Here is a 230686-nt window from a genome sequence, read left to right as displayed (position 1 = left end):
TATTGGCTCTAATATCTTTAATACCTTAGGCGTCGTTGGTCTGGCCGCCCTCATCGCCCCTATCACTGCCAATCCGATTATCTTGTCGCGTGATATTTTAGCGATGGGCTTGATCACTCTATTACTCGTCGTACTGTGCGTCTTTGCCTTTATGAGCAAGCGTCCATTTGGTCGTATATCTGGCGCGACCTTAGTCATGTTTTTCGTCGGCTATACTTTATGGCTGATGCAGACAGCCAACTTGTAACGCTTAACGTGTGTTGACAGACTATGGCGATGATAGTGCGGTTTATTTTCCTTGCTTACGGTTTCTAATGACCCGCCATAAACTTTCATTCTCGGTTTTTGGCATTTTTAAGGTAATGGTATTCGATAGCATATCTTGTACCGCGAGTCCGCGACGATTGAACAGGCAAAAGGCATAATTAAAGACGAAGCCCAATAAAGCACTGGTTAATAAAATAGCGCGAGTGCCACCGATGACACTACCAATAATGCCAAATATAAGCGGCATAAGACTAGCCGCTAAAATACGCTTAAAAGACTGACCCCACGTTAGCAAATGACCGCCATTGTTGACCGTCTTTAGGCGCCACGTTTGCATCCCTAGTGTTTGACCACTACGACGCCAAAACAGACCATAGAAGCCCACTAACGTCAGTATAAAAGACGGCGTCATAATAAAGTTTTGATACCATGTCGGCAGTGATTTGGCCTCTTGTGATTGCGTGCCGGTGTCCATAGTCAATAATGTGCCAATCACCGTCAGTATGGTGCCTACCAAAAATAACAACGCTAGAACCAACATACCGTCATAAAGAATAGCCGCCATACGCGTACCAGGTTTGGCAATCGTCGGTTCTTCGGCTTCAGAGATATGAGGCTTTGGGGTTTTTGGTGATAATTTGGCTTTAGTAGCCGCTTTTGACGACGATTTAGACATGATACAAGCCCATAACAAGCGAAAAATAGAGCGCTCATTGTACCGTAATTCAAGCGCCTATCGTACATTATGATGCGAGAAGACGTCAGATGCAAAAGACTGTCTATTCAAATGTAGAAGGAAGATGGCAAGTAAGACAGTCGTTTTATAAATAGAAGACTTATAGAAGCTATAGAGATAAAAACTATAGAGATAAAAGCTACATACATAAAAAAATCGCCAAATTGTCATAAGACAGGCGATTGATTTAGATTTTCTGTTAGCTTACTTATTACATGAAAAAATAAACTAGTATGCAAATGGTGCGCTTGGAGAGATTCGAACTCCCGACCCCTTAGTTCGTAGCCAAGTGCTCTATCCAACTGAGCTACAAGCGCGTACTTTGCACATCATCTACTGCATTGTTAACAACAATTACAGCAAATTAGGTTGGTTATTATATAGATAATATCGCTTGTGTCAATATCTTTATTAGTTAAATTCAAATTATTTTTGAACCAAATACTAAAAAAACAATCAACGCCAATCTCTGCGTTATTACTCTACTAACAACTGAATAAATGGCGGTGAAGGAGGGATTCGAACCCTCGATACGCTTACACGTATGGTTCCTTAGCAGGGAACTGGTTTCAGCCACTCACCCACTTCACCTAACGATTTAAGACACTTATCAAAGTATTTTTGAAAAAACACTTCTTTAAACACAGTATCGATGCTAACAATACGTCTTATGTCGTGGGCGAGTATTATAGCAAAGCCAAAACGAATTGCAAGCACTGTCTACAGTTTTAATCACGCTTTTGCCATAATTATGAATTTTAGAGCTATTAAACAGGTTTTCTACGCTTTTCTAGGCGGCCAGCCTTACTATTCGTAAAAAAACGGTGTATCTAATAAATAGTTTTAACAGACATAGCATAGCGCGACATCTGAAGCTGCTATGGCTTTTTTGGTGGTGGATGGCTATAGTATTTGTTATTCATCTTAGCAATAAAAGGAAGGGTTATGCGACCAGTGGTATTGTGTTTTTCAGGATTAGATCCCTCCGGCGGTGCTGGACTACAAGCAGATATCGAAGCCATTGGTCAAGCAGGCGCTCATGCGGCGATTGCTTGCACGGCGGTCACCATCCAAAACTCGCAGCAGGTCTTCGGCTTTGAGGCTTGTAGCGCTGAACTAGTCAGAAATCAAGCGATGGCAGTACTCGAAGACTTGCCAGTAAAGGTTATCAAATCGGGCATGCTCGGCACTACTGATAATATAAAAATGATGACTAGATTATTCACTAATAAAGTTATTAAAAAAAACACCCCTTTTGTACTTGATCCAGTATTGGTTGCTAATAGTGGCGGTAGTTTGGGCGATGAGGCAACTTTAGTAGCAGCTTTCAAACAGCTACTGCCCTATGCCACTTTAATTACGCCTAATACTCATGAGTTACGCGCTCTGAGCGGTGAGCAAGACTTGCATATTGGGGCGCAAAAACTATGCGCACAAGGGTCTCATGCGATATTGGTCAAAACCTCACACGACTTTAATAGCGGTGATATCGAGCAGTATCTGTATATAGAAGGTGAGATGGTGCATCAAAGCACCTTACCGCGCTTAGAAGGCGAATTCCATGGCTCTGGCTGCTCGCTGGCTAGCTTTATCGCTGGACGTCTAGCAATAGGCGACGCGCTCATTGATGCCGTCAAGGCAGCCGATAACTGGATTACTCAAACCTTGCGCGCCGCCGATGCACCGCACCCTGAGAATGCAGAAGCCCAACTGATACCCAACCGTTTTATAGACTTTCAGAATAATCTATAAACGATAAATAAAAAAAGACGCTCTGTATTAATAGAGCGTCTTTTTTTGACTCTGTTCTTACTTTTCTGTCTTTACTTTATTAGCCCAACATTGGCATAAAGCTCGATGCCAAACCACCGATAAATATCTCAAGCAAATAAAAGGCAAAAAATGCAACCATCGGTGATAAATCAATCATGCCTAAGTTTGGCGTGATGCGGCGAAAAGGTGCTAAAATCGGCTCAGCCAAATTAATGATGATACCAATAATAGGATGCTCAGATTTAGTAAACACGACAATCCAGCTCACAATAATAGAACCGATCACTAAATAGCGACACATGCGTAAAAAGTCTAATACCAAACTGATCGTACCTGTAAAAAATAGCGGCACAGGCGCGATGCCTTTGTGGGTCAACGCGGCTTTTCCAGAGATATCAATCAGACGAATCAAAAACATCAACACAATCGCGGCAATACTGATGCGACCGTGCGCAACAGTAGGAAAAATACGCCCAAACACATCGACGATATGAGTCGCCTTGTAAGCCGGAGCAATCATCGGATTGCTGGCATCCATCCCTGCAAACTGCAGCATAAAACGGATAAACACCAACATCATAGCGAAAGTGGTGACCAAATCAAAAATTTGAAATAACAGGTTGTTCATGAAGTGCTACTCAATGGGCTTGTACGCTAATAACAATAAAAGTAATAAAAGACGAATAATCGAGACCAGTATTAACCATTTATGATGACAGCCACTCACAAAGTGGCTGGTTGTATCTGCTGGCTATTGGTATTACTTCATCTCTTCGCTAAGCGCTTGACTACGATCATAACAGGCTTGCATGGCTTCGCCGATTTGACGACCAATCTCATTGGCTTGCATCGACTCAATAGCGGCTTGAGTAGTACCGTTCGGTGAAGTAACTTTGCGGCGTAACTCGGCAGGTACATCATCGCTATCCATTGCCATTTTTGCTGCGCCCAACATGGTTTGCATGGCCAATGCTGAGGCTTGCTCTTTATCCAACCCTAAGGCGACTGCACCATCGATCATCGACTCTATGAAGTAAAACACATACGCCGGAGCTGAGCCTGAAACTGCCGTTACCGCGTGCATATGCTCTTCGTCATCAACCCACATGACCAGACCAGAGGCTTCCATTACTGCAGTGGCTAATTGCTTTTGTTCAGTAGAGATATCATCCGTACCATAAAGGCCCGTCGCCCCCATCTGAATCATGGCAGGTGTATTTGGCATTGCGCGCACGATATTGCGATAGCCGCCTAGCATGCCAGACAAAATATCCGTCGACAAGCCAGCTGCCACCGAAATCACTAGCTGCTTGTCCAATACATCTGCAAAAGCGCTGACGACTGGTTTCATCACTTGCGGTTTTACTGCCAGTACGACAATATCAGCATCGGTAATAGCGGCGGTTGGATTAGCGGTTGGATCTACAGTGTTTAATCCCTTAGCGGCTAGTTGCTCGCGCGCGTCGCCGCTAGGATCAGCCACGGTAATCAGACTGGGCTTGATGCCGCAGCTTACAAGACCGCTAATCAAGGCCTGCGCCATATTTCCGCCACCGACAAAACTGATTTTCTTATTATCTAATACTGACATGTGTGTCTCCTACTCAAAAATTTCAAAGGCAATCAAAGTAACATAATGGTATTTAAAATGACACTCAGTTTACCATACTGCTACTACGACCGTTTGATAAATTCCCGAGCTCATTATTAGCCTAAAATCCTATTCAACTACTAAATTATCACAGACTCTTTCATAGCTTAGTTAGTAAATTGAGAAATGTCATTTTCAAACTATTTTTAAGTTTTTTGGAGTAAACGATGTATTTTGTGCGTAGAGGCAATCTAGACGACTTTACAGATATTGCTAACATGCACTTTGAGAGTTGGGGTGCCGCCTACTTAGGTTTGCTACCAGAGTCTTATATTAGCAACAAAAACAACCTATTCGAAAAAACAGAAATGTGGCAAGCGTTAATCGTTCATCACGATGTCGTTGTGTGGGTAGCACATGATACTAACCATAAAAGCTTAGGATTTATTGGATATTTTAATAAAAATAATAGCTATGAAATTACGACTTTGTATGTTTTACCAGAATATCAGAGGCTAGGTATAGGAACTGAGTTAATGAAGACGTCGTTGCAAGACATCTTAGAGTCTAATATCAATACCCACTTTTATTTATGGGTACTAGAATCTAATACAGCAGCTATCGATTTTTATAAAAAATTCGGTTTTGTCTATACTGGAGATAATAGTGAAGAATGCTACGAAGGTACTAAAATCACAGATATCAAAATGGTAAGAAAAAAATAATCTAACTTCTTAACTCAGAATGAGTAAAATTTATCACAAAAAATTATTTACACTTAGAACACTTCCGATAGCACTGTCTAAAATACTACTATCATTTCTAATGGCTGTTGATGACTTATCAGTCCCTAACACCCAACTTTCAAACGGTGATACTAGCAATAATGGCAATTCTTCATCATAAGTGCACACTGCACTAATAACCATTAAACTCTCACGCATCCATGAAGGGATACCCAAGGTTTGATACAGCTTTTTACCGGATTGCGGACGCGACGCCAATGCCGTTTGCACACGCTGCTTGCGATCTAATGCTCTTATATTAAATACTGGCTTCACTACTGTCTGTAACGCATGCTCACCTTTTGTATTGTCTAATAACTGTGCCAATACCTGAGGTAATATCTGCAACTGCCATGTAAAATCAGCACTCGTTCGTAAACAAATCGATACCAAATTATCATCAAATACGCCAGTGCTAATATTGCTAGATAAATTGGCTGGCGCTAACGGTTGAGTTTGTTCATCAAGCGGCATATTCAGCCATGTCAGCCACTCATTGCTCAGCCGATAAAGCTGCTGGCGGTAGCGCCGAATGCTATAAGACTGCTGGCGACCTTGCCAAAAAAGAATGGTTTGGTGATCGTTATCATTGCGCTCAGCTAGGTTTAGTACCTCATCAACTAACTGCTTAGCCGGCGGTAATGGCTCATCTTGAGCTAGCCAACAGTGCAGTAATTGGCGTTGGCGATAAAGCGGTAGTTTCTGTAGCTCGTCAATATTTAATACATATTGTGCAGGTGGCAGTTGTAACGAGGTAATAGCCGTTTGCTGCATGTCTTGTTCTGCTTGAGCGCTGACCGTCGCTTGCGCGTCACTTAGTAGCTGCGCACTACGAGCAATGTTATCAATGACGTTGGGGTTATATTTTGCTAATACTGGCATAACGTCTTGACGTAATCCGCTACGTACATTGTCGCCAGCGTCATTGGTCGGGTCGTCGATATAGGGCAATTTCAGACGCTGAGCATAGGCACTAATACTGGTACGCTGGACGGTCAGCCAAGGTCGCCACAATATATTTCGCCGCCTACCTTGCGTCTGTAGATGCCATGGCTGCATACCCGACAAGCCATTCACCCCAGCGCCTTGAATCAACCGCATCAGTACCGTTTCTGCTTGGTCATCGGCATGATGCGCTAAGAGCAACACATCGTCTTGATTGAGTTGCGCTCGCATAACGTCATAGCGCGCTTGCCTAGCGGCTTGCTCATCATGACCGTCTACTTGCGCTGATAAAATCCGACAAGGTATCTCTTGAGCCTCCGCCCATTTCGCCACATGCTTCGCCCAGATGCCACTGTCCACTTGTAGACCATGATTAACATGCAGTAATTGCGGCAAAAATGGCAATTTACCGTGTCGATAGAGCTGCACACATAACGCCGCAAGTGCCAAGGAATCGCGACCACCACTACAAGCCAGCCAAAGTCGGCGACCGTGTAGCCGTTCGCTATATTCAGCCAAACTGGTTAATAACGCCTCAGCCAAATAAGTATCAATTGGCTGCTCAGCTATTGGCTCAATAGTATATTGGAGGATTGCGCTGCTGGTCATAATTCATCTTATTTATTGAGTTACTATAGTCAAGATATCCTAAAAACGCGACGGTATTGCTGATATCAATTTTTGTAGCCTCTGTCTGCGCAGGCACGGCAAGCAAGAAAAATTAATATCAGCAGTGCATCATGGTTCGATATTACTTTTCACTGACTATATATACATTATTAATGCAGAAGTTTGTTGGCACAAAAAAACGCGCCATAAAATGACACGTTTTTATTTTAGCATTTTTTGTTTTAACATTAAGGATAACTATCTAATACCAAACCCAAAATATATAGTATAATCCACTTATGACTATACCAATCCATAACCTAGAAGAGCATGACTTTGGCAAACACTCAAAGACCGAGAGTAACCCCAGAGCCCGCCTACGCCTGCTTATCTTATACCAATATAGTATAGGCAAAGCCACTAACGATATTGCCAAAGATCTTTGTATTCACCCTCAAACTGCCAGGCGTACCTTGAAACGATATCATGAACGAGGACTTGAGAGTCTCTATGATCGTCATCGCAAAGGTCGGCATAGTAAACTGGTAGAAGCAGACACAGACGCTTTTAAAGCCATGATAGTCTCTGAACAAGACAAGCGAGCTGGCGGTCGTTTGACCGGTAAAGATATTCAGCAATTGGCTAAAGAACACTACAACGCCCACTATACCGTCAATGGTATCTACGAGCTGCTTAAACGTATTGATATGAGTTGGATAAGTGCTCGTAGTCAGCATCCAAAAGCCGACATACAAGCTCAAGACGCTTTTAAAAAAACTTTATAGCACAGGTTGAGGCGTCCCTACCTACTGAGGTAAGCCTAGATCACGTAGATATATGGTTCCAAGATGAAACTCGAATAGGACAACAGGGGTCATTGACTAGAGTTTGGCATTACCGCGGTGAGCGTCCTCGACTGATCAAGCAGCAGCAGTTTAATTCCGCTTATCTGTTTGGTGCCTTTTGTCCAGCGACAGCAGAGGCGGTAGGTTTAGTATTGCCTTCAGTCAATAAACATACAATGTTATTGCATATGCTTGAGATTAGTAAAGCCGTACCAAAAGGACGCCATGCGGTCGTAGTGATGGACGGTGCATTGTGGCATCAACCAAGCTTGAATCAGGGTAATGTCACTATGCTTAAATTACCGCCTTATTCACCTGAGCTTAATCCCTCTGAGAGAGTATGGCAGTACCTTAAGCAAAATGAGCTATCTAATCGTTGTTATGAAAGTTATGAGGCTATTGTCGAAGCCGCTTGCTTGGCTTGGAATAATCTGCTTAAACAGCCACAGAGGATTCAGTCTTTAACTACTCGTACTTGGGCGCAACTTTAATGATTGGGATTGGTATAATATCAAAAGCTGAGCGTTAAATACTGAATAGGTGCTCAATAATAAATTGACCTTACTCTAAACAAGCCCAATCTAAAAAAGCACAATGCCAACCTATTAAGCAGGCAACATTACTTCTGAGTTAAAGGTTTTTAGCTTCTCATAACGCAGCTCGCAACGCTCCTGCGCATCCAAATCCTTGATCTCATCTAACTGCTCAGCAATGAGTGCTTTCAAAGCCGTCATGACTGGTTGTGGCTGAATATGAGCGCCCTCGCCTTCATCAATCACTGCATCAATTAAGCCCATTTGATAGAGATTAATGGCATTTAATTTTAAGGCTTCACTGGCATCTTGCGCTTTTTCGGCTGTTTTCCACAGGATAGAGGCACAGCCTTCCGGAGAAATAACTGAGTAAATGCTATTCTGTAGCATATTGACCTTATCCCCAACGCCAATCGCTAACGCGCCACCTGAGCCACCTTCACCGATAATGGTCACGATAATCGGCACTTTTAGGCTAGAAAAAACCGCAATACTCTCAGCAATGGCTTGCGCCTGCCCGCGCTCTTCGGCACCAATACCCGGATAGGCGCCTTGGGTATCAACAAAGGTCATCACCGGAATATTAAAACGTTCCGCCATCTTTACCAAGCGAATGACTTTGCGATAGCCTTCAGGATTGGCCATACCAAAGTTATGGGCGATACGCTCGCGCGTGCTGCGACCTCGATGCTGACCGATAACCATCACTGGCATACCGTCAAAGCGCGCAAGGCCACCCAGAATCGCTTTGTCATCGGCAAACGCACGATCGCCATGCAATTCATCAAATTCGGTAAACAGCTGATTAACATAGTCCATAAATAATGGACGCTTGGCGTGCCGTGCAAGCTGCACACTATCCCAGACAGTGCTCATAGACCTTTCCCTTTAATAATTATATTTAACAATAGCATCGTTATCGGTTTATAGATAATAAAAGTACAGTTGTAAACTCAATAGAAGCTATAGTAGCACATCTTAAATGCCATGACATTACTGACAAAGCCGCTTTTGTTACGTTAATCTGTAGCTTACTCATCACAATAGTAACGACTCAATGCTAGCGCTCAGCACTTATGCCTCGACCACGCTTAGTGTCACGCCCCACTTGGCAAACTGCTCGACCTCATTATGTAAATCTGATAATAAGAACGCATAATGCTCATTGTTATCCGTCACTGTGATTTGCCAACATTTGGTATCAACGACTTGAAGCTGCAACGTTGGTAGTTCGTTATCGCTACGGCTGTGATGCGCGAGTACGGCTAACCGTAACAATAAGCATAAATACACCAGCGAATCACCGCCAATAGTACCAGTCTGCTCTAACATATCCGATTTGAGCTTGCGGCGATGATTGAGCATCAGCTGCGCCATACGCTTTTGATCTACTTGTGAAAACCCAGGAATATCAGAATGTTCAAGTAAATACGCGCTGTGCTTGTGGTAGCTACTATGGCTAATGGCTAGGCCTATTTCATGCAAAAACGCTGCCCGCCTGAGCAAATCGCCATCGTCGCTACTGAGTGATAGCTTCGCCTTCACCTGTTCAAACAAATTGCGACTGGTTCTTACTACTTGTTTGGCTTGTTTTTTATCGCCTGAGTAGCGTTTAATAAGTGCCAGCACACTACGGTCACGCACGTCTTCACTGGCAAAGCGCCCCAACATGTCATACATAACGCCTTCGCGTAGCGCGCCATCTGAGTAAACAATGGTCTCAATGCCCAGCACCTTCATCACCGCCCGTAGCACCGCCACGCCTGCGGGGAAGACGGCTTTACGATGCTCCTTGACGCCTTCTAATTCGATGTCATTGACATTGCCAATCTTAATCAATAATTTTTCTAGTTTTTTGACGCCTTTATAAGTAATGCGTTCTTGCTCATCCGCCCAGCCTTTAGAGACGAGGACGTTACGCACCGCCTTAATCGTGCCACTAGAGCCAACCACACTACTCCAACCGGTTTTTTGGTAGCGACCATTAATCGCTAATACTTCTTTGCGCGCGCCTGATATCGCATTGTTAAACGCTTCTTTGGTAATTTGCCCATCATCAAAATATTTTTTGGTAAAGGCAACACAGCCCATCTGTAAACTTTCGGTCAATAGCGGATCGAACTCTTGACCAATGATGAACTCGGTCGAGCCACCGCCGATATCGATGACCAAACGCTTATCGCTACTGGCGTTGGTGTGCGAGACGCCCAAATAAATTAGACGCGCCTCTTCTCGTCCAGCGATGATTTCGATCGGCTTGGGTAAGATTTTATTGGCCCGAGTGATAAAGTCATTGGCATTCTTAGCTTGGCGCAAGGCATTGGTCGCCACCACACGAATACGCTCAGGTGGTACTGAATCAAGACGCGCAACAAACCGACTTAGACATTCAAGTCCTCGCTGTTCAGCCGCCGCGCCCAATATATTATTCTCATCCAATCCTGCTGCCAACTGCACCTTTTCGGACATCGAAACCACTTTTCGCACCTCACCGTGGTCAAGACGGGCAATGGCTAAATGAAAGCTGTTGGAACCAATATCAATGGCTGCCATCATTTCATCATCGGCGATCGGTGGGTTTGCTAGGTAGTCATTAGGCATAGGATATATCGTTACCGTGTTAGATAAAAAGGATAGGATATTTGCTGAAAAATAAGAAAACGGATAGATAAAAAACACAGCTCACTGAGCGAAACACAGCGAGTTTTGCCATTAAAGCATTTATGCCAAATAGTGGCAAGTAAGACGCAACCTTGGCTAGTACCCGATGACAACACAGACAAGTAGCCCACACTTGACGCTTGTGTTACTAATGGCGATTTGCTACATTAAAAATCATGAATATTGTAATAAAGAACAAACACTTACTTATCAAGCATAAGTTTTAATGAATTAAAAAATCTCTCAATGATTTGCCCTAATGCCTGTTTTCGATAGACGATTAGCAAGGAAGCTAAAAATGAATCAAGTTGCCACACAAAACACTACGAAATATACCGACGCTGCTACTATCGGCACGGCCAAAAAGGACATCATGAAGACGGTCAGTCCAACGAAGCCAAACTTTTATGATTTTTATTTGGATGAACATCAAAATATGGCATGCCGACGACTGCATTTTGCAGGCAGTAGTTTTGGCTTATTAGGCTTGGCAAAGTCGGTCAAAACCCGTTCGCCAAAACCATTACTCAAAGGCATCGCTGCAGGCTACGCTTGTGCTTGGGTCGGGCATTTCTTTTTTGAGAAAAACAAGCCCGCCTCTTTTAAATTTCCGCTAAAAAGCTTTGCCAGCGATTTTCGTATGTATAGCGACGTGCTACGTGGTAATGTAAGTTTAAAAGATCGCAAATTTGATAAAGCACGATAAAGCTAAGTTTATGATTAATATAGATAAAACATAAAAAACTGGACTGCCAAAATAGCAATCCAGTTTTTTAGCTTTAATAAAATGCTGATTTAGCGTAAGGATTTACGCAATATTTTACCGACTGCGGTCTTAGGCAACTCATCGATAAACTCGTATGACTGCGGGCGTTTATAGCCAGTCAGACGTTCACTGGCAAAGGCTGCCAGCTCCTCAGCCGTTAAGCTCGAATCTTTTTTTACTACAAAAGCTTTGGGTACTTCACCGCTATGCGCATCTTCAATTCCGATGACCGCCACCTCGAGCACTTTTGGATGCTCAGTCAACGCTGCTTCTACTTCGTTAGGATACACGTTAAAGCCTGACACCAATATCATGTCTTTCTTACGATCAACGAGGGTCAAAAAGCCTTGTTTATTCAGTAGCCCAATATCACCTGATTTAAAGTAGCCATCATTAGTAAAGGTATCGCTATTGTCTTGGCGCCAATAACCCTGCATTACTTGTGGCCCTTTGATACCGACTTCTCCCGGCGTTCCGATAGCACATGCTGAGCCATTGTCGTCTATGATTTTGATATCCATCATAGCGAGCGGTAGACCGACGCTACCATTAAAACCATCTATACCTGGTGGGTTAAAAGAGATAACTGGCGCGGTCTCCGACATGCCATAACCTTCGTTGATAATCATGCCAGTGCCTTGTTGCCATTGATCAGACACTGCTTTGATAATCGCGGTGCCGCCCCCGATAGATAAGGCCAAGCGACTAAAATCAAGGCTAGCAAATTTTGGATGATGCAGCATCCCAATGAATAAGGTATTGACCGACGGAATGACATGCGGACGATGCTGCTCGATGGTCTTGACCAGCCCATCAATATCACGCGGGTTGGTGACCAGTATGTCTTCCCAACCACCATAGATGCCGAGCAGACCACAAACGGTGAATGAGAAAATATGGTACAGCGGTAGCGGATTGAGTATTTTAATCTGCTCACTGCGACCTGTTTCAATCGCACTGCCAAACATCGCATAACACTGACAGACATTAGCCATCACATTATAGTGTGTGAGCATCGCGCCTTTTGGCTTGCCAGTCGTGCCACCCGTATACTGTAACAAGGCTAAATCTTCGCGCGTGATAGTAACGGGCTTATATTGCTCAGCGTGGCATGCACTCATAATGTGGGCAAAGCTGACACTATGTACTGAAGTATTGTTTGTAGCGCTATCGTCTGTGGTTGTGCGAACACTGTTTGCTTGGCTATTAGTTATGTTTGCTGTCTGGTCGATGCGCGTCAGTAAGGCGATATCGTTATCGGCAGGTTCGGCATTGGGGTCTACGGAACAATGTACGACCAAGGATAATTGCGCTTTTACCTCTTCATCGAGCTGATCGTAAGCGGCTGTCATCCCATCAAGGACGATCAATCCGCAGGCTTGAGAGTCAGTCAGCTGATGCGCCAATTCATAATGGGTATACATCGGATTGACATTGACCAATACCGCGCCTGCCCGTAGACAACCGAGCAATGCCACCGCGTACTGCAATATATTTGGCAGCTGTACGGCAATTCGTGCCCCTTTTTCGATATTTTCTGCTTGTAGAAAGGCAGCAAAACGGCGGCTAGCAATATCTAGTTGGGCAAAGGTTACTGTGGCTGTTCCCATACTAAAAGCCACCGACTCACTATGCTGCTCAATTTTTGGTTGTAGTAAATCCAGCAGATTGTGCTTACCTTCTAACACATCCAAGTTATTTTTTAGTCCATATTGCTCATAGGCGGCTTGCCACAATGGAGGAACCGTGGCGCTAGGCGAGTTATTTTCAAAGCTATTACTCATTAGGTCGCGTCCTTGCTCAGTCATTATCATTAGCCTCAGAATAGCACAACTTATTGTCTGTTTTATAGATGGGCAATCATGGCTTCTTCTGCATGCCCGCCATTTTTAGCCTATTTAGTCACTTCCATCCAGAGTCAGGACATACCCTAGCCATAAAAAAACCAGCACATTGGCTGGTTTTTATTTTAAAAGTTTAAAACTTAGTTTTTACGATGATGAATATTTAGATTATGCGTTGGCCATTTCTGCAAATATCTCATCGGCAGCTTTGATTGATGCCTCGATGTCTGCATCGCTATGCTTGATAGACATAAAGCCCGCCTCATAAGCAGAGGGTGCCAGATAAATACCGCGATCGAGCATACCGTGAAAGAAAGTATTAAACACGGTCATATCGCACTCTGTCACATCATCAAAATTCTTTGGCGTTTCGGTTGCACTGTCTTTGACAAAGAACATGCCAAACATGCCGCCCAATTTATTGGTACGCATATTAATGCCATGTTTGTCCGCAGCTGCTTGGAAACCATCAACTAGATGGTCTACTTTCGCTGCTAATTCATCATAAAACCCGTCTGTCGTTAAGTCTTCAAACATAGCAATACCGGCACGCATCGCCAGTGGGTTGCCTGATAATGTGCCGGCTTGATAGACACCGCCGAGTGGCGCAATACACGACATAATGTCTTTTTTACCACCGAAAGCGCCAACGGGCAAGCCTGCACCGATAATTTTACCAAAGCAAGTTAGGTCAGGGTCGATACCGAAATGCGCTTGTGCACCGCCAAGTCCAACACGAAAGCCCGTCATAACTTCATCAAAGATAAGCACTGAACCGTTGGCAGTACACTCTGCACGCAAGGTATCATGAAACTCTTGGCTCGGAATGACCATATTCATATTGCCAGCGATCGGCTCCAAGATAACGCAGGCAATTTCATCACCCCATTTTTCAAAGCAGTCTTTAATCGCTTGTGGGTCATTATAAGGAATCGTAATCGTGTGCTTAGCGAAGTCTGCTGGCACGCCTTTTGACGTTGGCTCACCGATATCAAGCATACCTGAGCCTGCTTTTACCAATAAGCTGTCTGAATGTCCATGGTAACAACCTTCAAATTTGACGATTTTGTCGCGCTGGGTATAACCACGTGCTAGACGAATGGCACTCATGGTCGCTTCTGTGCCTGAGCTGGTCATACGAATCATCTCAACGCTCGGGACGATTTCACAAATTTTATCTGCAACGGTGGTCTCAAACGGTGTTGGGGTACCGAAGCTTAAACCATCATCAGCCGCTTTTTTGACTGCATCAATTACTTTTGGATGCGCATGACCCAAAATCATTGGACCCCAAGAGCCAACATAATCGATGTAAGCATTGTCTTCGGTATCATAGATTTTGCTGCCGTTAGCACGGTGCATAAAGATAGGTGTACCACCTACTCCTGCAAAGGCACGGACTGGCGAGTTGACGCCACCTGGAATGTGTTTGCGTGCTTGCGCAAATAGCTGTTCGTTTTTAGTGCTCATAGTTATTCTCTATTATTTTATTAACAGTAAATTCATTTTTTTATTAAAGTTGTTTAAGCCTTTTTAACGACCGAAGACTTAAGCTTCATTGGACCGTAGCCATCAAGTTTACAGTCAATATCATGGCCGTCAGTAGCATCTGGCAATAGACGAATGCTTTTCGCCTTAGTGCCTACTTTAATAATGACTGAAGAGCCTTTGACCTTTAAGTCTTTAATGACAGTAACTGCATCACCGTCTTGCAACTCGTTACCAACTGCATCACGAATGACGGCGTCTTGGTCTGCAGCTTCAGCCGCATCTGTTTCAGCCGCCGTCCATTCATGAGCACACATCGGACATATCAGTAACGCACCATCTTCGTACGTATATTCAGCATCACATTTTGGGCAATTTGGTAAGCTCATAATTTCCTCAGCAGCCATCATCATTTAGGTTTATTCTAGACCCAGCCTAGACCCTAGCCTAGTTATATCATTGTACCGCAACTCGCGCCCTTTAACCAATTGGCACGGTTGAAAATTGGGGACTGCACCCAATCTAGACCTTAACCGTAGCGTTTTTTATAGCAGTGTTTTTTGTGGTACTCTTCTTAGCCTCATATAGTTTTAACACCTAAATATTTAGAATAAAATTCCATTATAAGGATAGTAACAATGACTCAGTCTTCAAATGTATCGGCTTTGCCGCAGTTTGCACAATTAACCTTACAGGGCGAGGATGCCGAAAAATTCTTACAGGGTCAAATCACCACTGATGTAACCAAAATCGGCCTCAGCTACCAGCCCACAGCGCTTAGTAATATTAAAGGGCGTATTGATTTTGGTCTTTGGATAAAAAAACAAGACGAAAATCAATTTGATGTGGTCGTTAGTGCCGATTGTGTTGAATCCTTCCAAGCACATTTAAAAAAATACGGTGCTTTTTTCAAGTTTGAGACCAGCGCGCCAACGCCAATTTATCCTTGCGTGATTGGCGATGAGCCGACCTTTAGTCATAAGGATGAGCATAATACTGCTGAAGATACTCAAGCTTGGATGCAGCACAGTATCGAAAACGGTAACTATTGGATCGTGGCAGCAACACAAGGCGAGTTTCAGCCGCAAGAGCTGCGTCTGCATCAGCGCGGTGGTATGGACTACGATAAAGGCTGCTATCTAGGTCAGGAAGTCATCGCTCGCATCTATTTTAAAGCGGCACCCAAAGCATTTTTACATTATGTAAAAGGCTCAGGTGATGTCCCAGCAGCAGGTGACAAGCTAGAGAAAATTCAGATAGTCAATGCGATTGCCACTGCCGAAGGCTTTGAGGCATTAGTGGTTGCCCGTCCTGAGCATTTGGCCGATAGCGAGCTTACGATATTAGACTTACCGCCAGCACTACAAGCGGATGTGGCGCGCCAAAAGTAACCCAAAACCCAAAACAGTAAGCACTATTTAAAGCACTTTTACTAAAAACGCAGCAGAGCAATCTATGACCCATATTGCGGTACTCGGAGCGGGTGTGGTGGGCGTAACCAGCGCCTGGTATCTTTGCCAAGCAGGCTACGATGTGACCGTCATTGAGCGTGAGCCAGCCGCCGGTATGCAAACCTCCTTTGCCAATGGTGGGCAGATATCGGTTTCGCATGCGACCCCTTGGGCGAATCCTGCCACACCAATGAAGGCGCTTAAATGGCTGTTTCGCGAGGACGCACCATTGCTCTATCGCTTGCGTGCTGATAAGGCACAGCTCAAATGGGCCATGCAATTTTTGCAAGAATGTCGTGCTGAACGAGCCGATGCCAATCTGGTACAAATGGTGCGTTTGGGTCTGTATTCACGCGATGCTTTGCAGCAACTACGTGCTGACATCGGTATCAATTATGAGCAGCAAACGCGCGGCATCATGCATTTTTATACCAACCAAGCAGAGTTTGACGCTGCTATTGCGCCAACAGAGCGTATGCAAGCGCTGGGCTGTGAGCGCCATGTCATCGACATTAATAACGCGGTCAGTTTGGAGCCAGCACTTTACCCTATTGCCCATAAGCTCACGGGCGCAACCTATACCAGCCATGATGAATCGGGTAACGCGCACTTATTTACTCAGCGTCTAGCTGAGCGTTGCGCCGATGCTGGCGTGCAATTCTTATATGATACGGAAGTGTTGGCGTTAAACGCAGACGCCAACTCTAACAGTCCACATATCCATAGTATTATCATTCGTCCCAAGGGTGAAAACGCGCAAACTTTTAGTGCTGATAGCCATGTGCTAGCCCTCGGTAGCTATAGCGTGTCATTACTAAAACCTTTGGGAATACACGCACCCATATTTCCAGCCAAAGGCTACTCAGCCACTTATCAAATCAATCCTCGCGCCCCGCATCTCGCTCCCTTTGTCAGCCTCATTGATGACGAGTTTAAGTTAGTAACCTCACGCCTTGGCGATAAATTACGCGTCGCAGGAACGGCTGAATTTAACGGCTATAATTTGGACTTAAATAGTACCCGCTGTGAAGCGATTACTCGCCGTGTGCAGCAACTATTCCCGAAAGGTATCATTGCCAATTCTGTGCAATATTGGACGGGGCTACGACCGATGACCCCTTCTAATGTGCCATTAATTGGGCGCGCGCATAGCGGTCAAGTGCGGCATGGCAGTCATAATACGCACGCGACTTTTGATAATCTATGGCTAAATACGGGGCATGGCACGCTTGGTTGGACTCATGCTTGCGGTTCTGCAAAGGCTATTAGCTTATTGATGCAAGGCGAGACGCCGCAGGTAGATTTTGATTTTATTGGTCTAAAAGTATAAAAAAAGGCACTAATATAAGTACCTTCTTCATTTAAACTAAAATTTTTAAAGTTATTTTATGCCGCACTAGTAGATTCAACCTTAGCATCAGTCGTGTTCAAATCAACCCCTTCTAGCTCGATTGCTTCTAGCTGTACTGGTACACCATTGACCGCTGCATTACCACTTAGCTGATCGATTAACGTATCGTCCGTCAAGTCGTTAACACTAACGCCAGCATGCGCTTGCGCGATTTTCTGCTTCACGCCTTTGCGCCCATGACCCCAACCATGAGGAATACTAACCACGCCCGGCATCAGCTCATCCGTCACTTCTGCGACGATCGTCACGTGACCAACGCGTGAGGTAACTTTCACCTCTTGACCATCTTTAATACCATAGTTTTCCGCTGTTTCAGGATGCAGCATCAGGGTACAGCGTGGTTTGCCTTTGACCAAACGATGGCTATTGTGTAGCCACGAGTTGTTGCTACGCACATGGCGACGACCAATCAATAGAATCTGTTTATCATTATATTGCTCCATCATATCTTGTACACGCTCTAGATCCGCCTGATAAAAATCAACGTTAAGATGAATCTGCTGGTCTTTATGTTTTAACGCTTGCGGCAGCATCGTTTTTAGTGGCCCAAGATCCATACCATGGGGATGTTTCTTTAGTTTCCTCAAACTCATATGGTAATAAGGCCCACGCTTTAAGCCTTGATCGAGTATTATTTTTGGTCCTAACGTCTTTACCAATCGACGCTCAACTTTGGTCGCCAGAGGGGCTTTTTTATCCAGTCGCTCTGCTAATTCTAGGTAGATTTGCCAATCGTGTTTGGCATTTTTTTGCTTAGCAAATAACGCTGGAGAGTATTTAGCGACGTTGTGCACCGCAAAACCATTAAAGGTGACGTCATAATGATCACGCTCTAGCGGTGATACGGGTGGCAAAATAATATTGGCGTGGCGACTGGTTTCTGTCACGAAATAATCAAATGAAACCATAAAGTCCAACTTTGCTAAAGCTTCATCTAGTTTTTCACCGTTCGGAGTGCTGAGCACCGGGTTGCCTGCGACAGTGATAAAGCCTTTTAGCTGTCCTTCGCCTTCCACGAGCATCTCATCTGCCATCGCAACCACGGGGTAATCGCCATTAAAATCAGGCAAATTGCTGACGCGACTGTGGCGCTTACCTAAATAGCCGGGGCCAGAGTTATTCACCAGATCGACCGCCGGATTAGGGAACATCAAACCACCCACTTCATCTAAGCGACCGCTGACGATATTGATTATCATAGACAGATACTGACTTAATAAGCCGAACTCTTGCACCGATATGCCCATACGGCCATAGCAGACTGAGCTTTCCGCTTCACAAAACTCTTTGACGAGGCGTTTGATTTCAGGTGCCGTAATACCAGTAATATCAGCAACTGACTCTGCGGTATAGGTTTTAGCAAAGTCTGCGAGTCGTGAAATTTCTGGCGTTAGAGCCGCCGCCCTATTATCAATCTGTGCCTTATCCGCATAGCCTTGTAGATAGATTTCGTTGAGCATTGCTAGCAGTAATAAGACATCGGTCGCTGGACGAATAAAATGGTGCTCGCTAGCAATATCTGCCGTTTCTGTGCGCCTTGGATCAATCACCACCACCTTGCCATCACGGGCTTTGATATCTTTTAGCTTCTGGCGCATATTGGGGGCAGTCATAATACTGCCGTTAGATGCCAGCGGATTGCCGCCAATAATCAGCATATACTGGGTACGATTGACATCGGGTACTGGGATGCGCAGCATATGACCAAAGAGATGCATGCAGACGATATGATGCGGTAATTGGTCGATTGAGGTGGCAGAAAAACGACTGCGCGTCTTTATACTGGTTAATAAGTGCTTAACGGTCAACATCCCGCCTAGGTTATGCACGTTGGGGTTGCCCAGATAGATACCGAGCGCATTTTTACCATATTTTTTTTGTACCGTTTGGACGCCCGCTGCTACTTTATCTAGCGCTTCAGGCCAGCTGATTTCCTTCCAGCCATTCGCCGTTCTCTCAACGGGTTGACGCAAGCGATCAGGATCTTCATGCAAATCTTGCAAAGCCGTCGCTTTCGGGCAAATATAACCTTGCGAAAAAGGGTCATCTTTATCGCCTTTAATCGATAGCACCTTATCGCCATCGTGTTTGATGACGATACCGCACATCGCCTCGCATAGGTTACAAGTTCTAAAATGGGTTTGCTCATTGTTTTTGGTTGGCTCATTACTCATCGTCGTGCTCCCTATTATTTTTTATCCGCGTTTTTGCTATGTAAATTCCGTTTAAATCTTTTTATAAATTGGACTGCCTTGATGATTAGCCGCTCATTTCTTGCCATTCTGTGGTAAAGAATTGACTAAAAAGCGCATCGAAATTTGTGCTTAACATCGAGATAGCTTGCTGTCTGCTATAACGCTGCTGATGACAGCCAACTATTAATTCATGGACTTGAGCGGCGGCGATATCGACACAAAGATTGACTTCCGAGCGTTCAAAAGAACATCCAGATAAGGACAATCCTTTTATAAATATTGCCGTCCACTCTTCTTGTATTTCGGTCATTAAATTGCCTAAACCCTTATCCAATAGGCTGTTATTTTCTTGGGCTGGATTTTTTGAATCGCTAGTTAATAAACATTCATTCAATAAATCTTGCTCTTTTATACTTGGGGCAAAGCGCAGACGGTCTTCGAGCAAACGCTGAAATAAAGCAATATTCTGAAATGCTGCATCAAAAATCATATTTAAGCAGTGCTGACAACGCTCATTGAACTGCGCTTTAGTTAATCTAGGATAATCCTTTAGCATATCAATCCACGCCATACGCATGGGCGATAAATAGTTCTCCTTAAGCTGAGCACCCAGCTCTTGTTGCAGCGCCTCTAAGCTCGCAAAATGATTGTAAAAACTCGGCTGCGCGATGCCTGCGCCCTTGGCCACTTTATTCATACTCATGCCACAAGCACCTTCCACACGATAGAGCTGCAAGGCACTTTTTAGGAGCGCGCGTCGTGTCTTGGCTTTTGCCAGCTCACGCTTTGTTTCAGTTGTTGCACTGTCATCTGCACTGATGAAGTCTGTTTTAGCATTTGCCTTCAATGTTGACCTCGATTTATATTTTAAAATGACTTACGGGAATAATTACTACATCGACTATAAGACTATAGTCATTTAAACTATAAGTCTATAGCTTAAATTTTTAGTACAAAGTTTTTAGAAAAAGAGGGTTATAAAAACCTCCCCAAAACCACATGCAGTCGTTTCAAGATAAGTTGGATACAAGAAAGGCTCGCTAAGTCTTAGCAATAACAGACTGAGCAAGCCTGACACTGCACGCCATTTATATAGAATCGACTTATATAGAATTGACGATACTTAGGATTTATTATGACATCAGCCGTTTTCTCTCCTTTTACCTTGCCATGTGGCGCTGTGCTGCCAAACCGCTTAGCCAAAGCCGCTATGGAAGAAAACATGGCAGATAAAGGGCAAATCCCCGGTCCTACTATTTTGCGCCTATACCAACGCTGGGCGGAAGGCGGTACTGGGTTACTGATTACTGGTAATGTTATGGTTGATGGCCGAGCAATGACGGGACCTGGTGGCATCGTATTAGAGAAAGACAGTGATTTAGCACCCTTTCAAGCATGGGCGCAAACGGTTAAAAAGAACCATAGCCACATTTGGATGCAAATCAATCATCCGGGTCGCCAAGTCTATGCAGCTATGGGAGGCGATGTGTTGTCACCTTCTGACGTTTCCCTTGATTTAGGAAAGCACTCTCATCTGTTTGGCAAGCCTTGTGCCATGACCCACGAGGATATTGAGCAGCTGGTTCAACGCTTCGTCGATACCGCTGCCAAAGCTGAACAAGCGGGCTTCGATGGTGTGCAAATTCACGGGGCTCATGGTTACTTGATATCACAGTTTTTATCGCCGTTGACCAATAAGCGCACTGATGAATTTGGCGGTTCAATCGAGAATCGTATGCGCTTATTAATTTCGGTGATTAAAGCCGTCCGTGCCCAAGTCGCCCCTAGCTTTGCGGTATCAGTCAAATTAAATTCGGCTGATTTTCAACGTGGTGGCTTTGATGCTGATGATGCCAAAGCTGTTGTTTTAGCGATGCGCGGGCTTGGTGTTGATTTGGTTGAACTGTCGGGTGGCAGCTATGAGAGTCCGGCGATGCAAGGTACAACGGCAGATGGTAGAACCTTACAGCGAGAAGCCTACTTTTTAGCGTTCGCCGCCGAGATTGCACAAGTGGCCAGCATGCCGATGATGACTACTGGTGGGGTCAGGCGTTTAGCGGTAGCAGAATCCGTATTGGCTCAAGGTATCGATATCGTCGGCATGGGCACTGCGCTCGCCATGAACCCATCTTTGCCCAATGATTGGCAACACAATGAGCAACTAAGTGCGCACGACCCAGCCGTACGCTGGAAAGACAAAACCTTGAGCGCTATCGCCACCATGGCGGTCATTAAGCGTCAGCTACAACGCATGGGGCAAGGAAAAACACCTAAGACCAATGCCTCGCCACTATTTTCGTTAATTAGCGACCGCATACGCTTAAAGAAATTAACAAAACGTTATCAAGATTATTTGGCTAAGTAGCCTAAATCGATTAATAACCACAGTAAAAAGCAGACGCCATTTTATTAATAGCGCCTGTTTTTTATTTGCCTATACGAATATAGGGTTCGCGTTATTGAGAAAGCACGCTCATTTTTATTTTTCAATAAACCCTTTCTTAATTCATTTACCTATTGCACTGATAAAACCCCTGCTTTATTACACAAAGATGGTCTCCATAACATAGCCATGCAGATTGCTATCATGAAGTAACACTCTAAACATTGCGCATACAGACAGCCGAATTCTTGACGCCTATATTAGATACATCAGCTAGCTTGTTTTTATAAATTTTTTATAACGACTCGACGAGTTCTTATTAAACAAGAGCTTATCAAGTAAAACGGTCATTAGAAAAAAGCTACTGAATAAAATGTTAAGAAAGGCCAGATGGGATAAATGTCTTGATAAACAAATAATCAAAAAAGGAATATAACAATGAACGAACATACTCTAAAAGGCGAATGGAACCAAGTGAAAGGCTCAGTAAAACAAAAATGGGCTGATCTGACTGATGATGATTTAACCCATATCGAAGGTAGCCGCGATAAGCTGGTCGGTCGTGTACAAGAGCGTTATGGCCATGCAAAAGAAGATGCTGAACGTGAAGTAGATGACTGGCGTCGCGAAAACAAATACTAAGTTATCAGTCAAATAGCGAACAATGCTATTGATGATTTAATTCGATGATCTAATAAGTCAAAAAACCGCATAAATCTTATGCGGTTTTTTTGTTAGCAGCCATTTAACGCTTTATACACTACTCAATAACGTATCTAAAAAAGGTTGAATAAAAAACTCTTAAGCTCTAGACACGATAAAACCGCATAGCAATTGATTGTTATGCGGTTTTATTGTTAACCATCCATGTTACCTATCACGACTGTAATCTATGCATCCTTGCATAACGTTCAGTGTGTTGCGATATCGGGCATCCTGCCCTGTTTACTACCGTTATTAGCATTAATAATGCTACTAGCAAAGGTTATGTATCCTTTCTTCGTTCACTATTATCATCCTGACGCTAGTAAACGAATCATTATCCTTAATGCGGTCAACTCAATCCTTGAGTTACATTCCCTTATGCCGTGTATGTATAATGCCTAATTCTCACTCCGATGTTAAGTCGCGTAAACGTCATTGTGTGTAAGCATATGCTTACACGAGAACCTGATAACGATTTTATTGCTATTTTCAAATCAGCATTTCCCCAAAAATACCGACCAAAAAGCCGAGCGTTGCCCCAAGCGAGGTCAGATAACTCTTATCCAGCTTACTGGCAGGAATGATATCTTGGATAAGTAGATATAAAATACCCCCACTCGCAAAAATCATAAGATGGGCGGTAAGATTAGGATGCTCGCTCAATAAAAAATGCCCGATCAGCGCAGATATAACGCCAAAAAAACTGAGTCCAAAAAAGATGGTCAACGTCCTTTTAACACTAAAACCGCTCTGCACCATATCACGAAAGGCATTGAATGACTCTGGAAGGTTTTGCAGACCAATAAACAATGCTAATAATAGCGACAGCTGCGGTTCAATCGCGAATACCGCTCCTAGCGCGATGGACTCCGGTACAAAGTCCATCATCATAGCGAGTAAGGTTGCCTGCTGACTATTCGATTCAGCCAACTTACGATCTAGCAGCATAAACAGGATGGCTCCTGATAAAAATGAGCCTGTGACACCCCAAACACTCAATACCTCCATACCCTTTGGCAATAAAACGAATGCCAATGCCGATAAAATAATACCCGCACCGAACGACATCGAGGTATGAATAAATTCATATTTGACTGGGCTGTCTGTGACATGGTGGTCAAAAACATTGGCCAATAAACCGCCTATAAACACGGTTATACCTGCAAAAGCTGAAAACAAAATAAGCTTGAATAGCATTTATGGTTCCTTTTCATCGCTACCATTCAGAGATATGCTGCTTTGTTAGCTAAGTGATCAATTAAGCGATATATCATTAAACGGGCAATTACAACTTATTAACGCAAATGACACTTAACATCAAGTTTTGTGTCTTATCATAGATAATGTAAGAAAATATTTCTAGCCATCAGATAAATAAGAAAGTCAGTTAGTCATGCAATTATTACTTCTGCATTTATAAAGGCTACCAAGTGACATAGACATCAACCACATGACGCTGTTAGATGTGACAAGTGATCCGGTAATTATCAATCCAAAAAATATCGTAGGGGATTTTATCATGAAAATTTTGCAGCTATTCTCATTGAAGACAGCGATATCAGCTGGCCTTTCACTTACCTTACTAGGCACGATGGTCGGTTGTACCGTCGTTGGTCCAGGCTATGACAATCAGTCCGTCTATCGCGGTGATAAGGGTTACAGCAATGCTAACTATAACCGCGTTAGCCAACAGCTGCGCAACGATTTACGTCGTAAAGGGTATCAGGTCACGGACATCAGATCTGACCGTTATCGCGGTAATCGATTGCTCACAGCCTATGCCAAAAAGAACAATCAAGCCTACGAGCTCAAGTATACCTACCCTGATTTAAGGCTTATCAGCTCAAACAGGCAAGACTGGTCGAAAAAACGCGACGATGACAGGTATGATAACGACCGTGATTACGATAAGCACGACTATGATAAAAAAGGTAAGTATAAAAATAAAGGTAAATACAAAAAGAACAATAAGTATAAAAACAAAGACAAATATAAAAACAACTGGTGATACTGATAAAGCCAATGTCAGTGAAAACAGTAATCCAGTTAAATTTGCATAGGTTCAATTGATAGATTTCAGACAATGTATCGCAGTTTATGGAAAAGTAATGCCAAGTCTGCTTTAGTGCGTCTAAAAGTAACATTGTGGCATCGTCAACCGATTGATGCCTACGGTCAAATAAGCCAGCCCTTGGTTTGTTTGGCCATTTTTTATAACACTGTCAAAAAACTTGAACTTGATAAGAGGATATTATGAATATCACAACCCTACTAAAGCCAACCATTGCCACCGCTATGGTCACAGCGTTAATGATAACGACAGGTTGCGTCACTGCCCCCGGCTACAATGCGTACGGCGACCTTTACGAGGACGTTTATAAAGACAGTAAAGTCTATAAGAAGCATAAAAAAGCTATCAAAAACGTTGATAAAGAGCTTTATCAACCAGCTATCGAACAACGAGCCGCCAATAAAGTCAGTAATATGGGCTACCGTGTCAAAGACGTCAAATATAAAAGAGGCGATAGCAAAATAAAGGTAAAGGCCACACGTGGTAGTAAAGATTATAAAATAGAACTTGGCTATCCAGGCTATCAAGTAATTAAGATAAAATAAGCCTAAACCACTGCTAATAACCTACCTTTAAAGCTCAAAAGTCTAGCACTTCGATGACATCATAGGCAGGCGTCTCATAAGGGTGCGCCTGCTTTAGTGCTTCAATGACTTGAGCAATATTAGCAGTAGCAACCACCATCTCAACTCGCCACTCATCAACTTTTTCGAGCTTATCTTGCGCGCCAATATGCGGATCACTGCCTGCCAGCGGCATAAACTGCCCCACCCCTTGTACTTGCCAGCAGCAGCACTCGTAATTGCCAATCGTACCAGCGCCTGCTGCAAACAAAGCAGACTTAACTGGCTCTAATGCTGCTTCGGGAACAAAAACTGTCAATTTGTACATAGTGTTACCCTTTGTTTTATCTATTAGTATGAAAGAGCAGCTCTATTACCATCAGAGAGTAGCCATCGTTTTATTTTTTTGACAGTGAAGGATGGTCGCTCCAGATATAGCGCAATAGCCAGTTTTTGGCATCGCCAGCGTAGTCAATGCCGATACGAGGACGCAGCGATACCGGTGGCTGACAGCCATCATCTTCGAGCCAAACTGCTGACTCCACACTGATAGATTTGCCATTTAACGCGCGATCAATTTGTAAGCGCTTCGTTAATTTGCCAGGACCTGCCATCTGGGTTGGATGAGTAAGTTGCTTATTCGTGCTCAGAAGCTGTTCTTCCATCAAACGATCACTATCGTCGGTCAAAAATCCAGCCCGTATTAATACCGACTCAGGAGACTCTTCTCCACCGCTGACCAGATTGAGCATATGATGCACACCGTAAGTCAGATAGACATAAAACATGCCGCCTTGCGCATACATAATTTCAGTACGAGCCGTTCGGCTACCCGCATGCGAATGACAAGCAGGGTCGTCCTTACCGATATAGGCTTCGGTTTCTGAGATACGCATGCGCAAGATTTTCACTGTGCCATCGGTATCCGTTAACTTTCTACACAGTACTTTGCCAATCAAATCAGCGGCGACCACACAGGTTGGTCGAGTAAACCAACTAGGGTCTAAAACAGTTGATGAAGCAGTAGACATTAGCAAAACCTTTTCTTATTTTTATCATCTAATTGACATGACCAAATATTAATAAACAAGTATTAATAAATTAGCATAAAAGTAAGATAAGATATTGAAGACAATGTTGGCGCTATGTTTGATTTTTTATACGAGTTAGACTATAAATCTGTGGTCGGAAGGCTAATATTAATAGTGCGTGGTAAGTATCAATACTTATGGATAAAGAGGATTTCGTCATTAAGTATTATTGATAAACAGATAAAAATCGCAGTCTGTTTTGAGTAGTTCCACAAATCTAGTCTATTTTAAGTGGTTTGTTAATAGGTTTGAGGGGCAAAATAACTGGTTCCGTTGGGGTATACCTTTAACAGTTTTTATGAGTTCTTAACTAAACACAGTAACGAAGGATTTGTGATAAATTTATAATTTGGAAAGAGCTACAGAAGGTAAGTTTTAATGATTACATCAGCTGAAGAGTTTCTCTTACTCAGAACAAGTGACCACACCCAAGATTATGGAAGAGCGATTAACGAGTGTGCAGCATTGGAAACGTGGTTTGAAATAATACGTCACTACCCAACTATGCGCGAGTGGGTAGCTCTAAATAAAACAGTTCCAATAGAAGTTCTTGAAACGTTGACGTACGATGACAGTCCTACCGTTAGAGGGAATATTGCTATGAAAAACAAAATAACTAGAGAAATATTTGAGGTATTGGCAGATGATAAAGACGCCTCTGTCAGAAATAGACTCGTCTATAATAAAAACATACCAAAAGACTTGCTATTGAAGTTAACCAATGATGATGAATCGTTCATCAGAAAAAACGCTATAAATAAGATTAGTGAAAAATTTTGAGTAAGCAAAGCCAAACAGTTCGATACCTATATAGCGCATCAATCACGATAGAATATGTATGGTAAGTACACACCATGAGGTACACTGTGACTATTTCAGCGATTTGAAACGTTGATACCATTAGCCTACAGCCGAAGGTTTAAGTCCTCACTAGGGAACCATCATTAATATGATGCCATAAAAAACTGAGCACATGGCTCAGTTTTTTTGTGTTGCGCTAGACATTTACGACTTAGCTAAGTGGCACACCAATACGGTTGGCCACTTCTTCGTAAGCTTCGATAACATCGCCTAATGATTGACGGAAACGGTCTTTATCCAATTTCTTCTTGGTGTTTTTGTCCCAAATACGGCAGCCATCTGGTGAGAACTCATCACCCAAAACGATACGGTCGTGGAATACACCAAACTCTAATTTGAAATCGACCAGTATTAAATCGCCAACTGCAAACAGTGCTGTTAGCACCTCATTGACTTGATGCGTCAGCGCTTCCATGCTCGCAAGCTGTGCTTGAGTTGCCCACCCAAGAGAAATCGATAGTGACTCATTAACCATCGGATCGCCAAGCGCATCATCTTTATAAAACAGCTCATAAGTAGGCGGCGTCAATGCTTGCCCTTCTTCTAGGCCTAAACGGCGCACCAAACTGCCCGCTGCAAAGTTACGTACGACGCACTCAACGGGAATCATATCTAGGCGCTTGACCAATACTTCGTCTTCAGATAGCTGCTTTTCAAAATGCGTTTCAATACCAGCGTCAGCCAATTTTTGCATAATAAAAGCATTAAAGCGGTTATTAACTACGCCCTTACGTGCTAACTGTTCGATACGCTTACCATCGAGCGCCGAGGTGTCATCACGGAAGTGTAAAATCAAAAGATCGTTGTCTTCTGTTTCATAGACAGATTTGGCTTTGCCTTTATATAGCAGTTGTTGCTTTTGCATTATGGAGTTCCTGTTCGTTCAAGCTTATGTGGTAAAAACGCGCAGCGACCGCTGGACTCTGTACGACGTCATTCATTAATCTATTAGATCATGAATAACCATAGTAAAAAGTCAGCGGTATAAATAGGGAAACACAGTTTTTAGTTTGATGACTCGCTCACGGCAACAGCGCGTTGCGGCTTAGGTAATTGATACTGCTTACCCGCTTCGTTCTGTAAGGTGAGTGTATTGGCACCTGCATTTGGGGTGGCGTATAACGGTACAAAAGGTGCTGGCTCCTGAGCAACCGGTAGCTCTAGAGGCGCAAGCTTTTTGCTTTCTTGATATTCTAAGCTGCCATTATCGCGCTTACCAAGAAAACCTTTGGTCATTTGACAGCCACTTAATACTAAGGTGCTACCCAATATCAAAACCATCATAGCAGGAAATGTTTTGGTAGGGCTTGATGATACTTTCATCATATTATCTCTCTGAGTTAGCAATTTTTGCTTATTTGGGCGACTGACTTATCGTTACCGTTAAGCGCCTCACTAAGCCCTAAATCATTAATAATAATGTAGGGCTTAGTGTTTAACCATTCAATCGTCAATACTTATCGTAAATTCGCACGAACCAACGCTTCATCAATGGTGGCATGATGTTGTTCTGCCAACCATACCAACGGCAGACGAATACCAGTATCTATCATACCCATCTTATGTAACGCATATTTTGCTGGAATGGGACTAGATTCAATAAACAAATCACGATGTAAGTGTTTAATCACATCATGCGCTTTATTGGCGGTATCAAGGTCGCCGCGTAGCGCTGCCGAAAACGTTTCGCTCATCGCTTTTGGCGCGACGTTAGCCGTTACCGAAATATTACCTTTGGCACCCATCTGCATCAAATCAAGCGCCGTACCATCATCGCCAGATAGCACAACGATACGGTCGCCAACCGCTTTAATCAACTGCTCACCACGAGCAACTGAACCGGTCGCGTCTTTAATCGCCACGATATTATCGATATCAGCCAAACGCTCAACCGTATTCTGCGCGATATCAACTACAGTACGCCCTGGTACGTTATAGAGCATCTGCGGGATCTTTACGGCTTGGGCAATCGCTTTATAATGCTGATACAAGCCTTCTTGTGGCGGCTTATTGTAGTAAGGAGCGACCAATAATGCACAGTCTGCACCAGCATCTGCCGCATCTTGGGTGAGCTTGATGGCTTCAGTCGTATTATTCGCGCCTGTACCCGCTATCACTGGTACACGGCCTTTGACGTGCTGCACAAAGTAGCGAATCACATCGCTATGCTCTTGCATCGACAAAGTCGCTGATTCGCCAGTGGTGCCCACGGCAACGAGGCAATGGGTGCCCTGCTCGATCTGCCAGTCTATGAGGTCGGCCAGACGTTTATAATCGACCGTGCCGTCAGGATGCATGGGCGTTACCAAGGCCACCATAGAGCCTTGTAGTCGGGTTTTAATCTCGTCGTATGCTGTGCTCATAACTGTGCCTTACTGTTGTATTATCCTAGCTTTATTCAAGCTGTCACATGATCCATCGTTTGCAATCGCCAATGTCTATTTTTACATTAATAACCAGATCAATGGTAGCTATTGCATGATGTTCATACTGGGCGTTTATATACAGATGATAGTGACATTCTCATTATAGAATCATGTGTATATCTATCCGCATGGACATTATTTTTGTCCATTGCCGATGCTGTCTATCAATCATAATAAAAACGCCTACTAGTGTAGCATATTTTGATTTAACCGCTATCAGTCAATTAATGCTCAGTCCAGATATACCCTATCTATTTGCGCGCTATTCCAAGCGCTGTTTAGCGCTAATGTTATGCAACATAGACACAAGGGCGGCTGCTTATAGACCTTATTATTTAAGGCTTACTGTTTAGGGCTTATTGAACATTGATAAACAGTTAGTTTAGCGTAATTATGCAAGCGGGATAAATGCTTTTGAATTATTTTAACGAATCGTCAACACATCGATGGTCGGACGATACCAGCGAAAAGGTAACCCTCGGGTGCCCACTCCACTACTGACAAATATCTGCGCGCTACCATGCTGGTATAGGCCGCGCTGCTTACCCATGCGACTGTTATCCAACAATGACGACTGCTTGCCTATACGGCGAATGTCTTGCTTTTTTTGCGCCGTTAATATGTTTTTCTGTATTGCTTTGGCCGCACCGGTAATCAATAAAGGTCGGGGCTGCAACGATTTTGGTAAGTCGCTAATACTATCAAATCGTGACGCAAGAATAATGACAGGTTTAGTTGCCTGCTCAATTTCAGCACTCAGCACAGCTTTATTAGGCACATTCAAAGTGTCGTCATCGTTCAATTGTTTCGGGATATCTTGCCAGCCGCAAAGTATGGCCACGACTGGATTGTCCTGTAGATATTTTTGCGTGCTGGTATCTGGATGGCCTTTTATATAACTTGCTTGATTTGCTATCAATCGACCGTTGCCAGTTCGAGCACATTTAAGCGGCAACGACGTACATTGCTGCCCGATATAATTGATATCCAGTACGTCAAAAGCATTGGCCAAGGTGTCTTCTAACAATGGCTGACCTTGCTTGGTAGTATTGATCGACTGATAACGCAAATCCGAGGTACTCATGACCGTATAAACGGGCTTATTTACCCCTTTAAATAGCATCAACTGCCCGACCAAATCGGCGCTTGGATAATAGAGCCAATCACCTGTGATCAATACCGCATCTGCTGACAAGGCATTGATGGTAGCGACCAGCTTGCTGATATGACGCGGCTTGCCACTATATAAACCAATGCGCAAATCGGCTAATACCGCCACCGTAAGCGGAGTTGTTAAGCCCAAATCAACAGCATGATGCTGCAAACGCAAACGATTGGGCTGCACAACCACCGTATAAAAATACAGACCCATGGCAATGACAGCCATCAATACGGCATTCGGTGACAATTGTGCCAGCATGGGTGTCACTTGTTGTACTCGCCCAATAATCAATAACAGTGCCCAAAAAGGCATGGTATAGGCAGCGTAATATAGCAACAACTTTGACCAAATACGCCAAAAGCGTTTTGTGGGATTGGCATTGAATGTCTGTAATCCTGACCACAATATGATATACGCTAGCAAGGCTGCTGCTATAGTGATGCTAAGCGTATAAAAAGCGTGGTCAGTCATAATTACCTAGCTATATATAAAGGTATGAATAGTCGTTTGTGCCGTTGGGCGCGCAATCAAATCAATGTTGGTCAATCAAACCAATGTCCAAATTAACGTCCAAATCAATGTGACTTGCTCACCGTTAAATTGAGCAACAGCAACTCATCAAAACCAATCGGTAAAAAAATCAGCCATTATAGAGGTCGAGCTCTATGATAGACAAGTATAATTATCAATGCTTATCGAGATACGTCATTTAAGCATAGTCGATTGACTATATGATAACTATTCAATACGCAGGCCAATAATACCAGGGATGCCTTGGCGCATGACTTCAATCGTTACCACACCCTTTTTGGGAAGTGAGGAGATAGCACTAGAAAAATCAGTGACCTTGGCAATAGGCTTTTGGTGAAAATTAGTAATAATATCTCCCGCCAAAATGCCCGAGCGCGCGGCTAAGCCTGTCGGGTCAACGGTCGTGACCAATATCCCTGTTTTATTGTCCACCGCCAGCTCTGCTTGCTCATCTGGGGTCAAATTGCGCAGACGTAAGCCTAATTGCACCTCATCATCTTGCTGCGAGCCGCTTTGTGCCCTGACATCATTTGGCGCATAAGTGAGCTTGCCTTTTACGAGCATTTGCTTGCCATCACGCTGAATCTGGGCGCTGAACGGATCATTGGGTCGCGCTCGATTGATCAGGTTCAATAAATCTGCAGCACGCATAATCTGCACATTATTGTATTGCAAAATGATGTCGCCTGCTTGTAGACCTGATTTTTGGGCGGGCGAGTCTGGTGAGACGCGGGTAAGTAGTGCGCCCTGTGGACGCGCTAAATTATACGCTTCCGCTAAATTACGATCGATGTCTTGAGGATAAATACCCATATAGGCACGTGCGACTTCGCCATTGGTTTTGAGCTGCTCGTAAATATCCATCGCCGCATCAATAGGAATTGAGAACGACAAGCCCATATAACCGCCCGTACCACTAAAGATACGTGAGTTAATACCGATGACTTCGCCGCGCTGATTAAATAATGGCCCGCCTGAGTTACCCGGATTTAATGCCACATCAGTTTGGATAAAGGGCACGCTGGTCTCACGTGAAAAGCTGCGAGACTTGGCACTGACGATACCTGCGGATGCCGAATAATCAAAACCAAAGGGCGACCCTATCGCCAATACCGGCTCACCTACCTTTAGACTGTCTGAATCACCAATCGGTAAGGCTGGGAACTGGTTGCCTGTGACTTTGAGCACCGCCACATCTGAGCGCTCATCGCTACCCACCAAGGTCACATCCAGCTCTGTTCTGTCATTAAGGGTCACGGTGATTTTGTCTGCACCAGCAACCACATGGTGATTGGTCAACATATAACCATCGGTGGTGACAAAAAAGGCGGTGCCATAAGCGTGTTCAATCGCAGGCGTCGCTGCTTGATCCGGAATACGTAAGCGATCTCCGAAGAACTGACGTAACAGCTCGGCGGTTTGTGCTTTGGCAAGCTCATCTTCACTGACCGTTTTGGTGACATTGACTCGTGCCACCGCTGGCGTCACTTGCTGTACTAAGTCAGAGAAGTCAGCAGTGGTGACCGCTGCTTGTACCTGAGACATAGTGGCTACATTAATACCTGTCGCCATTACCGTGCCGATAGCCAGTGCCAAAGTACTGCGTTGTAACCAACGCTGCATACGAATAGTAGATTGTGCTTGAAACATATTGATAGGCATATTGTCTCCATATGAGTGATTATTATTGTTAGCAACAATATTATCGCTATTATCGCCATAATAGATATAGCCAAATCCATATAAACCCGCTACATCGTCATCCTCGTTAACCATACTAAGGTATAGCCTGCATTCAGCTCCCTTATATCAAGGTTATTTAAATTCAACGATAGCAAGCTTGTCTAAATTTATAGGAATAGTCCTGACTGCTGGTCAGTTTACTACTTGTCTGCGAGTTTATGTAGTAGCGCCTGACCATGATGGCAAATATAAGCCGTTTTAATATGACGTCATACTGTCTTCTCATTTTTTGTAATCTTTGATATTGATATTGATATTGATATTAATAGTGCCGTTACCTACTCGTGTGTCAGCGCAGAACGATGGCGCGTGGCTATCACGGCAGACAGACCCTTGACATATATAAAATAAAATCATGATATGATAACAAACCTAATAAATTATTTAGCAAACAATAGTCAGCTATAATAAGGTGTTATTTACGGAACGCCAAGCAATTTGGCTTTTATCGCCTTTATTTTCCATCTTTTGTGTTTCTAGCATTGGTGTATTTAGCTTGAGACACTTTTGTCTTTGTTACTATATAGTATATATATCATCCATGATTCATGATGGCTATGGTTATTATTAATTTGCCGTTACAAAAGGTTTTTGACGGCTAACGATGACCTATTTTAATAGCTATACAGCATCACAAGATTATAAAAGGATTAATTTATGGATACCGCCCTATTATTATCCGGCGTGGTTGGGATTGGCATTGCCGCCCAATGGTTGGCTTGGTATTTAAAGCAACCATCCATTTTATTTTTATTACTTATTGGTATTATCGTTGGCCCAGTGCTCGGCGTATTCGACCCTGACTTGGTGTTGGGCGAGCTGATGTTCCCGTTTATCTCTTTGGGGGTGGCGATTATTTTATTCGAAGGCTCGCTAACGCTAGAGTTCGATGAAATCAAACAACACGGCTCGGTCGTGCAGATGCTGGTATCAGTCGGGGTACTGATCACCATTGCTATCGTGGCGCTGTCGACTTATCTATTGTTCGATGTCGATCCACTGATTGCGTTGCTGTTCGGTGCACTGGTCTGTGTGACGGGGCCAACGGTAATTATGCCGCTACTGCGTAGTGTGCGACCCAACAAGACCATCTCCAATATCCTGAAATGGGAAGGCATTATCATCGACCCCATCGGCGCTATCGCCGTGGTATTGGTCTACGAGTATATTATCTCAGGCGGCGAAGCCAGTAGTATCTTACTGTTTGCCAAAATCGTGGTACTTGCAACCGCGCTAGGTATGGCGGGTGCTTGGGTACTGGCGTTCCTCATGCGTCGGCATATGATTCCTGAGTTTTTGCGCAATGTCTTTACCCTTGCCTTTGTTTTGGTATTATTTTCAGTCTCAAACCATTTAGAGCATGAGTCGGGTCTACTGACCGTCACCGTATTAGGCGTTGCCCTCGCCAACTGGCCAAAATTCCCGCGCGATACGATTTTAGAGTTTAATGAATCGTTAACCATTTTATTAGTTTCAGTATTATTTATCATTCTTGCGGCTCGTGTTGAGCTTGAAAGTCTACTGCAGGTTGGTTTTGCGGGTCTAGTATTACTGGCTATCGTGATGTTCATCGCGCGTCCATTATCAGTATGGGCCTCTTCCATTGGCTCTAACTTAAAGACCAATGAAAAGTTAATGATTAGCTGGATTGGACCACGCGGTATCGTCGCTGCCGCTATCTCATCTCTGTTTGCGATTCGCTTGCAAGAATATGATATCCAAGGCGTTGAACTGCTAGTGCCATTGGTATTTTTGGTCATTATTGGTACGGTCATGATTCAGGGCTTGGGCGCAAAAATGGTAGGTAACCTGCTTGGTGTCCGTGAGCCTGAGACCAACGGTATCCTGATCGTCGGCTCCAACCCAATTGCCCTGCTCGTCGCCACCTCATTAAAAGAGCAAGGCTTCGATGTCATCGTCGCTCATAACAACTATACCAACATCGCGCGCGCGCGTATGAGTGGTCTGCGCACCTATTTTGGCAACCCCATCTCTGATCACGCCGACCATCATCTTGACCTCATTGGTATTGGTCATTTATTTGCCATGAGTATGGATAAAGAGATGAATACCTTGTCTGAGATTCATTACCGTCATGAGTTCGGTGAACGTAAGCTTTATCGCCTCAAGTTCAGCGACGAAAAAGTTAAAAGTGAGCGCGACGATAAGCAAGGTAACTTCCATTCACAGTGGCTGTTTGGCAAAGATGTCACCTACACCAAGCTTGCCAGTATGCTGTCCAGAAAAGCCCGTATTAAAATCACCAATATTACGGACAGCTATAGCTTTGAGCAGTATAAAGCTGACAATAAGCAATTCGTGCCGCTCTATACGCTAGACAAAGAAGGCAAGCTGCACGTCATCACGGACAAATTCGAAGGATCAGTACCGCGCGATCGCAAGCTGATTTCTTTGGTCGTTGATGATGAGGTACAGCCAAAGCCAGTAGACGTCACGCCAAAGCAAGAGCAAGCACGCGCTGCTGCAGATGCCAGCTTTGAAGCCAACTCTAAAGCGCCTGAAAAGCGTAAAGAAAAAGAGATGGTGGAAGAGATCGCTGATACGCCAGAACAAGAGCTAGCCGTCGCGACTGATAAAGACAGTGACAAGAGTGCCTCTAACAGCACTAATAATGCCAGTATCAAAGCGGCGGCAGCAAAGAGTGATGCTGTAAAGGAAACCACAAAGGCTGAAACCAATGAAAATCAGGACATAGAAGCTAAAGAGTCTTTTAACAGCCCCTCTAATAAAGGCGTGATGTCTGATAATTCAACGGCAACATCCAAGACTGCTAAGCCGACTACTAGCAATAGTGGTACAAACGGTAATGGTAATGCGCCGAAGATGAAAAGTGGTGCGCTCGACCCTAATCGCCTACCTGACTCAGATCATGACAATACCAATAGTGATGCGAAGATAAAGGATGCGGCAAAAAAGGCTGCGGATAAACCATAACGCTATTGTCTGAAAAGCTAACGAGCAAATAAAAAGCCCTCATAATGATTATGAGGGCTTTTTTATAGGGTGCTATTTGACGATGTTTGGCAAGATTTAGCCATTTTTAGCCCATTTAGATGACTATCGAATAAATTGAAGACGCGCTCTAGCTAAGATGAAATCGTGTCGCAACCGTTTGCCATACTCGCACACTTACTTCGTCAGCACTGCCTGAGGCGTCGATACGCTGGATACGCTCAGGCTGCTCGCCAGCAAGGACACTGAAACCTTTATGCACCCGAGTAAAAAACGCCGTCGCCTGCTGCTCAAAACGATCGGCAGCGCTACGTTTACCCGCCCGCGCCATGCCTTCCAATACTGGCAAATCCAACCATAGAGTCAGCTCGGGCAACTGGGTAACAAACTGACCGATAAGGCTGTCAATTTTGGCTCGTACCGCCTCATCACCATGCGCACGTCCAAAGCCCTGATAGGCAATGGTAGAGTCGGTAAATCGATCGCATATCACCCATTTACCACGCTGTAATGCGGGCAAAATTACTTGTTGCAGATGGTCACAGCGCGCCGCAAACATCAGTAGCAGCTCAGTATCATCATTAATTCTGGTATCAGGGTCTAGCAAAATAGCGCGCAACTGCTCTGCAAACGGGCTACCACCCGGCTCACGGGTACGCAGATAGTCGATACCATGCGCCTCTAGTCGCGCACATAACTGCTCGATAGCGGTGGTCTTGCCAACGCCTTCGGTACCTTCAAAGCTAATAAAGCGCCCTTGCATGGGCGCGGTATCTGTAATCTCAGGCGTGGCTTGAGCTGGGCTGCTGTATGCTAAGTTGGCTGCTATAGATGCTGACATACTATGACCTTATGTCATTGATGAGAATGGGCGTGGCTCTTCGGTACATACTGGCTTATGACGGCGGCGTTTGCGAGCGCTTTTCACGCATCACGCTCAGGTACTCTTTTACCGCCTGATTGTGCTCAGCCAAGCTATTGGTGAATTTGTGCCCACCGTTGCCTGTCGCCACAAAATACAACGCATCGCTATCCGCCGGATGTAAGGTTGCTTCGATAGAAGCCGCAGAAGGCAAGGCTATCGGTGTGGGCGGCAAACCATCAATTTGATAGGTGTTATACGAGGTCTTTTCGTCGATGTCTTTACGGCGAATATTGCCATCATAGCGGCTGCCCATACCATAGATAATGGTCGGATCGGTCTGCATGCGCATGCCTTTATCCAAGCGGTTTTTAAACACCGCAGAGACTAAAGGACGCTCTTCTGCCACGCTGGTTTCTTTTTCGATAATAGAGGCCATAACCAGCGCTTCATAAGGACTCTTATAAGGCAGGTCAGGCGCACGATTTTCCCATGCTTTGGTCAATGCCTGCTGCTGACGCTTGTACAAATCTGTCAATACCTGCTTGTCGCTGGTGCCCTCGCCGTAATAATAAGTATCAGGCGCAAACCAACCCTCAAGATTATGATTGACGATAGGGTCGTTACTATTGGTCACGCTGTCTGGCAATATACCTGCCAAATCTAAAGCCTGCGCGATACTAGCATTGCTAGCATTAGCGCCATTCACTGTCAGCACTTCTTTTTTGATAGTGTTATTATCACGTAGCGTTTGATATAGATCTTTAGACGTTTTGCCTTCGATAATTTGCACTTTTACCATCGCTGCTTTAGCCCCTTGCGCGAGCACTTGCAGCGCCTCAGCGATGGTTGGGTTCTCTGGTAATTGATAAATACCGGCATGTAATGGCGCGTCCACTTGCGACTTGATATAGAGCTTGGCAATGCTGGCAGAAAAAAGTGGAATCTGCTGTTGCCACTGCGGCAATAAGCCGTAATAGGTCTGACCTGACTCAATCGTCACCATTTGCTGCGGCTGCTCAATCCGTCCAAACAACGTCTGATAGACCATCACTAAGAAAAACGCGGCAATCAGCCCAAGCACGAGCAAGACTTGATAACCGCGCTGCATAAAGAACGACTGATTGTCTGCTTTATATTTACGTGGCTTACTTTTGCCGCTGATGAGCGAGACATCTGTTGCCGGTACGTCCTCTACTGCCGCCTCGTCGACGACTGGTCTAGCATCTGATGGCGTGCTAGCAACACGCTCGTCAACAGTTCCCGCTTGCTTATTGGATGGGGTATCATTAGGACGTTCAGGAGGCGTTTCAGGTGTGGGCGTGCTCATGGCAACTCGCGAGGCAGAAGTTTGCTAGAATTTAGCACTGAACCGTGCGCTTTTCAATGGTATTTGCTTAGCTTATGAATTATCTTGCTATTGATAGCAGTTTATATGGCTTAATACTTAGGCGTTTTTTTCAGTATTCTCAGCTTATCTATTAATAATGAAAATATCTTATGAACCTACATTTTAACCAAAGTCTTGCTAAAAACTATCACTCTGAACCTCAAAAAGTTCGTGTACTCAGTGAAGCATGGGTAAAAGAAAATAGTTACTGCACCAATTGTAGCGCCCAGTCGCTAGCTGAGTTTGCTAATAACAAACCTGTTGCTGATTTTTATTGCGAAAATTGTAATGAGCAATATGAGCTAAAAAGTAAAAAAGCCAAGTTAAGCAATGTTGTCAATGATGGTGCTTATAAGACGATGATTGAGCGTATCAATAGTAAGAACAATCCCAGCTTCTTCTTTTTAACCTACTCAAAAGAATACACCGTCAATAACTTTCTGATTATTCCCAAGCATTTCTTTACACCCGATATTATTGTTAAGCGTAAACCCTTATCAGTGACGGCAAAACGAGCAGGTTGGGTTGGTTGCAATATTGACTTACGCCAAGTACCCGAATCGGGCAAAGTATTTTTGGTCAAAGACCAACAAGCTATACCGCGTGAAAATGTCACTCAACAGTTCCAAAAGACTTTATTTCTACGCAAGCAATCTATGGCTTCACGTGGTTGGACACTCGATGTCTGGCAATGTATCGACCGACTCGATGACAGTTTTTCTCTCAATCAAGTTTATGCTTTTGCTGATGAGCTGCGGCTCAAACATCCTGAAAACAACCACGTAAAAGATAAAATCCGCCAACAGTTACAAGTATTACGAGATAAAGGCATCATTGAATTTGTGAGCCGTGGTCACTATCGAAAGTTATACTAGTCGCTTCTCGTTGTAGTGCTTAGGTTTTGGCTGTCCTTTTTTGTCACGGTATACATCGGCAATCAGCTCATCTCTATCATCCCATAATGGTAATCGCGCAGTAGCCACAAGACGCTGATGAAACTTATGCGCTGGATACTCCCAATCAATTTCATCATTGATTTTGAAAAAATGCACTCCACGATAGTCGATATAAGCATGCAATCGATTACGCACATAGCGATTCCACTGCCATAACAGCTGTACCGAGTTGCGTGCAGGTTTGGTAAAAGGAATTAGATTAACCGTCAATGCACACATCACCAATTCATCATTAGCAATAACGTCGATACCCTGCTCAATGACTTCTTCTCGCGTATGCGCATACTCAAACATACCTCCAAAAGCCAGTTGGGTGTAAGGCGACAAATGCACAATTTCATTAGGCTTAGCTTTGGCCAATCTACAAATTTCATCAAAAACCATTAAACGTCTGATTTGTATTGGAACCCTTACTTTTTCATATATGGAATGCATGCAGTATTGTCCTTTTAATCATTTCTATTGAAAAAGGATCATTGATCGATTTGCTTTATGACACAAGTCTGCGTAACAAAAGACGATCACTTCTTTTGAGCGCTTTTGCTAATCTAGTTGGTATAGATAACAAAAATAGATTTTGAATATGACAACTTGTAATTGTTGAGAATAGTTATGATAAGGACAGACGGTTTGAATATTTATCAAATAGAAGTAATCGAAACGATGAGTGCACTTATAGAAGTGGTTGCAGAAGATGGTGAAACTGCTCTGCTAAAAGCGCGAGAAGAATATAGAAGCGAGAATATTACTTTAGAACCTGATGATATGCTTGATACTGAATTTATTATCTTTGGCGTAGAATAGAATGAGTAGCTAGCTCAAACCTAAAGTAGCTCTCAGTACTTGTGAACCTTAATGGATAAGCGTATAGATAATAGTAGAGCGCTGGCTCTTAACCAGTACATTCAATAATGGTCTAACAGTGAAAAACGGTAAAGTCCAGTCAGTCAATAAAGGTCAGTGGGACAAGCTCATCAGTGACAATGATGCTTATAATTTTACCTATCAATGGTTATCTACTGTCCGTGAAAAAATGGCAGATAATGCAACTTTATGGGTCAGTGGCACACATCATAATATTTTCACTCTAGGTCGTATACTACCTGAGTTAGGCTTCAAAATACTCAATGTCATTACGTGGGAGAAAACCAATCCACCACCCAATTTTTCTTGCCGCTTTTTTACTCATTCGACAGAGTTTATCATTTGGGCAAGAAAATACCCTAAAATACCGCATTACTTCGACTATGATTTGATGAAACGATTAAATAATGACAAGCAAATGAAAGATGTTTGGCGTTTGCCAGCTATTGCCAAATGGGAGAAATCTTGTGGTAAACATCCAACACAAAAGCCTATGGCATTACTAGCGCAAATTATTTTAGCTTCCACCCAAAAAGATGCGTTAGTTCTCGATCCTTTTGCAGGTTCTTCCACAACAGGTATTGCAAGCAGTGTACTAGGAAGGCGCTTTATTGGTATCGAGCAAGAAACTGAATATCTGAAATTGAGCCAAGCTCGATATGAAGATCTTCAAAACGAAGGCAGGAAAGATTTTTTTAGACAGCATTTTTATCGTTTATTGAATAAATAAGATAGTAACTCACTCACTTTATAACCCCACCACTTCACCCGACAATAACCTCAAACTGCTCATCGGCATAATACCGCGTAACGCATTGCAAAAGAACAGTTGGCTTAACTGCGGCAAATCCTCATCTTGTAATGGTCTTATGATGGCTGGCTGCTCTGTACTGGATAGCCCATCGATGAGCGCTTGCCGCATCACGCCAGCGACGCCCGATTGTGCCATCGACGGCGTGTACCATTGACCAGTGCTCAGATAGTTGCCGTTGTTTTGAGGATGTGAAGGATTGGACGATTTTGCGAATGGCGATTCTGATAATTGATAGAACACATTACTCATCGTTCCTTCAACCCACTGCCCGCTCATATCACGCAGCAGACCTTCGCCAATATTTGGCTCTGTATTGGCTGGTAAATGCTTGGTTTGTAATGAATGGGACGTCAATTCTTGGGCTTTGATGCGTTGCAGCTCGGCGCTTGCCAGCACAGTATCGAGGCGATTTAAGCTTTTGAGTCCGGCCAGCGGTGGCGGTAAGCAAGCAATTTGAGAAGACAAACAAATGGCAGAAGCCACTGGTTGCACAGGCACTAAGCACCCATCAGGTAAAGACATCTGCTCAGCAGTGGCGAGAGGCATGGCGGAAGACTTGAGCCAGATCTCACACGCACTGCCGGACGTGCTTGGCGTATAACCATAACCACGGACATCTTGCACCGCGCGGGTGACGATAAGCTTAAGCATGCCTTGCTGCAAGTGCTTGGCCTGTCTATGCAAGGTAGCTAACAGTGTTCGGCTATCGATATCGAGATGCAAGGCACTGGCATGAGAGTCAAGACGCTGCTGATGATAGTCCGACCACAGTATCCGCCCGTCGATGACGCCCATAGTGGTAAAAAAGCCATCACCATATGCCAGTCCGCGATTGTCTAATGGCATGGTTAGCGCTGTTACTGCTGCGTCATCGCTCGCCGCGCTTAGAGGTTGCAGACGTAGCCAGCTGTTGGGCGGCGGCATAATGGCGGCCACCGTTTAGCTATTGTCTGTTTGCGCATCGGCTTTATTCAGCACCAGCATACAGCTGTAAAACTCACATTTCGCCAGCTCTATTTTTTGTCCACCGACGGTTTTATTCTTAATAATTTGACCGCCCAGCATATCAGCGATTAATTTTCCGCCCTCATCACCCATCAGCTGACGCGCTAGCATATAGGATTTTTTGGCATGGTTTTGACTCAGCTCTTTTTCTTTTTTTGAGTCGGTTGGATTGGCGTAATACCAACCAAGCTCCAGATATTTTTCGGAGTCGATAAGGTCTAAATAAGGCGCATCGGTATCCATAAAGCGATACTTAGAGGCCGAATTACTGGCGTAGTCTAGGCTGTTTTCGTCCGTGCTGACCACTTTACCAAAGGTCGACTTGATATCATCCAACGCATCAACCGTAAGCGGGTCTACTGGGGCAGCGCTCCACGACGCAACCTCATATTTTACTGGTATGCCTTGCTGAGCAGTGGCACCATCTAAGTCGGCGGTTTTGGTCGGAGTGGTTTGCGTAGAGGTATCCGCAGCGCTCTGTTCGCTAGTGCTTGCCGCACTGGCCTCTGGATTTTGGGCGTCTTCTTTGGTGCTATCACAGCCACTCAACGTCACGCCAACTGCCATTATCATACTGACCATCAAGGTCTGTAGGTTATTATTCAACATGGACAATTTACTCACACTTTTAGATTGGTCTCAAAATAGTATTAACGAGCTGGCAGATGTGCCACTGATAATGAAGAATGTTGTTATTAAAAAGCTTGGTTGTAACCTAGCAGTTCCTGGCGTCTATTGATATCGATTTTTATGCTCACTAGTTTACCCAACTGCTGAACGCTTGACTACCCTTTAGGTTACGGATACCGCTCCCAGACAGTACAGATTTGTTAAAGACCTCACGTCTTAAAACGCTGTGTTTAATCGTGTATTTATTCCTTAACCGCTCCATTTGTCAAACATAACGTTATCCCTTATGATGAGTGGGTTTGAATGCTTACCAATCTGACCACTCCATGCCCTTACTGCCAGCGGACTATTTATGACCCAGCACTTTATTGTTATTGGCAATCCGATTGCCCACAGCAAATCCCCTGCAATCCATACCCAGTTCGCCGCGCAGGCAGGGATTGAAATTAGCTATCAGCGCCAGTATTGTCCCGATGAGGCAGCCAGTTTTATGGCGGTTATTGAGGCGTTTTTTCATGGTGGCGGTGTGGGTGCTAACGTGACGGTTCCTTTTAAACAAGTCGCTTATGCGTGCTGTCAGGCACGTGGTGGCTTATCAGAGCACGCCAAAGTCGCTGGTGCGGTCAATACGATTCTGCTCAATAAAGCGCTATTAAAAAGCGGCGCGCCAATAGCAGAGGCACTATACGGCGACAATACTGATGGGCAAGGATTGGTCAATCATATCAGTAGCTTGGGTTGGCCGCTAGAGGGTGCACGCGTTGCCCTCATTGGCGCGGGCGGTGCGGCACGCGGGGTGATACTACCCCTGATTCAAGCAGGTATCGGAACCCTGACAATTGCCAATCGCACAGTGAGCAAAGCCTGTGACTTAGTCAGCGAGCTTAGCGCCGCCAGTACCTCTATTAGTCAGCAGCAGATTACCGCTTGTACCACTAGCGAGCTGCGCGGACAGTTCGATATTATTATTAATGCCACATCGATTGGTCTATCAGGTGAGACTTTGCCACTGAGCGACACCCTACACGGTCACTATGCTTACGACATGATGTACGGTCGCACGCTACCGTTCTTGGAGCATTTCGCGGCACGTGGTGCGCAAATATCAGACGGCTACGGCATGCTTATCGGTCAAGCCGCCTTAAGTTTTGAGCGTTGGACGGGTCACAGTATCGATGTAGTGCAAGCCACTAAAGCCCTCAACGTCAAATGACTTACACGACCATTTAGTGACTTGTTGTAAGAAAAGCAGAATTACAAAGCGCTCTCATATGCTTTGAATTTATGGTGTTGATTTAGTGTTTCGTTGTTTGACCAAAACGCGCCAGCATCCAGTTTTCTATCTGGCGTAACGGTACGCGCAAACGGTTTGAATGAATCGCCAGACCACCGCTAAGACCGACGACGCAGCCAATCGTGGTATCAAGCATGCGCACACGAATGACTTCCTCGGCCACGGGCTGTACCAGCGACACACTGCCATATTCAGCGATAAATATCGTTAATGGCGTAATAAATATCACTGCTAAGCCATAATGACGATCGACCAACGACTCGATACAGAGCATCATCATCAGAACGGCTATCGCAACGCCCCATATCGATAGCCCCCACGACAGCATCCAACCTGCGACTGCCATTCCGACCAAAGTACCGAGTAAGCGATGCACTTGTTTGATCCACATCGTGCGTAGCTGCATACCCTGAATAATGATAAAGCAGCTTATAGCCGCCCAATACGGATAGGGCATCTCTAGCAATATTGCGATTGCCAACGCCAAGCTCACAAAGCCAGCCACAATGAGACTGTCGCTAATCATGTCCGGCTCATAGATATAAATCGGCGCAGGTACTATAGGACGCGTGGCCAATAAAAACAGACTATAAAGCAGCGCCAACAACATCGAAATGCCACTACCCAACATCACCAGCCCTGTTGCTGACAGTACTTGCGCTAATGGCACAGGAATAAATAACGCAATCGCCCCCGCCATCATCACAAACAATCCTGCCGGTGGCGGCTGCCGATAGTAACGACCTAATATGATAATAGCAAAAGCAAGCAGCGCAAATATAGGCAGTCTGAGCACAGGTATCTGCTGAGCGATAAGTCCGAGCGCAAAGCTCAATACCATGGCAAAGCCCCACGCCATGACCGTCACCAGACGATACGGTAGCGTGCCTGACAATGGTAAGTTGAGGATAATCATCGCACCCAACGAGGCCTTGATACCTGAGGATAAAGCATCAAAATAAGCACCGACAAAGACTGGAAAGCTAATCGCAATGGCCGCAATAATCGGCATATGCCAAGGTCTTTTACTGCGGTTAATCGTTAACAAATGCGCCAGCTCACCTGCAATTAAAGCCTTAATAGAGGCAAACAGTGCTGTTAACCAAGATGCTAGACCTGCCTTGTGCTTTGATGCGCTCATAAATCGCTTTCCTTATTCTACTGACATTGCATCGAGATTTTTTCGATTCATGGGACATTACTTGTTTTATATGACTTTGCAGGCTGTTTATACAGAAATCATTCGGGGTGCTACTACTTCACAAATTACTTTATTAACTTATAACTTAATTTAATGTATAATTTTACGAATTATGAATATTAGTTATACGTTATATATTTGTGGCTGTAGAAGTCTTATACTCGTATCACCGTCATAGTAGTTGACTTTTATTAAGTAACGCTTGACCATACCTATAGCGGACAAGAATTTATTCATAAGTCCCATCGATCCTCCATAAGATCATTCATTTGCCACAAAAAATAAGCAAACATTCACTTGAATACACTTAGGTTTGAATCCTAGTGCTATGACAGTGAACCAACCAAAGAGACCAACTATGTTAACTTACAAAGCACCTTTACGTGATATCAAGTTTTTAATAAATGATGTTTTCGACTTTCAGACGCATTACAAAGATTTAGACAACGGCGCAAATGCTGATCCTGAAACGGTCGATATGATTTTGCAAAGCTTTGCTGACTTCTCTGAAAATGTCTTAGCCCCTTTGTACCAGCCAGCAGATGCAGAAGGCTGTCATTTTGAAGAGGGTGTTGTCACTACCCCTAAAGGCTTTAAAGAAGCTTACGATCAGTTTGTAGACGGCGGCTGGCAAGGTATTTCGTACCCTGAAGAGTACGGCGGTATGAACTTGCCTATGTCAATCAACCTCATTAAGTCTGAAATGATGGGTACGGCGAACTGGCCGTGGGCAATGTATCCTGGCCTATCGACAGGTTGTATTAACACCATCATGCAGTACGGTACTGATGAGCAAAAAGAAACTTACTTGCATAAATTGGTTGAAGGCACGTGGGCAGGTACGATGTGCTTGACTGAGCCACAGTGTGGTACCGATTTAGGACAAGTAAAGTCAAAAGCGATTCCGCAAGAAGACGGTAGCTACAAGCTTAGCGGCACTAAGATTTTCATCTCAAGTGGTGAGCATGACTTAACTGACAACATCGTCCATATCGTCTTAGCACGCCTACCGGATGCGCCAGAAGGCACCCGTGGTATCTCATTATTTATCGTACCAAAATTCTTGCCAAATGCCGATGGCGAAGCAGGCGAGCGCAATGGCGTTACTTGTGGCTCTATCGAGCACAAAATGGGTATCAGCTCATCAGCGACTTGTGTACTGAACTTCGACGGCGCGTTAGGTTATCTCATCGGTGAGCCGAACAAAGGCCTAAAAGCCATGTTCACCTTTATGAACACCGCCCGTATCGGTACTGGTATCCAAGGTTTGGCACACACTGAGCTGTCTTTCCAAAACGCCCTACCGTATGCGAAAGATCGTCGTTCAATGCGTACGTTGTCAGGGACCAAAGATCCTGAAAAAGTAGCCGATGCTATCATTCATCACGCTGACGTTCGTCGTATGCTATTGACGCAAAAAGCCTTTGCTGAAGGCGGTCGCTCAATGATTTATCACTCAGCGCGTTATGCCGACAAAATGTCGCAAGGCGTTGCCAACGGTGATGATGCTGAGTTTGAAAAGTGGGATGACAAATTAGGCTTCTATACGCCTATCCTAAAAGGCTTTTTAACCGAGCTAGGTATCGAAGCGGCCAAGCATGGTCAGCAGATATATGGCGGTCACGGCTATATCAAAGAATGGGGCATGGAGCTGATCGCTCGTGATGCACGTATTGCCACTATGTACGAAGGTACCACTGGCGTACAGGCACTTGATTTGTTAGGTCGTAAGGTTATCTTGCAGTCTAAAGGTAAAATCATCCGTGATTACACCTCAAGCATCATGAAATGGTGTGGCGAGTACGCACTTGATAAAGACATGCGTAAATTCGTTTGGGCATTGACCAAGCTTTGTGCTGAGTGGAACACCCTAACCGTACGCTTGATGCTAATGGCACGTAAAGACCGTGAAATCATCTCAGCCGCATCAGAAGATTTCTTGATGTACTCAGGCTATGTCATGATGGGTTACCACTGGGCGCGTATGGCGGCTGTCGCTTATGACAAGCTAAAAAATGGCGGCACTGAGTCACCAGAATTCTACAAAGCTAAAATCCAAACGGCTGAGTTCTATTTTGATAAGATTCTACCACGTACCTCAGGCCACGCCGAGGGTATGGTGGCACCAAGCGAAAGCATGACTGCCATGAAAATCGAAAACTTTGCTTTCTTAGACTAAAATCATGACTAAGACTGTACGAGTTACTTGATTATTAATAAAAAAAGCGCCTATTTATTAGGCGCTTTTTTATGTTTAACTAGGGGGTGTCCTCACTTCAAACGCTTGTATCTAAATGGGCTAAAAATGGCTATGGTATTGCTGATATTAATTTTTTGTCGCCTCTGTCTGCGCAGGCACAGCAAGCAAGAAAAATGGATATCAGCAGTGCGTGAGGTGCCGATATTACTTTTCACTGACTATAGTAGATAAATAACAAAGTCAGTTAGGAGGTACGATGTTTTTGGTTAAAAATAAAACTACTTTAACAACCGCGCAAGTGCTAAAAACGCTGTTGCTTAGTGCCACATTAATAGGCGTTAGCGCACACAGTGCGTTGTCTAAAAATAGTGACACCCCGATTCGTTTTGCCAAAGGCGCGCTTAGTAGTACAGTGACGGGACAGCTTAAGCCTAATGAAAACGAGCGCTGGTATCGCTTTGATGCCAGCAGCAGGCAATATGCCATTATTAATATTGCGCCCCTTACCGGCACCCCAGAGACTGCCAATGTCGGCGTACTGCATATGCCGAATGGCACACAAGATGGCACCAAAGGCGGTATCATTTATCAAGGCTGCTTGCCTGCCACTGGCAAGTATCGATTGCGCATTGCTCGTAATCTGATGGCCACTCAAGGTCGCACCGCAGGTTATAGCGTTGAAGTGATTGTCTTACCTAAGTATGCTAGCGAGTCACTGTGCGAGTATTTGTAAGTATTCAATACGCCCTAGTCACCTAGCATTTTCTTATGATAAATCGCGCTGATTTCTTCCACCTCAACACAGATTTGTATGCCTACGCGCTCTGATTGCTCGGTATCTAACACCTCTTCTATGGTAGCCGTTAATAGCTCAGCAAGCTGATGGCGTATGACCTCATCACGACCGGTCATGATTTTTAGATGCGCATAAACAAAGCCATATGCCTGTTCGTCGTCTTCAACACCCACCAAAAATGTCTCAATAGGTATGATGCGTGCTTTGATATCCGTCGGCTTGCCAAAATGTCCACTATCCCAAAGCGCTTTGTTCAAAGATTTAAGTAAGGATTCTGCATGAGGGATACTGACATTGGGCGTGACTTGAATGGTTAAATGTGGCATGAGACTATCCTTAGAATATAATTACCTTAAAAATATAAGCACCTTAAAAATATAAATATCTTAAAAAAATAAGTACATTAAAAAGCATGGAAAACGGATAAAAAATGAGTGTGCTTGGTCAGCACGAACCTAACCCTTATTCATCAGTGATGGCGGCAAAACGTGCGTCAAGGGTGGCAGCCAATTGTATCGGTGACAGTTCAATCTCTAAGCCGCGACGCCCCGCACTCACATAAATGGTTGGCTGCTGCTCAGCTGAACTGTCTATAATAGTCGCTAAGCGCTTCTTTTGTCCCAATGGACTGACCCCGCCCAGTACGTAACCTGTGCTACGTTCGACTTGCTTAGGGTCTGCCATCTGTACTTTTTTGCATATCAGCATTTTATTAGCAGACAACGCTTTGGCCATTTTTTTGAAATTTAAAGTTCTATCAACGGGCAAAATAGCCACAGCTAGCGAGCCATGGTCAGTCGACACCACCAAGGTTTTGAATACTTGTTTTACCTCCACGCCCAGCTTTTCGGCAGCTTCTAAGCCATAAGATGCGGCACTGCTGTCGTGAGTATATTCGTGCAGCTGATAATCAAGGCCGCGCTGTTTGGCAAGTTGGATAGCAGGAGTCATAGGCGTTGAACTTTTGGTTGTTTGAAGGAGATTTGTTTAACAGCAGTGAGTGCGTGTACAGACTGGTCTGAATATTCATTCATGCTCGCTGACGCTATTATATTATTACGCTAAAGCCTTTAGACTTCAAATAATTGAGCCTTTTAAGCGGCATTTCACTCACAAAATAATTACCGATTCGTATTAATATTAGCAGTATATACAGACATAATATATCGCTTTGATGGCTTTTATGGCATCATAAGAGTAATACATTTCACTAATTTTGATACCCATTATGATACCCAGTTTCTTAAAGAATAAGTTCCTAAAAAAACGGATTTTTAAAGCGCCAGTCACGGCCGATAGCCAGTCAGCGACAGACAACGATGCAATAACTGACGGCGAGCCAGTCGTTACCAAGCCTTACTCGAATGCGCCCATCAATCAGCTCTATCGTAAGGTATCGGGTCAGCTACTCGATGTCGCCGTTAAGCCGAAGCTGTTGGGCGAATTGCCGGAGTTTGATACGGATGATCAGACGCTCAGATTTTATGTGCTGCAAGATTATTCGCGCTCCAACAGTATTTTGATCGACTTGCAGACGCAAGAGCACAACCTACCACCAGCATTGGTCGGGGTGAATGATGTCGCCCATAACATTAAAGAAAACGCGGCCATTATATTTTTGCACCATCCACATTCTAAAGACAGTCAGCTGTCGCCACGACTATCACGCTTGGTGTCTGCCGTTTTACAACATCCAGAGTTAAAGGTTCGTTTAGTGCCCGTCTCTATCCTGTGGGGACGCGCACCCGAAAAAGAAGACTCCCTCTTTAAGCTATTGACCGCTGATAACTGGGAAGACCCTAGCATCACCAAGCAGTTATTTAATATCGGAGTGATGGGACGCGATACCTTTGTCCAGTTCCACCCACCGCAAGACTTGCGCACCCTTATCAATGACAATCTCCAAGGTCATGGAGAAGGCCCCGCTGTCTTTGATTCTACTGCCACTGATTCAACTGATTCGAGCCATTCAACTGCTGATAGCACAAATGAGACCACTACCGTAGCGAATTATGCGTTAGTCGCGGCTGCCGATGGCAATCGTGAATTGGTGCGCATGCTGCAACAACAGCTTAATATTTACCTAGATAAACAGCGGGCCAGCATGCTTGGTCCTGATTTATCAGACAGGCGCAACTTGGTGGATAAGCTGATATATTCACCAGCGATTAAGCATGCGATAGAAGCTGAGGCCAAAGCGTCAGGCACCAATGTTCGTGATGCCCGTATCCTTGCCAAGGGCTATGCAAACGAGATGGTCAATGACTACTCGCACTCTATCATACGCGGTTTTTATAAATTTTTGACATGGCTATGGACGCAGCTCTATGACGGTGTAGAAGTCCATCACTTCGAGCGTGTACGCGAGCTTGCCACCGACTACGAGCTGGTATATGTCCCTTGTCATCGTAGTCATGTCGATTACCTTCTACTGTCTTATGTCATTTATAAACGTGGCCTGAGCATTCCTTATGTTGCAGCAGGTGATAACTTAGATGTGCCCATCTTAGGCCCACTGTTGCGCGGCGCGGTGGCGTTTTATATTCGTCGAAGCTTCCGTGGTAATGCGCTTTATACCGCCGTACTCCGTGAGTATATGCATACGCTTATTACCCGTAATACCCCAATTGAATACTTCATCGAAGGCGGGCGCTCACGCTCAGGGCGTCTATTACCACCGAAGATGGGTATGCTGGCCATGACGGTACACAGTCAGTTACGCCAAACCAATAAGCCAGTAGTCTTCATCCCGACTTATATCGGTTATGAGCGCATCATGGAAGGCGGCACCTATGTTGGTGAGCTAAAAGGCAAGCCAAAAGAATCTGAGTCGTTAATAGGCTTACTCAAAGTTGGGCGTAAGATTGAGCGTATTTTTGGTAACGTGCATTTGAGCTTTGGCACACCGCTACACCTTAGCGACTTTATGCAAAAATTTGATGTACCCGCCAACAGCTTACCTAGTGATCGCACGGATACCCCACTCGATGAAAAAACCGGCGCGATGGTCGATAACATCGGCGTCAAAGTGATGCAGCATATCAATAAAGCCGCCGTCGTCACTCCGGTGTCACTATTGTCATTAGTCCTGCTATCAGCACCAAAAGCGGCGCTCGATGAAGATATCTGCCGTGAGCAAATCGCCCTATATCAAGGTCTGGCTCAGCAGCTGCCCTACTCTGATGATACGGTGGTCACTGATATGTCACCACAGCAAATCATCGATTATGGGGTTAAGCTCAAGCTTATCGAGCGTATCCCGCATATTTTAGGGGATATCATTCAAGTCGCTGGCAAACAAGCCGCCCTGCTCAGCTACTTCCGTAATAACATTTTGCATGTCTTTATTCTGCTGTCATTCCTAGCCGCTTTGGTTGCCCGTAACGGTCGTATCGAACGCAGTCGTCTCAATAGCATTGCCGAGCAGTTATATCCGTTTTTACAAAGTGAGCTGTTTTTATACTACCCAGCGCATGGCCTAGCCGAAACGCTCAATAAAAAAGTGGACAACCTGCTCAGTCATGGACTGATCGTCGAGTTGGGCGATGGTGTGCTTAGCGTTCCTGAGTCTAATAGTAAATGCTATCAGCAGCTACAGGTACTCGCGACGCCTGTCGAACAAAGCCTTGAGCGTTACTTTATGACGCTTGCGCTTTTGGCTCAGCAAGGCTCGGGCAATTTGACCGAAAACGAAGTGGTTGATTTGTGTCATCTACTTGGGCAGCGCTTGTCCGTCTTATATGCTGATGATATTCCTGATTTCTTTGACCGCGCCTTATTCACCAGCTTTATTAGTGCCTTGACCCGTCTAGATTATTTGCAAAAAGATGATGAGACGGGTGTGTTGACTTTTGATCAGCGTATCAACGACATTGCCCATCATGCCAAATACGTGCTCAGCCCTGATATGATGCAAATATTACAGCAAGTGGCCAGCTTAGATGAAGAGGAAATCACTCATGCGATTACTGAGATTAGTAATAAGAAGCAGCGTAAATTTGGGCGCAAGCGTTAGAGGTTTATTGGTTTAATAGGAGAAGAGCTTCGCTAGGAGGCTCTTTTTTTTGGAGAGAATATTTTATATATTGAATATTTTTCTAACTACAAAAATAACTAACATTGAGATGAATACTAGCAGTAACGGATATTTACTAATGATATCCATAATACTTGTATTATTTCGCTCATATCTTTCGATTTCCTGAATTAAACTTTTTACCTCGTAGTCTAATTGGCTTTCCTGTGTTCTGAGGCTTTCTCTATTTTCTAAGTTCAACGTTGTAGGATGGATTAAATCTTGTTCTAATGATAGTTCCAGTGGTTTATCATGACTCCTAGAGTTTTCATCTGTTTGTATCTTGGCGCTCACCCCACTATTAAAAGTGAAAAAATCTTCTTTTCTAGGTAAGGTAATTAATATATTAGAATCATCATTTTTGTCAGATTGTTTTGGAGTAAATTGATGCTCAGGAAATAAAGTGAGCAAATCGGGGTAAAGTTTATTTGAGGTTAATTCTTCTATCGAAATTGTGTTCGATAAAGTCCAAGCAGGTAATCTGTCACTTTCCTTTTTATGCAGTCTAGCTGATAAGTTAAAGTCTTTCTTACTATGGGTTTTAGCTGCTGTAGATAACCAAGCTTGAACAAACTCATCATTCCAAAATCTAGCAGGAAGTAGCGTAATAATATCTTCATTCTTTTCACTAATTATAATTGGAAATATATCCATTGATAAAAGACCATTTGGTAAATGAAGTCGCCAAACCAGAATGGATGTTTTTTTTATGGGTAATAAATAATTATCTAAAAACGTGTTATCTGACTCATTAACTTTAGCCTTATAGTTTAATAGCTCTGTTAAATGTGTTCTCCCAGTTGGATCATATATTATTTCGGCTGGATATCCATTAGGTTCATTATTTTTTATAGTGTTAAACAACTGTTTATTTGCTTGTATTAATACCGCCCATATTACCTTTCCACTTTTATATAAGTTTTGAAGGTTTGATATTTGAGGATAGAGTGCATCATCCTCATTTAGCCAATTAGGCTTTTTAATTTGTAAATAATAGCGCTGTTGTGGTAATAGGTTATTTATATTCTCTTGCAAGCCTGCTTCCACGAACACTTTTGATATTTCTGGAATAATACTTTCTTCTGGAATAATTGCATTAACTGCGTCAAGGTAATTAAGAACATAATCATATATCTGTGTTATCGGGTTACCAAATAGGTTTTCGTAAATAGTTTTTGCGGGCAAAAAGTATCCAATATTTTCCTTGTTGATAAACTTCTTATCGGAACTGAACAAAACTAAGAAAGATCTTTCGATTTCTGGTATTTCCACATTTTCTGAATAAAGTCCTATTGCTTTCCAAATATCTGGGAAATTGTTTTCTGCTAATTTATTTAAACTAGAAAAATTATTAATTTCATCTAGAGCAAACCATAATGCTGCTTGTCCTCTAGCCCTAGAAAACACTTCGCCTACATAAGCAGTTAAACACAAGAACAACCTTCTAATAGGAGGTACGTCTGCAAGTTCTAAATACTCAATATTACGATGCTGACGTAACGCTATAACGAACTTATCAAGTCGTTTGAGACTTAGTAAGCTATAGTCTAGTCGACACTTAATCAATTGTGACCGATAAGCAATGCTAGATAAGTCTGAGTCTACTTTAAATAGCTCTTCAAGAACTTCTAGCATGGTAGCGGTAGCAGTAGTCATAGGAGTATAAAAAGGATCAAAATTCTCTCGTCTAATTAATTCACTTAAGACAATTTGTTGAGTAGAATTCATTTGTGAAACCTTATAAGGCAAATGATCATAGTATAGCTTTATAAAATTCTTCATTACAATAAAAAAAGACCTCTAATTAATTAGAGGTCTTTTTTTATGTCTAAAATTATTGTCTAAAAACTCTTATGATAAACAAAGGTTCTAGGTAGAAATCTTTTTATACTTCATACGCTTAGGAGTGGCAGCATCACCCATGGTCTTTTTACGATAAGTCTCAAACTCAGAGTAGTTACCATCGAACCAAATTGGACCTTCTTCTTCGAATGCCAAAATATGGGTGGCGATACGGTCAAGGAACCAGCGATCATGCGAGACGACCATGACCGTGCCTGGGAATACTTGAATTGCATCCTCTAGCGCACGTAAGGTTTCGATATCCAAATCGTTTGATGGTTCATCAAGGAGCAAGACGTTTGCACCCTGTTTTAGTGTCTTAGCAAGCTGCAAGCGGTTACGCTCACCACCTGATAATTGACCAACGTGTTTTTGCTGGTCTGAGCCTTTGAAGTTAAAGCGACCGATATAAGCACGACTTGGCGTGGTGTAATCGCCAACCGTAATAATATCAAGACCGTCAGACACTTCTTCCCAAACGGTTTTACTGTCGTCTAAGTTGTCACGTACCTGACCAACATAAGCGACTTTGACACTTTCACCCAAATCAACGGTTCCAGTATCTGGCGTATCACGTTCAGTAATCATGTTAAATAGTGTGGTTTTACCCGCCCCATTTGGACCAATGATACCAACGATAGCACCTGCTGGGACGTTAAAACTTAGGTTTTCATAGAGCAAGCGATCGCCAAATGATTTAGAGATGTCATTAATCTCAATAACCTTGTTACCCAAACGTGGACCAGGTGGAATATAAATCTCAGCCGTCTCATTGCGCTGCTGGAACTCTGTTGAGTTCAGCTCTTCAAAGCGCTGTACACGAGATTTCGACTTGGCTTGTTGGCCTTTTTGGTTTTTACGAATCCACTCAAGCTCTTTTTTCAGCGCTTTAGCAAAGGATTCTTCTTGCTTGTTCTGCTGCTCTAGACGGGTGTTCTTTTGCTCGAGCCACTCGGTATAGTTGCCTTCGTACGGATAGCCATGGCCACGATCCAGCTCCAAGATCCACTGAGCAACGTTATCCAAGAAATAACGGTCATGGGTAATAGCCACGATAGTACCGCTGTAGTTCTGTAGGAACTGCTCTAGCCACGCGACAGATTCGGCGTCCAAATGGTTAGTCGGTTCGTCAAGTAACAGCATATCTGGGCGTGACAATAGTAAACGACACAGCGCCACACGGCGTTTTTCACCACCAGACAGTTTGCTAACGTCAGCATCCCAAGGCGGTAGACGCAATGCATCAGCCGCTTTTTCAAGCTGGGTATTTAAGTTATGCGCATCCCATGCTTGGATGATGTCTTCCATCTTGCCTTGCTCTTCAGCAAGCTTATCAAAGTCTGCATCTGGTTCAGCGTATTCTGCATAAATCGCATCAAGGCGTGCCAGCGCATCTAAGGCTTCACGCATACCATCTTCGACATTACCACGGACATCTTTACTGTCATCAAGCTGTGGTTCCTGCGGCAGATAGCCAATCTTGGTGCCCGTTTGCGCGCGTGCTTCGCCGCTAAACTCTGTATCTACGCCCGCCATGATGCGTAGCAAGGTTGATTTACCAGACCCATTGATACCGAGTACACCGATTTTGGCGCCAGGGAAAAACGATAGGTTGATGTTCTTTAGGATTTCACGCTTAGGTGGAACAAGTTTTGACACGTTGTTCATCGTGTAAATATATTGAGCCATTAACACTCCGATAGACTGCATAGAAGAGGCCAACAAATCAGACTTAGCAATGATGCCAAGCATGCTGCGCCTCAAAATCAGGGTTACAAATTATAGGCCATTATCGCATTGTGGCGCATACCCTGCAAGCTGGTAGATGGCTTTAGCAGCTTTTAGCACGCTTTGGCATCGATTTCATATTTTTACGCCTATAAGCACAAGATTATTTGCTTAAATGCATCCTGTAATAGTCAGTATAAGCTCTAGATTGAAAAACAATTCTATTATCCTGATACGCTTCTGTTTTATAAACCTCACAAAAAGTTGCAGCAAATTTTTCGCAAAATTAATGAATAGCCGTTAAGATATTAGATATTCTTAATAAAATATTTTAATAATTGTAGAGTTTTTTTATCTGTTCTAATATGTATAAGCGCTGATAAAAGCGACGGCAAAAGCAGTTAAGTGAGCAGTCAAACGCACGACTTTACAATGATTGAAAAGCATATGATAAAAGGTATTCTATGACGACCGGCTACCGCCCTGAGATTATCCAACGCGCGTTCGTTGATTTTGTTGGGTCGCGCTTGCATCCGTTTTGGTCGTTGACCACGCCCAAACTACGCCTTATTGCGCGACAGACGATCAACGAGGAATTGGTCGCGCTAAAGTTTGAAGCCAATCAGGCCTTTAAACGTCTAGCATTTACTATCGATGATAGCTGGCACGGCGGGCAACATATTCATCTGACTGTGCCTATCGAAGGTATCAACCATCAGCGCAGCTACTCACTGGTTGGGATGTTTCCGCAGCCAGCAGATTTGCACGACGCTATCTTTGATAACAACGCTAAAAATGCCGTTAATGACAGTGCCAGCAATAATTTATGTGCCACCGTTACTATTGCCATCAAACCGCAAGGGTTGGTTTCAGACTATCTGACTCAACAAGCGCCACTTGGTACGGTATTCGATAGTAGCTTGCCAAGCGGTGATTTTACCTTGGCGGATACATCAGCAAAATTAACCAAACAGAAAAGTGAGCTGTCACGCTCTAAGCAATCGCCGTTATTATTTATCGCTGGTGGTAGCGGTATTACCCCGATGTTAGGATTGATTACCCAAGCATTAGCACAAAGCCGCACTGTCACTTTGTTATATTATCACCGTACGTCATTGGCAAAATCACCTTTCCAAGCTTACTGGCAACACTTAGCAACTGCCTATCCCTATTTTGCTTACTATATGGTGAATACCGCTGACCCAAATAACTACAGTAGCCAGCTAGCAGGCTCGCGACACTTAGACGTAGACACCTTATCACTGCTGCCGTTGTCACTAGCAGAGTCAACGATATTCGCCTGCGGCTCATCCTCGTTATTGGCAGGGCTCTACCGTGCTCTAGAGACGTTAAACCTGCCTTCAGATAACCAAACTCTAGCACCTAAGCGCTCGCTGCGAGATAACGTGATTGTCGAACGGTTTGGCACTGCATTGCCTGATTCTGATATGAGCCTTGGTACAAATGAGGAAACGGCTGATATAGCAGTGCAAACGGTCTATTTACGTGGACGACAGCAGCAGTTTAGTAGTGGCACCACTTTACTCTTGGGCGCGGAGCAAGCAGGTATCAGACTGAGCTATGGTTGTAGACAAGGAATCTGTCAACTGTGTCGCTGCCAAAAAATCAGCGGTGTCGTCAAAAATATCCAAACGGGCAAGCTAAGCAGTCATGGTGTTGAATCTATTCAGACCTGTATCAATATCCCGATGACAGACGTCATTTTGGATGTATAAAGCAGGCTTCTTTTATTAGATAGCTATTAGGTGTTGGTACGCCTCCACTCACGGTTTATAGTGTAGAAAAAACCTTGCAAACTCAAAATTAAATACGATTTTCTTGTTATTATTACTGATTAATTAGGGCGTGTTCTCATTTTGAAAATGGCGATAAAAATGAGATAAAGTGCAGGTAAATAAGGAAAATAGCGCAGATAATATCGAAATATTGACTAGCTATTTGACGCAGTTTGGCAAGATTTAGCCATTTTTAGACCATTTAGGCAGGTTCGTTCAGATTGAGGACATGCCCTAAGTAAACTAAATAAAATACAGCAACTTGTACCAGATTTAGATAGCTTAACGCTTTAGCATATTATATGCTAAAGCCCACTTGAATCATAAAACCGGCGCTGTCGTCTGACACCCTAAGCAGTCTCGGTTAAGGACTATTTATGCGCTTATTACCGCCTATGTTCACCGCCCAGTCTGCCGTGCCTACATTTGCTGGTTTAACGAATCTATCGCCAAAACAAGGTTTATATCCAACCCTGAGCGGCGCACAATTACCAACAGCGCGTACAGAAGCCTTGGCTGCTGAGCTAAACACGCTGTATCAGAGCGTGATGGACTCACTGGGCGCTGATGACGCTCGCTATATTCAGCGCGTTTATAGCACCGTCGTCTATAGTGAAATACTGGCCCGTGGTCTACTCGCTGTGTCAGGTCGACTGTCATCACGACAAAGTAGAGTAGTCACTTGGTTACTGGGCACTTCCCTATTAAGTTTTAGCAAAATTTTAAATAATATGGAGCTTGGTCATAATGTCATGCATGGTCAATATGACTGGATGCAGCATCCGCATCTGAATAGTAAGCAGTTTGATTGGGACATCGTTTGTCCAGCGCCGCTCTGGCAGCATTCGCATAACTACCTGCATCATACTTATACGAATATTGTTGGGCGCGATCACGACGTTGGTTATCATTTGATTCGGGTAACTGATGAACAGCCTTGGACGCCAAGCGACCGTTATAATTTACTGAAGACCATGATATTGGCATTGGGATTTGAGTGGGCGGTGGCTTTTCATGACATCCAAATCAGCGTTGACGAATATGCAGAGTCGCCACAGCTAACAGAGATCATGCAGCCAAAGTCTCATGCGTTACTGAGTAAAATCGCCCGGCAAGTGGGCAAAGATCATCTTGTTTTTCCGACGCTGGCTGGCTTAGCTTTCGGTCGCCGTAGTGCGATGACGACGCTGAGTGGTAACCTTACAGCCAATGTCGCTCGCAATATTTGGACGTGGGCAGTAATATTTTGTGGTCACTTTACCGAACAGGCGCATATCTATACCCATCTGGCTGATAATGAAAGCAAAGGCGACTGGTATGTGCGCCAAATCCTTGGCTCTAGTAACATTCAAGGCAGCAAATGGTTTCATCTTTTAACGGGTAACTTGTCACATCAGATCGAGCATCATATCTTCCCTGATATGCCTGCTCGCCATTACGCGCGTATCGCGCCCCAAGTACAGGCAATATGCCAAAAGTATGGCTTGTCTTATAACACGGGTCGCTTTGGTCGCCAATTCAAACAAGTACTGGGTCGTATCAAGCATTTTAGCAAACCAAGTGCAGAAGAGTGGCAGGCACATTTGCAAGCGCAATCTAACGTGCCAGCGCATACAAGTAATGTTACAACGCCAAAAGATGAACCACTTATGCGCGGCTTAAGCAAATATCTGCCACCTGTCGTGCAACAAGCCTTATTTTATTCCAAGTAAATGTTATAAAAATTATGGTAAAAACTTTGTCTGTAGCGCTCATATAATATTAACGGTAACATTTTACCTATCTGTGTTTACCATAAGCAGTCGTACATGACTGGTGTAACAACGGATAATGTCCCATAATATAAAAACGACACATTAGCCTTTTAGAAAAATCATAATAATGGAGTGATATATGAACGATAATACTGAAAAAAAACCATTAGATATTGTCCATGATGACCAAGCTAAACGTTTTGAGACCTCAATTGATGGTCATACTGGCTATCTCAGCTATCAGGAACACGATGATAAACTAATCTACGACCATACTATCGTACCGCAAGAATTGGGCGGGCGCGGTGTTGGTTCTGGTCTGGTCAAACATGCCTTGAACTATGCACGCGAACAGGGTAAAAAAGTCGTACCACAATGCTCATTTGTTGCCTCTTATATAAGCAAGCATCCCGAGTATCAAGATTTGGTATAACTGGCTCTCTTATAGTCCGTTCAATTCAAAAATAAGACAGCGGAACTGAGATACATTTTTTGCAGCCTCTGTCAGCGTAGACACAGCAAGCAAGGAAAATTTGTCTCAGTTCCGCGTTATGACACTTTGTACCTATTTTATTTAGAGCCTACTATATAGGGTTAACTATATTAAGATCTAACAATTGCTACCACACTACCCTCCTATTTATTTGCTGTCTGCAATCATGTATTTATTTTTAAATATATGACAAGATATCGAATATAGGTGGGTTTTTTGTCCTATTTAGAGTATAAAGTTGCTAGCGCACTTATTAGAATTTTTATCAATCCATTAAATAATGAAAGTTAATAAAAACTCGACCAAATCATCCAACATAATAATAAGGGAGACCACCATGAGTAGTTTATCTGACAAACAAATTGACTTACAGCTAGAAGACTTAGCTGGCTGGCAGCGTGACGGCAACAGCATTATTAAAAGCTATGAATTTAATGACTTTATTGAGGCCATCAGTTTTATGAACCAAGCCGCATTTCATGCCGAAGCGCTCGAACATCACCCTGAATGGCACAATGTTTATAATGTTGTAGACGTACGCCTAACCACGCATGATACGGGCGGTATCACCAGTCTTGATATTCGTTTGGCCAAACGAATGGAACATATTATTCAACCCAAACGCTTGTAATACATTTGGACGTATTCTTTATTAAGTCATGTTCATTGACTCAATATGTGAAGCAAAAAAATTAGTAAATAATTTCCATAAAAAAAGTCCTCAATTGAGGACTTTTTCATGGAAATTATTTAGGTAAGATTGTCATTAAGTTCTACGACTGACAAACGCCACAATAACTAATATTACAGCTACTATTAAGAATACATAAGCTATTTCCTTAGTTAAACCGGCAATATTACCGAAACCTAGGAAACTTGCTAATACTGCGATTACTGCAAATATAATAGCCCAACGAAACATAACCTTCTCCTCAATAATTATCAAAAATCAGATAAAAGGACAAATATCAGACCTAAAAAATGATCCTTGCTAATATTCGTCTTACTTCATCTAATGTCCATTTAAGTTGTTGTTTTTTTAATACTATTTACAACTGTGTATGGGGATAGATTAGCAATATTTTTCGCCAAAAAACGTTCATTTTAGTAATAATGTCGGTAGGTTATGTAATCTTTGTAGCAAATCTTAATATTTAGACATTTTTGCTTGGCTTTGCAGCACTTATGTGTAGAGATGGTGAGGTATCACTCAACTCCGAGCATTTTCACCCTATAATTTACTATAAACCATGACAGTTCACACTAACTGGTTCCTACTTACCATTACTATGCCTTAGAATAGATTGACGACTTAGAATCCATTTAACGATATGTAAATATGGATCTTTTTTTATTCCCATCACTCATTTATAGTCGCTTCAATCTAAAAATGGTACGAAGCCATCGAATGCAGATGTATAGACCCTACTTCAAGCAAGGTTAATGCTATAACACTTTTATAACGGATCGGCTCTAGCATTAAATTATGCAGAAAAACACTTATTAAGGATAATAAATATGGCTAATAATATGGATACGTCAAAGAATACGAATGCAGCAGATGATAATAAACAAACCAACAGTAACCAGCGCCCTTACGCCATTATTTTATACGGAGCGACCAGTTTTGTTGGACAGATTACTGCTCATTATTTAACAAGCTTTTTGTCTAATGCCAAAAATAAGGATGGCTCTAACGTCACGTGGGCGATAGCGGGTCGTGACGAAGACAAGCTTAACGAATTACAGTCCAAGCTTGAGAGCAAAGTAGATATTATTATCGCTAATAGTAAAGACGCTGCTAGCCTAGATGAGATGACCAAGCAGGCGCAAGTCATCATCTCAACCGTTGGCCCTTACTTAAGATATGGCGAGGCGTTGGTCAAATCTTGCGCCGAAAATGGCACTGATTATGTCGACCTTACCGGTGAAGCCATCTTTATTAAAGATATGATGGACAAATACCAAGAGACCGCTGAGCAAAGCGGTGCTCGTATCGTCAATTCCTGTGGCTTCGACTCTATTCCGTCAGATTTAGGCGTTTATTTTACCCAGCAGCAGGCAGAAGCTCAGTTCGATAGCACTTGTGATGTCATTCATATGCGCGTAAAAGCGGCGAAAGGTGGCTTATCTGGTGGTACGGTTGCCTCAATGGCGACTATTTTTGAAGAAGTAGGAAAAGATAAATCACGTCGTAAGCAAGTGGCAAACCCTTATCTGCTCAATGATGATAAAGATGCGCCTAGCGTGCGCCAAGCCAATGTCAGTAAGCCAGAATACGATAATGAGCACAAACGCTGGTTGGCCCCGTTTGTAATGGCAAGCATCAACACTCGTATTGTACATCGCAGCAACCAACTGCTTGGCTACAAATATGGTCGCGACTTTAAGTATGACGAAGCGATGTGGATGAAAGATGGGGTAAAAGGCAAACTGTCAAGTTATGCACTGAGCGCTGGACTGTTAGGATTTGCCACCGCGATGATGATTAAGCCAAGCCGCGAATTGCTGTCCAAGCATGTCTTACCAAAAGCTGGCTCTGGGCCGTCGAAGTCTGACCAAGATAACGGTTACTACGATATTCGTCTCTTTGGAAAAACTGCCAATAAAGACACCATCAACACCAAAGTAACGGGCGATAAAGATCCTGGTTATGGCAGTACGTCACGCATGCTGGCACAAGCAGCCTTATGCTTAGCGCAAGATATTAGCAAAGATGATGTCGGTGGCGGGTTTTGGACGCCAGCAGCCGCGATGGGTGATAAGCTGCTAACACGTTTAGAAGCGCATGCAGGTCTTAGCTTTGAGGTAGTCGATGGTTAGCCTTTACAGATGACACTTAACAAACTGTCAATAAACGAAGACTAAAATCTGAATAGCCGTATTTTTAATGATCGTATTTTTAATAACCGTATCTTGGTAACAAGGTACGGTTTTTTTATGGACAAACTCTTTAAAATTTTCAAGCAGATGTTAATGAATAATAATAACGTACATTTTTGGTGAACAATGTTGCCAGTTTTCTCTTTTTTTATACATTACGCTACACATCCTTAGCCTGATGTCACAGCCATGTCTTAGCAACTGACGTAGTATTAAAAACGTTAAAATAAAAAACTAAAGCAGAAACGTCGAATCAAAAATTATGACGTTATTTATTAAAAACTAATTCGTTTTACTAGGGTGTGTCTTCATTTTAAAAATGGTCATAAAAGTGAGATAAACTGCCGTCAAACGAGGAAAATAGTGCAAATAATATCGGGACATTAATCAGCTATTTGACGATGTTTGGCAAAATTTAGCCATTTTTAGCCCATTCAGATACAAGCGCTTGAATTGAGGACACGCCCTAATAACTTGATATAAAAATAAGCCATATAAGAAATAATACTAATTCAAACACATTTATTAATCATTAAAAGGATGTAACCATGAAATTGAATATATTGACCGTTGCTGTTATTACATCAGGTCTAACCATGCTTGCGAGCCATGCAAATGCTGCAATGACAACCGATAATCACGGTAACGTAGGCTATGACAGTTACGACGAATGCGTCACTGCTGTCCAAGATGGCTCAGCCAAGTTTTATAGCCCTTATACCTATCAAAACCCCAAACGCCAAGCTGGTGAAGCCTCTGTCAAAAAGATGCGCTTATCTGAAGTCATGATTCCACAGAGTGTCGTCGACAGCAATAACTTAAATGCTAACAATTATTCAGCAGGTGCTTGTGATTTAGGCGTGGGACAATCGAATGGTCGCTATGGCGTATCCGGCGCTTTGGTCGGCAAATATGTTGCTATCGCCGCTGATATGCCAGTCAACGTCTACATGGATAAAAACGGCAATCCTGTGCGTTTAAGTATGCAACAGTGCGACAATCATTTTGGCGCCAAGTTCCCTACACCAATTATGTCTGAAGCTGTGGAAAGTGAAGCGTTAGAAGCGGAAGTTGCCATTACTGAAGAGCGTAGTATAGAACCCGTTATTATCGAAACGACTCGTGTTATTCGTCCTGCTAAATATAAAGTAAAAGAAGTCATCATCGCACCACAAGATCAAATTAAACGCGTTAATACAGCAAATGGTACGGCCATTGCGGTAGAAGATGCTGGGCGTACTGTAATCGTTGGCGAGGTAGCAGATGCTGAAGTGATTGATAATACTGAAATCAGTCAGACCTTCCCTGTCATCCGCGTTCCTGATAGCGATTTACAGCAGCGCGTTATCGATCCCAATACTGGTAGATATGTCATCGTTGAATAATTTTTTTACAAAAAAAATCTTGGATGCAAGTAAATTATATTCTTATAGTTGATTTAATTTAAAAGTAGTACAAGGCCACCGAGTGTAGATGTATATTTAGTACTTCAAACGAGGTTAACGCAGTAATACTTTTATAGTGGAATGACTATATTTAATAGTCACTGTGTTTAAAGCTAAGGTAAAGAAACTTTATATATTTGCCTGACAATAAGAATACAATAGTTGCACAAAGTCACCTGCGAGCGCACGTCTGTTAGATTTTTAATCTATGTACTACTGAAATAATAATCGCTTAGTTGCTATTCTCTTGCTTAGAGTTTTATTAGATTATTTTATAAAACTCTTTATCCACACCAATCATGATAATCAACAAATGGTTATCATGATTTTGTTTTATCTACACATTGAATGTTAAATATATTAAATATATAGATTCAAAATACACCATTAATTTGTGCTATACGAAATCATGCAAATAAGCGTCAAGTTTGAAATACTTTGAGCTGACGCTATGAGAATGCAAACTGAGGAATAAACTGATGAAAAACCGTACTCTACCTTTATCATTACTGATTGGCGCTATGCTCACTATTCCAAGCTTGGCTATGGCTGCACCTGCTGATACTGCACAAGCAGATATGCAAAATGCTGCTACTACCACACTTGAGACTGAAGCTGAAAATTCAGCCAATGTATCAGTACCAAATCCATCTAACTCGGTTCAGATTAACGAAACCCAGCGCATCTCAAGAGCAAGCGTAAATAGCAACGCCACTCAACAACAGATGGCTCCTGAGCAACAGGCACAACAACAGGCTATGCAGCAAGCGCAACAACAAGCCATGCAAGATTCAGAAGAAGCAATGCCACAAAAAGACCTACAAGAAGATATGTCACAGGAATATATGCTAGATGAAGAATCAATGCTGGAAGAAGAAGCTTCGTCAGAATCACAAGAAGAGCTATAACAAACTCCCCAAGAAGCAACAGAAAATCTATAATACGGTATAAGCGCTTCTGCTAACTGATAAAAGCAGTAATATTTATTTACTACAGCACCTTAGAGTCTGTTGAACGAATCTTTAAATATTAGACTGCTGATATCAATTTTTCTTGCTTGCTGTGCCTGCGCAGACAGAGGCGACAAAAAATTGATATCAGCAATACCGTCGTGTTTTTAAAAAATTTTGACTATAGCTAAAGTATTTGTCAAATATATTTCCAATAAAAAGGCAGCCTAATGGCTGCCTTTTTTATTGGTTATTTCTGTTAATTATTTAGAACTAACTTAAGAAACTGACCAAACCCATTACTTCTTAGTTTTAGTGACGCCTGCTTCTTGCAACAATGCACCCAATGTACCCATTTTGCTAGGTGCTTCTACTTTTTCAGCTTTAGGCGCTTTGCTGCGGTTATTGGCGCTGTCTTTATCTTGACGATTACCGCGCGGTTTTGACGGACGCTTATCCGCTGATGGACGGCTGTTATTTGGGCGATTGCTATTTGCCTGATTACTACGTGGACGACTGGCTTTCTCATCATTATCTGTACCTTCTGCAGTCGACTTCGCTGCTGGACGCGCGGGCTTTTCAGATTCAGGCTTCATACTAAAACCAATGCGACCACGCTTTTCGTCGATAGAGATGACACGCACTGAGACAATATCGCCCGGCTTGACGCGATTCATCGGATCGGCAACGAAGTCATTGGCCATCTGTGAGATATGCACGAGACCATCTTGATGGACACCGACATCAACGAAGCAACCAAAGGCTGTCACGTTAGTAACCACACCTTCTAGCTGCATGCCTTCGCTTAAATCTTTAATGCTATTAACGTCTTCACGGAAGTTAGCCGTTTTAAACTCAGGACGTGGGTCACGTGCAGGCTTGGCAAGCTCTTCGATGATAGCTTTGACACTGATATTATCATCATTTGCCGCTAGTGCAGTGGTGTCGAGCGTGTTTAGTACACCGTCGTTACCGATGACTTCTGGCAATGCTTTACCGGTTTGCGCCAGTAAGCTATCGACCAGCGCATAGCTTTCTGGATGCACACCAGTCGCGTCAAGTGGATTACTACCACCATGTATGCGTAAGAAGCCTGCTGCCTGCTCAAAGGTCTTAGCACCTAAACGCGGAACGTTTTTGAGCGCCTCACGGCTATCAAATGCGCCGTGCTCTTTACGATAAGTGACGATTTGCTGGGCGACATTTTTATTCAAACCCGCAATATGCGCCAAGATAGCAGGACTTGCCGTATTCACATCAACCCCAACCGCGTTCACGCTATCTTGGGTCACTTTATCCAAGCTATCAGCCAACTGGTTTTGGTTGACATCATGTTGATATTGACCAACACCAATGGCTTTTGGATCTACTTTGACCAGCTCTGATAACGGATCTTGCAAGCGACGAGCGATAGAAACCGCACCGCGTACAGATACGTCTAAATTACCAAGCTCATCAGTGGCCAGCTCACTGGCTGAATAGACAGAAGCGCCTGATTCATTAACGATAACCGCTTTGGCTTTTAATTCAGAATTGGCGGCCAAAATCTCTTTAATCATCGCATCTGTTTCACGGCTCGCCGTACCGTTACCGATAGCGACTAGATCGACGTTGTAAGTACTTAATAATTCATCAATGACTTTTTTGGCTTCATCCATCTTATTATCAGGGGCGAATGGATAAACGGTTGCGACGACAGGCTTGTCTTCGCTGTCTAGCATGACATGGCCTTGGGCATCGACAATCGCCATTTTAACGCCATGGCGGATGCCGGGATCCACACCTAAAATCACTTTACGACCAGCAGGTGCTGACATGAGTAAATGCTGTAAATTATTGGCAAACACATCAATCGCGTCAGCTTCAGCAGTTAGGCGTTTTTCCGTCAATAAGCGATGCTCGATATGCGGACGCCATTTTTCTTTCCATAAGCTACTAGCGGCTTCTGTTAAAAACTCACGGCGCGCGTCAGGTGCTTTGGCATTAACATCGAAATGCTTGATAGTTTTTTCGATAAAGGGGGCATCTTCGCCTTCGATTTTGAGACCCAAAACATTCTCTTGGCGACCACGTAGCATTGCTAATAAACGATGGTTTGGCAGACGCGCAAGGCTTTCACTATGTTCAAAATAATCTTTGAATTTCTCACCGACTTCGCGTTTTTCTTCGCTAGCAACCGCAGATACGATACTCGCCGTTTTGGCAAAACCACTACGTAAATTATCTAGCAAGTCTAGTGCTTGTGTCCACTCATCAACGATGATGGCTTGCACGCCCGCCAATTGCTTATCGATATCGCTAAAGTCGACTTCAATCTCGTTACCGCTGTCGTCAGAGATGCTAGATGGCGCTTGATAGTCAGCCAGTGCCTCTGTTGGGGTAATCTCTTGCGTCAGTACCGCCTGAGCAGCAACGTCGAGACCAGCAGCACGTGCTTTGGCAGCTGGTGAACGGCGACGTGGACGATAAGGCAAGTAGATGTCTTCAAGCTCAAGCTTGGACGTCGCGTTATCGATACGCGTCTGTAGCTCGTCAGTCAAATTGCCCTGCGTGCTGAGCAGCTCAGTAATTTTGAGGCGACGCGTTGCCATGTCGCGCTCATAATTGAGAGACTTCTCTAAAGCACGCAGCTGCGCATCGTCAAGGTTTTGGGTTTTTTCTTTGCGGTAACGCGCAATGAAAGGAACGGTCGCGCCTTCATCGTAAAGTTTGACAAACGCATTGACTTGAGCAGTCTTAATGCCAAGCGCGCGAGCAAGCTTGTCGTGAATATTCGCGTGTGTGGTTGCATCCAAAACCTGTGCATTTGTCGAGGTTTGAGATGGCGTTAAGGTATCAGTGCTACTCATAGACGTATCAATCGTTGATAAATGGTGTTTGGCATTATAGCAAAAGCTGCATGAATAAAAATCCTTTTTATCTTTTCCTTATTTATCTGCTGTTTTCTACCCTAAATTGGCTGCTATGCTAAGTTCTGTAGCCTTGTTAAACAAACGCATACAGCATTTATGCCGATGGGTGATGCAATTGGCGGTGCAATCTTATACACTAAAGTATCAATAGCGCAAATATTACTACGCGCTGGAATATTGAACAAAAGTCTTTAATTTTACGAGGTTTCATTAATACCTAATAGATTAATGATTAAATAACGACAACGTTTTTGCTGAAACTTTCTACTAATAATAATTTTTATAAGAGGATGCCTGTATGCCTGATAATAACAGCCCCGATACTTTAACTCAGCGTATCTTAGTGGTCGATGATGATGCTCGTCTGCGTTCTTTATTACAACGCTTTCTAGAAGATGATGGCTTCGTCGTTCGTACTGCCCATGATGGCAGTCAGATGGATAAGTTGATGCAACGCGAGCTTTTCTCTTTAGTCGTACTGGATTTGATGCTACCGGGCGAAGATGGCATTAGTATCTGTAAGCGGCTGCGTGAAGACAATGGCGATATTCCAATCATCATGCTGACGGCCAAAGGTGGCGACGCCGATCGTATCGCTGGTCTTGAAGCGGGTGCGGATGATTATCTGCCTAAACCCTTTAATCCAAAAGAGCTGCTTGCTCGTATCAAAGCCGTATTACGTCGTCAAAATCGCGAGCTACCGGGTGCACCAAGTCATCAGCTAGAAGTGGTTGAATTTGGTCCATGGACGCTTGATTTATCGACTCGTACGCTTAAACGTGATGGCAATGTAGTTACCTTAACGACCGGTGAATTTTCAGTATTAAAAGCATTGGTTCAGCATCCACGTGAGCCATTAACTCGCGATAAATTGATGAATCTTGCCCGTGGTCGTGAATGGGGTGCGATGGAGCGTTCTATCGATGTACAAGTCTCACGCCTACGCCGCCTCATTGAAGACAACCCGTCACAAGCGCGTTACATCCAAACCGTTTGGGGTGTAGGCTATGTGTTCGTTCCTGACGAAGCTGAAGTTGAAACAGCAAAAAGTGAATAGTATTTACTTTATAGTTGCTGCTTTACACCCACTTATGACGATAGTTTAGACGACAATGGCTTTGACCACATCTACCATGATTCAAAACATACCCTGCACCTTGGTGACAGGGTTTTTGGGTGCGGGTAAAACTACCGTCATCAACCAGCTACTCTCTAGCAAGCCCGCCGATGAGCGCTGGGCTCTATTGATTAACGAGTTTGGACGTATTGGCATTGATGGCGCGCTGCTAGCAAGCGCACAAGAGAACAACGTTGATACAGGCAGCATTGCCATTCGCGAGGTCAGTGGTGGCTGTATTTGTTGCACCAGTCAGCTGCCCCTACAGATTGCGATTACCCGCCTGCTTAGCGATCATCGTCCGCAGCGCCTTATTATAGAACCCACCGGATTGGCACACCCACGCGAGTTGATACAACAACTGAGCGCGCCACATTGGCAAACAGCACTCAATATGCAGGCTGTAATAACGGTGCTAAGTGGCGGGCAATGGCAACAACAAAAGTATCGCTCGCACGATGGTTTTCAAGCGCATGTCCGTGACGCTGATGTCTTGGTGATCAATCGCTATATGCAGCTGAGTGAAAATGAGAGGCAAGCGTTACAAGAATGGATAACACGGCTCAATCCTGACGTGACCACTATCTGGACAGAATCTGAGCCTCACACCGTGGATGATCGCTCAAATAAGATAACTGCTTTGAATACCGCCTTATCAATGCTGATAGCACAGCTGACCAAACCAAGCCATACCATCTCTCGGCAACGCGCTACCAATAAAAGCCAGCCTAATCAGATTCGCATTTCCTTACAGCCACTTACTAGACAGCCACTTACTGGCTTGATGTCTAATCAAGCTATACAAAACAATGAAAGTCATGACGGCATAGCGGCAGATACTGAGCTCCCCTACCGCTATCACGAACAACAACAAGACATGCTGTTAGGGGGCTGGCGCTTGCCTGCACATTACGTATTTAACGCTGATGGTTTACAAGAATGGTTGTTAAAATTGCCCAACTGGCAACGTATTAAAGGCATGGTTCATACCTCTGACGGCTGGTTAAAGATTAACTTTACACCTGACAGCTTGACTATCACCACGACGAGCGCCCACATCGATAGCCGATTAGAAGTCATTTTGCAGACCGATAATGATTTGCCGATAGACAACGTTAGGTCAACCATCAGTCTTAGTAAAGATGATTGGCAGGCTTATGACCAGCAGCTGATGGCGCTGGTGCTTGAAGACAGACTCTAGTTACCTATAAAAAGACTACCTTTCAAAAAATGCCACACTCACAAAAAAGACCACCGTTGCTAAGTAAAATAGCAACGGTGGTCTTTTTTTATTGATTCGCTTTTACAAATTAGCGCAATTGGCTGTCTTTACTGCCGCGACGATTAAACAGCTCAGCTGCTCTCGCCTCTTGTTCAAGCTCGCTTTGGCAACTGACACAATGCTGTACACCCGGTAAAGCTAGGCGCCGCGCTTCTGGAATAGGATTGCCACATTCATCACAGAACTCTGCACTCTCCCCTTTCGGTAGCGCACTGCGTACTCTGTCTAGAGCATCATTGACCGTTGCATCCATCTGTTCGTGCTCAGCACCATCTCTTGACCAGCCACCTGCCATAATCCCATCCTATTTATTTTTTAATGATCATTGCTTTATAGATAAATTCTTTAATAACAAATAGATGGGGTGGTTATTGCTAATTACAATATGCAAATAACAAATGTGTTTGAACGATTAGTGAGAATTATATTTAGGGTATTTACTTTTTAAGAGTGTATGCCTAAAACCTTCTACTCAGCGTTGCCACCCTTCTGTTTTCATGATTTTTTGTCCTTTTTTAGTGATTAAAAAGTTAAGAAAATCTTTTGTTTGAGGATCAGCTTTTGGTGATACAACGATGTTTAAATCACGCCAGATAGCTCGATCCTTATCTATACTAACCATGTCCATATCTTTGGAATTATTAAGCGGCCAATTCGGCCAAGTTATCCAAGCATCTGCTTTTTCATCTTTAAATGCTTTAAAACTGGCTCCAGATCCTAAAGAATACGCTACTATATTATCTCGAAAACGAGCAATATCGTTTAAGCTTCCTTTGCGTCCTGCGAGATCCTCCCAAACTCCAGTACCCGAAGTGTTATATGTTCCTTTACCTTCGGTCACAACTATTTTAATCCCCTTAGCTAATAAATCATCAAAGCTACGTATATTTTTAGGATTTCCTTTTTGTACAGCTATGATTGCTGGTCGGATATAAATGGGTTCAACTTTTTCATGATCAAAAGTTTCGTATGTCTCAAGAAATGCAGTCATTGATTGCTCAGAAGTTCCCCACAGAGCATCGGCATCAGCTTGAGCGTCAGCCGACCATTTGTCTTCAGGTCCTGCTATTAATTCTACCTTGGTACCACCTTGCTTTTCCCAGACATCTGCCACTTTTCTTAAAGCGGTATGTGGGCCACCTGCTCCATACAGCTTTATGACACCATCCTGAGGATTGTGCTCGATGGAAGGATCAAAAAGCGTGGTTTGCGCAAAAGCTGAAGTACAACTTAGCAGCACACATGCAGCAGCAATGGACTTATTCATAAGTATTATCCTAAGTAAAAATCATTGGTAGTTTTGACAAAAAACAGAGTCGTATTTACTATAAAACAGATATCTTGCTGTTGGTATATATTTTTTGTAGCTTCTATTAGCACATCAAGCAACTAAAGAAAATTTATACCAGTTTCGCATCCTAGTACGACGCATCTATTTCATTTAGTATCAACTATAGCTACCCAAATTACTTTTACGCTTTGTATTCATGCAAGTTTAAGTAACACCTCTTAATCTTTTGGCTGTAGCTCAACCACTTGCCCGCGTACACCAATACTTTCGTTACTCATCAAGCAGACGTAGGCTGACATGATGTCTTCCGGCGTTTTTAAACTCATGGGATTTTCTCCTGGATAAGCATGAGCGCGCATATTGGTACGCGTTCCACCAGGATTGATACAGTTAAACCGCAAATTCGTGGTATTTTGCGTCTCTTGAGTAAAGATATCACTCATCCCTTCGACGGCTTGCTTGGAGAGTGCATAAGCGCCCCAAAATGCACGAGGATGGGTACCAACCGTGCTAGACGTAAAGACAATAGAGCCATGATCAGCATCTTTTAATAGCGGTAACAACGCTTGCGTGAGCATAAAAGTCGCCGTAAAATTGACCTTCATCACTTGGGCAAAGATATCGACGTCATACATCTCAAGCGGCGTCAATTGCCCAAGCATGCCAGCATTATGTAAGATACCATCGAGCTGACCCACTTCTTTATTAATCAGGCCTTCTAACTGCTGCATATCTGCGTAAGTTGCGCCTTCTAAATTCATCGGTAGCATGGCTGGCTGCTTGCCACCCAAGCTCTCAATCTCATCATAGACGTATTCAAGTTTGCTACTTGTGCGACCCAATAATAGTACCGTAGCACCATAACGGGCGTAGGTTAAAGCGGCGACGCGCCCAATACCATCACCTGCCCCTGTGACCAAGATAGTCTTGCCGTCTAAACAGTCAACAGGTGGCACAAACTGACGAATATCGTCGTGCGTTAAAGGCTGTCTAGGATTTTGCGCGGCTGCTTGATGATTCTGCTCGGTCGCTGACTGTTTAACATTGTCACTCATAGTATGACTCACTGCGTATTATTTATTATTAGAGGTATTTGCGTTCAAAAGCGTTTATTTTCAGAGATGCGCGTTTACGAGCAAATATTTAAGATTACATATTTATAAGATATTTGCTTGTAAATGCTTTTTTATGACTGATTTATTGATAAGTGTTTTAGTTATAAATACTCAAACTTACCAGAAGACAGTAATAGCTTATTCAACTGCTCAGGGGTATCCGTAATATAATCAGCGCCCCACTTCTTAAGGTTTTTTTTATCTTCTGGCGGAATATAGCCATAAGCGGCCAAAATCGTTGACATACCAGCGGCATTGCCAGCATCGATATCGCGTATATGATCGCCTACATAGAGCACGCAACCAGCAGCGCCGCGTGGGATACCAAGTTTTTCTAATGCCATATACATCGGCTCTGGATCAGGCTTAGGGCGCGATACATCTTCAGGACAGACCAAGGCAGCACAGCGCTCATCCAACTGCATTTTCTGTAACAGCCGCTCTGCTAGATAACGTGGCTTATTAGTAACAATACCCCAAGGCACACCTTTTTGCTCAAGCATGGTCAGGACCTCTTCTAGCTCGCTAAACACACAGCTGTCTACACAAATCTCTGCTTCATAATCATCTAAAAACTGCTGGCGAAAGCCAAGTAAAGCTTCTTCGCTGACACTGTCTTGACCGTTTTGATGCAGCATAAGCTTGACCATGGCTGACGCACCAGCAGAGACTTGCTCTCGAATAAGTGCTTCAGGTGGGGCTTGCCAATCATTTTCGCGGCTCATTTTAACAATAATCCGTACGAAGTCGGCAGCGGTATCGATTAGCGTCCCATCAAGGTCAAATAAAACGGCTTTGACGAATTGGCTCATAAGGCATACTCTTTTAATTGGTGAGGTGTTTGGCGCATTAATGATGGGACAGTAGGCAATTAGTTAAGCTATTAAGCCATTGGTTTTTGTACCGCTATCATATAGTTGACATCGACATTTTGTGCCAGCCAATAGCGCTTAGTCAGTGGATTATAATGTAGTCCGGTAATATCTTGGCGCGTAAATCCAGCAGTAACCGCCATCTTATCAAGCTCAGCAGGCGTGATAAATTTGGCATAGTCATGGGTGCCACGATCCAGTAAACGCAATACGTATTCGGCGCCCACGATAGCAAACAGATATGACTTAGGATTGCGGTTAATCGTCGATAGCACACAAACACCACCAGGCGCTAATAGGGCAAAACAAGCTTGCACAATCGAGCTTGGATCAGGCACATGCTCAAGCATTTCCATACAGGTCACCACATCAAATTGACCCGCATGGGTTTTGGCCAAATCTTCTACTGGGATATGCTGATAGCGAAGCGTCTTGTCTAAACCACTTTGCTCTGCATGAATCGTCGCCGCCTTTAGGTTTTCAGTCCCTAGGTCGATACCGGTCACATCAGCACCGCGACGTGCCATCGATTCAGATAATATGCCACCGCCGCAACCGACATCGAGCACTTTTTTGCCCGTCAATCCCATCTCTGCAGTCTTATTAGCGTTTGTACTATCATCGCTATTTTGATAGCCGCGCTTAACATTTTCTTCTATCCAGTTCAGGCGCAGTGGGTTGATTTCATGCAAGGTCGCAAACGCGCCCGTATTACTCCACCATTCGCTCGCCAGTTTATTGAACTTGTCGACTTCGCTAGGATCTACATTTATCGTGGCAGCCGTATCGTTAGAAATAGTATCATTAGAAATAGTATCATTAGCAACAATATTAGCAGTATCGAAACGGCTGTTCGCTTGATCATTCAAAGCAGGCGAAGAAGATAAAGCTGAGCTCATAGCGTTTTCCTTTAGAGTTATTATCGGATACAGTACAGAATTATACCCTTAATATTAGCATGCGAGCGCCAATTTTGTCGTGAGTACATCGTCACCGATTGTGAGTAAAAGCAGAAAATACTTACATATCATGTCTATAGCGCAGTGCTAACTTGATGGTAACCGATATCTAAAAAGCCTCTTTGCAAACGTTATATGATAAAATTTTTAGTCATAAGAGTCATAGGTACTGTTAAGTAAGATACCTTAAATAATAGCTCACAGCTTTACAACCGTTAGTTAAGAATCGGGTTCACAACCATACCTGTTTTACGTTATTATAGTCGGTACTCTGATATAAGTTGATTATACTAGACGCTTTGTCATTTATATTATCAAACCTATAGAAACTCCTAAAAACTCTCAGCCTCTACCCCTCAAGGAAAAAGTATGAAACGTGTCATTGCATTGACTGGTCTGACTTTTGCTATTGGAATAGCCAGCATGGGCGCCCAAGCAGCCGATTATGTCGCCGGAAAAGACTATCGCGTGCTAGACAATCCAGAAAAAATCACTGGTGATGCTATTATTGTCCGTGAGTTTTTTTGGTATGGTTGCCCGCACTGTAACGCGCTTAATCCTCATATGGAAAAATGGGCAAAAAATAAAGACAAAGATGTGGCTTTCTTCAAAACTCCAGCAGCGCTCAACCCTGTTTGGGAAGCCAGTGCCCGTGGTTTTTATGCCGCTCAGCTGTTAGGCTATGAAAACAAAACCCATGATGCGCTCTTTGATGCGATTCATAAAGATGGCAAAAAGCTGTTTGATCAAGCCTCATTAAGCAAATGGTACGCAGCCCAAGGCGTTGACCAAAAGAAATTCAACAGCCTTTATAACTCATTTGCTGTAGGTACCAAAATCGGTCGCTCACAAGCAGGCGCTAAGCGCTATCAGCTGTCTGGTGTACCAGCCGTTGTGGTACAAGGCAAATATGTCGTCACTGGTGAAGATGCCAAAGTACCTAAAGTGGTTGATTACTTAGTTGATAAAGCACGTGCCGAGAAAAAATAAGCGTTAATTATATTTAATTAAACCGTATTAACGCTGCACTAAAAAAGCCAATCATTAACGATTGGCTTTTTTGTATTTGCATTTTGATAAGCTTATTTTTCAGTACAGTTATTAGTAGTTGTGCAGATAATCGCTATGCTGTTATTGGTATAGTGAGTGAAAAGTAATATAGAAACATCTACACTCGGTTGTCTTGTACTACTTTTAAATTGAATCAACTATAGAATAACTAGCCTTTTAAATCCGATAAGATGGTCACTTCGCGGATATAGCTGGCCAAATCTGCTTTAGACTCCAGCATCAGCTCATCATCCTGCGTGTGCTTGGCGTATTCAATCCAAAGCAATAATTGATACAGGCTATTACGCTCAGAGACTTTATATTGTTTGACAAACTGCTTTAGCGTGCCTTCGTCATTGATATTTAGACGTTCAGACCAGCTTTCTATTTTAGAGACTTGTTCTTTTGGAAAGTAAGCATCGAATAAGGCTTTTACCAATTCATGGCGGTTTTCTTCGCTGATCAATTTACCGACGCGCTTGGTCTGTCTAATACGCGCATTGGCACTGGTAATGTCTGCTAATGCCATCAACTCCGCCATAAAATAATCACTGGCTGGCAAGTTTTTGAGCTGTTTTTTCGATAAGCTGGCGAGGGGTATCGATAATTGTTGCAAGCGCTCATGGGATTTTTTGAGTTCTGTGCGCGAGACGCGCATATCATGTTCTGACCAGTCAATCATAAAAGCGTTCCAAAATAATAAAATGAATAGATTCTTTAGCCATTGATAATCACTACCAACGACTTTTTTCGCGATGTTTCGCTACAACTTTCACGCCTTGCGGCATTGCAGCAGCCAGACGTCGCTGTAAGATATCGGTAATAAATACGGAGCGGTGCTTACCGCCCGTGCAGCCAATCGCTACTGTCACCGTATGGCGGTTATTGTGTAAAAAGTCGGGCAGCCAACGACTTAAAAATTTATCGAGATCATCGGTCATCTCAGCCACTTCTGGATAATCTGCAAAGAATGCGTCGACTTCAGAGTCAAGACCAGTCAAGGCGCGTAGCTCAGGATTCCAGTGTGGATTTGGCAAAATCCTAACATCAAATATAAAGTCAGCATCCACTGGGTTACCGTACTTAAAGCCAAAAGACAGCAAATTAATGACAATTTGATTGTCCATACCGACATAAGCACGCAGTGTGTCTTTGAGCTGATGGATATTCAGCATACTAGTATCAATTTTGATATCGGCATGGCTGGCAATAGGTTCTAACAGCTCGACCTCTTTTTTGATCGCGGCCGGTAGATTAAAAGCAATATGCCGAGCATTATCACTGTCAATATCTTGTGACATTAACGGATGGACACGGCGCGTCGCATTAAAGCGTGCGACCAAAGTGCTCTCTTGCGCGGTCACATATAGCACTTCAACAGCTTGCTTACCATAAGTCTGTTTTAGGATAGCATGGGTCGCTGCAAAGTTAGACAAATCAGCGCGCGGCGTCCGAATATCCACACCAAGGGCGATACGCTTAATACCACTATCGCTGACCAGTTTCTTAGCAGCATCAGGCACTAACGACAAGGGTAGATTATCAATAGAATAATAACCCAAATCTTCTAAGATATTTAATACAGACGTTTTACCCGAGCCGGAACGACCCGATACGACTAAAATACTTAGCCGCTCATCGTTCGGGGCAGCAAGCATTTTCTGCTCTGCTTTCTCGTTGCTTTTACTGTTTTTTTTACTGTCGCTTTTATCGTTACTGGCATCCATGATCCGTTACCCTGTCCATTGCATCCGTCAAATTACTGTGTCATAACGGTTAATGTACCGTTACTACTTGGTTGTCCAACAAGCGTGCCCGCCCTAGCCAAGCCGCGACGAGGATAATCAAATTCTCGTTTTCCACATTAAAAACTTCGGCATCATTAATGACCGATTTCAGCGCATCTGTTTTTACTTCTAGATAGTCAATGTTGAAGCCAGCGTTACTAATACGCTGAGACGTCTCTGCAAGTAACGCTTCAAATTCTGGCATACTCAGTTTATTACTCATTAACTGCTGTGCTAGACGTTGCAGCTCTGCATGAAGCACGGGGGCTGTTTCTCGCTCAGCTGCGCTCAAGTATTGATTGCGCGAAGATAGCGCCAAGCCGTCAGCAGCACGCACAATAGGCGCACCAACAATCTCAATGGGATAGCTTAAATCACGCACCAGTTGCTTAATGATGGCTAATTGCTGGTAATCTTTTTGTCCAAATACTGTCACACCAGGTTGCACGATATTAAATAACTTGGAGACAACAATGCCCACACCATCAAAGTGCCCAGGGCGCGATTGACCACATAATTGCGTGGTAATGCCGCCAGCAAGAACAGAGGTCGGTGGCGGCATTACTGGGTACATCTCAGCGATACTTGGGGCAAAGACATAGTCCGTACCAACTGTTGCTAGCTTGGCGACATCTTCATCTAATGTGCGTGGATAACTCTCAAAGTCCTCTCCTTCCCCAAACTGGGTAGGATTGACAAAAATACTTACCACCACGATATCGGCATGCTGTTTAGCAATGCTGACCAGCTCAAGATGACCTTCATGCAGGTTGCCCATCGTTGGTACTAAGGCAATACGCTGAGCGCTATCTGGCTTATCATTTCTTTGACCACGATAAGGCTGTAGCGCGGCGCGCAACTCTGAAATCTGCTGATAAATGATTGGCATCGTTAAATATTCTTCTACTGATAATCGTAAAAACCAAAAGACTTATTAATACTAGCGCTACAGACTAGCTAAATTGGTGCTGCTCTGTTGGGAAACTGCCTTCGCGTACCGACTGCTGATAAAGGGCAAAGGCGCCTTCAATACTGCGCGCACTGTTACGCTCATCAGTTAAAAAGTCATGGACAAAGCGCGGCACGCGTCCATGCACCATACCCAGCATGTCATGCATGACCAACACTTGACCATCCGTATCTGCACCAGCGCCAATGCCAATCACCGGTGCTGTAACCGCTTCTGTTACGGCTTTGGCGAGCTCAGCAGGCACACATTCTAATACGAGCAAGGCAGCGCCTGCAGCAACGACCGCTTTGGCGTCCGCCAGCAACTTATCAGCCGCTTCATCACCGCGACCTTGGATTTTATAGCCGCCAAAAACGTTGACCGATTGCGGAGTCAAGCCAAGATGGACACAAGTAGGCGTGCCTGCTTGCGCTAAGGTCGTGACCAAATCACAAAGCTCACTACCACCTTCAATCTTTATGACATGCGCGCCTGCTTGCATCAACTTGCGACTATTAGCGATCGCTTCTGGCAACGTCACATAACTCATAAATGGTAGGTCAGCTAAAATCAGAGCATGCTGATTACTACGGGCAATATTGGCTGTATGATAAGCCATATCATCAACGGTCACGGGCAACGTTGAGTCGTGGCCTTGTACGACCATACCCAAGCTATCACCAATCAAAATAGTATCGATCTGTGCCTTGTCCATCATGCGTGCAAACATCGAGTCATAGCACGTTAAGCAAGTAAACTTGGTGCCTTCTCTTTTGAATTTTTTTAAAGTAGATAACGTCGTCATATGATTCTCAATTAATCTGCAATGCCTTTATTTATCAATGTTTCTAATTATCAATATTTCTAATTATCAATATCTTTAATTATCAATGTTTCTAATTATCAATATCTTTAATTATCAATATCTTTAATTATCAATATCTTTAATTATCAATGTCTCTAATTATCAATGTTTCTAATTATCAATATCTTTAATTATCAACACTTCTAATCATCATCGTGCCTGTGATTAGAAGCATTATCAGTCGCTCGATAATAATTGTAAGCCTGTCCGATCATGACTTTGCGGATAGCTGTCTATCGGTTTTCCCGCAATCGTCAGCTTTGGCGCGAGCTCTCGCAGCGGTATCAGGACAAAATTACGCTCAAGCAGTCCAGCGTGCGGTATGGTCAGCTGCGGCTCCGCAAGTTGTATGTCGCCATACAATAAGATATCAACGTCCAAACTACGCTCACCCCAATGACGTAAGCGTGCCCGCTTAGCGTGCTCTTCTAGCTGCTGGCAAAATGCAAGCAACTCAAAAGGCGGCAATATTGTCTTAAAACCAGCGACAGCATTAACAAAGTCGGGCTGGTCTTGTGGCCCCATAGGCGCTGAGGCATAAAATGAGGATACTCGAACCTCACGTATTTGCTCATGCTCTCGCAACCCTTGCAATGCCTGCTGTAAGTGCTCTACCGGCGAGCCTAACTCATTGGTTAGATTGCTACCTAAGCCCACATAACAGCTAACCCAAGTCGCCTTGTCCGTCTCGTCAGGTGTTTTATTATGACACTTAGCACTTTTATTAAAGTGATTTTTTATCATGAGCACTTTACTCTAAAACCTGCGGTCCATCACCATCATCAATATCGGTTAAGGTCGTTTATCAATACTAGACATTATCGGTACTGGGCTGACGACGACGGCGTTTCGATGGTACAGGGCCTTTATTATCAGTTACTTTATTATCAGTTACTTTAGTGTCAGTTGCCTTATTGCCATTAACCTTGTCACTTGCTTTACTAGTAACTGTCTTGCTATTGACAGACTTTGACCCTGTCGTTTTAGCTGATCTCTTAGCTTTCGCAGGCGTAGTCGCTTTATTAGTCGCTTTATTAGTTCCTGTCTTGTTTTCTGGCGAAGCTTCTACATGCTCTACCGTTTTCTCAGCTTTAGTATTAGCATTACTAGCAGGTTGAGCAGCTGGCTTAGGCGCTTTCTTCGCGTATTTCTTAGCAGTTTGTCCGTTATCGCTAGTTGGCGACTTTTCTGCCGTGCTTGCACTATTATCAACGTCTACCGTAGGCTCACGGCGACGACGCTTATGCGGTATCGGCTCGTTATTCATACTGACTAGCGCCGGTGACCTTGCCACCGAACGGGTCGGATAACTATTGGCTGCAGGTGACGTAACCTCTGGTTGTTTATCCTTAGGTTGCTGAGCCTTATTTGAGCGATCAGCTTTACCATCAGCTTTACCATCAGCTTTACCATCAGCTTTACCATCAGCTTTACTATCAAAATTAGCATTCTGACTAGGTAGATCTTTCTCAGCTGTTGGACTCGACATCACTGCTTTTTTCTGCACGGACTCTTGACGAGGCTTAGGCTTATCAGCACTTGCTAGCTGCTTTTGTAATGGCGGCACGACTTTTTCATGCTCGATCACAAACAATGGCGCAGGCTTGGAATGATGGCGCTTATTTGCCGCTCGGTTACCGCTACTAGCAAGAGACAACTGCTGTAGCTGAGCAAGCTCATTACTGTCTTGTTTGACCTGCTGCGCGTTATAACCTGTGTCTTTACTGCTGTCAGATTGCTTAGCAGCTGTAGACTGGCTGGCGGCCCGGCGACGACGTGATGGGATATTTGACGCATCGTTCACCATGTTCTGCTCATTGCCATTTTTTTCAAGGCCATGCTTTTCAAGGCCATGCTTTTCAGTGCTGCCATTGGCTTTGCTACGCTTAGTGTTTTGTTGATTAGATACCGACTCATCGGCTGTATTTGATTCTGGCTTTTGACGATTACGTCCGCGTCCACCACGCTGCCCTTTTTTATAGGCGCCGCGACGAATATTTTCATCAAACTCATCAATCGCTTGTTCCTGCTCTGATACAGACAAGGTTTGATAAGTTTGCCACCAGTCGCCCATGTCGTTGGTCGATTCTGATAATGGATGCTCAGCATCACCGCACTGCTCACGCAATAATAAAAAGTCAAAGCCTGCACGGAAGCGAGGATGCTCAGAGAGCTGGACGATTTGCTTGCTACGCGGGGCTGCAAGTTTTGGCTGCAATATCCAAATATCACGGATAAATTGCTCAGCAAATTTAGGAATAGCGGTTTTAATACGTTGACGGTCAATGACCTTGCCAGCCGCATGCATCTGCGCTTCAGCAAATGGCATATTGCGCTTTTTAGCTTTTTCTAACTGATGCAGATAGTTTTCCCATAATATGGCTGCATAGAAAAATGCTGGATTGATACTTTTGCCCGCTGCAATGCGTTTGTCAGTATTAATGGCCACTTGTTTCACTAAAGCGCTAGGCTCAGAAGGCGGATAAATAATTAAACTATCAATCGCGCCCGACTCAAATAATAGCGGTAATAATGGCACCAAATAACCACCGGTAAACATCTTTTGCGTTTCATCATAGAGGCGATGCGGTGATATTTGCTCAAGCAGCGCCCAGTTACCATCATGAAACTGATCGGCTAACTCGTCATCAAACTCAAAACCGAGCTTGGCTTTAAAACGTAACGCCCGCAATAGTCTTACCGGATCTTCTTCGATACGAACGGGTGCATGGCCTAATAGGCGAATGATTCTATTATCAATGTCTTCAAGCGCACCGCAAAAATCATGCACCACACCTTTTAGTGGCTGATAATAAAGCGCATTGATCGAAAAATCACGACGAGAGAAGTCTTGTTGGATATCGCCCCAAACGTTATCACGCAGAATCATACCGTCTTGATTGGTGGTACCACTGCTGGTGGGCGGACCACGAAAGGTAGCGACTTCGATCAGCTCACGACCTGAATACACATGCGCCAACTGAAAGCGGCGACCGATAATGCGGCAGCGCTTACCAAAGACGTCTTTGATCTCATGCGGCTTGGCATCAGTGACAGCGTCAAAGTCTTTTGGGCGCAAACCCAATAAAGTGTCACGCACACCGCCGCCGACGATATAGGCGTCAAACCCTGCTCGGGTTAAGGTGGCAATTACTTCAGTAATGGAATTGGGTAATTCAGATTTATTCAGTTCTAACTGCTTGGCGGCACGCTCGGCCATGCATCTACTCCTCGCCGGTATTCTTTAACCACCCCTGATCAACACAGCGTTTATCAGGCGGATGTAACTGCTAGTTTAACAAATTTTGCGCGTGGTAGGTGCGTTATGACATTTAGTTACGTGCTATTTTGTCAATATTGGGGTTAATTAATGCAAAATAATGCTATTAATCTTGCACGCGTAAACGGGCTCGATTTTTCTCAATCGTTTTTACGCCAATACCTTTAACCTTTGCTAACCCATCAACGCTCTTAAAATCGCCAAACATGTCGCGATATAAAATAATCGCTTGGGCTTTACTACTACCGATACCGTTTAATGAAACGAGCTCACCTTCACTAGCACGATTGATATTGACGGTAGATTGATCGCGCGCCTCTGTTTTAGCACTCTCTTGTGCCAACAGGTACGCATAAGCACTTTGTGGATTATCAAAACAGGGCGCGGCATGTGCATTGCTAAAAGTCAGGATAATCAAGGCTAGACAACAAGCCGCGCTAGATATTAAGCTGTTCAAACTGGTAAACCTAGCAAACAGGGCGTTATAATGAGCGTTCATGACGATCGTTCATATCGTTTCGCCGCTTCCCATAATGCATCCATTTCTGTTATATCGCTGTCTTCTAAACGCTTGCCAGCCGCAGCCAAATGCTCCTCAATATAGCCAAAACGTGATTTGAATTTATGCACACAAGTAAGGGCAGCTGTCTCAGCATCAAGGTTCAATTTACGCGCAACATTGACCAGCGCAAACAGGCAATCGCCCAGCTCTTTTTCAATCTCTCTGATATTGGCTTTGTTTACGTCATATTTGTCAGCTTCTTTAGACATATCTGTTTTAGACGTATTTGTCAGCTCACTCTTTAGCTCGGCAATCTCTTCATCCAACTTATCAAATGCGCCTGCTACGCCTTCCCAATCAAATCCAAGTTTTGATGCCTGCTTTTGTACATCCTGCGCCTGCATGAGCGCACTGCCAGATTTGGTATTGTCTAGACGACGTTTGGGTTTACCACGTGCCTCGCGCGCTTGCTGCTCCTCTGCCTTAATCTCATCCCAACGAGCTTTTACCGCCACGTCATCTTCAAGACTTTCAGCCTCAAACACATGCGGATGACGCCGAATCAACTTTTCTTGTAAAGTAGTCATGACATCGCTCATATCAAAACGCCCTTGCTCCGCATACATCTGGCAATGAAAAACAACTTGCAGCAGCACATCACCAAGCTCGCCTTTGATATCTTCATCATCATCGCTTTGTACCGCTTCGCCGAGCTCATAAGCTTCTTCGATGGCATACGGAATGAGGCTATGACTGCTTTGTTTTTTATCCCACGGACAGTCGGCGCGCAATCTTGCCATCAGTGTCAACAGGTCATCAAGTTGCCCGCTTGCTTTTGGCGTGCCTTGCACAGGTTCAGGTGCTGCGATTTTGTTTTCTACAGTACTCATAAAAGGTGCTCTTATACTTTTCGTTGTTATTGAATAGAGTCACGTTAACTTAATAACGATTTAGTCATTAGTGTAGCATTGAACGCTTAATAGCCTATAATTGTGCTATCTACCTTCTTATTTTATCATTTCTCACGTGCAAGGAACTTTATCATTATGTCTACGTCTGCGACCACTAACTATCAGCCAGCGACTGAATTCAATCCTATTATTATCGATTCATTTAAAGCCTATGACATTCGCGGTGAGCTTGGGGTAAATCTCGATGAAGTCATTGCTTACCGTATTGGTCGCGCCTTTGCACAGATTTTATATCAGCGTTATCAGGCAGCAGCTCAAACCCAAGCCAATGATGTAGCAACTCTAAAACCTGCTATCGTTATCGGTAGTGATATTCGCCACTCTAGTGAGCAATTAAAACAAGCCGCTATCAAAGGCATCGTTGATGCAGGCGTTGATGTGATTGACTTGGGTATGAGTGGTACTGAAGAAGTATATTTTGCTACCAGTCACTATCAGGCGTTAGGCGGCATCGAAGTCACTGCCAGTCATAATCCTATCAATTATAATGGCTTAAAACTGGTTAAGGAACATTCAAAACCCATTAGCGCCGATGATGGTTTAGCAGAGATTCAAGCATTGGCAGAATCTGGGCAATTTACCACTGAAAACCAATCAGGAACGTTGCAATTATTGACTGATAAAAGTGCTTATGTTAATCACGTCATCAGCTTTATAGATACCGATAAATTAAAACCGCTGAAACTGGTTATTAACTCAGGCAATGGTAGTGCAGGCCCCGTGGTTGATTTATTAATTGACAAGCTGGCACAAGCAGGCGCACCCATTGAAGTGATTAAACTGCATCATACGCCAGACGGCAGCTTCCCCAATGGCATCCCCAATCCTATGATTGAAGCCAACAGAGTGGCGACTCAGCAAGCCGTTTTGAAAAACAAAGCCGATCTTGGTATTGCCTTTGATGGCGATTTTGACCGCTGCTTTTTATTCGATGAACATGGTGAATTTATCGATGGTAGCTACATCGTTGGAATGCTCGCGCAAGCCTTTTTAAATAAATATCCAAACGAATCAATCGTCTATGATCCTCGCGTGATATATAACACTGAAGCGGTGATTAAAGAACATAACGGCAAGGCGGTTATCAGTAAGTCTGGACATTCATTTATTAAGCAAGTGATGCGTGACTCTGGCGCGGTCTATGGCGGTGAGATGTCCGCCCATCATTATTTCCGCGACTTCTTCTACTGCGATAGCGGTATGATTCCGTGGCTGCTAACGATTGAGCTATTATCCATCACGGGTAAGACGCTGTCTGAGTTGGTCACTGGCTATATTGCAGCTTATCCCAGCTCGGGCGAGCTTAATTTTCGTCTCACAACAAATGATGCGTCGACGATTATTAACGCTATTGAAGAAAAATTTAGCCACGAAAATCCAACCAAATCGACCCTTGATGGCTTAAGCCTAAACTTTGATGAGTGGCGCTTTAATCTACGTGCCTCCAACACCGAGCCACTGATCAGATTAAACATTGAAAGTCGTGGCGATGAAGAATTGTTAACTATTAAAATTCGAGAGATTCAACAGTGGCTAGAGGCACAAGGTGCTGTACCAGCGTAAATAAGTACGATTTAATACGTACAAATTCGATTAAAAATTAAGGCGCTAAAAATTAAAAAAGCTCGCTGATAATTGTCAACGAGCTTTTTTAGCAACTGACAAACTTGGATAAAGCTATTTAGACCGACCAATGCCCATATAGTCGCCTACCAGACTATCGATCTGCAATCGTGTCAGTGCATTTTGCGCATCAAATATTGGCATGGCTTGCTGATTAATTTTAGCCATATCTAACTGATCTCGTGGCGACCAGCTAACAATAAAGATAGCCTGAGCATCATCGATTTGACCATAAGGATCAGCCATTAATTTAAGTAATGGTTGCTGCTGATAAAGCGCGGCAAGCTCATCTTGAGCTTTATCGCTATAGACCAAAGTACGAATATTATAAGACCACAGCAATGCTAGTAATGGATGTATGGCTGAGCCTGTGGTACGTCCCGATCCTGATTTATAACTACCGCCCCAAACCATCACCGTTTTATTATCGATAAAACCATCAAAATATTGCCAAAATTTACGGAATATCAGCTCTTTTTGGTCTTCGTTGATGTGCATGACTGACTGCAACAGTGGCATATCTAAACTGTGCGTTTGGCTAGACTGCTGCAATTTAGCAAGCTCAGTCGGTAGGGTGTTACCGCCAAAGCCCCAACCCGCTTGCAGATAACTGCTACCAACGCGCGCGTCTAGCCCCATGATACGACTGACTTGTTTGATATCGACCTGTTGACTGTCCGCCAAGCGTGACATCTCATTCATAAAACTCACTCGCGTCGCCAGCATCGCCATGATACTGCTACGGGCAAACTCTATGGTTGCGACATCAGCGTGATGGGCGGCGCGTGCGTGCTGCATTAAAGGCTGCAGTATATTTAGATGGTGGCTACTGTTGGCGGTTTTTTCACCAAGCAACCACAATGAAGGGTTCAGCATCGAGCTATAAGCATCGCCGTCCTGCAAAAATACAAACGGCACATAGTAGACCCATGCACGCTGCAAACGCTGAGCCAGTGCTGAGACAACGCCTAATTTTTCAATACCGCTCATAAGCACAGGTAGCGACTGCTGATGACTGTGATTGAATGCGGTAATCCAATTGTCTTCTGCCCATACTGGCTTGATACTGTCTAAAAACAACCAATAAAGCGCAACGTTGCTTGCTTCGCCACGTTCACTGTCCTCATTGCTCTCATTGCTCTCATTGACATGACGACTATCACTAAAATTTGTCGTTTCATAGTAATGAATCAACGTGTCGGCGCTATCTGGTAATGCTTGACTGCTAATAACCTGCTGCTGCTCATACATCTGCCATAGCGCTTGCAAATGATGCTCAAAACCATACTGCTGTATTTGCTGCGTCAATAGCTCAACATCTGCATAAAGATGCACGCGCTGACCTAGGCTTGCCAATACTACCGCACTGGTAATGGCTTCAATACTATGGCCAACAAGCACACAAACTGGCTTGCTTCTCATACGTTGTGCTGTAAATGCATGCGTATATTTAGCCGTATTGTCGTTTATAGAATCAGCGCTCATGAGTTACCCTTTTAACTGTATTACGTATCGGCAGCCGTATTAAGACAGCTGTCTAATGTGTTGTAGCAGCTGGTCCGTAGAGGTATCGAATTGACCCTCGGTTTCTTTCTGCATGGCTTGATGCACGGACTCTGCCATTTGCTTGCCCATCTCGACACCCCACTGATCAAACGGGTTAATATCCCAAATGCTGGCCATGACATAGACCTTGTGTTCATAGAGCGCAACCAAAGCCCCTAAGCTATGCGGCGTTAGCTCGTCGATCAGTAGCGTGGTTGACGGCTGATTGCCACGGTAGTATTTATATTTTTCCGCAGCAGACGCTACTTGCACCTCGGACTCTTGGAGCGCTGCATTACCAAATGCCAATACCCGACTTTGCGCCAAGCAGTTAGCCAACGATAACTCATGCTGCTGCTGTAGTGCTGTGTTTTTTAATGGACCATGGTAGCGGCGCACACAAGCGATAAAGTCACACGAGACTTGCTGCGTCCCTTGGTGCAATAGCTGATAAAAAGCATGCTGAGCGTTTGAGCCAATCTCACCCCATAATATTGGACAAGTATTATAGTCAATACGATCCCCATGCTGAGTGACAGACTTACCGTTACTTTCCATCTCAAGCTGGGTTAGGTAGCTTGGCAAATAGCTAAGACGACCATCATAAGGCAATACGGTATGAGCATTTACCTGTAAAAAGGTACTGTTCCAAACAGCAAGCAAGCCTAATAATACTGGCAAGTTTTCTGCAAAATCAGCCTGTGCAAAGTGCTCATCCATACTATGCGCACCCGCTAATAACGCTTTAAACCCTGCCATACCGATACGAATGGCAATAGCAAGACCAATCGCCGACCATAAAGAAAATCGACCACCGACCCATTCCCAAAGCTGCAGCTGATGCTCAGGATGAATACCCCAAGCGCTCATTTTTTCACTATTAGCAGATATACCAATAAAGTGGCGACGTAGCACACTGTCTTCTGTACCTGCACGCAGCTTGGCGGTGGCAAGCAACCATGACAATGCCGTCTTAGCATTGGATAAGGTATCAATGGTACCAAAGGATTTGGAGGAGATAATAAATAAGGTGGTTTCAGGATTTAAATGCTTCAATAAGTTATCAAGCTGAGTACCATCCATGTTTGAGACGAAATGCACTTCAATCTCAGTATCCGCCCATTCATCGAGCGCCGCAGTCGCCATCAGTGGCCCAAGATCAGAGCCACCAACGCCAATATTCACCACATCAGTAATCGCCTTACCCGAAAACCCGCGCCATGTGCCACTACGGACACGCTCGGATAATCTGGCTACTTGCGAAAGACTCTGATGCACATCCGCGACGACATCTTGACCATCAAGCTGTAGCGTTGCTGTTTCTGGGAGACGTAGCGCTGTATGCAAGGCGGCACGCGCTTCACTGGTATTGACCATCGCGCCTTGTAATAGCGCTTTAATACGAGCCGGTAAATCACAACTATCAGCAAGACTCAACAGATTAGCTAATACTGTCTCGTCAATACACTGCTTGCTATAGTCCATATATAGCGCACCAGCTTGCCTGCTAAAACGCGTCGCACGCTCATCATCTTGCGCAAACAAGGCTGCCAATGACCATGACTGGGCAGCTAGCATTTGCAACTGCTGCCAATATTGAGAGCGGCGAGCACTGCTATAACGCTTATCGTCCTTTATCTCAGCCATCAGCTATTCATCTTCTGCTAAGTGCTGCTGGGCAAAATAAATAAATGCCTGCATATATGAGCGCATATCGCCTGCATCATAACTATCGCCGCGCATGGTCGTCACATTGACGCCGTATTCACTGATCAAGGCATCAATAGCATCGGTCAGCTGAATCTCACCGCCGACAGAGGCTTTGGTATTTACCAAATAATCAAAGATTTGATTGCTAAACACATAACGACCAACCACTGCTAAGCGTGAAGGTGCATCTGCTAAGCTAGGTTTTTCTACAAAGCCAGCGACTTTAAAGCTAGCATTAACCTCTGCTTTGTCATTGATATCGCCCGCATTGCTATACGTTTCATTTAATTGGGCGATACCGTACTTATGCACGTCTTCATCCGCCACTTTATCTACCAATATCTGTGAATGACTGTCTTTAGCAAAAGCATCAATCATAAAAGCTAAGTTATCAGCAGTCATATCACCCGTAAAAGGATCGAGTACCACGTCGGGCAATAATACGGCAAAATCATGCTCGCCTATAATAGGGCGCGCAGCGAGTACCGCGTGCCCCAAACCTAGCGGTTTACCTTGACGTATCATAGACACCGTTACATCGTCTGGTAACCAGTTTAAGCTATCGGCTAACGCGTCTTTATCTTTAGCACGCAATTGATTATCCAATTCAGCATTGATATCAAAGTAGTTTTCAATCGCGCTTTTTTGTGCATGACCAACCAATACAATATGCTTAATACCAGCAGCAATCGCCTCTTCGACCACATAATGAATAGCAGGGCGATTGCCAAGCGGCAACAGCTCTTTTGGCACGGATTTAGACAATGGCAACATACGTGTACCAAAGCCAGCAACAGGGATGACAGCATGGGTAATTTTTTGCATAATAATAAGACTACGTTAGAAGGGTAAAGTAATTATAAGTAATGATTGATTATTCAATAGTTATACTATAACTCAATAAATTCGACAATGTGCTGTAACCATTTTTCATAATTATAGTTTTGCAACACATGATCACTGGCGTAGCGCATCATCTCTATCTGCTTTTTGGTATAACCTTTAGATAACTGTGCGAACAATTCATCCGCTTGCTCTTTATTCTCGATGACCTCACACATCCCTTCAAAGCGGGTACTGACCGATAAGCTAGGATTGGTCACTGCCAATCTACCACATGCCATAATCTCAATCAGACGGCGGGAAAACATACTTGGAGAGTCCGTCACGGTGTTGACATTAAGACAATGCGAGTACTGTCTAAAAAGCTCACCCGTCTGGTCATAAGGCACAGCAGACTTGATAGTCATATTCGATAGGTCAGGATAGCGATAGACATCAGACTTACGATCAGAGTTACGATCAACGATAGTAAGTCCATAGGGTGAGGCAGCAGAAAACGCCATATCCTGCCATTTCTGGCGTGCATTATGAATATGCTGACTATAACTACCGACAAACAAGCTTTCGTTATAACGTGGAGGCAAGAAGGTAGGATAATGAAACTTAGGCTGCACCGCAAAGGGCAGCACCCCTACTTTCACGCTATTACCTAAAATAGCTTGGTAACGTTCAACACAGTTTGAATCAACAGTCAGTACATATTTAAATAAACTGGCAGAGTCGATAAAACGGTTAAAATGAGCACCGTCTTCTTTATTCCAAAATACAGCAGGAATATTGTATTTATCTGCCGTCTCTAGGAGTTTGCGCAACTCGACGTTGTTGCGTTCGGGGTAATCAGGATAGTTGGCTATCTTGTAGCGCCAAGCGTCTTTGTGACCGCGCCATGCGGATTCTACTAGAATAAAGTTGGGTTTTCTTCTTTTCCAGAGCTGGTATTGAAGCTGCTGTTCAATAATTTTGACAGAATTCTCTTTATGTAAGGATTGAGAGGTCAACTCGTCACTGATTAGTGTTAACTTTAACAAAGTATAGTCCTATAATTTAATTTTAAAATTTAAATACTTTGATATTTGTGTGATTACAAGGCTAACATGAATATAAAATAAAGAAACTTTATAAAATGTATTTCATTTAGTAATTATCTAATACAGAGTTATAGCGTTTGACGCAGTTTTTATCGACAGTTAGGATTTGCTTAAAAAAACTGGTAAAGACAATAGAATGGTTGAAATTTGCACCGTCTTCTTTATTCCAGAATACTGCAGAAATATTATATTGATCCGTCATTTTTAAAATTTTACGTAGCTCAACATTATCACGTTTAGGATATAGTAGATCTTTTATAAAAGTGGTACAGTCGTTTTAAAACAAGCGAAAAGTAAAAAGATTATGACTTATTCAGCAGACTTCCGTGCTCAAGTGATTAAAAGTGTCGAACAACAAGGCATGAGTATCAGGCAAGCCAGTGTATTCTATGGTATTAGTAAGGCCACGCTACAGAATTGGCTCAAAGATCCTAGTATTAAGCTAACTCGCAATAAACCACCAAATAAAATACCTAATGAAGCGCTATTAAAAGATGTTGAACAGCATCCAGACGATTACATGTACGAAAGAGCACAGCGTTTTGGATGTAGTAAGTCGGGCATCGAGGCCGCTTTAAAACGTCTTGGCATTAGTCAAAAAAAAGACCTTAGAGCATCCAAAAGCTTGCCCATTAAAGAGAGCTAAGTATCTAAGTAAACTGGGCGACTACATCGCTCAAGGCTATGCAATTGTATACATGGATGAAAGCGGCTTTGAGTCTGAAACCATTCGTTCTCATGGTTATTCACCTATTGGTACCCCTTGCATCGATAGCTATAACTGGCAAGGTAAAAAACGCACCAATGTTATTGGTGCCTTATATGAAAAAGCGTTATTTGCACTTGATTACTTCGAAAAGAATATCAATGGCGACATATTCTACAACTGGTGCAAAAACACGCTAATACCAAGTCTTAAAATAAAATGCGTAATCGTCATGGATAACGCCAGCTTTCATAAACGCGTTCAGAGATTACTCAACAGGCATGGTCATCGCTTGTTATTTCTACCGCCTTACAGCCCTGATTTAAACCCTATTGAGAAAAAATGGGCACAGGCGAAGTTTTTGCGCCAAGGGTGGATGGAGAATAATTTACCTAAACTGTTTCATGATATGGGTTGTACCAATTTTATTTTGGATTGACTATAGTTAAATATTTTATAGCACTACTTGTATTTGTAACTACGCCAAGCTAATTCAAATAAAATAAAGTTGGTTTTAAAAAAACTAACGCTAGTAATATTATAATAATTAAAAAACTTCATCTGAGACTACAGAAGTCAATTTAACACTAATTAAAGCAACGTTAATTTTTTAATTATTCATATGTATTTTTTATAAGAATGTATATCAAATCAAGTAAACTAACAACAGAAAACATTAAATTTAGTTTTCCATAATGTCGTATCTTCGGGAGTATCTGCCATTTTCATGAATATGAAATATTGAAACAGATATATCACATGCATACCAGTTACAGTTGAAAACGTCAGACTTATTTAATTTATTAAGATTGATTACTGAGCCTGTTACTTTTTTATCAACTAATAAGCTTATATCAAACTCTAAATTATTGCTAAAATCTTCTAGACTTAATACAATTTTCTTCATATAAAATGTACATTTAATTTTGTAATCCTTTTTATCAATTTTATTTTTGAAAATTATAGTTTTTTCTATGATTATATCGTCTATATTTTTTTTAGGAAATATATAGTTATTAATAATATTTATAAAATATTTTCTACTTGGAGCAGAATGGCTAGGACCAAAATCATCAATTATAAGATGGAAATTATCATCATTGTAATGGTTTGGTACTGAAAAACAGTCTTTATTAGAGAAAGTATTCTCTAGAAAAGGTTTTAAATGGTTTTCTATATGGAAGCTATCATTCATATTTTGTAGATAATATATCTTAGCATATTTAGTTTTAATATCTGATATTTTTACTTTATGAAGACTACCAATATTTATTAAATACTCTTTTCTTTTTTCCGTAGAAAAGAGTGAGTCGTCATTTTCTAATGAATTGAAGTAATTATTCACTGCATCTTTTTTATAGTTGAAAATATTGGTTTGCGGATTACATATCAATATATCATGAGGTATACCTATAGAGCTTAAATAAACTGACTGAATCAAAGCAGCAAAACCGCCACCTGAACACCCGAATAGCAATGGTCTTTTATTAGTCTTTAAGAAAGCTGATTTTATTATGTCTTTTATAGTGAAATTTAGTCCTTTATACTTAGAACTACCTAAATACCAAGCCAAATTCAAATCTTTATTATAATCTACTAGAGGATCTGAGAATGCTAAAATTGCAACTCCAACTTCTTTAGAAATTCCCTTACCTGAAAAAAAAGGAAACTCTTTAATTCTTCGGTTTGAAATAGCTGCGTTAAAAGTTATTAAAAAACTCCCTTTATATTGAGAGTCAAAATCATTAACAAAGTAACTAAAACTATTTTGTTTATTAATATGAGCTGTATTTACACCTTCGTTAAATTTATATTTTTCTTTTAATTTTTTTTCTAAAAAAGGAAAATTCTCATATAATTTCTCGTCTTGTAATATCTGCTTATTCCTCAATAACTTCTCACGTTTCAAGACATTAGCAGAGTCTGATGTATCATACATAGTTCTTATAAACATTTTTTTACGTGAATCAACAATAGTAGGAGATTTTAAATCTACCTGTGTATGTTTATATGTATTATAAACCGTTTTTATACTATTAATTGTAAATTTCTTACTTTCTGCAGAGTAAATATTGAAATAACATAAGCCTAAAGCTATTTTTGGATAATAGTATTCAATTAATTTTTCATAACTATCAGACTTAAAATCGTAAAACCCAGCATAGCCACTCCCAAAACTCAAACAAAACCCTACGTTTTCTCTTTTAAAATATATATTCATTTCCTCAAAGAATGTACTTGAAAGTGCATCATCATCATCCAATCTAATTGTAGATATTAAAATATCTTCTTTACTATTTTTTAAGTCATCATAAACAAATTGCACCAAAGACCTTCCTTTCTCTGGAACATAATCTATATAAAGCCAATTATACTGTTCTACTAACTTTTCAAGCTGCTCCTTATTCCATGTCGGTAAACTTTCAGAAGTAATAATTACAACCTTTAACCACTCAGAATCAGGACTTATAGTTTGTCTTAACAAACTAGGAATAGTGACTTTTTTAAATAAATTGAAATGTTGTTCTAATCTTATTGGATTAAATAACTGCTCTCTATAAGTTTCTATATTTTTATTTGCTATATTCCATGAACCTGTTCCCTCAATTAGCACACTAAACCTGATTAACACATAAGTTATTTTTTTCATATTCAAGCCTTATTATCTTATTTTTATTAAATTTATATATTTTAGAAGCTTAATTATAAGTAAGAAATATCAGCTATTCAAATATTTACTCAGCTCTTCTTCATTAGTGTAGATGATATCACCTTGAAGATATATACTATCTTCAACAGAAGATGCATTATTAATTTGAAACTTAGTTAAAATAATTAAGCTGTTATTCAGATTTGTAGAAAGCTTTAAAGTAGATGTAGGTTCATACTGAAGATAATGCCTAGAAACCCAACCGATAAGTGTCTTTCCTGATTCATAACCTCTAAATGAATTGAATTTAATTAAATTATCATTAGATGTTTCTGATGTAATTTTTATATTCATATTATTTATTTTTAATACAGCATTTTTGTCTTTGACTACGAGTCTTGCACAACTATCAAAATGCCACCACTGACTTATACTTCTTTTTGCACCATTATTAATTACTTTGTCAATGACATATACTTCCTCGCCAGGCTTATATAAAACAATTCTTTCATGAATATACTCATTTATATTCTGATTTACTTTACCTCTTAACAACCAAAACCCTTTAAAATATTTTGGTTTATGCACTATCCCACTACCATATGCGTTTTCATTTACTCGACTAGTATTTTTGCTATCAACTTCGATTGTGTTGTGAGCACGTGTACTCAGAAAATATTGACGATATTTACCTGGTTGATATCCATACTTACCAGAATCTATCAAAAGATCAATACCGTTTTCTTGCAAAATGAACGATAAGTCATCGCGATGTTTGTGTACTTGACTATGAAAAGACGCTTGGAAAAACATAAACGACGATTTTTCGTTCGGTACAGAATCATCAGATCTTACAACCGAATACCCACCAATTTGAGCTCCTAGATACTTATCATGTTTAATATGTGGCCATTCATATAGACTTCTTAAATTTTTGAACTCTTTCCCCGTTTCAGAATCACCAATTGGAACACATTTATTATTTGGAAAAACTAACCAAGATTTTACTCGTTCACCTAATTCTAAAACATCTAGTGTTCTTTTAGGAAGGTCTGACCACCATGGAGAACTTACTATATTTGAAATTTTATTATGAGTGAAAAAATGATAGGCCGGAGAATCTTCAGTGTGTACTCCATAATTGCCAAGTTGTGTAGCAATAAGATTATTCATGTTTTCTATTGAATATTGATTTAGCGCGTTTAAATTAAAGCTCTCATGACCGTAACTCTGTAATATGTATGTTAAACTTTTAAGGCCATTTAATTGAAATAAGCCATGATTGCCAGCATTAAGTTCGTTAGCATCGCTCAAATATTTTAGATGTGTACTAATAAGATATTCAATATCAACAATTCTATGATCAATATTCCTCTCGAGGCATATTTTTATATAGAAGCTTATTTTCAGGGCTCTAAGACCTGTCGACATGTCATACCATAACCATTTATTCTTAGAGTTATTATTAACTTTTTCAAAGTTTATCCAATCATTCATTACCTCAGCAACATGATTCAAGTCTGTAGTTCTGCCTCTAATTAAGTAACAATCTAACATTCGCCAAGCATTCAACTGAAACATCCAATTACCATCTTTATAAGGATCTTCTAACCAGTCTATTGGAATACTTAATTTGTACGGAGGAACGTCTTTTCTAGGCCTAAAACCCAACTCTTCATACTTTTCTACAGTTTGTAATTTATTACTCATAATTTCGTAATTTTTAAAATTGATATTACTTAAAACCTCACTAGAAAAGCTATAATTTAATTTTCCTTTATTAAAAACTCTGAAAATTTTTGATTTTTTTATTAAAGGTTCTTTTATATATCTAAAAAAAATTTTGACTTTGAGTTTTTTGGCTTCTTCTCTATTAATAATATATATATGTTCGTCCTTTTTGTACCCACTTTTATGAATAATTTTATCTGATGAATAAAAATAGCAAGCACACTCTACTATTGAGAAGTCAGTTATTACTTTCACAAATACTCTAAAACCATCATAATTTGATGTTACTTCGGCTAAATCGACAATCGAATGTATACTTTTCATACGTACTTCCATATTATTCACTTTCTGATTCAGTAACACTATCCATAATAGATCGAACAATTTTTATTTAAAACGAAAACTATTACAAGTATAAGTTATATATAATAAATACAATATCTCATCAGTTAGAATAAGCGATTAAGTGTTAATGTATTGATAAATATTTTTTGGCTATACCATTAACAGTAATCGACATAGTATGAATCTTGATTAAAGAAATTAAGATTCATACTATGTCACTAGTAACTTCTAAAAGTTTACTGACTGTTTTGTCCCAAGTCCTGTCAATTTCCACCCATTTTCTAGATTTCTCACCTAATTCCACTCTTAAGTTTTTATTAATTACTAATTCATAGAGTTTATCACTAAGGCTCTCAATGTTTCCTTTTTCAAATACTAATCCGTTCTCACCATCTGTAATCATATCAGTCAAAGCTCGAACACTTGATACTATAATTGCTTTCTTCATAGCAGCGGCTTCCAATGGCTTCATAGGAGAAACCATTTCGGTCACTGGTTGTGGTTTACGAGGAAATGGAGCAACATCAACCAATGAGTAATAAGCTTCTACTTCTTCGTGAGGAACACGTCCTGGCATGATTAACCAGTCTTCAAAATTGTATTTTTTGGATATATCTAATATAGTTTGTGTAATTGGACCCTTGTCATCTCCAGCTGTATTTTCATTACCTACTATTAACAATCTAAACTCTACCCCACGTTCTTTCAGTATACCGCATGCTTCAGCTAAGTGATCTAAACCCTCATATTGTACAAATGTACCTATGTAGCCAATAACCGGTACGGAGGTTGGTATATTTAAAGTATTGGCTAATTTTATATCTCTTTCAGCGGGCTCAAACCGCTCAGGATCACATGAATTAGGCAATATGGTTATTTTATCTCTATTAATACCTCTTCTTTCCAATTCTTCAGCCATAGGTGTTGTGAGGGTAAATACATGATCTGCATGTGTAGCTGCTATAGCTTCTAGATCACATAATACTTTATAAAACTCAGTTGCTTCAAATTCAGGTTCACGTGAAATACGAGTAACCTCCCAAAATCCTCTTACTTCGTATATAAAAGGAATACCTAGTTTACGGGCTGCAATGAGGGCTGGCAAAGCTGTTAAATGATTAGAAGCCGCTATTACTAAAGAAGGTTTTATCTCTAGGAGTTTTTTTACTAGCTCTTCTGATGATCCTATTATATAATCAAGCGTAGCTGTTCCGTCTCTTCTTGGAGTTAATATAAATTCATATTCGACTCCTTCGATAACTTGTTTTTCTTCTACTTCTTCTGATGTTAATTCCTTTCTGATGTCTAAAGGAAAACCAGGTCTTCCAACCACTTTGATACATTTTCCTGCATTTTGAATAGCCCTAGCTAATCCATGGCCTCTAGTTGCATAACCACCGGAAGCGTAAGGCAGAGTATTATGCAAAACATAGGCAATATTGTTCGGAATTGGGCTGAAGTCTTCTATAGGGTTTTCTAAAGCATCGTTTATAAGCTCTACTAAACCAGTCTTCTCAATGAATAAATATAAGTTCTTTTTTGAGTTAACAAAATCTAGCTGCTTTTTATCATTGTTATTTTTTGCATAATCCTCAAGCCAATTAAGACAATCTCTACTTTTAGTAATAGATCCTTGTCTATAATATGCCCAAAAAGCAGCTCTAACACTTGTTGTACTTTTATTAATGTCAAGAGCATTCTCAATTAACTCAATCTCAGAATTTTTACTTCCATATTCTCCAAGCTTCTTACTTGTTTTAATCATTACTAAGATAATTGCATTATTAGAAAATTTGTACTTAATCTTTAGTTCTGTATTTATGAATTTGATTACATCATCTACGCTACTATTCTTGAATTTATCAAAAACTATATCCGCTATACCGTTATAATCTTTCTTTTTATAAAGTTTTTGATATTTATCTAGTTGAGTTACAGAGGTTTCTTTGAGCTTGGTTACACTATCAACAGAACTACCGTCTCTGAACTCTTGTGAATACCTTTCGATATCTTCATCTGATAATCTTGAAGATAAAGCTTTTTTTAAGCTTTGAATTTGTTTTTCATTTGCTAGTTTATTTCTTTGCAAGTGACTTAAAATCTCTATAGCTTTGTAGTAATCTTTACAATGAATACAGGCCCAAGCATACCCTGTAAGAGTAAAAGCATCTTGATTCAAGTTAGCTGCTATACCTGCTATTATACAACTTGATTTTGCGTCTATAGTCTTACCCAATAATACCAGTTTACGAGCCTTATCTGTATTACTCAAAAATGAATTATTTTTCTCAAACTCTATTAGCATCGAATAGACACTATCAGGTTCAGAGTTCTTTACGTAAGAATCTTCACTATCCTCAACAACTAATTTCTTATCTAAGATATTCGAATTAGTATAAACTTTTACTTCAGGATATATCGAAAGCTCACTGACTACTACCTGCTCATTCTCTGAGCACAAGAACCTATTAAACCCAAAATGAATAGTCGCTACTTCTTCAGGTATGACGAAGGTATATAGCTCCTCAACTTCCCCTTGTGTGGAAGCAAGATATTTAAAGTGCGCGTCAAAAGCATCTGATCTAAACATCTTTTCTAAAGACACATCGACTTCTTCGCCAGCTTCGTTATAGGCTCTGACTAGCAGTACCGCTTTACGCTTGTTAGCAGGATTGATGTTTAGGTACTCGACTATCGCTTTGATGCTGATTCTCTGACCTGGCTTCACAGCTGTGGGATACCAGACTGGATCTTCTGATGGTAATTCTAATTTTTCAATGAAATGGTTGTCCGCAGTTTCAAGCTTTTTAGGTAACTCACTCTCTGCTTCTGGATATATCGTAAGGTCACTGACTATAACCTGCTCATTTTCTGAACATAAAAATCTATTAAACCCAAAGTGAATAATCGCTACTTCTTCAGGTACGACGAAGGTATATAGCTCTTCAACTTCCCCTTGTGTCGAAGCAAGATATTTAAAGTGCGCGTCAAAAGCATCTGACCTAAACATACTCTCTAAAGACACGTCGACTTCTTCGCCAGCTTCGTTATAAGCTCTGACTAGCAGTACGGCTTTACGGTTGTTAGCAGGACTGATGTTTAGATACTCGACTATCGCTTTGATGCTGATTCTCTGACCTGACTTCACAGCTGTTGGATACCAGACTGGCTCTCTTAATGGTAGCTCTAACTTTTCTATGAGCTGAATGCTCGGCATTTTCAGTTTTTTACTGGTTCTGTGTTTGGTTTTAAGCATAGTAACGTCACTTATTAAGATATTTTAAATTTTTTGATGATGTTATTTTGATACAGATAAAAGAGGTAAAGCTAAGTCTTAAGTTCTCATTTTTTCTACCATTTTTTTATAGTAATCATCAGTGAAATGAAAGGGAGATAGCCCCCATTTATGGTTTGAATCAGCTACGAGTATGTCCTTATCAACCTCAATAATGCTTGATGATGGTAGAATCTGTTCTACATAATCGTACATAGCTTTTAATTTCCCATTATTCTTTTCTATTTCCCACTTATCATTTAGTAAGATAGTATCTTCGGGAGTATTAGCTTGGTTTGACCAATAAACCTTATTGATCTTGATAGCATCCAAGCCTACCTCATGGTCAACGACACTAAATAAATTATCTATTCCTTCACACCAAAGCTTCATATATTGATCAGAGAAGGTGTTTATGAGTTTATCAGGCTTGATACCAGAGCGTACAAACTCAACTGAGCGCGTGACTAGCTTGCCATTTATTTCAGCCAAATGAAACCTATCAACTAGAAAATCAATTAATAAAACATCGTAATCCTCAGCAGCTGCTGATTCTATGATTTCATTATTGAAGTCAGACTCAACCATACGACGCTGAAACTTTGAGCTTATATTAGATAGTGATTCGTAATATTTATTTGGAATTGTCTTTGCTACATTGTTAGAACCGAGTGTCGCTAGAGAGGATCTTGCGTTATAGCTTACCAACTGCATAGTCTCAGCTTCATCAAAATTCAAAATATCTCGAGAGACACAGCCTCCATACACTTTAACTTTCATCAGATACCTCTTAAACAAAGAACATAAATAAAGAATAATGATATTAAATCAAATTAATGATTTATGAAGCGCTGCCAATACTGTCTTATTGAATCTCAGAAACTTTTCTCTCGTGACGGGTTTCAATGATTTATCTGCAAGAGCTGTTTCTGATAAGGATATAGCTCTTTTATAATCCTTTAACGCATAAGCTTGTCTAGCACGTCCCATATGAGTGTAACTACTTTCTATCTTATCAATATAAGGTATGGAGCCTGTTGATATAGATTTTATTATCTTACTTAACTGCTTTGTATGATTTAGATGATAAAGAACTTCATGCCCAGCATAATCAAAATTAATCAAATTCAAGTTTTCAAAAGAATTTTTTATCAAACGATCTATAAAATAGCTATCTTCTTTGACATAAGGATCATAAAAAATATAAATATTTTTATCTGTCTTTTTATTTTGATCGAAGCCTAGATGTTTAAAATCTGTTTTGCTAAATTTAGACTGAGTTTCGGAAGTTTCTACTAAGATAGGATGAGCTGAGTTCCGAGGTGCAGATGCTATAACCGTACCGTTTACCGCTCCAGCGTAGTAGATCGCACAATAACCGCCTAATGAGCTACCATATAGAAATACTTCGTGATCGCGAACAACGGGTAATACATAATGCTGAACATCTTCGAACGATAACTCTTGATATTGGTTATCATTTTGCAAGCAGGCTACAACATTGAATCCGTTTTTATTAAGATAGTTTAAGGCGAATGGAGTTTCAGTTTTTAATGTTCCAGCTCCGTTAAAGACAATAAAGGTTCTTGAAGCTCCTACATCATAAAAGTCTATTTTATATCCATTTTTTTCGACTATATTACTGACGACAAGTTCTGAGAGCTCTACCACACCACTACTATCAATATTTACGTATACCTTATGCGCTATCTTATTCTTACCAGTCTTATAATAAAATATAGCCTTAAAACTTCCTTCTTTGAAAGGTATAGCAAAGCAAGTACTAGCTTGATTAGTATAACCCTTCTTTTCTGTGCCTTTAGAATGAGTTAAGTAAAATGCATACTCTAAACTTTCTTCAAATTCCGTTTCTAAGCTTATAAATCCATTACTATTGATAACTTTTCTTTTAAACTCTTTAGTCTTATCTAAATTTATCATTTTTAATTCACTTTTCTAATAAATATATGACTTTTCAGTGAATAGCTCTGCTTTCTCATGGTTTACTTAATATTAGGAAGTATGAAAACAGAACTATCATAAAGTATTTAAACGTAAGTAAAATATATTTTTATCAAAGTGTTAAAAATATTAAGCTTCAGTGTTGCTGGTCTTAAAGAGAGCAGCGGCAATAATTAGTGATATACTACTGCCTTCAGAGGCGTGATTAAATTTCCCTCGACTAATGGCTTTATCTAAATCCTGAGAAGCCTTATTAATAAAGCTATTACTCCATAATTTTTGGACCAATTTAGATTTGCAAGCTTTGTCAAAATCTTTTTTCAAATACTCAAGGGTTTTCTCTATAGGCTTTGGTGAGGTAACTTTCTCGTTTGAATTATTTTCTGCATATATAGTTCCTGTAGTGATCGATAACTCTTTCCTCAACTTAGTTAGCTGACTCAAAATATCACTAGAAGGATTTTTTGCTATCTTATCATAAGGGAAATCAATTAATTTATCGGTGATATTTATAATGTCATAAAGAACTTGCGAGCTTTTGACTTTTTCAAAGTTATTTTTAGTTGCTATGTTAGCTATAGTCAATCCAAAATAAAATTGGTACAACCCATATCATGAAACAGTTTAGGTAAATTATTCTCCATCCACCCTTGGCGCAAAAACTTCGCCTGTGCCCATTTTTTCTCAATAGGGTTTAAATCAGGGCTGTAAGGCGGTAGAAATAACAAGCGATGACCATGCCTGTTGAGTAATCTCTGAACGCGTTTATGAAAGCTGGCGTTATCCATGACGATTACGCATTTTATTTTAAGACTTGGTATTAGCGTGTTTTTGCACCAGTTGTAGAATATGTCGCCATTGATATTCTTTTCGAAGTAATCAAGTGCAAATAACGCTTTTTCATATAAGGCACCAATAACATTGGTGCGTTTTTTACCTTGCCAGTTATAGCTATCGATGCAAGGGGTACCAATAGGTGAATAACCATGAGAACGAATGGTTTCAGACTCAAAGCCGCTTTCATCCATGTATACAATTGCATAGCCTTGAGCGATGTAGTCGCCCAGTTTACTTAGATACTTAGCTCTCTTTAATGGGCAAGCTTTTGGATGCTCTAAGGTCTTTTTTTTGACTAATGCCAAGACGTTTTAAAGCGGCCTCGATGCCCGACTTACTACATCCAAAACGCTGTGCTCTTTCGTACATGTAATCGTCTGGATGCTGTTCAACATCTTTTAATAGCGCTTCATTAGGTATTTTATTTGGTGGTTTATTGCGAGTTAGCTTAATACTAGGATCTTTGAGCCAATTCTGTAGCGTGGCCTTACTAATACCATAGAATACACTGGCTTGCCTGATACTCATGCCTTGTTGTTCGACACTTTTAATCACTTGAGCACGGAAGTCTGCTGAATAAGTCATAATCTTTTTACTTTTCGCTTGTTTTAAAACGACTGTACCACTTTTATAAAAGATCTACTATAAGTAGCGCGAACTTAAAGGTGTAAAGGATATCTGATATTGAGGAAATAAACCGGTGTGAAATCGATTTCTAAAATGCCTGTAATGTAGAAGTAAAGCATCAATATCATCGCCACAATGATCTACATCTTGCATCACTGACAAAGTCTCAAATAAATCAATAGCTAAATCAACCATTTGCTCTGGGTTATCGAGCTTACTACATAGATATCTAATAGAATCATTATAAGTAGTAGTTTTAGGGTTGTTACCATAGAATGTTCTATGGTTTTCACCACCACCACCACCAATCGATATTTTTCTATAATCGACTTTTGTACTTGGAAAATATATAGGCTGGTACACTCCTAAACACAAGTTCTTCCAAGTCAGATATTTCTCCTCAGCATCTAGATGATAAATAGTATCTGAATACCTAGTTTTGGCGTTCAGTTTATATCCAAAATATTTGGTTATTTTTTCAGCTACCTTTATATCTTTATCACAGCCTTTAATTACATGACACGCTAATCGATATTCAGCAGTATTTTTCGTATCTATCTGATGATAGGCTAGATTGGATAAAGAAAAAACAGCGCGAGAATCCAACCCTCCAGTTAAGCCTTGTCGAATAAAAAGCTCATCATTCGATAATAATGTAGAAAATCTTGATATCCATATATTGACAAAATTTATTAAAATTTGACGATAGTCTATAGCATTGCTTTCAATATCATTAATTTTTTCTATGTTAAGACAACTATCCCCTATTGTGAGCAAAGTATTGACAGGCAATATCTTTATTTCATTAGCAATAGTATCAAAGGTAATAGGTTGTTGTGTGAAAGACAAGCGTTCTGTTGACATCATTAATAATGCTATATGAGGGGTAACATTAATTGAATGTTCTTCTAAATGATTAATTAGTAAGCTTAATGAATTTGATACTGCCCAAACACCAGAAGCCTTATCATAAAAATATAGTATCTTCTTAAAACCTGAAAAATCCGATCCTATTAGAAATCCTTTTTCAACTTTCTTTGCTAAGACATAACATCCATCTTCTCCATAAGATATTTGTTTTCCAGTGTGCTCAAAATACTTATCAGCCCCTGATTGACCAAAAATAAAATCCTCTTTAGCAAAGCAGTAACCTTGAAATAACCTTTCAGGATTATCCTTAAAGCTAGACAATAGGTATGTAGAGCTATCAGTCATGGTAAACCTTGTTTATATAGTTTTTAATAGCTATAGTTTATTTCATTCAGAGTTCATGCTTAGTAAAATAACTCTCACCCTCTTTAATCAAACTTCATCACTTTTCTATTAAGTTAATTTCGCGTTCTATGGTATTTTCAAAACTACACTGTACTTTGACACGTTCTTTAGCAGCTGTAGATTTATTCAAAAATAAAGAAGAATCTTGAGTAATTTCTATAATTTTCTCGACCATTTCTTGAACATTCTCAGCTTCAAACAAACCACCTTCTGCATCAGAAATAAACTCTGGAACTGCTGCTACCTTATTAGTTACTACTACTAAGCCTGATGACATAGCTTCATCTCTAGACACACCTTGCGAGTCCCATCTAGTAGGATTTAAGAAAACACCATGTTCCTTGTGAGCTGCTGCTATCTCATGATGACTTAAGAATCGTTTATGTAAATGAACATTTCCGAATTGAAGCAAAGGCTCATTAATTGAATCAAACTCCAGTCCGTCACCATAGATATTTACTTCTAAATCTTTAAAGAACTCATATTTAGATAACTCTAATAAGGCATCAGCTGTAATGTCGTTACCATACTTAGGACCTGAATAGGGTCTTATAGACAGTAGTTTCAGTCTATCTTCAGCTTTTTTCTCAGTATACTCAAATATAGTATCGTCTACATAATTATGAATTACTGTCTTATTTGAGCTCGGTATCGTAAGCTCTAAATCTTCCTCTACTTCTTTAAGAAAGATATTAGATACAAAAACTAAAGTAATATTACTATTTAGTTCTTCATTAATGAGTTTTTTCCAGAATTTTAATCGGTAATCAGCAAGCTTCTTTTTTCTCTCTCTTTCAGCTTCATTTAAACCTGATAAATCAAACTCACGACGCTGCCAGCTTTGTACTTCAGCCCCATGTAACCATATAGTAATCTTTAACGTTTCTCGATAGCCCTTGATTATATTCCACATCTTTTCATCCATAAGATGGATAAATATATTTTTCACTTGGCCTGATTCGAGGATACTCTTCAAGTTACCCTTATTACCACTAAACACATCTATAGACTCAAACTCTCTAAAACCTAAATCAGTATTACTCTCTGCCATTCTAAAGACGTCTACGATATGATTATGAGCTTTATAAGCCCTTACTCTACTATGCAAGAAGCCATACTTATATAGATCATCGTATGAAGGATACTGTTTTGCTAATACTAAAGTATTACTTTTGGCAATGAAGTCATTGACGCCCTCTCTTTTTTCGCCAATATTTATAGATTTGATATAGGATTGGCCACTACCCGTGACTTTGAACCCTATTTTTATATATTCACAATTTACTGGTATAGGCATAGTGTGATTGTGAGAAACTGCCGTTATATGATGTGAAATTTTGTTTTTGTTTTCGTCCAAAAATACAAATACCGAACGTAGATCCATGTTGGTAGCTGCATCGACTATAAACTGACTATTGAATCTTAGATTGACGTCAGATCTATTATAAATAGTCTCAAAATAGATATAGGCGAACTTCTCTTCAGGGAGTGTAGATTTAATTTCGATATTCTCAATATTTCTATTGATTTGTAGTTGCTTGCTTTGAGGTCTAATTATTTGAGCATCAATATCGCTAGCTAAAAATACAACAGCACTTGGATCCTGATAAACGTCCAAATCATTAATTTCACTTTCGCTAGCGTTTATTGCTTCTGAGACCTTTAGAAGCCTACCTTCAAAGTCAACTCCTTCATCAAGAGTCAGTTTGCCGTGTGCAGCTAAAGTTTCTTCAGCGCTGAGACTAGCTCCATTTAATATATAGTTAAAGCAATCAGTAGCGAATGACTTTGCTTGAACTTCTAAGTTATTGATACTTTCAAGCTGATCCTCTTCTAATACCGCTTTTTTAAACAAATCAGCAGCTATTAGACTTTTAGTACATTGAAATCTATCTACTGATTGATATTCTCTATTTTGTACCAGCACAGCTTTACCACTTACATTTTCAAAATAACTGTCTTTAGTTATAGCAGATATAAGGTGACCATCATTCTGCTCAAGGTATACTCTGCTTAATGCCAAATCAGATAAATAGTAACGACCATAACTGTCATGCGGATTAAACACAGCTATATCAGTACCTTTTTGACATTGCTCAATGGCCTCAGACCATTCAGATTTTGTACTATAGATAGTAATCCTGTCATCAACCACATTACCTAAATCTATACTACTAAATATACATAACTCTCTATCTAAATAGTCTTGCTCATTAAAGCCGCTGATAACACTGTCTAACTCACTTTGACTATTAACATAGGCTACTACTACTATATGATTGCGAGTAGCATTTAAGGTTGTCTCAAATGATTTTTCTAAAATATACTTTAATCGGTGCTGATAAGTGTGATGGCTTAGGACTTTCCTAAGTCCTTGAAGCTTGTACTTTTTCTGAGTTAAAAGATCTCCAGTGAATTTCTTTAACTGTCTATCAAGTTCAGTGGCTTCATCTGAACAAATAACTAAATCACCAAATAAAAGTCTGACACCACGTGAGTAATTACTTAGTACTATAGTATTAGAAGCCAACATCTCAAACACTCGTCTAGCAAACATGGTTTGTGATTGCTTGATGGTATTCATATTGATACCGTATACATAGCCCTTATAGGCTTTGTCTATTTCAGATGGTGCTAAAGTGCCTAGTATCATTGACTGATAGCTTTCAGGAAACTCATAATGTGGATGAGGCTTATCAAAATTACGGTCAAAAATATCTAGACCCTTATAGCTATCTGCAACTCCAGATAAAACGCCAAAATCGCGCTTTCTTATAGGATATTTTAAATAATAGGAGCCAGCGAAGTTGAATTTATCTTGTCGATCGTAAATTTCAATAGGATTATGAATAAGTGGTTGCGCAGCAAAACACAGTAAGTACACTCTCTCATGACCCAAATGTTCTTTGTACTTGCTTATACAATCGATATCTGTAGTAAATACAATATCGACTAGCTCAGCTACTCCCAAAAAAGTACCAAAGTGTACTGGATCTTCTTTACTCCAAAAAACACTTCTAATCTTTTGCTCATCACAAAACTTTATTAGGTTTATTAGCTCTACTGATTGATGGCTAATCTTAGTCTTCCATAGACCATCTTTACCTTGCCAAGCTGATTCAATAAATAACACATCTGGCTTAAACTCAAGAATCTCTGACTGCCAGTTGTTTGGTGTGATATGACATATAGTTGCCTCAGGGTCGAAGCATAGCGAGGTAAACTCATCCATAACAGCAGCAATTTTGATATTTTTTTCTGAGAAATCTTTCTGTAAAGTAATTTTATTTACACGATCATTATTTAATTCTTTTATCTTTCTTAATTTTTTAGGTGTCGCTATGATACTGCGTTTATTAACATTGCTCATTTTCACTAAATCATAACGTTCTTTTTGTTTTTGCTCATCAAGCAATATGATTATTTTATGCAATAAACTAGCATTGCTTAAATCTTTATTTTTTCTACTTAATGAGTCGGCATAAATTGCATATAGCTCTTTACTAAGCCTTCTGACGTTTGTTTTTCTTTTAGCAGCATCGATTAGAGATTTGCCTAATTGATAAGAGATCGTATTTTTTTCTGCTGCTTTATTAATTTGCTTTCTTTCATTTTCGATTTCGAGCGCGCGAATGTATTCTTTTAGATCATCTATAGAGCCTCCATGCTTCTCAACTAGGTCTCTGACTACCTTTAGCTCTGATTCGCTAAAACTAGTAGTGTTTTTAGATAGCATCTTATAGATCCTGTTTTTCATAGGTCACCAGAATGAGTGGATGGAGGAAAGAATATTAGAAGCTTAAACTCGAAATAGGCCTAATCATAAAAGCTTTCTAATTTTATGATTAGGTTTGTCAAACTAACGGTTAGTCACAAAATTCACAACACTTTTGTCAGATAGGTCTAAACCCTCAAACTCATCATGAGCCACTAAAATAGCAACAACATCAGCTGTATCGATAGCTTCTTGTAGAGATGAGAGTTTACCTGAGTTTAAGCTTTCAGGTAACTGTTTGATATTAGGCTCAACTAATAGAATATTAGCAGACGTATCCTTTAACATCTTCTTAGCGATGTTGACTGCTGGACTCTCACGTAAATCGTCAATATTAGGTTTAAATGCTAAGCCTAAGAGTGCTACTGTTGGCTTCTCACTCCCTTGTTCTTTTAGCTTATTCACTTCGGCGTTAATCTTTTCGATCACCCAGTTCGGCTTATTGTCATTAATCTCACGAGCCGCACGGATAATTTTAGCCTCATCTGGGTTTTGATTAACGATGAACCAAGGATCGACAGCGATACAATGACCACCAACTCCAGCGCCAGGCTGCAAGATATTAACACGTGGATGATGATTGGCTAGCTCGATCAACTCCCAGACATTGATATCTAACTTATCAGAGATAATAGAGAGCTCATTGGCGAAGGCAATGCTCACATCACGAGAAGCGTTCTCAGTCAGCTTTGCCATTTCAGCCGTACGAGAGTTGGTTGCTAGTAAGTCACCTTCTACAAAGATACGATATACTTCTTGCGCTTTTTTGGTCGATTCTTTGGTCATACCACCGATGATACGGTCATTTGAAATCAGCTCTTCAACCACTTTGCCAGGCAGTACACGCTCAGGGCAGTAAGCGACAAAGATATCTGCTTCAACGTCAGGTTCATGATATTTGGGGAACGTTAAATCAGAGCGCTCTTCAGCGAGCCATTCAACCATTTTTTCAGTGGCGCCTACTGGCGAAGTCGACTCAAGAATCACCACATCACCTTTTTCTAATAACGGAGCTAATGCCTTGCTAACCGCTTGAATATAGGAGAGATCTGGCTCGTGATTGTCACCCTTAAAAGGTGTGGGTACAGCAATAAGATAAGCATCAGAATGTACTGGGGTTAGGCTCGCTTTAAGATTCCCATTGTCTACTGCTTTTTTGACAATTGCTTCCAAACCTGGTTCTACAATATGGATTTTGCCTTGGTTGATGGTATCGACCGCATGCTGGTTGACATCAACGCCGATAACGTTTGCACCATGATGGGCAAACATTGCTGCTGTAGGTAAGCCGATGTAACCTAGGCCGAACACACAAATATTTTTCATTTATATCTCACTTCATTTATTCACAGTTGATTCAATGGTTTTTAAGCTTTTTTCTGTTCAAAAAAACTGACGATAGTCTCTGCTATACGTTGTGAGGCTTGCCCATCGCCGTACGGGTTATGTGCCTCACTCATTTTTAGGTATAAAGCTTCATTCTCAATCAGATTGCTGACTTCGGCAACGATAGTAGCGTGATGAGTACCAACTAATTTAACGGTTCCTGCTTCCACTGCTTCTTGACGCTCAGTCGTCTCACGCATGACTAATACTGGAATACCAAGCGATGGTGCTTCTTCTTGTATACCACCTGAGTCAGTAAGAATAATATGGCTGGTACTCATCAGATAGACGAATGGTAAGTAATCCTGTGGTTCAATCAATTTGACATTATCAAGACCGCGTAGTAAACGTTCGACTGGTTCTTTGACATTAGGATTTAAATGCACAGGATAAACAAACTCATAATCAGGGTATTTTTGTGCCAGCTCTTGAATCGCTTGGCAGATTGATTCAAATCCATCACCGAAGTTTTCGCGGCGATGCCCAGTAATCAATACCCGACGTTTGGTAAAGTCTAATTCTGAGAACTGTTGCTGTAATTCAACTCTCAGCGTGTCATTAGTTTCTAGTTTATTCTTAACATCCAATAATGCATCAACCACTGTATTACCAGTAACATAAATAAATTCAGGATTATTATGTTCGTCATATAAATGCTGAGCAGCCGTTTTGGTAGGTGCAAAGTGTAGTTTTGTGATAATACTCGTCAACTGCCTGTTGGCTTCTTCTGGCCAAGGCGAATAAATGTTATAAGTACGTAATCCAGACTCTACGTGACCGATAGGAATCTGTTGATAAAAAGCAGCTTGCGCCCCACATAATGTGGTTGATGTATCACCATGTACAAGTACTAAGTCTGGTTGACACTCTTCCAAAATAGGCTCGAGAGCGAGTAGCATTCTTGAACTGGCCTGAGTTAGACTTTGTCCAGACTTCATAATATTTAGGTCATAATCTGGATTAATCTCGAATAGTGACAATACTTGATCAAGCATTTCACGGTGCTGAGCAGTTACACAAACTAATGATTTAATGTTAGGGTTAGCTTCTAATGCTTTGACAACAGGTGCCATCTTAATGGCTTCAGGGCGTGTGCCAAAAATACTCAATACTTTTTTCATAAAAATCTCTCATTAATGTTGATCTGCTTTAAGTGCGAATTATATACTTCCATCATAACCATTCGGATTCATACTCTGCCAACGCCAAGTGTCTTGGCACATATCAGTAATTGATAATTTAGCTCGCCACTTTAACATATCTTTCGCTTTATCAGCACTGGCATAACAGCTCGCGATATCACCTGCGCGGCGGCTAACAAAATGATAAGGAATATTTTGTTCCGACACTTTGGAAAATGCTGCTACTAGCTCTAAAACAGAAGTCCCTTTACCAGTACCTAAATTAATCGGTAAAAACCCTATTGAGTTTTTCTTATCCGAGCTCTTTTCATCTGAGCCATGCTCTTCTATGCTAGTTTGCTGCTTTAAGTAATCAAGTGCGGCAACATGACCTTGCGCTAAATCAGTCACATGAATAAAATCGCGTACACCAGTACCATCGATAGTTGGATAGTCATTACCAAAGATACTGAGCTTAGGTAGCTTGCCAACAGCTACTTGTGAGATATAGGGCATTAAGTTATTTGGGATATCATTAGGGTCTTCGCCAATCTGCCCTGAAGGATGTGCACCTACCGGATTAAAGTATCTCAAAGGGATGAGATTCCAGCTTTCATCCGATACCGCTAAGTCTTCTAGAATATGCTCGACCGTCAATTTGCTTTGCCCATAAGGATTGGTACAAGAGCGCGATGAACTCTCATCAATTGGTAAGAATTTAGGATCGCCGTAAACAGTAGCAGATGAGGAAAATATTAGGTTTTTGACATTATATTGTCTCATTACTTCTAATAAGGTTATAGTGCCGCTAACATTATTATTATAGTATAGTAACGGTTTAGTAACTGATTCCCCGACAGCTTTCAACCCAGCAAAATGAATTACACCAAAAAATCGATGGTCAACAAATGCCTGTCTAAGTGACTCAGCATCGCGGATATCGCCTTCGATAAAATCAATTGGTTGCCCAATAAGAATAGAGACACGATTAATCGCTTCACGACTACTATTAGATAAGTTATCGTATACCACTATGTCATAGCCTGCTGCATGCAATGCGATACAGGTATGAGTACCAATATATCCAGCACCGCCTGTGACTAGTATTTTTTTATTCATTTAATAACCCGAAGCAGTTTTTGACATAAAAAGACACCCCATTGTAGGGGTGTCTTTTTGCTTTTTCAATATAGTTTTAGTAGTTACATTACAGAATTAATTCTATATTACCAACCAGTAACTTCTTTTAGCTTATCACCGATTTTAGCTGGATCACGCGTATACGCGATGCCTGCATCTTCAAAGGCTTTGAATTTCTCTTCAGCAGTACCTTGACCACCAGAGATAATAGCGCCCGCATGACCCATACGCTTGCCTTCAGGAGCAGTTACACCAGCGATATAACCAACGACTGGTTTAGTCACATGATCTTTGATATAAGCAGCAGCTTCTTCTTCAGCAGTACCGCCGATTTCACCGATTAGGATGATAGCTTCAGTCTGTGGATCATCTTGGAACAGTTTTAGTGCGTCAATCTGGTTCATACCTGGGATAGGATCGCCGCCGATACCGATACACGTTGATTGACCAAAGCCAAGCTTAGTCGTTTGTGCAACGGCTTCATACGTTAGCGTACCAGAGCGTGAGATGATACCTACTTTACCCGGCAGATGGATATGACCTGGCATGATACCGATTTTGCACTGACCTGGAGTGATAACGCCTGGGCAGTTAGGACCAACCATACGGACGCCGTCTGCTTCTTCGATGTAGCGCTTGGCTTTTAGCATATCGATCGTTGGTACGCCTTCGGTGATGACCACGATTAGCTTCACGCCTGCATCTACCGCTTCAACGATTGAGTCTAGGACGAATGGCGCTGGTACATAGATAACAGAAGCGTCAGCTTGAGTGGCTTCCATGGCTTCCGCCATCGTGTTAAATACTGGTAGGCCTAAATGCGTTTGACCGCCTTTACCTGGGGTGACGCCACCGACGACTTTAGTGCCGTATTCGATCGCTTGTTCAGAATGGAACGTACCATTTTTACCAGTGAAGCCTTGTACCAATACTTTGGTATCTTTATCAATTAATACACTCATTATGTTTTCCTTATTCGGTTGTCTTGCAATAGCAGTTTGCCGTTTAGGTGTCGTTAAATGCTAACCACGTCTCGTTGACTGAAAACTGCTATCACGCTTTGACTACTATGTTTAAGCACCTAAATTGATAGGTTTATGCTTGAACAGCATCGACAATTTTTTGTGCAGCATCGGCTAGGCCTTGGGCTGACGTTAGCTTCAGACCAGATTCTTCTAAGATCTGTAAGCCCAATTCAGCGTTGTTACCTTCTAGGCGTACAACGACCGGTACTTTTACGTCGACTTCTTTAACGGCAGCGATAATCGCTTCTGCAATCATGTCACAACGTACGATACCGCCAAAGATGTTGATTAGAACACCTTCAACACTGCTGTCTTCTAGAATGATTTTGAACGCTTCAACAACGCGATCTTTGGTTGCACCGCCGCCAACGTCCAAGAAGTTAGCAGGCTTGCCGCCATACAGTTTGATGATGTCCATGGTAGCCATTGCAAGACCAGCACCGTTGACCATACAACCGATGTTGCCTTCTAGAGCAACGTAGTTTAGGTCGAATTCAGCGGCTTTTAGCTCACGCTCGTTTTCTTGCGTTTTGTCTTGTAGCGCTGCTATTTTAGGCAGACGATATAATGCGTTTGAGTCGATACCGATTTTGCCATCAACGCAGACGATTTCGCCATTTTCGCGAACGGCTAACGGGTTGACTTCAAGTAATGCAAAGTCGTTTTCGACAAAAGCATGATAAGCACCAGTCATAATTTTTACAAACTGGTTGATCTGCTTGCCTTCAAGACCTAGCTTGAATGCAACATCACGCGCTTGGTAAGGCATAAGACCTACTAATGGGTCTACGCTTACTTTAAAGATTTTTTCTGGCGTCTCGTTAGCGACTTCTTCGATATCAACACCACCTTCGGTTGATGCCATGAAGGTTACGCGACGCGTAGAACGATCTACAACGGCACCAAGATACAGTTCAGTCTGTACTGGGTACATATCTTCTGCAACCAATACGAAGTTAACTGGTTGACCATCAGCGTCAGTTTGGAACGTGACTAGATTGGTACCGATAAGCGCTTCAGCCACTTGCTTAGCTTCTTCACGAGTCTTAACCAGCTTAACACCACCCGCTTTACCGCGACCACCAGCATGTACTTGCGCTTTGATAACCGCAATGTCCGTTGGTGTTTTATCAAAAGCAGCTGCAGCTTCTTCGCCGTTATACGCGATGATGCCTTCTTGAATGGGCAGTCCGTAGCTTTTTAATAGCTCTTTTGCTTGATACTCATGTAAATTCATTGATTGTATCCTTTATTTTTTACAATTAATAAAAAGTGAAAACAAGTACACAGCAGCGATTTTCTGCTGCGGCACTTGTGACCCAAATGCTGACACCGCAAATAATAAAACGGTGCCGCGCTCAGGCTATAGCTTGTTACTTAAACTTCTAAAAGCGCTGTAAACACTATTGAACGCTATCAAAATTACTTACGTTTTTTACGCTGAATCGCGTGAATAGCACGGCCATCTGCAGATAGAGCCGCTTCATGTACCGCTTCTGAAATCGTTGGATGCGCAAACGTCATCAACTGTAAATCTTCGATACTAGAGACGAATTCCATCGCAATCATACCCTGATGGACGATATCGCCGGCGCCAGCTGAGATAGCATGCATACCTAATAGACGGTCTGTTTTGGCATCAGCGACGACTTTAATAGAGCCTTGTGCTTCGCTTTGCGCAAGGGCACGACCATTAGCCGCTAGGTTGAATGAACCGGTCTTAACTTCATAACCCGCTTCAGTCGCTTCTTGCTCGGTCAAACCAACCCATGCGATTTCTGGATGGGTATAGATAACATTGATAATCGTGTCATAATTAACCTGAGCTTTTTCACCGTGAATACGCTCCACGGCCATCATGCCCTCTTCCATTGCTTTATGCGCAAGCATTGGACCACGGACTAAATCACCAATAGCATAAACGCCATCAAGATTGGTTTTGCACTGGTCATCGACATCGATCAAACCGCGTTCAGTCAAGGTCACACCGCTGTCATCACCAAGTAACTTCTCAGAATATGCACGGCGACCAACACAAACGATGAGCTTGTCAAAGCTCTCTTCAGATGACTCGCCTTTATTTTCGCTAGTAACGACGACTTGATCGCCCTTCACTTCAGCATTGGTGACTTTGGTATCAACACGGATATCAAGACCCTGCTTCTTCAGCATTTTGCCTGCTTCTTTTGCGATGTCTTTGTCAGCGGCTGCTAAGAAACTTGGAAGCGCTTCATAAACAACAACTTCGCTACCCAAACGACGCCATACAGAACCGAGCTCAAGACCGATAACGCCAGCACCGATAACGCCTAGACGCTTAGGAACTGAGGTAAAATCAAGGGCACCAGTAGAGTCAACGATACGATCACCGTCAGTTTTGGCAACTGGGATATCAATAGGTACTGAACCGGCCGCTAGAATCACGTTTTTAGCGGTAATAGTGCTTTCTGCTTCGTCTTCTAAAGCGACAAACTTAACTTGCTTATCAGCGCCTTTGCCATCAACCAATGTGCCCCAGCCTTGTAGCCAGTCAACGCCATTACCTTTTAATAACGCTGCCACACCGCCAGTCAATTGCTTAACGATACCTTCTTTGCGAGCAATCATTTGCTCGATATCGATAGCGACGTCGCCAGTGCTAATACCATGTTCTTCAAGATCATGCTTGGTCGCTTCATAACGATGCGAACTATCAAGTAGGGCTTTTGATGGGATACAACCAACGTTTAAGCAAGTACCGCCAAGAGCAGGCTCACCTTTATAAACACGTTTTTCGATACAAGCAACGCTCATACCAAGCTGCCCTGCACGAATCGCTGCTTCGTAACCACCAGGACCGCCGCCGATAACGACTAGATCATAATTATCTTTCATAGTACGTTCCTATTTTTAATGTCTTTCTAGTTTTATTTAGGATTTAAGTGATTGATTGTATTTTTGATAAACTGATGAGGACCTCACTCCATAACCAATACGTTATTTGAGTGAAACCCTTTATTTATTTATTTATCGACAAATAATAATCACTTACACCAAAGTTAAAAAGCTTGTATCGGCGGTTGCCAATACAAGCTTAGAAGCTTACAGGTCTAATAGCAGCATGGTTGGGTCTTCGACCAAATCTTTTAAGGTAACTAAGAACTGTACCGCTTCTTTACCATCAATCATACGATGGTCATAAGATAACGCGAGATACATCATTGGTAGGATTTTAACCTCACCATTAACCGCCATCGGGCGATCATTGATAGCATGCATACCCAAGATAGCAGTTTGTGGTGGGTTCAAGATAGGCGTTGACATCAATGAGCCAAAGACACCACCGTTAGAGATGGTAAATGTACCACCAGTCATCTCGTCCAAACCAAGCTTACCTTCTTGTGCTTTACCACCAAGCTCACGGATTTTGGCTTCGACATCTGCCATGCTCATGCGATCGGTATCACGTAGTACTGGAACCACTAGACCACGATCAGACGATACCGCAACACCGATATCATAGAAACCATGATAAACAATATCATCACCGTCTAGTGACGCGTTCACTGCTGGGTAGCGTTTAAGAGCCTCAGTCGCTGCTTTGACAAACAATGACATAAAACCTAGACGCACACCATGACGTTTTTCGAATTGGTCTTTATATTTGGTACGCATGTCCATCAATGGCTTCATGTTGACTTCGTTAAACGTCGTCAGCATTGCAGTCTCTTGCGTCGCTGATAATAGACGCTCAGCCACACGCTTACGTAGACGCGTCATCGGAACACGTTTTTCAGTACGCTCACCCGTCGATTCAGCGACTGGACGACCACTATCAGACTTGATAGAGCTGTCTGCTTTAAGCGTTGGATTTGACATGTCAGTTTTGGTCACACGACCGCCGCGACCACTACCTTCAACGTTTTTAGGATCTACGCCGCTTTCTTTTGCTGCTTTACGCACTGCTGGGCTTTGATCTTTATGGTCAGCTTCGTCTTTTTTGTCAGTCGCTTGTACTGGCTCACCGCCGTCAGTACTTTGCTTGGCTTGTACTGGCGCAGCTGGCTGATCTGGGTTGACAGCTGGAGCGTCATTTGAGCTAGAACCGGCATCTGCACTACCGCTTGCACCCGCTTCGAACTCTGCAATTAACTCATCAGATAACACAGTGTCGTCAACTTGCTTAACGATTTTAGTCACCACACCATCATCAGGCGCTACGACTTCGAGGACAACTTTATCGGTTTCAATTTCAGCCAATAGGTCATCACGATTAACTTGTTGACCTTCAGTGACATGCCATTCAACGATTGTGCCATCGGCAACCGATTCTGGAAAAACGGGGGCTTTAATATCAGCCATCGATATACTCCTTAGATTTGGATATTCATATTTATTATTAAGTCGTGATGGGCAGTCAATACCGTTTTCAATCGTGTTACTCATATGGTATTGCTAGGTACTGACTGTCATCGCCTGATTCATGTGTCTTTTATAAACTGTTACTGATATAAGCTATTACTTTGACAACTCATCGACACTGATGCCAAGACCACCAGCAATCAATGCTTGTTGCTGCTGAGCATGTAATTTCGGTGAGCCCGTCGCAGGTGCGGCACTAGGAGGTCGTGCCACCGGCTCCATGACTTTTGCCTTGGTTGGATGCGGTACGACAATACGGAACATATGCGGTGCCAAATAATACCAAGCGCCTTGGTTCAACGGCTCTTCTTGCGTCCAAACGATCTCTTGTAGGTTGCTATATTTCTCAATCTCAGCAATCAAACGCTCTTCTGGCAACGGATAAAGCTGCTCAATACGTACAATAGCCACATGCTCTAGACCCAATGCACGGCGCTGCTCTAACAAGTCATAATAAACCTTGCCGCCACATAGCACCATACGAGTTACTTTATCTGCATTGTGATCATCCATCTCTGAGATAACCGTCTCAAACTTACCAACGGCCAACTCTTCTAGATTTGACGTGGCAAGCTTATGACGTAGCAAGCTCTTCGGTGACATGACGATCAATGGTTTGCGAATTGGACGTATGGCTTGACGACGTAGCGCATGATAAATCTGTGCCGGCGTCGTTGGCGTAATCACTTGCATGTTGTCTTCGGCACATAACTGTAAGAAGCGCTCAAGACGGGCAGATGAATGCTCTGGGCCTTGACCTTCATAGCCATGCGGTAACAGCATGGTTAGACCACAAACACGCTGCCATTTGGTCTCGCCACTTGAGATGAACTGGTCAATCACTACTTGCGCACCGTTGACGAAGTCACCAAACTGCGCTTCCCAAACGATCAATGCGTTTGGTACAGTCGTGGCATAGCCATACTCAAAGGCCAATACTGCTTCTTCTGATAATAGTGAGTTATAAGTGGCAAAACGCGCTTGCTTTTCACTCATATGCGCAAGTGGCACATACATGCTACCGTCATTGACGTTATAAATCTCACTATGACGATGCGAGAAAGTACCACGGCCGACATCTTCGCCAGTAATGCGTACTAATACCCCATCATTATCAACCAGTGAGGCATAAGACAACGTTTCAGCAGCGCCCCAGTTCAGCGGCTCTTCGCCAGTCTGCATCGCTAGACGCTGATCGACCATCTTTTGAACTTGGCGCTGTAACTTGTAGCCTTCAGGCATTTCAGCCATACGGCGACCGTAGCCTTTAAGAGTTTCGATATCGACACTGGTATCCCAGTCATCGACGAGGTCATGACCTAGATAGGGTTTCCAATCGACAAAAAGCGCTTCATCAGGATCACTGACCAAAGAATTCACCACATAATCGCCACGATCTAACGATTCGCGGTAAGAATCTTCGTAACTTTTCGCTTCTTCTTCACTAATAATACCCGCTTCAATTAACTGCTGGGCATAGAGAGTGCGGGTCGTTGGTAGCTGTTTGATGACTGCATACATCAATGGCTGAGTCGCTGACGGCTCGTCCGCTTCATTGTGGCCATTACGACGATAGCAGAAAAGATCAATGATAATGTCTTTATCAAACTCATGACGGTAATCTAATGCTAATTGAGCGGCAAATACGACAGACTCAGGGTCATCACCATTCACATGTAGAATGGGCGCATGTACCATTTTCGCCACATCAGTACAGTACTCTGTCGAACGCAAATCTTCTTGACGACTGGTCGTAAAGCCGACTTGGTTATTAATGACAATATGTACCGTACCACCAGTGGTATAAGCGCGAGTTTGTGACATCTGGAAGGTCTCTTGCACCACACCTTGACCGGCAAATGCTGCATCACCGTGGATAACGATTGGCAGTACTGAATTGCCATCTTTACCTTCATGGCGAGCTTGGTCGTTGCGACGCACTTGACGAGCACGGACTGAGCCTTGTAATACGGGTGCCACAATCTCAAGATGCGATGGGTTAAAGGCCAATGCTAAATGCGCTTCGCCACCTGGCGTCATCACGTTAGATGAATAACCATTATGATACTTAACGTCGCCTGAGCCTTTTTCTGGCTGTACTTTGCCATCGAATTCGTCAAACAAATCAGCAGGGTTTTTACCTAAGATATTTACGAGTAAGTTCAGGCGTCCACGATGCGCCATACCAATAACCATCTCTTTGGTACCATAGCCACCAGCACGCTGTATAATTTCGTTAACGGCAGGAATAAAGCTTTCACCGCCTTCTAAACCAAAACGCTTAACACCTGTATACTTACGCGCTAGATATTTTTCTAGGCCTTCGGCTGCCGTCAAACGTTCAAGAATAGACAAACGCTTTTCTTTGTCAAACTCGATATGACCTAAGTTGGTCTCTAGATATTGTTCCATCCAGCGCTTTTCGGTACTGGTGGTGACGTGCATATATTCGACACCGATGTAGCGGCAATAAACACGCTCCATAATTTCGATAATTTCTCGTAACGGTGCTTCGTCCTTACCGATATTCAAATCGTTGGTAGGATAAATGGTGTCTAAATCAGCTTCTGAGAGATTGTGGTACTCAAGGGTCAAATCTTCGACTTCAGCGCGCGGATGTAGATCCAACGGATCTAATTTTGCACGGCGATGACCACGGCGACGATAAGCAGAAATCAGCTGCTGTACGCCCATTTGCTTAGGGTCGGCACAGTCAGCGGCATTGCTAGTCGTTGTGGTTGCGGGGGTAATCTTGTTGGCCGTCTGATTGCGAGCAAGCAATAAAAACTGATCTTTGATGGCGTTATGCTGAGCATCATTTGGCGACTGATACTGGACAAAATACGCTTGCCAATCGGTATCAACACTCGTAGGGTCAGTTAAGTACTGCTCATAAAGTGCTTCGATATAATTGGCATTATCAGCAGCCAGTTCAGTATGTTCTACGTCTGCAGCTTCTTTAGTTATACTATTCATAATAATCGTCTATTTGATAGATAAATGAATGGAATCGTGCTTATTATTGTGTCGTTCATTGTACGTTCGGTATTTTGACTCTTAAAATTCACCATTAAGTAGTAAGACTTGCTATGGCTAATATTTAGTATATAAAAGCTCTATTCGTATTAAATGTTATTCGTGCTATAGAAAGAAGCCGTTATCACTATTGATAAAACATATATCAAGTAACGAAAACGAGTGCTACTACAATACTTATCTCAGATAATAGTCATTCAATCAAATTATTTGTGAACGTCCGGTTTTCTTATCAGACTCGTTTCACAACATTAATTTATATATACTGCTATCAGCTATAACCAATTCATTAATGGTAATATCTTTGGTAAACATCTTATCGTTCAGCTAGCCTATAAACTGGCTATTTTCGCTGAAATGTTTTTGTATGAGAGATATTTACCGTCTTTTTTGACAAACATACATTGCTGTATAGCTTAGCATGCGTACCCCGCATGACATAGTTTGTTTGCTCAATAGTAGGTATTTACATAATGAATATCTATTATAAACCTCCCACTTCGTACATTTCTATTGGTAATTATATAGAGAGTTTGCTCATATAACTCATCTTCTTACATACCACCAACGTATTGTTAATACTGCCTTACTTTTGACCAGTTATTTCCTGCTTTTTTGATGAAAAACTCTACTATCTATAATATTTTTTGGTCTTACAACGGTAAGAAGCAACGTTTTTTCGCGCCTCGTATCGTCCTTTAAAATATATGATGGCTGTCTTCTTAAATAGCAAGTTAGATAGCAATCAGAAAAACCTCGCTTGCATTCGATCACGACACATTCTATCACTATGCAAATTTGTTCAATAAAAAACACCGCCTAATAATGAGACGGTGTTTCGTGATGATGTGTGCATACAACCATGCAACAATGAACCCGTTTAACCTGCTTGATCAATCAGCATGTTACGTAGATGACCGATTGCCTTGGTAGGGTTTAAGCCTTTTGGACAAACTGAAACACAGTTCATGATACCACGGCAGCGGAATAGGCTGAATGGATCGTCCAAACGTGCCAAACGTGCTTGCGTATCACCATCACGGCTATCAGCAACAAAGCGATAAGCGTGTAATAGTGCTGATGGGCCTAAGAACTTATCAGGATTCCACCAGAATGATGGGCAGCTGGTTGAGCAGCACGCACATAGGATACATTCATACAGACCGTTTAGCTTTTCACGTTGTTCAGGTGACTGTAAACGCTCCGTTGGCGGTGCAGGCTGATCATTAATTAAGTACGGGTGTACTTTTTCGTACTGCTCGTAGAATTGGTTCATATCGACAACCAAATCACGCACAACAGGCAAACCTGGTAACGGACGAATAGTAATTTTTTCGGGTAGCGTGTTCATGTTTAACAAACAGGCTAAACCGTTTTTACCATTAATATTCATGCCGTCAGAGCCACAAATGCCTTCACGGCAAGAGCGACGGAAGGTGATGGTTTCATCTTCCTTTTTTAGGCGTAATAACACGTCAAGCAACATACGATCTGAGTCTAGTAGCTCAATCGTATAAGTTTGCATGCGCGGCGCTGCGTCCAAGTCAGGATCGTAGCGATAGATTTCGATGGTGCGAGTACCTCGGCTCATAATGCTAAACTCCACACGTAGGTGATGGCGGGCATACAAAGGTTGCCGCATGTCAGCGCTAGAGGGTCTCTCTTTATTACAGCGCTGGCATGAGCATGTAGCTGGCGGTCACCTTTTTAATAAATTAATAAGGGATAGAACGTTTGCGCGGCTTTTATATAACAGATATAAAAGCCGCGCAGTCTAGACTTAATAGACGCGAACTTTTGGCTCGATATAGTCAACAGTCAGCGGTACTTTACGAACAGGCTTATAAACAATGCGATTGCCTTCAGAGTACCAAAGTGTATGCTTCATCCAGTCATGATCGTTACGACCGTTTGGTGCATAGTCATCATCTTCTGGGCGGTCATAATCTGACACACTGTGGGCACCGCGACTTTCGTGACGGTTAGCCGCTGAGATCATGGTTGCTTTAGCCACTTCGTAAAGGTTTGCGACTTCAAATGCTTCAATACGAGCGGTGTTGAACACTTGTGATTTATCAGCTAAATGGATTTGGTCAATTTTGTCACCCAGCGCTAAGATTTTCTCAACACCTTCGTCCATCATGGCTTGGGTACGGAATACGCTAGCATGCTTTTGCATCACGGCACGAATCTCGTCTGCAACGTCTTGAGCATTATAGCCTTCAGTAGACTGTTGTAACTTGTCTAAACGCTTCACGGTAAAATCAAGAACGCGTGGATCAAGCGGCTTGTAGTTGTGATCGGCATGATGGAATTCATCAACGATATGCTTACCTGCTGCCCGACCGAATACCAACAAATCGAGCAGTGAATTGGTTCCTAAACGGTTGGCACCATGGACACTGACACAAGCACATTCGCCAATAGCATACAACCCTTTAACGACATTGCCTTTGGTATATAGGCCGTCTTCATCCGTCTCCGCGTCTAAATCTGGCGTGATAACTTGACCATGAATCGTCGTCGGAATACCGCCCATCATATAGTGAATGGTTGGAATAACAGGGATAGGCTCTTTGGTGATATCGACGTTCGCAAAGTTTTTACCAATCTCAAAGACTGATGGCAAACGCTTCATGATGGTTTCAACACCCAAATGCGTCATATCCATAACGATATAGTCTGCATTCGGACCACAACCACGGCCTTCTTTGATTTCTTGATCCATAGAGCGCGAAACCAAATCACGTGGTGCCAAGTCTTTTACGGTTGGCGCATAACGCTCCATAAAGGCTTCACCATCTTTATTACGCAAGATAGCACCTTCACCGCGGCAACCTTCCGTCAATAGAACGCCCGCACCAGCCACACCCGTTGGGTGGAACTGCCAGAATTCCATATCCTGAAGTGGCACGCCAGCACGAACTGCCATACCGATACCGTCACCAGTATTGATATAAGCGTTGGTAGAGGCTTCAAAGATACGACCAGCGCCGCCAGTTGCCAAAACAGTAATTGGTGACTGGAATACCGCAACCGTCCCTGTTTCTTGCTCAAGCGCGACCACACCGTTGATATTACCGGCTTCATCTTTGATTAAATCAAGGGCAATCCACTCAATAAAGAATTGAGTACCTTGCTCTAAGTTTTTTTGATAAAGGGTATGCAATAGTGCGTGACCCGTACGGTCAGCCGCAGCACAAGCACGTTGTACAGCTTTTTCACCATAGTTAGAAGTATGACCACCGAATGGGCGCTGATAAATCGTGCCATCCTCATTACGGTCAAACGGCATGCCCATGTGCTCAAGCTCATACACCACTTTTGGCGCTTCACGGCACATATATTCGATAGCGTCTTGGTCACCCAACCAATCTGACCCTTTAACGGTGTCATAAAAGTGAAAGTGCCAGTTGTCATTGCTCATGTTACCCAAACTTGCACCGATACCACCTTGAGCGGCAACCGTGTGCGAACGGGTCGGGAATACTTTGGTAATGACCGCCACATTCATGCCCGCTTCGGCCAAATGTAGTGACGCACGCATACCTGAGCCACCACCACCAACGATGACGGCATCGTAGTTTAGGGTCTTAATATTACTAATGGTATTATCTTGTCTAGTTGCCATTACGGTTTTCCTAATGCCTGTTAATGCTTGCGAAGTAAATACAAGGGTTACTTATTACGTCACGGTAGTTGGCTGATTGAACGTCTATTCTGTCTAATCAAGCAAACCACTTAAAATTGACGAGGTAAACCACCTCAAACCACTTACTAAAATGTGCATAGTCATCGTCGTGTCTGGCAAAGTTGACTTATATTCACCCTCATATAAGCGACTGTCTCAGCCAAAAACAATTGAAACTCGTGACTATTATATGGCTACTGAAAGACTGCTCTTAAAGACTTTAACCGTCTATAAAACTGACCAAGCAGTCCATCCTTATTTTTAAAGCCTAGCTTATTTTGTAGAATCTAGCTTCGTTTGTAAAACCTGAATTATTGATAGCGTTATTGATAAAACCTACCGATAAATAAAGCTTAAATATTGAGTCTTTAGACAGCAACGACAGCGAAGCCATTACCCCAAAAAATCATAATACCCCAAAATAAGAATACTAAAATGGCAATGATCATAAGTGCCTGCAACACCAGACGTAGACCTGCTGCGCTTGAGCCTAATTTGCCCGTGGTAATATAATCCGTAAAGACGGTCCACATTCCCACCCAAGCATGACCTGCTAGCGCAAGGATAGCCACCAAGCTAAATAAGCGCATCGGCAAGCTCATCATAAACTGTGACCATTCAACAAAGGTCACATCGCCATGCGTTAAGAAAAAGCCTAGAAGTACCACACTATAAACGGCTAAGACGACAGCACTAATGCGCTGAACAATCCAATCACGTGAGCCTGATCCGGTGAGACCAGTCGCGCTTTTGACTCCTGAATTATTTTTTATCATTAGAACATCACCCATACAAATGACGCGACAATTAGAATCGCTGCAATCACAAAACTGACCATAGAGGCAGTGCGGCCAGATTTTAGTTCTTCGTTCATGCCCATATCAGCGAATAAGTGCTTGATACCCATCACAAAGTGATAAGCAATCGCGGCCACGAATATCCATGCCAAAAAGCGCACGAGTACGTTGTCAAACACGGTCTCAAAACTCTCAGGCGAGGCCAATGAGTTCTGTAGTAACCACAGCATGACAGGAATCAGTAAAAATAAGATAATACCAGTGATACGATGCAAGATTGAGGCAATTGCGATCGGTGAGCGATTAACGCTAATCACTTGGCTTAAAGGCAGATCAATAGGTCGGTTGCTTTTCACAGCGGGCATCCTTTTTGCGGTTATACTCCTGTATCTGCTAGCAACGCTTGACATTAATGGCGTCAATTAGGCATTGAGCAACACACGAGACGAATAAAGTAAGGAAGAGCTAGCTGACTTCGTTTAGTTTGTGCTAAATATGAAGAAAGGATCGTATGATAAAAGGTTTTGATAAACGGTTTAGCAGGACTTATCAAACTGATAAGCTCTTGACGACAGCCCATCCACTAGCCAACAAGTAAAGATAAACATTCATTAGATCGATTAACTATTCTATTTTTACTGATACTTTTGATACAGAAAAATACGACTGTCGTTTCTATATCACTATGAACCATAAGTGCATTCATTAAAACAGGCTAATTATTTACTAATTACTTAAGAATAGGACAGTTAACAAGATCCATGAGACCATCACCTAGGGTTTTGGTCTAAACAGTCACCATTTGGTCATCGCCAAATACAGATAGAATCAGCTTTAAGCGATACTATATCACGACCACTTATCAATTCGCACAGAGCGAGTGCCAGTTAAGTAACGCTAATTATAAAATGACTGGGCGACAATTACAAATTTATCCCTAAAGTAATGAAATTAGAAGGCTTATTTAACAAACAAGCGGATTTGTGCAATACTAAATCCCCCCTGACGACTCAGCTGGATGAATTTGCTACCCCATTCCGTTCGCCTACTACTCATACGCAGTCTGTTTTTGGCATAAATAGCCAGAATGCCAACGGCTCTATTTTGGCAAATCGATACAGATCTTATGCAAATAATGAGATTTGGCTTAGCACGATAAAAGGGTGTGTTTTAAGTAAAATAACCAAGCAGACATATTTTGATACAAAAATTACAGTAGATAAATACTATGAAACCACACCAGTTGGTGCCATTGCTGCTAAAAGTTTTTTCAAATCAGAGAGAATTGCTGCTAATATAGCCTGCATATTAAATGGGTTAAAACATTTTGACCGTTTGACTACTAATGGCGCGCGGCTGTGCGTCGGTATATTTTTATTCTAACAAGTTACAACCAATGGAGAGGAATTTATGGCTGACACTACCGCCAAACTAACCGTAGATGGTAAAGAATACGAACTTCCAATTATTAAAGGTACTTTAGGGCGTCCAGTTATCGACGTTGCAGCTTTGCAAGAGTCAGGCTTTTGGTCTTATGACCCTGGTTTTAAAGTAACCGCCCCTGTTGAATCAAAAATCACCTTTATTGACGGTGGCAAAGGCGAATTATTACATCGCGGCTACCCTATCGACCAGTTAGCAAACAACGCAGAATACTTAGAAGTGGCCTATGCCCTCGTTCATGGCGAGTTACCTAACGCCGAGCAAAAAGCCGACTTCTTTGAAAAAATTCGTAAGCATGCAGGCGTTCATGATCAATTACGCAAATTCTTTGAAGGCTTCCGCCGTGACGCGCATCCAATGGCCATTATGGTTGGTGTCGTTGGTGCCTTATCAGCGTTCTATCATGAAAACCTAGATGTCAGCAATGAAGATCATCGCGAAATCACCGCTATCCGTCTGATTGCTAAAATGCCAACGCTTGCTGCGATGAGTTATAAATACTCACAAGGCGAACCGTTCATGTATCCACGCAATGACTTTAGCTATGCAGAAAACTTCTTATACATGATGTTTGCCACCCCTGCTGACGTTGACTATAAAGTAAACCCAGTCATCGCTAAAGCTATGGACAAAATCTTTACTTTACACGCTGACCATGAGCAAAATGCATCGACGTCTACCGTTCGTTTGGCAGGCTCTACTGGCGCCAATCCTTACGCTTGTATCGCGGCTGGTATCGCGGCTCTTTGGGGCCCATCGCATGGCGGTGCGAACGAAGCCGTTCTTGAGATGCTAGATGAAATCGGTAGCGTAGAAAACGTGCCTGAATTTATGGAAAAAGTGAAGAGCCGTGAAGTGAAGCTGATGGGCTTTGGTCATCGCGTCTACAAAAACTTTGACCCACGCGCACAAGTCATGAAAGAGACTTGTGATGAAGTATTAGCCGCGCTTGGTATCAACGATCCTAAGCTTGAGCTTGCTATGGCACTTGAGAAAATCGCTTTAGAAGACCCGTTCTTCATCGAGCGTAACTTGTATCCAAACGTTGATTTTTACTCTGGCATCATTCTAAAAGCCATTGGTATCCCAACGTCAATGTTTACGGTTATCTTCTCTCTAGCCCGTACCTCTGGTTGGATCAGCCATTGGTTAGAGATGCACAGTGCACCGTTCAAAATCGGTCGCCCGCGTCAGTTATATACTGGTGAGACAAAACGCGATTTTGTTAAAGTTGAAGATCGCAAATAGTAAGCCCTTATCAGCAACATAAAAAATCCCGCTCTCGTAGCGGGATTTTTTATGGTCTAAATTTAATAACGTGATGACAAATCACACTTTACTGAAACTCTTTTAACGTCTGCTCATATTTAGCAATTTGCTCATCGTAGTCTTTGATGGTTTCATTGAACTTAGTCATCAGTGTTTCAAACTCTTGCTGCTGATTGATTTTCATCTGCTGCATATCTAACACTTGCTGAGCTTCTATCTGCTCCCAGACTTGATGTTGAATTATCAAACGCGCCAGCGCTGGGCTTTTTGCACTGACTCTGCCAGCGATTTCTGCATGCTCGAACAGTTGCGGGGTCAAGGTTGCTATATTAATTAAGGTATTGATATCTTCAGCACTAAGTGGTGTCGTTACCGGTTGATATAGTGCTTCCATCGCTTGCTGATAGCTTTCTATTATCTGTGCTTCCGACAACATCACCGGCTTACGTGGCTCAAGACTGATACGCTTAAGCACGGTCAAATCGCGCTCACCAACCTCAGTACTGGTGTTAATGTCAGCATCTGTAACATCGCCTTCGGTAGCGGCTGGTACTGATGCTTGCTCAGACACATTACTGTCGCTTGCCTCTGTAGCTGGCAAGCCGCTATCATCGGGTGTATTACTAGCAGTCACTTGATTGCCAAGATTGCCATCATCATTAGCCGTAGTGTCAGGCGCTCCTTCAAGCAATAAAGCATCGCCACCTGACGCATCAGCAGCTTGTAATGACTCATACTCTGCTTGCAAGCGCTGCTGCAACCCTTGCGCTTGAGCGACGTACAAGGGCTGGAACTGCTCTATGCGGGCAGCAGCTGAATCACTTTGCGGCATAGGCTCGCTGTCTTCTACGCTTGTTTTTTCAGTGGTTTGGTCATAATCTATCACAGGCTCTTCTGCTGGCTTTTGCTGACAGCCCGTCAAGAATAGCAGCCCTGTCATTGTCGCCGCCAGCAACATTGACGATGGGCGCAGACAAAGGCGACCTTGGTTGATACTATCGTTGTGCGAATCGATATCAGACTCAGCTGACAAAAATTTAAACATCAGAGTACATATCCTTTGTTAAAAGCTAACGTTAGAAGCTAACCTATTAAAAGCTCAGATTGTCGCGACATTTCATGGCTTCAGTGCATTGTTTCAGTGTATGGCTTCAGTATAGTGCTAATGCGTTCGGTTTTTGCGCAGCCATACTGGTGTTTGTAGTATTTAGCCTGCTTTATCATCATCGCTATTTATAATATTGGGTATTCAGAAAAATAGCTATTTATCACAATATAGAGCTTAACCGCTGAATGAGCTATCTATTTTTTAGTATTGTCCACAGAGTGTCTGGTCAAAAATGGAATACAGGCTTCTAAATCGTGACAGTCTTTCCCAAGCTGCTGACGTACGAAATAATCCTGTACCATGCGTGCCTGCTGCTCAATACCATACTTAAAAAATGATTTGCCTGTTTCTAACACGTAGTCATATTTTCGGTTGATAATCGCTCCGCGTACAACCTTTAAGCCTTTCTGTAGCTGCCATACGTGCGTTAGCTCATGTATAAGCCAGCTTTGTTTGCTCAGTGGAGCTTTGCTAAAATCCGTAATCCAATCGACTGAATTAAAGTAAATATTGCCATTGGGGCTAACGGCATAATGTTGTAATACCCACCATGCTGTCTTTAACTGCACTTCATCAAGTTTGATGCTGTCACCAAATACTGAATGCGCCAATGCTATCTCGCCAGCTGTCAGATAACGTGACTGCTGCTTGCCCGTATCACTACGCAAGTAACGATTGAATAAGCGTTTAAGAGTCGGTTCAGACATCGTTAATGCAATACCTTATATTTGATAAGCCATTTTTAGTGTTTAATAGTTAACAGTCGCAATTGGCCAACTTTTCCCATCGATACGGTAGAACTGTTAATAGTAGAGCCGTTAATATAGATGAATGATGAAAACTAAAGTGCTCGGGACACAAGCTATACGCTTAGTTAGCTTTCATTAACATATTTTTGCGTTAATCTAGCGCGTATGACTTATAACAAGTACCCTCCTTATAAACTAGCCTACTTCTACTGCTAATGTCTAATACTCATTGCTATTATAAAATTGCTGCGAAAATCATGCCAAACGTATACGAGTGTTAAAATCCAATGAGAATGGTGAAGTTAGCCTAGTATGCTGTTATTTGGATTTAACTATAGAGACCTTGCCGTTACTACTTTTGCAACTAATAGATAGCTTTTTCATTTTTCGATAGAGAGTCTTATGTCACCTAACTTCCATGCCGATACCCCACTTGCTCAGCGTATGCGCCCCACTTCTCTTACCGATATCATTGGTCAAGAGCATTTGCTGGCAGCTGGTGCACCGTTACGACGCTTAGTAGAGCAAGGGCATCTGCCATCTATTATCCTGCACGGTGAAGCAGGTATTGGCAAAACAACCATTGCGATGTTGTTAGCCGATGCCGTGAATAGACCTTTTCACGCGCTCTCCGCGTTAAATACTGGAGTCAAACAGTTACGCGAAGTCCTAGATAATAAAGATTCGTTGGCATTTGAATCACCTGTGGTTTTTATTGATGAGATTCATCGCTTTAATAAAGCACAGCAAGATGCACTTTTGGGTGCGGTAGAGTCTGGTGATATTACTTTGATTGGTGCCACTACGGAGAACCCATCATTTAGTGTCAACAACGCTCTACTATCACGTTGCCAAGTTTATCGTTTAGAGCCGTTAACGCCTGAGCAGATAAGTACCGTGCTGCAACGAGCCCTCTCAGAAGACAATATACTCAAAAGGTTGACCGTCGATTTACAAGCAAAAGATACCATTAGTCAATTGGCCCACGGTGATGCTCGAAAAGCGCTAAACTTATTAGAGCTAGCAATTCAAACGGCTGACGCTAAGCAGTCGCCAATGATTATTGATGACGAACTGGTTAGCCGAGTGGCGCAAACCGCCTTAGTACGGTATGACAAGGATGGTGAGCAGCATTACGATATTATATCGGCAATGATAAAATCCGTACGCGGCTCCGATCCTGATGCGGCACTTTATTGGATGGCGCGCATGCTCGTTGGCGGCGAGCCTGCCGATTTTATTGCGCGGCGCTTAGTGATTTTGGCCAGTGAAGATATCGGCAATGCCAATCCGAACGCCTTACTCCTCGCCGATGCAGCATTACGTAGTGTACAGTCGATTGGTATGCCAGAAGCACGTATTATCTTAGGACAAGTGGTGGTTTATCTGGCGACCAGTGCCAAAAGCAATAGCACGTATAAAGCCATCAATGCTGCAATGGCGTTGGCAGAAAAGGATGCATCTCCTGTGCCGCTACATCTACGTAATGGCGTGACCAAGCTGATGCGTAATCAAGGCTATGGTCAAGATTACATCTACCCGCACGATTATCCCAACCACTATTATCCGCAGTCATATTTGCCAGACAATTTAATCGGGACAAGCTTTTATGAGTTTGCGGACAATCAGCGTGAACAACACAGCAAGCAGTTTATGGATTGGCTAAAAAGCCAAGCGGCGAGTAATGACCAATAAAGATTATCTGCCTGCATCATTGATATTACTTATCACTATTTTTAAGCTATTAATGGACAGATTGTCAAGATGATGCAGCATGCTGGGGTGAAAAGCGTTAAAATGACCTCATAACGATATACACCAGCCAATTGAGTAGGTCATTTTTATAGCATATTGCGCCAACTAAGGCAGGTTTTACCTTAGCACAGCAGCGCGTGGTGCTATCTACTGCTACAATAGCCGGATAAACATTTATATCCCACATCACACTGATTTATACATAATAAAATATTGAGACTTCCTATGAGTTTAGATACGATTCCTGAGATTATCGAAGACATTCGTGCCGGAAAAATGGTTATTTTGATGGACGATGAAGACCGCGAAAACGAAGGCGATATCATTATGGCGGCGACCCATGTGCGCCCTGAAGATATTAACTTTATGATTACCCATGCACGTGGCTTGGTTTGTTTGACTTTATCACAAGCACGTTGCCAACAGTTGGCACTACCGCTGATGTCAGATCGCAATGAGGCAAAATTTAGCACCAACTTTACCGTGTCAATTGAAGCAGCTGAAGGTGTCACCACGGGTATCTCTGCGGCCGATCGCGCGCGCACTATTCAAGCAGCGGTCTCATCTGCAGCAAAACCTGAAGACATCGTACAACCTGGGCATATCTTCCCGATCATGGCACAAAACGGCGGCGTATTGCACCGTGCCGGACATACCGAAGCAGGGTGCGACTTAGCACGATTGGCAGGTCTTGAGCCCGCAGCAGTGATTGTAGAGATCATCAATGCTGATGGTACAATGGCACGCCGTGATGATCTCGAGATATTTGCAAAAGAGCACGGCATCAAAATGGGCACCATCGCTGATCTTATCAACTACCGCATTGCCAATGAGCAAACGGTAGAAGAGATTGAGTCGCGTCCCTTTGAGACTGAACACGGCACCTTTACCCTACATCGCTTCCGCGAATTTGGGGCGGATGAAACGCATTTAGCCTTGGTAAAAGGTGATGTGAGCGAAGGCGTTAGTACGGTACGTGTACACGGCTTCCACCCTTTGCGTGATTTATTTGCTGCCAAAAATGATACCACAGGCCGTAGTGGCTGGAGCGTACAGTCGGCGTTAGAAGAAATCAGTGCCTCAGATCGCGGCGTGTTGGTTTGGATTGGCAGTCATCAACCGATTGATTTGGGCGACGCCTTGGATAAAGCCGCTGATAATGAGTCGCTATCTACCATTACCCGACAGCCTTATCGTAGTATCGGGGTTGGCGCACAGATTTTGCGCCATTTAGGCGTGCGTGATATGCGCCTATTGTCCTCACCAATGAAGTTTTATGCCCTTTCAGGCTTTGATCTGAACGTGGTTGATTTTGTGCATGCGCCAAAGCAAGTTTAGGATTTGATTGGCTGGATGATTCAATATTAGTCATACATAAAAAGGCACGCTACTTTACCGTTAGCGTGCTTTTTTATTTATTAACTGTTAATTTTTAAAATTTAGGCGTGTGTCCGACTGCTGTTTCTAATGCGAGCAGTCGCTTGCGCTCCTCGGTTGTCCAAGGCAACTTAGTTTTGCCATCACTCTCTAAGCGCACCACGACTGCCTCAGCAGTAGCGACCAGCGCTTGCTGCGAAGCGCTATAATAACTATATTCTATAACAATACTGGTTGTGCCCAAGCGTTGACAGCGTACGCCCAATAATAAAGTGTCAGGATATACGACTGGTCGTAAATACTGACAGCTAGACTGAGCGAGGACTGTCACCATACTGCCATCAAACATCCCTAACGTCTGCAAATACGCAATACGCGCTGACTCAGCATAACGATAATAGACGACATTGTTTAAGTGGTTAAACGCATCCATCTCGCCCCAGTGAATCGGCTGATGATGAATAACAGGATAATGTGCCAATTCCTCAGGGCGGCTAGCGCTTGATACATCAACGGCACGATTGGCTGTCTTATTTTTCTTATCCATGTTTTAACCTTATCTTTCAATCTTGATATAGACGACTATTTTAAACAAGATTTGCTCATTGACGTTGTCATTAACGTGGCGGTTTTTCTAGAATTTGCGTGGTCAATAGTGGCGTTGGTTTCGGTGCGTTGGCAATAAGTTGATCGAGCCAATTAATCACTTCTGCAATGTCGCTTGGCGCTTTCATTGTTTCTAAATTCTTGGCCAAATCGTTTGTATTTTTAGTAGCGCTCGTCATACTTTTTGCTGCTGATTGCGCAGGTTGTTTGCTAGCAGTCATAGAAGATGGTGGTACTAAGGTTTTTAATTGCTTACGAGCTTGCGTCAGATAGCTGATAAGCTGATCCTGTTCACGCATATTGCTGGCTTGGCTCGCTAAATTCAATGTCATGATAACTTCATGAATGGTTAATTGGCGGCGGTTCAAGGTAAGATTATTATTGCCTACTGCTCTACTTTGCTGAGTATTTTTTTGAGTGCTCTCATTGCCATTATTATTGTTAGTGCCATTACTATTGCTGTTCGCTGCCCGCTCATGACTGTGCAAAAAATCTTGAATATTCTGAATCGCTAGATTTTGGATTTGCCATGGGCTTGGTTGTGCACTTTGGGCTTGCAGACGTTCGATATCTTTGAGCAAGCTTTGCTTAATGACCACCGTCAACGCCGGGGCAATCTCATTGCTGCTTTGTGATAGTTGCCAGTGCAGACCGCGTAGTAAGTCTATCGCTGCACTATCGTTATTGTCAGCCAGTAATCTATTGGCTGCCTGTATTTGGATACGCAGTAAATCTAGCTGGTTTTGAGCTTGGTTACTGGCCGCTACGCTCGGCTCTGGTAAGGTCTGCTGACTCATGGCGAATATGCGATCATCCATCTCATTTAGACGACTGATCACCTGCTCATTGCTTTGTAAGCGCTCATTGACGCTGTGTTGAAAACGTTGATGGCTAATATATAGGCCTAATAACGCCGCGATAAGTAGCAATATCACCAACCATTGCAGACGCAACAATAAGGTGTTTGCTTGGCGGCGCTGCTGGATAGCAGAAGGATCCCTAGATAATGATTCAGAATTCGTTGACATAAGACAGTACCGTTATTGGTAAGGTTAACCATGTTTAAAGCGAGCGAAAAAATGTATCAAGCACTAAGGCATGTCATCAATTAGCACAGTTATATGTTTATAAAGTTTTAGAGTTAATGGCTGCCAGAATAGTTTCTGGTGCCAAATCTTCCACACGCCAATAGCTCAGCTGCTGTTGTGCGACCATGTTTGCCAAACGTTCGCCCAATACGACATAAGCGAAGTCTGATAATTTAAGCGCCACGTTATCGATCTTGCTTTGATTTGCAATTACTTCTAAATTCTTCTCGTCTAAAACCTTAACTACCGCGGCTTCAACAATACTGGCCCAATGCTCAAAGGCTGTGCCACTACTGATCACGACGATTGGCTTTACTCTATCTACAGTGGCATTAGCTTGCAAAGCATTTTGTGCATAAAAATCTTGCAACCATTGCTCATACTGGCTCTGCGCATCCTCTGGCATGATGCGCTCGTACCAAGCAATACTATCGATATGCACACCGCGCGCCTGTAAGGTATCGACTAGCAGACGACGTCCGCCAAGCCCGCGCCATATCAATAGCTTATCGCCTGCTTGTAGACTTTCTATCTCAGGCATCGCTAGCATACCTTCATTATTGGCAATGCTAGGCTGTCGTACTTGATAACTGGCCACGGGTAGCTGGGCATTATTGAGGACAGCAGCAGTCGCATCACCAACCGCAATCAAATGACTTGGCGTTTCTAACGCCATCAATGCGGACTCTACCAGCTCAGTAGTCTTATTTGGTTTTTGACGCTCAACCTCAAGTGCTTGCCACATGGCTAACCCAGAGGCCGCAGCGGTCGGACTAACAATAACCAATGCTTGATAATCACCTGCCAGCCACTGCCGCATCATTTGTCTGTCTTTATCGGTCGTGGCACGCGCTTGTAATGTCAACATCGGCATCTCAATGACCGACAGTCCTGCCGCTTGTAGACACTGGGTCAGTGGCGCTGCACGCTCTATCGGGCGCGTATTGATGACCACTTGTTGCGGCGCTGATAAATTCTCAGTGGACCGATTGGAATCAGTAGACTGCGATGTTGAGTAAGACATAAACCTACCATGATAATCACAATGACAATGACAAAATGCTGATGAAATTAAAGTTAGCGTAATCAAAGGGCGTATAAGCGATTACCACTATATGCCCAAGCCAGTCGCCGTACTTATTTACTGTTTAAGCACTAGCACTGAGGTATTATTCAGGATGATAAATCGCTGATAAGATAGCACCAGCACCATCAGCGAGCAACAGATCGGCGACATCGATACCGAGCTGATTGGCTTGCGCTTCTTGCTCATCTTGTGTGCCGCTTAATGTTAATCGTTTGTCCGCTTTTAGTAGCTCACTACCATCAGCCTGACCCACACGACCACGTAGCCACAATACATTGCCGTTATCATTGTTGCCATTATTACCATTGTCATCGTTGTTGGCGGCGGTTTCATCAGCCATTTGTAAAACAGCATAAGCCGCAATTGGCACTTGGCAACCACCTTCTAAATGACGGTTTAGCGCGCGCTCAGCGATAAGGCGAATACGGGCTTTGTCGTCATTAAGCGGCGCGAGTAGTTTCAGTACTTCAGCATCACCCTCACGGCATTCAATCGCTAAAGCGCCTTGTCCAACTGCTGGCAAGCAAGCATCGATATCAAGCTCACCGCGGATACGCTCATCCAGCTCAATGCGCTGCAGCCCACTGGTCGCTAGGATAATCGCATCATACTCGCCCGCATCCAGCTTACCCAAACGGGTACCAACGTTGCCGCGCAAGGTTTTGATTTGCAGATCGGGGCGGTAGGCTTTGATTTGACACTGACGACGCAAGCTTGACGTGCCGACTACCGCGCCTTGTGGCAACTCATCAATACTATTATAAGTATTGGAGACAAAGGCATCCGTGGGCGAGGCGCGTTTGCAATAAACACCGAGCGTCAAGCCTTCTGGTAACTGCATGGGTACGTCTTTTAGTGAATGCACGGCGATATCCGCTTGTTTAGCATACAATGCCTGCTCAAGCTCTTTGACAAACAAGCCTTTACCACCGATTTTAGCCAAGGGTGTATCCAAAATTTTGTCACCTTTAGTGACAATTTTTAGCAAATTAATGGTCAAGCTAGGATACATCTCTAACAGGCGATCACGAATATGCTCAGCTTGCCATAACGCCAATGGGCTCTGACGCGTGGCGATATTTAAGGTAGTCAAAGCAGGTTGCTGCGGATTACTCATAAAGGGCCTCAATAAGTTCGGTACGATAATGCGCTGTCAATGCCAAATGGACGCCAAATGGATGCTAAACCCTCACGCAAATCCACCCTATCAAATAGGTGATAAAAACCATATGTCATGACTGCTGACGCAAAAAAATACCCCTATTTAAGCATAAATAAGGGTTTGATGATATGGGCTGATTATTTCGCTATCGCAACGGTCTGTTACATACTTTGGATTTTGTCACGTAACGCTGGTAGGTGACGGCGGCTAACCGCTAGCGTCTCATCAATCCCTTTAAAGCGTATCTGATACTGTCCAGCATCTAGGGTCTCTAAAAAGTCCAAAAAGCTGAGGTTGATGATAGCGTTCCGGTGTACCCGAAAGAGGCGGTCTTCAAACTCTTGCTCAAGCTCTTTTAGGGTCTCGTCAATCAATACAATACCGTCTTTATGACGAACTTTGACGTACTTTTGATCCGCGGTAAAATAATAAATATCTTTGAGCTTAATCAACTCGACACCGCGATGGGTACGCGCCGCGATATGTTCTCGCATGGGACGTGCCGTTGGGTCTTCGAGCTTACGAATCTCATTTAGCTGGGCCGCATTTAGATTTTTAGCCTTATTAAGCGCTTCTAACAATTCATCTTTGTTAGCCGGTTTTAATAAGTAACCAATCGCATTGGCTTTCAACGCCGCAATCGCGTAATGATCGTAAGCGGTGACAAAAATAATCGCTGGTGGATGCTCCAGCTTGGACAGCTCTTGCGCACAGCGTACACCGTCCATTTCAGGCATGCGAATGTCTAGTAAAATGATGTCTGGCTGTTGAGTTTTTACCGCAACAATGGCCTCTGCGCCTGTCTTTGCTTGCGCAACCACTTGATGACCCGACTCCTGCACAATCCTAACCAAACGCTCACGTGCCAATGGCTCATCATCACAAACTACAATCCGCATGGAAACTCCTCTCTTACGGCATACTTAGTAGATTTTTTAATAGTATCAATAACATAATAGCATTTATTCCTAAACTTTTATCGCCATCATCTAAAACCAACGACGATAGTAGTATAATAAATTCTGCAATAAATATGCCACGGTCAGTTACCGATAGGAATAAAACCAGAAAAGTATTATAAACTGACGTCTTGCAGAGGATAGTCAATAACAGTGACAATTTGTTTACTGGTCACCGTACTTTGAATGTCCGCGCTTTCGCCAAAATAAGCCCGTAAGCGCTCAGCTTGAATATAAAAATTCATATGCTGGCGCAAATCGTAATTAATCATCAAGGTTTTTTGGGGCAGCTGCACATGGATTGTGATGGTCACGCGGTGCTGTTGCCACGTTACCTCGATATCCATATAAATAGTCTCTGTCGTCATCTCAACCACATTCAGCAGCATTTTTTCAATCACACTCTGTAGCGTCAACGCGGTGATGACCATATCATACATCACATCCTCATCGGGAAGCTGCCAACTCATGATCAGCTTATCTGCTAAGCGGATAGACTCAATGGCAAGATAATGCTCACAAAGGGCGATTTCTTCTTCAAAGCTAATCTCGCGTGCGCCTTCAAAACTGGCACGAAATAATGCTGACACGTGCTGTAATAAGTCGGCGGCTCGTGATGGGTTAGACTCGATAAGGGACACCAAAGTATTAATGGTATTAAAGAAAAAATGCGGGGCAAGGCGCGCTTTAATCACATCGTTTTGCGCTGTCAATTTATATTCAAACGATTGCTTGAGCGCGTTGACTTCACGATAGCGGCGTAAAAAATACAGCAAGAATACCAAGGTAAAGCCACCACCAATGATGGTATCGAACAGGACCTCTATAATAAAAGTTTGCAGATTGTATTCAATCCAGCCCACATTGAGCATGATCAGCATGACTAATGTCATGGTTATGCCAGAGGCGACCATAAGTAGCATCAGTACATAAATACTGGCTTTAACGATGCTCATGCGTGTAAAGACAGGGCGTAAATAATCAATTAAGTACAATGAAGGGATGATGCTCACTGTGTTTTGCACAAATCGGCTCATAAACTTAATCATAAATTCTGACCAAGTTGCCAAGTCATGACGGTCAATCACCGTCACAAACAGTGACCAAAAAAAGATATACAGCAGCCACTGCCAAGGTCTCATGACATCCATGAGCTTGGGAATAAAAAACTCTAAGCGCGCAGCTAGTAAGGCAACCTCATCATTTGCTATACTTGAGCTCTTATTCTCTTGACTTGTCTTAGACCGATATGAACGCCAATTCTTCAAATCCTAGTAATCCCGATTCAAATAAAAATTCATCTGCCACTGATTTTAGCACAGATGCCCCTATAACAAACGCAGCGCCACAAAACAGCCAAGGCCAACAGATGTGGGGCGGACGCTTTAGTGAAGCGACTGATAGCTTCGTTGCCGCCTTCACCGCTTCGGTTGGTTTTGACCAACGTTTTGCCCGTCATGATATTCAAGGCTCGATTGCGCATGCCACCATGCTTAAAGAGTGCGATATCTTGAGCGCCGAGGACGTTGCGACTATTATTGACGGTCTACAACAAGTACTACGTGAGATTGAAGCCGGTGAGTTTAACTGGTCGATTGCGCTTGAAGACGTGCATATGAACGTTGAATCACGCCTGACAGATATCGTCGGTGCGGTAGGCAAAAAGCTACATACAGGTCGTAGCCGTAACGATCAAGTCGCCACCGATATCCGCCTGTGGCTACGTGAAGAGACCGACAATATCATCGCTCTATTGATACGTTTACAAAGCGGCTTGCTAGATTTGGCTGAGCAGCATACTGATACTATCATGCCAGGCTTTACCCATTTGCAAACCGCGCAGCCCGTCAGCTTTGGTCATCACGTAATGGCTTGGTTTGAGATGTTATACCGCGATACCGAACGCCTCGTTGACGCGCGTCGCCGTATCAATCAAATGCCGCTCGGTAGCGCCGCCCTTGCGGGTACGACCTTCCCCATTGACCGTACGATTACGGCCAAACTGCTAGGTTTTGAAGGTATTTGTCAAAACTCACTCGATGCGGTTTCGGACCGAGATTTTGCCATTGAGTTTACCTCAGCAGCTTCTATTCTAATGATGCACATGTCACGCATGAGCGAAGAGATTATTCTTTGGATGTCCGCGCAATTTAACTTTGTGCAAATTCCAGATCGCTTTTGTACCGGCTCCTCTATCATGCCGCAAAAGAAAAACCCTGATGTACCTGAGTTGGTTCGCGGTAAAGCCGCCCGTGTCTTCGGGCAGTTAATGACGCTATTAAGTCTAATGAAAAGCCAGCCGCTTGCCTATAATAAAGACAACCAAGAAGACAAAGAGCCACTCTTTGATTGCGTCGATACCTTAACGGGTTCGCTATTAGCGTTCGCTGATATGCTACCAAATATCACGCCAAATAAAGAAAACATGCGCGCTGCTACGATGAAAGGCTATGCGACAGCGACTGATTTGGCTGATTATTTGGTGCGTAACGGTGTCGCTTTCCGTGATGCTCACGAAGTGGTTGGTCATGCCGTCGCTTTAGGGATCAAAGAAGGGGTCGATTTGAGCGATTTATCTTTGGCACAGCTACAGCAATTTAGCGATGCCATCGGTGACGATGTCTTTGAGTATCTAACGCTAGAAGGCTCATTGGCCGCTCGCGATCATTTAGGTGGTACCGCACCCAATCAGGTCAAGCAAGCCGTCGTTAATGGTCGCGCGCGTTTAAAAGTGTTTGCATAAAACATTTGATAAAAATATAAGCCTACTAGTAAAAACACCCGCTCTCTAGGCGGGTTTTTTATTAGCGTTAAAAAAATGAATGGTTACCTTCTATACACCTGATAGGCTTGGTTAAATCTACCAAGACCGTTATCATAGGGGGATACCAATATTTGATTCAATCATTTGATAATTAATAAGGAGTCCATTATGGCTGAGAGTTTTAATCCCCAAGCCAATACGGTATTTTGCCGCAAATATCAGCAAGAATTACCAAAGATGCCACATCCCCCTTTTCCTAATAAAAAAGGTCAAGAGCTGCAAGAAACGGTCTCTGACAAAGCTTGGAAAGAGTGGCTTGAGCATCAAACCATGCTCATTAACGAAAACCACCTAAGCATGATGGATCCTAAAGCCAAGCAGTTTTTGACCGAGCAACGTGATAAATTTTTAGACAATGAAGATTATGAGCGCGCGCAAGGTTGGACGCCAGAAAGCTAATTTTTTGATTTTCTGCTATAAAAAACGTGCTATATAAATAATATGGCGCGTTTTTTATTGAGATTTTATTGATAGACTAAATGCCTGATAAGCTGAATAGCTGTTTAATCCTTATGCTTGTCTACTGACTCAGCATCAGTATCAGCAACTTGCGTGGCACTAGCTTGACGAGCCGCCATGCGATCATTGGCTTCTTGCACCGCTTTTTCGACCTCAGCATAATCTGAATGCCGCACATCCTGCCCGCTAATATAATTGATAACCAGCTCTGCCACGTTTTGCGCATGATCACCGATACGCTCAAGCGCGCGCAGTACCCACATGATATTCATGACTTTTGAGACGTAGCGCGAGTCTTCCATAATGTAGGTCATCAAGGCGCGAATGGCCGACTGATACTCATCATTGACCACTTTGTCGTTACGCATGACTTCAAAGGCTTGCTCAGCATTCGACTGACTAAAAGCTTCTAGCGCATTGTGTACCATTAACCGAACTTGGTTGCTCAGATGCTGCACTTCCGCATAGCCATATTCAGTCTTACCTTGCGCGATAATTTTGATTGCCATCTGGGCAATTTTTACTGCTTCATCACCGATACGCTCCAAATCGACCACACCCTTGCTAATAGCCATGACCAAACGCAAATCACTAGCAGCGGGCTGACGCTTGGCAACCAGCAATAAAATATGTTCGTCCAAATCGACTTCCATGCGATTGATGTCAAAATCCATATCAATCACTTCTTGTGCCAGCGTCTGGTTTTTATCGGTCAACGCATGGATGGCCTTGGCGACCTGATTGGCCGCGCTGTCACCCATATGCAGAAACAGTCGAATCGCTTCATCAAGATCTTGGTCAAAACTTTTGGAGATATGCTTGTCATTTTGCATAGAACGTATTCCCTGAAATCTAGGTTTTGATGACACCGTATGCCTATTAAATCGCACATGATTTGAGTGCTCAAACCCGAGCTGCCGATATACTTCGGTCAATGCTAAAAACTTCGAATGATTGCTCACAATAAGTACTCATCCTGTTTGCTTGTTATCAGCGTCTTATTATTAGTGCAGCTTATCTATAGTTAAAATATCCTAAAAACGCGACAATATTGCTGACTCTAAGCGTCGCCCACCTTAATCATCAATGCGCTTAGCCATAACGACCGGTAATATAATCTTCTGTGGCTTTTTGCGCCGGTTTGGTAAATATCTGATCCGTCTCGCCCATCTCAATCATATCGCCCAAATACATATAGACCGTATAGTCCGATACCCTTGCCGCTTGCTGCATGTTATGCGTGACGATAGCGATGGTGTAGTCGTTTTTTAAATCTTCAATCAGGTCTTCGATTGCACCCGTTGAGATAGGATCCAATGCAGAGGTTGGCTCATCAAGCAACAGCACTTCAGGCTTGGTAGCAACACTACGGGCGATACACAGTCGTTGCTGCTGTCCGCCTGATAAAGACAAGCCTGACGCTTTTAGCTTGTCTTTTACTTCTGGCCACAATGCCGATTTTTTTAGCGCCCATTCCACGCGATTATCCAGCTCAGCTTTGCTTAACTTTTCATAAAGTCGCACACCAAAGGCGACGTTATCGTATATCGACATTGGGAATGGCGTTGGCTTTTGAAAGACCATACCGACCTGCGCGCGTAGCAGGTTAACATCGACGTCTTTACCTAAGATATTTTTGCCATCAAGGTTGATACTGCCTTCTGCGTGCATGCCCGGATACAAATCATACATACGGTTAAAAGTACGCAGCAGCGTTGATTTACCACACCCTGAAGGCCCAATAAACGCCGTCACCTTTTTATCCGGAATATCGATGTCGATGTTTTTAAGGGCTTTAAAATCCCCATAATAAAAACTTAAATCTCGAACTTCTAGCTTTGCTGGCGGCATATTCTGCGGAATATCATGCAGGGTTTGCTTATTAAAGCTTGCCACATTTGGCTGAGCCATTTGTGCACTGGTCGATAAAGGGTTGGTTAATAGATTGTCTTCAGTGATATGAGACTTTTTAACCGCCGTTTTTTTAGGCGCTTTATTGATGACATCATTCATAATAGTATCCAACCTGACTTGATATAAATTTAAGTAAAAACCGACGAGGCCTGATTTTTTGGTAGCTGTTATTTACTGTGACCCCGATTGCCAATAAACCGTGCCAAAACATTCAATATCAATACCGACAAGGTAATCAGTAAGGCCGCCGACCATGCCAAGGTATGCCAGTTGTCATAGGGACTCATCGCAAACTGATAAATGGTGTTGGGCAAATTAGCAATAGGTTTACCCATATCGGTACTGAAGTATTGATTATTCAACGCAGTGAATAATAACGGTGCAGTCTCACCGGTAATTCTGGCAAAGGCTAACAATACGCCTGTGGTCAATCCCGCTTTGGCCGCTTTAATCGTAACTTTGGTCACCAGTTGCCACTTTGGTGTACCCAATGCATAGGCCGCTTCACGAATACTATTAGGCACTAAGTTAAGCATGTTTTCTGTGGTGCGTACGACCACAGGGATGACGATTAATGCCAACGCCAACGCGCCTGCCCAACCAGAAAAATTATTGCCTTTGACCATCAGCGCATAAATAAAGAGACCAATCACAATCGAGGGTGCTGATAGCAAAATATCATTTAAAAATCGGGTGACTTTGCCCAGCATACTGCCTTGAGAAAATTCTGATAAATAAATACCGGTCATCAGGCCAATGGGCGCACCGATAAACAGTCCTGAAAATGCCAACATGATTGAGCCGACAATGGCATTGCGTAGACCACCTGCGCTCATCGGTGGTGGGGTATCAGCCGTAAATACTGGCAACTGTACCAATCCTTGAAAACCTTCAACGAACAGGGTCAGTAAAATCCATAATAGCCAAAATAAGCCAAACGCCATCGCCGACAACGCAAAGCCTAGACCAAGCTTATTCAGACGACGACGCTTGTTATAAAGGCTTTTGTTATAACGTACCTCAAAGCTTGTCTTTACCGGTAATGCGCTAGTAGCATTGATAGCAGGGTTAGGCATAACATTCGTTTCCCATATCTTTTTAGATAGCCTTTTTAGACAGCCTTTTTAGACAGCTCTTTCGATACTATCCATCTCTGTCACTCTGAGCCGAACTAAGAACTGACACCAGCTTAGCGATTGCCTGCTTTATGATCCATGCGCATGAGCATAAGCTTCGCTATGGACAACACTATAAAAGTAATCACAAATAATATTAAGCCCAGATGCAGCAACGATGCCAGATGTAGCTCACTAGAGGCTTCGGCAAACTCATTGGCCAGCGCTGAGGTAATCGTAACCCCAGAGGTAAACAGGCTTGGACTGATATTAAAGGCATTACCAATCAAGAAAGTCACTGCCATGGTCTCGCCCAATGCGCGACCCAGTCCTAAAATAACACCACCAACCACACCAGCTTTGGTATACGGCAAAATAATCTTGAACATGACTTCCCAAGTCGTCGCGCCCATCCCATAGGCTGATTCTTTTAATAAGTCTGGCACGACGGAAAAAACATCGCGCATGGTGGCAGCGATAAAGGGAATAATCATGATGGCAAGCACCAAGGACGCTGTGAACATACCCAGTCCCATCGGTGCGCCTTCAAACAGTTTACCGATAATCGGTAAAGGGCCGACGTGTTCAATAAACCATGGTTGGATGTGATCGCCAAAAAACGGCGCGAAGACGAACAAGCCCCACATACCATAAATGATAGAGGGGATACCAGCCAATAACTCAATGGCGATACCAAGTGGTTTTTTTAGAAAAGCAGGACACATTTCGGTCAAAAATATGGCAATGCCAAAGCTCACTGGCACGGCTATCAGAATGGCGATAAATGAGGTCACTAAGGTGCCATAGATGGGTGCAAGTGCACCATATTCATTGGCGACCGTATCCCAGTTATTGCTGGTATAAAAACCTAAACCAAACTCTTGAATACTTGGCCAAGCCCCGACAATTAACGACACTAAAATACCACCTAGAGACATCAATACCAGTATGGCAAATGCTTTGGTGGAGTTAACGAATAAAGCATCGTAACGTTTTTGTTTAGCCAGTTGGGACCTTAAGTCTGTCATAAGTGTCTCAGCATTCAATAGGATAAGATTAAAAAATGAGTGTGTTTATCAGGTTTTATCACAACAAACTCAGCAGATATAAGTATCAGAAGCTATAAATATCATTGGCTTTGCGATTAAATTCGCTGTGATAAAACCTTTCAAACAACTACCGGAGAATAGTTGTTTGAAAGGGTAATTCGATCGTTATTAAATAATGACTATCGAATTACTGAGCAGGTTTATAGACAGGCTGTCCATCGCTACCTTTCACTTCGTTCCACTTCTCTTTGAACAAGGCCACTGCCGTGTCAGAGAATGGTACGTAGTCTAGTTCCATGGCGCTGTCATCACCTTGGGTATAAGCCCAGTCAAAGAAGTTCAACACACCAGCGACTTGCTGAGGATTTTCTGGTTGCTTATGTACCAAGATAAAGGTCGCAGCAGCGATAGGCCATGCTTGGTCAGTTTCAGAGTTGGTGATGACTTTATAAAAGCCTTCTTGCTGTGACCAATCGATATCACCTGCCGCAGCAAACGTCTCAGCAGATGGCTGTACGATGTTACCAGCTGCGTTTTTCAGCGCAGTATGTGACATCTTATTCTGCTTAGCGTAAGCATACTCAACATAGCCGATAGAGTTTTTCATACGGTTGACGTAGCTTGAGACGCCTTCGTTACCTTTACCGCCTGCACCAGTAGCAGAGGTCGGCCACTTGACGGTTTTATCAACGCCAACGGTGTCTTTCCAATCTGGTGAGACTTTGGCCAGATAGTCCGTAAAGTTAAAAGTCGTACCTGAACCGTCTGAGCGGAATACCGTCGTGATTGCCGCATCTGGCAAAGTCAGATCTGGGTTCATGGCTTTGATAGCTGGGTCATTCCAGTTGCTAATCTTGCCCAAATAGATATCTGCTAAGGTCGTACCGTCTAGCTTCAATGCGCCCGGCTCTATACCATCGATGTTGACGATTGGCACGACGCCACCAATAACGGTTGGAAACTGAATAAGGCCAGACTCTTCAAGCTCTTCAGGCGTCATCGGTGCATCAGAAGCACCAAAGTCAACGGTTTTTGATTGAATTTGTTTGATACCACCAGATGAGCCAATCGATTGATAGTTGACTTGGCCACCAGTAGCCGTGTTGTAGTCAGACGACCATTTAGCATAGATAGGCTGCGGGAACGACGCACCTGCACCCGTAATATTCATGGCGACATTTTCAGCAGATTTAAAACCTGTGGTAGCAGAAGAGGCTGTTTGAGAGGTGGTTTCAGCCGTGGTAACAGCGCTACTGCTAGTATCAGCAGTGGGCTCTGCCGTGTCGGTTGATTTATTACATGCCGTGAGCATTAATGTACAACTAACGGCTACTGCTAATAACGAATAACGCATGTAAGGCTCCTAAAGTTTGACAACGATATGAAAAAGGTTTGTTTGTGACATGCGTGCTATCTTGTCAAATCTTTATGACAGTTTGATGACAACCTTTTTAATATTTCAGTCGTGTTAAAAAAGTCTCATTTGAGGACCTGACAGTCAATTAATTTGAGTCACGTTGTTGGGCGATATTAGCCAGCTGCGTTTATAAAGCCATAAAATATAGAGTTGAAACGAGATACGTATAGCCAAATATCATTAGCCGCGCGCGCAGAATTTTGCTAGTATGAAGGGGATTTACAACACTGACAGACTCGGGGTGCGGTGTATTACGAGCTTATTTCATAAGCCTTTTGATACATTCGCTGAGAGATCACCCGCCGAACCTGATGCGGTTAGTACCGACGCAGGGAAGTCTTAAGCCTATGTTATATAAGTACAAAGGGCGCGCAGAAATGCCTTTTTATTATCGCCACTATCTACTAGCATTGTTATGCGGATATAGCGCTTTAATAATCAGTCGCGTCCATCAATCAGCTAAAGATCACTGACTACGTTTAGGTTTGATAGCGCTAGCAGGTTTGTTTTACGATTGAATTTGTCCGTATCATATAGGCCAATCCCCGCAGCTACTGGCGGTGTTGCTTTTATTCAAAAACCAACACGCTAGGACAGCATATGACTACTTCAGATTTACAAACAGCCCAAACCCACATCCCAGCTACTGACGCCCCTCTTACTGCCAATGCTAGTCAAACAACTGACAGTAAAGCGGATAAAAAAGCCGATGCCCTCAAAACCCCTGCTCACCGTACCGCCAATGATGCCCGCTTTGAAGAAGACGCGCGCGACCTACACCGTGTCCTTCCCGCTTCTAGAAAAGTCTATATCGAGGGCTCACGTCCTGACATTCAAGTACCGATGCGCGAAATCACCCTTAACCCTACTCCGATACAAGGCGTGCCTGAAACCGAATGGGAACAGAACCCGCCGTTTTATGTTTATGACACTTCTGGCGTTTATACCGATCCCAATGTCGACATTGATTTGACCAAAGGACTGCCAAAACTACGCGAAGGCTGGATTGCTGAGCGCGGGGATACCGAACAATTAAGCGGATTGTCCAGCTCATATGGACTGGCGCGTGCCCGCGATATCAGTACCGCCAATCTTAGATTCGCTCATATCGACAAGCCTCGCCGTGCATTAGCAGGAAAAAATGTCACACAAATGTACTATGCCCGTCGCGGCATCATTACCCCTGAGATGGAATATATCGCCATTCGCGAGACCCAAAAGCAGCATGAGCTGACCGATATGCGTCAGCACGATGGCGAGAGCTTCGGTGCCAATACACCGACTACTATCACCCCTGAGTTTGTCCGTGACGAAGTGGCGTCAGGTCGAGCCATTATCCCTAATAACATCAATCATCCTGAATCTGAGCCAATGATTATCGGGCGCAATTTTTTGGTAAAAATTAACGCCAATATCGGTAACTCGGCGTTAGGCTCTTCTATTGATGAAGAAGTCTCCAAAATGACGTGGGCAACGCGTTGGGGTGCAGATAATATTATGGATTTATCTACCGGTAATCATATCCATGAAACGCGCGAATGGCTGATTCGTAATTCGCCCGTGCCGATTGGTACCGTCCCTATTTATCAAGCACTCGAAAAAGTCGATGGCGTGGCAGAAGATTTAACGTGGGAAATCTTTCGTGATACCTTGATTGAGCAAGCCGAACAAGGTGTCGATTACTTTACAATTCACGCCGGTGTACTGCTGCGGTATGTGCCGCTAACTGCTGGACGCTTAACGGGCATCGTCTCGCGTGGCGGATCTATCATGGCGCAGTGGTGCATGTTTCATAATAAAGAGAGCTTTTTATATACTCATTTTGAAGATATATGTGAAATCATGAAGCAGTACGATGTGGCGTTTAGTCTAGGCGATGGCTTGCGCCCCGGTTGTTTGCAAGATGCCAATGACGAGGCGCAGTTTGGTGAGCTGCGTACCCTTGGCGAGTTGACCCAAGTGGCGTGGAAGCATGACGTACAGGTCATGATTGAAGGTCCTGGTCACGTAGCAATGAACCGTATTAAAGAAAATATGGACTTGCAATTAGAAGTCTGTGCCGACGCACCTTTTTATACCTTAGGGCCATTAACCACCGATATCGCACCCGGTTACGACCATATTACCAGTGCGATTGGTGCTGCTATGATTGGCTGGTTTGGCACGGCGATGCTTTGCTATGTGACCCCAAAAGAGCATTTAGGCTTGCCCAATAAAAAGGATGTTAAAGACGGTATCATCACCTATAAAATTGCCGCTCATGCCGCCGACCTTGCCAAAGGTCATCCGGGCGCACAAGCTCGTGATAATGCGTTATCTAAAGCCCGTTTTGAATTCCGCTGGGACGACCAGTTCAATCTGGCGCTCGACCCAGATACCGCCCGTGAGTTCCATGATGAAACCTTACCCAAAGACGCGCATAAGACGGCGCACTTTTGCTCGATGTGTGGACCTAAGTTTTGCTCAATGAAGATCACTCAGAACGTGCGGGATTATGCGGCAGGGCTGGATAAAGATGCCGCTAATAAAAAAGTAACCCCACAAACCGGCGACCTAACTGGGGCTGGTCATCTGATCAAAGAGGTAGATACTGAGCTGGTCGGGCAAGTTGGTGAAGCCAGTGCCGAGGAAGTGAGCCAAGGTATGGCAGAGATGACCGACAAATATAATAGTGAAGGACGCCAATTATATAAAGAAGTTTGATTGTTTAATATTTAATGCTTAAGCTTAAATCTAGTCGCTAGGTTTAAGCTTTTTTTACGTTTATTTTTGAGTCTCGTGGAAAAACTCGTTTGAAGTAAGAGTCGCACAGTTTCATAATGAGTAAATAAAAAGGCAAAACCAGTGGATAGCCAAAGACAATAATAAAAATTGTATATCCATGATACCTGCTGGCATGCTCGCCTAGTAACCAGTCTATAAAGTAAATTATATAGAAAACTATCATCAATGCTATGAGAGGCACAATGAACACTCCCGACCAAAGGATTGCTTTTGCTTGTTTAGAGTGCTTTTTGTGACTCGAACGCAACGATCTATAATGCATAAAACCAAATAACATTATTGATACTAAAAACACTACTCTTCCATCTAAATCAATCAGCCATTGAGCCAAAGAACTTGGTGGCTGTCGGTAAGATATGTCTAAAACATCGTTAGGAATATGATCAAAGACCCACTTCGAATCTGCTTTTATCATCCCACTTAAAGGTTCGCCAAGATTAGTCTTCAAGTATTTCGATTCATCAGCAATCTTTAGAGTAACGGTCAGGTCACCAAAGCTTTTCCAAGTTTTGGCAGGTTTTAATGAATAGCTATAGATATATTGATTGGTCCAATCACTACGGTTTACTGTAGGATAGGCAGAATATTTAACATTAATGACATGATTGCCTTCGCTTAAGTTTATCTCAAAGTATTTAGCGTCATTATGGAACTGTACGGCCGTATCCGTTTCTGGATCATGATAAGCGGGCAATGATTTTGAATGACTTTTATAATCATAATTGATAAGTACTGGTACCGCTTGCCCATCGACTTCGACTATAAAGCTTTTGTCTGCATCATTACCTATGCTATCGAACACCTCAAAAACCAAAGGTATTCGATCGCCTTCTTTAGCGCTATAAATTTCGTAAGTGACATCATAGTCAGCTTGATTAAAACCTTCAGCAATATTGATATCTATGTTTTCAGACAATATATCGATATCTTTGCTTGAATATGCCGTACTGGCATTAGTACCGTCGATAATGGGAGACGCCATATTGGCATAGCTAAACATACTGTGGCTTAATAAAAGCAATCCTAAAATGGTCCTACGCATTAATATTCTCTCAAATGGCTCGTCAGCTAGCTGTTCGCGAATCACAAAGCTATTTACAGCCTTCAACTATAATTACTTTACTGTTTTAGTAACCGTCTGTTTAACCATCATAAAAACCACAAAACTAATTATCAAATAAATAGGTGTTATTACTATATAGCCTAACGGCAAAACCCATATAAAGAACAAATCGCGACTTTCTCCTGTTGCGCCTTGACCAATGATCATATCTGTCACCAGTAGATAGAGGTAATAAATTATCAGGCTAAGCAGAGGCACTAGAAAACCACCCACCAGCATGACTGTCCAAAGGGTTTCGGGCTGGGCTTGCTGTCTACGTTTCATCATACGTAAATGCAGTCCACCCAATACAAATAGCGCGAAACTTATAGTTATGAATGGCGAAACAGCCGTCAAAACTTTTGCCACAGGATTCAGAGGTGCTTGAATAATAAAATCAATCTCTTTCGCAAGATTATCGTTGAAATGCCATTGGTTATTAGAAGGTAAAGTATTCTTCGTGCCATCGATATCCATACTGATATAGTCTAAACCACCATTGAAATTTAGCTTAATAAATGACCCTTTAAACTGCTTATCATCACTGACGCTCTCATTCATCGGCACTAACGAATAAGAGTAAGTGCTTATCCCAGTCCAATCACTGCCATAATAATGCGGCTGGACGTCATAAGTAGCTGTAATAGTATGCAACCCTGACGACAAATCCAGGTTGATATACTTTGAATCTGCTCTGAATTGCTCTAAACCAGTATTGGTTGGCATATAGAAATCAGATGTCTCAAGCCCGTTATTATCTTCAGTAACCGTTACGACAGGCACTGATTGACCATCGACAGTAATTTCGAACTCATTACTTTGTCCAAATTCATCGAATACTTCAAAAACCAATGGGAATTGAAGCCCTTCACGATTGTTATACAGCTTATAGCTCACTGTATAACCAGCATTATTAGCATCATCTGTAATATCGATATTAACTGTCTCTGATATAACATCGATGGCATTATTAAAATAAGCAGCGCTTGCCCAAGTACCTGAATAGCCTACAGGCTCCATAGATTGACTAGAAACACTCCAACTTAATAAAAACAATCCTAAAGTAATAAAGCGAAACACAACCTCTCCAAAAACCATGAAAACAAACACAAGTTTAATAAATATCTACTGTGAATGCCATTAAAAAAATCCCAGCAAACCTAAAGTCAGCTGGGATTCAAAATCAATTATAAAGGTTGAAGGCTTTAAACCTTCGACGCCTCATAGATTTCTTCGATTGAGTTATTAATCGTTTCAGAAAATGCTTCATCACTTTGCTGCTTACTCAACCCTTCAGTAAAGGCACGGGAGAAACTGGCAATCATACCTGGGTTTTGCTTAAGCTTAGCACACGCAGCACTACGGCTGTAACCGCCCGACAATGCCACAACTTTTAGCACTTTTGGGTGATCAACCAGCTCTTGGTAAAAGCCTTCTTTCTCTGGCAAGGTCAGTTTCAGCATTACTTGATGACCATCGTCTAAAAAATCAAGATTGTGCAAAAGACTGGTTTTAAGTATCAGCTCACAGTCATGTTTTTTAGCGCTGTCAATATTCACTTCTGGCTCGACAATAGGCATGAAGCCTTTTGAAAGAATCTGCTTGGCCACATCAAACTGCTGCTGTACGACCAGCTCGATACCATCGACATTGGGCTCATAAATCAATGAGCGCATCTTAGTACCAAATACCGGATAGTTTTTGGCCTTGTCCAATAGTGCATCTAAATCAGGTATCGGGCGCATGACTTGCACACCATTCATTTGCTCAGCCAGACCTTTATCAACCTTAAGGAACGGTACGATGTTTTTATCTTCCCACAGATAGTTGGCCGTCGACTTACCCTCAACCTCACGCTCCATGGTATCTTCGAATAGAATTGCCCCAAGCACGCGCTCGCTATCAAAGGTTTCACAAGTGATGATACGGGCTCGCATCTCATGTACGAGATCGAACATGGTGTCATCATTGTCATAATCGTCGCTGCTCACGCCATAATTTTCGAGTGCTTTTGGCGTACTGCCTCCACTTTGGTCAAGCGCCGCGATGAAGCCTGAACCATTTTTTATGCGTTGTAATTGCTTTTCGTATTCCATTGGGCGTGCATCCTATTTTTATTCGTTGAGGTCAAATGTCTCAAAGCAAAGCGCTTTTTGTCAGCTTATATCAGTCTTGCTATTTTTAGATAACCTTATCATAGGATGCCCGGCATGCCTATATCTGATAAGTTAACAATTTTATAAATCGCAACGATATGGATGAATTTAGGCGAAACGGTTATGCTAAAAATAGTACTGTCACACAACCAACCGCCAATAATAGCCCTATTATATTAATGCGATTGAGCCGCTCTTTAAATACGCCAACGCCTATGATGGTTGCCACCGCGATGACGCCCACGTTCATACCAGTAAAGACAATGCTTGGCGACTCAGACAATACTTGGTGCGCTCGTACATAAGCATAAATATTGCCCATATTCAGCGCACCTAATAGTAATCCTGCTCGTAAAGCACCTCCTTGCCAGCGCACCCGTGTGATCAGCAAATAAATAAACAGTAACAGCCCTGCCAGCCCAAAACTGACAAATAAGGTCAGTGGAAAGGCAGACCCTTGCTTGGCCACTTGCTTGAATAGAATATCGATAATGCCGTAGCCTGCCCAGACGCCAAGTAACCAAAGCGGCGTTTGGCGAGCTTGTTTAGTTATGCCGCCCGCTTGAGGACGATACACCAAAGCACCTAGTGCCAAAAAGCCTAATACCAAACCAAATATACGCGTACCTGTCAGTACCTCACCGAATAATAAAAAGGCAGCAACGATAGGAATAATCAATGATAAACGCTGAGCGGCATCGGTTGCCACCATACCAACCGCAGCAATCGCGCGCCCAAGAATGATAAACACCGCAGGCAGTAGCACGCCAAGTGCTATGATAATCCCCCACGCGCTTCCTAACAGACTAAGTCCGCTGATGTCTGGCTTCAATAAAAACCATGTCAATAAAAAAGCCACTGGATAACCAGCGACGATAGTCTGGCGAATATCGATATCTCGTTGACGTAATATTTTCAAGAGTATTGAAACGGCGACACTGTATAGTACCGCGATGGTTAAATACAGCATGAACGTCTACCTTTTAAGTCGCAGTTTTATGTGTTTATTATTTATCCAAGGCGTGTCCTCATTTTTAAAATGGAGATAAAAATGAGATGAATAACAGCCAAATAGAAAATAAGCACTAGAATGTAACAAAATATTTTTTATACAGCAATGTATTTATGAGAGTTGAGCCAATCAGTAATAAACGAGTACAGCCGTTGATTGTCAATTTACAATTAGCATGCAGGCGTGATTACGAAGTTTTGTTAAAATAGCAGCATTTCCCATTCACCCAAATACACGTTTAAGATAATGTCTGCCAGCGTTTGTCTTAGCGTATTGCTATTGATGCTTTACCCTTGCCTATGAATGCTTTATTTCGATTTTTTGAAAACCGTCTACCGGCCTTTCCTGATACGCCTATGCCATTGCCCTCACCTCGCGAAGGGCTGATGAAGTTTTTGTGGGCATGTACCAAAGGCTTACGTATCTGGCTGCTATTCTTTATGATTTTGTCCGCAGGTATCGGTATCTATGAGGCGATGCTGTTTGCATGGATTGGTAACATTGTTGACTGGTTAGGGGTGTATACACCGCAAACACTATGGACTGAAAAAGGCGATACGCTCCTTTTGATGCTAGCGGTCATGCTCCTGAGCCCGTTTTGGATTGCCTTATCGTCGTTCATTCATTTTCAGTCGATTCAAGGTGTGTTCCCGATGCAAATGCGCTGGCGTTTTCATCAGCACATGCTTGGGCAGTCAATGCAGTTTTATCAAGATGAATTCTCTGGTCGTGTGTCAGCCAAGGTAATGCAAACGGCGCTGGCCGTACGCGATACGGTGATGACATTCACTGACATGTTTATGTATGTCATTGTCTACTTTATTACGACTGGGGTTATCTTATTTAATTTAGACAGCTTATTGCTCATACCTTTTGTTATCTGGTTCGTACTGGTTGGCTTTACCTTACGTTTCTTTATTCCCAAGCTTAAACGGACCTCTATCATACAGGCTGATGCCCGCGCATTGATGGTTGGCCGTATCACTGATGCTTACGCCAATATCATGACGGTAAAGCTGTTCAGCCATTCGCGCCGTGAGCTGGGCTATGCCAAAAACGCCATGGGTCAGTTTTTAGGTACGGTTCATGCGCAGATGCGCTGGGTCAGTTATTTAGAGATATCCACCCATCTCATCAGTGTCATCTTAGTAAGTAGTACGGCTGGGATTGGTCTTTATTTATGGCAGCAAGGCGATATTGGCGTCGGTGCTATTGCCGCAGCAACGGCGATGGCATTACGACTCAATGGGTTGACGCAGTGGATTATGTGGCAAACTGCTAGCCTGTTTGAAAGCATCGGTACTGCCCAAGACGGTATGCGTACTTTGTCAGCACCGCAAACGATTGTGGATGTTTCAAATGCACCTGAGCTAAAAGTGACTGATGGTCACATTGTCTTTGACCATGTTGATTTCAGTTATGAAAGTGAAAATGGTGATAACGAAGGCGAGCGTATTGATGAAGTGAGTACTGCGGGAACGGCGATTGCCTCTTCACAAATCAAACTGCTCGATAATTTCTATCTAGATATCAAACCTGGGGAAAAGATTGGTTTGGTTGGACGCTCAGGTGCGGGTAAATCAACCTTAGTGAATTTATTATTGCGCTTCTTTGACGTTGATAAAGGTAAAATCTACATCGATGGACAAGCGATTGATGAAGTCACTCAAGAGTCTCTGCGTCAACAGATCGGTATGGTGACGCAAGATACCTCATTGCTCCATCGCACCGTTCGTGAAAACATCGCTTATGGTCGCCCTGATGCCAGCGATGCAGAAATCATCCGTGCCACTAAGCAAGCACAAGCATGGGAATTTATCAAAGATTTGTATGACGATAAAGGCAATACGGGTTTGGATACGCAAGTTGGTGAACGGGGCGTCAAACTCTCTGGCGGTCAGCGCCAGCGTATTGCCATCTCACGTGTTATGCTAAAAAATGCGCCGATCCTACTCTTGGATGAGGCGACCAGTGCGCTAGACTCTGAGATTGAGTTTGCCATTACCGAAAGCTTGAACGATATCATGACGGGCAAAACGGTGATTGCCATTGCTCATCGTCTCTCTACGATTGCCGCGCTTGACAGACTGGTAGTCATGGATAAAGGTCAAATCATTGAGCAAGGCAGTCACGAAGAGCTACTGGCATTGGATGGCGTCTATGCGGGGCTTTGGCAGCGTCAAAGCGGTGGTTTCTTAGGAGAAGAGAGCTAAAATTGGTACCACCTTAAATCTCACAATAAACTGTAGCTTGAAAACTAAACTTAAAATTGAAAAATGGTCATACAGGGAAGTACGAGTGTTATGGAACAATTTGCTAAAAGTATCACGCTAAATAAAAAACGCGCCCGTTACTACGATTTACACTCATTGGCTGAATCGACCCATGATAATGATAAACGAGCCAAAGCGCATTTCTATGGCGGTAATGGTTTTACGGTCGGTAATTATCAGCCCTTATTGACCGAGCTGGCTGCTGGTTTTGATATCAGCGCGCTAGCGATGCGTGGCTATTGGTATGACAAGCCAAAAGCTCGGGTACTAACCCGTGAGCAAGATGCTGATCTGCTTATTAAATTTTTAGAGCAAACGCAAGATAGTCCTGTTGTGGGCATAGGTCATTCGCAGGGCGCTACTGCGACGGCTATGGCAGCGGCCAAACGTCCTGATCTATTCTCTGCGTTGTACTTGATAGAGCCCGTCACTTTTACCAAATCACAGGCGCTGCTCTATAAGCTGATACCTCGCCGCGTGAAGCTTAAGCGTCAACCTTTTAAAAGCGCGTTAACTAAGCAAAAATTTTGGGCAAATATTGATGATTTTTATGACAGCCTACGAGAAAAAAGCGCTTATCGACGCATCTCTGATGAGCACTTATACCTCTTTGCCGAGCAAAGCTTAGTAAAGCAAAACGATGGCCGTTATGCATTTATCTTCACTCCCGAGCAAGAGATAGCGAATTATTTCGGTATCCCTTATATAGACGGTGCGCTAAAGAAGCTGGCAAAAACCACGGTGCCTTACCAACTCATCATTGGCAAGCCGACTATTTTTATTAATGATAAAGTTCGTAATAATTGGCGAAAATTTGTGCCTACTGACCAGCTTAACATCATGCCTGAGAACGGACATTTATTACCTATAGAAGCACCGGAACAATGCGCCACTGTTATCTTACAGAATTTTAATCGTTAAGCTTTGAGCTTATGACTGATTTATTTACCCCTAGTCCTATGGATAACCTGTTGCCTTATGATGGTCGGGCGAATGACTTGGGTATCGTCATTGATAATAGCCATGAGCTTTATGACATATTATTGAGTGAATTGCCTTGGCAGGCTGACATTGTCACGTTGTTTGGTAAGACCCACGTCACCACGCGCCAAATCGTTTGGATGGGTGGGGATAGCAGCAGCTATCATTACTCAGGACATGCCCGTCAAAGCATTCCATGGTCAGAAACCGTGTTTCACGTGAAACAACATGTTGAGCAGCAGCTAGCAAATATTGGCATTGACGTGAATTTTAATTCTTGCCTGTTGAATTATTACCCCTCAGGTAGTGACGGTATGGGTTATCATGCTGATGACGAAAAGGAATTGGGCTATCAACCTATTATCGCTGCCCTATCAATCGGTGCCACGCGCAAGTTTGTTTTTAAGCATAAAAAAACTCAAGATAAAGTCGAGCTTTACCTTGAGTCTGGTCAGCTTATCGTTATGCATGGCGATACACAAACCTACTGGAAGCACACTATTACCAAGACTAAAACGGTCAACACTGGACGCATTAGTCTCACGTTTCGACAGATGCTGCCAGATTAGTCTACTTTTAAAACTATCTTGCCAAAGGTATCGCCTTTTTGTAGCTCAGTGTGCGCGGCAACGACCTCAGAGAGCGAATAGGTCTGCTGAATATGTAATTTAAGCTTGCCAGTCGCCACGTTTTCTAACACTCTCGCCATATCCTGCCCACTACGCTGGGCTTTATAACCTGCCACGTTTAGGCTTTTTTGACTGCCAGCATCGACGAGCTTATCAACCCAAATCGTTGGTAACACATTGACGCGTGCACCAGATTTGAGTACATCGAGTGCGCGTACCCCTGCATCCCCGCCGACCAAGTCTAGCAATACATCGGCTTGCAAATCAGGAAATGCCTCTTCTTTGGTATAGTCAATCCAGCCGGTCAGCTTGCTTTTATCTATCAAAGTATCAAGCTTGGTATACTTTTCTGCTGAGCAGATGACGGTGACGTTAATATTGTCCTCGTCGACCTTGTCCATTAATAACTGAATGACCAGCTGACCAACCCCACCAGCGGGCGCATTCATGACCACATGCTCGCCTTTTTTGATATCGGCGAACTCAACAAACTGTAGCGCCGTTTGGCCGACGCAAGGGAGCGCACCCGCCTGCTCTAATGTGACGCCTTCTGGCACTTTGGCGAGCAACTTGCCATCGACTGCTACGTATTCTGCATAGCAACCCCCATCAAAAGTCAGAGCGGCAACTTTATCACCAACGGCAAACTGCTCGTTATTGCTTTTGACGATAGTGCCGGCTACATCAAAACCTAAAATCGCTGGCTGATCATGATCAAACTTATCTTTTTGAATATTATCAGCGCCCCAACCTTTACCTTGACGGGTTTTATAGTCAACAGGATTGATGCCGGCGTAGGCAACTTTTACCAAGACTTGCTCATCCGCCAAAGCTGGAATGGCGACACCGTCCTCATAGTTCATAACGTCAGGTTCACCAAACTCACGAATGAGTACCGCATGTTGAGTGGTTGGTATTTGAGTATTAGACATGGTTTATCATCCTTGTATGCTGCTATTGTTTTATTTTTAGTGAATTCTCTGCTTATGGCAACACCAGCTCTGCACTGATGGGCAAGTGATCGGACAGCGTTGACCACGGTTTGCCAGTGTGCACCCATGCATCTTTAACCCTTAAATTACGCACATAGATACGATCTAAGCTGAGCACCGGTAGCTTAGCTGGAAAGGTAGGTGACAGCTTGCCATGACAATGCTTGAAAGCTTCGGTCATGCCGAGACTGGACGCCAGCTTATCACAAGACAGTTTTTTCCAATCGTTAAAGTCACCCGCTAAGATCAGCGGTTGATCAGGGGCAATCTCATTGCGCACATAATTGGCAATGGCCTCATACTGCTTAAGACGATCCCGCTCAAACAAATTTAAGTGCGCGCACAATACTACGACCGGTCTCTCCCAACCTACTGGCTGCACCTCACAATGTAAGACCCCACGCTGCTCCAATTTATTTACCGTAATATTGACGTTATGTTTTGGATCTAACGGAAAGCGGCTGAGCACGGCATTACCATGATGACCGTTTTCATATTCTGAGTTTTTACCATAACTGTTTTGCAGCTGTAGATATTCGCCAAACCATTCATGCTGTGATTGATCAGGATATTCGTTGTATTGCATATTGCGCTTAAGATTCTGACCTTGTACCTCTTGCAAACACAAAACGTCCGAGCCTATACCCTCAAGCGCATGGGCAATACCTTGCATTTTTACTTGCCGATTCATAGGCGACATGCCTTTATGAATGTTATAGCTGGTTAGAACAAAAGAGCTTGTATTAGTCATAAATGTATCAGTCGTCGTGTAAAAAATGGGAGTCATGTTTAAAGTGGATGACGTTAAAATGACAGTAACTTTAAAAGGGCGTTTACTCACCGTTTAATTTATAGTGGTTTAATTTAGAATTGTAGTCAACATCAGGCGAGTACAGCTTGATGATTGAAATTACTAACCATAAGACCTGATAGCCATTCAGTCAAAAAAGCATTGATTCGTATCGAACCAATGCTCTCATCTTATACCGATACGTTACCAATGGCTAATTCATAAGTACATGTCATTAGCAGTCAATATGACTAAAATTAGTAACGGGTCACCAGAGCAATCGGTTGGTCTTCGCCCATGATGTCTTGCGGCATAAACACAGCCTCACCGCCATTGTGAATCACGTGCTCAATGATTTCGCCAATCGCATCATCCGTGACACCTTCTGCAGCAGCATCATTAGCGATGCTTAAAGTCTGTGCTTTTTCGTCAATCTTGGCAGATTGTATATAACCACGGCGCACATAGAGGGTCTCGCCCGCTCCTTGGAAGGCGCTGCGATAGACTTCTTGTAAGTCAGTCTGCAACATATTGGCACCGCGAGCTTTATCAATTTCACCCATGGCCGCTTGGTGTAATGAAGTACGGTACTCTTCTACCGCCTCTTGTAAACAATCGACGATATGCTGGGCGCTACCATCTTCTAGATTGGTGGCGTTTGATACCGTGGCAATGATGTTTTCTGGACGGTCACATACTTCTTTATAATAGCCGATATTTTTTGCGTCACCGACGATGACAAGAGGCATTTTATGCTCGCCCCACAGCTCTTGTACGCTCTTATCCACTTGGTTAAAGAACTCTTTTAAATGACTGCTTTCGTTACTTGCAGAACGGTCAGAGCCACCGTCACTGGTTGTATACAGACCGTTATTCTCGATAGGAAAGGCAATGCTTTCCATATTGTTTTGCACGTCATCACCTTTATCAAGCTCTCTAACAACGCGATCATTAGATGCTTCAATCAAGCGGGCACTATCACGGGTCAGTACCACTGTATAGTAATGTACCGCGCTTGCCATATCGCGAACCAAATCACGGGTAGCAAATCTGTTTGAAATGACCACGCGTTCGGTCGTATCAATCGGCATACGAATTACTTGTACGTCATCAACGCTGGCAAATATCGCTAAAGTATCAAGGTTATAATTATGGTTTAGCTCATTAGTTTTGGCGTGAATGTTGTCCAAAATAGTCGTTGCTGTGCGCTTATCGTACTCTTTGGTGAGACGCTCTTCGACAACTTTTAACTGGTTTTTAAGGGCGATAGGATCTTTGTCATTATCAGGATGTTCGCGGTGAGTTTTAACAAAAATACTGACCGCAGGATTAGCCTTGGTTTCGCGTAAACTTTTGAGAGTCGCTTTCATAAATATTGCTCCTTGTTTTATTATTAGTTACTTTTTATCATTTGCTTCTTATTAGTCACATTCAACATTGTAATTTTTTCTGTGATTCATTTTCTCTGTAAATTATTTATCAGTAGGACTTGTTATCAGTAGGGCTTGATATTTTTATTCCATTCCCTTGATGCTAACAGTCAAACTTCACTTGCTGTAGGGTCAATTTGCAAGCAAATGATAGCGCTTTGTAAGTAAAACAATCTACGTTGTTATAAAAAGCAGGTTTATCCCATTTAAATATATTTGATATCGTTCATCTCCTCACGTTACTTTATGTATTGTCAGTGAGTAGGTTGCATTTTCACTAAATGAACCCATCTTTTATGTAATATAGGTATAAGACCGCAAAATAAATAAGTAGCTGATTGCCTTTTATACTCAGTCGGTTATATCAAGCAAATCACTTATACCAAACCCTATTTAGCCAATAATAATTCATTCACTAATATCAGATACCGGATACTTTTATGACTACCCTTTCTCCAGATTTACACCTTGTCGATTTTGACAACGTTTCTCCAAGTGCACTACAAAGCCAAGTCATGAGCGCTATTGATGATGCCAATGCCTTTTTGGATACGCTGTCCGCAACGACGCAAAATGATACTAATGCGTCTGATATCACTGCTGAGCAAGCTCTGAGTGATGTGATGAACTTTGATCATATCAATCTGGCTTTGGATCGCAGTTGGGGCATTTTGTCACACCTCAATAGCGTGATGAGCAATGATGAGATTCGCCATGTTCATCATGAGCTGTTGCCTAAGCTGTCTGCTTATGGCACTCGTGTAGGGCAGCATCAGCCATTATTTAACCGCTACCAAGCCATTGTGAATGACAAGACGTTCTTTGCCGCGCTTGAGCCTGCACGCGCTCGTGCTATTGAGTTGGCGCTTAGAAGCTTTGAGATGTCAGGCGTGGCGCTACCTAAAGCTGAGCAAGAACAATTTGCAGCTATTCAAAGTGAGCTGTCAACACTGTCGGCGACCTTTTCAGACCATATATTAGACGCGACGCAAGCCTATGCATTGCCATTAGAGTCAGCGCAATTGGCGGGCTTGACAGACAGTGGGCTGGGCCTATTGGCCGATGCAGGTGAGCAATATAAAACCCACGAACTTGCCAGCGGTGCCCTCACCCAAGCGGATATCGATACTTTGCCGACGCCTTACTATGTGGCAAGTTTAAATATTCCTGTTTACCTTGCCATTATGACTCATGCGGACGATCGCAGTCTGCGTGAGACGCTGTATCGCGCTTATGTCACCCGCGCCTCTGAATTTGATGAGCACACCGATAGCAAAGGCGCATCGCTGAATAACGCCGATATCATGGGTCAAATCCTACAATTACGTGAGCAAAAAGCCAAGCTATTAGGTTTTGATAATTATGCAGAAGTTTCGCTATCGACCAAAATGGCAGATAGCGTAACGGAAGTTGAAACCTTCTTACGCGATTTGGCCACGCAAGCGACCCCAACCGCTAAGCAGGATTTAGCACAATTACAAAAATATGCACGAGATTATGGTATTGATGATTTGCAGCCATGGGACAGTGCCTATATCGCTGAAAAAGTAAAACAAAGCGAATTTAGTTTATCGCAAGAAGAGATACGTCCATACTTCCCATTACTAAAAGTCATTAACGGCTTATTTGCCATCGTTGAGCGTTTATACGGTATCAAAGTCCAAGAGCAAAATAGTGATAAGACAGACAGTGAAAGCACATCCGTATCGCGCTGGCACGACTATGTAAGCTTCTACCAACTGTTTGATGCTGACGATAACTTGCTTGGTGGCTTTTATTTTGACTTATTTGCCCGCAGTGGTAAGCGCGGCGGTGCTTGGATGAGTGGTTTTCAGTCGCGTTATACTTATGATGAGCAAGACCATCAACAGCTACCGGTTTGCTTTATGGTCGGTAACTTCACGCCTGCCCTCGATGGCAAACCGAGCTTATTGACTCATGATGAAGTGCTGACCTTGTTCCATGAGTTTGGTCATGGGCTACATCATCTCTTAACCCAAGTAACAGTGGGCGATGTCGCTGGCGTCAATGGTGTCGAGTGGGATGCGGTCGAGCTGCCGAGCCAATTTATGGAAAACTGGGCGTGGGATGCCGAAGGGATTGCGCTGATTAGTAGCCATGTCGAGACTGGTGAGCCGCTGCCTAAAGATAAGCTCGCAGCATTATTGGCAGCGAAGAACTTCCAAAGCGGCATGCAAACCTTGCGTCAAATCGAGTTCGCGCTTTTTGATTTATTAATTCATGCACAGACGCCAGCGCTTGATTATAACGGTATCTTAGCAACATTAAATACCGTGCGTAGCGACATTGCTATCATGCAAACGCCTGACTATAACCGCTTTGCCAATGGTTTTAGCCATATCTTTGCGGGAGGCTATGCGGCAGGTTATTACTCTTATAAATGGGCGGAGCTGCTCTCTGCAGACGCTTTTAGTAAGTTTGAAGAAGAGGGTATTTTTAACCCTGTCACTGGTAAAGCTTTCCGCGAGAGTATCTTGTCGGTTGGTGGTAGTTTTCCCGCCAAGACCAACTTTGAAAACTTCCGTGGTCGCAGTGCCAGCATCGATGCCTTATTGCGTCACAGTGGCTTTAGCGATGTTAAAAATATCGATGCCGCCAATGCACAAAGCAATCGCGAGGTGATTTAAATGCGTTATCAATCGTCACGTCCAAAGCGGCGTTTTTTAGCGGGTGTTCGCTGTCCGAAATGTCAGGCGCTGGATGCGGTGGTACAAGTCAATATCGTCACGCCTGCACCTGATGAGTATATCGAATGTACCCAGTGTGGTCATACAGAGCATCGCCCCGACCCTGATGCTATTAGTGCCAAAAACCATGCGGAAGACCAGCTCGCTCGTGATGCAATGGCGACAGGTACCAGTGGTACGGTAAAGTTTAAAACTTAAGCAAACAAATAATAGTCATATCTAAAAGCTTTTAAGTGCTTTATCATTTAACAGCTTAGATTAACACATGAAGTGCAATACCAAATGTGAGGTGAAAAAAAGACCTAGATGCGCTAGCATCAAAGTCTTTATCCACCGACCAAAGTGAGATTGCAACCATGAACTATACGCATCTAAGCCTAGGGGAACGATACCAGATTTATGCCCTTATAGGGGCAGAACATAGTATTAATTTTATAGCGCGGGCGTTAAACAGAAGTCCCAGTACCATATTAAGAGAAATCAGACGCAATAAAAGCCTGCGCGGTTACCAAGTCAATAACGCTCATAAGAAAGCTTGTGCAAGACGATCAAACAATGCGCTCAGCATCATCGCTGACGTATGGGACTGGGTCACAGACAAGCTTAAAGAGAACTGGAGTCCCCAGCAAATAGCAGGTGTTCATGGTGGACTCAGTCATATGAGCATTTATCGCTATATATGGACAAACAAGCGTAAGGGCGGCAGGTTATGGCAGTGTCTCAGACGTAAAGCCAAGCCTTATCGGCAGCGTTTAACTGCTGAGACTCGTGGTCGTATTAATGACAGAGTCTCTATCCATGAGCGCCCCTCCATCGTTGATGCGCGCACGCGGATTGGCGACTGGGAGGCGGATACCATTATCGGTCAGCATCACAAGCAAGCGATTGTCACGCTCGTTGAACGTAAAACAGGGCTGCTGAAGATGAAACGTGTGGATAATAAAACGGCACAGCAAGTATCAGAGGCAATGATAGAGCTCTTAAAGCCAGTGAGGTTGCAGGTTAAGACCATTACCTCTGACAATGGTAAAGAGTTTGCTCAGCATAAAAAGGTGAAACAAAAGCTCTTTAGCTCTTTCTTCTTTGCCGATGCTTATGCGTCATGGCAGCGAGGAACCAACGAAAATACCAACGGCTTGATCAGAGAGTATCTGCCTAAAGGCTGTGACTTTAGACAAGTCTCTGATGATGAGATGCAGGACATTGAGAACAAACTAAATAACAGACCAAGAAAACGCTTAGGGTTTAAAACGCCTATGCAGGCTTTCTATAATATTAATTAGCGTTGCACTTGGTGTGTTAATCTAAGCAGTATTTTAAGCCTATCTAGCAATAGATAGGCTTTTTATTTTGAGTTTGCTATAGTATGACTACTTATATCTTTGACATAAATTGACCGTAGTATGAAAAATAAAAAACAGCATCCTTTATTAAGCAAACGTGCAAAAGCGAAAGCCGCTAAATCACGTCGTAAAATCTGGATGGCGATTATATTAGTATTGCTATTTATTATTATCGGCTATTTAGTTTGGGCACAATCTGTGCCTGAAACAAGTAAAACTGATAGCAGCTCACCGTCAATCCCTGAGCAAACAGGACCTGAGCCGTCCGCTACTATGCCAGTAGAAAACGTCCTCAGTGAGGCCAATAATGATGACGCTATACAGAATGAAAATGCTGTCATTGATCAAAATTCTGACGATGCTGATACGCGCACTGACTCGACCATTCAAGTGCCGAAGCCCGCTGCTATCTTAAACGCCCCTTTACCAAAAACCGATAGCTTGGCCAAAGAAGAGATTGATCGCTTAGCAGATGAGAGTAAACGCTTTGCTGCCCAAGAAAAACTGGCGGCTGAGCAACTGGCAATGAATAAAAAGCTGACTGAGATGAAAGAAGAGCAAATTGCGCTGATTGAACAACAAATCGCCCAATTAGAAGCAGAAAACGCCGGACAGACTAAAGTAGAATGAATACATAATTTTTTTAAAGGGGCTGACTATGGCGAATTTACAATTGACGCACGCCCCTATTTTAAATAGCAGTGCCCAGCTGCTTATCTTACCGGTTAATACTGCTGGTACACTACTCGACCCTATTCTTACTCGAGCTAAAACGTTATTCCCTGATAACTATCAACGTTATTATCGCGCGTGTCGTGACGGTAGTTTAAGTGCTGGTAGCTGTTTATTGCATAAGCGTACACGTGAGCAGGCTGGCCTTGGCATCAGCAGTAATGGCAATCAACCCAGTTATATTGCCAACCTTGTTATCTCAGATCATCCTTATCATCCGACACGCACACGCTGGCTTACTGACGCTCTAATCGACTTACATCACCAGCTTATCCCCCTTGTTCGCTATCATGGTATCCGCAGAGCTGCCCTACTCGCTCGCCCACTTATCGATAATCGGCTACGTAGTAATATAAGTAATTCATCTAACGAACCTTCATCTAAGAACTTTTCAGCTGGTAGCTTGTCCCTCAATGAACCCAACGTCGCAAACTCACTGCCATTAGACTGGTATCTCGATATCTTGCCTTTACTGAGGCAGCAACTACAAGATCTACCTAAGCTACGTATTGACGTGCATGTGCCTAAGAGCATTGATATCGTAAGCTAATTGGCGATTTGTAGAGTGTGTTTATAGGACGCCATAGTACTCAAAAGATATGCAACAGATAGTGGCGTCAGTGCTATGCTAAATTGGCATCGGCTGTTTGCAAATGCACGATTATTTATCATCAGGATAAGGATACCCTATGAAAACGCTTAGAACCCCCGATTCATACTTTGCCAACCTACTCGATTACGATTTTGCGCCGAACTATCTCATGGTTGATGATGGTGAAGGCGGTGAACTGCGCGTACATTACCTCGATGAAGGTCCAAAAGACGCTGAGCCTATACTGTTGCTACATGGCGAGCCTTCGTGGTGTTATCTTTATCGCAAAATGATACCGATATTGACCGCCGTAGGATATCGCGTTATTGCTCCAGACCTACCTGGTTTTGGACGCTCGGACAAGCCAGCGGCACGTACTGACTATACTTACCAGCGCCATGTCGACTGGATGCAATCGCTGCTTGATCAATTAGACTTAACAAACATCACGCTTTTTTGTCAAGATTGGGGCGGCCTCATCGGTCTGCGCTTAGTCGCCGATAATCCGGACAAATTTTCTCGGGTAGCAGCTGGCAATACTATGTTGCCCACTGGGGATCATAATCCCGGAGAGAGCTTTCGCCAGTGGCAGCAATTCTCGCAGGACACCCCACAGTTTCATGTCGGAGGCATCATTAAGAGCGGCACCACTACCGAGCTATCGCAGGCGGTTATCGATGCGTACAACGCCCCTTTCCCTGATGAGTCATACAAAGAAGGCGCTAGACAGTTTCCGCTTCTTGTCCCCACCACGCCAGATGATCCTGCCTCAGAGAATAATCGGGCGGCTTGGGGTAAGCTCAGCCAATGGACGAAGCCATTTATTACGCTGTTTAGTGATTCTGATCCTGTCACGGCTGGTGGCGATCGAATCATGCAAAAGCTGATACCGGGAACGAAAGGTCAAAACCATACCACAGTTAATAACGCTGGTCATTTTTTGCAAGAAGATCAAGGGGGAAAAGTAGCAGAGCTGCTGGTTGAGTTTATTGCTGATAATCCTCTCAGCAATTATTAATAAAATTTGGTATTTTCTTCGTTATCGCCTACAACATTAGTGTGACTATTTAAGCGTTTATAACATGACATGTGTTTTCCTGTAGACATTAAACAGTAGATTTATATCCGTATATTGATTAAAAAATAGCCTTGGCTTAGTATTTATGAGTGTCTACTACAAATACTTTTTACTCAAAATACAAATAGGGATAATAAATCATGTCAAACAATGATGCAAAAAATAGTAATGCTGGAAATAAGAAAAACTCTACAGGCAACAAAGCCGTTACTGGCGTAGAAGTGGTCAAAGATGATACCGTGGTATTTGAGGACGGCGACTTTGAAGAGTACAACACTGAGCATGACTACGAAGAAGGTACAGAGGACAGTGCTGCTAAAAAGGGCAAGTCAGAGAAATCAAGTAAGAATAAAGATTCTGAAAAAGAGCAGAAATCTGACAAAAAAGACAAGGCTAGCAGCGCTGATAAAGAGTCTAAGTCAAATGAAGACGATGAAATGGTTAAAGACGGCAAGTCCAGCAAAAAAGATAAAGCTAGTAAAAAAGACGGCGCTGACCAAGAGGATAAATCTGGCATTACTATGGCAGGTATTTACCAATGGGCCTCAAAACTCAAAGATGACTTTACCTCTGACGCTAGTGGGATGACTCACGATGTCTCTGAAAAAGCAACGGCTATGATGCTTGGTAAACTGTTGAATGCGGTAGATCTTGAATTAGCGGCCTTTGATAAGAGCTTAGACGTCGCCAAAAATCTAGTCGCGACGGCTGAAGAGAGACGCAAAAAAATCGCTGCAAAAAAAGAGAAATACCAAGGTATGATTGACAAGTTGGATCAGGAATGATTACTCTGGCTAATTAGCCAGTTAGGGCGTGTCCTCATTTCAAAAATGGTCATAAAAATGAAATAAATTGCCGTTAAACGAGGAAAATAGCGCAAATAATATCGAGATATTAATCAGCTATTTGACGATGTTTGGCAAAATTTAGCTATTTTTAGGCCATTTAGATACAAGCGCTTGAATTGAAGATACGCCCTAGTCTAGAATTTTATTAATCCAATGTTGAACGTCTACTATAAGCGTTTGGCGTTGGATTTTTTATTGTCCGTTGCTTAGGTATGATTTTATTAAAAGGCAATGTCATTAAATGTAGCGAGTAAAGAGTAATATCGATATATCACGCACTGCTGATAGACATTTTCCTTGCTCGCTGTGGCTGCGCAGACAGAGACTACAAAAAACTGATATCAGCAATACCGTCGCGCTTTTAGGATATTTTGACTATAGATTGGATAGAGATAGCAATATTCAACCTGACACAAATGGAAATGATTATTTAATAATTATTTAGCCACAAAAAAAACCGCTCTGAATAAATCAGAGCGGTTTTCAAAATTGTACTAAGCGACATCAACCAAAAAAATACTTATTCAGCAGTTGAGGTTGAACCCTGCTCAACGCCTTTCATAGTCAACTTGATGCGACCACGGTTATCGACGTCTTGTACGAGTACCTTAACGGTTTGACCTTCTTTTAGATAGTCAGAGACATTCTCTACACGCTCTTCTGCGATTTGCGAGATATGTACTAGACCATCAGTGTTTGGCAAGACGTTAACGAACGCGCCAAAATCAACGATACGAGCAACGGTACCTTCGTAAGTTTTACCGACTTCAACTTCAGCAGTCAATGCTTCGATTTTACCGATAGCGGCTTTGGTTGCTGCTTTGTTTTCACCAAAGATACGAATCGTACCACCATCATCGATATCGATAACGGCACCAGTTTCTTCAGTTAGCTGACGAATCATCGCGCCGCCTTTACCGATGACGTCACGGATTTTGTCCGGATTGATTTCGATAACCGCATAGTTAGGGGCATGGGCGTTAATTTCAGTACGGCTCTCTGGCAATACTTTATTCATCGCGTCTAGGATATGGATACGACCGGCATGGGCTTGCTTTAGCGCTTGCTCCATGATGTCAGGAGTAATCCCTTCGATTTTGATATCCATCTGAAGCGCAGTGATACCGTCTTTAGAACCAGCCACTTTAAAGTCCATATCGCCAAGATGATCTTCATCACCTAAGATATCTGACAATACAGCGAAACGCTCGCCTTCTTTTACGAGACCCATCGCGATACCAGCAACTGGTGCTTTAATCGGTACGCCTGCATCCATTAATGCCAAGCTGGCACCACAGACAGAGGCCATAGAAGAAGAACCGTTTGATTCAGTAATCTCTGATACCACACGGATGACGTACGGGAAGCGTTCGCTGTCCGGTAGCATCGCTTGTACACCGCGGCGTGCTAGACGACCATGACCAATTTCACGACGTTTTGGAATACCTTCACGACCCGTTTCACCAACAGAGAAATGCGGGAAGTTATAATGCAGCATGAAATGATCACGGATAGTGCCCGCTAATGAGTCAATCATATTGACATCACGGCTGTTACCTAAAGTCGTAGTAACCAATGCTTGGGTCTCACCGCGAGTAAATAGCGCTGAACCATGCGTGTATGGTAGTACGCCAACTTGCACGTCAAGCGCACGAACGGTCTCAAGGTCACGACCATCAATACGCGGCTTACCTGACAAGATATTGTCACGAACCGTACGATATTTAAGATCGTTATAGATTTCTTTTAATTCAGAAACGGTATCAGCATAATTTTCAGATTCCGCATCACCAGCAAGCGCATCGATAATGGATTGCTTAATGTCATCAAGCTTAGTATAACGCTCTTGCTTATCAGTAATGGTATAAGCATCAGCCACTTGCTCGCCGAACTGCTCTTTCATGCTAGTCTCTAACGCTGCATCACGTACAGGGGCGACGTACTGCTGCTTAGCCGTACCGATTTCTTCCGCCATAGAAGCGATGTTATCAATAACGATTTGTTGTTGCTCATGACCGTATAATACCGCGCCTAGCATCTGATCTTCAGACAGCTCTGCCGCTTCAGATTCAACCATTAGCACTGCAGATTTAGTACCAGCAACCACTAGATCAAGGTCACTTTCTTTAAGTTGTTCAAGCGTTGGGTTTAGTACGTACTCACCATTGATAAAGCCAACACGGGCCGCAGCGACAGGGCCATTGAATGGCGCATCAGAGATCGCCAATGCGGCTGAAGCACCAATGAGGGCTGCAATATCGGCAGATTGAGTCTTATCTGATGAAATAACCGTTGCGGTAATTTGAATTTCGTTGACATAACCTTCAGGGAATAGCGGACGAATCGGACGATCAATCAAGCGTGACGTTAACGTTTCATTTTCGCTTGCACGACCTTCGCGTTTGCCATAAGCGCCTGGAATTTTACCAGCAGCATACATTTTTTCTTGATAGTTCACGGTCAATGGAAAGAAGTTTTGACCTTCTTTAGGGTCAGACTTTACCACTGCTGCTACTAGTACGGTAACGCCGCCCATGTGAACCAAAATAGAGTTTGCTTGACGTGCTACGCGACCAGTTTCGATAACAACCTGCTGGTTGCCGTACTGGAATTCACGCTTAATAGTGTTAAACATTGTCATATAATCTTCCTAATGTTGACTGACGAAAATAACATCAACGTTATAAACACGCTGATATCTGTCATTAAAATTCTTTTTATCTAGCTACTGATCAACAAGTCTTTTTTCTACAAGTATTATTGCTCAGGCTGATAGTGTCACCTACTTATCTTACGCATTTGTCTATAGTAGACATCGTACTATTACATATTTTTAGTTGTTCAAATTCGGTTTTTTGCCCATACGGCTAAAGCTTGTGCCCAGTAGAAACCATACATATATGGTATTCACTATCTCTTTACTGCTCTACTGTGACGAATAGTAGCAATGCTATAAAGCTCACAAGACATTATTTTACAGTGATTTATAGGCATTGACCAATTAATTGCAAAACAGAGCCATTGTCTATAAATCGCCCTGAATGATGGCCTATATTAGATATTAAATTAACGGTTATTTTTGCAAAATATGGTAGCGTTATATCATCTAAACACTCGAGCGCGATCATCCATACTAACAAGCATAAAAAAACGGCGTGAAACTATTCCACACCGTTTTAGAGAAAATCTATTTTATCGATAGCAACAAGCAAGTTCCAAGCGGTTTAGCAAAAAATCTGAAATAGCGCCATAAGATGGCATCTGTTATTTTAGCGACCACTCGTACTATTGTCGTTAAATTAACGACGTAGACCTAACTGGCTAATAAGGGTGGTATAACGACCAAGATCTTTACCTTTTAGGTAATCAAGCAATTTACGGCGCGTGTTAACCATACGGATAAGACCGCGACGGCTATGATGGTCAGCTTTGTGCGCTTTAAAATGGTTCTGCAAATCGTTGATACGTGCGCTCAACAAAGCTACTTGAACTTCTGGAGAACCAGTATCGTTTTCGCCGCGCTGGTACTGAGAAATGATTTGTTCACGATCGGTATTAGTTAGCATAAATATCTCCGGCAATGCTAAAAGCTCCAAGATGTACTCAAATTAAGCCATCTTACAAGCAATAGAATAGTAAATAAAGTAACTTGTGCGCCATTCAGGACAACCCTGCATTACTAGAGTTGACCTAGTGTACGACAAGCCCAATGTATGATAAAACCATTTAAAAATAAGCCAGATATCAGCAAAAATTCACTCAACTCATTAATCTGCTTCGAGCAGTGAGCTAAATAATCGGCTTAATCTAAAAGCATTATTAAATGTGACGGCAATTATAACAAAAAACTGCTGAACTAGCAGCAGTTTTTCATAATAGTTTTATGCCGATAGAATTCATCGATTCAGAAATCTTATATAACAGCTATAATTTTGCAAGATCCTGATAAATTGTTAGAAAAGTCTAATGACTTACTTTTTCACGTCATCTTCGTTTGCATTTCCACCTAGCTCGTCATCAGCAAGAGGGGCTGTAGTGGCTTCTGCTAAGCTATCAGGGCTAGCATCTTCGCTAGGGTTGATATCTTCTGCTAGCTTTTCAATCTCTTGTTCTTGTGAATCCATGTTTTTTGATGAATTACTCATAATGACTCCTAGATTAGCATTTTCATTAAGTGAACTCTTTACCGCACCGTTCATACTTATTAGCATTCAAACTTATGAATATTCGAATCAATGCGTAAAGACTCAACGAAATAATGTTTATATAAAATAATGCTTACATTAAATAGCGTAGACCGCTACATAACGCAGAGCCTTTTTATTTATCTTTTTTTGCATTCTCTAAATTATCAGCGATGCGATCAGCGGCCGCTTCTGATTCTTCGGTATGGTTGTTTTCAGTTTGGCTCTTAAGAGCGGCGGTTGCCGATTCAGCACGTTGTTGCTCAAGTTCAGCATCATTTGGGTTAGAGTTAGACATAATATTTTCCTTAATTGTAATTATAAATAGTTGAGAATTTTTAATTTTTCATCTTTGAATAAATGAAGCAAAATTTAAGACAATGCTTTATCGATAGCATCGACAAAGTTACTGATATCGTCTGGATTACGCGAAGTAATTAAATTGCCATCGACTTGTACAGTCTTGTCGACGTACGTCGCACCAGCATTTTCTAGATCGGTTTGCAGCGTATGATAGGCTGTTAGTGTTTTGCCTTTAGCAATGCCCATGTTGATAAGCGCCCAAGGAGCGTGGCATATCACAGCTAATGGTTTACCTGCATCATTGATAGCATTGATAATATCATGGGCTTCTTTATTACCGCGAATGGTATCCGCATTGACCGTACCACCTGGTAATACCAATGCATCATAATCGGAAACATTTGCATCTTTTACGAAGATATCAGCAGTAAAGGTATCACCTTTATTTACATCTTGCTGCATAGCTTGCACTTCTTTATCTTCATTAGTAGTGATCAGAAGGGTCTTGTAACCTTTGTCTTTCAGCTGGTTATTAACGTCTTCGTATTCTGCTTGCTCAAAATTATTGTGTAGTAAAAAAGCGATCGTTTTCATAATATTTCCTTTTCTGTCTATACTTGTTTCTGTTTATTTACATTTGAGTTTTTATAATCGAATTTATTATTGCGCGATAATTTTTGTTGTTTATTATGATTTGATAAATGATTTTTGCATTAATAATAGTCATCCTCTGACATATTTTTTCTTATTAAAGAATGTCCTTTCTACATACTTTTTATTCTTATTTTTTATTGTTATATTGTTTTTCCAGTTTATTTTTGATCCAGTCTTTCCTAGCTGGTGTATCTACTGTACAAAAAAAACAGGTCTCACCATAGGTGAAACCTGCAATAAAATGTGAGGATATGTGATTAGTGTAAACTGTTAGTAAGTTTTAGGAGGATTCATGGGCTTACAGTCATACGAAACGTACGAACAATGATGAGCTTAGCAAAGAAGATTCTAACGCTGAATTAACTTTTTAGGTTGTAGTCGACCATTAAGACTAACAGCACCCAAGCCAATAAACTGCCCATGCTCATCTAGCAAGCGTATATCAACTGATATCTCATGGGCTAATGGTTGCTGTTCATCGTCACTATTAATAACCTCACTATCTAATTGGGTAGCATTGCTTGCTGACACAGAAGGCTGATGGCTAATACTGGTTGAAATATAATCACGCAAATTATCAGTAAGCTGCTCAAAGACATTCAAGCGTTGCCCCATATGGACACGGGCATACTGTTCGGCGCTTAATGTAAGCTCAGCCTTTATATCAACACACGCATCGATCGGAAGGATTTGTGCCTGCCGCTTATCTAACGATAGCGCCTCTAACGCTGATAAAGAAGTCGCTTCAGCTATACCAAACTTGCCAACCTGCGTACGGCGCAGTGCGATTAAATGTCCTAATGTACCCATTACCTTGGCAATATCTTCTGCCAATACACGCACGTAAGTACCTTTGGTACAAGTCACCGTCAATTGAACCTGCTCATTATCAATAGCTTTTAACTCGATTGCTTTGATCACGATATCTCTTGGTGGTCTATCGACTTCGATACCCGCACGGGCGTATTCGTAGAGTTTTTTACCGTCTTTCTTTAAGGCCGAATACATTGGTGGAATTTGTTGCTGAGCGCCTAAAAACTGCTGGGCAACGTCTTTTAATAGCGCTTCATCAAATATTGGAATAGCCGCCTGTGCAACGATTTGACCATCTGCATCACCGGTATCTGTCTGACTACCAAACAGTATCGTCGCTTGATAGGATTTGTCAGCATCAAGCTGATAATGGCTAAACTTTGTGGCCTCACCCATGCAAATAGGCAAGAGACCGGTAGCCATTGGATCAAGCGTACCCGTATGACCTGCTTTTTTGCTGTCATGGATAGGAGACTTAAGCAAATACTTCACTTTTGAGACCACTTGCTGTGAGGTCATACCCTGCGGCTTATCAATTAAGATAACGCCGGAGACCTTTTGTTTATCCGTTGTCTTTTGACTAGTCATTGTCATGAGTCATCATTTTCTTTACTATCGACTTCATCTTCATTCTGCTCAGTTTTGATAACCGCTTGACTGATTAAGTCCATCATATAGTTGCCACGAGCCGTTACTTCATCATAATGAAAGCGCAGACGCGGCGTGGTACGAGTCTTGAGGCTATGGCTCAATTCGGTACGCAAAAAACCGGCGGCTTTATTCAGTACCTTGATGCTTTCTTCGTGGTTGGTTTTGGTCATCGCATCATTAAGCTCTGGCTCCATGATAGTGACATAGACGTCCGCATACCCTAAGTCTGGGCTGACCTTGACACTAGAGATGGTGACAAAACCCGTCAGACGTGGGTCATTGACTGCGTCGCGAATAAGAACGGCAAGCTCACGCTGGATTTGATCCGCTAAGCGTTGTAAACGTTGGTTCATGTTATTACCTTGTTTTTAAAATAGCTTTTTTTATTGGTTGCTATATTGGCTTACGAATAAGCTGAAGAACTGATATTTGTCAAAAAAGGCCTAGCAGGATGTACCTGTTAGGCCTAAGCATATCGTTATTACGGTAGTCTAAGCTTAACTTGCTCAGCACATATAATGCAATGCTACAAGAAGGCTTAGATAGTACGTTCGAACTCTTGGATTTCAAAGACTTCGATCTTATCACCAGCTTCGACATCATAGCCACGAACCGCTAGACCACATTCCATACCAGTGCGTACTTCGTTGACGTCTTCTTTATAGCGACGTAACGATTGCAATTGACCGGTAAAGATAACTTGGTCATCACGCAATACGCGGATAGGCTTGTTGCGATAGATCGTGCCTTCAACCACCATACAACCGGCAGCTGCACCGAACTTACTAGAGCGGAATACTTCACGAACATCAGCAACACCCAAGATTTTCTCGCGATGTTCAGGCGCAAGCATGCCACTCATGGCTGCTTTCACATCGTCAATCAAGCCATAGATAACGCTATAATAACGAATATCCATGTTAGCGGCGTCTGCTTTACGGCGTGCGGTCGCATCTGCACGAACGTTGAAGCCTAACAGTACCGCTTCGCTAGATTCGGCAAGCGTAACATCAGACTCAGAGATGGGACCGACACCTGAGCTAATGACTCTGACTTTTACTTCATCAGTAGACAGCTCATTCAATGCCGATAGTAACGCTTCAAGCGAACCACGGACATCGGTCTTAAGTACGATGTTCAAGAATGACACATCGCCTTGTTCCATCTGATCGAACATGCTTTCTAAGCGCATGGCGTTCTGACGTTCAAGCTGACGCTCACGCTCACGATTGGTTCTGAAATCAGCGACTTCACGGGCTTTTTTCTCATCAGTGACGACTAAGAATTCGCTACCAGCAGCCGGCGTTTCAGGCAAGCCTAAGATCTCTACTGGAATAGAAGGGCCAGCTGACTGGATACGTTGACCATGTTCATCAGTCATCGCACGGACTTTACCATAATACTCGCCCGCTAAGACCAAGTCGCCTTGCTTTAGTGTGCCTTTTTTGACGAGGACACTAACAACAGGACCACGACCTTTTTCAAGTCTTGATTCAATCACCACACCTTGCGCAGCACCATCTAACGGTGCTTCTAGCTCCATTAGTTCTGCTTGTAAGCTAATAAGCTCTAATAGCCCATCAATACCATCACCGGTTTTGGCTGAGATACGCGCCATTGGTGTATCACCACCCCACTCTTCTGAAACGACTTCTTTAGCAGTCAATTCATTAAGGACACGATCAGGATCAGCGCTTGGCTTATCCATTTTGTTGATAGCAACGATAATCGGTGTGCCAGCGGCGCGTGCATGATCAATTGCTTCTTCTGTTTGAGGCATCATACCATCATCAGCAGCGACAACGATTACGACGATATCTGTCGCTTGCGCACCACGTGAACGCATTGCACTAAAGGCTGCGTGACCTGGAGTATCTAAGAAAGTAATCACACCACGATCGGTTTTAACGTGGTAAGCACCGATATGCTGAGTAATACCGCCAGCTTCACCTGTGGCAACTTTAGTCTCACGAATTTTATCTAGTAGAGACGTTTTACCATGATCGACGTGGCCCATAATAGTGACAACTGGTGGACGCGTTTGTACGTTACTGCTGCGCTCATTGACTGCAACTTGTAAATCGTCTTCAACCTTGGTGTCGCTGACTGGTACAGGGTTATGACCCATCTCTTCAACGATTAGACTGGCTGTCGCTTGATCAATGGTATCTGACTCACGAGCTATTTCACCCATTTTCATGAGTAATTTAGTGACTTCACGAGCTTTAACTGCCATACGTTGGGCAAGATCTGCGACGGTAATTTGCTCACTGATCTCGACATCATAAACGATTTTTTCGACAGGCTTTTCAAACTTATGCTGTGACGCTTGCGTTGAACGTAAACCGTTTTTGCGGTTTTTCATTTCACGCTCGTCTTGATTCTTACGACGACCACGACCACGGGCACTAGTACTACTAGTACCGCGCTTGATTTCGCGACGTTCTTTTTCGAATGATTCTTCTAGTGCATCACCGACCAAACCTTCGGCTAGTGGCTCATCTTTACGAACTTCCGCAGCAGGCTGGTCCGTATATTTACCAGCCATTTTACGCATTTGCTCAAGTGTACGCTTCTGCGCTTCTTCCGCTTGGACACGGCGTGTTTCTGTCTCGATTTCGCGTAGACGATTTTCTTCTTTTTCGCGTACTTCGCGAGCTTTACGCTCAGCGGCGGTTTCAACTTTTGGTTTCGTCGCCGCGACTTTTTTCTTCGGTTGCTCTTTCGGCTTGACTTCTACAGTCGCCTTGCCACCCTTCTTCACAACCACTGAAGTAGAAATATCGTCATTCTTATCGTCTGACTTTTTGCTAGAGCCTAAGCTTGCACGCATTGCCGCTAAGGTTGCCGCTTGACGTTCTTCGGCTTTTTTCTTAGTCGCCGCACGCTCTTCAGCATCTTTAGCAGCACGCTCTTGCGATTCGATCATCGCTTGCTCACGCGCAGCCAATTCTTCAGCCATTTTTTCTGGATCAGGCTTCTCGAACACTTTCTTTTTACGCACTTCCACATTGACACTCTTCGATTTACCTGAAGAGCCGGTCACACGCGCAGTGCTCGTTGTTTTAGACTTGAGACTAATACGACGCTTTTCTTGCTGACCATGACTTTGCTTTAAATACGTCACCAACTTCTCTTGCTCAAGCTCGGTGACTAGGTCACCCTCTGCGCGAGCAGGCAGCCCAGCGTCCACCAGTTGCTGTTGTACAGCACTTGCGGTTTTGCCTACCATATCTGCCAGTTCTTTGACGGTCTTATCTGCCATTTATTATCACCTACTGTCTATTATTTGCTATATGTTCAATTCAGTTGTTGGCTACAAATGATTGGGTTAAGGCTGATGGTTGTGTTGCATTTGATGATGCGACATAAATACCAGCACTTTATTATCGATAGCATATCACTAAAAGACAGCGATATGCAGTTACCGCTTATTCATTGAACCAAGATTCCCGAGCTTTCATGATGAGTTTTCCTGCGGTTTCGGTATCTAATCCTTCGATATCTTCTAAATCGAAGACGGCTTGTTCTGCCAAGTCATCAACGGTAATGATGTCTTTTTGTGCCATTTTATAAGCCCAACTGACCGTCATTCCTTCAAGATCTTGCAGTTCTTGACTTGGCTCTTTCATGTTCTGTTGTTTAACCAGCTCATCAGCGATGACGACTTCTTTAGCACGTTCTTGAATCATGTCGATCGCTTCGTCGTCGAGACCTTCGATGTCATAGAAGGTTTCGACCGGTACGTAAGCCACTTCTTCAATACTGGTAAAACCAATATCGACGAGCGCTTGGGCCAAATCTTTATCAACTTCTAAGCGCTCATAAAATAACTCGATGAACGCTTTTGATTCGTTTTGTTGGCGCTGCTGATACTCTTCTTCTAGCATCATATTGAGCTTATAACCCGTTAGCTCAGAGGCCAGACGGACGTTTTGACCTTGTGAGCCAATGGCGCGCGCTAGCTGATCGTTGGTGCTAAAGATGATATCAGCGGTCTGCATGTCTTCATCTAGGATGATACTACTAACATCCGCAGGCTCTAAAGAGCTGATGATAAATTGGGCTGGATCATCTGACCAAACCACCACATCAATACGCTCACCATCAAGCTCTTGCTGAACCGCTTGGATACGCGTACCACGCATACCAATACAAGCGCCAACCGGATCAATACGATGATCGTTGGTTTTGACCGCTATTTTAGCACGAGTACCCGGCAAACGAGCGACGTTACGAATTTCAATAATTTGTTCGGCAATCTCAGGCACTTCTTTTTGCATCAAAGCTGAGAGCATTTCGGGATGGGTACGTGACAAAAGCAACTGTGCACCGCGATTTTCGCGGTTGACATGATATAAAATGGCATTGATACGAGATTTTGCACGGAGTTGTTCGCGTGGTAACATTTGATCGCGTGACAAATAACCTTCAGCATTGTCACCTAAATCGATGATATAGCCATCACGAGTCTGTTTTTTGACTTCGCCATACATCATCTCACCAACACGCGGCTCGAAAGCGTCTGCAACTAGTGCACGCTCAGCTTCACGAATCTTTTGGATGATGACTTGTTTGGCTTGAGTAGCAGCAATACGACCAAATTCGATTGATTCAATTTGCTCTTCTTTAATATCACCAATTGACCATTCTTCCTGATCAAGATCGGTGATAGCAAGCTGACAAGCTGGCATTTCATGGTCTTCATCTGCAACCACTGTCCAGTAACGATAAGTATCGTAATCGCCAGTTGCACGGTCGATTGCTACCCGTACAGCCACTTCTGGCTGCTCGGTATATACTTTTTTCTTAGTCGATACCACTAAAGCGTCTTCAATTGCTTCAAAGATATCTTCAGGATTTAAGCCCTTTTCATTACTGACAGTTTCTACTACCGTTAAGATTTCACGACTCATGCTATACCTGTCCTATCATTTTATAATTGACTTAAATTTTATAATTGGCATATTGACGTTGTATTGTCACCGTCAGTTATACGCTATTTAGGGGTCAAAATATTGATTAATACTACATTACCATTGAATATTGCAATTAGACATCTTCATAAATCAAGTGGGCTTTATCAATATTACTCAGAGCAATTTCGAACTGCTCACCATCAGCAGATGTCAGCTTTAGAGACGTCTCATCGATACTGTCTAAAGTACCTGTTGCTTTGCGGCGTTTTTGATCGCCTTCACCAATAGCTTGTATCAAACGCAAGCTCACTGTTTGACCCACATAGCCATGCATCTGCTCATCTGAGAAGAACGCACGGTCAAAGCCAGGTGATGACACTTCTAAAATGTACTCACCAGCAATAGGGTCATGCACTTCAAGAATACCGCTTACTTGGTGATTCACTGCCGCACAGTTCTCAATGGTTACTTGCTTATCTTGGGCTTGCTCTTCTGGCAAAGCTTCAATATAAATACGTAATAAAGAGCGATTGCCTTGCGGTGCAAATTCAATGCCCCATAATGCCACATCACAAGCAGCAACGGCGGGGGCAATAATCTTGGTCAGTTCTGTAACTTTGGTCGAAAGCTTCATAATCTATTTATATTTTCCTATTCACTTATCTATCTTATTGAGTAAACCGTAACTGTATCAACTTTGATTTATTATTAACGAATATTGATTTATTATTAATGAATATAAGTCACGGTCATTATGTTAAACCACAAACATCTATTAAGATGCGTTGTGCGTTTATATAAGGATGAGCATAGAAAACATCAAGCTCAGCCAAACAATGCTTTTATTATTCATAAAGCAGTACTATCGATAAAAGAGTGAGGAATAAAAGATAGTGTGCTTACGAATCATCGCGCTGGTAGCAGCAAGTGACGCCCAGTAACGAATAGTATCGTACTCTATAGGCTTAGAGCTTAGCATAAGTAGGATAGATACCGCGATAACACCGAGCAGCAGATACAAAAAAACCCACAAGCATAATGGTGGGCTAATCGTTACTGACAAATTTAGTGTACAAAACATCAGTATAAAAAGTGGTAGCGGGGGCTGGATTTGAACCAACGACCTTCGGGTTATGAGCCCGACGAGCTACCAGACTGCTCCACCCCGCATCAATCTAGAACGCATATTATAGGGAGGTTTTGTAGAAGTGTCAACGTTTATTTTAAATAAAGTCTAAATCAAACGTTTGCTACCAAAAAATCCAACCTGACGCTATGCAGCGTCCATAAAACTTGGTGCGATTGGGGGGACTTGAACCCCCACAGCTTGCGCCACCACCCCCTCAAGATGGCGTGTCTACCAATTCCACCACAATCGCATTTTTCACTGCTTTACTTTTGCTGTCTAATCTATCGTAATAGATGCTTAAGGTAGGCATCGATAGAATCAGACTGTAAAAACAGAAAAAGCATTGTAAATCTAACGCCTTAAAATAGCAAGCGCTGCCTTCATTAAAAGACAATGATTAAAAATGAATACTAAAAAACAGTTATTAAAGATACCGTTTCTAGAGATAGCGTTTTAAAAAAATAACTACTGAGGATTTTGCGTTAACGGGCGCGGCGTTTGTGGTGCTGACACGGGCGCATCTAAACGAAACTGATCTTCTGCCTGCTTACGCGCATGTACAGCCAGCGTCATACTGGTGATAAAAAATATCACGGTTAACACTGCCGTCGCACGCGTCAAAAAGTTTGCGGTCCCAGCAGCGCCAAATACGGTACCTGAGGAACCAGCGCCAAAAGAAGCCCCAGCGTCTGCCCCTTTGCCATGCTGTATCAAAATCAAGCCAATCATGGCAATTGCCACGATAATGTGCAGGGCTAATATAAACGTAAACATGGTGGCCTCTTTTGCCGCGTAATGACGACTGATAACGAAAAATAAATCGTAGGGGTTAATAATAGCGCTTAGCGTGTAATGACGCCAAATCGATTATATAAATAAGGCGCATTGTACACGATTGCAAGGGCACTGTTAAACCCACTTTTGCCAACTGATAAAGACATTTTTTGAATAAGGTGGCCATTCAATATTTGTTAAATGGATGTTTTATTTAATTTTATTAAGCCATAGCACGGCTAAAGGCCTCGGCAATCGCTAAAAAACTTTCTGCTTTTAATGACGCGCCGCCGACTAATGCGCCATCTATCATAGGGTCTGCCGCAAAACTATCGGCGTTATCGACATTAACACTACCACCATATAGTACGGTCACCGTGTCCAATGAATCAGCGAAGCCTGCAACCGTCTGCTTAATATGTTGATGCGTGGCGCTCACCTCTGCCACGGTTGGCACTTTACCCGTCCCAATCGCCCATACTGGCTCGTAGGCAATAATTAAGCGCTCAGACAATGAGGCAGTAAGCTCGGGCTGTTGCGCGAGCAAGTCTTTGATAACTGACAACTGCGTATCAATGACTGTCAACGTCTGCTTATCATCATATTGTGCTTGGGTCTCACCAATACAAAATACCACGCCCAAATTTTGCGTCAGCGCATGAGTCAGCTTTTGCAGCAAGCACTCATGAGACTCTTGATGGTATTGACGGCGTTCAGAGTGACCAAGTATCGTCCAAGTTGCACCAGCATCAACCACTTGCTGCGCGGAACAATCCCCCGTATACGCACCAGTGTTCGCACTATGCGCACTAATATCTTGCGCTGCACACAGCACTGAGGTATCTTTTAAACGGACGCTGACAGCAGCCAAGTGAATACAACTGGGTGCCACTATTAACCTGCAGCTATTTTTGACCACTTGCTCTTCGGTATCAACGGCAGTTAATAAGTCATCTAGTAGCACATTGACGTCGTGGCTCGTTGCTGGATTTTGCTTCCAATTGCCAATTACCCAAGCTTGCATACTCATCTACCTTGTCTCATGTATTCCTGCCAATTCGGCTCATATGCGCGCCAGTATAACAAATATTTCACAAGTGCTATAGTATAGTGCGAGCTGAAGCAAAATGGCTTATATATAGTGGCATACCCTATATAAAGCTTAAAAAAATACAGTCACTACTATGAATACTAAAAAATAACAGCCGCTTAAAACTACTTATCTCAAACGACTTTAACCAACATTGACGATAATTAATGATTAAGAGCTACTCATGAAAACCATCAATACTTAAATACTTAAATACTCAAATACTCAAATACTTAGCAAGCGGGTTTTAGCAAAACATTCGATATCAAAGAGAGGTCATTATGTCTATCACAGCCAATAAATACGGTGGTTTAGCCCAGCAGCTGATTAGCGAAGGTATCGTAAGCGAAGCGCATATGAAAACTGCGCAGACAGAATCGCAGCAACAGCAAATCGGGCTCGTACCTTATTTGGTAGACAATAAATTAGCCAATGCTTATCAACTGGCACAAATGCTGTCACAGGCTTTTGGCGATCCGCTCTTTGATCTTGACGCAATCAGTGCAGATGTCATTCCAAAAGATTTGGTCGATGAAAAAATTGTACGCAAGTTTCACGCCCTTCCCCTCTTTAAGCGTGGGCAGCGCTTATTTGTTGCTTTAAGCGATCCAACACGTATAGACGCCATTGATGCGATTGCCTTTAACTCTCGCCTCTCTATTGAAACCGTCGTCGTCGAAGAAGATAAGCTAAAAAGACGTATCGAGAGTCTGTATGCCGATACCATGCAAAGTTTTGATAGTTTTTCTGACAGTGACTTAAATATTGGCTTTGAAGACGGTGAAGAAGAGGAAGGTGAAACCAAGCTTAGCGATAATATCGATGAAGCGCCTGTCGTAAAGTTTGTCAATAAAATGCTGGTCGACGCCATTCGTATGGGCGCCTCAGATTTGCATTTTGAACCGTATGAAAAAAGCTTTCGTGTTCGCTTCCGTGTCGACGGTGTCATGCAAAAAATGGCCAACCCGCCAGTACAGCTCGCTAGCAAAATTGCAGCGCGGCTAAAGGTGATGTCACAGATGGACATCTCAGAACGCCGCATACCACAAGATGGGCGCATTAAGCTCAAAATATCTAAAAATAAAGCCATCGATTTCCGGGTCAACTCATTACCGACCTTGTTTGGTGAAAAGCTTGTATTGCGTATTTTGGACCCGTCATCCGCCATGCTCGGTATCGAGGCTCTTGGTTATGAGCCTGACCAACAAGACATGTTTTTGGAAGCGTTGCATAAACCGCAAGGTATGCTACTGATTACTGGTCCGACTGGTTCTGGTAAAACGGTGTCACTCTATACCGGCATTAACATTTTGAACACAGGCGCAACGAACATCTCCACTGCCGAAGATCCGGTCGAGATTAACCTCGAAGGCATTAATCAGGTCAACGTGAATGCTAAAGTGGGGCTGACTTTCGCCAATGCGCTAAAGTCATTCTTACGTCAAGATCCTGACATCGTAATGGTGGGTGAGATTCGTGACCTTGAAACGGCAGAGATTGCCATTAAGGCTGCGCAAACCGGCCATATGGTGCTTTCGACCCTGCATACCAACTCAGCACCAGAGACCTTGACCCGCCTACGCAACATGGGTGTGGCTTCCTTTAACATTGCCACGTCAGTGAACTTGGTTATCGCCCAGCGCCTAGCACGGCGCTTATGTAAAAACTGTAAAAAACCCATCAACGTGCCACGGCAAAGCTTGCTTGAGCTTGGCTTTACTGACACCGATTTAGACAACCCAGACAATGTCATCTATGAACCCGTAGGCTGTAACGAATGCCGCGAAGGTTATAAAGGCCGTGTAGGTATCTACGAGGTGATGAAAGTCAGCCCTGATATTTCTCGGATTATCATGGAAGATGGCAACGCAATTGATATCAAAGATGCGGCTCTCAAAAATGGCTTTCGAGACTTGCGCCGCTCTGGGGTGTTAAAAGTTTTACAAGGCGTGACCAGTATTCAAGAAATGATGCGCGTTACCTCTGAATAATGATGAACGCTAAATCGCCTTATTATTTCTACTCTCTAGGCATTGATAGCATTGCTTTTAAATAGTCTTGACTTCGAATGGCGTTATTTTTATAAACCAGCAATAATACTTACTCAGATGTACTTAAAAATAAAACAGAGTTATACTGGTTTTTTACGTTAAAATAAAGTATGCCATCTTTGTGTAATAAGTTAGGCATCGTTGTATTTCTTTGCAATATCTATATTAGACAAATCTTGAGGGTAGTAACATGGCAAAAGCGAAGACCGACATGCTGTTAGACTTTGTCTATGACGGGGTAAATCGACGCGGACAAAAAGTAAAGGGCGAAACCACCAGTCGTAGCCTAGAGCTGGCAAAAGCTACTCTGCGCAAACAAGGCATCACCGTCAAAGGTATCAAGAAAAAGCCCAAGCCCCTCTACACCTTCAAAAAACCCATCAAACCTATTGATATTGCCATCTTTGCCCGTCAATTGGCAACCATGATGAAAGCGGGCGTGCCATTGACCCAGTCCTTTGAGATTGTCGCGGACTCATTGGATAATCCCAGTATGAAAGAACTGGTTTTGCAAATAAAAGCCGATATCGAAGCCGGTGGGACTTTTGCCTCAGCCTTGCGTAAACACCCACGCTATTTTGATGATCTGTTTTGCTCGCTCGTCGACTCTGGCGAGCAATCAGGTGCGCTTGAGACCATGCTGGAGCGGGTTGCCACTTATAAAGAAAAAAGCGAATTATTAAAAGCCAAAATTAAAAAAGCGGTAAAATATCCTATCGCGGTTATTGTCGTCGCTGTTATCGTTACCATGATTCTGCTTATCAAAGTAGTCCCTGTATTCTCAGACTTATTTGAATCTTTTGGCGCAGAGCTCCCTGCCTTTACCCAAATGGTCGTTGGCATGTCTGAATGGATGCAGGCGTGGTGGTTTATTTTGATTATTCTCATTGGTGGGGCGATTATTGGTTTTTCAGAAGCCAAAAAACGCTCTAAGAAATTCCGAGACTTTTTAGACCGTGCCGTATTAAAAATACCAATATTTGGCAATATTGCTTATCAAGCCATTATCGCGCGTTTCGCTCGTACCTTATCTACCACCTTTGCCGCTGGTGTACCCCTTATCGACGCCCTAGATTCGACTGCTGGCGCCACTAATAACGTCGTGTTTTATAATGCGACGCAGCAAATCAAAAATGACGTATCTACTGGTCAACAATTGCAGTTTTCGATACGCTCTACCAATCTATTTCCAAGTATGGCCATTCAAATGGTTGGTATCGGTGAAGAGTCTGGTAGCTTAGAAGAAATGCTAGATAAAGTAGCGGTCTATTACGAAAACGAAGTCGACAATGCGGTCGACGGCTTGACCAGTCTGATGGAGCCTATGATTATGGCTGTGTTGGGGGTTTTGGTCGGTGGCTTGGTGATTGCGATGTATTTGCCAATCTTCCAAATGGGCTCAGTGGTAGGTTAAAGATGACGGAAAGGACAGCGATTTAATGCAATTTATAGAATTATTACAAAGTAATATGACGGTAGCGTTAGTCGTATTTGGTCTGTTGGGCCTTTGTGTGGGCAGTTTTTTAAATGTGGTGATTCACCGTATGCCGCTGATGATGGTCTATAGCTGGCGTCAAGAATGTAGTCAATTTATGGCGCAGCAAGCAGACATGCCGCAAGAGCATACCATACCACTGACCGATATCGTCGCAGCGGATACCCCTATTACGTTGAGTCGACCAGCGTCGCGCTGCCCTCACTGCGCGCACAAAATAAAGTGGTATGAGAACGTACCCTTAATAAGCTGGCTGCTGTTACGTGGGCGCTGCTCAAACTGTAATGCTGCTATCGGTCTGCGTTATCCTTTGGTTGAGCTCGTCACTGCCTTGTTATCCATACTGGTCATCTATCAGTTTGGGGTCAGTGCCGCTGGGTTGTCCGCCTTAGTTTTAGTATGGACGCTAGTGGCATTAACGGGTATCGATTTTGATACCCAGCTACTGCCAGATCGCCTAACCTTTCCGTTAGCGGGTTTAGGATTGGCCGTCAATTCACAAAGCTGGTTCGTCTCACCAACTCAGTCTATTTGGGGCTTGTTGTTTGGGTTTTTATCATTATGGATAGTGGTCAAAGTATTCTTCCTTATCACCAAAAAACATGGCATGGGACAAGGTGACTTTAAGCTCCTAGCAGTACTGGGTGCTTGGCTTGGGCCCATGATGTTACCATTAATTATTTTATTGTCTTCCCTACTCGGCTCAATCGTTGGCCTGATTTTGATGAAAAAACAAGGTGAGAGTAAGCCTTTTGCCTTTGGTCCTTATATCGCAGTGGCTGGTATTGTTGCTTTATTATATGGCTCAGATATCGTCAGTTGGTACTTGGGCATGTATACTTAGGGTCACAAACTATTTTCTCAGTTTATTACTGCCATTCTATCCGTTAGATAAGTCATTATTATGTCAAAATATGCCACAACAGCTTCGCCTTATTCTCATCAACCACAAAGCCTGCAAAAGAAAAGCAAGACGCTAGTAGTAGGTCTAACCGGGGGCATCGGTAGTGGTAAATCTGCCGCCAGTGATTGGTTCGCTGAGCAAGGCATTGATATTATTGATGCCGATGTCATTGCCCATCAAGTCGTTGCCAAAGGCAGCGCAACGCTACGCAAAATCCAGAAGAAGTTTGGTGATTGGGTAGTGAATGAAAAAGGAGATATGGATCGGGCAGCGGTAAGAACGCATGTTTTTACTTATCCAGAAGCACTGATTGAGCTAGAAGCGATTACCCATCCAGCGATACGTGAGGCGGCAAAACTACAGCTGGCCGAAAGCACCTCACCTTATGTGGTGTTGTCAGCGCCACTACTCATCGAAGCGGCGGAAGCAGGGCTGGCCAATTTATGCCAGCGTATTTTGGTCATGGATGCGGCGGTGGACACCCAGCTGACCCGTGCCAGCCAGCGAGATGAACAAAGCGTACAAAAGATTAAAGCCATCATGGTCAATCAGCTAAGCCGCGAAGAGCGGAATCAGCACGCTGATGATGTCGTACTTAATGATGGTAATTTGGCTGATCTCTACCTAAAATTAGAGCCACTACATCAGAGCTATCTTACGCTTGCCCAGCAGCTAAAGTACGCTGCCGATTAACTTCATATAGCGCCATGCCCGTGGCAACGCTTACATTTAAGCTTTGTAAGTTGCCATGCTCATTGCCTGACATCGGAATATAAACCAGCTCATCACAGCTCTCCGTCGTCAGGCGGCGCATGCCCTCTCCTTCTGACCCCATAATAATAGCTGTTTTACCTGTCAAGTCTGCCTCATGTATCGGCTTCGCCTCTGCATTGAGTGCTGTACCGAATACAAAGACGCCGGCATTTTTGATTTGCGTCAGCGTGCGTGCCAAATTGGTAACGCTAACAATAGGCATCATCTCTGCCGCCCCTACCGACACTTTCGCAACCGTAGGCGTGAGGCTCGCCGCATGATGTTTTGGACAAACCACCGCATCAACACCCATGGCAACGGCGGTACGCAAGCACGCACCAAAGTTATGCGCATCGGTGATTTGATCCAAAACCAATAGCAGACACTGTTCACGGCCGATGATAATATCAAGCAAGCCTTCATCAGCGAAACCTAACGGTCGTGCATTCAGCACCACACCTTGATGCTGCGGGCTACCACACAGTTGCGTGAGCTTGTCTTTTTGCGTCGGTTGAATGCTGATGCCATTATCTGCTGCCTGCGCCATAATCGCTTTGACATGACTGTCGCTCTCGCGCCCTTGCTGTACAAACAAGCTAAGGCCATCAAGAGGACGATGTTCGAGTAACGCATCAATAGCATGAATGCCATAGAAGTAAATGGGTTTTGCCATAACAGGACTGCCGGTTATAAAATGAATATCGCGGTATGCGATAGAAAGAAGAAATATGCTTATAATTGTAGCAACTAATCAATGGCTTAAACGAAATAATGTCACCAAAAAAAAGAAATAAACCTTATCGCAAGATTTATTTCTTTTTTAGTACTTAGTTTTAGGCATCATAAACTGTCTTTTAACACCTTTAACTGGTCATACTATCAACCTTCTAAATGACAGATATATTGGACAATTTCCTCTGTGCGTAAGTTGAAGCCACTGTTGCCTTCAACGACAAATGATTGTCCCGCACGATAGTAGCTGAACTCTTCATCACCATTTATTTTGACTTCACACTCGCCACTGATGATTTCGATACGCTCGGAGGTATTAGTGCTAAAGTGATAATGCTCGACCAAATTGTCGCAAGGTAAGATCACACCTAATGTTTTATGCCGACCATCCTCGAACATGATGGTATGGCTTGAGCAACGACCATCATACGATATCGTGGCTTGGGCATTGACTGTCACACTGGTAAATTGCGCCGCTGTCATAGTGGCTTCCTTATCAAATAATTATTGCCAAACTAAAAAATAAGTAACGTATTGAACTGCTTACTCTACCTAGGTCGTACTACGCATTGTGCGTTACAGTAAAAATACGCGATGGTGCATAATGGTTAAAAATCTAGTGGTAAGAGTTTATCATTATGTGAGATTATGCTACCACATTATATCTATAAAGTTTGTTACAGCACCAATGAAAATTTTGTTGGGCTTTTAGGCTGAATAATTCTTAACCATTCGTTCTGTAGCTATCGGCTGATGCCTATAGTGTATATACGTTGCGCGCTATTATTGTGAATGCTCTTTTATGATAACAACTTATTATGACAGTCGCTCTTTATCACGCTTATGATAGCTATTAATATGATTATTAAGACGGTTAATTGCTTTTTTATCATAGGCTTATTGAAATTTTATGATAGTCTTTCCTAGTCAGTTCGCAGTATTTGACGACTTTAAAATTTGTATTTAACAGCGTTTGACAGCATACTATTTACCAATAGCTATTGTCTATTTAGTACTATTACCCCAACCGTTTTACTTCTTTATTTACCCTATTTTAGATATGACCTTTCATGATTTTATGTGAGATTGATTGTCTGTCATGAGAGGCGTTGATGCTCGTATCATTAACTTTACATCAGTTTGCATTGATTGCTCAGCATGAGCTGAGTATGGCTGAAGGCTTTAATGTCATTACTGGTGAGACAGGGGCTGGCAAGTCACTATTACTAGATGCTCTCTCCTTATGTGTAGGCGAGCGTGCCGATAGTGCGATGGTCAGACATGGCGCTGCCCATGCCGATATTTATGCGCAGTTTGATGTGGAGAATAATAGTGTCGTTACCGAATGGTTTGCCAAAAATGACCGAGCGCTAGAAGAACCAGAAGTATTAATCCGTCGTCAACTGAGTAATACAGGACGATCCAAAGCGTGGTTAAATGGCACGCCAGTCAGTTTGGCGGAGCTAAAAAGCCTAGGTACATTACTGGTTAATATTCATAGCCAACATGCCCAGCAAGCCTTACTGAAGCCTCAGTTTGTGGTGCAATGGCTCGATGAGATGGCACAAATAACTCCACTTGCTATGCAAACAGCTGGCAGTTATCAAACTTATCAGCAGCTCAAACGACGCGCTGATGAGATGGCAAGTCGGGAAGCTCAACGTCAAGACCGTATTCAACTGCTGCAAAATCAGTTGTCTGATATTGCACCGTTACTGGCGGTTGATTATGCGGAGGTCGAAGCGGAGCACGAAGAATTGTCTAATATCGAAGCATTAATGCAAGAGGCCAGTCAGGGTTTGCATTTGCTCGATAATGATACCGATGAGCCTGATGTCATGACCTTATTAGGACAGGCAATCAAACTCTGTGATCATCAGTTGGGCGTTAGCCAAACCTTTGAGCAAGCCTCCGAACAGCTACATTTGGCGCAGCAGCAAATCACTGAGGTAACCGCCCTACTCTCAGATTATGCAGAGCAACAACTGCCTGACCCAGAGCGCTTGCAAGCATTAGACAATTTAATCAGTCTTGGACACCGCTTGTCACGTAAGCATAGCTTGCCAGCGAGCGACTTAATCGATGAGGCCAAAGGCTGGGAAGCGCAATTAGAGCAACTGGAAAACGAACCAAGCAGTGATGCCATGGCAGCGCAAATTGAACAAGCATGGCAAGAGTATCTGACGCTAGCAACCCAACTAAATAAAGAAAGAACAAAAGCGGCACCAACTGTCAGTAAGCAGCTGATTAAGCAATTAAAACCGCTTGCCCTGCCCAACGCCCGCTGCGATTTTGTCTTTACTAAGAAGACCGATCCAAGCCAATATAGTGCGCAAGGCTGCTATGATATTGATTTATTGTTTAGTGCCAACGTTGGTATGCCGATGCAGCCGCTACATAAGATTGCCTCAGGCGGTGAGCTGTCGCGGATGGCGCTGGTCATGCAAGTATTGCAAGCGACCAATGCCGATAATAATGCCGCTAAGCCAATGTTGGTATTTGATGAAGTCGATGTTGGTATCAGTGGCGGCACCGCACAAGTGGTCGGTGAGCTCTTACGCGAGCTTGGGCAGACGCAGCAACTACTTGCCATTACCCATCAGGCGCAAGTCGCAGCGCAAGCGCATCAGCATATCTTGGTACAAAAACACCATGACGAACAGACTGAAAGTGAGCTGTTAATATTGACTGACAGCGCGCAAGTCGATGAGTTGGCTCGTATGTCGGGCGGTGTGACCATCACTGACGTCACCCGTGATCATGCCCGTAGTCTATTGTCTGATGTAAAATATAGTCAGTGAAAAGTCATATCGATACATCGCGCACTGCTGATATCAATTTTTCTTGCTTACTGTGCCTACGCAGACAGAGGCTGCAAAAAATTGATATCAGCAATACCATAGCGTTTTTAGGATATTTTGATTATAAGTATCCATCATTTATAAAAAGATAACTGCTGGCTAACGTATGGCGATTGTTGGCCTCGGTTGATTTCCCCCTCATTATCACCATATAGTGGTGTGTCTTCTCTATTATTTCACCTTTATTATTAGGTTGCGTTTGTTGCTATGTCTAAAGCCAATTTGACCCATCATTTCTTAATCGCGGCACCCGAGCTGTCAGACCCACGGTTTGAGCAGGCGCTGATTTATATCTGTCGTCATGACAAACATGGCGCCCTCGGTCTGATGGTCAATCGTCCATTAGAGCAGTCGCGCGTGGGCAAACTACTAGAGGATTTAGACATTGAAGTCACCGATCCGCAAGTGATGGAAGATGTGGCATTAGAAGGTGGTCCAATGTATCCCGAGGTCGGCTTTGTCCTGCATACAGGTCAACCAGAATGGGCATCGTCTTTTGCCATCTCAGAAAACGTCTGTATCACTACCAGTCAAGATATCTTGAAGCGTATCGCCGCCGGTCAAGGCGTTGGTCATTATCAGCTGTGCTTAGGTCATGCCAGCTGGGGCAAAAAACAACTCGACCAAGAGCTTGCTAGTGGCGACTGGCTCGTCTGTCCTGCTGATCTGAATTTATTGTTTAATACGCCATTTGAAGAACGCTGGCAAATCGCTGCCGATAAGATTGGGGTTAATTTTGACTATTTAAGTAGCGATATTGGTCACGCTTGAGTCAGAAGCTCAATAAGTATGAAAATAGGAAGTATGCATAATGATGGTAGAGTCTGAAACTAGCACTGAAATCGAAACTGCCGATACGACTATGGTGGAACCAGTTATTAAGCCGCATCTTATTTTGGCGCTTGATTATGGCGTCAAAAAAATGGGCATGGCGCTAGGTAACACTATCACCGAAACCGCGCGTGCTTTTGATATCTTAGCGATGAATAATGGCCAGCCTGATTGGGATAATCTACTGGGTATTATCAAGGTATGGGGCGTGACAAAAGTGGTGGTGGGGTTGCCGCTTAATATGGATGGTAGCAGCTCAATGCTGTCGAAGCGCGCGCACAAATTTGCCCGTCGCCTAGCGCATCGAGTCATGGAACAGCACCTGCCAGTTGTAGTAAGCCTCTGCGATGAACGCCTAACTTCAGTGGCGGCGCGTGAGATCGCGTGGGATAATGGCTGGATTAAGCATGAGCGCGACCCCATCGATGACATCTCTGCTTGTATCCTGATGTCGACTTATTTTGCTGATCCCAGTAGCAGTATCGCCATCGATGCCATCAAAGCAGACTAAATTAGCGACTAGCTTGCTGTTACAATAGCGCTAATTTTTGACATATCGTCACTCTACACGGATAAATGCCTGATTATTATGACCACTGTTTCAGACCAGTCTCTGCAAAACAAATCGCAACATGGCTTTGCGCCGCTTGCGATTGCTCGTATCAAAGGCGCTCAGCGAGCGAATCAAATAGCGATTTATCTTATTTATGCCGCTATCTTCGCCTTTATGGTCTTTGGTACCATTGCCAGTATCAAAGCCTTTCATGACAATCAGCTGCTTTATCAACTCTTCTATAACTTGCCCTACGTTTTAGTGGCGTTGACCATTCCCATTACCATTTACGATGCGTTGGTTATTTATCGTTATCGCTTAAACCAACCGTCGATGATTGCCATGAGTATTGGCGTATCCACGGTGATATTACTTGGCGGGCTATTATTTGCCGATACCGCTTGGTTAGGGCTGTCCTGCTGGCTTGGCGTGGCATTTTTGTTTAAGGTGAGCTTTAAGCGTTTTTTTAACTTTTTAGACGCTGAGGAAGCCGAAATCGCCGAAGAAGTGTAAAACAGCTGAACAGAAAATAACACTAAGCAATAGCTAGCAAAGAACTTTTTTAACCATACTTTATTAATTTAAAACGACGACTATGACTACTTCAATATCTGATAGCACGATTCAACATTATCTAGATACCCAAGGGCTTATTTGCCCTGAGCCAGTGATGATGCTGCATCGAATCATTCGTAAAGCCGAAGCCGGCGCGGTGATTGAGATACTCGCCACTGACCCTGCAACCACTCGCGATATTCCTAATTTTTGCCGTCATTTAGGGCATGAGCTTGTCCAGCAAGAAACCCTTGCTGAAAATGTACCTTTAAATGTCGATTCTGATGAAATCACAGTTGCTGACGATAATAACGCGCCTATCAGCGCCACGCTTTATCGTTATTTGGTGAAGAAAAAGAGCGCTTGAAAGCTTGAACGCATGCGGTTGACCTTGCACTAATAATTTAAGAGCATCAAAAACACAAAGATATCTTTGCTTTGTACAAAACATATCATTCACAAATTAAAGGTAGATAACGTGTTAGCAACCCAACAGCAGTACGTACAGTGGCACGAAAATGGCAATGAAACCTTACGTCGTGCCCGCTGGTTATCGGAGAGCAATCATGCAGCGCCTGCGCGTATTGTATTGGTCGATGACAAAACAACCGCTGATGAGGCGTACCGCTTGGCTTGCGAAGGCACGTCACTGCTGTGGCGCGGTGACTTTCATAATGCCAAGCAATTGCTACAAGCGCTCAACCGACGTATCGAGCGTACCAATGAGCGCTCTGAGCAGCGCAAAATAAAGAAAGCGGCTAATAAATCTGCTAAGTCTAACGCAGAGTCTGATTCGGTCAACTCTAAAGAACTACCTAACTTGTTTTATCAACAACGGCAAATGCAAGCACAGCGTGCGCGTATATTAAGTCGCTTGCTACTAGAGCTTGATGCCAATTATGTCAGCCATCTGCGTCGCGCCCCTGATGTCAGCGCGGCCTGTACAGCAGCTTTTGGCCAGTTAGACAACGCGGCTGATGAATCATGTGTACTTTCATTTCGTGACTTGCAAGGGGCGTTAGGTGCAGCGCAGTGGCGCGAAAAAGGCGTGCCAGTTGAAAGCTTAAGTCTATCGATTTACCCGCATTATGGCGTTTTTGCACCAACCCGCCATGAGTATGTGCAGCTACTGCTCGATGCGACGCTGCCGACCATTCATGAGATCGCTTATGACATCGGCACAGGCACAGGCTTGCTTGCCATTATCTTAGCGCAGCGCGGTGTAAATCATGTGATTGCCACCGATTTAAATCCACGGGCTTTAGCCTGCGCTAGCGAAAATTTTACGCGATTAAAACTCACTAACGTACAGTTGCAGCAAGCTGATTTGTATCCGACTGATGCGCCACTCGCTAATTTAATTGTCTGTAATCCGCCTTGGTTACCTGCCAAGCCTAGCTCGCCTTTAGAGTACGCTGTTTATGATGCCAATAGCACCATGCTGCGTGGGTTTTTGCAGAGCGCGAAAACTCATTTAGCTGAGCAAGGAGAAGTCTGGTTAATTCTGTCAGATTTGGCTGAGCATTTGCAGCTGCGTACTCGTGAGGAATTATTAGGTTGGTTTGCAGATAGCGATTTAAAAGTAAAATACCGCCTCGATACAAAACCTAAGCATGGTCGCAGCCAAGATGATACTGATCCTCTCTATGCGGCGCGTAGTGCGGAAATTACCTCATTATGGTGTTTAGTACCTGCCTAATCTTTAATAATTGATAATTAATCATTGAGTATCAAATTATGAGCCGCGACCGTGCTGTACAACAGCGCCAACCTAAAGCGCTAGCCGTTGATGATGAACCTACTTATATCACCGAGTTTCGTCAAGCGATGCTGGCTCGTGGTCTAGCCACGCGGACGCGTAATGCCTATGTGCGCGACCTGCGCTCTTGCGAGCTGACCAATCCTATCGCTCTAACACGCTGGCAACCCGACGATGTGCTGCACTGCTTATCAACGCTTACCCAAGACGGCAAAACGCCACGTACTCAAGCGCGTATGCTCTCAAGCTTGCGTCAGTTTTATCTATGGATGATTGCTAGCAACCTGCGTGAAGACAACCCTTGTGAGCGTATTAAAAGTCCAAAGCTTGGGCGTCCATTACCAAAGGATTTGAGCGAGGGCGATGTTGATAATCTCCTAGCATCTCCTGATACCAGCACGGCGCTCGGACTGCGTGATAAAGCCATGCTAGAAGTGCTCTATGCCTGCGGTCTACGGGTCAGTGAGTTGATTAATCTGTCACTGGAACAAGTGAATCTAAATTCAGGCTGGCTACAAATCACCGGTAAAGGTAATAAAACCCGATTGGTTCCATTAGGTGAATATGCAGCGGATGCGCTGGAAGATTATCTAACGCATGCTCGTGGTGATTTGATTGCTCACCTGAAATCGGGGAATTGCCAAGCGGTGTTTTTGACCGCACAAGGCGGCTATATGACGCGGCAGAACTTTTGGTATTTATTAAAGAAGTACGCCAAAATTGCCAGTATAGATAAAGAGCTATCGCCGCATACCCTACGCCACGCTTTCGCCACGCATTTGCTAAATCATGGTGCGGACTTGCGTAGCGTACAGTTGTTGCTTGGGCATAGTGACTTATCTACCACGCAGATTTATACCCATGTGGCGACGGCGAGATTGCAGAAGCTGCATGCGGAGCATCATCCGAGAGGTTAAAGTTTCAAATAAAAAATTATTTTTAATAGTTATTAATTTTATATGGAATAAAACATGAAGGAAAAAGTAAGCGGTAGTACGAAACTCAATCATTTGAATCCATTTTGGCTACACTATTTATCCTTAGAAAAGTCTCTCATAGAAATAAGTGATTACGTTGCTATAACTCAATCGAATTTTCATACTTACTCACTTAAAAACATGCAGTTGTATTTCGCTATCTGTGTTGAAACAGAGAGCGTCTTTGAGCAAATATATAAATTTATTAATAAAGGTAAGTCTAAAAGCTCTAGTATTAGTAGAAATATGGATATGTTATTTGACCACTTTCCCGAGGTGAGAAATACTGCTGTTACTTTAAATATCACTGGTGAAAGTCTGCTGTTTAAGCCTTTTGAAAATATGTTTTATAATCATGAAATAGAAATAGAAGAAAAAAGTAAGAAAACAGGGGAAGTAAAAATGGATGAAGATGTTCAATCTATGAAAAATCGTGAAAGATTGAGCAGTTGGTGGCGCGAATATAACGGTGTAAAGCATCAAAGATACGAAAAATTTAACCAAGCTAATTTAGGAAATTTACTTGAAGCATTTGCAGCTTTACATGTTTTAAACATCCTTCTACCTCTCAACGTTAATATGGAGGCTATAGCTGATTACGATTCTACCTTTATTATCGTGCCTGTTGAACTACAACCTCCAATGTTCAGAACTGTGAATTATAGTCTAGAAATGATGTCAGATGGCATACGTTGCTATATTTGCCATATTAGTAATAAAAGTTTTAATTAAGTATTATCTTATCTGTGGCTCGATAGGCACACCCTAATCCTCTTCAAATTTCGTAATCATACAACGCTTTGACTTGCGGTGCGGTTTAACCTGAGCGAGGAAATAACGAAGTACTGCTTCGTCCGAGCTCAAGGGAATTCGCATTTTCGCAAATTCGGTAGCGGTATCCCGACGCAAGAGCAACAGCGCTAGACACAATAAGCTTTTTAATGATAAATACTTACGTTGATAATAGGTTTATCTGGTTTGTCTATTTTGAAAAATCAGAGGATAATTCCAAGCAATATCATAATTAATGAGAAGTTACATTATGCTCATCAATGCAGATTTCTCCTGCCGTGCTGCCTTAGCAGCTGAACACTATCAATGGGTTCAGTCACCACAAAACGGCGTCGAGCGCGTGATGCTTGACCGCGTTGGTGCTGAAAAAGCGCGTGCGACCAGTATCGTACGCTATGCCCCTGAGTCAAATTTTCCGCATCACCTGCACCCAGGTGGCGAGGAGATTTTGGTACTATCAGGCACTTTTTCAGCTGATAACAACCATTATCCTGCTGGTTGGTATTTACGCAACCCACCGACCTCAGGGCACCAGCCTTATAGTCATGAAGGTGCTATTATTTTTGTTAAACTTTGGCAGATGACAGTCGACGAGACTGAGCATGTCGCTATCAATACCAACGATGCAGCTAACTGGCAAGCACAAGGCGGTCGTGAGATTTGTCATTTATACTCAGATATAAGAGAAGAAGTGAGCTTGCAACGTATCAATGTAGGTGAGGTATTGTTTGCAGATGCCATCGCAGGAGGTGCTGAGATATTGGTGCTAGAGGGTACGCTGATAGACGCTGGACAAACCTATCAGAGCGGTGGTTGGATACGTCTGCCCGTCGATGCGACATCGCAAATAACAGCAGGAGCAAATGGCGCCACGGTGTATCTAAAAACTGGACATTTATCACAAATCATTGGGATTGATGCTCAATGAGCCGTAGGGTGCGCCTCGCGCACCGATGTTTGATATTATCTTGATTAAGGTGCGCATGGCACAGCCTACCTATAATAACTTGTTATCTCAACAACAATCTAAACCTGAATCAAACTAGGTTTTTTAGCCGTGACTGTCGCGGTATCCTGTGCATCTGAGCGGGCTGCGTCACTTGGCTGAGGGTAGTATCGCTGAGCAGGAATACCATCAGCCAATAGTGACCGCCCCGCTCGGAGGTACAGATACAAGCAGAAGGCGCGATCAGCTCCCATCACAACTTTTGCAATAACGACTTCCCACAATATAATTCTATCAATCGATAGCTGCAAACCTGCCCTTTTGTCGTTACAATAGCCTCAATAAAGCGCGTCATGATTGGCAAGTTGTCTGATTGAGCAGCGCACCTCCATTTTATTTATCCAATATCCGAGAATCCTATGAGTCATAAACCCTCTGCTGAATTATTGAAAAATGCTCGACACTGGCGCGAAGATATTAACTTTCGCCAAGATGTGCTGGGCAAGCCGTTTGATTTTGCGACGACGTGGGGTATTTTTTCACCGCAAAAGCTCGATGATGGTAGCTTGATGCTGCTTGATTATGTGGACTTTGAAGCGGATGATGATTCGATCGATTTGGGCTGTGGCTATGGCGTGCTTGGCATGACGGCGGCGCGTGAATGTCCGAATGGTCTGCATACGTTGATTGATAAAGACTTTATGGCAGTAGAATATGCCCGCCTTAATTGTGAGAAGAATGGTCTAAAAAATGTCGATGTGCATTTATCGAACGGCTTTAACCATGTGGCAAAGGACAAAGACTTTAGCTTGGTGATGTCGAACTTACCAGCGAAGGTAGGTAAAGAGCAGCATTATCTATATTTCCTCGATGCCTATGCACGCATGCGTCAAGGTGGACGTTTTTATGTGGTGACAATCAATGGTTTGCGCCAATTCGTGAAGCGTTCGTTTACCGAAGTATTTGGCAATAGCGACAAGGTCAAGCAAGGTAAGACCTATACGATTACCATGGCGACCAAAGATTAACTGCCAGAGTAAAACAAACAAAAATCCCGCTAGCATGATGATGTGTTAGCGGGATTTTTTATGGCTAAATTCTTAGAACTGTATTTTTGACGTTATATTTTTAAAATTACATTTGTAGGATTACATTTGCCGCTTAAGTAAATACCCACCTAATGCCGCACTGGCGATAATTGGTAATATCACCATCACTAATGGCGAAAACCCAGTGGCTAGTGAGATAAAGCCAACCAAATCCTGAAGGTAACTAAACAGCAAACCAAATAATAATGCCACGACGATACGCAAGCCCAAGCTATGGGTGCGTAGCGAGCCAAAGACGAATGAACAAGCGACAATCACCAGCGACAATATCGACAGCGGTGACAGCAGCTTTTGCCAAAATGCCAGCTCATGATTCAAAGAACGTTGGCCTTGTTGGCGCATAAACTGGCGGTGATCGTAAAGCTGAGTCAGCGATAAATCTTCGGCATCACGGGTCAATAAATAGACCGATTCGGGAGCGAAAGGCAGGCTTAAGGTATCCGACGGCGAGGTGGCTTGGCTACTCTCAAAGCCTTGATTGATACTGAGCTTGGTCATGTTGTTGAGCTGCCACTCATAGCGATATTGCTCGCTGGGCTTGTCGCTGGCGGTATTCGTACTTATCGGCTCTCGGCCCGTATATTGTCCGCCCTCAGCATGGACAGCCGTTTGTAAGTTGCCATTATTGTCCAAATGCCAACGCTTAACGGTGCCAATATTCCCTTCTACATCAGCATAATCAATATACAGAATATCACTGCCATCTGGCTTTGTATTACCAGTCCCCGAACTCTCAAAGCGTGGCTGCACCGTCCAATAACCACGTACCGAGGTAATCAATGAGCTGTTGTCTTCATCGTTAATTTCTTGCGCCAATTGGTTGGAATGCGGCAAGACAAACTGGTTGATGAGCAATGCAAGTAACACAAAAATCAAAGCGGGCTGCAATACCCAGCCAACGATACGATAGACGCTGACCCCAGCGGCACGCATGACGACCAGCTCACTTTTATTCGCCAGCAACCCTAGTCCAACGACCGCACCGAGTAGAGCGCCAGTCGGTATAAACTCTTCTAAAAAGTAAGGCGAGCGATAAAAGATATACTTAATCGCCTCGCCCATTGTATAGCTCTCGTCTAGCGAATCTAGCTCTGACAAATAAGAAAAAATAATTTGTAGCGCCCACAAACCGATGACTGCGCCGATAATTGCCAACAAGGCATTCAATTTTACGTAACGGCTAAGCACGGTTAAGGTATCAGGCTTTTTGGCGAGTTGAGCTGTAAAGTTTGGTGAGCGAGATGCCTGAGATTTAGAAAATAAAGAGCGCATTAAGACTGCCCTCCTTGTGAGCCATTGCTTTGAGTGTCAATCAGCGCGACCGGCGCATGGTTTTTTAGCCGAAAGCGCAGACGATGCTGCACCCGACTGCCCCAGTTCATATAGAGCGCCAGTGCCATAAATCCTAGGATGAGCCAAGTATAAGCCCAGACGCTAACCGTGCCTTTGCTCACTGCACTCTTTAGCGAGATAATACCTAAAGCACAGCTGACGAATAACAAGATGGCAGGAAACAAACGCAGCCAACGTCCTTGACGCGGACGTACTTGCGCCAGTGGGACGGCGAGCATTGGAGCGATAATCATCAGCCACGGCAGAGCAAAACGGTAGCCAAGCTCACTTTGTGCTGCACGCAGCGCACTCTCACCACCGAGTTGAGCACTGCCGCTTGCCGCTTGCCATAAGGGGCCAATTGCTTGGGTTTCGATATTGTCTTCGGTGATGACTTCTTGTGCCGATTCCGTCAAGGTAATGCGGTAGCGATCAAAGCCGACTTGGTTATACTTGAGACTGCCCGCGCCGACTTCGTAACGCCGACCTTGGAATAAATCCAATTGGGTCACACCCTTGTCGCCCGTCTGCACTTGTTCGGCTCTTTTGGCCAAAGTAATGGTGTCTTTAGTGATATTTTTATTGCTTTTGCTTATCAGCGCTTGCGGCACATCTGGAATGTCTAGTTGTTCTGCGGTGGCAGGATCAATCTTATTATCAACATCCATCGCGGCGGCTTTTTTGCTGCTGCCTTTTGCTTCTGGCTCAGACTGAATGAGTATCACATCTTGCAGCTGTTTTTTATCGTCGCTAAGACTGCCGACATACAGATGATAATTGCCACTACTGATAAACTCATTGGGGCGAATCAAATCAAAGGCGCTGGTAAAGGCCTGCTGCTGCCACACCGCCTCAGATGAGCGCACACCCCACGGCTTACCGACCACTGACAATGCTGCCTCACCAACGAATAAGGCCAATATTAATGGCGTCATCAGCCGAGCCAGCTTACCACGCGAGACACCACTGGCATTGATAACTGCCATTTCTTGATCGACATATAAACGCCCAAACACTAGCATTAAGGCGATAAAAAATGCCAACGGTAAGATCAGCTCTAAAAAGTACGGTAAGTTATAACCAATAATGGTAAATAATAAGCTGACGTCCAGATTACCTTCAGCCGCAATACCAAAGTAACGTATCAGGCGACCGCCAAGCATCATCACCACCAAAAACCCCAATACCAAAGCGGTGGTTGAGGCAACTTGTTGGGTCATGTAGCGGCGTAATATCACAATAGGTACTCTTTAATAATAAATATGCGGACGATGTATCGCGTGCTGGGTAACAGAGGCAAGCGTAATAGGAGGCGCTACCAACGTAAGGCGACCCCAATATATAAGCAAACCAACACTTAAATAAATATAAACGTAACGGTACCACTTATAAGTCAGAACCTATCAATATAAGCGATAAAGATAACCGCTAATGCTAGCATATTTTGATAAAAAATGGCTGTGAAATGTGTGCTAAAAAATCACCCAACCCTTACTGGCGACACGTGGTTCATCATTAATAGATATTGATAAACATTGGTAGACGTTGCCAATAGCCAATGAGCCGTATCCAGCAGTCAATAAACACAAAAGATCAAGACTTCTCTGGACGCGGGCTTACGTCAGTTTAATTAAACGGTATTTTTATTTTTGGAAAGGTTTGTTTGTCATTCGTATCAAGTCGCCAATATGAGCAAGATTAATTGCTAGACTGATTGATTGTCAAAACTCACACATGTATCACACCCATTGGAGCATAAATATAATGTCTACTCCCTCTACCCTACTTGAGCTGGCTGGCGGTCAATTTGATACCCTTGATTGGTCAAATTGCGCAGTCGTCTTTATTGATTATCAGAACGAATATGTTGATGGCGCTATGCCGTTAGGTCAGGCGGGCAGCAAGGCGCTTGCAAATGCGCAGCGATTGCTTGATAAAGCTCGTAAGCAAGACATCCCTATCTTTCATATCGCTCACCATGGCGAAGACAATGGCAAGGTCTTTGACCCGTTATCCACCAACGTCGAGATCGTTGACGGTCTAAAACCGCTAGACGGTGAAAAAATTATTACCAAAAAGCATCCTAATGCCTTTTATGATACTCAGCTACAGGCGCTTATCTCTGCTAGCGGTAAGCAGCAGGTGATTTTTGCGGGCTTTATGAGCCATATGTGTGTCAGCTCTAGCGTCAGAGCGGCATTTGATCTAGGCTTTGATAATTTTGTTTGTCATGATGCTTGTGCCACGCGCGCGCTGCCTGATTATAAAAGAGAGACAATCAGCGCGGAAGTGATGCATGATACGGCTATGGCAGCGCTGCAAGATAGATTTGCAGCCTTGGTAACGACTGACGATTTGGTTAACCATTAATTCTATTAATGACTGACCAATAGATCAGATAAGTAGCAAACCGCTAAGTTACAGTATAGTGAGAGCACTATTTACATTGCTTTTTTACCCTGTCTAATCGTCATACTAGCAATAGCATGACGATTGCCTACATCCGATTCAGTGTCAATTATTGATGACGGCGTAGTCGAATATTCTATATGCCCTAGTAAGATAGTGCAGCAAAAAAATAAGAAAACATTACCTAACCCTTGCCAACTGCGCAGCAATTAGCTGATATGCTACACTACAATAATAATCAATGGGCTAATCCGTTTCATCGCGGACAACAACAGCCTAACTGACGTTCGTTATTTTGATTGACCAGTTTTTTGCATAAGGTCAATATAAGATCAATGACGAAAAGTCATCATTGACAATTTTATTTTAAAAATAGTGATGTGCTATGAAAGTAGCAAAATGCCGATATTGTCTTCATCACTTATTTGTATAGTCGGTTCACTATAATTTAGATACAAGGAAGGCGAGTGAAAGTACTACAAATAGTAGACTGAGCGAGCCTAACGTCGTAGCTGATTTATAGAGGATTGACTATACTTCTAAATTTATAACTCTAATAAGGATAACTATATGAATATTAAATTATCTCAGCACCTACCAAAAACTCATACTCAAAAAATTCTAAAAAAAGAAGCCAAAAGCAAAGACGAAGCCTGTTTGGTAGTCTTAGTGGATGATAAAAAGAACATCCTTGCTGAATCAGTGTTGGCAGACTATAGCGCTCGTATTGAGCAATTGATTGAAGTCTCTCACTTCAACGGTAAAGTTGGTGAAACGGTTGTCGACTATGCCTTAGCGGGTGATAAAAAAACCACCAAGCAAAACCCTGTCCAGCTATTGTTGGTCGGTGTCGGTAACGTTGATAAACTCAACAATACCATCCTGCAAAAAATCACCAAAACCATCTATAGCAGCACACAAAAACGGGTAGCCTCTATTACTGTTGCTTTAGGTGACGCGCTAGAAGAAAACCAGTTTGGTCAATTCGCGCTTAACTTGTTGGCAGCGACTTATCGTTTTGATAAATATAAATCTGAGCAAAGTACCCCAGAATTAACCGATATCTATTTAGTTGCTGATGAATCACTACAGCCAGCATTGGACTTTGCTCAGTCAGTTTTTGCCGGTCAAAGTTTGACTCGCGACGTGGCTAACGAACCCGGCAATATCTGCTTCCCTGCCTATATGGCAGAGCAAGCAGAAGCGTTGGCAAAAACCTATCCTGACTTATTAAAAGTTACGGTATTGGGTGAAGAAGAGATGTCAGCGCTAGGCATGGGTTGCTTCTTAGCTGTGGCACAAGGCTCTGCTAAAGAAGGTAAGCTGGTCATAATGGAATACTATGGCAAGTCAAAATTCAGCGCCAACACTGGTAAATCTACCCTTAGCAGCGCAAAAGTAACGGGCGGTCTCAAAGCTTTGGCGGATAAACTACCAACCAAAGCGGCTAACAAAAAAGCCGCTAAAAACAACGATGACATGCAAGCTGCCAATGATGACGCACCTATCGTATTGGTCGGTAAAGGCGTAACCTTTGACTCAGGTGGTATCTCAATCAAGCCCGGTGCGGCGATGGATGAGATGAAATTTGATATGGGTGGTTCAGCGTCGGTACTCGGTACGATTAAAGCGCTATGTGAAGCGCGTCTACCGATTAACGTTGTGGGTGCGCTCGCCTGTGCGGAAAACATGCCATCAGGTGATGCAACGCGCCCAGGTGATATCGTAAAAGCCATGAACGGCAAATCGGTTGAAATTTTAAATACCGATGCGGAAGGTCGATTAGTACTGGCAGATACTTTATGCTATGTGCAACGCTATCAGCCAAAAGCCATTATCGATGTGGCCACATTGACGGGTGCTTGTGTCGTTGCTTTAGGTCATGTACGCTCAGCTGTATTCAGTAATGATGAAGATGTCTTGTTTGATTTAGAAAATGCCAGTAACCTATCTGGTGATCTCATTTGGCATATGCCGTTGGATGATGAATATCAGTCATTAATCGACTCGCCTATCGCTGATATGCAAAACATCGGTGGTAAAGGTGCAGGTGCAGTGACTGCTGCATGCTTCTTGTCGCGCTTCGTCGAAGAAGGTCAAGCATGGGCACATCTAGACATCGCTGGCACGGCATGGAACTCGGGTAAAGATAAAGCAGCCACTGGTCGCCCTGTACCGCTATTTATGCAATACTTAAAAAACAGCGCGAATATGGTCTAATCCGTTGACGAAAACCAACTTATGAAAACTACTTTATGAAAATCAGTTTATGAAAGTTAGCTTTTATGTATTAAGCGACAGTAAAGCCCAAGATTTCTTGGGCTTTATTTGTCAGTTGACCCAAACGGCGCTCAATAAAAGCAATCAGTCGTTGCTAATTCTTATTGAAAAAGACGATGAATTATCATCCTCGCTTGATGAAGCACTATGGGCACAAGAGGCGACGAGTTTTATACCGCATCAACGCCTGTTCGCTAAAAGTGATGAAAGTGCTAATGCTAAAAGCGATAACACTGAGGTTGCTACCAATACCAACGAACAGCTAGCGCCTGTTCTGCTTGGCGGATATATGCCAGCAGATTTCAACGGTATCGTCATCAATACAACGGCACAGCCCGTGAATACCTTTATGCAAGCGACCAGTAATGCTCAACCGACCCGTATTCTTGAGCTGATTAAACCTGACGCGACGAGTGTGCAACAAGGTCGTGACAAATATAAGCACTATCAACAATTAGGCTATAAGCTGACTCATTTTAAAGTCTAACCTTTAATATCTCTTCTATTTTTTCACGATAAAAATGCTTCCATCTTCCTCATACAACGCTATGCTCTTAGCTCTATACGCCCTCCTATCTGCTTAGACAGGTATGGGTTAAAGGTAGGCGCTTATCTTAAAAAATGCTACCATCCTTCGATTAGTTTTCCGTTTTCATTATAAATGTCTTATTTATCGTCGAAACTGTTTTAAGTGGCTACAAGGCAACCGAGCGCAAATCGTACACTTAGGTACAGGAAGCGAGGGTAACGCCGTAACCATTTACAAATGCTTCGACCATATCGACTAACTCGAAGTTGTATAGATGCGTTCATTGATTGCGATGTACCAGCGTATAGGGCTGGTGCCGCTCATTATTATTGGTTTAATATTAGGGGTATTAATTGGTTGGTTGGCACCAGATACCGGTATAGCACTAGGCTTATTGGGTACGCTATTTGTGGGTGCACTAAAAGCGGTGGCGCCGATACTGGTATTTATTTTGGTCATCGCAGCGATTAGTCAGCATCGTAGTGGCAATGAAGTCTTCGTCAAGCCCGTGCTCATTATGTATATGTTCGGCACTTTTTTGGCCGCCCTCACTGCGGTGGGCGCAAGCTTCTTATTCCCGACCGAGCTGACGTTAGTGAATGCTACTATCGAGCAAGTACCACCGGCGAACCTCAAAGAGGTATTGACCAATTTGCTGATGAATTTGGTTGCCAACCCTATCAACGCCATCGCTGAAGCCAACTATATCGGTATATTAGCGTGGGCAATCATCATTGGCTTTGCGCTGCGTCAAGCCAGTGATACGGCTCGTACTGTCGTCGGTGATTTTGCGGATGCTATCTCACAAGTCGTGAAATGGGTCATTGCTCTAGCGCCCTTTGGTATCTTAGGTCTAGTTGCCAATACCGTCGCGGAGACAGGCTTTGGTGCATTAGCGGGTTATGCGCGTATCTTAATGGTACTGGTCGGTTGTATGCTATTTATCGCCTTGGTCGCCAACCCCATTATCGTGCTGATTAAGACGGGCAAAAACCCTTACCCACTGGTATTCACTTGCCTGCGCGAATCTGGTATTACCGCCTTCTTTACCCGTAGTTCGGCGGCCAATATTCCCGTCAATATGAACCTTGCACGTAAACTGGGTCTGCATGAAGACACTTATTCAGTAACGATTCCACTGGGCGCGACCATTAATATGGCAGGCGCGGCGATTACGATTAACGTCTTAACGCTGGCTGCAGCTCATACCTTGGGTATCGAAGTGACGTTCGCTTCAGCGCTGCTACTCAGTCTGGTGGCAACCATTAGTGCTTGCGGTGCGTCTGGTGTCGCTGGTGGTTCATTGTTACTGATTCCATTGGCGGCGAGCTTGTTTAGTATTCCAAACGAAATCGCCATGCAAGTGGTGGCAATTGGCTTTATCATCGGTGTTATTCAAGACTCTGCAGAAACAGCACTGAACTCATCGACTGACGTACTATTTACCGCAGCAGCTGATCCTAAATATTCGCGTTAATTGATAGATATTCAGATTGATAAATTAAGAACCACAAACAGAAAAGGGCCTCATTTAATCAGTGAGGCCCTTTTTATTGTCTGCTGTTTACTACTGCTTCAAGTGTTCAATATCCACTTCAATGACTGGCGTCTGTAGATCTATCTGACGTTTTAGTTGACGTAGTTGTTCCACCTCGTCTAATAGCTCCAGTATCAAGCCAATCGCTGGTACGCTGGCTTCAAAGTCGCGACTTAGACGCGAAGCACGGCGCACAGTCGTCAGCTGATAACCGGTAAATTGCTGATGCTCTGGCACATCGTATTCAATGATGTTTTCTTCAATCAGTTCGATGACCCATTGGCGCTCTTGACCACAGGCGGATACCAGCTCATCTAAGCTCATGATAATGTCGGTAAATTCAGGCGAGTTTTTCATAATTATTATCCTCGTATGCTCTTTATTTCATCGTTATCGTATTCATCTCTGTTCGTTGTTGCTTATTGCAGTAATGAGCCATTGTTATTAACACTCTATTTAACATTCTATTTAACGCTCAATAGCGGTATCAGCAAAGGCTTGCTTTAACTGCTCGTAAGCTTGGGTTGCAGCCTCGCTGCTAATCTCAGGGTTGACGATGTTTAAGGTTAAGTATAAATCACCCGCTTGCTTAGCAGGGATACCCTTACCTTTTAAGCGTAAGTTGCTACCAGATTTACTGTTTTTAGGAATCGTCACACCAAGCGTACCTGCTGGCGTGCTGACGTTTATCTTCTCTCCCAATGCCGCTTCCCACGGGGCTATATTTACCGTCTGATAAACATTCGCGCCTTCGATACGGATATTGGCTGCATGGCGAATCTTAACTTTTAAGAATAAATCGCCATTTTTACCACTACCACCGCCAGCAGCACCTTGTCCTGTTAAGCGAATTTGCTTGCCATCAGTGATACCTTTGGGGATTTTAATTTTTAGGGTTTTATTGTCATAATCGACGCTGCCGTTGGGCTGACGCACAGGGACGTTTAGCTTAATACTATAGTCATCACCGCTATATACCGAAGACAAATCAACGGTAATCTCTGCATGTTGGTCTTGACCCTTGCTATCTTGTGCGCCAAAACCACCACCAAATTGATCGAAGCCAGCACTTTGAGAGCGGCTACCTGCCTGCCCATTGGTTGAGCCACGTGCGCCACGACCAAATGCCGAGAATATATCATCGAAGCGAAAGCCACCATCGCCGTAGGCTGCGCCATCACCAAACTGGTCTTTGATATCTTCCCAGCGAAAGCCACCCTGCCCAGCGCCTGCTGATTGACCGCCGAAGCCACCAAAACCGCCAGTGCCAGCTTGACCAGCAAACGGGTTGTTTAGCATCGCGTCATATTCAGCACGCTTGTCTTTATCTCGAATGGTTTCGTAAGCGTTATTGATTTCAGCAATCTTATTATCAGCGTCCGGATCGTCACTGACATCTGGATGAAATTGACGAACAAGCTTACGATATTTTTTCTTAATATCAGCATCAGAGGCGTCTTTTTTGACCCCTAAAATATCATAGTAATTTTTCTCTGCCATATTGTTTTTCCTTATCGCATTTATTTCTAATAAATTCAGTTAATACATAATCAGTTAATACATAATATGGGGATAATGAGTCAATATTTCATTTTTCGCTTGCTGCGGTAATTAATAAGATATTACCAGTAATGATGCCAAGCGACACCAGCCCTTACGCTATCTGAGTCATTGACGACGCTATTATTAGAATCGGTATCAGTATGAGTAATAATAATTCTAGCATCATTATTTTTTGACAACTGTTGTCGCAATGTCAGCTCAGTTTGCGAGAGTGACGAGCGGCCCTCACGCTTATTAAGAGTATAAGTCAGCTCAGCGGCTTGGCCTTTTTTTTTCGCACGCAATCCCAGCTCAATCCCCACATCCAGATGCCTATCTTGGTCGTGGACAGTCGCATTTACCATACCATAGCCAAGCGCATACCTGCCAAGCATAACACCAGCGCCAACCCCAGCTTGGCCATAAGGACTATGATTGTCCCCGGTAAATAAATCTGTGCGAGCGCCGGTTTTCAATTGCCAAGACAGCTTAGGCTCTCCCGCTAAAGGCTGGGCTAAATCTTCAATTTGCTGCATATCCAAAAACACAAAATCCGTGACCGATAATTTACTTTCATCAAAATCATAGCCAAGTGACAGTTGCACAGCTTCAAAGCGTTTATTGATATCGTTGTGAGGGTTTAGAGGGTCCTTCACAAATAACGATACGCCTACTTGTGCTTCATCCTCAGATAAAACTACTTTAGTTTGCGTCGTTTTATTACTTAACGCCGGTGACGCCTTCTCCAGTACTGTTAATGTGCCCAAGCCATTACTGGCAGGCAAAGTAAACCGTTGGCTCAATAGTTTCTTTTTTAATGCTTGATGCTGCGGGGTATTATTTTGGGAGATTTTATAGGTGCGATGCAAAATCAAAAAATCAATTGCTAAGGCTCTATCGTCTGGATTTAAGCGTAATAGTGGCGCGATAGTCTCCGTACGAATGACCGAGTTAATGACATTTTGGATGGGTTTTGGTAGTTGTACAAACTTTGCTCTTAATTGCGTTTGTTCAGAAGGTAAATAGCGCACAGAAGCAATCAGAGGTTCAGCGGCATCATCACTATATTCTAACAACTGATCAAACACATAATCTGGGGCATACCAAGGGCCTACGCGCTCAGTGGTTTTAATATCGCTAACCAGCTCCAATATCTCACCCGTACGATAGCCACAGTTTTGCTTAATAAAATAATAGTCGAATCGAGCAGATTTGGCTTCATATAAATGGTAGTTCAACAGCTGGGTTTCAAACGCGCCAAGATTGAGAACGTATTCCCACATGTCTCTTTGCTCATTTTTAGAGTACACCGCATCGTGCTTAAAAAACTCTGCCTCAGAAAAACCTGAATCATAAAACCCAAAAAGCCCTTTAATGGCGTACATCGCACCATTTTCGTTTGCGGGAATACGAGCGCCAAAATTGTATGAGCTATTGAGTAAGTCCTCACTTGAAAGTTGCCGAACTCCATTCTCTTTTCGATCCATAGCGCTACTGGTCTTAACCAAGACATGACCAAATGAGGAAGCAGGATTTTTTAAATAGTTGCTCACTAAAATAAGGCTTATTTCTTGATTTGGGTTCGGTAAATCTAGACAGTTTTGCCAATCAATTTTTAATTCCGGTAGATGCTTATTAAGCCACAAATATCTAGCAGGATAACGACAAACAATCTCATTATCGCTCGCATGTCTTAAGGTGGCTATTAACTCTTTATAAGGGCTAAAAGTGGCGATCGATTGCACACTGGGATCTGTTAGATAAAAATTTGGCGATATCACTTCAGCTTTGCCATTTTTATAAAATAATAAGTGTTGCCATTGCTTATGCTCAGACAATATTTTTAATTTTTGCGAGTCAATATCAAGCTTATTATTCACTTCTTGCCTGCTTTGTACGTTTATCTGCACAGTGTCAACGTCATCAGCAGTGTTAGTTTTTTCATAAGACTTACTATTGACAGTGACAAGTGGCTCTTTTACGTCAACGTATGCTGAGTCTTTTGTATTGGGTTCTATTGCATTAGGTTCTGCTGCATAGGCAGTGGACAGACCTAAACAGGCTACCCACAAAAATAATTTTTGCATATTTTTTAGACACCATTTTTTAGATGCTTTTTTTAGGCATCGGTTTTAGACAGCAGAAGTATAGGAGCAATAAAAAACACGCAAACGCTAAGTTTACGTGTCTTTATAGTTTAGCAATCAAAGTTTAGCCATCAAGCGCTTGACTTGATGACTTGGCGCTTTAGATAGCACAGCTTTGTTTAACGATGCTATATAACGCTTCAGCGTTTTGGTCTTGAGTTGCCGTACGGTAAGCAGAAGTTTGCGCATATTGACCATACTGAGCACGTACGCTAGCCGCTGAATCACAGTTCGCAACACTATTTAGTGCCGATAAGTGAGCACCTTGGCCTGAAGCTAAGTCTTTTTCGACACTTGGAAACGCTTCTTTAATCAAAACGGCCGCTTTCACATTACCGCCCTGACAAGTTTCAGGAGACATTGAGTCAGAAATCGCAGCAGTGGTACCTAAATCCCAAGTTACATTCGAGATAATAGCCAGAATAGCGCTTGAGTTGCCAAATATAGCACCACCAAGACCGCACTCTTTATAAACTTGCTCGATAGTACGGCCACTTTCAACAGCGGCATTGGCAGTAGCAAATGGAATCATAGCAGCAACAACTGAAGCAATCGCAATTTTTTTCAACATAAAACTTCCTCAAAAGGGGACTAAAAAAATAAGTGAATAAACGGTTAGATCAAACCTATAGTGAGTATTATCGATACTCTAAAATAATGTTTAACCTTGCGCATTTTACAAAGTTGTAAGAATATAGCAAGTTTTATTTACATTATTTTGTGCTGAATTTCTTATCCCAAATATGGTAGCGTTGAATTGCGCTAACATACTGATTCAAAACGATACTGCAAGCGTCTTATTATAAGGGCTGAGGCTTATGAAAACCTTGTTTAAACCCCTGTTAGTCTCATCTAAAACAAATTAATTTTTCTTTGAAATCAATGCTTTATTCTGTATTTTTACTGGTCATTAGTCGATTCTTACTATGAAAATATTTGACCTCTAGCGTTCTTTTACAGAGCAGTAAGGATATGACAAGCTATGTACGTTAAAATGGATATAGTGTTCATGCTCATAGGGAGTATGGACGATATAGGCAAGCCTATCTGTCTATTTTATAAATTGTTTAAAGGTATTAAATGTCTTATTTCATCAAGTCTTTAGTTATCACTTTATCACTACTATTAAGCACCACAGTGTTCGCTGGTAATACCAGCTATTACGGTAGTAAGTTTCACGGTAAGCGTACCGCCAGTGGCAGTATCTTTAACATGAACTCTTTGACCGCTGCGCATAAAACCTTGCCATTCGGTACAAAGGTACAAGTGACCAATAAAAAGACCAAGCAGAGCGTGATCGTAAAAATTACGGATAGAGGGCCTTTCATTCGAGGACGCATTCTTGATTTATCTAAAGCTGCTGCTAGTCAGATAAACTGCGAGCTTTGTACGACCACAATGAAAATACTCTCTTATGGTGATGGTAAATACCGTCTGCAATAATGTAAAAAAAAGGGAGAGCTAACGCTCTCCCTTTTTTTATGCCTGTTATTATCAGTGAGTAACGGCTTCACCCATTATAAAACCTATTTATTCAAAACCAGCTTCCATTTCCTCTAACGTCGTCATAGATATCAAGAGCTTTTCTTCATTGTCGCTGTGCTGCTGCTGTAACGCCGTTTGCTCATTGAGCAAAATCAGTAAATCCGACTTACGACTGTCTTCATACAGATCTGTATTGGCCAGCTTTTCTTCTAGAGCCACTAGCTGCTCATCAATTTTGGCCAATGCCTTTTCGGTATTTTCAATATCACGACGAATCGGCGCGGTCAATTTACGTTGTTCAGCGGCCATTTTGCGCAGCGCATCTTTACTAAGCGTTGGTTGAGCAGCTTCGTTTTTTGCCGGTGCTTTGCTAGTAGAGGAAGAATTGTTGGATACTCCTTCAGCTGTTTCACGTGAAACAAACTTCTTATTCGCTTTTTTATTCTTTTTCTTACTGCTGCTTTTGTCTGTTGAATTCTCTTGCTTGCGCTTTTCTGCCAGCCACTTACCATAGTCGCTGATGTCACCATCGAACTCATCGATTTGACCATCATGGACTAAGTACAGCTCATCACAGACGTTGGCAATCAACTCGCGATCATGCGACACCAGTACTACTGCCCCTTCAAACCCTTGTAAGGCGATGGTCAACGCTTGGCGCATTTGTAAGTCTAAATGGTTGGTTGGCTCATCGAGTACAAGGACATTCGGACGTTGCCAAACTATCAAAGCTAACGTTAAGCGCGCACGCTCACCACCAGAGAATAGCTCACTGATGGTATCGATACGGTCGCCACGGAAATCAAAGCTACCTAAAAACGAGCGCAGCATCGCATCAGACGTTTTACCTGCTAGGCGACGTAACATCTCGATTGGGGTTGCCTTAGGGTCAAGGATATCCATTTGATGCTGATTAAAGTAGCCAAGCTTCAGCGTATCTGAAACTTTATAACTGCCTTTTAATACACTAAGCTCACCGACTAGGGCTTTAACCAACGTCGATTTACCCGCGCCATTCATCCCAAGCAGCCCGATACGGGTATCAGGGGTCACTTGCACATTGGCATTATAAAGTAGGGGCGTATCGCTATAACCAATATCGGCATCGGTTAGCTCAATCAATGGCGAGCTCATATTCGCTGGCTCATAAAAGCGGAACGAAAACGGGTTGTCTGCCATCATTGGTGATAGCTCTGCCATGCGCTCAAGCTGCTTGATACGGCTCTGTGCTTGTTTGGCCTTACTGGCCTTGGCACGGAAGCGACGAATAAAGTCATCCAAATGTGCCTTAGTCGCTTCTTGCTTTTCAAACGCTTGCTGCTGCTGCGCCATACGCTCATGACGGGTACGGATAAACTGCTGATAGTTACCCGTATAAAGGGTGATTTTTTGCTGCTCAACGTGCAAGATATGACCGACAGTATTGTCTAAGAAGGTTTGGTCATGTGAGATCACGATGACCAGACCGGTAAAGGCATTAATCCAAGTCTCAAGCCACAGAATGGCATCCAAGTCCAAATGGTTGGTTGGCTCATCGAGTAGCATTAAGTCAGCACGGCTCATCAAGGTTTTGGCGAGGTTTAAACGCATACGCCAACCACCCGAAAACCCTTCTACGGGCAGCTCATGTTGATTGGTATTAAAACCAAGACCCGCCATGATTTGCGCGGCTTTAGTCGGTGTACGATAGCCATCGATCTCATCAAACTGCTGATGCAACACCCCAATCTGCTCATCACTGACACTGCTCAAATCATTTAAAGCCGCGTTAATCTCATACCACTGCTCGTCACCACTTAACACATAATCAATCGCCGTTTGTGCACTCGCACCCACTTCCTGCGCCATATGCGCCACATGCCAGCTATCAGGAATGCTCACTTCGCCCCTATCAAGGGTAACCTCGGTATCGCCTGTGCCCATTCGCGTCAGTAATAAGGCAAACAAGGTCGATTTACCAGTGCCGTTATTGCCCGTTAAGCCAACTTTGTGGCCCGGATGTAGCTGGAAGCTTGCCCCTGCAAACAACTCACGACCATCACGGCGAACACCAACGTCTTTAAATTCGATCATATAATTTCTTCATCTCAACAGTAATATAAAATATAAGGCAATAAAAAACACACATCTGGCATGTTAACTGGCGGCTATTATTTCAAACGCTTGCCCCATAGGCAAACGATTAAATAACTATTTCAAAACCAAGCAGTTATTGTGCTAAAAAAGCCAGTCTTAAAACCCGTATGGACGATGATCCCTCTTGACAAACTAATCGTGACCCCCATTATGATATACTGCCAAAAGCGTAATGCCCGCAGACAACTAAAGGGTTGTGATGGCGCAACTACCAACCTTATAATAACCAAACGACATTGCTATAACGACAGCACCCAATTGAATCAAACGCCGCGCGTATCTTTATTTGCAACCATATAAGTTGCAAACCCAAACAGGACGACGACAGCATTTGATCCTAGCAACTGAGGTAGATATGAACGAATCAGCCAACCAATTTAATCCAAGCTCAAGCCAGCCGGTAGATCCTACCGTATTAAGCCTAACCGACAGTGCAGCACAAAAAGTGCGGCGCTTGCGCGAAGAAGAAGGTGACAGCGATCTTATGCTGCGCGTCTATGTGACTGGCGGCGGCTGCTCAGGTTTTTCTTACGGCTTTAACTTTGCCAATGACCTAAATGAGGACGATGCCAACTTTGACAATGGCGACGTCACTTTAGTCGTAGACTCATTAAGCTATCAGTATTTGCAAGGCTCTACCGTTGATTATACCGAAGGATTGGAAGGCGCGCGCTTTATCGTCACCAATCCAAATGCGACCACCACTTGTGGTTGCGGCTCGTCATTCTCTATTTAGCTCAAATATTACCTTCAGCCTTTTGATTAATAACTATTGTTAATTGATATTGGACGCATGGGAAATATTTCGATAAAATTAGTGTACAACTGCACTCCAAAGTCTCTATCATATACCGATGAACCGACTAAAAGCCTATTTGGTCGGTTTTTTATTGTTTTATTATAAGGATATGCTTAAATATCACCATATTTTTAGTAGCTACATTAATCAATGTGAATTTAAGCTGATTAATCGAAGCTATTAATTGATGACATTTTTGAGAAACTCTCTTTATATCCCAAACAATTAAGGTACATGACCAATGGCTAAATTAACACTTGACGCACTAAATGACATCGACGGCTTTATTGCAGCCGCGCTAGTAGACAGCGAATCTGGTCTTGCAATGGCCACGCTTGGTTCTGGCATCGATCTTGAGCTTGCCGCTGCTGGTAACACGGAAGTATTGCGCTCTAAACGTAAGGTTGCCGCAGCACTAGGTCTGAATGAGAGCATCGAAGATATCCTGATTACCCTAAGCAAGCAGTATCACTTGCTACGTCCATTAGTACGCAACGACAACTTGTTCTTATATCTTGTGCTTGATCGTCAAAAGTCAAACCTAGCGATGGCACGTCATAACCTAAAAAGCTTTGAAACTGAATTAGATTTTTCTTAAGTCAGTAATGAGCCCGTTATAACTCAATCATTTGCTCGTGACAATACCCGCACTGAGCTTGATTACTCGTAGCGTTCTAAAGCATCTACCCACTTGGTAGGTGCTTTTTTTAGTTTAGCCAATCCCTTGTTTTTGGCAATAAATTTTTTATTATCAATGATATAGACAACAATCACTTACTGACCTAAAGTATTCATGAGTAACTATAAAACGTGTAATACCGACGTAAATACGCCAAGTTTATTAGCCAAATAGTCATCGACCGACTTTAAGCAAAGCTTATTGTATTTGTAATTGTCCGTGGTTTTCAGGGTGGCTTTGAGCTAAACTGACGTCATTATTAATCTAAATACCTACCTCTTTTATGGTCATACACCTGTCGTGTTTTGAGCCGCCATAACAAATAACAATAGATGACTATTATGAGTAATTTTGCACATAGCTTTGTTAGTTTTGAAATCCCTAATTGGTTTGATACCCAGCACTTAGCGGGTATGCTGCGCGGTATCGAAAAAGAAGGTCTGCGCGTCAAGCCCGATGGCTATTTGGCGCAAACGCCGCACCCAATCAAACTTGGCTCCAAGCTCACGCATCCCTTTATTACAACCGATTATTCTGAGAGCTTGCTTGAGCTCATCACTGACCCAAAAACCAGCCCCAAAGAGACGCTAAATATGCTGCGTCAGCTCCATCTTTTAGTGTACCAAGGTATGCCTGAAGGTGAGCTCATGTGGCCACTATCGATGCCATGCATGCTGTCATCCAAAGACGAAGACATCCCTTTGGCGGATTATGGTAGCTCTAACACGGGTAAGCTAAAAACGTTATATCGTAGTGGTCTGGGTATTCGTTATGGTCGCCGCATGCAGACGATTGCTGGTTTGCATTACAACTTATCTTTCGGTGACAACCTATTCGAAGCGTGGCAAGCAAAAGTACCAGCTGCGCAAAGCCAAACGTTGACAGAATTTAAGAATGAGAAGTACCTAGGTCTGATTCGCAACTTTAAGCGTCTGACCAGTCTGGTACTGTATTTGCTAGGCGCCAGTCCCAGTGTCTGTCCTTGTTTTATAGCAGGACGCGAGCACGATTTAGAGCTGCTCAACGATTCAACTTATTACAAGCCTGCAGCGACCAGCCTACGTATGGGCAAGCTTGGCTATACCAATAGTGTGCAAGAGCAGCTGGATATTCGCTATAACTATCTACCAGAGTATGTCGCTGGCCTACGCCGCGCGATTCAAACGCCGCACGAGAGCTTTGAAAAGCTTGGTTTGGATGATGCTGAGGGTCATCCTATCCAGATCAATAACCATATTCTACAAATAGAAAATGAATACTATAGCCCTATCCGCCCCAAACAAATTGCGATGAGTGGCGAGACGCCTACCGAAGCGCTGGAGCGTCGCGGCATCGCTTACGTTGAGTTCCGCGCTATTGATCTCGATCCTTATAGCGATATCGGTATCCGTCTATCGAGCGCTTGTTTTTTAGAAGTGATGGCGCTTTATTGCTTGCTAAATGATTCGCCTGAATTGATGCCTGAGGAAGAAGAAGCGCTGGCCATCAATCTTGAGCGCGTGGTCAATGAAGGTCGCCGTGACAATTTGCACATCATTAATAATGGTGCGGAGCAATCACTAGAAAGCTGGATGTTGATACACCTAGATCGTATGCAACCTCTAGCCGCCCTACTCGATGCGCACTATGGTGGTAATGACTACCGTGCGGCGGTAGCATTGATGCAAGGCAAAGCGGGACATTCTGAATCGACCATATCGGCGCAAGTAAACTCTGATAGCAAACGTCTAGGCAGTTTATGGCAGCTGGGCTTTACCTTAGCGCAGCAGCATCGCGATTCTCTCTTGCAACAAACTCTTAGCCCCAATAACCAAGCCAAATATGAAGTATTGGCTGAAAAATCAATACTTCAGCAAGCAGAAATTGAAGCCGCCGAGACCGAAGACTTTATGGACTTCTTACAACAGTATCGCTAATTAACGTTTTCTATTGTTCATGGTATTTTATTGTTTATAGGGCGTGTTGAACATTCGACCATGGCACTGACAGAGACTATTTTTTAGGCGATTCAACGTTAAAAATCTTAAGTTTAGTCTTTCTAAACGTCTATTTTTAACACAGAAGCGGCAAAAAACAGTCCTGTCCCTACGGGCTGATGCTAAAATCGCCCCATACTGCGTTGCAAGTCTAGCTAAGGTATTAACATTATCGTCGACTTGCGCCTTGTATGAAACCATTTTAGCAATCAGCAGTGCCTATTTGTGAATGTTCAACACGCCCTAGTGTTTTATTGATTATTTTATAAGAGTATTTGACCAATGCTAAAGCTAACCACCTACCGTAACTTGCAAGTCTTTTTGGTATTAATGGCAGTGATAGGAATGAGCTTTGCGCTGTTTTATTTACAGCGCCATCTGGGTCTATCACCTTGCCCACTTTGTGTTTTTCAGCGTATCGGCCTGATGGTTATGGGTGGCTTTGCCTTAATAGCAGCACTGTTTAATCCGAAATCTAAAGTGGTAAGACTTATATTATGGCTTGGTAGCTTAGCAGGTATCGGCTGGGCTACTGCGGTTGCTGCGCGTCATGTCTGGTTACAACACTTGCCCGCTGACCAAGTCCCTTCTTGTGGTCCGGGATTAGACTATTGGCTCGACACCTTACCAATGAAGCAAGTCTTGAATGAAGTGTTTGCTGGTTCTGGTGAGTGTGCTGAGATTGCTTGGCGATTTATGGGCTTGAGTATTCCTGAGCAATCACTGATTCTTTTTAGCATTCTATTGATAGTGCATGTAATAATATTATGGCGCATCGTACGCCCTGCTACCCCTATTCGTCGTGCTTAACAGCAATCGGCGCGGCTAACTACCAAGCAAGATAACGCTTTATACTTTTATACAATGGCAAATCTCTAACATAAAGGGATTTGCCATTTTTTTATGCGCTTTCTTTTTTATGCGCTGTATTTATTGCTGTTATTGAATCGCTATTATTTATTATAAGTGTCGTTATAAGTGCTACCCTATCTGTTCTCCCATCGAGTTGATTATAACAAAAAGTCCACATAGATATCTTTGAGCTTTGGTATCGTGAGACAGCTTGTATACTTAACTGGTATAATGATGTGTTTTAATTATACATTCGTTAACTATCAACCATTAGCTACCAGCCATTAATGAACAAGCACAATGTTCAATATCTATAGCTCAGCCTTATTATTAATCGATACCAACCGATAAAACAATGCCGTCAGACGCCTAATACGGACTCAGTAAGCTCGTCCGCTTTTATCTCTGATAACAGCCATTGAGCTTCGGCGATCGCGCTGGCTCGGTCATAATTGACAATACTCGTAACGTTTCTAGAATCTATTTAAAAACTGTTTTTGGTATGCCATGATATATCTTACGTCTATTTTTTCTACCAGTTCTAATATCATAAGACGCGCTCGTCGACCCTTATTAGCCGTGCCTATCTGCTTACTGCTTATTGGTTGCGACAGCTCTTCGTCGACGACCAATAAAGGCATAAGCACTAAAGTTGCCCCCGTCGATAATACGGAAAACGCTGCTCTGCAAGATGCTGCGCAAGACAATCAGCAAACGGATACTGATATATCGGCCAATGCAGATACAGGTCAATCGCTCATTAACGCCGCCCAACCCGATGATGACACGCATACACGTCACTCACCCATGATCTCAGAGCCAAATGATAATAGTGCATTACAGGCTACGTTAATGGGCGATTATGGTGGTATGGTTCCTTGCGCATCTTGCGACAATATCGATATTACTCTGAACTTATTCGCCGATGGTTCAGTGTTAAAAACCAGCCTCTATAATAGTGCTGAGCCGCCGCGCCAGCCATTGCTCGAGTCGGGTATTTATCGCCAAGACAATGATACAATTACGATTGTTTATGAAAGTAAGCATATCGAAACCTATCATATCCAAGACAACCATCTGGTGATGATGGATGAGTACAAAAATCCCAACGGCGACTATACCTTGTCACGCAGATAAAAGTGCAGCAGTATAAAAGATTGAATACAATCAATCTAATGATGCCAAATAAGCAGTCGCATAACGCCTATCTATTGGGCGTTTTTTATTGGTCATCCAACAGTGTTTACTTTACAATAAGTGCCTGCTGGCTATAGAACAACCGAGCGCAAATAGGTCGTTTAGTATAGCAAGCGAGGTTTGCGCCGTAACCATTTATCAATGCTCTGATATAGCCAGCACTCGTGACCAATAGGTTGGGTACGTCCTAAAATACGCAGCGCTTTGATGTTGCTACCTTTTCGGATAACTCTACAATTTCATTTTCTTATTCAAGCTCGTACGGAACGTCTATGCATATTCATATTCTTGGTATTTGTGGTACTTTTATGGGCTCATTGGCCTTATTGGCACGCGAGCTTGGACATACGGTCACGGGCTCAGATGCCAATGTCTATCCACCGATGTCTACCCAACTTGAAGATGCGGGCGTGACGATTGAGCAAGGCTATCTGATAGAGCACTTGCAGCCAGCGCCAGATTTAGTCGTCGTTGGTAACGCCATGAAGCGCGGGATGGATGTCATCGAATATATGCTAGACACAGGTCTACGCTATACTTCAGGGCCACAATTTTTGTCTGAAAAAGTGTTGCAGTCGCATCACGTCATCGCCGTTGCCGGTACTCATGGTAAAACCACGACGACGACCATGCTTGCCTGGATACTGCATTATGCAGGTATTGATGCGGGGTTTTTGATTGGTGGTGTGCCGCTAGTCGATACCACTGACGAGCATTTGCAGCAAGTTTTTGCACATAGCAGCTATTTGGGTGCTGAAAAAACCAATGATGCAGCAGAAAAAACTGGCTATTTCGTGATTGAAGCTGATGAGTATGATTCGGCATTTTTTGATAAGCGTTCAAAATTCGTTCATTATCGCCCGCGTACTGCTATTTTAAACAACCTTGAATTTGATCATGCTGATATTTTTGCAGATCTCGATGCTATCCAGACCCAGTTCCATCACATGGTACGCATGATTCCGAGCACGGGTAAAATTATCATGCCGGCAGCAACTATTAGCCTAGAAGATACCTTAGCAAAAGGCGTTTGGACGCCTATTTGGCGCACGGCAGTGATTGACTCAACAGAGGCTAATGCTAATGACGGCGACAATAATACGACTCTAAAAAACAGTAGCGACTGGCAAGCCGAACTTATTAGCAAAGACGGCGGTCAATTCAAGGTTAGTTTCGCAGCTGATAAAGAAGCCACAGCGCTCATCGATTGGTCGATGAGCGGTATTCACAACGTCAATAATGCACTGGTTGCTGTCGCCGCTGCCTATAATGTTGGCGTCGATGTCAAAACTGCTTGCGCAGCGTTATCAGCATTTGCTGGTATCAAGCGTCGTATGGAACTCATCGGTGATGTAAATAATATTTTAGTGTTTGATGACTTTGCCCATCATCCGACTGCCATCACCACCACGTTGGATGGTGCCAAAAAGAAACTGGCTGATAGACGCATTTGGGCAATCATTGAGCCACGTAGTAACACCATGAAAATGGGCATTCATCAAGACAGTTTGGCTGAGTCTGCCGCCCTTGCCGACTATACACTTTGGTATGAGCCTACTGGTCTCGAATGGGGTCTAAAAGACGTCATCGACAATGCCAATACTGCCAATCCTAATATCGACAACCAACAGGTACTCTCTAGCGTCGATGCTATTATTGAACATATCACTAGCCATGCAAAAGCTGGTGATGCGATTGTCATTATGTCTAATGGCGGCTTTGAGAATATTCATCAGCGCCTATTAACGGCCTTGCGCGAGCAATAGTTCAACCGACCAATCAAAACTACTGTCAGAATGATAGCGTCGCTTATTAATCATAAACGGCGCTATTTTTATGCTCATCTTTTATAAATTATAATCAACTCAGACTAGGGTCTGTTGAATATTCAAATATTAGCGACATTGCTACCTTTTTAACCTTTCGTTTACCTATTGCACCTGTGCGATAGCAATTTGAGGTTTTTTCTCACATAGCCCGTACACTGGTAACATTTTGTGCTTACTCTTATTCCTATAGAGTCCTTACAATGTATTTATCAAAGCCATCAATAATTAATAATACATTTAAATTACAATAAATTAGGAGAATGAAATGGGCTTTATTTGGATGATTATCGTAGGTTTGGTCGCTGGTCTATTAGCACGAGCAATTAAGCCAGGTAGCGACCCTATGGGTTGGATTATGACCATTGTCTTGGGTATCGTTGGTGCTTTATTGGGCGGTGTCATTGCTAGCGTTATCGGCATAAATGCTGATGGTGGCTTTACTGGTCTAATATTCTCAGTAATCGGTGCCATTATCTTGCTCTTCATCTATGAGATGATCATGAGCAAACGTGGTGTATAACCTCTAATTAAAAAATTTGGTCAGACAAAGTGAGCAAAACCACTTGAGTTGAACCAACGAGCGTTTAACCGAGACCAATCGAAAAGCCTTGCTATTTGCAGGGCTTTTTTATGACCCTAATAAAAGTGACTATCTTGGTTTTTACTATGCTAAAAAGTAATAGTTGCGCGAAAGTATTGATAAGCATTACTTTTGTCCCCATTTATCTTATAATATCAACCCTATTTTGTCCTTATCATTGAGGTGAGCGTTATGGCTTTACTCCCTATCTTAAGCTATCCAGACCCGCGCTTACGCACGATTGCGAAGCCTGTCAAGGAAGTCACTGCTGAAATCAAAACCTTAATCGCTGATATGATTGAGACCATGTATGACGCCCAAGGTATTGGTCTGGCTGCCAGTCAAGTCGATCGTCATATTCAGCTCATCGTTATCGATTTGTCAGAAGATAAAAACGATCCAAAGGTTTTTATTAACCCAAAAGTCACGCCATTGGTAGAAGAAAAGCAACCGTACGAAGAAGGTTGTTTGTCAGTCCCTGAGGTCTATGATAAAGTTGAACGCCCTAATAAAGTGCGCATTGAAGCCTTAGATGAGAACGGCGAAAAGATCGATGAAGAAGTCGAAGGCCTACTTGCCGTCTGTATCCAGCATGAGATGGATCATCTAAATGGGGTCATATTCGTCGATTATTTATCACGTCTTAAGCAAACGCGGGCACGTGATAAAGTTCGTAAAGTGCTCAAAATACGTGAAAAGCAAGGTGAGCCAGCCTCTGAAAAGCAGCCGCAAACCACCAACTCTTAATTGGATGCATTTATAGTTAATTCAGGACCTATTGTCCGATTATCTCAAGCATGCATTGGTTTTTATTATTCATCCTATCCTGTGTTAACTTAAGGTTCCCCACCATGACCATGATCAAAATTGACCAATATTTTGACCCTGCCGGCTGGCAGAAATTCACCAAAGCTGCCGAAGGTCGCGAAACCCCATTTTTAGTGGTGGACCTGAGTCGTATCAAAACCAAATATCATGAAATGGTTGGCTTTTTCCCCAATGCCAAGTTGCATTATGCGATGAAAGCCAGCCCTGCTGTCGAAGTCATTAATCTATTGGCTGAACTGGGGTCAAACTTTGATTGTGCATCTATTTATGAGCTTGATCGTGTCCTCGACTGCGGCGTTAAGCCATCGCGTATTTCTTATGGCAACACCATCAAAAAAGCCGAGCACGTCAAATATGCTTTTGAGAAAGGCATTGATTTGTATGCGACCGACTCAGAAGCCGATCTAAAAAATATTGCCAAACACGCTCCTGGTTCAAAAATATTTGTGCGTATCTTGGTACAAGGCTCTGAGACCGCTGAGTGGCCATTGTCTCGTAAGTTTGGTTGCCATCCAAACATGGCAATTGAGCTGTTGATTCAAGCCCGTGATTTGGGTCTGGTGCCTTATGGCATCTCGTTCCATGTGGGTAGCCAGCAAAAAGATGTTGCCGCTTGGGATGATGCCTTAGCCAAGGTCAAATATATGTTTGACTGGATGAAAAACGAAGAAGATATTAAGCTGCAAATGATCAACTTAGGCGGCGGTTTTCCAGCCAATTATATTAGTGAAGTGAATCCCGTAAAAGTTTACGCTGAAGAAATCACTCGTTATTTGACGGATGATTATGATGAGGAAGATATGCCGGAGATTATCCTAGAACCCGGTCGCTCATTGGTCGGTGGTTCAGGGGTATTGGTCAGTGACGTGGTGCTCATTTCGCGTAAGTCGCATACTGACTTGACGCGTTGGGTCTATACTGATGTGGGTTTGTTCCAAGGCTTAATTGAAACCTTGGGTGAAGCGATTAAATATCCAGTTTATACGCCTAAGATGGAAACCTCAACCAGCGAAGGTACGGTCGTATTGGCCGGTCCAACCTGTGACTCAACCGATATCATGTATGAAGAAGCAGGTTATCAATTACCAGAAGAGCTAGAAATTGGCGATAAAATCTTTTGGTTAACCACGGGTGCGTATACCAACTCGTATTCATCGGTCGAGTTCAATGGTTTTCCACCGTTAGAAGTGGTTTATATTGATTAATTCTCAGTGAATGCTCAGCAATAAGAAAAGCGCGGTACTGTGATTAGCAGTGCCGCGCTTTTTTATGCTTTTTCATCTATCATCTATGCCGCCCATCATTATAATCATTTCTAAATAAAAGAAGCACAGATGTTATAACGCGCTACTGGGACAAATTTTTCTTGCTTGCTGTGCCTACGCAGACAGAGGCTACAAAAAATTAGTCCCAGCAGCACTGTATTCTTTTAAAAAATAGATCAACTATAACTCCTTGAATAACAAGGAACGATGTAATACTAACTACTGCACTAACAGCGAGATAGGCATACTATTAGTGTTATTAACAGTGCGATTACTGCCATAGCTTGAGCGTTGGGTTTGATTATTCTGTGAAATCTGACCGATCGTCACCCACTGTCCACGTGGTACGACAATGGTACTATTTAAGCGCTGACCTTGAATAGCATTATAACTATTTTGCTTATAAGACGAATGAGAACGCACGAGCTGCTCATCAACTTGTGATAACTGCACTTCGACTTGCCCGTTTGGTAGTAGCCGTGGCGTCACAGCAATGCCTTGCGTCGTTGGCAGTAATACTTGCTGCTGAATAATAATCTGCCCCGATGGTCGATTATAAGTTGGATACGTATTGGCATGATAGGTTTGAGTCAGCGCATAGAGCGTGCCTGTACTAATGCTCGCGGCACTACCAGATAGCGTTTGTACTTGATATAAATTATTGCCTTGCTGACTATTGCGCTGATTAATTATCCCTGAACCCTCAATACCGCGATTGCTAATAATAACCTGACCTTGCTGAATATTACTTTGAGAATCAGTATTATTACCAACACGCACAGCAACGGTCAACGCCTGTGGTTGACCGTCAATTTGACTCAGTAATTGCTGAACAGCTTGATAATTAGCGGCGGTGGTATGCAATACCAGCTTATCCTGATAAGTAGACACCGTACCGCCATCGCGACTATTATTCAATTGCTGGCGTACCGCGGGCAACAGTGCATCACCACCATAGGTATGGATGACGTAGGTTTGAAAAGTAGCTGCTTGTACGACTATCGGCAGTACCGTTAAACTTAAAGTAAATGCTATCGGACGCTTATAACTTATGGCTTTGGCAGTTTTTATATTTTTAACAATGTTAAGTATAGCCACTACCCGACCAAAACTCTCTCTTAAATGTTCGCTCAACTTATTCATAATTGACCTCTAACAATAGTTAAACGCTATCAAAAGCCATACTTAGCAGCTACCAAACCATCAGCAAAAACCCTTAGTCATTTAAGTATGAGGTATTTAAGCCTTAGTCATTTAAGCCTAAAACATCCTGCATATTATATTGCCCGACTTCCTGCTTAATTACCCAAGTTGCCGCACGTACCGCACCAGCGGCAAAGGTCATACGCGCGCGCGCACGATGGGTAATCTCAACCACTTCACCATCTGCAATAAACATCACGGTATGGTCACCAATGATTTCACCACCGCGAATGGCATGAATACCAATAGTACCAGCTTTACGTTCACCCGTTTGTCCTTCGCGACCATAGACAGCAACGTCCTTTAAGCTCTGTCCACGCGCCTCTGCGACGGCCTCTGCCATCATATAAGCTGTGCCTGATGGGGCATCGATTTTATGCTTATGATGCGCCTCGATGACCTCTACATCCGCATCAGTGCCAAAGGCTTTGGCTGCCATGCCGAGCAACTTTAATGACAAATTAACGCCTGTTGAATAGTTACCCGCATAAACGATAGCAACTTGCTCACTCGCTTTTGCCAAGACTTTCTCTTGCTGCTCATTGAATCCTGTAGTGCCAATCACCATCGCCACCTTATGCGCTGCACAGATTTGCATATTTTGCTCAGTGGCATCTGGCAAGCTAAAATCAATCAGCACATCGATGTCATTAATGACTGTTTTTAAATCATCGACAATCTGTACATCTAAACGACCAATCGCTGCAACTTCGCCCGCATCTGCACCGACAAGGCTTGAACCTTGACGTTCAATCGCAGCGTTAAGCGCAGTTTGCGAGTTGTCCTGTACCGCTTCAATAAGCATACGCCCCATACGCCCACCGGCACCGATGACACCGACTTTAATAGCTTGGTTTTTTACTTGTTGACTCATATCTCTGTCCTAAATATTTTATTTTTAATAAAGGGATTTTGCATAATATTTATCGTAAGTTTAGCAAATATCAATGTATCAATGTATCAATTGTCTTTGACACACTCAATAAAAAAGCCTAGAGGTTTCATGTGAAACCTCTAGGCTAACTTAACCACTTATTTGAAATGCTTATCCTGTCTAATCTTATGCTGTGTCAACTACTTGCTTTACATATAGCGATTCAGCAATCAGACGTTTTAGTCAAACAACTCACCAATCTTTTTGAAGAATGACTTTTTATGTGGCGACTGTTGATGTTTGCTATCACCATCAAGTGTATCTTGGAATTCGCGTAGTAGCTCTTTTTGCTCACGTGTCAAATTCACTGGCGTCTCGATGACCACACGGCAGATCAAATCCCCTTTCATCGTCGTGCGTACAGGCGTCACGCCCTTGCCGCGCACACGCAGCAACTTACCACTTTGCGTACCTTCGGCGACCTTGATTTTGACTTTGCCATCTAGCGTTGGGATTTCAACTTCTTTACCCAGTGCTGCATCGGTGATGCTAACTGGCACGTCCATATAGAGATCGGCACCTTGACGGGTAAAGACGTTGTGCGATTTGACGCGTACTTCGACGTATAGATCGCCGTTTTGTACACCTGCGCCGCCCGCTTCACCTTCACCCGCTAAACGCACGCGATCACCATCATCGACGCCCGCTGGGATAGATACTTCTAGCGTGCGTGATTTGTCTTTGACGCCATTACCATGACAGTCAGGGCAAGGGTTTTTAATCTGTTTACCAGAGCCGCCACACTGTGGGCAAGCTTGCTGCACGGCAAAAAAGCCTTGCTGCATACGCACTTGGCCCTGACCATGACACATCTGACACGTCACGACATCAGAGGCGTCTTTTGCGCCCTTACCATCACAAGTCTCGCACGGCGCAGGTGCGGTAAAGCTGATTTCTTTTTTGCAGCCGCGTACCGCTTCTTCTAAAGTCAGCTCAATCACATAACGCAAGTCCGAGCCGCGACGTGAACGCCCACCGCCGCCGCCACGTGATTGACCAAAGATATCGCCAAAGTTGCCAAAGATATCGCCAAAGATGTCTTGGAAGTTGCCGCCACCAGCACCGCCGAAGCCGCCACCGCCCATGCCATTTTCAAAGGCTGAATGCCCCATACGGTCGTAGGCCGAGCGCTTATCTTCATCGCTAAGCACTTCATAAGCCATCGAGGCTTCTTTAAACTTGTCTTCAGCATCAGGATCATCAGAATTGCGGTCTGGATGGTATTTCATGGCCAGCTTGCGGTAGGCTCGCTTAATTTCCTTGCTGTCAGCGGTCTTGCTGACACCTAATACTTCATAAAAATCGCGCTTACTCATGGGCTCTCCTATCGTCTTTACAGTGCCGCCGGCTGGTCGATTCATCAACCCTAATCAATTATCACCTTGTTTTTATACGCAGTTGTCCTTAAAGGTTTCACATGAAACATGGCAGACTGCGAATAAGGAGGCGATAATATTATGAATCTTATAAGCGAATACGGCGGGATGCTGCTTAGCCAAATCAATTATTAAAAGTTTGCGCTATTTATGGAGATGCCAAGATGATTTATCAAGCGCTTAGATGCTGAAATTCTGACTTATGAAGTTTTAAGCCTGCTAAAAAAGGTTTTATTAAGAATTGAGCAAAGGTTTTTATACCTTTATAAAGGCTGGCCATGCTAATATTTAGCGCCATATTAATGGGGTTTTAAATCCTATTTTTGAGATTTACCGCCATTCCGTTTGCGCTAAGGTAGCAATTTTTATGAAAAAGCTGATTGTTTTATTGATTGTCATTGCAGTCGCGGTCTATGGCGGCTCGCCTTATTACAGCGCTTATCAGCTCAAAAACGCTTATGATGCCAAAGACGGTGCTGCTATCGCTGCCGCCATTGATTACGAACAGCTGCGTCCAAGTATCCAAACGCAATTGACCGATCAATTTGCCAATACCATGACCCATTATCCATTGGTTGCTGAGTTGGGTGGTGCGCCTTTGACTGAGGCGGCAAATGGCTTCATCACACAGGCAGTCGCTGGTGCAATCACCCCGCAAAATATCGAAAAAATTATCAACACTCAAGGGCAAGCCAACAGCGCGACCAAAGAGCTGGCCGCTGCATGGGCTATCGCCAGCAATCAAGTCGATCTTAAAAACCTGATTCAAAATTTGATTATCCAGCGCGGCGATGTCAATGCGGTGGTTCAAAACCAGATGCAGCAAATCATGAAAAAACAAGCAGCGGAACTTGAGCAGCAGGTCGCCCAAGGCTCAGACAGTGATAAGCCAACATTGAGCTATTGCGGTATCAATTGCTTCACTATCAGCGGTCAAGTTAAAGGCTACCCGCTCACTGTAGAGATGCAGCGCAACGGTTTGATTGATTGGAAAATCGTTGATATCGTCTTGCCATAACATAATGTGAATGGCTATTGGGGAATTTTTCTATAGAGCGTTTTAACTTATTCTACTTCTGAAACCTCTAAATATAGTCAATTTGAAATAAAATCGACACGCTAATATTGCCAGTGCTACTGGGATAAATTTTACCTGCTTGCTGTGTCTACGCTGACAGAGGCTGCGCAAAATTCATCCCAGCAGCACTGTATTGGTTTTTTATAATGATTCAACTATAATCAGCGTTCTCAAAATTGTAAATTGCACGACGCGATCCATTATTTCCCAAGCTACTGTTGCCTAAGATTTCTCTTACTGATCTGCTCATCGAATTACAGGCGGTAGGAATACCGCCCAAAGTCATACGATAAACGTGATATCTTCTTAGGCCTAATAGCAGGACGATTTATTGTGCCGCTATTGTCGCACCAGCAGCACGTTCAATCAATTGCGCTACTGGCGCATCGGGGCTCAAAGTACCAAAGGTCAATCCGTGTTCGCCTGCAATGCGCGAACGGCAGAATTCCGTCGCGATGTCTGTATGATCACCCAGCAGAAAAATCGACGCCTGCAGCATCAATGCCAAGCGCTCAATCACATAACGACTCCGAAATTCTAAGGTCTCGATATCGTCGAAGCGTTGCGCCAAGCATTTGAGTTCGGCATCGTAATGGGCATTCTTACCAGCAGCATTCTGCAATTCGGCAAATAGAGCGTCGCGCGTTTCCGGCTCTTTGCGTAAGGCGCGTAATACATCGAGGCACTGCACATTGCCACTGCCCTCCCAGATAGAATTCAATGGCGCTTGCCGATAAAGGCGCGGCAGGATATTTTCTTCCACATAGCCGATACCGCCTAAACACTCCTGCGCCTCGTTAACCAATACGGGTGTGCGCTTGCATATCCAGTACTTGCCAATGGCAGTCGCAATGCGTGCCAATGCAGTCTCATGTGGGTCTTTGCCACTCATTTCAACCGCACGAGCAACACGCATGGTCAGAGCGATGGCGGCTTCTGACTCCAAAGCCAAATCAGCCAACACATTGCGCATCAGGGGCTGGTCAACCAGCAGTTTGCCAAAAGCCTCGCGCTTGCTAGTATGATGAATCGCCTGCACAACGGCTTGGCGCATTTGTGCTGAAGAGCCAATCATACAATCCAATCGGGTTAACGCCACCATCTCTAAAATGGTAACGATGCCGCGCCCTTCTATACCAACCAATTCACCAAACGCGCCTTGGAACTCGACCTCGGATGAAGCATTGGACCAATCGCCCAGCTTATCCTTTAATCGTTGTATTCGAACCGCGTTGCGCGCGCCATCGGGCAAAAAGCGCGGTACTAAGAAACAGCTAAGACCGCCTTCGGTCTGTGCCAGCACCAAATGCGCATCACACATTGGCGCTGAAAAAAACCATTTATGACCGATGATCTCATAGCTTCCATCTTCTCGGCGAAGCGCTCTGGTGGTATTGCGCCGTAGGTCTGAGCCGCCTTGTTTTTCGGTCATGCCCATACCGATAGTACAGCCTGTTTTTTGTTCCATTGGCAGGCTACGTGGATCATATTCCGCTGATAGAAGCTTGGGCAACCATTTTTTTGCCAGTGCTGGTGCATGGCGTAGCGCCGGAATCGCTGCATAAGTCATCGACATTGGGCAACCAAAACCCGCATCCGCCTGCGAGCCAAGATACATTACCGCTGCCCGTGCCACATGCGCCCCATCACGATTTTCATGGCGCCAAGCAAAGCTACTCATGCCATATTCTATCCCAGCTGCCATCAACTCATGATAGGCAGGATGAAATTCGACCTCGTCTATACGACGACCATAGCGGTCAAAAGCGCGAAGTTTAGGAGGATTTTCATTGGCGGCAAAACCACTATCAATCAAATCACCACCAGTACGAGCGCCAAAGGCACTCAGATGATCCTGCGCCCATAATCCGCCCTCGCGAGCAACCGCTTCCATCAGGGCTATGTCTGTCTGCCATGCATTATAATTTTCTAGCGCAACCGGCTGATTGCACACCTCATGTGTATTGAATTGGTTCATCGTTGACAACATCCTTGTTTGATAGGCCGTCTTGCCTTGTCCTCTCTATAGTACGATGTTAATATTACATATGGAATCATATTTTGTCAAAAACTGTAATACATCTTGGCCAACGCCGCGCC

The 230686-nt window shown here is 43.0% G+C and carries 197 protein-coding genes, 4 tRNA genes and 1 riboswitch (2 of these 202 only partly in view); of the genes, 81 read left to right on the top strand and 120 right to left on the bottom strand.

Going from position 1 to position 230686, the window contains the following annotated elements; translation table 11 throughout:
* Positions 1-247: the end of a calcium/sodium antiporter gene (locus tag ACSUPM_RS01215; RefSeq protein ID WP_436880102.1), read on the top strand. The gene continues 731 nt to the left of window position 1, outside the view; only the last 247 of its 978 coding nucleotides appear in the window; the start codon falls outside the window, past its left edge; the stop codon is at positions 245-247.
* Positions 248-289: 42 nt separating this feature from the next.
* Here ACSUPM_RS01215 and ACSUPM_RS01210 read toward each other — a convergent pair whose 3' ends face one another.
* From ACSUPM_RS01210 to ACSUPM_RS01200, 3 genes are all read right to left on the bottom strand, one after another.
* Positions 290-943, bottom strand: a complete 654-nt coding sequence (locus tag ACSUPM_RS01210) for an RDD family protein (protein WP_201567030.1) — start codon at positions 941-943, stop codon at positions 290-292.
* 300 nt (positions 944-1243) lie between these two features.
* Positions 1244-1320, bottom strand: a tRNA-Arg gene (locus ACSUPM_RS01205).
* A gap of 184 nt (positions 1321-1504) precedes the next feature.
* Positions 1505-1594, bottom strand: a tRNA-Ser gene (locus ACSUPM_RS01200).
* 354 nt (positions 1595-1948) lie between these two features.
* On the opposite strand from ACSUPM_RS01200, the gene ACSUPM_RS01195 reads away from it, so the two are divergent.
* Entirely contained in the window at positions 1949-2755 is an 807-nt protein-coding gene (locus ACSUPM_RS01195) for a hydroxymethylpyrimidine/phosphomethylpyrimidine kinase (protein ID WP_201606540.1), read from the top strand.
* Positions 2756-2834: 79 nt separating this feature from the next.
* On the opposite strand, the gene ACSUPM_RS01190 is transcribed toward ACSUPM_RS01195, so the two are convergent.
* Positions 2835-3404 (bottom strand): YggT family protein, encoded by a 570-nt coding sequence (locus ACSUPM_RS01190; RefSeq protein WP_025651863.1) that lies wholly within the window; start codon positions 3402-3404, stop codon positions 2835-2837.
* Between the two features lie 132 nt (positions 3405-3536).
* Positions 3537-4367 carry a pyrroline-5-carboxylate reductase gene (gene proC, locus ACSUPM_RS01185; protein WP_436880101.1) on the bottom strand — a complete coding sequence of 277 codons (831 nt, stop codon included), beginning with the start codon at positions 4365-4367 and terminating at the stop codon, positions 3537-3539.
* Between the two features lie 227 nt (positions 4368-4594).
* Here proC and ACSUPM_RS01180 point away from each other — a divergent pair, with 227 nt between their 5' ends.
* A complete protein-coding gene (locus tag ACSUPM_RS01180) occupies positions 4595-5092 on the top strand; it encodes a GNAT family N-acetyltransferase (RefSeq protein ID WP_025651861.1) in 498 nt (165 codons plus the stop codon).
* A 33-nt stretch (positions 5093-5125) separates the two neighbouring features.
* Here the strand turns inward: ACSUPM_RS01180 and tilS are convergent, their stop codons facing one another.
* Positions 5126-6706, bottom strand: a complete 1581-nt coding sequence (gene tilS / locus ACSUPM_RS01175) for a tRNA lysidine(34) synthetase TilS (RefSeq protein WP_201577355.1) — start codon at positions 6704-6706, stop codon at positions 5126-5128.
* Between the two features lie 299 nt (positions 6707-7005).
* Between tilS and ACSUPM_RS01170 the strand changes: the two genes are divergently transcribed.
* Together ACSUPM_RS01170 and ACSUPM_RS01165 are read left to right on the top strand one after the other, a co-directional pair.
* Positions 7006-7491 (top strand): winged helix-turn-helix domain-containing protein, encoded by a 486-nt coding sequence (locus ACSUPM_RS01170; RefSeq protein WP_201577358.1) that lies wholly within the window; start codon positions 7006-7008, stop codon positions 7489-7491.
* Entirely contained in the window at positions 7488-8042 is a 555-nt protein-coding gene (locus ACSUPM_RS01165) for an IS630 family transposase (protein ID WP_201577362.1), read from the top strand. The genes ACSUPM_RS01170 and ACSUPM_RS01165 overlap by 4 nt, the downstream gene beginning before the upstream one ends.
* Before the next feature lie 114 nt (positions 8043-8156).
* Here ACSUPM_RS01165 and ACSUPM_RS01160 read toward each other — a convergent pair whose 3' ends face one another.
* Together ACSUPM_RS01160 and ppx are read right to left on the bottom strand one after the other, a co-directional pair.
* Positions 8157-8960 carry an acetyl-CoA carboxylase carboxyltransferase subunit alpha gene (locus ACSUPM_RS01160; protein ID WP_173239550.1) on the bottom strand — a complete coding sequence of 268 codons (804 nt, stop codon included), beginning with the start codon at positions 8958-8960 and terminating at the stop codon, positions 8157-8159.
* Positions 8961-9158: 198 nt separating this feature from the next.
* Positions 9159-10685, bottom strand: coding sequence for an exopolyphosphatase (gene ppx, locus ACSUPM_RS01155; protein ID WP_201567053.1), 1527 nt, complete (start codon positions 10683-10685; stop codon positions 9159-9161).
* Between the two features lie 433 nt (positions 10686-11118).
* Between ppx and ACSUPM_RS01150 the strand changes: the two genes are divergently transcribed.
* The gene (locus ACSUPM_RS01150) at positions 11119-11451 is read left to right on the top strand and encodes a DUF962 domain-containing protein (RefSeq protein WP_227502370.1); all 333 of its coding nucleotides are present in this window, start codon (positions 11119-11121) and stop codon (positions 11449-11451) included.
* A gap of 89 nt (positions 11452-11540) precedes the next feature.
* Here ACSUPM_RS01150 and ACSUPM_RS01145 read toward each other — a convergent pair whose 3' ends face one another.
* The 3 genes from ACSUPM_RS01145 to ACSUPM_RS01135 form a co-directional block, all read right to left on the bottom strand.
* Positions 11541-13295, bottom strand: a complete 1755-nt coding sequence (locus ACSUPM_RS01145; RefSeq protein WP_350588406.1) for an AMP-binding protein — start codon at positions 13293-13295, stop codon at positions 11541-11543.
* A 228-nt stretch (positions 13296-13523) separates the two neighbouring features.
* Positions 13524-14825 (bottom strand): glutamate-1-semialdehyde 2,1-aminomutase, encoded by a 1302-nt coding sequence (hemL, locus tag ACSUPM_RS01140; RefSeq protein ID WP_201578135.1) that lies wholly within the window; start codon positions 14823-14825, stop codon positions 13524-13526.
* Between the two features lie 53 nt (positions 14826-14878).
* A complete protein-coding gene (locus ACSUPM_RS01135; protein ID WP_025651854.1) occupies positions 14879-15232 on the bottom strand; it encodes a zinc ribbon domain-containing protein YjdM in 354 nt (117 codons plus the stop codon).
* Between the two features lie 249 nt (positions 15233-15481).
* Here ACSUPM_RS01135 and ygfZ point away from each other — a divergent pair, with 249 nt between their 5' ends.
* Together ygfZ and ACSUPM_RS01125 are read left to right on the top strand one after the other, a co-directional pair.
* The gene (gene ygfZ, locus ACSUPM_RS01130) at positions 15482-16234 is read left to right on the top strand and encodes a CAF17-like 4Fe-4S cluster assembly/insertion protein YgfZ (RefSeq protein ID WP_201578136.1); all 753 of its coding nucleotides are present in this window, start codon (positions 15482-15484) and stop codon (positions 16232-16234) included.
* Positions 16235-16298: 64 nt separating this feature from the next.
* Positions 16299-17624, top strand: a complete 1326-nt coding sequence (locus ACSUPM_RS01125) for a D-amino acid dehydrogenase (RefSeq protein WP_350588405.1) — start codon at positions 16299-16301, stop codon at positions 17622-17624.
* A 56-nt stretch (positions 17625-17680) separates the two neighbouring features.
* Here the strand turns inward: ACSUPM_RS01125 and ACSUPM_RS01120 are convergent, their stop codons facing one another.
* Entirely contained in the window at positions 17681-19879 is a 2199-nt protein-coding gene (locus tag ACSUPM_RS01120; RefSeq protein ID WP_350588404.1) for a molybdopterin oxidoreductase family protein, read from the bottom strand.
* Positions 19880-19964: 85 nt separating this feature from the next.
* Positions 19965-20747, bottom strand: coding sequence for a TetR/AcrR family transcriptional regulator (locus ACSUPM_RS01115; RefSeq protein ID WP_025651850.1), 783 nt, complete (start codon positions 20745-20747; stop codon positions 19965-19967).
* A gap of 288 nt (positions 20748-21035) precedes the next feature.
* Here ACSUPM_RS01115 and ACSUPM_RS01110 point away from each other — a divergent pair, with 288 nt between their 5' ends.
* Positions 21036-22265: an NADH:flavin oxidoreductase/NADH oxidase family protein gene (locus tag ACSUPM_RS01110; protein ID WP_201567074.1), complete on the top strand. Its 1230-nt coding sequence runs from the start codon at positions 21036-21038 to the stop codon at positions 22263-22265.
* A gap of 456 nt (positions 22266-22721) precedes the next feature.
* Positions 22722-22925 (top strand): CsbD family protein, encoded by a 204-nt coding sequence (locus ACSUPM_RS01105; RefSeq protein WP_101211315.1) that lies wholly within the window; start codon positions 22722-22724, stop codon positions 22923-22925.
* A 552-nt stretch (positions 22926-23477) separates the two neighbouring features.
* Here ACSUPM_RS01105 and ACSUPM_RS01100 read toward each other — a convergent pair.
* Positions 23478-24185: a ZIP family metal transporter gene (locus ACSUPM_RS01100; protein WP_025651847.1), complete on the bottom strand. Its 708-nt coding sequence runs from the start codon at positions 24183-24185 to the stop codon at positions 23478-23480.
* A 322-nt stretch (positions 24186-24507) separates the two neighbouring features.
* Here ACSUPM_RS01100 and ACSUPM_RS01095 point away from each other — a divergent pair, with 322 nt between their 5' ends.
* Both ACSUPM_RS01095 and ACSUPM_RS01090 read left to right on the top strand, forming a co-directional pair.
* Positions 24508-24996 (top strand): hypothetical protein, encoded by a 489-nt coding sequence (locus tag ACSUPM_RS01095; protein WP_436880100.1) that lies wholly within the window; start codon positions 24508-24510, stop codon positions 24994-24996.
* 245 nt (positions 24997-25241) lie between these two features.
* A complete protein-coding gene (locus ACSUPM_RS01090) occupies positions 25242-25604 on the top strand; it encodes a hypothetical protein (RefSeq protein WP_201577915.1) in 363 nt (120 codons plus the stop codon).
* Between the two features lie 34 nt (positions 25605-25638).
* Here the strand turns inward: ACSUPM_RS01090 and ACSUPM_RS01085 are convergent, their stop codons facing one another.
* Positions 25639-25950, bottom strand: coding sequence for an NGG1p interacting factor NIF3 (locus ACSUPM_RS01085; RefSeq protein ID WP_173239562.1), 312 nt, complete (start codon positions 25948-25950; stop codon positions 25639-25641).
* A 70-nt stretch (positions 25951-26020) separates the two neighbouring features.
* Positions 26021-26653, bottom strand: coding sequence for a DNA-3-methyladenine glycosylase (locus tag ACSUPM_RS01080; RefSeq protein ID WP_201577913.1), 633 nt, complete (start codon positions 26651-26653; stop codon positions 26021-26023).
* A gap of 438 nt (positions 26654-27091) precedes the next feature.
* Here ACSUPM_RS01080 and ACSUPM_RS01075 point away from each other — a divergent pair, with 438 nt between their 5' ends.
* Positions 27092-27493 carry a hypothetical protein gene (locus ACSUPM_RS01075; protein WP_025651081.1) on the top strand — a complete coding sequence of 134 codons (402 nt, stop codon included), beginning with the start codon at positions 27092-27094 and terminating at the stop codon, positions 27491-27493.
* A 232-nt stretch (positions 27494-27725) separates the two neighbouring features.
* Here ACSUPM_RS01075 and purC read toward each other — a convergent pair whose 3' ends face one another.
* From purC to ACSUPM_RS01050, 5 genes are all read right to left on the bottom strand, one after another.
* A complete protein-coding gene (purC, locus tag ACSUPM_RS01070) occupies positions 27726-28439 on the bottom strand; it encodes a phosphoribosylaminoimidazolesuccinocarboxamide synthase (RefSeq protein ID WP_025651082.1) in 714 nt (237 codons plus the stop codon).
* A gap of 140 nt (positions 28440-28579) precedes the next feature.
* Positions 28580-28900, bottom strand: coding sequence for a hypothetical protein (locus tag ACSUPM_RS01065; RefSeq protein ID WP_227502331.1), 321 nt, complete (start codon positions 28898-28900; stop codon positions 28580-28582).
* 131 nt (positions 28901-29031) lie between these two features.
* The gene (gene dapA, locus ACSUPM_RS01060) at positions 29032-29937 is read right to left on the bottom strand and encodes a 4-hydroxy-tetrahydrodipicolinate synthase (RefSeq protein WP_025651084.1); all 906 of its coding nucleotides are present in this window, start codon (positions 29935-29937) and stop codon (positions 29032-29034) included.
* 487 nt (positions 29938-30424) lie between these two features.
* Positions 30425-31633 (bottom strand): hypothetical protein, encoded by a 1209-nt coding sequence (locus tag ACSUPM_RS01055; RefSeq protein ID WP_025651085.1) that lies wholly within the window; start codon positions 31631-31633, stop codon positions 30425-30427.
* 267 nt (positions 31634-31900) lie between these two features.
* A complete protein-coding gene (locus tag ACSUPM_RS01050; protein ID WP_374189992.1) occupies positions 31901-33265 on the bottom strand; it encodes a Do family serine endopeptidase in 1365 nt (454 codons plus the stop codon).
* A gap of 828 nt (positions 33266-34093) precedes the next feature.
* Between ACSUPM_RS01050 and ACSUPM_RS01045 the strand changes: the two genes are divergently transcribed.
* On the top strand, positions 34094-36391 hold the full coding sequence (locus ACSUPM_RS01045) for a cation:proton antiporter (protein WP_025651087.1): 2298 nt from the start codon (positions 34094-34096) through the stop codon (positions 36389-36391).
* Positions 36392-36539: 148 nt separating this feature from the next.
* Here ACSUPM_RS01045 and tmk read toward each other — a convergent pair whose 3' ends face one another.
* Positions 36540-37172 (bottom strand): dTMP kinase, encoded by a 633-nt coding sequence (gene tmk / locus ACSUPM_RS01040; protein ID WP_201566288.1) that lies wholly within the window; start codon positions 37170-37172, stop codon positions 36540-36542.
* A 133-nt stretch (positions 37173-37305) separates the two neighbouring features.
* On the bottom strand, positions 37306-38601 hold the full coding sequence (gene mltG / locus ACSUPM_RS01035) for an endolytic transglycosylase MltG (RefSeq protein WP_025651089.1): 1296 nt from the start codon (positions 38599-38601) through the stop codon (positions 37306-37308).
* A 170-nt stretch (positions 38602-38771) separates the two neighbouring features.
* Between mltG and ACSUPM_RS01030 the strand changes: the two genes are divergently transcribed.
* The gene (locus ACSUPM_RS01030) at positions 38772-39536 is read left to right on the top strand and encodes a DpnI domain-containing protein (RefSeq protein WP_350588090.1); all 765 of its coding nucleotides are present in this window, start codon (positions 38772-38774) and stop codon (positions 39534-39536) included.
* Here ACSUPM_RS01030 and ACSUPM_RS01025 read toward each other — a convergent pair.
* On the bottom strand, positions 39528-40052 hold the full coding sequence (locus ACSUPM_RS01025; protein WP_025651091.1) for a hypothetical protein: 525 nt from the start codon (positions 40050-40052) through the stop codon (positions 39528-39530). The genes ACSUPM_RS01030 and ACSUPM_RS01025 overlap by 9 nt on opposite strands.
* A gap of 195 nt (positions 40053-40247) precedes the next feature.
* Between ACSUPM_RS01025 and ACSUPM_RS01020 the strand changes: the two genes are divergently transcribed.
* Positions 40248-40421, top strand: a complete 174-nt coding sequence (locus ACSUPM_RS01020) for a DpnD/PcfM family protein (RefSeq protein WP_227502332.1) — start codon at positions 40248-40250, stop codon at positions 40419-40421.
* A gap of 118 nt (positions 40422-40539) precedes the next feature.
* Positions 40540-41211 carry a DNA-methyltransferase gene (locus ACSUPM_RS01015; RefSeq protein WP_265088506.1) on the top strand — a complete coding sequence of 224 codons (672 nt, stop codon included), beginning with the start codon at positions 40540-40542 and terminating at the stop codon, positions 41209-41211.
* Positions 41212-41229: 18 nt separating this feature from the next.
* Here the strand turns inward: ACSUPM_RS01015 and ACSUPM_RS01010 are convergent, their stop codons facing one another.
* Both ACSUPM_RS01010 and ACSUPM_RS01005 read right to left on the bottom strand, forming a co-directional pair.
* Positions 41230-42219 (bottom strand): aminotransferase class IV, encoded by a 990-nt coding sequence (locus ACSUPM_RS01010; protein ID WP_436880099.1) that lies wholly within the window; start codon positions 42217-42219, stop codon positions 41230-41232.
* A gap of 15 nt (positions 42220-42234) precedes the next feature.
* Positions 42235-42909 carry a hypothetical protein gene (locus ACSUPM_RS01005; protein ID WP_101212174.1) on the bottom strand — a complete coding sequence of 225 codons (675 nt, stop codon included), beginning with the start codon at positions 42907-42909 and terminating at the stop codon, positions 42235-42237.
* A gap of 373 nt (positions 42910-43282) precedes the next feature.
* Here ACSUPM_RS01005 and aroE point away from each other — a divergent pair, with 373 nt between their 5' ends.
* The gene (gene aroE / locus ACSUPM_RS01000) at positions 43283-44143 is read left to right on the top strand and encodes a shikimate dehydrogenase (protein WP_101212186.1); all 861 of its coding nucleotides are present in this window, start codon (positions 43283-43285) and stop codon (positions 44141-44143) included.
* 82 nt (positions 44144-44225) lie between these two features.
* Here aroE and ACSUPM_RS00995 read toward each other — a convergent pair whose 3' ends face one another.
* Positions 44226-45365 carry an FUSC family protein gene (locus tag ACSUPM_RS00995; protein WP_201566279.1) on the bottom strand — a complete coding sequence of 380 codons (1140 nt, stop codon included), beginning with the start codon at positions 45363-45365 and terminating at the stop codon, positions 44226-44228.
* Between the two features lie 418 nt (positions 45366-45783).
* On the opposite strand from ACSUPM_RS00995, the gene ACSUPM_RS00990 reads away from it, so the two are divergent.
* Both ACSUPM_RS00990 and ACSUPM_RS00985 read left to right on the top strand, forming a co-directional pair.
* The gene (locus tag ACSUPM_RS00990; RefSeq protein WP_025651099.1) at positions 45784-47604 is read left to right on the top strand and encodes an acyl-CoA dehydrogenase C-terminal domain-containing protein; all 1821 of its coding nucleotides are present in this window, start codon (positions 45784-45786) and stop codon (positions 47602-47604) included.
* A gap of 277 nt (positions 47605-47881) precedes the next feature.
* On the top strand, positions 47882-48358 hold the full coding sequence (locus tag ACSUPM_RS00985; protein WP_436880098.1) for a hypothetical protein: 477 nt from the start codon (positions 47882-47884) through the stop codon (positions 48356-48358).
* Positions 48359-48372: 14 nt separating this feature from the next.
* On the opposite strand, the gene ACSUPM_RS00980 is transcribed toward ACSUPM_RS00985, so the two are convergent.
* Both ACSUPM_RS00980 and ybaK read right to left on the bottom strand, forming a co-directional pair.
* Positions 48373-48747, bottom strand: a complete 375-nt coding sequence (locus ACSUPM_RS00980) for a 5-carboxymethyl-2-hydroxymuconate Delta-isomerase (protein WP_025651101.1) — start codon at positions 48745-48747, stop codon at positions 48373-48375.
* Between the two features lie 136 nt (positions 48748-48883).
* Positions 48884-49372, bottom strand: a complete 489-nt coding sequence (ybaK, locus tag ACSUPM_RS00975) for a Cys-tRNA(Pro) deacylase (protein WP_436880097.1) — start codon at positions 49370-49372, stop codon at positions 48884-48886.
* Positions 49373-49649: 277 nt separating this feature from the next.
* On the opposite strand from ybaK, the gene plsB reads away from it, so the two are divergent.
* On the top strand, positions 49650-52436 hold the full coding sequence (gene plsB / locus ACSUPM_RS00970; protein WP_436880096.1) for a glycerol-3-phosphate 1-O-acyltransferase PlsB: 2787 nt from the start codon (positions 49650-49652) through the stop codon (positions 52434-52436).
* Between the two features lie 63 nt (positions 52437-52499).
* Here plsB and ACSUPM_RS00965 read toward each other — a convergent pair whose 3' ends face one another.
* On the bottom strand, positions 52500-54224 hold the full coding sequence (locus ACSUPM_RS00965; protein WP_025651104.1) for a hypothetical protein: 1725 nt from the start codon (positions 54222-54224) through the stop codon (positions 52500-52502).
* Positions 54225-54365: 141 nt separating this feature from the next.
* On the bottom strand, positions 54366-56027 hold the full coding sequence (ettA, locus tag ACSUPM_RS00960) for an energy-dependent translational throttle protein EttA (RefSeq protein WP_101212169.1): 1662 nt from the start codon (positions 56025-56027) through the stop codon (positions 54366-54368).
* 503 nt (positions 56028-56530) lie between these two features.
* Between ettA and ACSUPM_RS00955 the strand changes: the two genes are divergently transcribed.
* The 4 genes from ACSUPM_RS00955 (at position 56531) to ACSUPM_RS00940 (ending at position 60740) form a co-directional block, all read left to right on the top strand.
* A complete protein-coding gene (locus tag ACSUPM_RS00955) occupies positions 56531-57802 on the top strand; it encodes a flavin reductase family protein (protein ID WP_436880095.1) in 1272 nt (423 codons plus the stop codon).
* Positions 57803-58239: 437 nt separating this feature from the next.
* A complete protein-coding gene (locus ACSUPM_RS00950) occupies positions 58240-59574 on the top strand; it encodes a fatty acid desaturase family protein (protein ID WP_025651107.1) in 1335 nt (444 codons plus the stop codon).
* A gap of 181 nt (positions 59575-59755) precedes the next feature.
* On the top strand, positions 59756-60049 hold the full coding sequence (locus ACSUPM_RS00945) for a GNAT family N-acetyltransferase (protein WP_025651108.1): 294 nt from the start codon (positions 59756-59758) through the stop codon (positions 60047-60049).
* Between the two features lie 397 nt (positions 60050-60446).
* Positions 60447-60740 (top strand): 4a-hydroxytetrahydrobiopterin dehydratase, encoded by a 294-nt coding sequence (locus ACSUPM_RS00940; RefSeq protein ID WP_025651109.1) that lies wholly within the window; start codon positions 60447-60449, stop codon positions 60738-60740.
* Positions 60741-60875: 135 nt separating this feature from the next.
* Here ACSUPM_RS00940 and ACSUPM_RS00935 read toward each other — a convergent pair whose 3' ends face one another.
* A complete protein-coding gene (locus ACSUPM_RS00935; RefSeq protein WP_201566274.1) occupies positions 60876-61031 on the bottom strand; it encodes a DUF1328 domain-containing protein in 156 nt (51 codons plus the stop codon).
* 596 nt (positions 61032-61627) lie between these two features.
* On the opposite strand from ACSUPM_RS00935, the gene ACSUPM_RS00930 reads away from it, so the two are divergent.
* The 3 genes from ACSUPM_RS00930 (at position 61628) to ACSUPM_RS00920 (ending at position 65345) form a co-directional block, all read left to right on the top strand.
* Entirely contained in the window at positions 61628-62932 is a 1305-nt protein-coding gene (locus ACSUPM_RS00930) for a saccharopine dehydrogenase family protein (RefSeq protein ID WP_201582494.1), read from the top strand.
* A gap of 608 nt (positions 62933-63540) precedes the next feature.
* Entirely contained in the window at positions 63541-64377 is an 837-nt protein-coding gene (locus tag ACSUPM_RS00925; protein ID WP_173239579.1) for a hypothetical protein, read from the top strand.
* Positions 64378-64916: 539 nt separating this feature from the next.
* Positions 64917-65345, top strand: a complete 429-nt coding sequence (locus ACSUPM_RS00920; protein ID WP_201582495.1) for a hypothetical protein — start codon at positions 64917-64919, stop codon at positions 65343-65345.
* A gap of 341 nt (positions 65346-65686) precedes the next feature.
* Here ACSUPM_RS00920 and ACSUPM_RS00915 read toward each other — a convergent pair whose 3' ends face one another.
* The gene (locus ACSUPM_RS00915) at positions 65687-68236 is read right to left on the bottom strand and encodes a Tex family protein (protein ID WP_101212163.1); all 2550 of its coding nucleotides are present in this window, start codon (positions 68234-68236) and stop codon (positions 65687-65689) included.
* Positions 68237-68597: 361 nt separating this feature from the next.
* Here ACSUPM_RS00915 and ompR point away from each other — a divergent pair, with 361 nt between their 5' ends.
* Together ompR and ACSUPM_RS00905 are read left to right on the top strand one after the other, a co-directional pair.
* Positions 68598-69356, top strand: a complete 759-nt coding sequence (gene ompR, locus ACSUPM_RS00910) for an osmolarity response regulator transcription factor OmpR (RefSeq protein WP_025651114.1) — start codon at positions 68598-68600, stop codon at positions 69354-69356.
* 55 nt (positions 69357-69411) lie between these two features.
* Complete coding sequence (locus ACSUPM_RS00905; RefSeq protein WP_051395056.1) at positions 69412-70617, top strand: CobW family GTP-binding protein; 1206 nt, start codon at positions 69412-69414, stop codon at positions 70615-70617.
* 109 nt (positions 70618-70726) lie between these two features.
* On the opposite strand, the gene ACSUPM_RS00900 is transcribed toward ACSUPM_RS00905, so the two are convergent.
* From ACSUPM_RS00900 to ubiG, 5 genes are all read right to left on the bottom strand, one after another.
* Complete coding sequence (locus tag ACSUPM_RS00900) at positions 70727-70993, bottom strand: DksA/TraR family C4-type zinc finger protein (RefSeq protein ID WP_025651115.1); 267 nt, start codon at positions 70991-70993, stop codon at positions 70727-70729.
* A 177-nt stretch (positions 70994-71170) separates the two neighbouring features.
* Complete coding sequence (locus tag ACSUPM_RS00895) at positions 71171-71965, bottom strand: substrate-binding domain-containing protein (RefSeq protein WP_025651116.1); 795 nt, start codon at positions 71963-71965, stop codon at positions 71171-71173.
* Between the two features lie 242 nt (positions 71966-72207).
* Positions 72208-73044: a YciK family oxidoreductase gene (locus ACSUPM_RS00890; RefSeq protein WP_025651118.1), complete on the bottom strand. Its 837-nt coding sequence runs from the start codon at positions 73042-73044 to the stop codon at positions 72208-72210.
* A 161-nt stretch (positions 73045-73205) separates the two neighbouring features.
* Entirely contained in the window at positions 73206-73916 is a 711-nt protein-coding gene (locus ACSUPM_RS00885) for an HAD family hydrolase (protein ID WP_436880094.1), read from the bottom strand.
* Positions 73917-73987: 71 nt separating this feature from the next.
* Positions 73988-74806 (bottom strand): bifunctional 2-polyprenyl-6-hydroxyphenol methylase/3-demethylubiquinol 3-O-methyltransferase UbiG, encoded by an 819-nt coding sequence (gene ubiG, locus ACSUPM_RS00880; protein ID WP_436880306.1) that lies wholly within the window; start codon positions 74804-74806, stop codon positions 73988-73990.
* Positions 74807-75304: 498 nt separating this feature from the next.
* On the opposite strand from ubiG, the gene ACSUPM_RS00875 reads away from it, so the two are divergent.
* Positions 75305-75925 (top strand): thiol:disulfide interchange protein DsbA/DsbL, encoded by a 621-nt coding sequence (locus tag ACSUPM_RS00875; RefSeq protein ID WP_101212159.1) that lies wholly within the window; start codon positions 75305-75307, stop codon positions 75923-75925.
* Positions 75926-76154: 229 nt separating this feature from the next.
* Here the strand turns inward: ACSUPM_RS00875 and yjgA are convergent, their stop codons facing one another.
* The 8 genes from yjgA to mazG all read right to left on the bottom strand — a co-directional run bounded on the left by yjgA (position 76155) and on the right by mazG (position 84258).
* Positions 76155-76667: a ribosome biogenesis factor YjgA gene (gene yjgA, locus ACSUPM_RS00870; protein ID WP_101212158.1), complete on the bottom strand. Its 513-nt coding sequence runs from the start codon at positions 76665-76667 to the stop codon at positions 76155-76157.
* Positions 76668-76719: 52 nt separating this feature from the next.
* Positions 76720-77643: an RNase adapter RapZ gene (gene rapZ, locus ACSUPM_RS00865; RefSeq protein WP_037024744.1), complete on the bottom strand. Its 924-nt coding sequence runs from the start codon at positions 77641-77643 to the stop codon at positions 76720-76722.
* A gap of 118 nt (positions 77644-77761) precedes the next feature.
* The gene (panC, locus tag ACSUPM_RS00860; protein WP_436880093.1) at positions 77762-78661 is read right to left on the bottom strand and encodes a pantoate--beta-alanine ligase; all 900 of its coding nucleotides are present in this window, start codon (positions 78659-78661) and stop codon (positions 77762-77764) included.
* Positions 78662-78725: 64 nt separating this feature from the next.
* Positions 78726-79526, bottom strand: coding sequence for a 3-methyl-2-oxobutanoate hydroxymethyltransferase (gene panB / locus ACSUPM_RS00855; protein WP_173239583.1), 801 nt, complete (start codon positions 79524-79526; stop codon positions 78726-78728).
* Between the two features lie 237 nt (positions 79527-79763).
* Complete coding sequence (gene folK, locus ACSUPM_RS00850) at positions 79764-80330, bottom strand: 2-amino-4-hydroxy-6-hydroxymethyldihydropteridine diphosphokinase (RefSeq protein ID WP_173239584.1); 567 nt, start codon at positions 80328-80330, stop codon at positions 79764-79766.
* A 67-nt stretch (positions 80331-80397) separates the two neighbouring features.
* Positions 80398-82806: a polynucleotide adenylyltransferase PcnB gene (gene pcnB, locus ACSUPM_RS00845; RefSeq protein ID WP_436880092.1), complete on the bottom strand. Its 2409-nt coding sequence runs from the start codon at positions 82804-82806 to the stop codon at positions 80398-80400.
* A gap of 166 nt (positions 82807-82972) precedes the next feature.
* The gene (locus ACSUPM_RS00840) at positions 82973-83365 is read right to left on the bottom strand and encodes a ComEA family DNA-binding protein (protein ID WP_436880091.1); all 393 of its coding nucleotides are present in this window, start codon (positions 83363-83365) and stop codon (positions 82973-82975) included.
* Positions 83362-84258 (bottom strand): nucleoside triphosphate pyrophosphohydrolase, encoded by an 897-nt coding sequence (mazG, locus tag ACSUPM_RS00835; RefSeq protein ID WP_436880090.1) that lies wholly within the window; start codon positions 84256-84258, stop codon positions 83362-83364. The genes ACSUPM_RS00840 and mazG overlap by 4 nt, the downstream gene beginning before the upstream one ends.
* Before the next feature lie 156 nt (positions 84259-84414).
* Here mazG and ACSUPM_RS00830 point away from each other — a divergent pair, with 156 nt between their 5' ends.
* The gene (locus ACSUPM_RS00830; RefSeq protein WP_436880089.1) at positions 84415-85902 is read left to right on the top strand and encodes a phosphomannomutase CpsG; all 1488 of its coding nucleotides are present in this window, start codon (positions 84415-84417) and stop codon (positions 85900-85902) included.
* Positions 85903-86016: 114 nt separating this feature from the next.
* On the opposite strand, the gene ACSUPM_RS00825 is transcribed toward ACSUPM_RS00830, so the two are convergent.
* The 4 genes from ACSUPM_RS00825 to ACSUPM_RS00810 all read right to left on the bottom strand — a co-directional run bounded on the left by ACSUPM_RS00825 (position 86017) and on the right by ACSUPM_RS00810 (position 91088).
* The gene (locus ACSUPM_RS00825) at positions 86017-87384 is read right to left on the bottom strand and encodes a UDP-glucose/GDP-mannose dehydrogenase family protein (protein WP_436880305.1); all 1368 of its coding nucleotides are present in this window, start codon (positions 87382-87384) and stop codon (positions 86017-86019) included.
* A 102-nt stretch (positions 87385-87486) separates the two neighbouring features.
* The gene (pgi, locus tag ACSUPM_RS00820; protein WP_436880088.1) at positions 87487-89154 is read right to left on the bottom strand and encodes a glucose-6-phosphate isomerase; all 1668 of its coding nucleotides are present in this window, start codon (positions 89152-89154) and stop codon (positions 87487-87489) included.
* A 3-nt stretch (positions 89155-89157) separates the two neighbouring features.
* Positions 89158-90042 carry a UTP--glucose-1-phosphate uridylyltransferase gene (locus ACSUPM_RS00815; RefSeq protein WP_436880087.1) on the bottom strand — a complete coding sequence of 295 codons (885 nt, stop codon included), beginning with the start codon at positions 90040-90042 and terminating at the stop codon, positions 89158-89160.
* Positions 90043-90107: 65 nt separating this feature from the next.
* Positions 90108-91088, bottom strand: coding sequence for a CgeB family protein (locus tag ACSUPM_RS00810; protein WP_436880086.1), 981 nt, complete (start codon positions 91086-91088; stop codon positions 90108-90110).
* Positions 91089-91452: 364 nt separating this feature from the next.
* On the opposite strand from ACSUPM_RS00810, the gene ACSUPM_RS00805 reads away from it, so the two are divergent.
* Together ACSUPM_RS00805 and ACSUPM_RS00800 are read left to right on the top strand one after the other, a co-directional pair.
* Positions 91453-91794, top strand: a complete 342-nt coding sequence (locus ACSUPM_RS00805; RefSeq protein WP_201608655.1) for an IS630 transposase-related protein — start codon at positions 91453-91455, stop codon at positions 91792-91794.
* Entirely contained in the window at positions 91733-92293 is a 561-nt protein-coding gene (locus tag ACSUPM_RS00800; protein WP_436880079.1) for an IS630 family transposase, read from the top strand. The genes ACSUPM_RS00805 and ACSUPM_RS00800 overlap by 62 nt, the downstream gene beginning before the upstream one ends.
* Before the next feature lie 243 nt (positions 92294-92536).
* Here ACSUPM_RS00800 and ACSUPM_RS00795 read toward each other — a convergent pair whose 3' ends face one another.
* From ACSUPM_RS00795 to sdhC, 22 genes are all read right to left on the bottom strand, one after another.
* A complete protein-coding gene (locus ACSUPM_RS00795; RefSeq protein ID WP_436880085.1) occupies positions 92537-94504 on the bottom strand; it encodes a glycosyltransferase in 1968 nt (655 codons plus the stop codon).
* 69 nt (positions 94505-94573) lie between these two features.
* Complete coding sequence (locus ACSUPM_RS00790; protein WP_436880084.1) at positions 94574-96571, bottom strand: heparinase II/III domain-containing protein; 1998 nt, start codon at positions 96569-96571, stop codon at positions 94574-94576.
* A 214-nt stretch (positions 96572-96785) separates the two neighbouring features.
* Positions 96786-99836, bottom strand: a complete 3051-nt coding sequence (locus ACSUPM_RS00785) for a glycosyltransferase (RefSeq protein WP_436880083.1) — start codon at positions 99834-99836, stop codon at positions 96786-96788.
* 78 nt (positions 99837-99914) lie between these two features.
* On the bottom strand, positions 99915-100634 hold the full coding sequence (locus tag ACSUPM_RS00780; RefSeq protein ID WP_436880082.1) for a DUF6270 domain-containing protein: 720 nt from the start codon (positions 100632-100634) through the stop codon (positions 99915-99917).
* A gap of 48 nt (positions 100635-100682) precedes the next feature.
* Positions 100683-101795, bottom strand: a complete 1113-nt coding sequence (locus ACSUPM_RS00775; RefSeq protein WP_436880081.1) for a hypothetical protein — start codon at positions 101793-101795, stop codon at positions 100683-100685.
* A 150-nt stretch (positions 101796-101945) separates the two neighbouring features.
* A complete protein-coding gene (locus ACSUPM_RS00770) occupies positions 101946-102422 on the bottom strand; it encodes a hypothetical protein (protein WP_436880080.1) in 477 nt (158 codons plus the stop codon).
* Positions 102398-102958 carry an IS630 family transposase gene (locus ACSUPM_RS00765; RefSeq protein WP_436880079.1) on the bottom strand — a complete coding sequence of 187 codons (561 nt, stop codon included), beginning with the start codon at positions 102956-102958 and terminating at the stop codon, positions 102398-102400. Before ACSUPM_RS00765 ends, ACSUPM_RS00770 begins: the two co-directional genes overlap by 25 nt.
* Complete coding sequence (locus tag ACSUPM_RS00760; RefSeq protein ID WP_201608655.1) at positions 102897-103238, bottom strand: IS630 transposase-related protein; 342 nt, start codon at positions 103236-103238, stop codon at positions 102897-102899. Before ACSUPM_RS00760 ends, ACSUPM_RS00765 begins: the two co-directional genes overlap by 62 nt.
* Before the next feature lie 57 nt (positions 103239-103295).
* Positions 103296-104495, bottom strand: coding sequence for a hypothetical protein (locus ACSUPM_RS00755; RefSeq protein ID WP_436880078.1), 1200 nt, complete (start codon positions 104493-104495; stop codon positions 103296-103298).
* 97 nt (positions 104496-104592) lie between these two features.
* On the bottom strand, positions 104593-108291 hold the full coding sequence (locus tag ACSUPM_RS00750) for a glycosyltransferase family protein (protein ID WP_436880077.1): 3699 nt from the start codon (positions 108289-108291) through the stop codon (positions 104593-104595).
* 123 nt (positions 108292-108414) lie between these two features.
* Positions 108415-109656 (bottom strand): UDP-N-acetyl-D-mannosamine dehydrogenase, encoded by a 1242-nt coding sequence (gene wecC / locus ACSUPM_RS00745; RefSeq protein WP_436880076.1) that lies wholly within the window; start codon positions 109654-109656, stop codon positions 108415-108417.
* Positions 109657-109697: 41 nt separating this feature from the next.
* Entirely contained in the window at positions 109698-110837 is a 1140-nt protein-coding gene (gene wecB, locus ACSUPM_RS00740) for a non-hydrolyzing UDP-N-acetylglucosamine 2-epimerase (RefSeq protein WP_436880075.1), read from the bottom strand.
* Positions 110838-110876: 39 nt separating this feature from the next.
* Positions 110877-111956: a UDP-glucose 4-epimerase GalE gene (gene galE / locus ACSUPM_RS00735; RefSeq protein WP_436880074.1), complete on the bottom strand. Its 1080-nt coding sequence runs from the start codon at positions 111954-111956 to the stop codon at positions 110877-110879.
* Positions 111957-112063: 107 nt separating this feature from the next.
* Entirely contained in the window at positions 112064-112939 is an 876-nt protein-coding gene (gene sucD, locus ACSUPM_RS00730; RefSeq protein ID WP_025652967.1) for a succinate--CoA ligase subunit alpha, read from the bottom strand.
* 133 nt (positions 112940-113072) lie between these two features.
* Complete coding sequence (gene sucC, locus ACSUPM_RS00725) at positions 113073-114239, bottom strand: ADP-forming succinate--CoA ligase subunit beta (RefSeq protein WP_101211201.1); 1167 nt, start codon at positions 114237-114239, stop codon at positions 113073-113075.
* A 185-nt stretch (positions 114240-114424) separates the two neighbouring features.
* Entirely contained in the window at positions 114425-115876 is a 1452-nt protein-coding gene (lpdA, locus tag ACSUPM_RS00720; protein WP_173240238.1) for a dihydrolipoyl dehydrogenase, read from the bottom strand.
* 207 nt (positions 115877-116083) lie between these two features.
* Positions 116084-117343 carry a 2-oxoglutarate dehydrogenase complex dihydrolipoyllysine-residue succinyltransferase gene (gene odhB, locus ACSUPM_RS00715; RefSeq protein ID WP_436880073.1) on the bottom strand — a complete coding sequence of 420 codons (1260 nt, stop codon included), beginning with the start codon at positions 117341-117343 and terminating at the stop codon, positions 116084-116086.
* Between the two features lie 156 nt (positions 117344-117499).
* Positions 117500-120379 (bottom strand): 2-oxoglutarate dehydrogenase E1 component, encoded by a 2880-nt coding sequence (locus ACSUPM_RS00710; protein ID WP_436880072.1) that lies wholly within the window; start codon positions 120377-120379, stop codon positions 117500-117502.
* Between the two features lie 940 nt (positions 120380-121319).
* The gene (locus tag ACSUPM_RS00705; RefSeq protein ID WP_025652539.1) at positions 121320-122030 is read right to left on the bottom strand and encodes a succinate dehydrogenase iron-sulfur subunit; all 711 of its coding nucleotides are present in this window, start codon (positions 122028-122030) and stop codon (positions 121320-121322) included.
* A gap of 189 nt (positions 122031-122219) precedes the next feature.
* On the bottom strand, positions 122220-124070 hold the full coding sequence (gene sdhA / locus ACSUPM_RS00700; protein WP_025652540.1) for a succinate dehydrogenase flavoprotein subunit: 1851 nt from the start codon (positions 124068-124070) through the stop codon (positions 122220-122222).
* Between the two features lie 428 nt (positions 124071-124498).
* Entirely contained in the window at positions 124499-124903 is a 405-nt protein-coding gene (gene sdhD, locus ACSUPM_RS00695; protein ID WP_025652541.1) for a succinate dehydrogenase, hydrophobic membrane anchor protein, read from the bottom strand.
* 2 nt (positions 124904-124905) lie between these two features.
* Entirely contained in the window at positions 124906-125292 is a 387-nt protein-coding gene (gene sdhC / locus ACSUPM_RS00690) for a succinate dehydrogenase, cytochrome b556 subunit (protein WP_084212321.1), read from the bottom strand.
* A gap of 580 nt (positions 125293-125872) precedes the next feature.
* Between sdhC and ACSUPM_RS00685 the strand changes: the two genes are divergently transcribed.
* A complete protein-coding gene (locus ACSUPM_RS00685) occupies positions 125873-126310 on the top strand; it encodes a hypothetical protein (protein WP_025652543.1) in 438 nt (145 codons plus the stop codon).
* A 27-nt stretch (positions 126311-126337) separates the two neighbouring features.
* Positions 126338-127618 carry a citrate synthase gene (gltA, locus tag ACSUPM_RS00680; protein WP_201566251.1) on the top strand — a complete coding sequence of 427 codons (1281 nt, stop codon included), beginning with the start codon at positions 126338-126340 and terminating at the stop codon, positions 127616-127618.
* An 88-nt stretch (positions 127619-127706) separates the two neighbouring features.
* Here gltA and ACSUPM_RS00675 read toward each other — a convergent pair whose 3' ends face one another.
* Both ACSUPM_RS00675 and ACSUPM_RS00670 read right to left on the bottom strand, forming a co-directional pair.
* Positions 127707-128684, bottom strand: a complete 978-nt coding sequence (locus tag ACSUPM_RS00675; RefSeq protein ID WP_101211195.1) for a hypothetical protein — start codon at positions 128682-128684, stop codon at positions 127707-127709.
* 257 nt (positions 128685-128941) lie between these two features.
* Positions 128942-129454 carry a type IV secretion protein Rhs gene (locus ACSUPM_RS00670; protein WP_201577425.1) on the bottom strand — a complete coding sequence of 171 codons (513 nt, stop codon included), beginning with the start codon at positions 129452-129454 and terminating at the stop codon, positions 128942-128944.
* A gap of 444 nt (positions 129455-129898) precedes the next feature.
* Between ACSUPM_RS00670 and ACSUPM_RS00665 the strand changes: the two genes are divergently transcribed.
* Complete coding sequence (locus ACSUPM_RS00665; RefSeq protein ID WP_201577422.1) at positions 129899-131191, top strand: replication-associated recombination protein A; 1293 nt, start codon at positions 129899-129901, stop codon at positions 131189-131191.
* A 285-nt stretch (positions 131192-131476) separates the two neighbouring features.
* The gene (gene ribBA / locus ACSUPM_RS00660; RefSeq protein ID WP_201577419.1) at positions 131477-132589 is read left to right on the top strand and encodes a bifunctional 3,4-dihydroxy-2-butanone-4-phosphate synthase/GTP cyclohydrolase II; all 1113 of its coding nucleotides are present in this window, start codon (positions 131477-131479) and stop codon (positions 132587-132589) included.
* 94 nt (positions 132590-132683) lie between these two features.
* Here ribBA and ACSUPM_RS00655 read toward each other — a convergent pair whose 3' ends face one another.
* From ACSUPM_RS00655 to ACSUPM_RS00630, 6 genes are all read right to left on the bottom strand, one after another.
* Positions 132684-133175 (bottom strand): acyl-CoA thioesterase, encoded by a 492-nt coding sequence (locus ACSUPM_RS00655; protein ID WP_025652549.1) that lies wholly within the window; start codon positions 133173-133175, stop codon positions 132684-132686.
* Between the two features lie 70 nt (positions 133176-133245).
* Positions 133246-134262 (bottom strand): hypothetical protein, encoded by a 1017-nt coding sequence (locus tag ACSUPM_RS00650; RefSeq protein ID WP_101211192.1) that lies wholly within the window; start codon positions 134260-134262, stop codon positions 133246-133248.
* A 97-nt stretch (positions 134263-134359) separates the two neighbouring features.
* Positions 134360-135346, bottom strand: a complete 987-nt coding sequence (locus ACSUPM_RS00645) for a uroporphyrinogen-III synthase (RefSeq protein ID WP_201577417.1) — start codon at positions 135344-135346, stop codon at positions 134360-134362.
* Between the two features lie 145 nt (positions 135347-135491).
* A complete protein-coding gene (gene hemC, locus ACSUPM_RS00640; RefSeq protein WP_101211190.1) occupies positions 135492-136526 on the bottom strand; it encodes a hydroxymethylbilane synthase in 1035 nt (344 codons plus the stop codon).
* 206 nt (positions 136527-136732) lie between these two features.
* Complete coding sequence (locus ACSUPM_RS00635; RefSeq protein WP_436880071.1) at positions 136733-137470, bottom strand: LytR/AlgR family response regulator transcription factor; 738 nt, start codon at positions 137468-137470, stop codon at positions 136733-136735.
* A 176-nt stretch (positions 137471-137646) separates the two neighbouring features.
* Positions 137647-138672 (bottom strand): histidine kinase, encoded by a 1026-nt coding sequence (locus ACSUPM_RS00630; protein WP_227674944.1) that lies wholly within the window; start codon positions 138670-138672, stop codon positions 137647-137649.
* A 227-nt stretch (positions 138673-138899) separates the two neighbouring features.
* Between ACSUPM_RS00630 and argH the strand changes: the two genes are divergently transcribed.
* Together argH and ACSUPM_RS00620 are read left to right on the top strand one after the other, a co-directional pair.
* On the top strand, positions 138900-140273 hold the full coding sequence (gene argH, locus ACSUPM_RS00625; RefSeq protein WP_025652556.1) for an argininosuccinate lyase: 1374 nt from the start codon (positions 138900-138902) through the stop codon (positions 140271-140273).
* Positions 140274-140462: 189 nt separating this feature from the next.
* Entirely contained in the window at positions 140463-140753 is a 291-nt protein-coding gene (locus ACSUPM_RS00620) for an oxidative damage protection protein (RefSeq protein ID WP_025652557.1), read from the top strand.
* A 104-nt stretch (positions 140754-140857) separates the two neighbouring features.
* Here ACSUPM_RS00620 and phoU read toward each other — a convergent pair whose 3' ends face one another.
* From phoU to pstS, 5 genes are all read right to left on the bottom strand, one after another.
* The gene (gene phoU / locus ACSUPM_RS00615) at positions 140858-141646 is read right to left on the bottom strand and encodes a phosphate signaling complex protein PhoU (RefSeq protein ID WP_025652558.1); all 789 of its coding nucleotides are present in this window, start codon (positions 141644-141646) and stop codon (positions 140858-140860) included.
* A 259-nt stretch (positions 141647-141905) separates the two neighbouring features.
* The gene (gene pstB / locus ACSUPM_RS00610; RefSeq protein WP_407074171.1) at positions 141906-142838 is read right to left on the bottom strand and encodes a phosphate ABC transporter ATP-binding protein PstB; all 933 of its coding nucleotides are present in this window, start codon (positions 142836-142838) and stop codon (positions 141906-141908) included.
* A gap of 56 nt (positions 142839-142894) precedes the next feature.
* Positions 142895-143803, bottom strand: a complete 909-nt coding sequence (gene pstA / locus ACSUPM_RS00605) for a phosphate ABC transporter permease PstA (protein ID WP_101211186.1) — start codon at positions 143801-143803, stop codon at positions 142895-142897.
* 113 nt (positions 143804-143916) lie between these two features.
* Complete coding sequence (pstC, locus tag ACSUPM_RS00600) at positions 143917-144870, bottom strand: phosphate ABC transporter permease subunit PstC (protein WP_010200767.1); 954 nt, start codon at positions 144868-144870, stop codon at positions 143917-143919.
* 208 nt (positions 144871-145078) lie between these two features.
* Entirely contained in the window at positions 145079-146245 is a 1167-nt protein-coding gene (gene pstS / locus ACSUPM_RS00595) for a phosphate ABC transporter substrate-binding protein PstS (RefSeq protein ID WP_436880070.1), read from the bottom strand.
* Positions 146246-146535: 290 nt separating this feature from the next.
* A riboswitch (TPP riboswitch) is annotated at positions 146536-146660 on the top strand.
* Positions 146661-146908: 248 nt separating this feature from the next.
* Between pstS and thiC the strand changes: the two genes are divergently transcribed.
* Positions 146909-149011: a phosphomethylpyrimidine synthase ThiC gene (gene thiC, locus ACSUPM_RS00590; protein WP_436880069.1), complete on the top strand. Its 2103-nt coding sequence runs from the start codon at positions 146909-146911 to the stop codon at positions 149009-149011.
* 43 nt (positions 149012-149054) lie between these two features.
* Here the strand turns inward: thiC and ACSUPM_RS00585 are convergent, their stop codons facing one another.
* From ACSUPM_RS00585 to ACSUPM_RS00570, 4 genes are all read right to left on the bottom strand, one after another.
* Positions 149055-150200 carry a hypothetical protein gene (locus ACSUPM_RS00585; RefSeq protein ID WP_436880068.1) on the bottom strand — a complete coding sequence of 382 codons (1146 nt, stop codon included), beginning with the start codon at positions 150198-150200 and terminating at the stop codon, positions 149055-149057.
* A gap of 6 nt (positions 150201-150206) precedes the next feature.
* Positions 150207-151274 (bottom strand): hypothetical protein, encoded by a 1068-nt coding sequence (locus ACSUPM_RS00580; RefSeq protein ID WP_156915648.1) that lies wholly within the window; start codon positions 151272-151274, stop codon positions 150207-150209.
* A 125-nt stretch (positions 151275-151399) separates the two neighbouring features.
* Positions 151400-152290 (bottom strand): fructose bisphosphate aldolase, encoded by an 891-nt coding sequence (locus tag ACSUPM_RS00575; protein ID WP_201567005.1) that lies wholly within the window; start codon positions 152288-152290, stop codon positions 151400-151402.
* Positions 152291-152471: 181 nt separating this feature from the next.
* Positions 152472-153320, bottom strand: a complete 849-nt coding sequence (locus ACSUPM_RS00570; protein WP_201567003.1) for a DMT family transporter — start codon at positions 153318-153320, stop codon at positions 152472-152474.
* Between the two features lie 341 nt (positions 153321-153661).
* On the opposite strand from ACSUPM_RS00570, the gene ACSUPM_RS00565 reads away from it, so the two are divergent.
* From ACSUPM_RS00565 to ACSUPM_RS00555, 3 genes are all read left to right on the top strand, one after another.
* Positions 153662-155575, top strand: a complete 1914-nt coding sequence (locus ACSUPM_RS00565) for an ABC transporter ATP-binding protein (protein ID WP_436880067.1) — start codon at positions 153662-153664, stop codon at positions 155573-155575.
* A 90-nt stretch (positions 155576-155665) separates the two neighbouring features.
* Positions 155666-156556, top strand: coding sequence for an alpha/beta fold hydrolase (locus tag ACSUPM_RS00560; protein ID WP_201607582.1), 891 nt, complete (start codon positions 155666-155668; stop codon positions 156554-156556).
* Between the two features lie 11 nt (positions 156557-156567).
* Complete coding sequence (locus tag ACSUPM_RS00555; protein WP_201578194.1) at positions 156568-157185, top strand: alpha-ketoglutarate-dependent dioxygenase AlkB family protein; 618 nt, start codon at positions 156568-156570, stop codon at positions 157183-157185.
* Here the strand turns inward: ACSUPM_RS00555 and ACSUPM_RS00550 are convergent.
* From ACSUPM_RS00550 to ACSUPM_RS00540, 3 genes are all read right to left on the bottom strand, one after another.
* Positions 157182-158177, bottom strand: coding sequence for an NADP-dependent oxidoreductase (locus ACSUPM_RS00550; RefSeq protein ID WP_436880066.1), 996 nt, complete (start codon positions 158175-158177; stop codon positions 157182-157184). The two genes, ACSUPM_RS00555 and ACSUPM_RS00550, sit on opposite strands and share 4 nt — an antisense overlap.
* Before the next feature lie 52 nt (positions 158178-158229).
* Entirely contained in the window at positions 158230-158988 is a 759-nt protein-coding gene (locus tag ACSUPM_RS00545) for an endonuclease/exonuclease/phosphatase family protein (protein ID WP_025652572.1), read from the bottom strand.
* A 296-nt stretch (positions 158989-159284) separates the two neighbouring features.
* Positions 159285-160397: a baeRF3 domain-containing protein gene (locus ACSUPM_RS00540; protein ID WP_201566993.1), complete on the bottom strand. Its 1113-nt coding sequence runs from the start codon at positions 160395-160397 to the stop codon at positions 159285-159287.
* 500 nt (positions 160398-160897) lie between these two features.
* On the opposite strand from ACSUPM_RS00540, the gene ACSUPM_RS00535 reads away from it, so the two are divergent.
* The 7 genes from ACSUPM_RS00535 (at position 160898) to ACSUPM_RS00505 (ending at position 167695) form a co-directional block, all read left to right on the top strand.
* Positions 160898-163105, top strand: a complete 2208-nt coding sequence (locus tag ACSUPM_RS00535; protein WP_350588038.1) for a M3 family metallopeptidase — start codon at positions 160898-160900, stop codon at positions 163103-163105.
* A complete protein-coding gene (locus ACSUPM_RS00530; protein ID WP_201566991.1) occupies positions 163106-163363 on the top strand; it encodes a YheV family putative metal-binding protein in 258 nt (85 codons plus the stop codon).
* A gap of 158 nt (positions 163364-163521) precedes the next feature.
* Positions 163522-164448: an IS30 family transposase gene (locus tag ACSUPM_RS00525; protein ID WP_436880065.1), complete on the top strand. Its 927-nt coding sequence runs from the start codon at positions 163522-163524 to the stop codon at positions 164446-164448.
* A 120-nt stretch (positions 164449-164568) separates the two neighbouring features.
* Positions 164569-165138: a hypothetical protein gene (locus ACSUPM_RS00520; protein WP_201617478.1), complete on the top strand. Its 570-nt coding sequence runs from the start codon at positions 164569-164571 to the stop codon at positions 165136-165138.
* A 28-nt stretch (positions 165139-165166) separates the two neighbouring features.
* A complete protein-coding gene (locus ACSUPM_RS00515) occupies positions 165167-165790 on the top strand; it encodes a hypothetical protein (RefSeq protein ID WP_025652577.1) in 624 nt (207 codons plus the stop codon).
* Between the two features lie 139 nt (positions 165791-165929).
* Positions 165930-166850: a haloalkane dehalogenase gene (locus ACSUPM_RS00510; protein WP_201607580.1), complete on the top strand. Its 921-nt coding sequence runs from the start codon at positions 165930-165932 to the stop codon at positions 166848-166850.
* A gap of 200 nt (positions 166851-167050) precedes the next feature.
* Positions 167051-167695 carry a hypothetical protein gene (locus ACSUPM_RS00505; RefSeq protein ID WP_436880064.1) on the top strand — a complete coding sequence of 215 codons (645 nt, stop codon included), beginning with the start codon at positions 167051-167053 and terminating at the stop codon, positions 167693-167695.
* A gap of 583 nt (positions 167696-168278) precedes the next feature.
* Here ACSUPM_RS00505 and pnp read toward each other — a convergent pair.
* The 14 genes from pnp to tpiA all read right to left on the bottom strand — a co-directional run bounded on the left by pnp (position 168279) and on the right by tpiA (position 182209).
* Positions 168279-170399 carry a polyribonucleotide nucleotidyltransferase gene (pnp, locus tag ACSUPM_RS00500; RefSeq protein ID WP_101211170.1) on the bottom strand — a complete coding sequence of 707 codons (2121 nt, stop codon included), beginning with the start codon at positions 170397-170399 and terminating at the stop codon, positions 168279-168281.
* A gap of 658 nt (positions 170400-171057) precedes the next feature.
* A complete protein-coding gene (gene rpsO / locus ACSUPM_RS00495; RefSeq protein ID WP_025652581.1) occupies positions 171058-171324 on the bottom strand; it encodes a 30S ribosomal protein S15 in 267 nt (88 codons plus the stop codon).
* A gap of 405 nt (positions 171325-171729) precedes the next feature.
* On the bottom strand, positions 171730-171903 hold the full coding sequence (locus tag ACSUPM_RS00490; RefSeq protein ID WP_198015448.1) for a hypothetical protein: 174 nt from the start codon (positions 171901-171903) through the stop codon (positions 171730-171732).
* 175 nt (positions 171904-172078) lie between these two features.
* Complete coding sequence (locus ACSUPM_RS00485; RefSeq protein WP_156915649.1) at positions 172079-172240, bottom strand: hypothetical protein; 162 nt, start codon at positions 172238-172240, stop codon at positions 172079-172081.
* Positions 172241-172314: 74 nt separating this feature from the next.
* Positions 172315-172839 (bottom strand): type 1 glutamine amidotransferase domain-containing protein, encoded by a 525-nt coding sequence (locus ACSUPM_RS00480; RefSeq protein WP_201566977.1) that lies wholly within the window; start codon positions 172837-172839, stop codon positions 172315-172317.
* 408 nt (positions 172840-173247) lie between these two features.
* Complete coding sequence (gene truB / locus ACSUPM_RS00475; RefSeq protein WP_025652583.1) at positions 173248-174306, bottom strand: tRNA pseudouridine(55) synthase TruB; 1059 nt, start codon at positions 174304-174306, stop codon at positions 173248-173250.
* On the bottom strand, positions 174303-174716 hold the full coding sequence (locus tag ACSUPM_RS00470) for a ribosome-binding factor A (protein WP_025652584.1): 414 nt from the start codon (positions 174714-174716) through the stop codon (positions 174303-174305). Before ACSUPM_RS00470 ends, truB begins: the two co-directional genes overlap by 4 nt.
* 185 nt (positions 174717-174901) lie before the next feature.
* Complete coding sequence (gene infB / locus ACSUPM_RS00465; protein WP_201566975.1) at positions 174902-177628, bottom strand: translation initiation factor IF-2; 2727 nt, start codon at positions 177626-177628, stop codon at positions 174902-174904.
* 166 nt (positions 177629-177794) lie between these two features.
* Complete coding sequence (nusA, locus tag ACSUPM_RS00460; protein WP_201566973.1) at positions 177795-179279, bottom strand: transcription termination factor NusA; 1485 nt, start codon at positions 179277-179279, stop codon at positions 177795-177797.
* A gap of 136 nt (positions 179280-179415) precedes the next feature.
* Positions 179416-179916, bottom strand: coding sequence for a ribosome maturation factor RimP (gene rimP / locus ACSUPM_RS00455; protein WP_025652588.1), 501 nt, complete (start codon positions 179914-179916; stop codon positions 179416-179418).
* A 459-nt stretch (positions 179917-180375) separates the two neighbouring features.
* A tRNA-Met gene (locus tag ACSUPM_RS00450) sits at positions 180376-180452 on the bottom strand.
* Between the two features lie 124 nt (positions 180453-180576).
* Positions 180577-180661 (bottom strand) — tRNA-Leu (locus tag ACSUPM_RS00445).
* Positions 180662-180876: 215 nt separating this feature from the next.
* Positions 180877-181185: a preprotein translocase subunit SecG gene (gene secG / locus ACSUPM_RS00440; RefSeq protein WP_025652589.1), complete on the bottom strand. Its 309-nt coding sequence runs from the start codon at positions 181183-181185 to the stop codon at positions 180877-180879.
* A 223-nt stretch (positions 181186-181408) separates the two neighbouring features.
* The gene (gene tpiA / locus ACSUPM_RS00435) at positions 181409-182209 is read right to left on the bottom strand and encodes a triose-phosphate isomerase (RefSeq protein WP_201566971.1); all 801 of its coding nucleotides are present in this window, start codon (positions 182207-182209) and stop codon (positions 181409-181411) included.
* A gap of 347 nt (positions 182210-182556) precedes the next feature.
* Here tpiA and pilB point away from each other — a divergent pair, with 347 nt between their 5' ends.
* From pilB to coaE, 4 genes are all read left to right on the top strand, one after another.
* Positions 182557-184266 (top strand): type IV-A pilus assembly ATPase PilB, encoded by a 1710-nt coding sequence (pilB, locus tag ACSUPM_RS00430; protein WP_025652591.1) that lies wholly within the window; start codon positions 182557-182559, stop codon positions 184264-184266.
* A 250-nt stretch (positions 184267-184516) separates the two neighbouring features.
* Positions 184517-185740, top strand: coding sequence for a type II secretion system F family protein (locus tag ACSUPM_RS00425; protein ID WP_025652592.1), 1224 nt, complete (start codon positions 184517-184519; stop codon positions 185738-185740).
* A gap of 25 nt (positions 185741-185765) precedes the next feature.
* Positions 185766-186665, top strand: a complete 900-nt coding sequence (locus ACSUPM_RS00420; protein WP_025652593.1) for a prepilin peptidase — start codon at positions 185766-185768, stop codon at positions 186663-186665.
* Between the two features lie 60 nt (positions 186666-186725).
* Positions 186726-187418, top strand: coding sequence for a dephospho-CoA kinase (gene coaE / locus ACSUPM_RS00415; protein ID WP_025652594.1), 693 nt, complete (start codon positions 186726-186728; stop codon positions 187416-187418).
* On the opposite strand, the gene rlmB is transcribed toward coaE, so the two are convergent.
* Together rlmB and ACSUPM_RS00405 are read right to left on the bottom strand one after the other, a co-directional pair.
* On the bottom strand, positions 187381-188151 hold the full coding sequence (gene rlmB / locus ACSUPM_RS00410) for a 23S rRNA (guanosine(2251)-2'-O)-methyltransferase RlmB (RefSeq protein WP_025652595.1): 771 nt from the start codon (positions 188149-188151) through the stop codon (positions 187381-187383). The two genes, coaE and rlmB, sit on opposite strands and share 38 nt — an antisense overlap.
* Positions 188152-188357: 206 nt before the next feature.
* Positions 188358-188693 (bottom strand): pyrimidine/purine nucleoside phosphorylase, encoded by a 336-nt coding sequence (locus ACSUPM_RS00405; protein WP_010197725.1) that lies wholly within the window; start codon positions 188691-188693, stop codon positions 188358-188360.
* Positions 188694-189322: 629 nt separating this feature from the next.
* Between ACSUPM_RS00405 and recN the strand changes: the two genes are divergently transcribed.
* From recN to ACSUPM_RS00360, 9 genes are all read left to right on the top strand, one after another.
* Positions 189323-191011, top strand: coding sequence for a DNA repair protein RecN (gene recN / locus ACSUPM_RS00400; RefSeq protein WP_436880063.1), 1689 nt, complete (start codon positions 189323-189325; stop codon positions 191009-191011).
* Positions 191012-191278: 267 nt separating this feature from the next.
* Complete coding sequence (locus ACSUPM_RS00395; protein ID WP_025652597.1) at positions 191279-191842, top strand: YqgE/AlgH family protein; 564 nt, start codon at positions 191279-191281, stop codon at positions 191840-191842.
* A 40-nt stretch (positions 191843-191882) separates the two neighbouring features.
* On the top strand, positions 191883-192413 hold the full coding sequence (gene ruvX, locus ACSUPM_RS00390) for a Holliday junction resolvase RuvX (protein ID WP_374189988.1): 531 nt from the start codon (positions 191883-191885) through the stop codon (positions 192411-192413).
* Positions 192414-192491: 78 nt separating this feature from the next.
* A complete protein-coding gene (locus ACSUPM_RS00385) occupies positions 192492-192968 on the top strand; it encodes a hypothetical protein (RefSeq protein ID WP_025652599.1) in 477 nt (158 codons plus the stop codon).
* 82 nt (positions 192969-193050) lie between these two features.
* Positions 193051-193377, top strand: a complete 327-nt coding sequence (tusA, locus tag ACSUPM_RS00380) for a sulfurtransferase TusA (protein WP_201582612.1) — start codon at positions 193051-193053, stop codon at positions 193375-193377.
* A 111-nt stretch (positions 193378-193488) separates the two neighbouring features.
* Complete coding sequence (locus ACSUPM_RS00375; RefSeq protein ID WP_201582613.1) at positions 193489-194709, top strand: methyltransferase; 1221 nt, start codon at positions 193489-193491, stop codon at positions 194707-194709.
* A 38-nt stretch (positions 194710-194747) separates the two neighbouring features.
* Complete coding sequence (xerD, locus tag ACSUPM_RS00370) at positions 194748-195686, top strand: site-specific tyrosine recombinase XerD (RefSeq protein WP_037025884.1); 939 nt, start codon at positions 194748-194750, stop codon at positions 195684-195686.
* Positions 195687-195740: 54 nt separating this feature from the next.
* The gene (locus tag ACSUPM_RS00365) at positions 195741-196478 is read left to right on the top strand and encodes a hypothetical protein (protein ID WP_025652603.1); all 738 of its coding nucleotides are present in this window, start codon (positions 195741-195743) and stop codon (positions 196476-196478) included.
* Between the two features lie 310 nt (positions 196479-196788).
* Positions 196789-197466, top strand: coding sequence for a cupin domain-containing protein (locus ACSUPM_RS00360; RefSeq protein WP_025652604.1), 678 nt, complete (start codon positions 196789-196791; stop codon positions 197464-197466).
* A gap of 98 nt (positions 197467-197564) precedes the next feature.
* On the opposite strand, the gene ACSUPM_RS00355 is transcribed toward ACSUPM_RS00360, so the two are convergent.
* The gene (locus tag ACSUPM_RS00355; RefSeq protein ID WP_157824035.1) at positions 197565-197795 is read right to left on the bottom strand and encodes a hypothetical protein; all 231 of its coding nucleotides are present in this window, start codon (positions 197793-197795) and stop codon (positions 197565-197567) included.
* Positions 197796-197903: 108 nt separating this feature from the next.
* Here ACSUPM_RS00355 and ACSUPM_RS00350 point away from each other — a divergent pair, with 108 nt between their 5' ends.
* Entirely contained in the window at positions 197904-198512 is a 609-nt protein-coding gene (locus ACSUPM_RS00350; protein ID WP_101211381.1) for a class I SAM-dependent methyltransferase, read from the top strand.
* A gap of 120 nt (positions 198513-198632) precedes the next feature.
* Here ACSUPM_RS00350 and lptG read toward each other — a convergent pair whose 3' ends face one another.
* Both lptG and ACSUPM_RS00340 read right to left on the bottom strand, forming a co-directional pair.
* On the bottom strand, positions 198633-199865 hold the full coding sequence (gene lptG, locus ACSUPM_RS00345) for an LPS export ABC transporter permease LptG (RefSeq protein WP_173239005.1): 1233 nt from the start codon (positions 199863-199865) through the stop codon (positions 198633-198635).
* Positions 199865-201145 carry an LPS export ABC transporter permease LptF gene (locus tag ACSUPM_RS00340; protein WP_173239006.1) on the bottom strand — a complete coding sequence of 427 codons (1281 nt, stop codon included), beginning with the start codon at positions 201143-201145 and terminating at the stop codon, positions 199865-199867. Before ACSUPM_RS00340 ends, lptG begins: the two co-directional genes overlap by 1 nt.
* Before the next feature lie 544 nt (positions 201146-201689).
* Here ACSUPM_RS00340 and ACSUPM_RS00335 point away from each other — a divergent pair.
* The 4 genes from ACSUPM_RS00335 (at position 201690) to sstT (ending at position 206620) form a co-directional block, all read left to right on the top strand.
* Positions 201690-202295: a cysteine hydrolase family protein gene (locus tag ACSUPM_RS00335; RefSeq protein WP_101211378.1), complete on the top strand. Its 606-nt coding sequence runs from the start codon at positions 201690-201692 to the stop codon at positions 202293-202295.
* 609 nt (positions 202296-202904) lie between these two features.
* Positions 202905-204554 (top strand): leucyl aminopeptidase, encoded by a 1650-nt coding sequence (locus ACSUPM_RS00330; RefSeq protein WP_101211377.1) that lies wholly within the window; start codon positions 202905-202907, stop codon positions 204552-204554.
* 49 nt (positions 204555-204603) lie between these two features.
* Complete coding sequence (locus ACSUPM_RS00325; RefSeq protein ID WP_436880062.1) at positions 204604-205101, top strand: DNA polymerase III subunit chi; 498 nt, start codon at positions 204604-204606, stop codon at positions 205099-205101.
* A 316-nt stretch (positions 205102-205417) separates the two neighbouring features.
* On the top strand, positions 205418-206620 hold the full coding sequence (gene sstT, locus ACSUPM_RS00320) for a serine/threonine transporter SstT (RefSeq protein ID WP_101211375.1): 1203 nt from the start codon (positions 205418-205420) through the stop codon (positions 206618-206620).
* Positions 206621-206710: 90 nt separating this feature from the next.
* On the opposite strand, the gene ACSUPM_RS00315 is transcribed toward sstT, so the two are convergent.
* The 4 genes from ACSUPM_RS00315 to ACSUPM_RS00300 all read right to left on the bottom strand — a co-directional run bounded on the left by ACSUPM_RS00315 (position 206711) and on the right by ACSUPM_RS00300 (position 210940).
* Entirely contained in the window at positions 206711-207037 is a 327-nt protein-coding gene (locus tag ACSUPM_RS00315; RefSeq protein WP_025652614.1) for a chaperone modulator CbpM, read from the bottom strand.
* A 111-nt stretch (positions 207038-207148) separates the two neighbouring features.
* The gene (locus ACSUPM_RS00310) at positions 207149-208180 is read right to left on the bottom strand and encodes a DnaJ C-terminal domain-containing protein (protein WP_025652615.1); all 1032 of its coding nucleotides are present in this window, start codon (positions 208178-208180) and stop codon (positions 207149-207151) included.
* A 122-nt stretch (positions 208181-208302) separates the two neighbouring features.
* On the bottom strand, positions 208303-210309 hold the full coding sequence (locus ACSUPM_RS00305; RefSeq protein WP_201617135.1) for an Lnb N-terminal periplasmic domain-containing protein: 2007 nt from the start codon (positions 210307-210309) through the stop codon (positions 208303-208305).
* 160 nt (positions 210310-210469) lie between these two features.
* Positions 210470-210940 (bottom strand): DUF3015 family protein, encoded by a 471-nt coding sequence (locus ACSUPM_RS00300; protein WP_201617137.1) that lies wholly within the window; start codon positions 210938-210940, stop codon positions 210470-210472.
* A gap of 509 nt (positions 210941-211449) precedes the next feature.
* Between ACSUPM_RS00300 and ACSUPM_RS00295 the strand changes: the two genes are divergently transcribed.
* Entirely contained in the window at positions 211450-211812 is a 363-nt protein-coding gene (locus ACSUPM_RS00295; RefSeq protein WP_025652616.1) for a septal ring lytic transglycosylase RlpA family protein, read from the top strand.
* A gap of 87 nt (positions 211813-211899) precedes the next feature.
* Here ACSUPM_RS00295 and ACSUPM_RS00290 read toward each other — a convergent pair whose 3' ends face one another.
* Entirely contained in the window at positions 211900-213927 is a 2028-nt protein-coding gene (locus ACSUPM_RS00290) for an ABC-F family ATP-binding cassette domain-containing protein (protein ID WP_436880061.1), read from the bottom strand.
* A 418-nt stretch (positions 213928-214345) separates the two neighbouring features.
* Here ACSUPM_RS00290 and erpA point away from each other — a divergent pair, with 418 nt between their 5' ends.
* The 9 genes from erpA to ACSUPM_RS00245 all read left to right on the top strand — a co-directional run bounded on the left by erpA (position 214346) and on the right by ACSUPM_RS00245 (position 223935).
* Positions 214346-214726, top strand: coding sequence for an iron-sulfur cluster insertion protein ErpA (gene erpA, locus ACSUPM_RS00285; protein WP_025652618.1), 381 nt, complete (start codon positions 214346-214348; stop codon positions 214724-214726).
* Positions 214727-215030: 304 nt separating this feature from the next.
* On the top strand, positions 215031-215387 hold the full coding sequence (locus tag ACSUPM_RS00280) for a roadblock/LC7 domain-containing protein (protein ID WP_173239012.1): 357 nt from the start codon (positions 215031-215033) through the stop codon (positions 215385-215387).
* A 422-nt stretch (positions 215388-215809) separates the two neighbouring features.
* A complete protein-coding gene (gene gshA / locus ACSUPM_RS00275) occupies positions 215810-217384 on the top strand; it encodes a glutamate--cysteine ligase (RefSeq protein ID WP_173239013.1) in 1575 nt (524 codons plus the stop codon).
* 342 nt (positions 217385-217726) lie between these two features.
* Positions 217727-218254, top strand: coding sequence for a disulfide bond formation protein B (locus tag ACSUPM_RS00270; protein WP_025652621.1), 528 nt, complete (start codon positions 217727-217729; stop codon positions 218252-218254).
* 549 nt (positions 218255-218803) lie between these two features.
* A complete protein-coding gene (locus ACSUPM_RS00265; protein ID WP_201567546.1) occupies positions 218804-219433 on the top strand; it encodes a copper resistance protein NlpE N-terminal domain-containing protein in 630 nt (209 codons plus the stop codon).
* A 332-nt stretch (positions 219434-219765) separates the two neighbouring features.
* Entirely contained in the window at positions 219766-221259 is a 1494-nt protein-coding gene (gene mpl, locus ACSUPM_RS00260) for a UDP-N-acetylmuramate:L-alanyl-gamma-D-glutamyl-meso-diaminopimelate ligase (RefSeq protein WP_436880060.1), read from the top strand.
* Between the two features lie 328 nt (positions 221260-221587).
* A complete protein-coding gene (locus ACSUPM_RS00255; RefSeq protein ID WP_025652624.1) occupies positions 221588-221842 on the top strand; it encodes a GlsB/YeaQ/YmgE family stress response membrane protein in 255 nt (84 codons plus the stop codon).
* Positions 221843-222094: 252 nt separating this feature from the next.
* Positions 222095-222649, top strand: coding sequence for a peptide deformylase (def, locus tag ACSUPM_RS00250; RefSeq protein ID WP_025652947.1), 555 nt, complete (start codon positions 222095-222097; stop codon positions 222647-222649).
* 110 nt (positions 222650-222759) lie between these two features.
* A complete protein-coding gene (locus ACSUPM_RS00245; protein ID WP_201583130.1) occupies positions 222760-223935 on the top strand; it encodes a type III PLP-dependent enzyme in 1176 nt (391 codons plus the stop codon).
* A 279-nt stretch (positions 223936-224214) separates the two neighbouring features.
* On the opposite strand, the gene ACSUPM_RS00240 is transcribed toward ACSUPM_RS00245, so the two are convergent.
* The 3 genes from ACSUPM_RS00240 to dnaJ all read right to left on the bottom strand — a co-directional run bounded on the left by ACSUPM_RS00240 (position 224215) and on the right by dnaJ (position 227448).
* Positions 224215-225138: a hypothetical protein gene (locus ACSUPM_RS00240; RefSeq protein WP_436880059.1), complete on the bottom strand. Its 924-nt coding sequence runs from the start codon at positions 225136-225138 to the stop codon at positions 224215-224217.
* 103 nt (positions 225139-225241) lie between these two features.
* Positions 225242-226072 (bottom strand): 4-hydroxy-tetrahydrodipicolinate reductase, encoded by an 831-nt coding sequence (dapB, locus tag ACSUPM_RS00235; protein WP_201582635.1) that lies wholly within the window; start codon positions 226070-226072, stop codon positions 225242-225244.
* 239 nt (positions 226073-226311) lie between these two features.
* Positions 226312-227448, bottom strand: a complete 1137-nt coding sequence (dnaJ, locus tag ACSUPM_RS00230; RefSeq protein WP_201607533.1) for a molecular chaperone DnaJ — start codon at positions 227446-227448, stop codon at positions 226312-226314.
* 427 nt (positions 227449-227875) lie between these two features.
* Between dnaJ and ACSUPM_RS00225 the strand changes: the two genes are divergently transcribed.
* Positions 227876-228526, top strand: a complete 651-nt coding sequence (locus ACSUPM_RS00225; RefSeq protein ID WP_201616417.1) for a DUF2939 domain-containing protein — start codon at positions 227876-227878, stop codon at positions 228524-228526.
* 388 nt (positions 228527-228914) lie between these two features.
* On the opposite strand, the gene ACSUPM_RS00220 is transcribed toward ACSUPM_RS00225, so the two are convergent.
* Entirely contained in the window at positions 228915-230564 is a 1650-nt protein-coding gene (locus tag ACSUPM_RS00220; protein WP_436880058.1) for an isovaleryl-CoA dehydrogenase, read from the bottom strand.
* A 70-nt stretch (positions 230565-230634) separates the two neighbouring features.
* On the opposite strand from ACSUPM_RS00220, the gene ACSUPM_RS00215 reads away from it, so the two are divergent.
* Positions 230635-230686, top strand: partial view of a PaaX family transcriptional regulator gene (locus tag ACSUPM_RS00215; RefSeq protein ID WP_201567390.1) — the 5' portion only. 770 nt of this gene lie beyond the right edge of the window; only the first 52 of its 822 coding nucleotides appear in the window; its start codon is at positions 230635-230637; its stop codon lies beyond the right edge, outside the window.

Origin of the sequence: Psychrobacter okhotskensis, from assembly GCF_965638355.1 — a bacterium.
Classification (GTDB): Bacteria; Pseudomonadota; Gammaproteobacteria; order Pseudomonadales; family Moraxellaceae; genus Psychrobacter; species Psychrobacter okhotskensis.
Note: the sequence above shows the minus strand (reverse complement) of the source record. Positions and strands in the feature narration are given on the sequence as shown.

Bases quoted from the DNA above. Each gene is read 5' to 3' on its own strand.
- ACSUPM_RS01210 (WP_201567030.1), bottom strand. From the start codon at position 943: ATGTCTAAATCGTCGTCAAAAGCGGCTACTAAAGCCAAATTATCACCA.
- ACSUPM_RS01195 (WP_201606540.1), top strand. From the start codon at position 1,949: ATGCGACCAGTGGTATTGTGTTTTTCAGGATTAGATCCCTCCGGCGGT.
- ACSUPM_RS01190 (WP_025651863.1), bottom strand. From the start codon at position 3,404: ATGAACAACCTGTTATTTCAAATTTTTGATTTGGTCACCACTTTCGCT.
- proC (WP_436880101.1), bottom strand. From the start codon at position 4,367: ATGTCAGTATTAGATAATAAGAAAATCAGTTTTGTCGGTGGCGGAAAT.
- ACSUPM_RS01180 (WP_025651861.1), top strand. From the start codon at position 4,595: ATGTATTTTGTGCGTAGAGGCAATCTAGACGACTTTACAGATATTGCT.
- tilS (WP_201577355.1), bottom strand. From the start codon at position 6,706: ATGACCAGCAGCGCAATCCTCCAATATACTATTGAGCCAATAGCTGAG.
- ACSUPM_RS01170 (WP_201577358.1), top strand. From the start codon at position 7,006: ATGACTATACCAATCCATAACCTAGAAGAGCATGACTTTGGCAAACAC.
- ACSUPM_RS01160 (WP_173239550.1), bottom strand. From the start codon at position 8,960: ATGAGCACTGTCTGGGATAGTGTGCAGCTTGCACGGCACGCCAAGCGT.
- ppx (WP_201567053.1), bottom strand. From the start codon at position 10,685: ATGCCTAATGACTACCTAGCAAACCCACCGATCGCCGATGATGAAATG.
- ACSUPM_RS01150 (WP_227502370.1), top strand. From the start codon at position 11,119: ATGAAGACGGTCAGTCCAACGAAGCCAAACTTTTATGATTTTTATTTG.
- ACSUPM_RS01145 (WP_350588406.1), bottom strand. From the start codon at position 13,295: ATGAGTAATAGCTTTGAAAATAACTCGCCTAGCGCCACGGTTCCTCCA.
- hemL (WP_201578135.1), bottom strand. From the start codon at position 14,825: ATGAGCACTAAAAACGAACAGCTATTTGCGCAAGCACGCAAACACATT.
- ACSUPM_RS01135 (WP_025651854.1), bottom strand. From the start codon at position 15,232: ATGAGCTTACCAAATTGCCCAAAATGTGATGCTGAATATACGTACGAA.
- ygfZ (WP_201578136.1), top strand. From the start codon at position 15,482: ATGACTCAGTCTTCAAATGTATCGGCTTTGCCGCAGTTTGCACAATTA.
- ACSUPM_RS01125 (WP_350588405.1), top strand. From the start codon at position 16,299: ATGACCCATATTGCGGTACTCGGAGCGGGTGTGGTGGGCGTAACCAGC.
- ACSUPM_RS01120 (WP_350588404.1), bottom strand. From the start codon at position 19,879: ATGAGTAATGAGCCAACCAAAAACAATGAGCAAACCCATTTTAGAACT.
- ACSUPM_RS01110 (WP_201567074.1), top strand. From the start codon at position 21,036: ATGACATCAGCCGTTTTCTCTCCTTTTACCTTGCCATGTGGCGCTGTG.
- ACSUPM_RS01105 (WP_101211315.1), top strand. From the start codon at position 22,722: ATGAACGAACATACTCTAAAAGGCGAATGGAACCAAGTGAAAGGCTCA.
- ACSUPM_RS01100 (WP_025651847.1), bottom strand. From the start codon at position 24,185: ATGCTATTCAAGCTTATTTTGTTTTCAGCTTTTGCAGGTATAACCGTG.
- ACSUPM_RS01095 (WP_436880100.1), top strand. From the start codon at position 24,508: ATGAAAATTTTGCAGCTATTCTCATTGAAGACAGCGATATCAGCTGGC.
- ACSUPM_RS01090 (WP_201577915.1), top strand. From the start codon at position 25,242: ATGAATATCACAACCCTACTAAAGCCAACCATTGCCACCGCTATGGTC.
- ACSUPM_RS01085 (WP_173239562.1), bottom strand. From the start codon at position 25,950: ATGTACAAATTGACAGTTTTTGTTCCCGAAGCAGCATTAGAGCCAGTT.
- ACSUPM_RS01080 (WP_201577913.1), bottom strand. From the start codon at position 26,653: ATGTCTACTGCTTCATCAACTGTTTTAGACCCTAGTTGGTTTACTCGA.
- ACSUPM_RS01075 (WP_025651081.1), top strand. From the start codon at position 27,092: ATGATTACATCAGCTGAAGAGTTTCTCTTACTCAGAACAAGTGACCAC.
- purC (WP_025651082.1), bottom strand. From the start codon at position 28,439: ATGCAAAAGCAACAACTGCTATATAAAGGCAAAGCCAAATCTGTCTAT.
- ACSUPM_RS01065 (WP_227502331.1), bottom strand. From the start codon at position 28,900: ATGATGAAAGTATCATCAAGCCCTACCAAAACATTTCCTGCTATGATG.
- dapA (WP_025651084.1), bottom strand. From the start codon at position 29,937: ATGAGCACAGCATACGACGAGATTAAAACCCGACTACAAGGCTCTATG.
- ACSUPM_RS01055 (WP_025651085.1), bottom strand. From the start codon at position 31,633: ATGACTGACCACGCTTTTTATACGCTTAGCATCACTATAGCAGCAGCC.
- ACSUPM_RS01050 (WP_374189992.1), bottom strand. From the start codon at position 33,265: ATGGCGACAGGTATTAATGTAGCCACTATGTCTCAGGTACAAGCAGCG.
- ACSUPM_RS01045 (WP_025651087.1), top strand. From the start codon at position 34,094: ATGGATACCGCCCTATTATTATCCGGCGTGGTTGGGATTGGCATTGCC.
- tmk (WP_201566288.1), bottom strand. From the start codon at position 37,172: ATGCAAGGGCGCTTTATTAGCTTTGAAGGTACCGAAGGCGTTGGCAAG.
- mltG (WP_025651089.1), bottom strand. From the start codon at position 38,601: ATGAGCACGCCCACACCTGAAACGCCTCCTGAACGTCCTAATGATACC.
- ACSUPM_RS01030 (WP_350588090.1), top strand. From the start codon at position 38,772: ATGAACCTACATTTTAACCAAAGTCTTGCTAAAAACTATCACTCTGAA.
- ACSUPM_RS01025 (WP_025651091.1), bottom strand. From the start codon at position 40,052: ATGCATTCCATATATGAAAAAGTAAGGGTTCCAATACAAATCAGACGT.
- ACSUPM_RS01010 (WP_436880099.1), bottom strand. From the start codon at position 42,219: ATGCCGCCGCCCAACAGCTGGCTACGTCTGCAACCTCTAAGCGCGGCG.
- ACSUPM_RS01005 (WP_101212174.1), bottom strand. From the start codon at position 42,909: ATGTTGAATAATAACCTACAGACCTTGATGGTCAGTATGATAATGGCA.
- aroE (WP_101212186.1), top strand. From the start codon at position 43,283: ATGACCCAGCACTTTATTGTTATTGGCAATCCGATTGCCCACAGCAAA.
- ACSUPM_RS00995 (WP_201566279.1), bottom strand. From the start codon at position 45,365: ATGAGCGCATCAAAGCACAAGGCAGGTCTAGCATCTTGGTTAACAGCA.
- ACSUPM_RS00990 (WP_025651099.1), top strand. From the start codon at position 45,784: ATGTTAACTTACAAAGCACCTTTACGTGATATCAAGTTTTTAATAAAT.
- ACSUPM_RS00985 (WP_436880098.1), top strand. From the start codon at position 47,882: ATGTTTTTGGTTAAAAATAAAACTACTTTAACAACCGCGCAAGTGCTA.
- ACSUPM_RS00980 (WP_025651101.1), bottom strand. From the start codon at position 48,747: ATGCCACATTTAACCATTCAAGTCACGCCCAATGTCAGTATCCCTCAT.
- ybaK (WP_436880097.1), bottom strand. From the start codon at position 49,372: ATGACTCCTGCTATCCAACTTGCCAAACAGCGCGGCCTTGATTATCAG.
- plsB (WP_436880096.1), top strand. From the start codon at position 49,650: ATGATACCCAGTTTCTTAAAGAATAAGTTCCTAAAAAAACGGATTTTT.
- ACSUPM_RS00965 (WP_025651104.1), bottom strand. From the start codon at position 54,224: ATGAATTCTACTCAACAAATTGTCTTAAGTGAATTAATTAGACGAGAG.
- ettA (WP_101212169.1), bottom strand. From the start codon at position 56,027: ATGGCTCAATATATTTACACGATGAACAACGTGTCAAAACTTGTTCCA.
- ACSUPM_RS00955 (WP_436880095.1), top strand. From the start codon at position 56,531: ATGACGACCGGCTACCGCCCTGAGATTATCCAACGCGCGTTCGTTGAT.
- ACSUPM_RS00950 (WP_025651107.1), top strand. From the start codon at position 58,240: ATGCGCTTATTACCGCCTATGTTCACCGCCCAGTCTGCCGTGCCTACA.
- ACSUPM_RS00945 (WP_025651108.1), top strand. From the start codon at position 59,756: ATGAACGATAATACTGAAAAAAAACCATTAGATATTGTCCATGATGAC.
- ACSUPM_RS00940 (WP_025651109.1), top strand. From the start codon at position 60,447: ATGAGTAGTTTATCTGACAAACAAATTGACTTACAGCTAGAAGACTTA.
- ACSUPM_RS00935 (WP_201566274.1), bottom strand. From the start codon at position 61,031: ATGTTTCGTTGGGCTATTATATTTGCAGTAATCGCAGTATTAGCAAGT.
- ACSUPM_RS00930 (WP_201582494.1), top strand. From the start codon at position 61,628: ATGGCTAATAATATGGATACGTCAAAGAATACGAATGCAGCAGATGAT.
- ACSUPM_RS00925 (WP_173239579.1), top strand. From the start codon at position 63,541: ATGAAATTGAATATATTGACCGTTGCTGTTATTACATCAGGTCTAACC.
- ACSUPM_RS00920 (WP_201582495.1), top strand. From the start codon at position 64,917: ATGAAAAACCGTACTCTACCTTTATCATTACTGATTGGCGCTATGCTC.
- ACSUPM_RS00915 (WP_101212163.1), bottom strand. From the start codon at position 68,236: ATGAGTAGCACTGATACCTTAACGCCATCTCAAACCTCGACAAATGCA.
- ompR (WP_025651114.1), top strand. From the start codon at position 68,598: ATGCCTGATAATAACAGCCCCGATACTTTAACTCAGCGTATCTTAGTG.
- ACSUPM_RS00905 (WP_051395056.1), top strand. From the start codon at position 69,412: ATGGCTTTGACCACATCTACCATGATTCAAAACATACCCTGCACCTTG.
- ACSUPM_RS00900 (WP_025651115.1), bottom strand. From the start codon at position 70,993: ATGGCAGGTGGCTGGTCAAGAGATGGTGCTGAGCACGAACAGATGGAT.
- ACSUPM_RS00895 (WP_025651116.1), bottom strand. From the start codon at position 71,965: ATGAATAAGTCCATTGCTGCTGCATGTGTGCTGCTAAGTTGTACTTCA.
- ACSUPM_RS00890 (WP_025651118.1), bottom strand. From the start codon at position 73,044: ATGAGTGACAATGTTAAACAGTCAGCGACCGAGCAGAATCATCAAGCA.
- ACSUPM_RS00885 (WP_436880094.1), bottom strand. From the start codon at position 73,916: ATGAGCCAATTCGTCAAAGCCGTTTTATTTGACCTTGATGGGACGCTA.
- ACSUPM_RS00875 (WP_101212159.1), top strand. From the start codon at position 75,305: ATGAAACGTGTCATTGCATTGACTGGTCTGACTTTTGCTATTGGAATA.
- yjgA (WP_101212158.1), bottom strand. From the start codon at position 76,667: ATGATTGACTGGTCAGAACATGATATGCGCGTCTCGCGCACAGAACTC.
- rapZ (WP_037024744.1), bottom strand. From the start codon at position 77,643: ATGCTTGCTGCCCCGAACGATGAGCGGCTAAGTATTTTAGTCGTATCG.
- panC (WP_436880093.1), bottom strand. From the start codon at position 78,661: ATGCCAATCATTTATCAGCAGATTTCAGAGTTGCGCGCCGCGCTACAG.
- panB (WP_173239583.1), bottom strand. From the start codon at position 79,526: ATGACGACGTTATCTACTTTAAAAAAATTCAAAAGAGAAGGCACCAAG.
- folK (WP_173239584.1), bottom strand. From the start codon at position 80,330: ATGATAAAAAATCACTTTAATAAAAGTGCTAAGTGTCATAATAAAACA.
- pcnB (WP_436880092.1), bottom strand. From the start codon at position 82,806: ATGGCCGAGCGTGCCGCCAAGCAGTTAGAACTGAATAAATCTGAATTA.
- ACSUPM_RS00840 (WP_436880091.1), bottom strand. From the start codon at position 83,365: ATGAACGCTCATTATAACGCCCTGTTTGCTAGGTTTACCAGTTTGAAC.
- mazG (WP_436880090.1), bottom strand. From the start codon at position 84,258: ATGAGTACTGTAGAAAACAAAATCGCAGCACCTGAACCTGTGCAAGGC.
- ACSUPM_RS00830 (WP_436880089.1), top strand. From the start codon at position 84,415: ATGTCTACGTCTGCGACCACTAACTATCAGCCAGCGACTGAATTCAAT.
- ACSUPM_RS00825 (WP_436880305.1), bottom strand. From the start codon at position 87,384: ATGAGAAGCAAGCCAGTTTGTGTGCTTGTTGGCCATAGTATTGAAGCC.
- pgi (WP_436880088.1), bottom strand. From the start codon at position 89,154: ATGGCTGAGATAAAGGACGATAAGCGTTATAGCAGTGCTCGCCGCTCT.
- ACSUPM_RS00815 (WP_436880087.1), bottom strand. From the start codon at position 90,042: ATGCAAAAAATTACCCATGCTGTCATCCCTGTTGCTGGCTTTGGTACA.
- ACSUPM_RS00805 (WP_201608655.1), top strand. From the start codon at position 91,453: ATGACTTATTCAGCAGACTTCCGTGCTCAAGTGATTAAAAGTGTCGAA.
- ACSUPM_RS00795 (WP_436880085.1), bottom strand. From the start codon at position 94,504: ATGAAAAAAATAACTTATGTGTTAATCAGGTTTAGTGTGCTAATTGAG.
- ACSUPM_RS00790 (WP_436880084.1), bottom strand. From the start codon at position 96,571: ATGGAAGTACGTATGAAAAGTATACATTCGATTGTCGATTTAGCCGAA.
- ACSUPM_RS00785 (WP_436880083.1), bottom strand. From the start codon at position 99,836: ATGCTTAAAACCAAACACAGAACCAGTAAAAAACTGAAAATGCCGAGC.
- ACSUPM_RS00780 (WP_436880082.1), bottom strand. From the start codon at position 100,634: ATGAAAGTTAAAGTGTATGGAGGCTGTGTCTCTCGAGATATTTTGAAT.
- ACSUPM_RS00775 (WP_436880081.1), bottom strand. From the start codon at position 101,795: ATGATAAATTTAGATAAGACTAAAGAGTTTAAAAGAAAAGTTATCAAT.
- ACSUPM_RS00760 (WP_201608655.1), bottom strand. From the start codon at position 103,238: ATGACTTATTCAGCAGACTTCCGTGCTCAAGTGATTAAAAGTGTCGAA.
- ACSUPM_RS00755 (WP_436880078.1), bottom strand. From the start codon at position 104,495: ATGACTGATAGCTCTACATACCTATTGTCTAGCTTTAAGGATAATCCT.
- ACSUPM_RS00750 (WP_436880077.1), bottom strand. From the start codon at position 108,291: ATGCTATCTAAAAACACTACTAGTTTTAGCGAATCAGAGCTAAAGGTA.
- wecC (WP_436880076.1), bottom strand. From the start codon at position 109,656: ATGAAAAATATTTGTGTGTTCGGCCTAGGTTACATCGGCTTACCTACA.
- wecB (WP_436880075.1), bottom strand. From the start codon at position 110,837: ATGAAAAAAGTATTGAGTATTTTTGGCACACGCCCTGAAGCCATTAAG.
- galE (WP_436880074.1), bottom strand. From the start codon at position 111,956: ATGAATAAAAAAATACTAGTCACAGGCGGTGCTGGATATATTGGTACT.
- sucD (WP_025652967.1), bottom strand. From the start codon at position 112,939: ATGAGTGTATTAATTGATAAAGATACCAAAGTATTGGTACAAGGCTTC.
- sucC (WP_101211201.1), bottom strand. From the start codon at position 114,239: ATGAATTTACATGAGTATCAAGCAAAAGAGCTATTAAAAAGCTACGGA.
- lpdA (WP_173240238.1), bottom strand. From the start codon at position 115,876: ATGAAAGATAATTATGATCTAGTCGTTATCGGCGGCGGTCCTGGTGGT.
- odhB (WP_436880073.1), bottom strand. From the start codon at position 117,343: ATGGCTGATATTAAAGCCCCCGTTTTTCCAGAATCGGTTGCCGATGGC.
- ACSUPM_RS00710 (WP_436880072.1), bottom strand. From the start codon at position 120,379: ATGAATAGTATAACTAAAGAAGCTGCAGACGTAGAACATACTGAACTG.
- ACSUPM_RS00705 (WP_025652539.1), bottom strand. From the start codon at position 122,030: ATGAGCCGAGGTACTCGCACCATCGAAATCTATCGCTACGATCCTGAC.
- sdhA (WP_025652540.1), bottom strand. From the start codon at position 124,070: ATGGCAACTAGACAAGATAATACCATTAGTAATATTAAGACCCTAAAC.
- sdhC (WP_084212321.1), bottom strand. From the start codon at position 125,292: ATGCCCGCTGTGAAAAGCAACCGACCTATTGATCTGCCTTTAAGCCAA.
- ACSUPM_RS00685 (WP_025652543.1), top strand. From the start codon at position 125,873: ATGAAATTAGAAGGCTTATTTAACAAACAAGCGGATTTGTGCAATACT.
- gltA (WP_201566251.1), top strand. From the start codon at position 126,338: ATGGCTGACACTACCGCCAAACTAACCGTAGATGGTAAAGAATACGAA.
- ACSUPM_RS00675 (WP_101211195.1), bottom strand. From the start codon at position 128,684: ATGTTTAAATTTTTGTCAGCTGAGTCTGATATCGATTCGCACAACGAT.
- ACSUPM_RS00670 (WP_201577425.1), bottom strand. From the start codon at position 129,454: ATGTCTGAACCGACTCTTAAACGCTTATTCAATCGTTACTTGCGTAGT.
- ACSUPM_RS00665 (WP_201577422.1), top strand. From the start codon at position 129,899: ATGTCACCTAACTTCCATGCCGATACCCCACTTGCTCAGCGTATGCGC.
- ribBA (WP_201577419.1), top strand. From the start codon at position 131,477: ATGAGTTTAGATACGATTCCTGAGATTATCGAAGACATTCGTGCCGGA.
- ACSUPM_RS00655 (WP_025652549.1), bottom strand. From the start codon at position 133,175: ATGGATAAGAAAAATAAGACAGCCAATCGTGCCGTTGATGTATCAAGC.
- ACSUPM_RS00650 (WP_101211192.1), bottom strand. From the start codon at position 134,262: ATGTCAACGAATTCTGAATCATTATCTAGGGATCCTTCTGCTATCCAG.
- ACSUPM_RS00645 (WP_201577417.1), bottom strand. From the start codon at position 135,346: ATGTCTTACTCAACATCGCAGTCTACTGATTCCAATCGGTCCACTGAG.
- hemC (WP_101211190.1), bottom strand. From the start codon at position 136,526: ATGAGTAATCCGCAGCAACCTGCTTTGACTACCTTAAATATCGCCACG.
- ACSUPM_RS00635 (WP_436880071.1), bottom strand. From the start codon at position 137,470: ATGCGGATTGTAGTTTGTGATGATGAGCCATTGGCACGTGAGCGTTTG.
- ACSUPM_RS00630 (WP_227674944.1), bottom strand. From the start codon at position 138,672: ATGAGACCTTGGCAGTGGCTGCTGTATATCTTTTTTTGGTCACTGTTT.
- argH (WP_025652556.1), top strand. From the start codon at position 138,900: ATGTGGGGCGGACGCTTTAGTGAAGCGACTGATAGCTTCGTTGCCGCC.
- ACSUPM_RS00620 (WP_025652557.1), top strand. From the start codon at position 140,463: ATGGCTGAGAGTTTTAATCCCCAAGCCAATACGGTATTTTGCCGCAAA.
- phoU (WP_025652558.1), bottom strand. From the start codon at position 141,646: ATGCAAAATGACAAGCATATCTCCAAAAGTTTTGACCAAGATCTTGAT.
- pstA (WP_101211186.1), bottom strand. From the start codon at position 143,803: ATGCCTAACCCTGCTATCAATGCTACTAGCGCATTACCGGTAAAGACA.
- pstC (WP_010200767.1), bottom strand. From the start codon at position 144,870: ATGACAGACTTAAGGTCCCAACTGGCTAAACAAAAACGTTACGATGCT.
- pstS (WP_436880070.1), bottom strand. From the start codon at position 146,245: ATGCGTTATTCGTTATTAGCAGTAGCCGTTAGTTGTACATTAATGCTC.
- thiC (WP_436880069.1), top strand. From the start codon at position 146,909: ATGACTACTTCAGATTTACAAACAGCCCAAACCCACATCCCAGCTACT.
- ACSUPM_RS00575 (WP_201567005.1), bottom strand. From the start codon at position 152,290: ATGGAATACGAAAAGCAATTACAACGCATAAAAAATGGTTCAGGCTTC.
- ACSUPM_RS00570 (WP_201567003.1), bottom strand. From the start codon at position 153,320: ATGCTGTATTTAACCATCGCGGTACTATACAGTGTCGCCGTTTCAATA.
- ACSUPM_RS00565 (WP_436880067.1), top strand. From the start codon at position 153,662: ATGAATGCTTTATTTCGATTTTTTGAAAACCGTCTACCGGCCTTTCCT.
- ACSUPM_RS00560 (WP_201607582.1), top strand. From the start codon at position 155,666: ATGGAACAATTTGCTAAAAGTATCACGCTAAATAAAAAACGCGCCCGT.
- ACSUPM_RS00555 (WP_201578194.1), top strand. From the start codon at position 156,568: ATGACTGATTTATTTACCCCTAGTCCTATGGATAACCTGTTGCCTTAT.
- ACSUPM_RS00550 (WP_436880066.1), bottom strand. From the start codon at position 158,177: ATGTCTAATACTCAAATACCAACCACTCAACATGCGGTACTCATTCGT.
- ACSUPM_RS00545 (WP_025652572.1), bottom strand. From the start codon at position 158,988: ATGACTAATACAAGCTCTTTTGTTCTAACCAGCTATAACATTCATAAA.
- ACSUPM_RS00540 (WP_201566993.1), bottom strand. From the start codon at position 160,397: ATGAAAGCGACTCTCAAAAGTTTACGCGAAACCAAGGCTAATCCTGCG.
- ACSUPM_RS00535 (WP_350588038.1), top strand. From the start codon at position 160,898: ATGACTACCCTTTCTCCAGATTTACACCTTGTCGATTTTGACAACGTT.
- ACSUPM_RS00530 (WP_201566991.1), top strand. From the start codon at position 163,106: ATGCGTTATCAATCGTCACGTCCAAAGCGGCGTTTTTTAGCGGGTGTT.
- ACSUPM_RS00525 (WP_436880065.1), top strand. From the start codon at position 163,522: ATGAACTATACGCATCTAAGCCTAGGGGAACGATACCAGATTTATGCC.
- ACSUPM_RS00520 (WP_201617478.1), top strand. From the start codon at position 164,569: ATGAAAAATAAAAAACAGCATCCTTTATTAAGCAAACGTGCAAAAGCG.
- ACSUPM_RS00515 (WP_025652577.1), top strand. From the start codon at position 165,167: ATGGCGAATTTACAATTGACGCACGCCCCTATTTTAAATAGCAGTGCC.
- ACSUPM_RS00510 (WP_201607580.1), top strand. From the start codon at position 165,930: ATGAAAACGCTTAGAACCCCCGATTCATACTTTGCCAACCTACTCGAT.
- ACSUPM_RS00505 (WP_436880064.1), top strand. From the start codon at position 167,051: ATGTCAAACAATGATGCAAAAAATAGTAATGCTGGAAATAAGAAAAAC.
- pnp (WP_101211170.1), bottom strand. From the start codon at position 170,399: ATGACAATGTTTAACACTATTAAGCGTGAATTCCAGTACGGCAACCAG.
- rpsO (WP_025652581.1), bottom strand. From the start codon at position 171,324: ATGCTAACTAATACCGATCGTGAACAAATCATTTCTCAGTACCAGCGC.
- ACSUPM_RS00490 (WP_198015448.1), bottom strand. From the start codon at position 171,903: ATGAGTAATTCATCAAAAAACATGGATTCACAAGAACAAGAGATTGAA.
- ACSUPM_RS00485 (WP_156915649.1), bottom strand. From the start codon at position 172,240: ATGTCTAACTCTAACCCAAATGATGCTGAACTTGAGCAACAACGTGCT.
- ACSUPM_RS00480 (WP_201566977.1), bottom strand. From the start codon at position 172,839: ATGAAAACGATCGCTTTTTTACTACACAATAATTTTGAGCAAGCAGAA.
- truB (WP_025652583.1), bottom strand. From the start codon at position 174,306: ATGACAATGACTAGTCAAAAGACAACGGATAAACAAAAGGTCTCCGGC.
- ACSUPM_RS00470 (WP_025652584.1), bottom strand. From the start codon at position 174,716: ATGAACCAACGTTTACAACGCTTAGCGGATCAAATCCAGCGTGAGCTT.
- infB (WP_201566975.1), bottom strand. From the start codon at position 177,628: ATGGCAGATAAGACCGTCAAAGAACTGGCAGATATGGTAGGCAAAACC.
- nusA (WP_201566973.1), bottom strand. From the start codon at position 179,279: ATGAGTCGTGAAATCTTAACGGTAGTAGAAACTGTCAGTAATGAAAAG.
- rimP (WP_025652588.1), bottom strand. From the start codon at position 179,916: ATGAAGCTTTCGACCAAAGTTACAGAACTGACCAAGATTATTGCCCCC.
- secG (WP_025652589.1), bottom strand. From the start codon at position 181,185: ATGTTTACGTTTATATTAGCCCTGCACATTATCGTGGCAATTGCCATG.
- tpiA (WP_201566971.1), bottom strand. From the start codon at position 182,209: ATGCAAGCTTGGGTAATTGGCAATTGGAAGCAAAATCCAGCAACGAGC.
- pilB (WP_025652591.1), top strand. From the start codon at position 182,557: ATGTCTATCACAGCCAATAAATACGGTGGTTTAGCCCAGCAGCTGATT.
- ACSUPM_RS00425 (WP_025652592.1), top strand. From the start codon at position 184,517: ATGGCAAAAGCGAAGACCGACATGCTGTTAGACTTTGTCTATGACGGG.
- ACSUPM_RS00420 (WP_025652593.1), top strand. From the start codon at position 185,766: ATGCAATTTATAGAATTATTACAAAGTAATATGACGGTAGCGTTAGTC.
- coaE (WP_025652594.1), top strand. From the start codon at position 186,726: ATGTCAAAATATGCCACAACAGCTTCGCCTTATTCTCATCAACCACAA.
- rlmB (WP_025652595.1), bottom strand. From the start codon at position 188,151: ATGGCAAAACCCATTTACTTCTATGGCATTCATGCTATTGATGCGTTA.
- ACSUPM_RS00405 (WP_010197725.1), bottom strand. From the start codon at position 188,693: ATGACAGCGGCGCAATTTACCAGTGTGACAGTCAATGCCCAAGCCACG.
- recN (WP_436880063.1), top strand. From the start codon at position 189,323: ATGCTCGTATCATTAACTTTACATCAGTTTGCATTGATTGCTCAGCAT.
- ACSUPM_RS00395 (WP_025652597.1), top strand. From the start codon at position 191,279: ATGTCTAAAGCCAATTTGACCCATCATTTCTTAATCGCGGCACCCGAG.
- ruvX (WP_374189988.1), top strand. From the start codon at position 191,883: ATGATGGTAGAGTCTGAAACTAGCACTGAAATCGAAACTGCCGATACG.
- ACSUPM_RS00385 (WP_025652599.1), top strand. From the start codon at position 192,492: ATGACCACTGTTTCAGACCAGTCTCTGCAAAACAAATCGCAACATGGC.
- tusA (WP_201582612.1), top strand. From the start codon at position 193,051: ATGACTACTTCAATATCTGATAGCACGATTCAACATTATCTAGATACC.
- xerD (WP_037025884.1), top strand. From the start codon at position 194,748: ATGAGCCGCGACCGTGCTGTACAACAGCGCCAACCTAAAGCGCTAGCC.
- ACSUPM_RS00365 (WP_025652603.1), top strand. From the start codon at position 195,741: ATGAAGGAAAAAGTAAGCGGTAGTACGAAACTCAATCATTTGAATCCA.
- ACSUPM_RS00360 (WP_025652604.1), top strand. From the start codon at position 196,789: ATGCTCATCAATGCAGATTTCTCCTGCCGTGCTGCCTTAGCAGCTGAA.
- ACSUPM_RS00350 (WP_101211381.1), top strand. From the start codon at position 197,904: ATGAGTCATAAACCCTCTGCTGAATTATTGAAAAATGCTCGACACTGG.
- lptG (WP_173239005.1), bottom strand. From the start codon at position 199,865: ATGCGCTCTTTATTTTCTAAATCTCAGGCATCTCGCTCACCAAACTTT.
- ACSUPM_RS00340 (WP_173239006.1), bottom strand. From the start codon at position 201,145: ATGACCCAACAAGTTGCCTCAACCACCGCTTTGGTATTGGGGTTTTTG.
- ACSUPM_RS00335 (WP_101211378.1), top strand. From the start codon at position 201,690: ATGTCTACTCCCTCTACCCTACTTGAGCTGGCTGGCGGTCAATTTGAT.
- ACSUPM_RS00330 (WP_101211377.1), top strand. From the start codon at position 202,905: ATGAATATTAAATTATCTCAGCACCTACCAAAAACTCATACTCAAAAA.
- ACSUPM_RS00325 (WP_436880062.1), top strand. From the start codon at position 204,604: ATGAAAGTTAGCTTTTATGTATTAAGCGACAGTAAAGCCCAAGATTTC.
- sstT (WP_101211375.1), top strand. From the start codon at position 205,418: ATGCGTTCATTGATTGCGATGTACCAGCGTATAGGGCTGGTGCCGCTC.
- ACSUPM_RS00315 (WP_025652614.1), bottom strand. From the start codon at position 207,037: ATGAAAAACTCGCCTGAATTTACCGACATTATCATGAGCTTAGATGAG.
- ACSUPM_RS00310 (WP_025652615.1), bottom strand. From the start codon at position 208,180: ATGGCAGAGAAAAATTACTATGATATTTTAGGGGTCAAAAAAGACGCC.
- ACSUPM_RS00305 (WP_201617135.1), bottom strand. From the start codon at position 210,309: ATGCAAAAATTATTTTTGTGGGTAGCCTGTTTAGGTCTGTCCACTGCC.
- ACSUPM_RS00300 (WP_201617137.1), bottom strand. From the start codon at position 210,940: ATGTTGAAAAAAATTGCGATTGCTTCAGTTGTTGCTGCTATGATTCCA.
- ACSUPM_RS00295 (WP_025652616.1), top strand. From the start codon at position 211,450: ATGTCTTATTTCATCAAGTCTTTAGTTATCACTTTATCACTACTATTA.
- ACSUPM_RS00290 (WP_436880061.1), bottom strand. From the start codon at position 213,927: ATGATCGAATTTAAAGACGTTGGTGTTCGCCGTGATGGTCGTGAGTTG.
- erpA (WP_025652618.1), top strand. From the start codon at position 214,346: ATGAACGAATCAGCCAACCAATTTAATCCAAGCTCAAGCCAGCCGGTA.
- ACSUPM_RS00280 (WP_173239012.1), top strand. From the start codon at position 215,031: ATGGCTAAATTAACACTTGACGCACTAAATGACATCGACGGCTTTATT.
- gshA (WP_173239013.1), top strand. From the start codon at position 215,810: ATGAGTAATTTTGCACATAGCTTTGTTAGTTTTGAAATCCCTAATTGG.
- ACSUPM_RS00270 (WP_025652621.1), top strand. From the start codon at position 217,727: ATGCTAAAGCTAACCACCTACCGTAACTTGCAAGTCTTTTTGGTATTA.
- ACSUPM_RS00265 (WP_201567546.1), top strand. From the start codon at position 218,804: ATGATATATCTTACGTCTATTTTTTCTACCAGTTCTAATATCATAAGA.
- mpl (WP_436880060.1), top strand. From the start codon at position 219,766: ATGCATATTCATATTCTTGGTATTTGTGGTACTTTTATGGGCTCATTG.
- ACSUPM_RS00255 (WP_025652624.1), top strand. From the start codon at position 221,588: ATGGGCTTTATTTGGATGATTATCGTAGGTTTGGTCGCTGGTCTATTA.
- def (WP_025652947.1), top strand. From the start codon at position 222,095: ATGGCTTTACTCCCTATCTTAAGCTATCCAGACCCGCGCTTACGCACG.
- ACSUPM_RS00245 (WP_201583130.1), top strand. From the start codon at position 222,760: ATGATCAAAATTGACCAATATTTTGACCCTGCCGGCTGGCAGAAATTC.
- ACSUPM_RS00240 (WP_436880059.1), bottom strand. From the start codon at position 225,138: ATGAATAAGTTGAGCGAACATTTAAGAGAGAGTTTTGGTCGGGTAGTG.
- dapB (WP_201582635.1), bottom strand. From the start codon at position 226,072: ATGAGTCAACAAGTAAAAAACCAAGCTATTAAAGTCGGTGTCATCGGT.
- dnaJ (WP_201607533.1), bottom strand. From the start codon at position 227,448: ATGAGTAAGCGCGATTTTTATGAAGTATTAGGTGTCAGCAAGACCGCT.
- ACSUPM_RS00225 (WP_201616417.1), top strand. From the start codon at position 227,876: ATGAAAAAGCTGATTGTTTTATTGATTGTCATTGCAGTCGCGGTCTAT.
- ACSUPM_RS00220 (WP_436880058.1), bottom strand. From the start codon at position 230,564: ATGAACCAATTCAATACACATGAGGTGTGCAATCAGCCGGTTGCGCTA.